This window comes from Caldicellulosiruptoraceae bacterium PP1, assembly GCA_041320695.1.
Lineage (GTDB): Bacteria > Bacillota > Thermoanaerobacteria > Caldicellulosiruptorales > Caldicellulosiruptoraceae > JBGGOQ01.
Genome location: JBGGOQ010000002.1, coordinates 1 through 230686, shown reverse-complemented (window position 1 = coordinate 230686; position 230686 = coordinate 1). Strand labels below are relative to the sequence as shown.

The following is a 230686-nucleotide window of genomic DNA, read 5'->3' as shown; positions in this document are numbered from 1 at the left end:
AATAATAATTTTACTTAATTTATAAATCCAATTTTTTTTAGAGGATAAACACGAAATATAACTTTACCCACAATATCTTTTTTCTCAACATATGGATTTACCCATTCTCTACTATCAAATGAATCATTTCTATTGTCTCCTAACATAAAATAATGGTTCTCAGGAACTTTGTAAGGTCCATAGTTCCCTTCCATCTTTTCTAATATATAATCTTCTTTGTAAGGTTTATTGTTCACAAATAGAATTGAATTTCTTATGTAAATTGTATCACCAGGAAGTCCTATTACTCTTTTTATATAAATCTCTTCCTTATTATCTGGCATTTTAAAAGCAACAATATCCCCTCTTTTTATTCTTGTATACTTGAAAAGCCCTGATGTTTTTAGCCCAAGAAGTCGGTCATTAATATTAATAGTATTTTTCATAGATGGTGTTGGAACAACCACTAATATTAAGACATATTGCTGAATTATGTATGATACAAGCATTGCAGCAACCAAAACTGATAAAATACTTAAAAAAGCCTTTAATATCCTCTGCCTTTTTATGCTTTCGTCCATTCTGTCATCTCCTATCGGTTATAATTTTATGCCAATGATGCCAACGGGGACGGTTCTTTTTGTCACGTTTTGTTATATTATTCCAAGTATTTCTGTTCCCCAACAACTAATTGGTATGTCTAAATAATAAGAAACATTTTTCACTAAGCATTATAAAAATAATTCAATCCATTGTTATGTAATCATGCACATAACAAAAGTATTAGATTATATTATCAACGTTATGTTTATCTTTCATATATATTTTATCATTATAATTTATTTTTTTAACTTTATTTTTGAGGTTTATCTCATTTGTTGGAGACTTATTTAATATTTTTCTTTAGTAATTTGTAAGATAGTAATCAATAGTAAGGAGTATCATTTAAGAAAGGCTATGTAAGTTGCATTGTAATTATATGGTAATATCTAATAAAAAGGAACTATCTAAATGCCACATAAGCAATACTTGAAAGAGTTTGTCTAAATAATATATAATGTTTAGGATAAAGAGTTTTAGGGAGAGATTTTATTATGATACAAGCACCAAAGGGAACTCGAGATGTTTTACCTGAAGAAAGTTTTATATGGCAGTATTTAGAGAATAAGTTCCATAATATATGTAAATTATATGGTTATCAGGAGGTTAGATTCCCTACCTTTGAAGCTACTGAGCTTTTTGAACGCGGTGTTGGAGACACAACTGATATTGTTCAAAAAGAGATGTACACCTTTAATGATAAAGCAGGAAGAAGTATAACCTTAAGACCAGAAGGTACTGCTTCTGTTGCAAGAATTTTTATTGAACATGGCTTTAATTCAAGACCTATGCCTCAAAAACTATGTTACAACATCTCAGCTTTTAGATACGAAAATCCACAGGGTGGTAGATACAGAGAGTTCCATCAATTTGGCATTGAGAATTTTGGCTCAAAAAATCCGATAACAGATGCTGAGGTTATTTCTTTTGCTTATAACTTTTTTAAAAATTTGGGGCTTTCTGATATAAAAATTAATATCAATAGTATAGGTTGTCCAAATTGCAGAAAGGATTATCATAATAACCTAAAAACATACTTTTCAAATTATAAAGATAAGCTTTGTAAAACTTGCTTAACAAGATTAGAAAAGAATCCTTTAAGAATTTTAGATTGTAAAGAAGAAAGTTGTAAAGTTATAACAAAAGATGCTCCAAAACCAATTGATAATTTATGTGACGAATGCAAAACTCACCATGATAGCTTATGTAATTACTTAAGTGAGATAAATATACCATTTAGCATTGACCCTTGGATTGTAAGAGGACTTGATTATTACACAAAAACAGTTTTTGAGGTAATTGATGTTGTCGAAGGTAGAGAACTTGCTATTTGTGGCGGTGGTAGATATGATAATTTAATAAATGAAATTGGTGGTATGGATGTTCCAGGAATAGGTTTTGCTTTAGGCATAGAAAGACTCATTAGCCTTTTGAAAAATAAAAACCTTGTTCCAGAAAAACCAACCGTTCCTGAGGTATTTGTAATTTCAATGGGTGAAAGAGCTAAGATTTATTCACTTAAGGTAGCTAATTTATTAAGATCAAATAATATTTCAACAACTATTGAAGAATTAGGAAGAAGTATAAAAGCTCAGATGAAATATGCTAATAAACTTGGTTGTTCTTTGGTATTAATTATTGGTGAGAATGAGATTGATACTGGAAAATTTAATATTAAAAATATGAAAAATTCCGAAGAGTATCAGGTTGATGAAACAAACCTATTGATGAAAATAAAAGAGCTAATTTTTAAATAAATATTTTGAAAGGGTGATATTAGTGGAAAGTATTAAAGGATTAAAAAGAACAAAGTATTGTGGAGAGGTTTCGGTTGAAGATGTTTCTAAAGAAGTAACACTGACAGGTTGGGTTGATGTTAGACGAGACTTAGGAGGTATTATTTTTATTGATTTAAGAGACAGAACTGGAGTTGTTCAAGTAGTTTTTGACGAAAAATCTGGTGAAGAACTTTTAAAGAAAGCTGACAGATTAAGGAGTGAATATTGTATTGGTGTTAGAGGTATTGTTGAAAAAAGGCCTCTTGAGACAGTTAATCCAAAGTTAAAAACTGGTGAGATTGAGGTAAGAGCAACAGAGCTTAGAATATTTAGTAAATCAGAAACACCACCATTCCCGGTTGAAGAGGGTATAAATGTTAACGAGGCAACAAGGTTAAAATATAGATATATAGATTTAAGAAGACCTGATATGCAAAGGAATATCATGTTCAGACATAAACTATATCAAGTTGTTAGAAACTTTTTGGCAAACAATGGCTTTATTGAGATAGAAACACCTATGCTTACAAAATCTACTCCAGAGGGGGCAAGAGATTATCTTGTTCCAAGCAGAGTATTTCCAGGTAAATTTTTTGCATTACCACAGTCACCACAAATATTTAAGCAACTTTTGATGGTATCAGGTTTTGATAGATATTTTCAGATTGTAAAGTGCTTTAGAGATGAGGATTTAAGAGCTGATAGACAGCCAGAATTTACTCAAATAGATATCGAAATGTCATTTGTTGATGTTGATGACGTCATTGAGATAAATGAAAAACTTATTGCAACAATGTTTAAGGAAATGCTTGGTATTGATATAAAGCTACCTCTTCCAAGGTTATCATATAAAGAGGCAATGGAAAGGTTTGGTTCTGATAAGCCAGATACTCGTTTTGGTCTTGAACTTGTTGATTTAACTGATATTGCGAAAACATGTGAATTTAAGGTATTTAATGATGCTGCAAACAAAGGTGGTTCAGTTAGAGCAATTAATGCAAAAGGAGCTGCAAAAGCCTTCAGCCGTAGAGAAATTGATGCTTTAGTTGAATTTGCAAAAATCTATAAGGCAAAAGGGCTTGCTTGGATTGCTGTTGAAGAAGATGGCTTAAAATCACCTATTGTTAAGTTTTTGAAACAAGAAGAAATTGATTCAATATTAAGTAGACTAAATGCAGAGGTAGGAGATTTACTTTTATTCTCTGCTGATAAGAATGAAATTGTATTTGATGTACTCGGAAATCTTAGACTTGAAGTTGCAAGAAAGATGAATTTGATTGATGATTCAAAATTCAATCTATTATGGGTAACTGATTTCCCACTTTTTGAATATAGTGAGGAAGAAGGAAGATATGTAGCAAAGCATCATCCATTTACATCACCAAGAGAAGAGGATATAGAACTTTTAGAAACAAATCCTGCTGAGGCTCGTGCTAAAGCATATGATATTGTTTTAAATGGAACTGAAATTGGTGGAGGTTCTATAAGAATTCATCAGCAAGATGTTCAGAAAAGGATGTTTAAAGCACTTGGCTTTAGTGAAGAAAAAGCTTATGAAAGATTTGGATTTTTATTAGATGCCTTCAAATATGGTACACCTCCACATGGCGGAATTGCTTATGGATTTGATAGATTATGTATGCTACTTCTTGGTTTAGATTCTATAAGAGATACAATAGCATTCCCAAAAGTAAAGGATTCTTCTTGTCCTTTAACTGATGCACCAAGTGAGGTTGAACCAAAACAATTAAGAGAACTTCATATAAAGACTGATGTTATAAAACTATAAAAAGAGGCTGCTAATCTGCGGCCTCTTTCATTTTAAGAACAAATATTAACATTATAGATGCTAAAAATGCCATTATTCCTCCAAAGATAAATGGAGCTGAAGAACCAAAATATTGCCAAAGCAGCCCTGCAATTAAACTTGATGGCATTGCAAAAATACCAATTGCACCGTTGTAAAGCCCATAAGCAGTTCCTCTTTTTTCACTTCCTACAAGGTCGGCAACAATAGCCTTTTCTACACCTTCAGTAAGACCATAATACAGTCCATAGAGGATATATAATATTACAATATGTTCCACCTTGGATGCAAAGCCAAATCCAAAGTAAATAAAAGCATATAAAATCCAACCAGCTACAACTATATTTTGCCTTTTAATTTTATCTGAAAGAATACCTGCCGGAAAAGCAGTTATTGTAGTAAGCAAATTAAAGAAAATTAGCATAATGAATATTTGAAGGATACTTAAGCCTTTATTTTGTGCTTGTAAAATCAAAAATGCATCGCTTGAATTACCAAGTGTAAATATTGCTATTGTTAATAGATATAATTTAAACTTCTTGCTAAAACCTTTTAAAGATAAATCAACTTTATTTACAGATGGGTTTTTAGTTTTAACATCTTTTATAAATAATACAATAAGAAGAACAGATATAAAAACCGGTATAATAGAAATTAAAACAAGTATTTTGAATAATGACTGTGTAAAAGTATGGATATTTCTTTGAGTTATGTAAATTATAATTGAAGCTATTATAAGTCCCATTATCGCTCCAACAGGATCCATTGCTCTATTAAATCCAAATGCTTTTCCTAACTCTTTCTTATCTGTTGTATTTGCTATAAGAGCATCTCTAGGTGAGGTTCTTATACCTTTCCCTACTCTATCAAAAAATCTAATAAGAAGAACTATAAACCAATTATTAGCAAAATATAATAATGGCTTAGAAACAGCTGATAATGTATATCCAAGAGTTACAAGACTTTTTCGTTTATTTAGTTTATCAGAAAGATATCCTGAGAATATTTTTAGAATTGTAGCGGTTGAATCTGCTACACCTTCAATAAGACCAATTATTGATGTTTTTGTTTTCAGTACATTGTTAAGGTATAGCGGTAATGCTCTTACTGTTATTTCACTAGAGAAATCATTTAGCATACTAACAAAGCCAAAGATAAATGCATTCCAACTAATACCAAGTATTTTCCTGTTCTTTACTTCATTATCTTTTTTATTCTCCATCTTCATTCCCTTCCTTTCCTGTGTTTTCCCACTCAAACTCAAGCTCAAACTTAGTTGTATCAGCTCTTTTTTTAATCTTTGCTTCCATTACTACATTATCAGGAAATTCAAAATATTTTCCCTCAATTTCAATATATTTTTCAGTTTGGATTTTATTAAGTAGTTCTTTGGAATGTTCAATTATATCACTTGTTCTCCCAGCATTTATATATTCATATCTTGAAACCAATGTCTTATTAGTAAAGTAATCTTTTGAAGATCCTTTACTTAACCAATCAAGTAAAGCATTTTTAGAAAACCTCCACTCCCTTCCTATTTTTCTGGCTGGTATGTCTTCATCTTTTAGAATTTGAGAAAAAGTTTTTGTTGATATACCAAGAAACTGAGCAGCCTCTTCGAGATTGAGAACCTCTTTTTCCATCATCTTCACCTCATATTCATATTATATTATTGTTATATTATATATATTTTATTTTGTCAATATAAGAAAACTAATAAAAATAGTTGACAATTGGAAACATCCATATTGTCAACTATAGAAAATAAATGTTTAATGCATAAATTCTTTATATACATATCTTATCTTAATATTTATATTACCAATGGCATTTGCTTTAAATCTTATGAATTTACTGTAATATTTAGGTATAATTATTTTAGTTTGGCCTGCTTCAAGAATTTCTGTCAAATCATTAATCCAATTTATTCCATCATTACTACATTCAATTGTTAATTCAGCTGAATTTGTTGCATCATTTTTAGCTATCACTGTCCCATCCAAAATATAACTGGTATCATAACTATTACTTACAACTTGTGTTGAGCCTATTAGTATAACCTCTTCTTCTTTAAATTGGATTGTTTGATTAGACACTATTATATCAGGAATTGGTGGTATACTATATACAACTCTAAGTAAAGGTCTTAAATATTTCATTGAAAATCTAAATGAAGTAAAAGACATCAAAGATTTTCTATCCTCGTTTAAAAAAAGAATAAGCCCTTTATTTTGTAAAGTACCATTAACCCACCTCACTACAATATCCTTTATATCAACTTCAACTGTAATTTTATTGTTATCAATAGGTTCTTCAATAAAAAAACTCTCATAAGCAGGTATATTATTATATGTTGTTTTAAAACTAAAATAATCTAATAAAGCATGTACTTTTATTATTTTATCTTCATGAGGATAAAAATCTTTAGCTTTGAATAGTATTAATTCAGCTTTTGTAATTATACAATTTTGAGGAATAGTAGAAGTATCAAAAAAAATAAGGCTTCTAAAAATATTTCTCCCATCTTTACCTAAGTATATATATTTTTTACTTAATTTATTGTCTGTATTCTCAAAATTTGTAACTGATATAGATAAATTTGTTTTTAAAACAATCTCGGACATCTTTATCCCCTATTTTTTTTTCTCATACATTATATGATTTTTTAAAAATTATGTGAATTAAAGCAGTAATTAAATAATATAAAAAAGAGTAGCTATTTTTATGCTACTCTCATTTATTTTAAACGTGAGCTTGAAAATATATATCGAGAGTTGTTGATTGAGTAAGAACTGTACTCTTATATCCTAATCTTATATAACGTAGGAACTTATTAGGTACTAAAACATCTTTATCTCCAGCGGGTAATGATGCCAATAATAAAAGATCTACTGTATCATTAGCATTTGTAGTAGGACTAATTTGAAGAACTAAATCAGCAGCATTTAATGTTCCTGTATTTTTTACGTAGAATGAATAGGTACCATAATTTGACACATCAATAAAATCAGTATATTGAAAGGTATCAGTTGTTGTTACATTTAAAAAAGAATTTTCATAAAATGTTCTTCGGTTATGATTAATATTTACATCTCCTGATGTTGTTGTAGATATTACTGTATTACCTGAAGTGCTTTGCCCATAAACTAATATATTGTCTTGGGTATTGTTTAAATTTCTAATGTCAAGATCTGTTGCTTGAATTGTTAAAGTCCCTGTTGAACTTATAACTATTTTACCATCTGTGTCAGTAAGAATTGGCTTATTTGTTGTACCATCTGTTCCATATATTTGAACACTATCTTGAGTATTACTTAGGTTTCTGATGTCTAAATCTGTAGCTGTGGCTGTAACTGTACCTGATATATTTACAGTATCTTCAACTGATTTTATGAATATCTTCCCATCGTTATTTACCGCAACTGGTGTGTCTAAATCAGAACCAAACATTTGTACTTTAAGATCATCAGGTTTGCTGGTAAATACCGAATAATTAGGCATTTATTTACCTCCAAAAATATTATTTCTATTTGCAATATTAATATATTCAAATATTAAACTATTGATACTTATTAAATACGTAAAAATTATATAGTATTTTTTGTAAATAATAAATATATTTAATTTTTATTCATTCCTCATATATCATCTTTATAGTCATTCCACCATCAACTGTAAGGTTTGTACCAGTTATAAATCCTGCTTTTTCAGAACATAAGAAAAGACATGCATTTGCAATATCCTGAGGCATTCCTACCCTACCTACTGGATGCTGTAGATGGTCAATCTCTCTTAGAATCTCAGGCTTTCTTTGTGAACTTTTTTTATAACCAGATACATCTATCCAGCCAGGGCTAATTGAATTTACCCTTATCTTTCTATAAGATAATGAAACTGCTAAAGAATGTGTTAATGCAATAATTCCACCTTTTGAAGCTGAATATGGTTCTGTATCCTTTTCAGACATAAAGGCTCTTGTTGATGCAATGTTTATTATAGATGAATATTGTGGCATACTATCTATTAGATATTTCACCATGAGATATGGAGCTCTTAGATTAACATTGATAACATAGTCCCATTCCTCAACTGTTCTATCAATAATACTTTTGGTATTGCCAACTCCAGCATTATTAATTAATATATCTACTTTGTTATATCTTTTAGTTATTTCATTACAAGTCATTTTTATCTGTTCTGGTTGTGATAAATCACATATAAAGTAATCAATGTTTTTATACTCTTTAAACTGGTTGTTTTTTATCTCATCTATTGCCTCAATATCATTATCAATAATCAATACTAATGCCTTTTCTTTTAAAAAACTCTCAGATATAGCATAACCAATCCCTTGAGCACCACCAGTAACAACAACTATTTTATCAGCAAATTCACTCATCTTTAACACCTTCTTTTGATAATAATTCAGATAACATTATATTCACTGATTTTTTAAAAATTGGATGAACAAAATCAGGAGCAATTTCATTCAGTGGCTTTAAAACAAAAAGCCTTTTCTCTATCTCTGGATGAGGAATTGTGAGTATATTTGAGTTAATTATAAGACTGCCATAAAAAAGTATATCTATATCTATATTCCTTGGTCCCCATCTTATCTCCCTTACTCTTCCCATTTCTTTTTCAATATTTAAACAAAAGTCTAACAATTCATATGGTGTTAAATTAGTTTCACCTTCTAAAGCACAGTTAATAAATTTAGGTTGATTTGTATACCCATAAGGCTCTGTTTCAATAAATTTTGAAATATTTATTATTTTAATTTCTTTGCTAAGTTTTTTAATTGCAGAGTTTATATTCTCTTCTCTATTACCGATATTGCTTCCAAGCCCTAAAAATACAGACATAAATAACACCTTTCTTTATTCAGATAGTTCTTCGAAAAGCTTCTGAGTTTTTTCTAATCTTTGCTTTGTTTCTTTTTTATCTATCTCTATAATTATAACATCCCCTTCTTTTACTTCTTTAGGTAAAAGTATTATTGGCATATTAACTATTGTTCTATCTGGTAGCTCTACAACAGCAAAATCTCCCTCAATTCTATCTACAACAACCTTCATAAAAAACACCTTCTATAAAATTAATAGTTATATATAGCATTTGTCATGGTAACCGCTCTTTTGTTTTCTTTAACATCATGTACCCTTACAAATTCAATACCCTTCATAGCACATATAACTGAAATAGCTATTGTTCCTTCCAATCTTTCCTCAGGTGGTAAATCCCCTAATACCTTTCCAATTGTTGATTTTCTTGATGCCCCTATTAGTACAGGACAACCTAAACTTTTAAACTCATCACACCTTCTTATAATTTCAAGATTGTCCTCAACCCTTTTCCCAAATCCAATACCTGGGTCTAATATAATATTTTCTTTTTTAACCCCATTTTCTATTGCATCTTCAATTCTCATTTCAAAAAACTCATATATCTCTTTTACAACATCATCATAATATGGATTTTGCTGCATATCTTTTGGTGTTCCTTTTATATGCATTATTATTATTGGTACATTGAGGGAAGCAGCAACTCTAAACATTTCTTTATCAAAAAGACCACCTGATATATCATTTATTATATCTGCACCAGCCTCTATGGCAAGTTTTGCAACTCTACTTCTGTAAGTATCAATTGATATAGGTATATTATTATTAATTTCTCTTATCTTCTTTATTGCTGGAATTACTCTATTGATTTCCTCCTCTTCAGTTATAGGTTCTGAAAAAGGTCTTGTTGATTCCCCGCCTATATCTATTATATCTGCCCCATCTTCTATCATCTTTTTAGAAACTTCCTGAATAGCATCAAGATTCTGATATCGTGAACCTTGATAGAATGAATCTGGTGTAATGTTCATTATTCCCATTATATTAGTTTTATTTAAGTCAATCTTCCTTCCTTCTTTTAATAAAAGTATTCTGCTGAAATTCTCTTCAAAAGAACAAATATCTTGATCTTTTAAAAGGTCTTGTATCAAACATTTGGTTTTATTAAAGTTTTCTCTTGTTGTTGATAAAAAAAATTCATTTTCATTATAAATTACATGATATCCATTTTCCATAAGTATATGTTTTATATGGTCATCTAAATTACCCTTCTCAAATGTAAAAATCATATTTTCTGAATAGTTTAAAAATCTTTCTATGTTCTCTGGTTCAAAGCCTTTTGACAAAAGTAGTTTTTTTAAATTTGCATCTTTTGAAATTAATCTCATATTATCACCTCAAAGTTTAGAATCTTATTGAAACCTCTCCACTTTGTATTACCACCTTTTTATTGTTATCATCACATATAAGTTCGCCATTATCTCCAATATCACTGCAATAAAGCTCTTTCTCTCCATTTATTAATATATTTTTATTTAAATTCAAGCATAAAGATTTATATTGCTCTTTAAATTTAATAAATCCATCAGTTAAAAATACATCTATATTGTTTTCAAATTCTTTTAAAAATCTAATCAATATACTTGTTCTATCGTATATTCTTTTTGTCGCATTTTCTATTGTCGTTGCAATATTTTGTAGCTCATTAGGAATATTTGTTCCATTTATATTAAGGCCAATCCCAATAACTATAAAATCAGTCTTATCAACTTCTCCTGTTAATTCGGTTAAAATACCACAGATTTTTTTATTATTAAGAAATATATCGTTTGGCCATTTAATTTTGGCATCTATACCAAATGATAAAAGAGCTTTTGCCATGCATAGCCCTGTAAAAAGGGTAAGTGGAATTACTTTTTGCAAAGGGGTATCTTTCATATTAATAAGTATTGAAAATTTTAATCCCTTACTAAAATCAATCCAACTACGCCCAAGTCGCCCTCTACCTTGTACTTGTTTTTCGGTATAAACAATGGTTCCATTTGAAAGTTTTGAAATATTGTTTTTAATAAAAAGATTGGTTGAATCTATTTCATTTAGATATATAAATTCAGAAAAGAGACTACTATTTTTAATATAATCTTCTATTTCCCATATTCTTATTATATCTCTATTTTTTAGAATATACCCTTTATTTGTGTGAGCCTCTATTTCAAAGCTTTCTTTAAGATCTTTGATTCTTTTGTTTACAGCCATTCTTGAAATGTTAAAATACTCAGCAATATGCTCTCCCGATACATAGTCATTTTGGTTATAAAGCATTTTTAGTATTGTAATATTGTCCTTATTTATCATAATTCACCTCAGGTTCTTCTTTATATTTGTTTTTAAGATTTATAAATCCTTCTTCACAAAAACCTAATGAAAACCACTCACAGTTTGAACAAATCTTTTTATAATATTCAAATGGCATTTTAGATATAGCCTTATAACATTGAGAAGGATAAACCTCATTGTCTATATTTATGTACTCTTTTATAAAACTTAAAACTAATTTGTCCATATTTAAAATCTTTTCTTCTGATTTACATTTATCCTTCTCAAGATTAGGGCATAATTTACATATTTCATCAGGTGAATTTAATAGTTTTATCTTTCCATTTTCATCATATACATAATTATATATCTTTTTAAAGTGTTCAACAAACTCTCTACTATAACCAAGCCCACGAAATCCTAAAAAACATAAAAGATGATGTGCACGAATATCCAAAACAAATACCTACCTTTAAAAAATATATTAAATAATATTATACTATTTTATTGAGCAAATACGATAAAAATTAGCAAATCTTAAATATACTCTTTGCTTTAATTAGCATTATACTTAAAAAGGCTACCCTTCATATTGGATAGCCTTTTCATTTATATAACCATTATTTCACAACAATATTATATATCTTCTTTGGTACATATATTTCTTTTACTATCTTTTTGCCTTCAACATTCCTTCGAACAGCATCGCTTTCGAATACAATCTTTTTAACTTCTTCTTCTGATGCATCAACATTAATCTTTACAGTATCTCTTACTTTCCCGTTAATTTGAACTGGAATCTCAATTACATTATCAACAATCTTTTCTTCATCATACTCTGGCCATTTCTGTTCATGTATCATACCTTCAAATTTCATTAAATCCCAAAGCTCTGATGTAATATGTGGTGCAACTGGATTTAAGAGTATCAAGAATGTTTTAAATTCATCTTTTGTTATTTTGCCTTTATCATAAAATTCATTTGTTAAACTCATAAGAGCTGCAATACCAGTATTAAACTTCATTCTTTCATAATCTTCGCTTACCTTCTTTATGGTCTTATGCAGCAATGATTCAAGTTCCTTTGAATACCCTTCTTCACTTGAAACAAGAGTATGAAGCCTCCAAACCCTTTCCAAAAACCTTCTTGCACCTTTTATACCAGTTTGAGACCATGGTATCTCTTGGTCAAATGCTCCCATAAACATCTCATAAAGCCTTAGTGTATCAGCACCAAATTCATTTACAATATCATCAGGATTTACAACATTTCCACGTGATTTAGACATCTTTTCATTGTTTTCACCCAAAATCATACCATGTGATGTTCTTTTCTTGTATGGTTCTGGTGTAGGAACATAGCCACAATCATATAGGAATTTGTGCCAAAATCTTGAATAAAGAAGGTGCAAAGTAGTATGTTCCATACCTCCATTATACCAATCAACAGGAAGCCAATATTTTAGTTTTTCTGCATCTGCAAATGCTTCACTATTATGTGGGTCAATATATCTTAAGAAATACCATGAAGAACCTGCCCATTGGGGCATTGTGTCTGTTTCTCTTTGGGCTTTTCCACCACACTTAGGACATGTTGTATTTACCCAATCAGTAATCTTTGCAAGTGGTGATTCTCCTGTATCTGTTGGTTCATAGTTTTCAACATTTGGTAGAGTAACAGGCAAATCTTTTTCTGGAATACTCACCCAACCACATTTTTCACAATATACAAGTGGAATTGGCTCTCCCCAATATCTTTGTCTAGAAAATACCCAGTCTCTTAATTTATATGAAATTCTCTTTTTGCCTAAGTTATTTTTTTCTAACCATTCAATTGCCTTGAGAATTGCATCTTTTGGTGTAAGCCCATTTAAGAAATCAGAATTTATCATTTTACCTGTTTCAATCTCTGTAAATGCCTCTTTTTCTATATCTCCACCCTCAATAACGGGTATTATTGGAAGGTTAAACTTCTTTGCAAATTCCCAGTCTCTTGTGTCATGTGCTGGAACTGCCATAATAGCACCAGTTCCATAAGAAATTAAAACATAGTCTGACACCCATATAGGTATCTTTTTAACTGTTGCAGGGTTAATTGCATATACCCCTTTTAGCTCAACACCCGTTTTTTCTTTTGAAAGCTCTGTTCTTTCAAAGTCTGATTTCTTTTGAGCTTGATCTTTATAATCTAAAACCTCATCTATATTCTCAATTTTATCCTTTAATTTATCAATAAGTGGATGTTCAGGTGCGATAACCATATATGTTGCTCCAAATATTGTATCAGGTCTTGTTGTAAATACTACAAGTTCTCCTAAATCATTATCAAGCTTAAAGTGAATCTCTGCACCTTCAGATTTTCCTATCCAGTTTCTTTGTTGTGTTTTTACCTTTTCTATATAATCTACATCTTCAAGCCCATTTAAGAGCTTTTCAGCATATTCGGTGATTTTAAGCATCCATTGGCTCTTATGTTTTCTTACTACCTCACCACCACATCTTTCACAAACACCGTTAACAACCTCTTCATTTGCAAGCCCAACCTTGCATGAAGTACACCAGTTTATTGGTATCTCAGCTTTATATGCCAAGCCTTTTTCAAAAAACTTTAAGAATATCCATTGAGTCCATTTATAATAGTTTGGGTCTGTTGTATCAATCTCACGGTCCCAGTCAAAAGAAAATCCAATAGATTTTAACTGTTGTCTAAACCTTGCAATATTCTTTTCTGTAACCTTTCTTGGATGGATTTTATGCTTTATGGCAAAGTTTTCGGTAGGAAGACCAAAAGCATCCCAACCTATTGCATATAGAACATTATATCCTTCCATTCTTCTTTTCCTTGCTATTATATCAAGAGCTGTATAACTTCGTGGATGACCAACATGAAGACCTTCGCCTGATGGATATGGAAACTCAACTAATAAATAATACTTTGGCTTTGAAAAGTCATCCAAAGCCTTAAATGTTTTATTCTCTTCCCAGATTTTCTGCCATTTCTTTTCAATTTCAGTATGATTATATTGTACCTCCATCTTTTATATAACCTCCATCTATGTAATTTTTTCAGCCGTTTTTTATAAATTATTATCACTAAAAATTGTAATTAAACCTTGAATTGATTATAATTAATATTCTTAAATATTGCAACTTCAAAACTTTTTCTTTTTCATAATGAATATAAATATTGAACATAGTATAAACGAGTATGATAAAACAAAAAAAGATTTTACTACAAAATTATAATATTCTCTATATGAAATAATATCATATTTTGTAATTTCATCTATCAACATCCAGACTGGAGGAATTATATATAAAATAAAATTTAGATGTGGTATATTTTTAAATATAAGCTTACCTAAAATTGATATAAGAAGCAGTGCTATAAATGATATAACAGATGCTCTTTTAATATTAAATAATCTTGAACCAAAGAAACAACCTATACTTGTACCTAAAAAAGAAGCTATTATATGACTAATTACCGAAATAATTATATCGCGAAATGTAATCTCCCTATTAAAGGCATTTAATAATATTGGATATATTAAAGCTATAAAGGTAAAAATAAATGAAAATAACCAAATATATATAATCTTGAAAAAGTAATAAACATTTTGAGAATCCAAATGAAGTATTGTTATCTGCTGTTGTATCATGTCTTCATTTTCAATAAACCCATATGCAAGCCAAGCTGATATAAAAAAAATGAGTACTGTTGTAAATGCATATGAATTCATTACATTTACTGGTTTTATGCTGTATGCAATAAAAAGAATAGTAAAAAAAACTAAAAATGGCGGTACATATTTATATGATTTCATATAGTATTTATGATTATATAATAAAAACCATTTTATCATTTTTTCACCTTCGTTTTAGAATTTATAATGAATATTTGCCAACCTTTATAATTTCACAATTTTGTTCTATCAATAAATATAAAACCCTATTCAATTTGCTCTTTTCAACTATAACTCTAGTAGTATTTTCTGATTCTATTAATCTAAAAATATAGTCATTCAATTTTCCAAAGTTTATTCCCATAGAGGCATTAATTGTTATTTCAACTAACTCTGTATTTTTTTTATTATCTTCTGAAAGTCCTTCAATTTGTGTTAATTTCCCTTTATTTAATTCAAAAATCCTATCCGATAGCATATTAGCAAGTTCAATTTCGTGACACACTAGGATAATTGTAACCATTTTTTCTTTAAGTGAATAAATAATTCTAATCAGCTCTTTTTGAGACTTTTCATCTAAACCACTTAAAGGCTCATCAAGTAGTAGTAAGTCAGGTGTATCAAGTAAAGCTTGCATTATTAACACTTTTTGTGCTGAACCTTTTGAAAGGTTTTTTATAGGTGTATTCTTTAAAAAATCAAAGTTAAAAATATAAAATAGATGATTAATTCTCTGAATTAACACATCATAATTTATATTGGATATCCTGCCCATAAGTATCAGATATTCGAGAGGTGTAAAATTCAGTTTAGCAAACCCTTCAGGTATATATCTTATTTTAAAATCTTTTTCAGTATAAGATATTTCTCTTTTCCCTTGGCTTATATTTGTTAACCCACCAATTATCCTTAATAAAGTAGATTTTCCAGTACCATTAGGCCCTAAAATTGAAATGACTTCACCTTTATAAACTGTAAGGTTTATATTGTCTAATATAAGGCTATTGTTATAGTATTTAGTTACATTAATAAGTGAAAGTAACCTTTCCATGAAAATCTTCCTTTTTTTTGTAATGTAATATTAAAAAGGTTAAATATACATTAATATTATGTAATAAAAATATACTAATGTATAGAGTGAATAGAAATATATTACTTTTATAATATCATAGTTGTATTGTTTAAAAAATAGAAAAAACCAAAGAAAAAGGAAGATAGAATAATTTAAAATTATTCCGATCTTCCTCTCATTTAGCTTTCAATATAACAAAAGTCTTAATTTAATTTATTTTAAAATTAAATGATACACTGTTAATGGTGGAACATCTAATGTGCAAATATTATTTTTAATATTAATTTTTGCATTTACTTTTTTTATATCTGCACTTTTACTATCAAAACCATATATTTCAGCCTTTAAATACTTTTTAGTATTCTTAATATTAATATTTGCAGTAAGTTTTTTATCATAGTTTCTGTTTATAAGTATTAAGTGAAGATTAGAATCGTTATTTCCATTTATTGAAGCATATACAGGCATATTTGCACTATCTGATGATACAGCTTTTACATTTGTATTTCCATATTTTGAGCCTTTACCATCATAATTAAGATATATATTATATGCAGCTGTGATATAATCTCCACTATCACCCCATCTTGTTGCAAAATATATGCCATATTTACCGAATATACCTAATACATCTGTTAGTGCTATTCCTCCAGAAATATGATTTTTGCCACCGTAGTCAAACTCGGTAAAAGCAAGCTTAGTTCCAGGATAATATTTATCAATATCAGCTTTTATTTTTGGTATCAAAGGTAAGTATTCAGGAAACCATTGATTTATCCAGCTATCTTCACCATTTGTAATTTGTCCTTTTATATCTGTTTTGTAAGTTGGGTCCCATAATGTTCTGGGTGCTTGCATTCTTGCTATGCTAACTTCACGGCTTGTATCTTCTGCACCATCAAAGTTTATACGAAGATTGTTTCCTCTTGCTTCAGAATACCAATTAAGATTTAAAACATCCAAAAGCCTTTTTCCAAATTTATCTGACGCCTTTTTCATCTGCTCAAGATACCAGCTTATAAACCAATCATGATTTCCTTTAACAGTATTCCAATCAGGAGCATCTTTAAGTGAAAGATATCCACCAAATCCATACGACGTATATCCAAAAACTTCAGCTTTAGGATCTAGTGACTTTATTACTTTTGAAAGTTCAACTGATTTTTCTATTAGTTCTTTACAAGTAGTTTTTTGAGGGTGAATCCTTGGGTGTGTTGATGCCCAAAGATCGGGTTCATTATCTAGTATATATCCTTTAATACCTGTGGTTTTTGAAGCATCTCCATACTTCTTGATAAGATAATTAATTAGCTCATCCATATAAACATAATTATCTTTTGTGTCAGGATTAAGTGATAGTTTCCCATCTTTTTTAAATTTTACTTGAGCCCATCTGTTTGATGGGGCTTTTTCTGATTCAGAAACTTCCCCGCTAGTATCCTTTGATACATAACCTGCCATCTGAAGTGTAATTGCACTATATGCTTTATGCTCAATTGATTTTTCATGAAAAGCACTAATTACTGCAGCAGGGGTATATCTGTCTATACTCGAAATACCATAAACATCACACATAAAATAATCACTAGAATGTTTCCAGTCACTTCCTGCATTTGAAGCATTTGTTTCCCAATTATATCCTGTCATCCTGTTACCACCAAGTCTTCTTGCCGGATGAACTACACCATCAACATCCTGATTAGCACCATATATGTATGGACTAATCGGAGTTCTTTCTTGTTTTGTATCAATGGTAATATTCACAGTAGATGCTTTATCTGCTGCATATACAGCACTAAATAAATATAGAACTGATAAACAAAAAGCTATATATCTTTTCATAAAGCAAATCCTCCTGTTTTAAATTATATTAAAACAATATACTTTAAATCCTTTAACAAATAAAACCAAATACATATTCTTTTTTATTATGAGGATTAATTAATTATTTTTAATTAAGCACTTTTATAATAAAGTCAATGCAACATTCTTCACCCCAAAATATGAATGTCAGTTTAGCATCATTTGTTAAACTCATTAAAAATTCTTTTGAGAGATAGATATTATTATCATCATAATCAAAATCACCATGTTTTAAAAATGGTGTATGTGATTCTTTAATTGGTTTGCCAGTTAATAAATCAACAGCTTTGACAGTAGCTAGAAAGGTACCATTGAATTTCACAGGAATACTTATTCTTTCGATATTATATGATTTATTTAAAATATATTGATTGAAATTAAGTTCTGGCTTTTTATATAAAATAATATCTAGCGGAAAGTTAATTCCTTTTTCAAAAACCAGATCTAGTGTTGTAACTACACCAATTTGTTTATTTTTAATCAATTTCTCAATAAATGACAAATTAAAAATTAATCTGTTCTCTTCTATAGTATAGTCCTCAGCTGTTACAAGCTTATATTTTCCATTATATATAGCAAGTAAATTATTTGAATTTGAATTAAATATAACAGGTTTTATATCTTTTTGAATATATATATTGTTCTCATTTGCTTTTATATATAACATATCATCGCAGTAAGAATTTTGAATACCTTTAGAAGCATTAATTATAAAGTCTATTGCAGTCTTATCTCTCCATCGTCTATTCAGCCTATCATATATTTTCCCATTATCCCATAACATAGTTGTCATACCATATTTAGAAGCAAAATAGACAACAAAATTTAACCATTTCCATCTGCTTGGAGTATGTGTTTTCCCTTCAACACCATATTCTCCAATAACAATAGGAATACCATTTAATATAAATTTGTTATGTAATCTTTCAAAAAGATTATCAATATATTTTATATCATCCTGTGAACCCCATATTACTCTTCCCCACCAATTTGCGACAAAATCCCATGGTGTATAATAATGAACTGTTAATATTATATTCTTATCATCTGGTACTTTAAAGTACTCAAGTGTCTTTTCACTATCAGTCCAAATACCTGGAACTATCACAAGCCTTTTGTCATTAAAACCACCTGAGCTTCTTATAATCTTAAGTATTCTGTCATTAACTTGATGTTGTATTTCGAATGCTTTTTTTGTATCTTCTGGATTATTTCTAACATCGCCAAAATCATATGTAGGTTCATTTATTACTTCAAATATTAGTTTTTCAGATTTATCTTTAAACCTTTGTGCTATTTGTTCCCATATATGATCAAGTTTATTTATTACCTCATATCCATCTCTATTTATATACTGTAACCATTCCCATGAATCATGATGAACATTTAATACTGCAAAAAGATTTCTTTTTAATACCCAATCGACTACTTCTTCTACCCTATCCATCCATTTTTCATCTATTTTATAATCCGGTGAAGGTCCGATATGATGTGTCCATGTAACAGGAATTCTTATGCTTTTAAAGCCTGATTCTTTTATATCATCAAAGATATATTCTTGTGCTGGAGGATTATTCCATGAACCTTCTGTTGGAATAGCATCAAGAGTATTTCCTAAATTCCAGCCAGGATTCATCATTTTAACAGCACTTATTGGATCAATATATGTAAAATTATTATCTTTTTTATTCAAACTCACCGCTCTCCAATTAATTAATTCATTTACTAAATGGATAGAAAAGTATGGATTATTATAATATATATTACAGAATAATTCTTAAATGCTTCTCCCTCAGTTTAAGAGGGAGAAGCGTTTATTATTCTGCTTTTACTTTAACTTGAAGCGACACACCTTCAGGGAAAAATTCGAAAGTAAGAACTGCATCTGATTTGATCATATCTAAAACATGTTTTTTAATTGTAATGCTCCCATTATCAACTGCAAAATCATCCCAACCTCTTAGGTATGGTGTCCATGAATCTCTGATGTTTTGACCATTCTCACTAACCAATTTTACAGCTGTGAGCTTTGTTCCATTAAATGCTGTAATTATTCTTGTATCATTATTATTTCCATCTTTTGAGACATAAATTTCTTCATCTAAAACCTTCGGCTTATTATATTTTACAATATCAAGCGGATAGTCAGCACCTTTATTAAACTTAAATCTCAGTGTTGCATTAACACCATACTCATCATTATTTAATAATGTTTTTATGTAGCTTGCCTTAAGTATAATCTTAGATCCATTGGCAACATAATCCTTGTCTTTTTTTAAGACATATTTATTATTCATAATATTAACTAATTTATTGCCATTTAATTTGAAACTTAAAGTAGTATCTTTAATTGTTTTACCATCTTCAAAATATAAAATACCAGGGTCAACAAATGAATTATTAATATTTTTTGCAGAGTTAGCAATAATCTTTATTGTTTGCTCATCTCGCCAAACTCTGTTCTTTCTATCATAATTACCGCCATTATCCCAATACATTGTCTGCATTCCATATTTATGAGCTAACTTCAAGAAGGTATCAAAATAGAACCACTCTGCAGGTTTATTTCCATTAAATAGTCCATATTCTCCAATAACAATCGGATATTTACCTTTAAACTTATCATAAACTGTCTTGAGATCCTTTTCCATATTTTTTAAATCCTCTTCATTTCCCCAAGTTGTCTTTCCCCACCAATTTGCAGTAAAATTCCATGGTGAATAGTAGTGGAATGTGAGAATGATATTCTCATCTTTAGGTACTTCAAAATATTTTGCCATTTTGTAGCTGTCGCAAGAAAGAGCAGGAATAACTACAATTCTTTTTTGATTATTACCACCAGTTGATCTAATAGTTTTTAAAATTCTATTATTAAGTTCATTTTGAATTGCACCTTGCTCTTGTTCACTATATCCATCATAATAAGGCTCATTTATTACCTCAAACATAAGTTTAGCAGATTTATTTTTAAATCTTTGTGCAACCTGTTGCCATATCTTTTCAAGTTTTTTCATATTACCTTCTTTATCATTTTTCAAAGAAGATAGCCATCTCCATGAATCATGATGAGCATTTATTATTACATATAAATCCCTTTCTAAAGCCCAATCAACAATCTGTTCAACTCTATCAAGCCAAGTCTTATCAATTGTATATTCAGGAGCTGAACCTATATGGTCTGCCCATGTTATAGGGATTCTAACACTTTTAAATCCAGCTTTTTTTATATCATCAAACATATAGGCTTGGGTTTCAGGATTTCCCCATGAAGTTTCAGTTGGAATAGCATCAAGAGTATTACCAAGATTCCAGCCAGGCTCCATTTCTTTCGAAGCCTGAACTGGAGTAATATATACAAAAGTATTAACTTTTGAATTTTTACTTGCTGCATTTATAAAAATAAAAGATAAGGCTAATGAAATAATTATTAAAATTGATACTATTCTCAGTATAATTTTTCTTTTCAAAATATCCTCACCATCCAGTTATTATTATCCTACAATACCGCTTCTCTCGACGCTCTCTATAAAATATCTTTGAGCAAATACATAAAGAATTAACATAGGTAGGATAACTAATATAACACCAGCATACTTTGGTGGTGTAACTTTTATAGGGTCAAATACTTGTGCACTGCCAGTAATAAAGTTATCTATACTTGCCAATCTCATTGCTAATGTATAGTTTTTAATATCATTTAAGTATATTGTTGGTTCAAATACATCATTCCAATGCCATACGAATGAGAACAAGAAAACAGTTACAATTGCTGGAACAGCGTTTGGCAAGAATATTCTTATATATGTTTGGAATGGTGAACATCCATCAATATATGCAGCATCCTCTAATTCTTTAGGCATTCCTCTAAAGAATTGTCTAAAGATGTATATGAATAAACCACTTTTTAGTCCTAATCCAAATAATGAGGGCAGTATAAGAGGCACATAAGTATTGAGTAGGTTTATACCAGCATGTTTATTAAATAATTTCATTAATCCAAAGAAATCAAAGTTTGAATATTGAAGATATTGGGGGACGATGGTTACTTGTGGTGGTACTATTAATGTAAAAAGTACAAGAGCAAATAAAAAGTTTTTTTCTCTAAATCTAAATCTTGCAAAACCATATCCAATAAGCGAACACATAATAACATTAAATATTGTAGGAAATATTGATGTTAAAAATGTATTTTTTAATGATAATAAATAATCAAGTGCTTTATAAGCCTCAGCATATCGTGCAAATGTTGGCTTTTTAGGAATCCAAATAGTTGTTGGATCAACCATATCATCAAATGTTCTTAAGCTTATTGAGAATAAAAATAAGAGAGGATATATCAATACAAATATTAAACCTAAGAATAATATTAATCTAAATAATTTCCAAAATAGTGAATATATGTTTCTACCCCATTTTTTCTTAATTTCATTTGATAGCATTTCTTCATGGGCATTTTGTGGCTTAAAAATAATCTGCAATTTTTTGCTAATATTATCTTTGCTTATCTGATTTTTGATTGCACTTGCGTTCATTTTTTATGTCCCCCTTACTCATTTATATAGAATACTCTTCGAGATGCTATAGCTGCTACAATTCCTAATATGACAACAATAATTGCAAAATATATCCAGGCAACTGTAGCACTATAAGTCAAACGGATATTAGTAAATGCCAATGTAAGAATATATCTTAACACATCGTTACTATAATCAGTAAATGAATCAATAATTGTGTATATTATATTTACCATAATAATTGGTGATAACATTGGTACTGTTATCTTCCAAAAGCTTTCCCATTTTGTTGCACCTTCAACATCAGCACATTCATAAAGGTATGAAGGTATTGATTGCAATCCTGCTAAAAATATTAATATTTGAACACCAGACTTCCATATTATTTCATATATTCTATCCATGGCATCAATTAGAGGCTGTAAAAATGCTACGTTGCTTGTGAGTTGCATAAGTATGGCCTTAAAGTCCAGGTTATTTAAGAATGGGTTCTGCATAGCCATTGCAGATCCTGCATGTCTTGCAAATTGATCAATAGAGTTTGTTCTAATAACATATATTAAAACACCTGATGTTACAACAACCGGTAAGAAGAATGCACCTCTAACTATTGATCTACCAAAAAATTTTTGGTTTAGTAATACTGCAATAAACAGACTAAACATAATAATTAATGGAACATCAATTATTATTGAAGGAATGGTTCTCGCTAAATAATCAATTAATGTCGAGTCATTGGTAAGTGCCTCTATATAATTTTCCTTGCCAATAAATTTTTCTGTGTATCCTCCTGCCTGCTGAAAATCTATTTCCTTAAATGTATACAAAAATGATTGAACAAATGGCTTTGCAAAGAACAGCAAAAAGCCTATTACCCAAGGGTAGACAAAAAGTCTACCCGCTATTGCCTGTCTGCTCTCTAAAGATACCCTTCGTTTAAACATTATTTGAACCTCCTTAATATAAGACATTACTTTACAACTATAAAGTCTTTTGCTTTAACTGTTTTGCCATTATATACGAAATTGCTATTATTGTAGTTTACAATAATACTTACACCATTTTCATAGGTTGTTTTATAAATCCCTTCCTTTAACTTTTGATGGTCAATCATCTTCTTATTGTATATATCCTTATAAGCATTTTTAGCTACTTTATATTCATTAACTGCTTGACTTAGCCAATCTTTATATGTTGCACTATAAAGTTCTTTGTAATTTGTCTTCATCATTTCTGATCCATCTTCATATATTAATTCAAAATATGGTATAGCTCCATACTCAATCATTCTTAAGAATTCATCTTTTTGTATTTGTCTTAAGTTCCCTGGCTTTCCGCTGTAAGGTATATATCCGTGTATTACCATTTGATAAAATGGCACAGCTTCTTTTTCGATGCTGTAGTGGCTTATATCTAATGGAACCTCAACAAGCATATTTGCTGTCGAAAATGTATAAACATTCCCACCTGTTAGCATAAGATTGCCTAACTTATTTTTAGCATTTTGGAATACATTTGTCCAAACCTTAGCAACTTGATCTCTTAATAAAACATTTCCTTTCTTTGTTTGAGAATAGATGTAGTCTCCCATATGTTCAAAGGAAACTGCATCAAGATTATATTTTTTAGCTAAGTCATTTATAAAGTTATTAGCAAAATATGGTACTCTTGATGGTAAAGTTAAAAACCATTGTGCAGCACCTGTCTCTTTTCTCTTATCAATAGGGCACCATTGCCATAAGAAAATTAATGCATTATTAAGATATCTATCTCCATCTCTTGATTCATTGAATCCATTCCCTGGCTCATGTATTTCAATTAATTCTGCATTTAAAAAGAGTTTAACATTGTTTGCTCTTGAAAATTCTATAAGCTTCTTTAAACCTTTAGCTCCACCTAATTTACCTTCTGGTTCAACCCCATTTGTTATCTTTGAAATATATCCATCTTCCTGAAATCCCTTGTATCTTAGATTAATCTTTTCTACCCCAGCTTTTTTTAACAGCTTCAATATTTCGGTTGCTTGATCATATGTTGTCATTGGATGAACAAGCATAAATGGAAGTCCCAAAACCAATGTTCTTTTTTTGATACCACCTAATAATGTTAAATTTAAAGGGATGTCGTTACTTTTAATATAATTTTTTAAAAGCCCATTTCTTAGCAAATAATTTCTATAAGCTTCAGCCATACCTGAATAATTAGCCTTTTCTCCGGTTAAGAAATAATAATCAACAATAATATCACTTTTCATATGGTATGGAGAATTTTTGGCAATTAATGTTTCAGTAATATCACCCGGAGATTGATTATTTTTTGTTTGTCCTTCAAATAAAGTATATTTATATAGTTCTCTATAAGTGAATATAGGATAAGTTCTAAAATAATTAGATCCACTTCCACCAGCTTCAGAAATTAATCTTGCATAATAATCTCCTTGCCTGATTACAGCTAACACACCTGTATCATTATTTTTGATGCCATATACAGGCATTCTTAGCTTTTCTGTTCTTGGTAACATTTCTGTAAATGGTATTGAATAATCATAGCCATAAAACATAGAATCAATACCTTTGTCATAAGAAACATAACTTTTTAAATCAATTATTGCACCACTGCCATCAGGGACAAACATATAGCCATTAGATCCTCTTTTTGCTGAAACAAAATAAGGCATCAACCAAATTCTATTAAGACTTATATCTTTATTTGTTTCTTTAATTGAATCAACAGGAATTCTAACAGTTAAACCATATTGTGTTATTGTAAATTCAATTGATAACTTTATACCTTGTTCTTGAAAGTTATAATCTATTCTGAATCCATTGCTTATTGATTTAATTTTGTAGTTTTCATTTCTAATGCCCATAATGTATGAGTTATAGACTGTTGTGTTTCCATCTTTGTCCGAAACTTCAAAAACAATATGTGAAGGTATATTAAATTTCATAAAACCTTTTGAAAAATCAGTCCTAAAATCTTCAGGATATGATCTCCATGTTTTCCCTGTTGTTATATCCTTAACAGCAATTCCACCATATTCAGATTCAAAATACAATTCATATTTACTATTTTTAGCCATTAATTTGAACCCTTCTAATGTTTCAGCTGAAACATAAATAATGTTGCCAAAAATAGTTGTTATAATAAAAGTTACTGAAATAAGTAAACTTATTATCTTTTTGCCCATCAATATCTCAACTCCTTAAATTACAAACTATTGAAACATATATTTTAGTTCTAAATAGCTTGTTTGAATAAATTTACCAAATTGTTGTATTGTATTAAAGAATACCATACCAATAAACATAACAAATAAGATTCCAACAATTGAAAGTGCTGCTGTGCCTATTGTTTTACTTGGTGTATAGTCATGTATTGTCATAAAGCCAGCAAACATCATTAGCAGTGTCCATATAACACCTACTGTTCCAATTATGGAATAATAAGCTGATTCTTCTAAAGTAAATACATGGCTTAAGAAAATTTGTGGAATATAGAATAATACTAATGGGAATAAGCTATAAACAGTGGTTACCCATATATCTTTCATTGTCCCTTTGCCTTCAAAAAGTGTAGTTACAGCCCAATTTAAAACAACCCATGCACATATTGGCCCTACTATTGAAAAAATCTGTGATGCTATATTAATATTTTCTGGTTTGAATGGGTTATATAAAAAGTTTGTTAGTTGAACTTTGAAAACTGTAACAATACATAACAAAATTAAAATAATAACTGATGCAATCCCTGATTTTTTTCTTTCTCGTTTTAATTCCCAGAATCCATCAAATGGATGAATCATTATATAGAAAACAAAGAATAAATCTCTTAAAACCTCATTTTGTCTAATTTTAGCATCTAAAATCTCTTTTATAGAAATGTTTTTGGATCTAAGAACCTTTCTTACAATAAAATAAAGTAATATTAATATAATTAATAAATTCATAATAAAAGCAAAATTCTTCCTTAAAAATTCGGCTCTATATTCTTTTAATGCTTTTGAATATCCTTTAGCATAATACGCTGTTTTGAAGCACTTCATTGCTTCTTTGAATTTTCCTTCTTTCATATAGGCATTTCCCAAACCTATGTAGGCAAGATCAAAATGTGCATCCCTTTTTAATACTTCTTGCCAAGGTTTTGCTGATTCAGCATATTTACCTTGCATATAAAATGAATTAGCATAAAAAACCAATTCGCCAAAATCGGTAGGTTTATAAACGGTAATAATACCTTTACTTTCATCTAAAACATAAAACTTACCTTTCCATATATCTATAGCAACAGCATCAAGAGAATTACCCTTTTGATTGCTAATTCCACCAACAATAAAAAGTAAATCCCCTAGTGCACTGTAGACATAAACTCTTCCATGAGCATTATCAAGTGCATATAATGTATTAGATTCATCTATAGCAAGATCGGCAAAATCAGTTACAACAGGATTGGAAGAATTATAATAAAGATCACCATATCTATCCCCAATTCTTCCTTCTCTTTTGATAATATTATCACCTAAAGCATTAAGCCTTTTAATCTGATCATATGTACCTCTAGCACATGCATATAGAAATCCTTCTTTATCAATTGCAACATTTCTATATTCTACTGGTAATATAAGTATTCTTTGTGCTCTTTGCTGTCTATTCAAGAACTGTCTTATAAACATTTCAAAATAATTTGGTGAAACTTTGTTACTACCAAAATATCTTTCAAATTCACCCTTTGGATTAAATTGTAGTAAACCTTCAACAACACCTTCTGCAACTACAAATATTCTTCCTAATTTATCTACTGCAACCTTTAATGGCTTATAAGCAAAATCCTTTGGAATTATATCTGCAACAGGTTTTCCTACAATTTGCTTTAAATTTCCTTGATTATCTAAAATAACTATTCTTGCATTACCTGTATCAGCTACATATATATCTCCATTATCATTAATAAATATACCTTTTGGATTATTAAAAGTTTCATCTTTGCCTTCAACATTAAACTTAGAAATAATTCTATCAAATTTAAGTTGTTCATTTAAAACAACAATCCTATTATTACCTCCATCAAGAATGTATAGCTTTCCATTTTTATCAAATGATAAATCACTTGGAGTATTTAAATTGTCAGGTAGTTCCATTTCAGTATATGTCAAAACCTTTTCAGGTAAATAACCTGCAGGAGATGGAACAGCTCTTAAATTATCATCATAGTTATAGGTATTATATGGCACCTCTGCAAATACAACATTTACGCTAAACAAGATTAATATTGCCAAGACAATACTAAGTTTTTTAAAAAAACTCATCCAAACTTCACTCCTTATTCACCTTACTCTTTAATACCGGCTGATTTCATTGTTTCAACAACATTGCTTTGTGTAACAATAAATATGATTAATGATGGTAACATCATAATAAGTGCTGCAGCAGCTGCTGCACCAGCTCTTGCAATACCACCTGAATTTACATAGGATAGTGCAAGAGGAAATGTTTTTAGTGCCTCATCATGTATATAAAGGGCAGGTGAGTTTGTATCATTCCAGAAATCTCTAAAAGCAAACAATGTTAATGTAAGCCATGCAGGCTTTACGTTTGGCATAACAACATGCCACCATATTCGTAAGTCAGATGCTCCATCTATTCTGGCAGATTCTATATAAGAATCAGGTATCTGGACCATAAATTGTCTCATCAAAAACAACCCAAATGTTCCGCTAAGCATTGGAAGTAGTAATGCAAAATACGAATTTAATAAATGTAATTTCGATAAAACTATAAATTTTGGTATATTAGTTACATAACCTGAAAACATAAGTGACAGAATTATTAACTGATCCATGGTTCTGCTCCCAGGAAATCTAAATTTAGCAAGCGGATATGCTGCCATTGAAGCAATAACAACATATGAAAAAGTGCCTACAACAGTTACAAAAATACTATTAAATAAGTATCTACTAAATGGGACAAATGAATTACTCATTAAATAAAATAAATCAGTAAAGTTTTTAAGAGTTGGTCTTCGAACAAAAAATCGTGGTGGATATATAAATAACTCATCTAAAGGTTTGAATGCTGTAAGTATGGCATATAGAAGTGGTAATGCCATAAAAACAGCAATAAGAGCTAATATTACAGTAATGAAAATATTCCCCCATGTTGATCTATAACTTTTAATACCCATTTATCACTTGCCTCCTTGTTACTGGCTATTTGTTATTATTCAGGTTTTATTAATTTTCTGATTATTTGGTTAATTATTATTGTAGTAAAGAATAATATAACTGCTATTGCTGAAGCATAACCCATTTCATATCTGATGCTACCATAGTCAACCATGTGCAAAACTATTGTATGGGCTGAATATAGAGGGCTTGGAAACCCTGCAAGTTGAGCACAAATATCACTAACTGCAAATGAGTTAACAACCTGTAAAACTGCACCTAATATAAGCTGTGGTTTAATTGAAGGTAAAATTATATACCATAATTCTTGCCATCTATTTCTGATTCCATCTATTGCCCCTGATTCTTTAAGTGCTATATCAACATTTTGTAGACCAGCAATAAATGTTAAAAAGCTGGTTCCAAGGCTCATCCACAACTGTATTATCATAATAACAGTAAGATTTAGGTTAGGATCGGATAGCCATAAATTTGGTTCTTTGATTATACCTAATCTCATTAAAAATCCATTCATTAGTCCATACATATCAGGTGAAAATATATATTGCCATATGAAATAAACACTTCCTGATAATGATGGAGCATAGAAAAGTAATGTTGCTAACGCTCTTGTTCTTGGTTTTAATTCATTTATTAACCAAGCAAATATTAAGCAAGCAAAATAGCTTAATGGGCCTGTAATCAAAGCAAATTTAAATGTATTTTTCACTGCAATCAAAAATACATCATCATCAAGGAAAAGCCTTATATAGTTTGACCAACCAATAAATTTAGGTGGTTGTATAATATTATAATAGGTAAAACTAAGGTACATACCTGCAATTACAGGAATTACAGTGAAAAATAAGAATAAAATCATAAAAGGAGCCATCATATAATATAAAGATTTGTTTTTTTTCATTTCTTGCAATGTTTCATAAAAACTTCCATATCTTTTTCTTTCTGAATCCATTATTATCACCTCTACCTTTATTAATCAACAGGAAAACCAAATTCTTCACGTTTCTTTTTGATTTCCTTATTTATTTCTTTTACATATTTTGTTATTGCTTCTCTAGGAAGTTCATTATTATCAAGAACCTCTCTAAATGCATTATCAAGATGCCTACCTGTATAATAAGAACCAGGTATATTAGGTATTTCATTTACATTCTTCCACTGTTCTTTTAATACTTTATAGTCACTTGAAGGCCAAGGCAAATAACTTGCTGCAACATAGTTTGCAGTATTATATCTTGCTGCAGGCCCTAAAAGTGCTTCAAGTTCTCTACCATAACGTGCCTGTGTATCAGCACTTAGCCACCACTTTGTAAATTCCCATGCACTATTTAACTTTTTAGTTTGATTAAAAATAACAACTGCTGTTCCATTTCCAGAAACAGTTCTTTTAATAGTGCCATCAGGTTGCTTAACACCAGGCACTGGAGCTATTCCCCAAAGACCACTTATTTCAGGGGCTGCTACAGATAATTGATTATACATAGTATAGTTAACAATACCTAAAGGCAATTCACCTGTTCTAAATCTTGAGTAAAAGTCATACCATCTTGTTACACCATATTGTGTATATAAATTAGTCCATTGAGTAAATATCTTTATTCCTATTGGGGTATCTAATAAGCATTTTTTAGCATCATCGCTATAATATTTTCCACCATTTTGAAGTAAAAGCATATTAAACAAATCAAAACTTGTTCCATATCCAGGTCCAAATTGTAGATTATTTTGTTGAAGCATTGCAATTGCATTGTAAAGTTCTTCCCATGTTTGAGGTATATCTATTTTTAATTTACTGAGGATATCCTTTCTGTAAAACATCATTGGAAAGTCCTGAGTCATTGGTAATCCATATACTTTACCTGCATATGAATATGGAACAACGGCAGTTTGCATAAAGTTTTTCTCAACGTCTTTATAACCTGGCAATTTAGACAAATCGACTAAAGCACCTCTAATACCATAATCAACTGGTAATCCTCTTGAAACATTTATTGCAACATCAGGTGGATCTTGTTGCCCTGAAACAGCAAACAGTAGAACACTTTCATTAGTAATAATATTTAGATTAACAGGTATTCCTGTTTTTGGTGTAAAGTCGCTATCAATTAATGCTTTTAAAGTTTCAGCTTGGTCCCTTCCTAATAATACCCATACACTAACTGCCTTTTCTTTATCATAAACATTACCTATCATGTTGTAATTCTTTATAAATGATAAGAAGAATTTTTTGAAAAAGTCAGTTGTTTTAATCAATATATTTGGTCTTACAATAGGGTTTTTAGCATCTTTAGAAGAAATAATAAAATAGTCTATATCAAGTGGTTGTTCCTTAATTGTTAATGTCCATGTTGCTAAGCTTGATAAATTATCTCTAAACTTTGATAGCCTTTGATGAATTGTTTCCGGTTTTTCAGCTAAGCTTTCAAGCTGTATAGCAATGGTTTCTATCTGTGAAGCTTCATTTACCTTTTTCCCACCAACTTTTACTATTTCATTTACTTGTTGTCTTAAAATCTTTGCATTTTCTTTTAATGTAGGTATTAATTCAGGAATACGAATATCAAGTTGATAATCTCTATAGTAATCTGGATTAGTACCTGTTATCATAACAATTTTTGTATAAAGCTGTGATAAATCTATAGCAGATTGCTGAACATTTCTGATAATATAAGCAAAATCGTTGTAACATGTTTCTAGCCTAAGAGTATGCTCTCCTGCTGTAAGATAGAATAAATATGGTTTGTCATCACTTTGACCTATAACTTTATATTGCCAATTTGTATCATATGGAAATTTAATATTACCAGCTTCTTTAAATGGAATTTGTCCATCTATGTATAATGAACGTAATGTCGGTAAACCCATTACAGTGTTTTGTCTAAATTTTAGCCCAATTTTATATAGCCCATCTTGAGGTGCATTTATCTTCCACTCAATCCACTGTTCTGGTTTTCTCCAGTTATAACCACCAATAATATTAAGCCTTATTTCAGAAACGTCATAAGGTTCATTTAATGGATTTGTTCTATCAGATATTGGATAAAGTGTAGGTTCTGATTTTATATAAGCACTTTCACCTTGAACTTTAATAGAAACATTTTTTACTTCTTTATATCCTCTTTGTTTATATTCTTTTTCAATTTCATTATAGCTTTTAAGAGGTTCGAGATTATGAATTTTAATATATTGAATTACCATTGGTTCTCTAACAGATATCAACCTTATCGTATGTTTACCTTTTGTAAAGTAAAACTTAAATGGTTCTGGGTATAATCCTTCTGAATCCCTTACTGCTTTTTCAATCCACATAGGGCTTTCTTCTTGAATTGGCCTAATTTCATTTCCTCTATTATCCTTCCTTACTTCTCCAGCATTACGCCATACCCTTTCAAACTTGATATTTCTTGCTTCGTTAAACTGTCTTTCCCCATCAATTAAAATTTCTCTTTCAATACTTGAACTTTTCCCTTCTATTGGAAAGTATTTTATTGAAATATTATAAAGTCCTTCTTCTTCTATATTTACCTCCCATTCAATAAATCCAGAATCACCTGTTAATATAACTGGTTCATTTGTCCCCTCAAAATTTTCTAATTTCTTAAAACCTTCCCCCTCAAAGTTTAAATAATTAGCTCCATTAATTATATATTCTTTTTTTGGCTGAGCAGTTTTTGAATACTTATTTAAAAAACTCTCATAGCTATTCTCTTTTTTAATTTGCTCAAAAAGGAACGTTTTATCTTGTGTTTGAGTTTGAGCAAATGTTTTTTCAGAAAAGCTAAATTGGAAAATGGTTTGCAATAGAAAAACAATTAATATTGCAGTTACAGATATCCTTTTTTTCATTATGTAAAACCCTCCAACAATGAAATTTAAAGCTTACATACTCTGTTTGTATGTAGATTTTTTAACTGCAAGCATTACAAATTTTTATTTATGTTTTTTTTAATATACAAGCACTATACTCAGCTTGAGCATAGTGCTTGTTTTTATTAAACTTTCTACTTATTATTTAAATAATTTATCTAAAGCAGCTTGAATCTTTGGTGCTTGTGCTTTTATTTCTTTTGCAGGATTGCTTGAGTTCCAAATATTATTTATTAAGTTGGAAACATCACTACCAAGACCTGCTGTTGGGTAGGTTGATTGATATTTAGATGCATCTTTTATTACATTGTATATTGCTTTTCCACCATATAGTCCTTCATAATATTTTTCCCACAATGAATCTTCATCTGCTCTATTTCTGAGGCCATTATACATTAAATACCAACCAGCAAGTTCTGGATATTTACATGATGAAGCCATCATTTGTACTGTTAAGTTTGCTGTATCAGCAGCCTTCTTACCAACTAGATCTGGACCTTTAGGGAATGGAACAACACCAAGTTTTTTACCCATCTTATCTCTAAAGCTTGCCATATCCCAGTCTCCCCAGTAGTCCATAGCTGATTTTCCATTTAGGAATTGTTGTTGTGGATCTGGATCCCACCATACAGTTGGTTCTATCTTATATTTATTAATTGTATCACTTGCAGCTTGGAAAGCTCTAACTGCTTTTGGACTATCAAGTATTAGTTTTGGTTTTCCACCAACATATTTTACAATTTCAACACCGTTTGATGTTAACCATTGGTCTCTCCACCAGGAGATATAACCCCATACATCAATCTTGCCATCGCCATTTGTATCTTGAGTTAATTCTTGGCCTAATTGCCAGAATTTTTGCCATGTCCATTTACCTTTTTTGTAAAGCTCTAATGGATCTTCAAGACCATTTAACTCAAACATTTCTTTATTATAATAAAGTCTGTTTCTAAGAAGTCCAGCAGAACCTACAGCATAATGTTGGTTCTTCCAAGTCATTGTATCTAAAACAAGTTTATCCCATGTAACACTTGCCATAAACTTTTTATCTTTGAAGTTTATATATTTATCAAGTGGCATTAATAATTTTTTGTACATCCAAGTTGGTTTATAGTCATCTCCACCCCAAATTATGTCAGCACCTTTACCAGCCATAATTGTTGGTATTAGTTTGCTTTGATAATCGTTCCAAGTAACATAAACTATTTTTACTTTTGCACCTGTTAATTTTTCAAAATTTTCGCGTGCTTGCTTTGGTGTAGGTAACTCTTTAATATCTGATGTTGTCCCTTCTGGCCACCATTGCCATACAGTAATTTCTTTGCCCTTATATTTATTTGGGTCAAATTTAAGATCTGACTGTGTCATAACTGTTGCTGAAAATACATTAACAGTTAAAAATGACGCTAAAGCAATAACAACAACCATAATCAAAAGTCTTTTTTTCAAATGCATAATATAACCTCCTTAAATTTAATAGATTATAAAAATATTTAATTTTTACCCATTTAAAATAATAACTTCAAACATGTTACTTAAAGTTAAATAAAAAATAAATGGTTATTTATGTAGGATAAAAGAATAAAAACTAAACAAAACGCTTTGAGAATTTTACATTATACTTTAAATTAGTGTAACTTTATTTTACATTTTGTTTTAAATTTTATCTAACCCCCACCTCCTTTATATTTCTATGAATTGAAGTAATGTGATTAAAAGAATTACATAATAAATACGGCTATAAAACATTTTATAAAAATTAGTTATGCAAATTGATATGATATTCTTTACAAAATAGCTTTCTTATAGTCAATAATATTGTATAATTAAACTATAATATACCCCTTAATTTTGACATCTTATACCCGACAATTTTGACTTTACATTTTTTTAAGACAATTTTAGATTTATTAATAATATTTATTTTTTAAATTAAAAAAAGGATAATAAAAGAAAATATATTTTACATTATTAGTGAAATTAAGTTGACATTTAATGTTTTTGTTTTATTATATAATTGTCAATATTTAATATCATTAAGAATTAGATTAGCTTTTGGATTTTGACTATTATTTGTTATTGTGCATAAAACTTTTGAATTTGTATTAAGATTTGCTATTTTTTCTTGTATATTTTCTGGGATTTGAAGAACAACATGCTTATTATCAAAAATAAACTCCGAAAAATTATTATCTGCTTGCCCAACAAAAATACCTTGAAGTGAAATAGATTCAGGCAATTTTAAATCTGAAATTATCGGATTCCCACCATTCTCATTCTTGTAAAAAGAAATTTCAACAAGTATACCTTCCGAAAGGCTTTTATTATTTATAATTTTATCTGAAATTTCAAAAACAGAATAGTCAAATTTAGTATTTATAAGAGTAAATTCAGCAGAATGTGCATCAACTAATCCAACAAATCTTCCATATGCTGTATAGATTTCTTTTTTTATTTGTGTAATTTTGTTATTAGTTTGCTCTTTTTTGTCTATTTGCTCTTGTTGAGTTATGGGTTGCTTATTAGGTAGAGTTGGTTTTACTTTGCTTTTGTTATAAAACGTAATAAATATTGCTGCACATATAATTAATGCAAGCAAAACTCCTAATATCAAGCTAAATACTATCTTTCTTTTCATAATATTAACTCTCTCCTGTCATTATGTTTTTTTAAAGTTAACAATACTTCTTAATATCATTATTACCCCAACTAAAATAATAATAATCGGAAATATTGATTTTATAAGCATTTCACTATTTATATCAATTAAATTATTAATCACTAAAAACGTTGCTATAGCAAAAAACAAAATAGCAATATAAAACAACCAATTTTTTGATAGTTTTTTATTTTTTTGACTGATTGATGAAGATACAAAACTGCTAATCAAAAAAGAAACACCTAACAGAAATAAAAACAAAGAATTATTATAATTGATATTAATATAATCTAAGGTTATTTGCCTTATACCATATGAGATTATAATGTTTCCAACAAGAAGTAAAAACCAAAATCTTTTATTAAACAGTCCAAAAATAGCTATAAATATTAACCCAAACAAAAGTGTTGTATATTTTTTTGATAAAAAATCAAAATTAATTCCCAATAGAATAAAACCTAAAATAATCAATGTAACTGATGTTAATATTCTATTTTTCATTTCAAACTCCTCCAAACCTTTATATTATAATTTTATATTGTTTTTAAAATAAAATTTCAGACAATAATCTATAAATGGGAATTATAATCATACTTAAAATTGTTGTAATTGTTATAATTGATGTAGCAAATTGATAGTCTGCACCATACTTTTTTGATACAATTGCAGTTTGAACCATTGCAGGCATTACAGACATTACAAAAAAGACTTTTTTCATATCAATTGGAAGATAAATGAGTTTTAACAATAAAAATGTAATTAACGGAGTTATCAAGAATCTCCCTAATAAAACTAATAAATTATCCTTATTTAATTTAAAATTCTTTATACCCATAGAATTTATTACAATACCAATAAAAAACATCGAAAGAGGAGTGGTCATATCACCTAAATAATTTAAACATCTTGAAATAAAATCTGGTAATCTTATATCAAGCATAACTAATACAATCCCAATGATAAAAGAATATAGTGGAGGTGTTAAAATCCTTTTTAATATATTATTACTGTAATTTTGATTTTCTTCAATTGAATTTATAATTCTATTTACTCCAATGGTCCAAAATATTGTAGTATTTGCCAGATAATATAATAAAACATATGTTACTGCTTTGTCTCCAAATAATGCTTTACAGACAGGTAAACCAACAAATATTGTATTTGATAGGCTGAATATAGTAACAAAAACACCTCTTTTTTTATTATCTATATTAGCTGCTTTTGTAAATAATATTCCAATTAATAAAGAAATAATCATTGCACAAGCAGGTACTATTAGTCCTTTTGATAGATTTAATATTTCTTTTTTGGTAAAGGTTTTTGAAATATTTACAACCATATATGCAGGAAAGGATACATTATTTACAAGAAAAGATAATAAATCAAGATGCTCTTCTTTAAAAACATTCATCTTTGCAAGAATAATTCCTACAACAACAATAACCGCTATAACAAATATTCCTTCAAAAGCATTTAATAATATTAACATATGCCCTCCCTTTTATAATTTGTGTTATAATTTCGATTATAAAAGAAAAAAGCTCTCATTTCAATTTGAGAGCTTTTATTCTCATTGTAAATATCTTAATGGATTTTGTGGAACTCCATTCTTTCTAACTTCAAAATGTAGATGAGGGCCTGTACTTCTCCCTGTTGAGCCAGACTTTCCTATAATTTGCCCTTTTACAACCTTTTGACCTGGAGTAACGTATATGCTGCTTAAATGTCCATAGTATGTTTGATATCCATTCTTATGATTTATTATAATAAGCTTCCCATATCCACCTGACCAACCTGTAAATTCTATTACACCACCATCAGAAGCATACACACTTGTCCCCCATGGAACTGCAAGGTCAATGCCCTCATGAAACTCTCTGCCTCTATAGCCAAACCTTGAAGATAAGGTTCCCCATAGTGGATATGAAAAACGTCCTGTAGCCATATAAAGAGGTGGTTTTTTTGTACCAACATATAACACTCTTTCAACAGGTTTTTGTATAATTTCTTGTTTTAAAATCTTTCTATCATATTCGAGTCCGTTAAGTAGTACAATTTTTGCCTCTATCTTTGCCTTTCCATCTTTGCCTTCTTGTTTTACAACACTTTGAGTAGTATACATAGAACTTGTCTTTACCACCTTTACAGGCTTAGGTAGTGTATCTTCATAGTTTATTGTCTTTTCATATACAACATTTATCATCGGGCTTGCTTTTGTTAGCTTTATTTTTTGCCCTGGTTTAATATTTTCTGAAAGTCCAGGATTAGAGGCAAATATATCATCAACCGAGACATCATATTTTCTTGATAAATCCCATAGGGTATCCCCTTCTTTTATTTCATATTCCAATATTTTGTCCTTGCCAAAGCGTATCTTTTCTAAAGCTGTTTTCTCATCAGTAATTTTCACATCTGGTGATATAAAGGCTTCTTTTATTTCTACATTTTCTAAAAAGGTAGCTTTATCAGCATTGTTCTTATAATAAAGCTTTTTTAAATCCACCAAAATCTTCTTAGGTGTATCAATATTATCAAATGCAAAATATGCTTTGTTGTTAATTGTTATAACAAATCTTTTTATAAGTGGTTTACCATTTTCAAGTATTTTATTTTTTATTTGCTCTTTGTCTGAAATAGAATAATCTCCTGTTACCTCTTTAAATTGTATTGTATTTGCAAATTTATAGCTATCAACACCATATTTTCTATAGATATCCTGATAAATCTCGTAAAGTATATTTTTAGCTTCCTTTTGATTTTCAATAACTCCTATAGTTTTTCCACCAACTGCTATGGCAACTGGACTGTTTAGATGAATATCAGGATATATATTGGAAGAAACTTTCGAAATAATTAATAAGGTTGTTAATAATAAAACTAATGTTGAAAATATCTTTATCTTTAAAATCTTTTCTCTTTCATTTTCGCAGAACTCTTTTATACCTACAAAATACCTATATGTATTTTCAAATATTAATTGAAAACTTTTTTTAGTCTTGGGTGGTAATGCTTTTTTAGTATTTATATTTGAATTTATTTTTTGCATTTCTTTTATTACATTTAATGCATCCTTCTTTTTAGAAAGATTTTTATTTTTTTTGGTATCATTTATGTTGAATAATTCTTTTACAATCTTATCTGATGGTTTTTTTATAATATCCTTACTATTTTTATCGTGAATAATTTTTCTGTTTTCATCAATTTTATCAATTGAAAGTTCTCTTTTTTCTTTAACACTAACATTAGTGGTATTACTTTTATTTGGTATAAATTTTGCACTTTGTTCATTCTTTATTGTGGCTGTCTTAGTTGAACTTGAAGATTTTGTTTTATTCGCCAAACTCTCACCCCCAAAAAACAAAAAGGGTAATATAATTACCCTATGTTAATATTTTATTACAATAATATTTCAAATATGTTACAATCCTATTGTAAAAAATTATTAAATAAAAGTCAAATGAAAATAATGTTATTGATATGTATAATTTGTATAAATGTTTGTTATTTGAGCTTAATATTGGTACTATTGTGTTATAATTATAATATATGATTTTAATAATTATATTAATAAGAAAGGTGTTAATTATATGAACTCAATTTATCAAAAAGCCTTAGAGCTTGTTGAAAATATCTCAAAAGTAATTGTTGGTAAAAATAGTGAAATTGAATTAATTATTGCTGCTTTTTTTGCTGGTGGTCATGTCTTAATAGAGGATGTTCCTGGAACTGGAAAAACAATGCTTGCAAAAGCTTTAGCAAAATCAATTGATGTTCAATTCAAAAGAATACAGTTTACTCCTGATTTATTGCCTTCTGATTTAACAGGTATTAACTATTATAACATGAAAAAACAAGAGTTTGAATTCAAACCTGGCCCAATATTTTCAAATATAATTCTTGCAGATGAAATAAATAGAGCAACTCCAAGAACTCAATCAAGCCTTCTTGAATGTATGGAAGAAAATCAAGTTACAATTGATGGTGTATCTCATGAACTTAATCAACCATTTTTTGTTATTGCGACACAAAATCCAATTGAAATACAAGGAACATATCCTTTACCAGAAGCTCAACTTGATAGATTTTTAATAAAATTATCCCTTGGCTATACTGATAAAAATCAAACAATTGAAATGTTAAGAAAATTCAAAGTTGAAAATCCTCTTGATAAAATAAACAAGGTATTAGAAAGGTCTGAAATACAAAAAATAAGAAACCAAGTTAGAAATATTTATGTCAATGATGATATCCTTAATTATTTATATGAAATATGTGAACAAACTCGAAAACATGAAATGATAGAACTTCCGTTAAGCAATCGATCTATTATTTCATTTATGAGGATATGTCAAAGCTATGCTGCAATTAAAGGATATGATTATGTCATGCCTGATTTTATTAAATACTTAGCTCCATACGTTATATCTCATAGAATAATTTTAAAAGGTCAGTATGTTGTAAAAAGTACAAAAACATACGATGTCATACAAGATATTTTATCAAAGGTTCCAGTTCCAACTGAGAATTTTGCATTTTAAAAGAGGGTTTTTACCCTCTTTTATGTATTTTTTACTCTTCCTTATTTATTATCAAATAAATGCCTCCAATTATTAATATAAGTGGAAATAAAGCTTTTTTAATGATACTCTCAAAAATTTCTCTATATTGTTCAAAAAATGAAAGGCTAAGAATAGAATCAATTAAAAGTAGTGATCCTACGATAACTAAAAGGATACCAATATTTTTTGTTGTTGGCTCTAATATTTTTAATTTAATAAAGGGCAAATCATCAATATTTATTCCTAATATTAATAACTTATTGAATCTAATAGCTTCTAATGTGAAAATAACAATTGTAGCTAAAATTCCAAGCTTTATTAAACTATCAAAAACAAAGGTGTATGAAGCAGAATTCAAAAAATGCAATAAAAAATACAAAAGAATTATTTGAGTACCTCTTCTTTTAAGCCCTAAATATAAATGGCCAGCTCCTGGACAAATAATTGATAATATAATTGTAATAGGCATGCTTGGTTTATCGTACATTAAATTCACCACCTTATCATTTATCTTTTATTGAAATGCTGCCCATATCTGTTGACAAATTAATTTCTAACAGTCCATTACCGAAGACTTTTTCGATAGTTTTCCCTTTGAAATATCCTGAACTCTTTGAGAGTTTCACACTTCCCAAATTTGTTTTAGCAATAATTCGTGAATTATCTACATCTCCATACAAATCTATACTACCCATATTGGTATGAGCTTTTAAAACATTCTGTATGGAACAATTGTTAATATTTATTGCACCCATGTCAGTAGATATATCTATTTTATTACCTTTCGTGTCAATAACTTTAACTTGCCCTAAATTGGTTACTAAGTTAATATTATTTGAAATAATACCTTTAATCTCAATTGAACCTAAATTAGTTTTTACATCTATATCATCCAACTTATAGTTTTGTGGTAGATATATAATCAATTTTGAATTTTTTTGAATTTCTTTTGGTATATTCTTAAACTGACTTATATTTAGTGTTTTATCTTCAACTGAAACTTTAAAATATTTGTCATTTGAAATGTTACTTGATTTACTAATTAATATTGTATCATTTGATGTTCTTGATATAATTATTGATGAAGAATCTACATTAACAGAAATTGATTTAATATCTTCGGTTATAGCTACAGGTTTTGAAGGGGTATATTCTTGATTCCATTCAATATTACTATTGTTTGGCCAAAACCAATTCTTTAAATCTGATATAAAAGAATTTGAAAAATAATATAAATAAGATAAAAAAACAAATAAAAATGCTACTATTATAGCTGGTAAATTAAAGCGTAAATTAGTAAAATTATCAGCTTTAGAAATAATAATCTCAATCCCAAGAAAAATAATTAATATAGGCCATATTTTGTATGCTTGAAAAGGTAAATTTAAAAAAATATCTAAGAATAAAATAACACCAAGTATTAATAAAAATAAACCACTTGAAATAGTTCCAACTTTTTTAGCCAAATATTATTTCACCTCCAACCATATTATATTCTTAGTTTATATAACTTTTTACAAGATTGCAATTAAGTTTTTTTTGCTTTATAATGAATATTATTTAATATTCTTGAAAATAAAGGTGACATACATTATGAGGTTAAAAATAAACTTAACTATACCTAATAATCAACTTTCTCTTCCTATACACTATAATCATATCTTACATGCCACAATACTTAACTGGATTAATGATGAAGTATATAGTAGATACATACATGACATAGGATGGAGTTATCAAAACAGGCATTATAAAATGTATACTTTTTCAAGATTATATGGTAAATTTACTATTGATACAGAAAAAAAGGTCATTTTCTATTATAATAATGTGTATCTTACTCTTTGTTCTATAGATGATAGATTTTTGGAATATGTATTAAATAATATTATTTCTAAAGATTCTGTTATAATCAATGCTCAGAAGCTTGAGGTTAAAGAAGTAAGCATTGAAAAAATCGATATAAGAAGTAAAATGGTTATAGAGTCTTTATCACCTATTGTTGCTTATAAAACACTAAATATTGCATCTTCAAAAAAGACATATTACTTTAATCCATTTGAAGAAGAATTTGAAAAAAGTATTAAAGAAAATCTTATAAGAAAATATATTGCGTTATCTGGAAATAATAATTACAATGGCTCATTTAGTATAAGCCCTTTAGATAATTATAAATTAAAAGAAAACATAGTAAAATACAAAGAGACTGTAATTAAAGGTTGGTCTGGAAAATTTGAAATTAGTGGAGATGAAAGCCTTGTAAAATTAGCTTTTGATACTGGACTTGGAAGTAAAAACTCTCAAGGCTTTGGATGTATAAGACCAGTTTAATAAATGTTGACTTTATAACTGATTTCTGTAAGAATACTAAAAGATACAAATATTCAGAGGAGGTTTTTCATGACTAATGGATTAACAATAGGAGATGTTTTTAGAACTGCTTTTCAAGCATTAAAGATGAATTTCACAATATATTTTGCAATCTATCTAATTATGATTTTTTTTATGTTTATATTTGCCGCTCTTCCAATGATTTTAGCATTCTTCTTATTTCCACCTATAAAAAATTTCTTTATATCAGGTAGCACTACTACATCTAATATATTAGTAATTGTATTTCTGTTTCTATATTATGTTTACGTTATGATTATAACTTCGTATATAAGCATACCAGCATATAAATTTATCATTAATTCATTTGAAGCAAAGATGAGTATTAAGTTTTATTTTGATACATTAAAAGAAATTGATATTAAGAGAGTATTTAGATTTATACTTCTTTTAATTCTATTTATTTTAATCATTTTAGTTGGTATGTTTCTCTTTGTTATACCAGGTATATATTTTGCATTAATATTTGGTTTTTCAATATATATTGCTGCTGACTACAATACTTCACCAATTGAGTCTTTGAGAAAAAGTGCTGAATTAACAAGAGGATATCGAGGTTCTATATTTGCATATAATTTAATACTTTTTATAATCTTTCTTCCAATATCTTTAATATCAATGAATAATGAAATTATAAGTTCAATTATCACTATTGTTGTAAGTTTTCTTTTTATCCCTTTTCAATTTGCCTTTTATTATAAACTTAAAAAACATAAATGGGAAAATAATATAGAAAAAGGCCCACAAGATGGTATAGTAGTGTAATATAGTTTTATATTTTTGCTATATTGCATTATTAGAAAATTAGTTATACAATATTTTAAAATCCTTTATTTCCAATATGAAAGGAATGATTTATATGAGTTTTACCCCATCTGACAACCGTTATAATAATATGGTTTATCGTAGATGCGGAAAAAGTGGACTTAAATTGCCATTAATATCACTTGGATTTTGGCATAACTTTGGATATGTTGATAATTATGAGAATATGAGAACAATGGTAAGACGTGCCTTTGATCTTGGAATTACACATTTTGATTTGGCAAACAATTATGGGCCACCACCAGGATCAGCAGAAGAAAACTTTGGAAAGATATTTAAACAGGATTTAAAATCATATAGAGATGAAATAGTAATTTCTACAAAAGCTGGCTATTATATGTGGCCAGGGCCATATGGTGATTGGGGTTCTAAAAAATACTTAATTGCGAGTTTAGATCAAAGCCTTAAAAGAATGGGGCTTGATTATGTGGATATTTTTTATCATCATAGACCCGATCCAGAAACCCCAATTGAAGAAACTATGGAAGCATTAGCACAAGCAGTACATCAAGGTAAAGCTCTTTATGTTGGAATCTCTAATTATAATCCAGAACAAACAAAAAGGGCTTATGAAACATTAAAAAGTATGGGAGTAAGATGCCTAATTCATCAGCCTTCTTATTCAATGTTCAATAGATGGGTAGAAGATGGTCTTTTAGACACATTAGATGAACTTGGAATGGGAGCTATTGTATTTTCTCCATTAGCTCAAGGTTTACTTACAACCAAGTACTTAAATGGTATTCCAGAAGATTCAAGAGCTGCAAAGCCAACTGGATATCTTAAAGTAAATGATGTAACACCAGAAAAAATTGAAAAGGTCAAGAAATTATCACAAATTGCACAAAACAGAGGGCAAAGTATATCACAACTTGCATTGTCTTGGGTATTAAGAAGAGAAACTGTTACGTCTGCTATTATTGGAGCAAGCAGAGTATCTCAAATTGAAGAAAATCTTAAGGCAATTGAAAATATAACCTTTACAAACGAAGAACTAATTGAAATTGAAAATATTCTAAAAGCTTAACTACTCTAAAACTAAATATTTGGTTTCATTTATCCCCCAACATTCTGGGGGATTTTTTGTAAGGAGGATTTTTAATGATTCGATTATTAAATAATAGTGATACAGGGTTAGTTCTTGATTATTGCCACAAATATGAAATTGAAACAGTATTTTTGATTGGCAATATTAATTTATATGGCATAAATAATAATAAAAATATAAAAAGATGTGGAGATTATTTTGGTTATTTTGAAAATGAAGAACTTAAGGGAATTATAGCCTTTTATAATTTAGGCAGTGTTATCCCTCATTTTACAAGCCAAGGTGCTATTTCATATTTTGTTGAATTATTAAATGATAGAAATTTTCAAACACTCTTAGGTGTAAAAAGGATTGTAAATCCACTTTTGGAGCAGATAAATAGGAAGATCGATAAATTTAATGATAGCTTTTATCTTATAAATAAAAATCCAGTGGAGTTTTATAATAAAGATTTGTTATTTAAAAACCAAAAAGAAATTGACATCAAAAAGGCTATATCATTTATAATTGAAGCTGAAAAGTTTGGATTTGAAAGCGATGTTACAGAGGAATATGCAATAAATAAAATAAATGAATGCAATGGAGATGAAGAGCTTCTTTTTGGACTTGTCAATAATGAGATTGTATCTCAAGCATTTATTCAATCTACAACTGAAAATATTGCAATGATAGGTGGAGTTTATACATCTTTATACCATAGAGGTAAAGGTTATGCTAAAGCAACTGTATATGAACTTTGCAAAAGAATTATTTCTAAAGGTAAAATTCCAGTTTTATCAGTAAGAAAGAATAATACTCCCGCATACAAGGCATATTTATCAATAGGCTTTGAATATTATGATGATTATTTGCTTATTGATTTTAAATAATTTATATTGTATAATTATTTAAAAGTGAAAAGAACCTTCGGGGCGGGGTGCAATTCCCCACTGGCGGTTATAGTCCGCGAGCAAGTATTCTTGCATGATCGGGTGAGATTCCCGAACCAACGGTCACAGTCCGGATGGGAGAAGGTAAATATATATTGGGATATTAGCCTCGAAGGATTCTTCGAGGCTTTAATTTTTTATTTAGGAGGTATAAGATGATGAATAAAAAACTTAGAAAAATGATTACTGTTTCAATCTTTGGTGTAGTATCTTTTATAATAATGCAAATTGAATTCCCTCTTGGTATCTTCCCTGATTTTCTAAAATTTGACTTTAGTGATGTAGTAGCACTAATTATTGGTTTTTCATTTGGGCCTATATCTGGAGTTGGAGTTGAACTCATTAAAAATTTATTACATTTGCTTATGACAAAAACAGCTGGTATTGGTGAAATGGCTAATTTCCTTATAGGCTCTGTTTTTGTCTATACTGCAGCCTTTATATATGTAAAAAATAAATCAAAATATGGGGCTTTTATTTCGTTGATTATAGGTACATTGGTCTTTAGTCTTTTTGCTGGATTATTAAATTACTACGTTTTACTACCCTTGTACGAAAAAGCTCTAAAGTTCCCTATCTCTGCAATTGTAGGTATTGCTTCAAAGGTTAATTCGTTGGTAAAAGATAAGTGGACTTTAATACTATTTTCTATAATCCCATTTAACATCTTCAAAGGCATTTTTGCTTCAATTGTAACAATTTTATTATATAAAAGACTTTCACCAATTATAAAAAAATATTCATAAAAAAAGAGCAGTCATTTCACTGCTCTTTCTATTTTAAAACATCTTTATTTAAAAGTGTTCTTGGAATCTTTCCTTCTATAAAATCAACAATGTTGCTTGCTGCTAATAGTGCCATATCTGTTCTCGATTCTTCAGTTGCTGAACCAATGTGAGGAAGCATTACAACATTATCCAATGTTGCAAGTTCCTTTTCATATTCAGGTTCTTTTTCATATACATCAAGCCCTGCTGCAAAAATTCTTCTTTCTTTTAAGGCCTTAACAAGTGCTTTTTCATCAACAACAGGGCCACGTGCTGTATTAATTAATATGGCAGTTGTTTTCATCATACTTAATTCCCTTTCACCGATTAAGTGCCTAGTTTTCTCATTTAGTGGGACATGTAATGATATAAAATCTGACTCTTTTAATAATGTTTCAAGATTTACAAATTGTGCATTTAATTCCTTTTCAAATTCTTCTTTTCTTGTTGTATTGTAATACAGTATCTTCATATTAAATCCCTTTGACATTCTTGCAAAAGCTTGGCCTATCCTTCCTGCCCCAATTACACCTAATGTTTTCCCGGTGATACCCTTGCCTAAGAATAAATTTGGCCCCCAATTTTTAGACTGTGCACGAGTAAACCTATCAGCTTCAACAATTCTTCTTGCTGCTGCAAATAATAATGCCCATGCAAGTTCTGCAGTAGCATTTGTTAAAACATCAGGTGTATTTGTTATATATACCCCACGTTTAGTAGCCTCTGCTAAATCAACATTATCATAACCAACACCAAAATTTGCAACAATCTTTACATTAGGAGCATTATCAAAAAACTCTTTATCAACCTTATCAACAATTTGTGCTAAAACAGCATCTTTGTCTTTTATTGCTTCTAAAAGTTCAGTTCTCGTCATAGGCCTATCATATGGATTTATTTCAACATTGCAGTATTTATTTAACAAATCAATAGCTGGTTGCATTATTTTTCTTGTAACTAATACCTTAAACATTTATTTACCTCCTCATATTGTTTGAGGATACACCACAAAATGAACAATACCTACTATAAAATATTTATTTATAGGCTCATACATTTTATTTAAAAGCCTTTCCCTTTTAACTTCTTAAGTTCCTCTATTATTTCTACACTGCTTGCAAGAGGAAGCTTTATAGGCTTATTAGTAACTGCAGAATAATAGATAGCTAATATTATCTCTAATGCGTTTCTTCCTTCTCTTGGAGTTACCAATGGTGAGGTTTTATTCTTTACTGCATTTACAAAATCTATGTATTCTCTTAAATGGCCTTCTGGTTTTATAGCAGCATCACCTAATGCAGCATTTGATTGAGTTTTATTGCCTATCTCATTATCTATATTACTATCTTTGAAATATAACTTTTCAATTTGATTGTTCAAAACAATAACCGAAGCATTTTGACCAAAAATCTCTAATTTTGTTTCAATACCTGGATAAGCACTTGTTGTTCCAATTATTTCGCCTATCGCTCCATTTTTGAATTTAACTGATGCAACAGCACTATCTTCAACCTCAATTCTTTCATGTGCTCCTGTCTTGCAAAAAGCAAATATCTCATCAACAGGGCCTACTAAATACTGCATTAAATCAATATAATGTATTGATTGGTTCATCAAAGCTCCACCGCCATCTAAAGCCCATGTTCCTCTCCAATCACCACTATCATAATATTCTTGGCTTCTATACCATTTTGTATAGCTTGTTGCTAATTGAATCTTCCCAAATTTACCTTCATCTATTAATTTTTTAATTGTTATTGTAGAATCATTAAATCTGTGCTGAAAAATTACTTCTATTACAACATCGTTTTCTTCTTGAGCTCTTACTATCTTATCAGCTTGCTCTAATGTGATATCCATCGGTTTTTCAACAATTACGTGTTTGCCATGTTCAGCTGCCAGTTCTGCCATATCGGCATGCATACCACTTGGTGTACATACACTTATAGCATCTATTTCATCATCTTTTAACATCTCATTATAATCTAAATAGTATTTTACATTATATTTCTCAGCAAGTTTTTTTGCTCTTTCTTCTATAACATCACATACAGCAACAAGTTCTAAATCATCTTTCAATTCACTAATTGCTTTTGCATGAGTATCCGAAATAACACCACACCCTACAATACCAAATTTAATCTTACCCATCATTATTCTCCTTCCTTAATTATATTTAAAAGAGCACTTAATGCCTTTTTAAAATTCTCGGGCCCACCACCCGGAAGGTTATTATTAAGATGAGGCTCTATTGAAAGAAAGCCATTAAAGTTCATTTTTTTAAGCTCATCAATTATGTTCTTTACTCTACCATCTCCATAACCTGCCGGAACAACAGAACCATCTTTAAATAAAGCATCTTTTATATGCATATATTCAATAAAATCTTTTAGCAAACTAAATGCATGAGGGAATGTCTCAACATTGCACTGAACAAAATTTGCAGGATCAAATATAGCTCTCAAGTTTTTTGAATTTATACTTTTTAAAATATTAAGACATCTTTCTGGGGTATTTCCGTAAATCCCTTTTTCATTTTCATGTAGTATTATAACATCTTCTGATTTAGCATAATCAGTAAATTTTGATAATCTTTCTATGACAATGTCTTTATATGTATCCTCATCCCCTTCTGGAACATAGAAAGAAAATAATCTTATATACTTTGTATTTAGAATATGTGCTTTCTCTACTATATTTTTGTAAAGATCAAAATGTTGGTTAAAATCATCTTCTATTGGAATCTTACCAATAGGTGAACTTACACAAGATACCTTTATATTTTTGTCTGATATTCTTTTTGCCATTTCTTGCATTTCAGTTAATGTTATATTAGCAACCCCTTTGCCATCTGCTCCTCTAAACTCAATATATTCAACATTATTTTCTATAAGAATTCTTAATTGTGTATCTAAATCATTTGCTATCTCATCACCAAAAGCAGAAATAAAAAATCTATACATAGCTACACCTCATACTCTAACAAAATTTATACTAAGTTTAATAAATTCATCAATTTTGTCTTAAATAAAGTCTCCACTTGTAATTATCTCATCTGAAATATTTATTTCACCAAATGAAACTAAAACATCTTTTAAAAACTTACTACTGTCTGCAACAATACAAACCTTTTTAGCTGATTTAATTATTACCTTTATCTTCACACGTCTATTTGCTGCAAACAACAAATTCACCAAGCATTTATAGTTTTAATTCAAGAAAATTAGTAAAGTTATCACTGAACAATTTGTTTATATCCCTTCTTATATCTTCTTCTGTTATCTCCCAGCCTGTATCATAGAGATCAGAATATCTATTGTATAAAACATTGGCTATTATTTTCTTTGAATGCTCCCATTTATATATTAATTGGTCTAAAACCCTTGCATCAGAATGTTGAGGTATAACACTTGTTCCCAACATTTCAAGTCTCATGCTTGTCATTTCTTGGATTGTTGTTGGATTATTCAAAAACCACCAACACCCAAATATCAAAAGGTTTCTAAATTTTCTGGCTGTAACATTTAATTCATATTGATTTTCTCTTGAAAGCATTGTTACCATAAATTTATTTTTTGGGTATTTGCTGCAGAGGTATTCAATACTATTAATACATGCTTTGCCTACACTATCACCAGCTAATCTCAATTCAGGATTCACTGATCTTTTAACGCCTATCATCATTGCAAATGGGATATTAAGCTCAGAACATACTGGTATAATACATTCTTCAATTATTCTAGATCTATTTGTATTTTCAGGCATATTGAATGTATCAGGAAGTGATGCAGCCATATAAAGAGCATCCATTCTCTTTACCCAATCTAATAGAAATTTCTTTATTTCACTTATAGTTCTTTCTGTTAATTCAGCTTCTACATTATAACCCCATTGTTGTAATATTATGTATATATTTTCCCAGTTATTAAGAAGTGAATCAAGCCTTAAAGCAGCCTTAAACCTTTTATCATGTTCAGGATTTTTTTGCCAAATTAGTCTTTCTATATTATCAAATGGGTCATTTGTCATAACTAATTGCTTTACATTTGAAATTTCTAAAACTATATCTACATATTCATTTACAGTTAATTTACTAAAGAAATTTCTATAATATTGTAAATCTTTATTTTTTGTATCAAGTCCAAGTTTTTTAAGTGTAGTAAGCACACCAACACAAGCTTCGCTATATGGAGAGTTTTTTATAAATAATGTATCCCATACAATCTCAGCTTGTTTACTTTTTGATAGATTCCAAAACTCATTATATGGCATATTAATATGCCTAAATGTTTCTGCAATAAGATAATGATAAGTTAATAGTTCATCAATTCCCCATAATAATAAGCCTTTAAAACTTGGTGCATAAAGATGTGTATGAATATCAATAATTTCGGTATTATTGATTGTTTTGTAGACAATATCCTTTAGTGAATTTCTGTCTGTTATTATCATAGTATCTTCCTTTCTATATATTTAATGCTTTTAAGTAGTTTAAACTTATTTTTAAGCTTTCAAATGGATCAACAAAATCATCATCTTGTTCAATTATGTACCATTCAATATTAGCTTGTTTACAAATAGAAAGAATTTCTTCCCAATTTAAATTCCCATTCCCAATCTCACTCATAACTTGTTTGCCATTTTTTATTGCCATATCTTTTAAGTGAATTATATCCATTCTATCAATTAGTTTTTTAAGCCACATAGAAACACTTGCTCCACCATGTTGTATCCAGAAGGTGTCAATTTCAGCTTTTACAAATTGTGGATCCGTGTTATCATAAATAATTTCAAGCCCTGTTATACCATCAAATTTTTCTAATTCAAAGCTGTGATTGTGATATGATAATGTAATAGAGTTTTCAGAAAGAATTTTACCTAACTTATTCAGTTCTTCAGCAAATTTGAGATAGTCTTCCTTATTTTTATATTCATTTGGCATTGAAGGGACTGCTATATGCTTGCATTCTAATATATGATGTTCATTAATAACATCATTAATATTATTTTTAAGCACATCAAATGAAATATGTGTTGCACAAACTTCTAAAGCGAATTCATCAAGAAAGTTTTTTAATTTTTTTGGCTCAACCTTTGCAATACCAGAGATTTGAACTGCATTAAAACCAATCTCTTTTATTTTTTTCAATGTTTCATATACCTCATTTTCTGTTCTTGCAAAATTTCGAACTGTATAGAGTTGAGCTGCAATTTTAGATGTGTCCATCAAAAGCCCTCCTTTTTTTAAAGTGAGATACCGAAAAAAATCAAATAGTTCAGTATTTTCAAGGAAATCTTATTATAATTTATTTCCTAAGTCAATGAATTATTTATATAATATATCTATTATTTTTTATTCAATTTAAATAAAAAGATTCTATAATTAAATGTAAACATATTAATCTTTTCAAATAAATAATAAATAAACCCAATCCAAAATATAGAGGCTAAAATAGTGGTTATAAAAGCTGCAATGTAAATAGAAGGCATTTTATTTTTCCTCCTGAAAGCTTGCAGCTTTTTTAAGCAAGAATTCTTTAAATTCTTCTATGTTTTTAGGAGTTATACCAACTTTTTCTTCATTTTTAAGGTAAATAAGTAATATTTTTTTATTAACTCTTGTTGCACACATATAAACAAGACCTTTGTCAAAAGTATATACTCTACCCAAAGCATATCCAGGAAATTTTATAGGGCTATATGAATCTGCTAATAAATTTGCTTTTATATTCTCAATTGCAACTTTTTCTATCTGACTAAACATTATAATTTTTTTATACCAACCACATTTTAATATTACTCTATCATTTAAAACAACGTATTTCATAGAAAAAAATATTATTATAATAACAAAAGAATAAAGAGTAATTACTGTTAAAAAGCCTATCATTATCCTAATATAATATCTAAGCACAATGCTCTTAGGAGGACCTACATTACTAAAAGTCAATATCATTAATAATAAGCTAATTAAAAATGTTATTTAATAAATTGCAGGTGCTAACCATCCCAAAGATTTATCTGGTTTTATAATATTAGAATCTTGAATCATTTTTCCCACTCCGTTTTATTTTATTTTTTTACTTTTTATACCATGTCATGTTTGTTTTATTCTTAATTATATTCTTAAAAATGAAAAACCGGCATTCTCTTTTTATTTTTCTATAAATAAATATATTTCATAAATAAACATATTTAGATTATTTTTTAACATTTTGTAGCTATAAGTGCATATGCAACAGTAAATAATGCATAGTATGCATGTAAACCACGTGCTACTTCCCGGGCACTCTGGGATATTCACGGTGTTAAAATCTCTCATGTTATGGTCAACAAATACGCTAAAACTGCCGCTGCCTTGGTTAAAGCATTCGTTGATAATTACAACTACAAACCCTCTAACTACCTTGCTGCCGATGAAACCTACATTAAAGTAAAAGGTATCAAGTATTATGTCTGGTTTATCATGGATGCTCTCAAAAAGTCCATCCTAGGTTATCGTGTATCCAGTACAAGAGATGTAAGTCCTTGTATCCTTACTATGCGTATGGCCTTTGCTAAGTTTAAAGAATATTTAGTCCCAATTCTCTCAAATTTAATTTTTCATATGTTAGTTAACACTACCGTTCATATAAATATGTCAATATTTATTACACTTATTTAATTAATATTTTACCATTTATTAATGTAATTTTCAAAAATATCAACGTTTCTATTTTTTTATTTATAAGAATTAATTAATTATTTTTTAGTACTTAAAAAGTTATTATTTATCTTAGCTTAATTTTTTATTAAAAATAATAGAAATTTATTATTTATTTAAATATATTTTCTTAATATATTTATATTATAAACCCATTAGTAAATGTAAATTTTTACTTGTATTAATTGGATTAGTTCAAAAGCAAAGGGGGGAATCTATTTTATAACTTAATATACTATTTTTCGCTCTCCATCCTAACATTTTTTCTGCTCTTAAAAAACTTGAATTTTACATCTCAGTTTGGCTAATGTTGATATTCTTATTTTCTTAATAAACTCAATATGGCTTGTTTTTATTAAAAACCCAAAACTAATATTTATTTTTTATGTAATTTTAATTAAAATAATATTAGGGAGTGTTTTTTATGAAGAGGTTTTTTGGTGTTTTTATTTCTATTATTTTTATTCTGTCCTTATTTTCCCCAATTTTATTTACATTACAAGTTAAGGCAACTGATAGTAATCCTTTAGATTATTTTGTTTCTTACAATTTTGAAAACGCTTCCAACGACGGATTTACTGCAAGAGGTCAATCTACTACTGTTTCAAGCGTTTATGATGTTGCCTATGAAGGCTTTTCTTCATTAAAGATTCAAAACAGAATATCTGTATGGGATGGATGTGAAATTGATAAAACAAACCAACTTTCAAGCGGAATAAATTATCAAGTTTCTACATATGTTTACCATACAAGTTCACAGCCACAACCTTTTAAAATTATTGCATTAATTCAAGATGAAAACGGTGAGAGATATCAAACAATTGCAGAAACAATAGCAATTCCAAATTATTGGAAAAACGTGTTTGGCAACCTTAACTTTTCTGTCACAGGAACATTAAGAAAATTATCTATATTTATAGTATCACAAAGCGATACATCATTTCCTTTTTATATAGATAAATTTGAAATAGCAGGTCCAAATAAGGTAGGAAAACCAGGTTTAATAGTTAGTTCGACATTTGAAAGTAATACAGTAGAAGGCTGGCAACCAAGAGGAAATGGTGTTTCAATAAATTTAAATAACTCTATTTCACACACAGGCAATTACTCTTTATATGTACAAGGAAGAACATCAAACTGGCATGGGGCTCAAATTGATTTGAAAAATATATTACAAAAAGGCAAGACATACACAATATCAGGTTGGGTATATCAAAATACGGGTTCTGAACAAAAAATTACCCTTACAATGCAAAATCAATATGATGGAGGAAATACCAACTATACGTCAATTAAATATAGCCAATCTGTTCCATCTGATACATGGGTGGAATTATCTGGAACATTTACTGTTTCTTCTACGGCTAATGTTATAAATAACTTAACCTTATATTTTGAATCATCAAATACAACTCTTTCATTTTATATTGATGATATAAACATTATCGACCAAAATGCTGTTTTGTTTGCTCCAGAATGGGAAATACCATCACTATTTGAATGTTATAGTAATTATTTTAAAATTGGCGTGGCTATACCATATAAGGTGTTAACAAATTCTACTGAAAGACAAATGGTATTAAAACATTTTAACAGTATAACTGCAGAAAATGAAATGAAGCAAGATGCAATACAAACAACAGAAGGCAATTTTAATTTTTCTATTGCTGATGAATATGTTAGATTTGCTCAGGAAAATAACAAGGTTATAAGAGGACATACACTTGTATGGCATCAACAAGTTCCAAATTGGTTTTTTTATCAAGCAGATGGTACAACATATGTTTCTAAAGAAGAATTGTACAATAGATTAAAAACTCATATAGAAACTGTTGTTTCAAGGTATCAAGGTAAAGTATATGCTTGGGATGTAGTAAATGAAGCAATTGATCCGAGTCAGTCAGATGGTTACAGAAGGTCTCACTATTTTAACATTGCAGGTCCTGAATACATAGAAAAGGCCTTTATATATGCTCATGAAGCTGATCCCAATGCGAAACTGTTCTATAATGACTATAATACTGAAGACCCTAAAAAACGTCAGTTCATATATGAAATGGTTAAAAGTTTAAAAGAAAAAGGTATCCCGATAAATGGTATAGGCATGCAATGTCATATTAATATAGATAGCCCTTCAATATCTGAAATTGAGAAAACAATACAGCTATTTTCAAGTATACCAGGTATAGAAATCCATATAACAGAGTTAGATGTAAATGTATATACAGATAATAGTACAAGTTTTTCAAATCCTCCAAGTGACTTAATGGTTAAATTAGCCTATAGATATAAAGATCTTTTTGATTTATTTAAGAAATACAAAAATGTAGTTACAAATGTAACTTTATGGGGATTAAAAGATGACTATTCATGGTTAAATAGTAGTAGAAACAACTTCCCTCTATTATTTGATAAAAACTATCAATCAAAATATGCCTTTTGGGCTTTAGTTGAACCAAATGTTATTCCACCACTTATACAAAAGATAACAATAAACAATGGGCAGGCTATAATTGATGGAAAAGAAGATAACACATATAAAACTGTAAAACCTATAAAAATATTTTCAGAACAAAATGAAATAGCCTCATCTAAGATTCTCTGGGATAATGATAATTTGAATATATTTATGAGAGTTAATGATAATACAAAAGATTCATCTGACCAGATTTATTTATACATTGATCAAAACAATGCTAAATCCCCTAACCTACAACCAGATGATATAATTATCAATTTGAAAAGAAATGGTGAAAAGTCATGTAATATTGAAGGGGTAATAAATAATGCTGTAATTAATGAAGATAATCAAGGTTATATAATTGAAATAAGCGTAAAACTACCAAATATTTTACCTGTAGTAAATTCGCAAATTGGGTTTGATATCTCAATTGTTGATAATCAATTAGTATACAATTGGAATGATACAACATCAAAACAATTATTAGAAACCTCAAAATATGGTATTATTGTATATGGTGATAAAGTAAAAATTGCATGTGCAAAAAAAGGCACACCTGCCATTGACGGCGAAGAAGATGAAATCTTTAAAGATTCAGAAGAAATTATAACAAATACTGTTGTTAATGGATCTGTTAATGGTGCTTATGCAAAAGTAAAAACTCTTTGGGATGAAAATAAAATATATGTCTTTGCAAAAGTATATGATCCTTTATTAAACTCTGATAACGCAAATGCTTGGGAACAAGATTCTTTAGAAATTTTTATAGATGAAAATAATGAAAAATCTTCTTCATATCAAGATGATGATGCTCAGTATAGAGTAAATTATAATAATGTTAAATCATATGGAACAGGAGCGTTGTTTGATAAATTCGATACAGTTACAAAAATTATTTATAATGATGGTAATGTGGAAGGATATATAGTAGAAGCAGCAGTATATGCAAAAACTATAAAACTTTATGGAGATTTATTAATTGGATTTGATGTTCAGGTTAATGATGCTGATAATACAGGAAAAAGGGTTAATGTTCTTACATGGAGTGATCCTATAGGAAATGACTATAGAGATACCTCAAGATTTGGGTGCTTATTATTATCTAATGAAAATACAAAAAGTATTTCTACTAATCTAAAAAGCTTACAAATAAGTGCAGGATCACTTTCACCAGCATTTAATCCAGAAATAACAAATTATAACGTTACTGTTGCTAATAATATCTCGAGTATATTGATAACACCAGTTGTTGAAGATAAAAATGCAAATATTACTGTAAATAACGGCAGCCCTTCTCAAATGGTATTGCTAAATGTCGGTGATAACGTAGTAACTATTAAGGTTACTGCTTTTGATAATTCTTTCAAGATATATACAATAAATATTAATAGACAAAACTCTGCAAATAGCGGAACAACATCAAGTGGAACAGGACAGACAACTAGTTCAATCTCTTCAACAATATCTAACAATAATTCACAGATGCAGCAAAAACAAGAGCAAAATACCAATGAACCTGATAATAAGCAAACTTCTACTAACAATAAAGAAGAATTATTGGTAGACTTAAAAAAAGGTGTTACAAATGCGATATCCTCAAAAGAATTAAATATAGTTACTATACCAAACGTTGTCCAACTAATTATACCAAAAGAAGCAGTTCTATCTAATGGTATTATAATGATAAATGAAATTCCAATTGATAAAATAGATAATTTAAATATAGCATCTAAACCTATTGAAATTACAACAACAGCTAAAATTAAGGGAAACATTGAAATAAAATTTGAAATTGACAAAAATCTTATTTCAGAAGATAATATCCCTATTGTTTTGAAACAAAAAAATGATAAATGGCAAATTGTTAGAACAAAGGTAGTAATAAATGAAGTTACGGCAATATCAGATGGTGGTGGAAAATATATTGTTGCTGTTGATAAAGCTGAGAATATTTTTGAAGATATAAAATCACATTGGTCAAAAGATGCTATTACAAAATTATTAACTAATGGAATAATAACTGGGTATGAAAATAAGACATTTAAACCAAATGAAAAAATTAATTTAAATGAACTTATTGTAATATTATCAAGAACATTAAATTGGGAAGGTACAGAAAATGAAAATTCACTAAATATTAATTTACCTGCTTGGGCAAAGGATGCTTTAATTAATGCTTTTAATAAAGGTATAATTAATAATGAAATGCTTAAAGATTCTTCAAAGAAGTTAACAAGATTAGAGGCTATAGAATTAATTGTGAAAGCAACAGAAAACCTATTACCAAAAATAGAAAATAATAAACTAGAATTTTCTGATATTAAAGATATATCTAATGATAAATTGCTATCCATAGAAAAAGCTATATCATTGGGATTAATATCAGGATACTCAGATAATACATTTAGGCCAAATGCTCCTATAAGTCGTGCTGAAGTATGTGCTATTATTTCGAGATTACTTTCCTCTACTTCAAAATAAGTAAAAAACATGGGAGTCATAATTATCTGGCTCCCATGTTTTAAATTATTTAAGCTGGGGGGTTTATAATGAATATTCTTGCTGTTGATGATGAAGTAATAGAAGTTCAATGGTTGGAAAAAGTATTAAAAGAAAAATTTGATTCTATTTTTTATAACATTTTTATTTGCAGTTCTCCGCAGCAAGCCTTAGAAATTTCAAATTCAAATGTAATTGATATTTTAGTTGTCGATATGAACATGCCTGAAATAAACGGCATCCAATTGTCAGAGAAAATAATAAGTAAAAATAAAAAATGTAAAATTCTTATTATAAGTGGTTATGATGACTTCTATTATGCTAAAAAAGCAATTGAATTAAAAGTACATAAATATTTGCTTAAACCAGTAAGTGAAGAAGAACTTATAAAAAATATTAATGAACTTATAATTGAAATAAAAAAGTCAAAAGATGAAGAAAAAACAAAATTATTAACAGAATACATAATGTCTGATTTTATAAACTTGGTAATTAAAGGTATTATTAACAATTTCACCATTGATGACATCAATGATTATCTTAAAATTAATAATATAACATGGTTTTATTCAAACGTTGGAATAATATTGCTTAAAATTGATAATTTTTATTCTTTAGTTAATAAATATCCTGAATATCAAAGGAATTACATAATTAGAGAAATAAAAGGCTATATAGCTACTACACTTAAATACTTTAGTTTTGATTATACATTTATTGATGATAATGAAGTGTGTTTGATATATACTAACATTAATAGTCAATTACTCAATATTCTGTATAATCTTATTCAGAAGCTATATTCTAATAAAAACTTATCAGTTACTGCAATAATAGGACCAATGGTGAACAGCGGCCTTGAATTAAAAAAATCGTATGAACAAGTAAAAAACTATCTTGATATAAAAATATTCTATAATAAAAGAAATATTATATTTACAACCCAGAATAACAATATTGATTTAAAAGATATAAAAATTGAAATTGATAATATTTTGAAAAATATTAATGAATACTTCAAAAATAAAGAAGGAATTGATATATTAATCGAAAAATTAATTAATTGCTTCTTGGTAATTAATGACAGATATAAGGTTATTAATTTGTTAAATTATATAATAATTACTGTTTATGAAAAACTACTTCCTTATAAAAATAAAAGTCTTGAATTACTAACTGATGAAAAAATATTATTTAACAACAAATTAACTCAAGAGGAAATAACTGATAAACTTAGAACCATATTTTATAAACTTTATGACAGTCTAAATGAAGAAATTACTGATTATAATGTTACAATTATAAAACAAGTAGAAAATTATATAGAGAAGAACATAGAAAAAAGGATAAAATTAAAAGATATTGCTCAACATTTTAGGTTTTCTCCTAATTATCTGAGTATGTTATTTAAAGAAGTGAAGGGAGAAAACTTTATAGAATATCTGCATAAGAAAAAATTAATATATGCAAGAGATTTACTTAATAATCCGTCATTAAAAGTTTATGAAATTTCAGATAAGCTTGGTTATAACAATGTTGCACACTTTACCAAGCAGTTTAAAGATTTTTTTGGCTATACACCTACTGAATATAGAAAAATAAAATGATTTTTAGATATATGTTTTTAATGAAGGTTTAGGTGAGTTTTTATGAAATTAACTATTCATAATTTTAAGAAAAAATTGATTAGATTTGATACTCGCTTATATATATTTGTTTTTTTATTAGTTTTAATTCCCAATACATTTTTGTGCGTAAACTTTTACTATAAAATTTATGGAATGGAATCAAAGAGGTTCAAAGAGGTGATTGACTATTCAATCAATCAACTATCAGATAGTATTCTGAAAAATATTAATTATATAGAAAACTTAACCAACTATGTGTTCTTTGATTTAGAGGTTCAAAAAATCTTTAATTTAGAATTTCATAATTATGATGATATTGAAATGTTAAATAAAATGATAATAAATAAAATCAATGTCATTTTGCAAATAAGTAAAATGCCTATGATAATCAGAATTTATGTTAATAATCCTAATATACCTGAAGTGTATTTTGATGAAGATAAGTTTCCATCGTACATTAGAAGAACAACATATGTAGAAATTTATAGAATGAGTTCAATGAATAAAATTCTAAAAAATTACTATAAAAACTTATCAAATTCAAAATTATTAGTATTACCAGATGATGAAAAACATGAACGAATATCTTTCTTAAAAGCTTTTTATAATTATAATGAACTTTCTAAGGTCGGATTTTTAAGAGTCATCATTGATAAGGATGTTATTTTTGAACCAATAATAAAACATAAAAATACAAATATTTTTTTCCCAATAACTATAACTACAAACGATAAAAAAATAATTTTTTCTAATGTCAAAGACTTCAAAAGTATTAATTTAATTAATTATCATGTGTTTTACAAGCAGATAAATAATAACTTAAGTATTAATTATTATGTGCCTATTGAAGTAATTAAACAAGATATATATAGAATAATTTTTACTCTCATAATGGTAACACTTCTTAGTTTATTAATATCATTTATTATTGCATATTTATTAATAAGTTTTATCTTAAAACGAATTAAAACAATTAAAAATGCCATTGAAGAATTTTCTAATGGCAACCTAAGTAAACGTATAAATATTAATTATAATGATGAATTTAAAGAAATAATTGAGACATTTAACAAAATGGCAAATGAAATACAAACACTTATTGAAGAAGTGTATCAACAAAAATTAGAAAAAAAGCAAATTGAGTTGGAACTTTTACAGTCTCAAATAAATCCACATTTTTTATATAATTCTTTTTCGTCGCTTTTAAGATTACATCAATTAAATGAACATGAAAAATTGGAAAGATTTATACATAACATGGTCAGTTTTTATAGATTATCACTATCTAAGGGTGAAAAAATAACATCATTAGAAAAAGAAATAGAATTAATAACTAACTATTTAGAAATTTACAAAATAAAATATTCAGAAGATAAGATTAACTACAGAATACAACTTGATAAAAATATCTTAGAAATTAAAATACCAAAACTTACATTACAACCAATTATAGAAAATTCAATAGTTCATTTTGCAAAAAAAGGCAAGTTGAATATATTATTAAAATCCAAAATAGAAAAAGATATTGTTTATATTGATATTATAGATAATGGCAATGGTATCTCTGATGAAATTCTTGAACAAATATTGGTTAGTGATTTTACTTCAAAAAGTTATGGATTATATAATGTTAACAAACGATTGAAACTATATTATGGAGAAAATTATGGAATTAATATTATTAGTAAAAAAGGATATTTTACAAAGGTAACAATTAGTATACCTATATGTCCATTAAGTAATGTTTCATAGGCATTAGCTTATATTTTCGGAGGCTATCATATAACTGTTTGATAGCCTATTTTTTATATTACTACATTATTCATACTATTATTTTATAATAAATAATTTTTAATATTTTGATAATTATAGTAGAATTTTAGTATTTAATTATTATGAAATAATAACTATTATTATTATTGTATATAGTAATTAATTGTAAATATTACATAATAAAAATATACTTTTTAATTCTTCATATTTTTTAATGAACAAAATGTAAGCGTTTTATTAATATCAAAACAAGTAACATTATGCTTTTCAATATTTTTCTTAAAGGCTATTATTTTTTAATGGCATAAAAAATATATAAGGGGAGGTTTTTTAATGAAACTTAAACGTATTATTAGTTTTATTTGTTTACTTACTTTTGTTATTAGTATTTTTAGCTTTAATAGTTTAACAAAAGGTAATAAGGTAATAGCTGCTTCAAAAGCTCCAATAACTTTAACATTCTATAATGGTAATACTACCGATAAACCGCATTCAGACCTTTTTGGAACTAAAATTGGTAAAGAGATTACAAAACTTACTGGTGTAAAACTTAAAATTAATTATCTTGTAGGAGAAGATGAAGCAACTAAGGTTTCAATTATGATTGCTTCTGGAGATTTACCCGACTTAATATATGGTCATCAAGAACATGGTAAATTTATTGAAGCTGGTTTGTTAGTACCAATTGAAGATTATATACAAAAGTATGGTGTTAACACTAAAAAAACTTATTCTGCACTAGATCTAAAAAGATTAAAACAAAGTGACGGACATATCTATTTCTTATCACCTCAACGTTCAGAACCAAGTGTTAGTAATCCAGCAAATGCTGGTTTTTGGCTGCCACTTGATGCTTTAAAAGAAAATAAATGGCCAAAGATTAGATATTGGGATGATTATTTAACATTTATCAGAAATTATGTTAAAAAACATCCTACAATTGATGGTGCTAAAACAATTGGTTTTACATTCATAACAGAATCTTGGAGGTTCTTTACTTTAGAAAATCCTCCATCATACTTAATGGGATATCAAAATGATGGTGATGTTATTGTAGATCCTAAAACATATGAAGCAAAGCAGTTCTTTACAAGTGCTGGTGCTAAAAGATATTATAGGGACCTTAACAAGTTATGGAATGAAGGCTTAATTGATAAAGATGCATTTGTTCAGGGATATGACCAATATATAGCAAAGATTGCCCAAGGTCGTGTTGTTGGTTTCTATGACCAAGGTTGGCAATGGTTCTATAACGCAGGAATGAGTTTGATTCAAAATAAAAAGGAAAATAAATTATTAGTTGCATTTCCTGTTACTTATAAGGGTGTTGCAAAATCAAAATATAATGTCTTACAACCAATTGGGGCAAGAGATGGTATTAGTATAAGTAAAAAATGTAAAAATCCTGTAGCGGCTTTTAAATTCCTAGATGCATTACTTTCAAATGAAGCTCAAATGCTCATGTATTGGGGTATTAAAGGTGAAGATTATTTATTAGATAAAAACGGCAAACCATATAGAACTGCTGAAATGAAGAAAAAGCATAAAGATGATGAATATTGTAAAAAACAAGGCTATGGTTATTGGTGGTTATTCCCACATGCAGAAGTAAAACTACCAAATGGTATATATAGAGGCCCAGGTAATGATCCAGATGATGCATATGATGATTATACTCCAATTGAAAAAGAAGCTTTAAAAGCATATAACATAAAATGCTTCAATGATTTATTAGATAAAACAACTGTTTCACCATACGGTTTTGCATGGGATATAAATGTTCCAGCAGATAGAACTGATGTAACATTAGCTAACCAAAAAATGCATGATGTAACAAGAAAGTATTTACCAAAACTTGTAATGGCTAAACCAAATGAGTTTGATAAGATATGGAACGAATATGTTAAAGCATTTAGTAAAACAAATTATACTGTTTATGAAAAGTTTAAGACTGAGCAAATTAAGTGGAGAATGAAGGCTTGGAACTAAAGTATTATCAAGTTATGGCGGGTTTTTGAAACCCGCCATAAAATTATCATAAATTGGAGGTTTATAAATGAATTCAAAAAGAAGTGAAGTTGCAAAAAAGTTTGTGAAGCAAAAAGCATTATTCAGTATGCTAATTCCTTTTATTATTTATGTATTTATTTTTAATTATATCCCTGTAGCAGGTTGGATAATGGCTTTTCAAAATTATAATCCAGTTTTAGGATTTAAAAATTCAAAATGGGTAGGTATAGATAATTTTAAATTATTATTTTCAGATTATGATTTTTGGATGGCTATGAGAAATACATTATCAATTAGTATTATTAAGCTTTTTTTAACATTTGTAGCTGCTGTTACTTTAGCACTTATGATTAATGAAGTAAAAAATACTTTTTTCAAAAGAAGTGTTCAAACTATCTCTTACCTGCCTCATTTTATATCATGGGTTGTTGCTGCAAGTATTATTACTACTATTTTGTCGCCAGAAACTGGTATATTAAATTCAATACTAAAATCATTAAATATTATTAATCAGCCAATTGTATGGTTAGGTGAAGGTAAGTATTTTTGGTGGATTTTGGGTATATCAGAGGTTTGGAAGGAAACAGGATGGAATGCTATTGTTTACCTTTCAGCCATGACTGCTATTGACCCTCAATTATATGATGCGGCAGCTGTTGATGGAGCTTCACGTCTGCAAAGAATTAGACATATAACATTACCTGGAATTTCAAATATTATAAGTATACTTTTAATTCTAAATACAGGTTGGTTACTAAATGCCGGTTTTGAACAAGTATTATTGCTTCAAAACCCTTTAGTTGAAGAATATAGTCAAATTATCGATACATTTGTTATTAAATTTGGGTTATCTATGTATAGGTATTCTTATGCAACAGCTGCTGGTATATTTAAAAGTGTTGTCAGTATATTACTAATTTACGCAACAAATAAATTAGCAAAGCGTTTAAATTTCTCACAGGTTATCTAAAAATATATATTTATAAAGGAAGTGTATGTTAATGAGAAAAAAAAGTTTAGAAGATATTATATTTGATACAGTAATTTATGTATCGCTTATATTTGTAATGCTAATAACACTTTATCCATTTTTAAATCTTCTTGCAATTTCATTTAATGACGCAGTTGACTCAATAAGAGGTGGCGTATATATTTTCCCACGAAAGTTTACAACATATAACTATAGAGTAATATTAACTGATCATAACATTTATATGGCTGCGTTTATATCTATATTAAGAACAGTGATAGGAACTTTTTTAGGTTTACTTACCACTCTTCTTATTGCTTATCCATTAAGCCATAAAGACTTATTATTTAGAAAACAAATAAGTGCTTTTTTTGTTTTTACGATGTATTTTAGTGGTGGTTTAATCCCTTCATATTTTCTAATTAAGTCTTTAAATCTGATAAATTCTTTTTGGGTATATATTATACCTAATTTATTTAGTGCATTTAATGTAATAGTTTTAAGAAGCTACATTGAAACCTTACCTACAAGTATATATGAATCTGCTAAAATTGATGGTGCAGGTGACTATAGGATTTTATTTAAAATTATATTACCATTAACATTGCCTGCTTTAGCTACAATCGCTCTTTTTATTGGTGTCTGGCAATGGAATTCATGGTTTGATACCTTTTTATATACATCTCAAAGGCAAGAAATAAGCACATTACAGTATGAACTCCAAAAGGTTTTACAAGCAGCAAGTAAGCAAATGAGCCAGAATGCTGATTTTTCGATGGGGCAATCTGGTGGAGCAAGTAACACTATAACTCCAAATTCAATAAGAGCTACGATGGCTATTGTTGCTACCGTTCCTATTTTAATTGTATATCCTTTTTTACAAAGATATTTTATAACTGGATTAACTTTAGGTGGTGTCAAGGGTTAATATTTTTCAAACTCTATATAAATAATTAGGGTAGGTATATTAATCAAATGCCTACCCTTACTAATTAAAATAAAAAATAAACAAAAAATAGAAGAGGCTGTCTAAAAAACAAAATTTTAAAATTTTTATTTTGCAATATATAGATAATACTCTATGAATCAAAAACTATATATTGTAAGAAAGGGGCTATCCAATTATCTTTTTGGACAGCCCTTTCTATTCTAAGATATTCTCTATTTTGATTTTAAGTTGTTTTCAATTGCTATTATTCTTCAAAAATTCTTCAATTTCATTTTTAGTCGGGATTGCTGGTATGGCACCTTTCTTTGTAGCACATAATGCCCCTGCTGCATTTGCAAAAGTTGCAATTTCTATTACTTTTTTAAGATCAAGGTTATTAAAGTCCTCTGAACATAGGAAAGAAAGTAATACCCCCATGAAACTATCTCCGCAACCTGTTGTGTCTACAACATCAACATTAAATGTTGGTAAATGCTTTATATTCCCTTTGTAGTATAGTGTTACTCCTTCCTTCCCTTGTGTAATAAATATTATCTTAACCTTATCTTTGTATTTTTGTATAAAGTTTTCAAATGAATTCTCGTAAAGATAAACTTCATTGTCTGAAATCTTTAGTATATCAACAAAGCCAAGTTCGATTGGTTTTATCATTTCTCTTTTTGCAAGTTCCTTATCTTCCCACAAAAGAGGTCTGAAATTTGGATCATATGAAATAGTTATATTATTCTTTTTAGCATAATCTAAAGCAAAATAGGTTGCTTCATAAGATGAACTGTGTGTGAAAGATAGAGAACCAAAATGAAGTATTTTTGAATTTCTGATGATATCAACATCTATTTCATCTTTCGAAAGCATAACATCAGCACTATTTTTTCTTGCAAAAGAAAAACTTCTTTCACCTTGGCTATTTAGGCTTACAAAAGCTAATGTTGTAAAAAACTCATCAGTTTTAACAATACCATTTGTATATACACCTGCATCTTTTAATGCATTTATTATCATATTGCCAAAAATATCGTTACCAACCTTTGATATCATAGCTGTTCTTTTACCAAGCTTTGATACTGCAACTGCAACATTTGCAGGTGCTCCACCAGGGTTTGCTTCAAATAAGTTATCTTTTATGTTTAAAAAATCAATAAGTGTCTCACCTATTGTTACAACATCAAACATATAAAATCCCTCTCAAAATATATAAATTGTTTTATTTAAATAAATTAACATCAATAGCCTCAGCCATTGCTTTATAGCCTTCTTCACTTGGATGAAGTTTATCGCCACAGTCATACTTTTCTAATAATCTAAGTGGATTTTCTGGGTCTCTTAATGCTTTGTCAAAATCAATATATCCATCAAAGTAGTTGCTTGTTCTAATCCATTCATTTACTTTTTGTCTTTTTAACTCATTTGGATCGTTTGGATTTTCACAACCAAATGGCATTATAGTTCCACCAAAAATCTTAATTCCATTTTTATGTGCTGTATCAACAAAGTATTTAAGACCATTTATTAAATCTTGTGTTGAAACAGTTTCTGATATTGGAGCTGCAGAACCTGGATGCATTATATCGTTTATACCTTCAAGTATTATAATATATTTAACACCTGATTGTTTTATTGCATCATCTTCAAATCTTTTAATTCCTGCAATTCCATATAATCCATCAAATTGTTGTGAGCTATCATGAAGAATTCTATTTCCACCTATACCTTGTCTTAATACACTTAAATGTTTAATTCCTAATCTATTTAACCTTTGTGCAAAAAAGTCTGGCCACATTCCTGCTGTTATTGAATCTCCAAATGTAACTATTGCTTGATTTTCTTTAGATGTATAAACATCAAGCCCAGTTATTAATGGTATGTTATATGTGACATGTTCTTCTGCTTTACTATATTCTTCCCCAAAAAACTCTTTCAAATCTTTTGACTCACATTTATCACCATTTAATGATATATAACATTTTGCACCAGTAGAATTTGCTGTTGTAATAGTTGTTTTCTCTGGAATATAAATGCTGATGGCTAAATGGTCAAATGTTTCAAGTGTTAAATCGATAGAATCGCTATATACCATTTCACCTTTTTTAAGCACCAAAGACTTATTCCCTTCAAATGTTAGTGTTTGCAGATTTTCAACTAAACCATCTTTATCAAAATAATATAAACCAACAGTAACCTTCCCAATATGTATATCTTGGTTCCCAAATTTATTAGAAAGCCTAATTTTTACCTTTTCACCATACATATTAGTTCTTAGAATAATCCTCAAAGTTTGATTTTGAAGGTTCAGAGGATATAACTTGAAATCTGATGGGCTTGTGCTCCATCCTCCAACCCAATGCTTTTCATATACTTGGCTCATTTTATTCTACCTCCATCGCCATAGATTTAAATATATTTTTTTATATTTTATTATTTATTAAAAATTAAATCTACCATTTTTAATACTAAAAATGTGTATTAATTTGCGAATGAAAACTATAATTAAAATCATGGCGATTAGGCAAAACATATTAAATTTTAAAAAGTACTTTATTTAATTTTCAGGTCTTATTGTCATATTATCATAACCTGTAATTAGCTCATTTGTAATTTCTTTTTTGAAAAATCATAATTTGAACTTAATTTAATTATTTATATATTAAAAAATTAGTTAAAAGCTTTACTTTGATTTATATATAATACTTTACTACTGTCAGTAAATAATTTCGTGCATTCAAATAATTATATAAGTTTTGTAATTAATATAATATCTTTTAATGTTTAGCGTTCCAATTGCAATAACCTTTTTATGTATTTCATACAGTAGTGAAAATTTTCTTTAAATATTAATATCCCATTTATTAAGATTCTTAATAATAATTTTATCATCAGAAAAGAATTCAATACTTTTAGATGTACATTTTGGATAAACAGTAGAGCTCATCACACGTTCACCATCTTGAATAAATACTTCAACAGAAATCCTGTCAATAAAAATCCTTAATTTTAACAAATTATTTTTTAGTAATACTTTAGTTTTTCTAACTTGATTGTTTTCCAACGGGTCATCAATATTATCTATTTTTTCACCACTATGAGAACGATCAAATGCAAAAATACCTTCGCATCTGTCATAGTACATAATAGTTTGTTCATCTTCGCCTTTTAAAACTTTAATTCCAAACTTGTTAGCTTTTTGAGCATCTATTTCTAATTCCAATTCTATATTTTGTCCTTCTATTCCTTGTAAAGATATATTGTTATAAACAGTAACATTAGTATAGTTTATATAATTTCTTCTATACTTTGTTATCTCATCTACTGGCAATTGATATAATTTACCATTAACTATTTTTAGTTGTCTTGGTAAAGTCATTGCCCCTGCCCATTTGTGATTTTTATAATTTGTAGGTATTGTTCTCCCCCACATTTGCATCCAAGCAATCATTATTCTTCTACCATTATTATCTACAAGTGTTTGTGGGGCATAAAAATCAAAACCATAATCAATCTCATCTATATACGCATGTGTAAAACTTCCTGTTTCAAAGTTCATATCACCAATCATATATATACTTGAAAATAAATTATTAAACTTATATTCTTCACTGTCTAAATATTGACTTGAAAGAATAAAAATATATTTATCATCTAGTTTAAATAAGTCTGGACATTCCCACATTTTTCCTAATTTATTATTGCTTTTATTCACTACAGCAACATAATCCCAATTTAATAAATCTTTTGATTTATATAACAATACTTGACCACTACTATCGATATTTCTTGATGCTATAACAGCATAATAATTATCATCTTGCTTGAAAACCTTAGGATCCCTAAAATCTTGAGGTAAAGCAAAGCTTGGTAAATCATTTGTACTAATTACTGGGTTTTGTCTAACTTTAGTAAAATTAACACCATCATCTGATATGGCAATATTTTGCACTTCTCTTATATTTTCAGGATTATCAGGATCTGGATTTGTATGGCCAGTATACATTATATATAATTTCCCGTCTTTTTCTATCGCACTACCTGAAAAGCAACCATCTACGTCATAATACATATCAGGTGCTAAAGCAATAGGCATATATTCCCATTTTATTAAATCATCGCTGGCAACATGCCCCCAATATATAGGCCCCCATTTTGAATCAAAAGGATAATGTTGGTAGAATAAGTGATATTTATCTCTATAATAAATAAACCCATTTGGGTCATTCATCCAACCAATTTCCGGCATAACGTGGTATTTCATTCTAAAGTAAGGGTTTACATTATCTTTATTAGTTTTTATATAATCATTTGCTTTTGATAGTTTAGTCATTCTACTAATTCCTTTCTTTGTCATTTTTTATATGCAGTTTCTAATTTCCAAATATTAAGTTTCTTAATTTTTACTGTTTCTGGGTTTTTATCTGCCCATAATAATAATCCTAATGAATCATCCCTTACTGGATATACTCGTGACGTTATTGCCTTAAGATTATTTATATAAGCTTCAATCATAGATTTGTCTACGTATATATGAAATTTTACTATATTTTCATTAATATCAATATATCCACCTTGAATACCTTTTTCGTACTCATCATTTAATGTAGATTTTGTTCTATCTATAAATACTTCTTTTGTATCACTTTTATAATATAAATATGTTTCCTCTATACCATCAGGAGATCTTTTCAATATAATACCAACTTTATTTGATTTTCCTGTTTCTATCTCTAATTCAATTTCAATGCAGTCATCTTTAATAAATTCAATCATTTTATTTGCTTGATCTATGGTGACATTAGTTATATTGACGTACTCTTTTTCTCTTAAAGACTCTATCTCTGAAATTACATCTATTCCCAAACGCCCATCTTCTCTCAAATAAACATGTATTGGTAATCCTCCATTATGTGCCCAACCTGATAAATATTCATCTCTTCTTGGTCTTCTACCTTGTGCTATACTGAAAATAATTGCTCTACCTTTTGGATCAATCATCCCACTTGGTCCAGTAAAATGTTCACCTAAATCAAATAATTCAGGCTTATCATTGTCAGGCATAAATGATAAATTGCTCTTGTTCCAGCTCCCAATCCAATACCATACATATCTATTACTATATATGCTATAATTTAAGTAGTATGGATTGATTAGTAATATATATTTAATATTCCCTTTATTGTCTTTTCCTATAGGTAAGAAGACTGGTAATTCCCATATTTCACCTGTTTTAGGGTATTTATTATAATCTCCAATATATAAAGGTTTCTTATATTCCCAATTATATAAATCATGAGATATATATAATAATGCTGCTCCTCCTGTACTTTTCCCATTTTTTTGAAATCCAGTGCCTACTATTGCATAATATATATTATCTTCCTTCCATACAAATGGATCTCTAAAATGGCCATAATGCATTTCGCCCTTGTCTGTTTTTATATTCATATCTTGTAAAATTATTGGTTTATTATATTTAATCCAGTTTTTTAATTCAATATCTCTATCCTCAAAATATGAACTCTTTGCAAAAGTAATACATTGGGTATTAGTTAATTGATCTTGAGCTGTATAGATCAAAACAGGTATGCCATTATCAATAAATGCAGAACCAGACCAACACCCATTTTGGTCAATTTTATTTTTTTCAGGTATTAATGCATATGGCAAATCACGCCAATGAATCATATCATCACTAATTGCATGCCCCCAATGAATTTGTCTCCAAATCGGTCCATGTGGATTATGCTGATAAAAGATATGATATTTCCCTTCAAAATATAAAGGAGCATGTGGTTCATTCATCCAACAACCAGGTGCAATTAAATGATATACTGGTCTATGCTTATCACTATTATATATTTCTCTATTTATATTATTGTAGTTTATTTGTATCTTACTATTTGATTCAATTATATATTGATCATAATTATCCTTGATCTTTTTTTTATCAAGTACTTCATCGTATATTTTTAATTGGTCCATCAAACCGCAAAAACAAGCAATTTCACATTCATCTAACTTTTCTGAATTATTAGTTTTTCCAATTATTAGTTTTTCATTTGTTGGTGTAATAAAGGAATCTTTTGGTATTTCTTTTAAACCTACTTTTTCACCATTTATATATAATTCCATATATCCATCTTTGCCATTAAAAACTGCTACAATATTTGCCCATGTATTTAATGGAATTAATCTTTCCGAATTATTGATCTCAAACCATTTCCCATTTACTGCTACTCTAAAAGATATTTCATTATATTTTTTGAGTCCTAAAATAAATCCTTGAACTTTTTCATTGTTATGTTGATTAACTATGGCAGTAATTTCATTGTTTTCAGGATACTCATAACATTTTGATATTATCCAGGTTTCGATAGTTAACTGGTTTGTTTCTTTTTTGATTATTCCTTCATTGACTTCAATCCATGTTGAAAAACCATCAAATAATAATGCATTACCTTTAACACCAGGATATCTTTCTGGATATGAAGACTTTTTAAATTTTGCCTCATTAAATGTATAATTTATATAATTTAATTTTCCAGTAATTTTATCTTTTGTATAATTCTCTTCCATTTCATCAAATGGGAAATATAAAACTAATGACATTGCTTCCCCTCCAAATAAAGAGCATAATATATAATTTTCTTTATTATAAGCATATTTTATTTCTCTAATCATTCACCAGCCTTTAAAACTTTTACAAAAAAAAATTGTATTCTGGGGATATATCTATTTGATATATCCCCAAAAATATGTGTAAGAATTATTTGCTATTTTTATATCTATTGTAAGCAGTTTGCAATATCTTTAGATATTCGTCAATACCAATTTTCTTTAGATCACTTAGATATTTATTCCATTCTTTTTCAATACCACCGTTCATTAACCATTGAGCTCTCTTTTTATTAACATATTGATATAAATCAACCTCAATTTTATTTTTTCTGTCTAATTCACTTGGGGTGAAGAATAATGTTGGTATAATTTCTGATGTCATATATGGTGAATATTTTTTTACTCTATCAATTCTCACTTTAGCTCTATCTTCCATATCTACAAGATTTTTAAAATCTTCGGCAGTTACTACGCCAACTCCGTTAGGTGCAACTTTTTGTCTATATTCACCCATTGCAACACCTTCAGGCAATGGCCTAAATACAAGTCTTCCATTTTTTTCTTCAAAAACATCACCTATTGCTCCCCAATGAACCTGTGCAGTCATCTTAGGTTCAAATTGCAAATCAATCCATCTTGCTGTGATTTCAGGGTATTTATTAGCCTTTGTTATTACAAAAGCTCCTCTTCCCCATGGTGAACCATTTGTCCTATATATTATCGGATTTTCATTATTTAACCCTTTGATTGGACCTAAATACATATAATCTTTTTCTCTTTCCGGCCCTACTATTTCTGTTTCTTCCCACCACATAAATGAACCTAATGTCTCATCTTTTGTTTTTCCTTTTGCAAATAATGCAGTAGGATCTTTTGTTTGAGTAAATGATTCTTTATCAATTAGTCCTTCTTTTACCCATTTATTGAAGTATATAATTGCATTTTTATATTGTGGTTGCATAGCTGTAAATGTAACCTTACCATTTTTAACTATTAAATGATCAATTGTATCATTCATGCCAAATGCACTAAATAAAGTACCTATATCAGCACACCACCACATATGAATAAAGCTTAATGGTATTTCATCTTTCTTTCCATTTCCATTTGGATCTTTATTTTTGAAAGCAACTAACACATCATGTAGTTCTTTTAAATTTGTTGGAGCTTTTAATCCAAGCTTATCAATCCATTTTTTGTTTATAAATTGGAATGATAAAACTGCCCCAATTGCCTCTTTCCCTGTTCCTAATTCTTCTCCAGCAGGAAGTGAATACATATTACCATCTGGTAATGTCATAAACTGCTTAATTTCTGGTCTTTTTTGATAAAGTTTTTTAACGTTTGGCATATATTTATCAATTAAGGTATTAAGTTTTATGATTGTTCCATCTTGACTATATCTAAATAAATCATAATCTGAGAATCCGGCATTATAAAATGCATCTGGTAAATCTCCGCTTGCTAAAAGCAAATTCTTCTTTTCTTGGTAGTCGGAATCAGGTATGTTTTTCCATTCAATATGAACATTTGTTTGTTTTTCTAGTCTCTTAAATAACAGCATTTCATTATAGTTTGGTGCTAATGGGGCTTTTGGAGAAACTATTTTTAATGTCACTTTACTTTTTGTAATAGGTAAGCCTGTTTTGTTAAATCCAACTTGTACTGCATAACCTATTATTGTGCTAAATACAAATAACATTAAAGTAGTAAATGCCAACAACCTTTTCTTCATTTTTTCCCTCTCCTTTTATAATTTTATAAATTTTATAGTTAAACGTTTTTCTGATAAACTAAATAACCTATAACATAGTTTATCACCTCATTCCTTTTCAGCAATTTAAATAATTTTAAAATATTAACCTTTTATTGAACCAATCATTACACCTTTTACAAAGTATTTTTGAATAAATGGATAAATTACTAAAAGTGGAACTGAAGACACAATAATTGCTGAATATTTTATGAGTTCTCGTACCTTTAATTTTGCAGCCAATGTATCAACATCTATCATCATACCTAACTGAGGTTCAGCTTGTATTAAAATATTTCTAAGAACAAGTTGCAAAGGATATTTTTTTTCATTTGAAAGGTAAATTAATGCATCAAAATATCCATTCCATTGGCCAACAATAACAAACAATGCTAAAACAGATATGATTGGCTTTGATAAAGGTAAAATAATCTTAATAAAATATCTAAAATCTGAACACCCATCAATAAAAGCAGCTTCACGTAATTCTTCCGGAATATTAGTCTGAAAAAATGTTCTTGTTATTATTAAATTCCAAACAGAAACTGCTCCAGGTATGACCATTGCCCAGACTGTATCTAACATTCCGAGACTTTTTACCAAAAGATATGTAGGAATAAGTCCTCCTCCAAAAAACATTGTAAAAACAAATATAGCCATAAAAAAGTTTTTTCCATAAAAATCTTTTCGTGATAAAGGATATGCTCCACTTACTGTCATGGCAACACTAATAATTGCTCCTAATCCTGCATAAATTATTGTATTCATATATCCTAACAAAATCGAATTATCTTCAAAGATTCTTTTGTAGCCTTCAAGTGTAAAGCCTTTTGGAAAATACCAAACTTGCCCATTTGAAACCATATTAGGATCGCTTACAGATGCAACAACAATAAGGTATAGTGGATACAAAATTATTAAAGCAAATAAAATCAAAAATAAGTAACTAATTAAATCAAATAATTTATCTTCTATATTTTTTTTCTTTGTTCTAAACATTATTTTCTCCCCCTACCAAAGACTTGTCTCACTTATTTTTTTCACTAATGCATTAACTGTTATAAGTAAAATAAAGTTTATAACGGCATTAAAAAGACCTACGGCGGTAGAAAATGAATATTGTGCTTGCAATAATCCCGCTTTATAAACATATGTTTGAATAATTTCAGAAACATCTAAATTAAGAGGGGTCTGCATTAAGAATGTTTTTTCGAAACCAACATTCATTATATTACCAACTGCGAGTATCAACTGTATAATAATTACTGGCATAATTGCAGGAAGGTCTATAACAAAAATTCTTTTAAGTTTAGATGCACCATCAACAATTGCTGCTTCATGTAATTGTGGGTCTACACTGGCTAATGCAGCCATATAAATTACAGTCCCAAAGCCTGTTCCCTGCCATAAACTTGATATAATATATAGTGGTCTAAACCATTCGGGTGCTGAAAAAAAGTCTATTGTATTTCCACTAATAGCTTCAATAATTTTGTTCACAATACCACTTGAAGGTGAAAGAAATACGTACATCATACCAACAAGCACTACTGTTGATATAAAATATGGTGCATAAATAATTGTTTGTATTGTTTTCTTTATTTTTTCGTTTGTTAATTCATTAAGCATTAAAGCGATAATTATTGGAAATGGAAATGTGATTATTAATTGAAAAACACTTAGATAAACTGTATTTTTTATTAAATCCCAAAAATTAAATGAATTAAAGAAATTCACAAAATGTCTTAATCCAACCCAAGGGCTCCCAATTATGCCTCTTGAAGGTACATAATCTTCAAAAGCCATTAAAACTCCATACATTGGAATATACTTAAAAATAATAAAATACAAAAATGTTGGCATAATTAATAGGTATAATTGATAGTTTTTTAATATTTGCTTAAACGAAAACTTAATTTTCTTTAATGGAAAAATCATAACAAAGCCTCCTATTTTTTATTATTACAGCAAATCGATTAACTAAATTTTTAAAATTTAGTATAATATACTTTTAAAATTAGTAATTACGGTTAATCGTTTTTCTATAATTTAGAAAAAAGGGTAACTATGTACCTCTAATAATCAGTTTAGTTGGTAATCTGTATTCTTTGTAATTTCTACTCTTTTTATTGATTTTGTTTAATAGTACTTCAGCAGCTTTAACTCCCATTTCATATGGATATTGCTTTACTATTGACAGAGGTGGATTGGTAATTTGAGTCCATTGATAATCGTCATATCCTATAATGCCTACCTCATTAGGTACTTTTATATTATTATCATTTAAATATTTTAATGCTCCATTTGTCATAACGTTATTTGCTACAAATAAAGCTGTAGCACCTTCATTTTCAACAAGTTCTTGTGCAAATTTATAACCATTTTCAAAGTTAGCATCACCGATTTTTATTAAAGAATAAATTAATTCCAAATTATTGTTTATAATTGCTCTTTTATAACCATCAATTCTTTCATCACTTGTTGTTATTCCTAAAGACCCACTAATAAACCCTATCTTTTTATGTCCTCTTTTAATTAAAGTATGTACAGCTTCATAAGAACCCTTAAAATTATCAGATAACACACAATCGCATAAATACCCTTTTGGCATTCTGTCAATAAAAACAACTGGGTAACTACCATCCAATATTTCATTCATAAAATTATGATCGTCTTTTGTAGGGGCTATAATTAAACCATCTATCATTTGTGTATTAAATAATTTTATAAGTTCCTTTTCTCTTTCTAATTCTTCATTAGAATTACTAAGCATTACACTATATCCATGTTTTTTTAAAGTATTTTCAATACCTTGAGCTATTGTCATAAAGAATAAGCTTGAAGTGTCATCCACTAAAACAGGGACAATTAATGCAACAATATTTGATTTTTTACTTCTAAGTCTCTTTGCTACTGAATTAGGCGTATAATTAAGCTCATTCATTGCACTAATCACTTTTGTTCTTAACTCTTCTGATACATATTTTGTATTATTAATTACATGAGATACTGTAGCAATAGAAACATTAGCCTTTTTGGCAACATCTTTAATTGTAACTGTCAATTTGCTTCACCCTATTTTTCATATAAACGTTTTTCTGAATCTTTATTTTAATTTTATTATTAAAACATTTTTTTGTCAACAATAATTTAATAATTTTATACAAAAATTTCTCTTGCACTCATTGTTGTTTTCCATTTATTCATTATATAAAATCCTTTTTATGAAATTCATTATTATCGAGAAACAAAGTGTTTTCACCTAAATGGCTTTATATTAAACATCCAATATGGTGTTACTTCTTTGGATATAGTTAATTAAATATACCTCAATTATTTTTATAGTTTTATTACGTAAATTCATATTAAATAAAATTTTTAAAATGTTTATAAAAAACATTAGTAAGTGAGATAATTATAAAGATAAGTAAATATAAATAAAGCTTTATTTATACTATTTAAAACAGCTATTTATATCATTAATAAAGTATTTGATTGTAATTTAATTAATATATATTTAAGAGAAATGAATCCATAAACTATATCAGTTTATTTAAAAGAAAAGAGGCTGTTCAACTGATGAGAGAACGACCTCACGTAATAAGGTATATTTATGGAAGGAACCAAAAGGTTATTTTTGATTTATCCCTGTTTTTTCATACCAAAATCTTTTTATCTCTTCTGTAACACTTGTAAATTCAGCATCGTCTGATTTTAATCCTAATCTTTTTAATTTTGAAACCCCAATATTGTGATATGGCAATATTTCTACATCAATTAATTTGGGGTATTTTAACTTCATTTTTGAAATAGCTTCTAAGTGTTCTTCATCATCATTTACCCCTGGTATCAGAGGAAATCTTAATATTATTTTACAACCTTTATTATATAAATAATCTAAATTTTCTATTATTAATCTATTGTCATTACCAGTTAAATATTTATGCTTTTTACTATTGGTTACTTTATAATCATATAAAAAAATATCCACAAATGGAAGTATATTTTTTAAGTTTTCTTTATTAGTATATCCAGATGTTTCAACACAGGTGCTTATATTATGTTCCTTTGCCTTCTTAAGTATCTCTAATGCAAATTCAAATTGATATAATGGCTCTCCTCCAGAAAGAGTTAAACCACCACCTGATGTATCATAATATTCTTTATCTTTCATAACAATGTCAATAATATCATAAACAGACATCTTCTGCCCTTTTATTATGATGGCTTCATTTGGGCATTGATCAACACATAGAAAGCATTTTTTACAGGTATATCCATTAAATAAGTGCATTTTATTCATTATCTTATGTGATTTTGTAGGACATACATCAACACATTTGTTACACAAAGTACACTTTTCTTCAAAAAACATAATCTCTGGTAGAAAATTTTGGGACTCAGGATTATGGCACCATTTACACCTAAGAGGACACCCTTTTAAAAATACTGTAGTTCTAATTCCAGGGCCATCAAAAACTGAACAACGCTGAATATCAAAAACTATACCTTCACTATTCATCTTTATTCACCTATTAATATAATGTTCTATTTAAAACATCTATTTGAACATCTTTAGGTAGCTCAACAAATCTTGCACTAAACCCACCAACACGAACTATTAGGTTCTGATACTTTTCTGGTTCTTTCATTGCATTTTCCAAATCACCTTTATTTACAACAGTGATCATTGCCTGAGTTCCGCCTTTTTTAAAATAGGTTTTGAGAAGTGCCTCAACTTTAGGCCTCTGCTCATTAAATAAGGTTTTACTAAATTTCATATTTTGAACATAACCAGCATGATTATCCGAATTTATCTTTGTAAGTGAATTTAAAAAGGCTGTAATACCATTTTTATCTCTTCCTGCAGTAGGATTATTGCCATTTGCAAGAGGTTCTCCTTTCTTTCTTCCATCAGCTGAAGCAGATGTCAAATTACCTAAACGAACGTTGTAATAATTATTTATATTAACAACTAAAAAGTAATCAAAATTAATCTTTTTTGCCTGTTTTTTAGCATGTTCACACATGTGGTTGCTAACATCTTTCACAATAAAATCTACATAATCATCATCATTACCATACTTAGGAGTCTCTAAACACATTTTTCTAATATCATCAAATCCCTCAAAATTATTATCTAAAGCCTCAACTAATTGTTCTAAAGTAATCTTCTTTTCTTCATAAACAAGCTTCTTTATAGCAGCTAAACTATCACCAGTATTTACAAGCCCAAATGATTCAATTATTCCGCCAGTATATTTTGCTCCACCTTCTACAACAGACTTTCCTTTTTCAAGACAGTTATCGTAAAGCAAACTAACAAGAACAAATGCTGCATTCTTGGCTTCAACCTCATATTCTATCTTATGCCTTTTGGCCAACATCTCTATATAGAACTCTACTTGTTTTTTATATGAATCATAAAGTTTTTCAAATGTATCAAATTGGTTAATATCTCCTGTTTGAAGACCTATAATATTACCCGTTAATGGGTCTTTACCATTATGAAGTGCAACTTCAAGTGCTTTTAGTAAATTTAATGAACAATTAGGTGAGCCAATAGCTTTATAATCAATATTATATTCACCACAACCATATGGAAGATATTGTTCAGCGTCTTTTTCATCAATTCCAAATGCCTTTGATACTGCAGGAATATTTACATCATCGTTATAAAGCATTGGGTATATTCTGCCTTCACCTATTACATCTAAGGCTTTTTTCATAAGATCAGGGTTCATTCCCTCATAAAATCTTAGTGAAAGCTGAGGTTCAGTTTCAATAACAGTCCTTGATGCCTCCATAGCTAAAAGGGCAAACTTATCAGCATTTTCCTCATTAGATCTTCCTTTTCCTCCAATAATTATTCTCCCATTAAAGTCTCCTGGTTCATGTGCAGCTATTCTACGAGCTACTATCATTTTCCAAAATTCTTGAAGGTATTTTAATGCTTGCTCTTGAGTTATGATTTTTCTATTTAAATCATTTACATAAAAATCACCAAGGTATACATCCATTCGTCCAAAATTAACTGTTTGTGCTGCCATTGCATATATCCATACAAGCTGCAAAGCTTCTCTTAAAGTTTCTGGCTTTGAATTGGCTAATTTATTTAATATTTTTGAAATATTAATAAGTTCATTTTTTATATTTTCATCTTTTTCGTTTTCTGACATTTCTAATGCTTGCTCTGCATATCTTAGCATTACTTCTTTTATGATATCCAAAGACATCAACATTGCCTTATATAAAGATGAATCCTCATTTTTATTTTCTTTTTGTTCTTTATAATAAAGTACTTCTTCATATAAACCAGGTATACCTTTTTTAAGTAGTTTGCCAAAATTTATATTTGTTCCAGCCAATCTTCCACCCATGTCAGCAATATAATTTGATGTAGCATCAAGTATTTCTTTAGGTAGTCTTTTAATCATTTTCCCATACTTTGGTTTATCACCTAAAGAAACTTCATGATCAATAAATGCCTCTTCTTCCCAAAAGGTAATCATATCTAATACTTTATTTTTATACTCATTAGTTACATTTGAAATATCTAATTTTTTTAATATAGCATTCTTTTTGCAGTAAAATAATGAACCACCAGTAGTAGTTTCTAATCCAAAACCAACCAATGGGTATCTAACTCTTCCTGCAAACAAATCACCTTTTTGAATATTATCAAAATAATATTTAAATTGTTCCTTTAAGCACATTATTTCTCTTATAGCTTGATGTTCATTTTTATATTTCTTGTACACTTCTGTAAAGCTTAGTTCAAAATCTAAAGGTCCACTAACCATAAAAAAACCTCCAACATTTATTCTTAATTTAAATGTTAGAGGAAAAATAAATTTATTTCTTATCATAATTTTAAAAAATGTTTCATTTTTATAGTACTTTTAGTTCCATTTCGATATCACCGTTATCATCAATAGATATTTGCTGTATTTCAGCTCCATTTACCTTATCTTTTATTATTGTATTAAAGTCTACTAATATACCTTCATTTGTAAGTCTAAGTCCATCAACTTTATCAACATTTGAACCTGCTTTTAATGCCATATAAATCATCTGAGCCTTTGATTTTTCAAAAAGCACATTAAGCTTATTGTCCTCTACTACATATAAATCAAAATTGGCCTTTATTTCTGGTAATATGCTATTGGGTTTAACAACTATTGAGACAGTTCTCCCATTTACATATATACCTTTTATTATCTCTGGTACTTCATTGTTTTTTACAATTATCTTTAATAGTTCTTTTAAATTTATCAAAAGTTTTGCCATATCATTGCCTCCATTTGTATTAATTATAATATAAAAAACATATAAATAAGATTAGCTTATATATATTGTATATAAATATAGCATAATTGAAAATAAATTATTTATGAATAGAATTTATTTAACCTAAACTAAAGTTAATGGATCGCTTTATAATTTATAAAAATTTGCTATTAATTCTAATATGTATTATAATGAGCATAAATATTGTATTTATATTTTGTGGGGGTATACTTGTGTACCTTAACATTGAACAAAAAAAATTAGTAAATTTAAAACCAAATGGACATATATTAGTAAAAGGTGTTGCGGGGTCTGGTAAAACCACAATAGCTATACACCGTGTTCCATATCTATTAGCTAATTATTGTTTTAGTGAAGATGATAAAATTTTATTAGTCACATATAATAAAACATTAGTTAAATACTTAAGATATTTATATAATAAATTAGAAGACTCTTCAATTTCTTTTGATACTTTAACAAATGACTATAAGGATAAAGTATTTATTACCTCAATTGATAGCATCATCTTTAGTTATTTTTCGGAATATAAAATTCAAAATAATTGTAATTTGGAATTAATTAATAATAATTCTATAAAATATGATGTTTTAAACCAAGCAGTTACAAAGCTAAAAAATAAATATCCAAATATATCCTACATAGATGTTCAGTATCTAAATTTTCTTATTGATGAAATTGAGTGGATAAAATCGTGTAATATTAGAGAGCTCACCGAATATCAAAATGCTGATAGAATAGGAAGAGCATCTAATATAAATAAAGATACTCCACAAAAGATTCAAAAAAATTCAGAAACAAGGAAAGCTATTTTTGAGTTGATGCAGCTTTATACTTATATGCTTAATGAAAAGGGACTATTAGATTTTAAAGATATGGCATTGATTGTATATGAATACCTTAAAAATAAGGAAAATGAACTCAATAAATTTACCCATATAATAATAGATGAAAGCCAAGATTTAACAAAAGTTCAACTTGATATCATTAAGCTTTTATACAACCAAAATAAAAATTATTCAAGTATTATGTTTGTTGCTGATACAGCACAAAATATTTATAGTCATTCATGGCTTGTTAAAGGTAGAAGCTTCACAAGCATTGGATTTGATATGACAGGCAAAAGTTATACACTATCCAAAAATTATAGGACAACTGTTCAGATTGCTAACCTTGCTTATAGTTTAATAGAAAAGACTCCAGAAATAATTGAAGATGAAAATTTTGTAAAACCTTCATTAATTGATAAGCAAGGGCATATACCTGTTCATAAAATTTTTCTTAATGAAGAACAGGAAGCAAATTTCATATATAATGAGATTGTTCAAAAATTATCATTAGAATTTCAATTAAAAGATATTGTAATTATTGCAAAGAATAAAAAATATTTAGAATACCTAAATAACTACTTAAATATAAAAGGTCTTAAAACAATCTTTTTAAATTCAAATGATAATGATTTTGAATATGATGCTGTGAGAATTGTTACAATGCATTCAATAAAAGGACTTGAATTTAAAGTTGTATTCATTGCTGGTTTAAATGCAAATATAATACCTTATATTAATTATGAAGATAACGAAGATGCAAAGATACAAGAAACTACTGATAGAAAACTTCTATATGTTGGTATGACAAGAGCTAATGAGCTTTTGTATCTAACGTCAAGCAAAAAGCCATCAAAATTTTTGTTTGAACTAAACAATAATTACCTTCGTATTGATTCTGGTTGCAGTTTAAAAAGATTTTATAAACTCCAAATGGATGATTATAAATTTGTCGATAAGTTGAAGGATATATATTCCCGTGAAGAAGAGGTCCGGCAATGGTTAATAAAGCAATTAGTTGATGTTTATAGGTATCCTACTGAACTTATTGATATTGAATATAAAGTTAAACTTTTTTCTAAAACTGGATTTATTGATATTATTATTTTTAGATATGACAAAAGCAAAAAGAAGATACCTTTCATAATCTTTGAGGTAAAACCATATCTATCAGGAATTGAACAAGGAACAGAGCAATTAAAAAGCTATATGAGTGTTATAGACAAATGTTCATTTGGAGTTATAACAGATGGTAATAATATTTTGATTTTGGATAGTGCTTATAACATTGTTGATGATTTCCCAACATTTGATATTTCAATGCTACCTTCTCATATTGACGAATATGAAATAATTGACTTTAGAAATTCAAATAAATTTAAATTTAGAAAACTAAATGATAGTGAGAATATGGACATAGAACAAAATGGGCAATATATAACCATAGATGCCTCACAACAGGTTAAAATAAATCTCTATGAAAAGGTTGCTGCAGGATATCCAATTGAGGTATCAGATGAAGTTATTGACCAAATTTATATACCAGGTAATATAATTAAAAATCCAGATAAATACTTTGCTATTAAAGTTAAAGGTGACAGTATGATTGATGCTAACATAAATAACGGTGATATTGCTATTGTAGAAAAACGAAATTATGCCGAAAATAGAGATGTAATAATTGCATCACTTGATGGAGAAATTACTTTAAAAAGATTTTGCAAAATGGGAAATACTATATTGTTAATTCCTGAAAATAGTAAATATGAACCAATACCTATAAAAGAAGAACAAATTAGAATAGTTGGTAAAGTTATAGGTATTCTTAGAAAAAGCAATAATTAATATTTTTGGTACAAATAAGGCTATCCCTAAAAATATAGAGATAGCCTTATTTTTTTATCTTTGCATCATTGCTTCACCATCTAAAAGGATAACATTTTTAATATCCTCTAAGCTTACTACTGTTGCATCACCTTCAAGGGTATGCTTTAGTAAACACATTGCAGTAGCAAATTCTAATGTATGTTTAGTATTATATCCATTAAGAAGCCCATACAAAATGCCTGCTGTAAAAGCATCTCCGCCTCCAACCCTATCAATTATTTCAACATTTCTTTTGGAGGAGAATATAAATTCATTATCTTCTTTTGTATACGCATAGAAAATATTCTTTGAGGCAGATAAACTCCTTCGAGCAGCTAAAATAATTTTTTCAAGGTTTGGAAACTTCTTTTCAATCTTTTCATATAGCTGCATCTGTCCATCTTCTGTTAAGTCAATACCGTTAACATACTCTTCATTTATTGCAATTTTAAATACTTTTCTCACATGTTCTTCATTAGTTATTAATATATCAATATATTCAATAAACTTACTTATCCTTTCATTTGCTTTTTCATAATCCCATAGCTTTGTTCTATGATTTATATCAAAAGCTATTTTTACATTATGTTTTTTAGCTGTTTTACATATATCAATAATATATTCTAATATATTTTCAGATAATGCTGCGGTAATACCGCTAAAGAATAATATCTTTGTATTACTTAATATTTCATCTAAATTAAAGTCAGATTTTTGTAAGCTATATATAGCTGAATCAGCTCTATCATATATCACAGAAGAAGCTCTCTGACCTACGCCTTTTTCAAGGAAATATAACCCAAGCCTTTTTCCTTTCTTTTTTATATAATCAGTATTCACACCAAACTTTCTTAAATGGTTTATTGCAGCCTGTCCTAAAGCATTATCAGGAACAATTGTAAAATATGCTGTCTTAATTCCCAAATTTGAAAGTGCAATAGCTACATTTGCCTCTGCTCCACCAAAATTCATTTCAAGTGTATTGGCTTGAATAATCTTTTGGTAACCTGGTGGAGAAAGTCTTAAGAGCATCTCTCCAAATGCAACAACATCAAACATAATTACAGCTCCTCTTTGCATTGTTGATTTTTTCAATAAATTGCTTACATATATCGCTTATGGCTTGATAATCATCTTTTGAAGCATATTTAGTTATAACACTTCCAACTCCTACAGCAAAAGCTTTAGCCTTTATCCAATCTTCAACATTATTTAAATCAACCCCGCCTGTTGGCATTAACTTTGCCTGAGGTAATGGACCTCTAAATGCTTCTATAATTCTTGGCCCAAAAAACTCTGCAGGAAAGATTTTAACAACATCTGCTCCTGCTTCTAACGATTCTACTACTTCCTTCATTGTCATTGCACCAGGCATACATGCTACTTTATATCTATTACACATTTTAACCAATTCCTGATTAAGATAAGGACTTACTACATATTTTGCACCATGCATTATTGCTATCCTTGCTGTTTCAGCATCAAGGACTGTACCAGCACCGATAAGTATTTCTTGGTCACTATATTTTTCAGTAAGATGCCTTATTATCTCCTCAGCATGTGGAACAGTAAATGTTATTTCTATTGCTCCTGCTCCACCATTTTTGCATGCCTCTACAATTTTTAGTGCCTTTTCTTTTGAATCAGCTCTTACAACTACTACCAATCCATTTTCATGTATCTTTTTTAATACCATTTCTTTATCCATAATCATTCCTCCAAAAATTGACTAAGCTATCTTTCCAAATTCATAAACTGCTTTTATAAAGGTTTTTATATTCTCCATTGGAGTTCCTGCTGCAACAGATCCTGCTGTTGTGGCTATGAAATTCCCATCAATTAATGCTACTTCCATATCTCTTTTTACAATATCAATTATTTCCTCTCTTGTGCCATTTCTTAATACAAAAGGTGGTATCTGTCCATGTATCCTTGCATTTGGCATAGTTCTTCTTATCTCTAAAGGATGTATATTAGGTCCAAAGTTTACAGCATTGACACCTAATCGATATAAAATGGGCATAAGATGTGCCATATCACTATCAGAATGCTGAAATCTTCTGTCATCTTTATTAGGTGCAAATGTATTAAATAATTTTTCTAATACTGGAGCACAAAATTTATCATAAAGGCTTGGTGAAAATAAGAAGCAGTCATCATCTAATAATGCTATGCTATTTGAAAAATTACCACTTGCTTCTCGTATTAATTTCAAATATTCTACTAACTTTTCACCCATTATTTCATAAAACTCATTTATAACATCTTCCTCTTCCATCATAAAAATACATAGATTTGTTGTGCCAATTATACTTGTTGCAAGTGTTGCAGGGCCTCTTGTAAAATGTCCCCAAGAAACTTTTTTGTTTGTCTTCTTTTCATACTCTTCTTTTCTTTGCAATAGATTATCTTTGAAAATCTCATTTTTAAGATCAAATTTGTGGTATCTTTCAATTAATCTTTTAACATCATCAATATTTTCTACTTCTGATTCAAACCAAGGGGTTGAACCTTCGGTTATCTTATAGTTTGCACCCATTAGTATTTCAAACCTAACTGGGTAAGGTTCAATATCTGTTTCCTCAGAATAAAATCTTTTTCCCAAATTTTCATAAAGTATCTCATTAGCTTTTTTATGAATATCTATTTTATATTGATGATTATTGTAATATTCTATTGTTGAAAATGGTCCTACCAATTCTTGAAGAAAATGATCATCAAAGTTTAAAGTAATAGGAATCCTTGTTTTTTTATCAAAATTCTTAAGGCACCACTCATTCTCTTGCCAAAATTCTATATAATTAAAATTATCTTCTTGGGCCTCCATCTTAGGATTTCTCCCTTCATCTATATCTTAAATTCATCTTGTCAATTGCTTCCCACAAACCATTTAAATATGCTATTCCAAGTGCTCTATCATAAAGGCCATAGCCTGGTCTTGCTTTTTCACCCCAAATCATTCTTCCGTGGTCTGGTCTTATATATCCATCAAAACTCACATCATATAAAGCCTTCATTATTTCAAACATGTCAAATGAACCATCAGACGATAAATGAGATGTCTCATGAAATACTCTATCGCCTGTAAATTTCAAGTTTCTTACATGGGCAAAATGTATTCTTTTTCTGCTTCCAAAATATCTTATTATTTCTGGAATATTATTTTCTTTATTAGCACCAAGTGAACCTGTACATAAGGTAATACCGTTATATGGACTATCAACTGTTTCGGTTAATCTTTTTAAATCGTCAAAGTTCTTTATAATCCTTGGAAGATTAAATACTGACCAGGGTGGATCATCAGGATGTATAGCCATTTTAACATCATATTGTTCACATGTAGGCATAATAGCTTCTAAAAAGTATACTAAATTGCTGAAAAGTTTTTCCTCTGTCATATCTTGATATTGTTTCATAACAGGTTCTAACTCTTTTAGCCTATCCTTCTCCCATCCTGGCAATGTAAATCCACCTGATGTGCTATTGACTGTTTTTACTAAATCTTCTGGTTTCAAATTCTTAATAATATTGTGATCATATCTCATTGTTTCAGATTTATCTTCTAATTTATATGCAAGCTCTGTTCTGGTCCAATCAAAAACAGGCATAAAATTGTAACAGATTACTTTAATACCTGCTTTACTAAGGTTTTTTATTGTTTCTCTATAGTTTTCTATATATCTTTCTCTGCTTGGGAGCCCTAACTTGATATCTTCATGAATGTTAACACTTTCGATAACCTCAAATGATAATCCATGTGATTTAATCTTTTCCTTAAGTTCAAAAATATCTTTCTCTGGCCAAACCTCACCTACTGGTATATCAAAAAGTGCACCTACAACACCATGTATACCAGGAATTTGCCTTATTTGTTCTAACTTTACAGAATCATGGTTTTCGCCAAACCATCTAAAAACCATTTTAAACGACATATTATATCCACCTCTTTCTTAAATATTAATATATTTATCCAATGTTTTTCTTACTGATCCTATCTCACTTATCATCTCTTTGAAGTACTTTTCAACCTTTGAGCCTAACCCTACTTCATAAAGATTTACACCAAACAATTGCGGATTAGAAAGAATAGGCTTTAGATTGTCTTTTATAGATTTTATATTACCTATTTCAATTTTTGATATATATTTCTTTAACTCATCAAGTAAAGGATCAGAACTTAATTGGAACTCATTCCAATTGTCATCTAAGCCCATTAGGTATCTACACCATCCTGCAATAACTAAAGGTATATATTCAAGGTCTGCAACATTTAAATCTTCTCTAATACAGTAAGCTTTAATAGTTTCTCCAAAACGTATAGGCATTTTTTGCGAAGTATCTGTTGCAATCCTTTGTGGTGTATCAGGAATAAATGGATTGGGTAGTCTTTCTTCAATAACTTCTTTAACAAAGGCTAATGGACTTATTATTTTAGGATCAACACAAGTCCTCATACCTTCTTCATACCCTATTTTTTCAATTAGGCCTTTAAGGCTTTTATCCTTCATTTCATCTGCTATTAATTTGTATCCCAACAAGCAGCCAAATATAGCTAAGGCTGTATGAAGTGGATTTAGGCATGTCTGAACCTTCATCCTTTCAACATTTTCAACAGTTTCTCTATCCGTAAAATATACACCAGCAAGTTCAAGCGGAGGTCTGCCATTTGCAAAAGTATCTTCTATTACAAGATATTGTGCTTTCTCTGCATTTATAAATGGAGCAATATATGTGTTTTTATTTGTGCAGATGATATCCATATTACCTATTCCATCATTTATAAGGTTTTGTTTTACCTGTTCAGATGGCCTTGGAACAATCTTATCAATCATGCTCCATGGGAATGAAACTTTTTGAGGATTAGAAATATAGTCATAAAATCCGCTTTCAACAAATCCTTTATCTACCCACTCTTTTACTATAGTACTTACTGCTGTGTATAATTTTTGGCCATTGTGAGAACAATTGTCTAAGCTTAAAAGCGAAATAGGAAATTCTCCTGATTTGTATCTTTCATATAGTAATGCTGCTACCTTACCCATAGCTGTTTTAACGCTTGAAGGTCCATTTGTAATATCCCAACTAACAATAGGTAGAAATTCTCCATCTATGTTGTAGAGATTATATCCCTTTTCAGTTATTGTGAATGAAACTATCTTAAGAGAAGGTTTTTTAAAAATTTCTATAAGTCTATTCCAATAAGAAGAGTTTTCTATATCAGCAACTAAGCTCTCACTTATGCTTGAAACAATTGATTTTTCAAGTTTACCATCAGAATTTGCTATTACTAAAATGCTGAGATTATCATAAGGTTTATAAATTTTTTCTATAATCTCATAATCAAAAGATTCAGCAGCTATTATGCCACTATTTGATTTTCCTTGTTCTAATAGGCTTTGTTGCAACATTGCAACAAAGCCTCTAAAGATATTACCTGCACCAAAGTGAACCCATTCGGGATTTTTAATTGAATATTCTTGCATAGCTTTATAATCAAATTCAGGCAATTTAAATCCTTTTTCTTGCCACTTTGCTTTGTTTTTCTCTATATTCTCTCTATTTAGAATAAGCATTTCTTTTACCTACCTTTTATATTGAATTATTTATTCAAGAAGTAAAGATAACCAAATGCAGCAATACCTCTTGGATAGAAGTTAAGGTTATTACCATTAAATGTTTCAAAAAACATATAAATACCTTGCGTATTAGTTGTAAGCTGCCAATCCCAATATCTTTCTAAATTATCAGTAAGGTCTAAACCTCTTTTTAATGCTGTTATATCTCTTAACATATTCATAGATATCCAGCCATTTTTATCACTTGTAGATGCTAATCCTTCTAATGTAAGTGGTATTTCGTCTTGTTCCCATCTTACAAAGCTTGAATGTCTACAACCATATTTGCCTAATGTATTTTTCCAACCATTTATGGCATCAATTTTTAATTTTTGGTTATCCATCTCAAAATCAATTCCAAGTAAATCGAAAATAGCTAATCCGTTCATAGTGTATATATGATATGCATCCCAACCTGGAACCTTCCCTTTTAAAACCTCTTTAGTCCATGGATTAACAATACCTTCTGTTTCAGGCTGAAGTGTTACAACATAATGGTCATTTAACCATCCTTCATTTTCAACCTTTTGTATTGCTTTTTTTGAAAATTCCAAATACTTTTGGGCATCTATACCTAAATAATCCAAAATCATATATCCTGCATAAACTGCACAAGCAGCTTTTACGCTAAGATAAACCTGTTTTTTAGCAAATTGTATAGCAGGTGATGCATCATCAATTGTATTTGTGCATCCAATCTCGCAGATACCATCATCATCAATATCACATTTTAGAATAAAATCTAAAAGTTTTATAATAAAGTCTGTATGGTTTTTAATAACCGAATCATTACCTGTTTTCTTCCAATGCATAAATGCAAGTAGTATATAATTGCAGTTTTCCTCAACCTCCATATCATGTGGATAAGCTTGACCACTGCAATTGCAATGAACACCCATATCGTGTGATAAGAATAAGGTATCCTTTCCACTTTCACCTAATGCTATCTGTCCATCTTTGCCAAAGTATACCCATTCATTAAGTTCCATTTCAAGAAGTTCAGGCCACATGTATAGATAAAATGGAAATTGTGTGTGTTCAACATCCACAGTTGAGTGGAAATAGCAGCTTCCCTCCCAGACTGTAAACCAATCTTGGCCTTTTGGTGTTACAACAAGCCAAGTATTTATCAAGTATGAATGTAGCGTGTATGCTAATAGTTTTGATAGGGTTGGCTTTATATTTTCATTTCTAAATTTATTATCAATCAGTTCATCTTGTTTTAAAATTTCGGTATAATTTTCCTTTGCCCAAAGTTGAATATCATCAATCGAATTAAAATGTTTTTTATAATAAAACTCACTTTTTTCATTTAATACTGTTAAAACAGCAGGGTCAAATGAAGCCCAAGCAATTACAACTTTTTGAGATTTATCACCCATCTTTAGCTTAAACTCTTTTTCAAATCCATTTGATAAAACCTTTGGTTCACTTTCTAATACAAATACTCTATCTTGTGCATTAATATAGTTTTCTTCTTTTGCTAAGTAAGATTTATAACTCATAGTTAAGTAGTCATTCTTTTGTGAGATGTTGAATGCGTTTTCATCGAAGGTTATAAACATTTTACCTTCTACTTCTTCATATTTTGAAGGTTTCCATCTAAATGACCTTCTTAATTTTTCAACCTCAAGTTCTATTAAAAACAGTGGAACAGTGCTAAACTTAAGATCTTGAGGTTTAAAAGGTATTCTAAAAGATAGATTAAACTTTAATCCTGTTTCTGCGTCTATTGCTTTTAATGATATCCTTGTCATATAAATATCTTGGTCAAAAAATTCAAACTTTGTTTCACTTGATCCAAGTGGAAATGTTAAAACTTTCCCATCAACATTAACACCTATATTCAGGTTCATAGGTATTCCAGGATGCAAGCCGTGTCTTATTAGATAGCTTTTGTTATTAGTTGGTTCAATTGCAATTCCAATCCTTGAGCCTAAAACACATAATGCATCTGACATTAAATTCATTCTGTTAACCCTCCATAAGCTAAAATTATTTATTCGTATATATGTCTTTTTTGTTCATCCTTAATTCCTGTTTTTCTGTAAAAATAAGTGTTAATTACATCTCTCCATTCTTTTGAATGTTCGTATTGTTTATTGAGTCTATCTAAAACCCTATCATATACATCATTAGAAACTAAATCTTTTAATTCTGTCCATTTTTCAATTAGAACCTTTACTTCTTCAACACCTTCAAAATGCGTGTCATACATATATTGTATTAATGTTTTCCCATTTTTTAATTTATGATTCCAGTTAACTCTATGAAAGAAAAGAAGTAGTTTCTCTGGGCATTTATTAATATCATCATAAATCTCTTGCCAATGCTTTGAATATTGGCTTGTATACTTTGTCCCTTTAGAAGTTCTATCAACACCTATAGCTTCAGTACTTGCTCTATGGTATGTTCCCCACATAGAAAACTCATAACCTTCTGGACTTGGCCCATAATGATGTCCTGGATTTATCATCCATCCTAAGCCTAATGGTGTTGTGTATTTTTCATAAATACTGTGAGAATTTAATAATAGATAGGTAATACCTTCTATTACTTTTTTATTGTGACCAAAAGTTAATTTAATCCATTCATCAACAATGTCCTCAATTTTTTCATCAGGATTCCAAGAAAGTTTCCCAAATGTATATAAATTAGCCTGTGCCAAGTCATGACCAGTCCAATTGAAGTCATCTCCAATATTTGAAACGCCTGCCAATCCACAATTGGTTTTATTAAATAAAGAACCATCAACTATTCTTTTAACAAAAGATCCTTCTCCCTGTGCATATGTATCAAAATCAAGTGCTTCTTTCCATAGTTGACCCAAGTAACAAAGATGTATTTGCTGTCCTGTATATTCTTGTGTAATCTGGAATTCAATAATTTGATTTGTTTTTAATAATGCACCGAATAAAGGAGAAACAGGCTCTCTGACTTGAAAATCCATTGGTCCTAATTTAATTTGAAGAACTACATTATCATCAAAAAGTCCATCAAAAGGTTTAAAATTATCGTATGCTGCTTTAGCTCTATCAGTTTTGGTATCTCTCCAGTCTTGTCTGCAGTTATATACAAAACATCTCCAAATAACTAATCCCCCATAATGTTTTAATGCTTTTGCCAACATATTTGCTCCATCTGCATGGCTTCTGTTATAAACATAAGGTCCTGGATTAAATTCTGAATCAGCCTTTACAAGAAAACCTCCAAAATTAGGAATGATATCATATATCTCTTTAGCTTTGTCCTCCCACCACTTACAAACATCCTTATCAAGAGGATCAGCTGTTGGAAGTTTCCCAAGATAAATTGGACTTGCAAAATTAATGCTCAAAAATATTTTTATGCCATACTTGCCAAATATATTTGCTATCTTTTGAAATTTTTTAAGGTATGGCTCTGTTAAAAACTCAACCTCTCTTTTCTTTACATTTACATTATTAAGTACAATAGAATTAATACCAATTGATGATAATAATCTTGCATAATCTACTATCCTTTTTGAGTTTAGAAGTATTTTATTATCTTTATAAAAGATTGATTTCCCTGCATATCCTCTTTCTATTGTACCATCAAAATTGTCCCAATGATTAATAATTCTTAAGTTTGCTTTTGGATTTTTTATTATATTTATATCATTTAGCTTTTCTCCAAGTCTTATTAGTTTAATCAGTTCAAAAGTTCCATAAACTAATCCATTATATGAATTTGCTAAAACTGCAATAAGATTTTTGTCAACTTCTTTAATTAAAAAACCTTCATCTTTTAGATTATTTTTCTCAATTTCTAATCCTAATTGTTTCAGTTGTTCAATCTTACCGATAATAATACCAGAAACTTTTTGTGGTAATTCATATTTTATTAATTTTGGTGTTTTGTTAAACCCTTCTTTAATAAATCTTTTTAACTCACCAATGCATGCATTTATTTTATCATTTTCTTCAAAATATATGATATTTTTAATGTAGTCCTTATAGCTTTCTTTATCCTTTAAAGTATTATATTGAAGCCAACACATTGAATATTTCTCTTCCATTGTTATGCCCCCTATATTTATCAATCATCTTGTTTTTTGATTTCTATAGTTGGAAGGCGTCATACCTGTTACTTCTTCAAACTTCATAGAAAAGTATTCAGGATCCTTATACCCAACCTCTTTAGCAATTTCATATACCTTTTTATTTGAATTAGTAAGCATTCTCTTTGCCATTTCAACACGTATAGTATGTAGATATTTATTGAAATTCATACCAAATTGTTTTTTAAAAAGCTGGCCAAGATAAATTGGGTTCATATAAAATTCTCTTGACATTTCTTTTATTGTAATATCTTTTGAAAAGTTTTCATTTATATATCTTTCTATTTTCTTTATAATAGCATTATTTGAATTTTGAATTTGATTTTTATAAATTTCAAGTATCTTTAAACACAGATCATTTAAAGTATTTATCACTTTCTTTTTTGAGGATTTTTCATCAAAAACAGCTAAGAATTCATCAAGTTCAAAATCGTATATCTGAAAATATTCTAAAAGCTCAATTATTACCAAGTTAATATATCCTCTTATTACCTCTATGGATATCTTTTCTTGAAAACATTTATCTATAAATAAAGTTACATCTTCTTTAATTTTTGAAACATTATTTTGTTCTATATTTTTTATTGTATTATTTATTAAACTTTTTTCATCTAACTTAGCAATTTGGATAAAGCAATTAATTTCATTACTATTGAATATTCCAGTTTTTTCATAAAAGCATAGATAATCTAAAAGCTTTAAAAGTTTGTTACATGTGTTTCTTATTTTTGATATATCATCTATTGTTTCGTATATAATTGTAATATCTTCTTGTATATTGTTAGTTAAATATCGATAAATTTTTTCTATTATTTGCAAATTATTAAGTGTTTTGCTTTTTGCAAAAAAGTATATATTTAAATTATGATCACAGAAAATATCAAGATTTATATTACCTTTTTCAGCTTGTTTTAAATTGTATACTAAATTATAAAGAAGGTTATCAATATCATATTTATCATTTTTATTAACCTTCGAAAGCATAACCAAGTTGTTTTTATCTTTTCTAAAATCATTATCAAGTAAATAATTAATATCAATAGAATCTGATTTTTCTAAATACTTTAGAAATTCATTGTTCTTGTTTAATAAACGATATTTATCGTTTTGCACTTTCTCTTGTTTATCTTTATTAATTTCATCACTTACTTTTTTCATGGTCTCGATAATTTCTAATTCATCTAAAGGCTTTAAAATGTAGTTTTTAACATTATATTTCAAAGCTGTTCTAGCGAATTCGAATTCATTATAACCACTTATTATAATAATTTTAGGTATCTGAGAAAATCTTTTATTTATCTCTTCTATTAATTCTAAACCATTCATTTCAGGCATTTTGATATCTGTAATAATAACATCGAAAGATTCTTTTTGAAGAATTTTAAGTGCTTCTTTCCCATGAGAAGCCTCACCACAAATTGAAAAACCAATACTTCCCCAATCTATTAAGCTTTTAATACCTTCTCTTACAAAGATTTCGTCTTCAACAAGCAGCACCCTATACATTAGACTTCTCCTCATTTTCAACAGTTTTATAAATAATATCATTATTAAGAAGTATTCCAATTTTTATTACTGTTCCTTGTTTATATTTGCTATCAATACTAAATGTAAATTTATCATTATAGAAAAGTTGTAACCTACGATATACATTTTTTAAACCAATACTTTTAGAATCATTTTTTTCACAGTATATATTATCAAAAAGAGTTTTAATCTCTTCCTCTTTCATACCCCTTCCGTTATCTTCAACAGTTATTAATAATTTATCTGCATCCTTATATACCTTTACCTTTACATATCCATTCCCCTCAACTTCTTCTATGCCATGGATGCAAGAATTCTCAACAAGTGGTTGAATTGTCATTTTAGGTATTCTTAAATTCTTAACATCTTCATCTGCATATATTTCAAATGTTAATTTTTCACCAAGTCGATAATTCTGAATCCTTAAAAATTCATCAATAAACTTGAGTTCATCTTCTATTGTAATAACATCATTTCCCCAATATATAAGTCTTCTTAATGTTTTAGTAAGATATTTAATAATCTCGGCAGTTTCCTTTTCATTCTTTATTATACTTCTCATTCTAATAGACTCTAATGTATTAAACAAAAAATGAGGATTAATCTGTGATTGAAGTGCATTTATCTCTGCTTGCTTTCTCTCAATTTCTAAGTTTTGCCTTTGTATTTTTGCTAACATTTCTTTTTCAATAAGTTCTTTAATCTTTTTTGACATATTATTAAATTCTCTAATGGTTTCTCCTATTTCATCGTTACCTTCATTTATCTCAATAATAGAAAAATCTTTCTTCTTAGCATTCTTTCGAATATGTTTTGAAAGAATGCTAAGTCTAATTGAAAAAGATCTTGATATAAAATATATACTAACTGTTGCAACAATCAAACTAATCAAAGCAACAAATATGAAAAACAAAATAGGCTTTTTTAAAATTCCTGTGACATAATTTCTCTCAAAAATCCCTACTATTTTCCAATTATTTAGTAAATTTATTTTATTTAAATTTCTTTGAAAAATCATGTATTCATTTTTGTCATATTTGTTATAGTCAAATGTTATCAAAGGTTTCATCATATAATATTCAAAAAGTGTGTTTGAACCAAGAATATGATTTTTACTGTCAAGTAAATATAGCTCACCGTCAAAAAAGTTGTATCTAATTATTGAGATAAATGATGAAAGGTTTATATCCACTTTAAGTATCTTTTTATAAGTATGTTGAGCATTTTCATCCTGTTCTCCAAACATTCTATCATAATAATCTAATTTTCTTATTATTGAAACTCTCCAACTATCCTCCGAAAAAGTAGGTACTATAATAACACTTTTATTACTGCTATTAATTAATTTATACCATTCAGTTTGTCTTACATTATTATTAATATATGAGAATCCATCACTCAACGGAATTGTTGGATTATTATGCCATATTTCAACATCCTCTATTTGTGGGTAGGCATTTTTTGCTTGATAGATTGTTGGTCTTAAATACTCGCTATGAATATCGAAATAATCATTTTCATTTGCATAATTTCTGTTTAAATACTCATTTAATTTTTCATCAGAATACAAAATATTTGTAAAATATAATGTATCGTCAATAATGCTTCGTATATTTGCAACATATACATCAAAGTTTATATTTATTTCTTTTTTCCATTGATTTGTTAGATTCTTTATAGTCCACCTAACAAATATAATATTTATAGCCAAAATGGGCAAAAGAACGCATAGTAAATATATCATAAATAACTTTTGGCTAACTTTTAAATTATTCAAACTAAATGGCTTAAATCTTTTAAACATAAAAATCATCCTTATTTTTTTCTTACTTCTTATTATACTGTAAAATACGTTATTTTGCCCTAATCAAATTATGTTATTCACCCTTAACACTACCAATTGTCAATCCCTTTACAAAATATCTTTGTAAGAAAGGATATACAAATAAAATTGGTGCAACTGCAACTATTGTCATAGCAGCACGAACTGATTCAGGTGTTACAGCCTGCATCTGTTGAGTCATACTTCCTGCCTCAAAGTTTGGATTCCTACTTGTCTGCATACTAACAGATGCTAATATCTTTTGAAGCTCAAATTGCAAAGTACTAAGCTCTGGTCTTTGCGGGTTATACAAATAAACATCAAACCAAGAATTCCAATGTCCAACACCAATAAATAGTGCAATTGTAGCAATTGCAGGCATAGATAATGGTAATATTATTGTAAATAGGATTCTAAATTCACTTGCTCCATCTATTTTAGCCGATTCAATAATACTTCCTGGTAATGTTTCAATATAACTTCTTAAAACAATAACATTAAACATACCAATTAAGTTTGGAATAATGTATACCCAAAATGTATTTAAAAGATTTAAATATCTCATTAAAAGGTATGTTGGTATAAGACCACCACTAAAGTACATTGTAAATACAAGTATTGCAGCAGCTCCTTTTCTTAATACAAAATCCTTTCTACTTAATGGATATGCAACAAGAAGTGAACAAATAATTCCTAAGAATGTTCCTAAAACAGTTCTTATTACAGAAATAACAGCTGCATGATATATTTCTGGGTTAGAAAGTATTATATTATAATTCTTTAAAGTCCATTTTCTTGGCCAAAAGTAAATTCCACCTCTAATTGTATCAAGTGCATCATTAAATGAAACAGCAATAATATTTACAAATGGATATAATGTAACTAAAGCTGTTAAAATTAAAAATATATATATTATTGTATCTAATACAATATCTTCAGCATTAAACCTTTTCTTAGACATTCTTCTACCTCCTTACTATACAACAGTTGATGCATTAAGTTTTTGAGCAATCTTGTTAGCTGCTAAAACAAGTATTACGCTAATTACACTCTTAAATATACCTGCTGCTGTTGCATATGAGTATCTGTACATTGAAATACCATAGTCAAGAACATAGGTATCAAGAATTTGAGCAACATCCTCAACCATTGAGTTTCTTAAGAGAAGCACTTGCTCAAAGCCTGCATTTAAAAGCCAGCCAACATTTAATATAAGAAGCATTGATATAGTTGGTGCTATACTTGGCAATGTAATATGGCGAATTTTTTGCAACCTTGAAGCACCATCAACACTTGCAGCATCGTAAAGTTCTGGATCAATACTTGTCATGGCTGCAAGATAAACAATTGCGTTCCAACCAGTTTCCTTCCAAACTTGTGATAATGCTAATATCCACCAAAAGTATTTTGTTTCACCCATCCATACTATTGGTTCTTTAATTATGTGAAGTTTAAACAATACTTGATTTAATATACCACTTTCTGGAGATAAAACTGTCATTACTATACTTGCAGCAACAACCCATGATACAAAGTGTGGAAGATAAGAAACTGTTTGTATTGTTCTTTTGAATAACATATTCTTTACTTCATTTAACATCAACGCAAATATAATAGCTGCTAAAAATGTTGTAATAAGTTTTAGGAAACTTATCCCAATTGTATTTCTTAATGCATACCAGAATTCTGAATCTTGGAAAAGCATTTTGAAATTATTAAGTCCTACCCAATCAGATGCTATTATGCCTTTGAAAGGTTGATAATCTTTGAATGCCATTACCCATCCAAATATAGGCACATATCTAAAAAGAATTTCATATAAAACGAATGGAACAATCATTATAGCCAATTCTTTTTGTTCTGCAAGTTTTCTCCAAAATGTATTGTTACGATTTCCTATTGCCTTTTCCACTCAACTTACCTCCTTAAAATTCCATTGAAAACACTTTATTGTATAAAAGACAAGGAAGAATTTCACTTCCTCCTTGTCTTTTTGTTTAACTATACTTTATTAATACCATTTATCAAGACGCCACTTAATTTGTTGTGTATAGAATTCCTCAGCTGCTTTTGGATTTGTCTTGTTCATGTCATTTACATATCTCTTCCATAGATCATCAAATCTTCCCTTTGGAGCCATAACAAGCTGTGGTATATATTTTCTTGATAAATCATCTCTCTTTTGGTTACCGACAGTTATATCTTGTCTATCAGATGGAACACTAATTTCCCATGCATATCCATATTTTGATTGTTCTGGTGGGTCATAGAATTGCATAAAGCTCTTAAATTTATATGCATCAAGAACTTCTTTCTCTTCCTTTGTATAATCTCTATATGCAATTTCTGGATCAAATTCTGGCCTTCTGTAATTACCATCTTGTAACTTTAAGTAAGCATGTGGAAATATTTCCCAATATCCTATGCCTTGTTTCTTTTGATATACAGGATCTCTCCTCATTTCCATTTGTTTTTGAGAAACTGTCATCTTACCATTTTCAACAGTATAGTCTTGGCCTTTTATACCCCAGTACATAAGTTTTTGAATATCAACTTGGCATAATGCATCTAAGAATTTAAATGCAGCAACTGGGTCTTTACATTTCTTTGATATACTAATACCATCTCTTGTACCAATTGTTGATACCATTAGATATCTTGAACGTTTTGTTCCTTTGAATACTAATGGAAATGGAACTGCAGGAGCTTTGCTAAATTTTCCTTGTTGTCTTAATGAGTTCCATGTATTTGTTAAATGGAAATTTCTGCCAAATGTTGAAACAACTCTTCCTTGAGCAATCTTAGCTAAATATTGATCATGGCTTTGAACAAACATTTCTTTATCAAGTATTCCTTCTTGCCATAAGCTATTTAAGCTCTTGTAAAACTTATATGCACCGCTGCTCATTGCAAACATTTTTGCTTCATATGTTTTTTGATTAACAATAAATGCACCATCGTCTTGTGAACCCATTAAAAATTTAGGTGGGTTTGTAATCATATAGAATCTTGCACCTTCAGTTGTAATAGTTAGACCAATAGTTTTTGCACCATCGGTTGTTGGATGCTTTTTTACATAATTTTTTATAAATGGAACATAATCTTCCCAATATTTAAATGTAGGATATCCAGCTTCTTTCAAAGCTTCAATCTGAGTCCAGAAAGCATAGTCACCTTTTGTGGAAGGTGAAACTTCGTTTCTATTATATGATAAGAAATAAATGTGACCATCAGTTAAAGTTAGTTTTTTGAAATCTGAATCTGAATAAATCTGTTTGCTATATTTACCGTACTTATTAATGTAATCTTCTAGTGGAACTACTGCACCTGCTCTTATAAATTGTTGATGCTCACCACTACCATAAACAAAGTCTGGTAAATCACCTGACGCTAACATAAGTGAAACCTTTGTTGCTTGATCTAAACCAACAAGATATTCAACTTTTAGTCTAACACCAGTTCTTTTTGTTATCTCTTGACCTATTTTTGATGAGAATAGATCTGGGTGTGGTGTTACTGAAGCGTCAGCACTAAACATTGTAAAAACCTTTGGCTTTACAGCTGCTTGAGCTTTGTTATTCTTACTATCAAAACTAAAGCTCAAAACAGAAGTAATAACAAAAACAGCAACTAAAAAAATGGAAACATGTCTTCTTAATGCCATTAACAAATACCTCCCCTGTTAATTAAAATATATTAATGAGTTTTGAATAATTACTATGTAATTATTCAGCCCCACTATTATTGATTTTAAATAGTTTATTTTGTACACTCAACCCATAAATTTTTACTATTCTCCCCCATAAAATTAATTAAATTTATTTAATTAAATATGTATTACAATTGCCTTTACAATTATAAAAAGTAGATTAAAATATCACCTTATAGTTCTTTTACATTAAATTCAACCGAAATATAAAAGCCAATTGATTATTGAAAGTAAACAAAATATATTGATGTTAGTTTGTGGAATTGATATTTTTTTTGAACATAAATCTTATATTGATATTTATTTAATAACATTAACAAAGGCTACCCAAAATATTTTGGATAGCCTTTGTTATTGCGTGCAGTCCTTTTAAGTAACATTTTTCATTCTGTATTATTCTTCAATATCTTCTCAACCTCACTAGGAAAAACAGGTTGGCTAAATAGAAAACCTTGAACAAAATCTGCTTGAAGCTCTTTTACTATTTCAAATTGTTTTTTGTTTTCAACTCCTTCAACAGTTACTTTTATTCCCAATTGGTTTGCCATTGAAATTATTGTTTTTAAAACAATAATTTTTTTCTCATCATACTCAATCTGCGATATAAATATATTGTCTATCTTTATTTCATCAATAGGAAGTTCAGTTAATATAAATAATGATGAATATTCTTTACCAAAGTCATCAATAATTATTTTTACACCTTTTTCTCTTAATTTATTTAGTATTTGTCTAGTTTTCTCAATATTATATATCATGGTTCTTTCAGTTATTTCAATATTAATCAAATTATAATTGATTTTATAAATATCACAAATTTCATATAGTTTATTCAAAAAATTTGCATCTAAAAACTGTTTTGAAGAAAGATTAATTGATATAGGTAAAATATTGTATCCTTTTTGTACCCAGTTATTTATATCTTTGCATACCATTTCTATTGATTTATATCCAAGATTTATTATAAGTCCTGTTTCCTCTGCTATTGGAATAAAATCGCTTGGTGAAATAAATCTGTTTTCACCATTATTCCATCTTATTAGTGCTTCAAAACCAACAATATTTTTTGTTATTGTAGAAATTTTGGGTTGATAAAACATAATAAATTGGTCGTTATCAATTGCAAGTCTAATATTTTTCTCACATTCTACTCTTTTAATTGTATCAAAGGTTAGTTGGGGAGTATAAAGCTCAAAAAAGCTATCACCTACTAACTTGCTTTTTTGTTTTGCCTTTAGCATAGCTAATTCTGCATTCTTAAAAAGTTCTTCAAATGTTATTCCATTTTCAGGATATTTTACAATACCAATAGAACATGTTGTATAAACAATTAACCTTTTCTCAAGATGAAAAGGAGAATTAAAACGTTTGAATACTGAATAGAGCCTATTCTCTATTTCCTGGAATGTGCAGTTATTTGTAATAATTAAATACTCATCTCCACCAATTCTTGATAATAACCAATTATTTGGTATATATTTTTCAATCTCATTTTGAACCTTGTTTATCAATTTTTCCCCAATATCATGACCATATATATCATTTATTAAAGAAAAATTATTCAACTCAAAATACATAAGCCAAAAGTTTTCATTATCATTTTTCTCATTTGAAAAATGTTTATTAAATGAATTATGTGCATTATCTCTAATAACAGTATACTCCATTTTTTTATTGCTAATATTATTGATAGATTCATTCTCTTTTTGATGAATTTCTTTTATCTCATTAATTACTATATTACCAGCAATTGAAGCTGGAACGTCAATTAAAAAATTAATTTTTAGATTAAAATCAATTATTTTTTTATTTTTTAAAATGTATTGTGTTGATATTTTATTTTTATTATTTTGAATTGAATTGTAAATTAAATTCTCCAATTTAATTATCATATCACGTGAAAGAAAGTTTTTAAGTAGTTCCTTAAATTCGTGTGGTGTGATTATATATTTGTTTTCAGCTATTTTAATTATGTATTCTCTTGTGAAAAGATTTATTTCTATATCACACTTTTCATATTGTTCTAACAATTTTGCAATCTGTGTGGTAAGTATTGTGTTCATAAACTTATCCACCTCTGTATATTATTATCATTTATATTTTGTACAATATATTTATACCCCTTTATACTTAAATATTAATCTAAAAAGCTGCAAACCAAGTTATAGTTTTGCAGCTTTTTAGATAATTGCTTATAATCTTATAGCAATAATAATTATTTTTGTATATATTATTACTTATTTAAGAGTTGTAGTATTTTATTTCTACTATCTAAATATTAATAAAAATGTAAAAAATAATCTTAAATTAATAACCATCAGTACTCCAAAATAGCAATTTATCTGTTTTTAAAACATCAATTAGTTTTTGGTTTGTATCAATTAATTTCCCATTTAACTCAAATGACTTAACAAGCCTATACATCTTACTTTTGTCAAAATCACTTTCTACACTTGCATAATTAGATTTTATTACAGAAGGAAAAGTAAAAATTGATTTTTCTCTTTCAATCTTGTTTGCTATATTCTGCAAAAATGCATCAAAAATCAAACTTTTATCCACATTATCAATAAAGCCAAATTCCTTTATATTTACTCTTTCGTTTCCAACATCATAAAATATGTAGCCGATAATCTTGTTGTTATCAAGAGCAACAAGTGAATTTCTGTATTCTTGCCTTACCCAATTCTGCCAGTAATCTTCTGTTCGAACAACTGTACTATTAAATTTAGATGAATATGTTTCATATATGTTCATAATATCTTTTAAGTCCCAAGAAAACTCAGTATCACGAATTTGTATATCAAATATCTTTTGATCTTTATTTACTTCTACAATGTTTATTGGAGTTTCAATAAGTTGATAATCAAACATGTTATAAAAAGTATGCCTGCTTGCAAAAAGAAGAGAAACATTTATACTTTTTTCTTCCATTTTATTTATTGCCATATTCAAAAGATTTGTTGCAAGCCCCATACCTCTATATTGAGGTTTTGTGCTAACCTCTCCTATTCCACCAGTTTTAATCTTTTTACCATTTAAATATATATCTCGATAGAATAGTCTAACTGTAGCAGCAATCTCCTCACCATCCATTGCCACAAAAATGCTATCAAAATCAGCATATGGGTCATTTATAAAGTGATTCTTGAAATAATACCTAAAGCTTTCAGAATATTTTCCTTCATTAAAAACATAAACACAATGATCAAGCCACTGATTAAACTCATTTGGATTTAGAGTTCTATATTCCATAAAAAGCACTCCTTAATATGTAATCAATTGTTAAGGATATTATATAATATTTAAATTTATAATACCAAAATATTATTTTGAAATTTAAATAAAAGAGCCACAGAACTTTTTGTCCTGTGGCTTTTTGTATTTTTTAAATTCTATTTATTTTTTATCAATATTAATCTCAATAACACCTGTTTGATTTGAATCTCTTAGCATAGTTGAATAAGGATAACCTATAACTGAGCCATCAATTATTGTTTTAATATCTTGAGTGTCAATTTTTATTGATTTAATATAAGCATTCTCAGCAAAAGTATCAATTCTATTTGGATTCTTGTATATCACAAGAAGTCTACCAAAAAGCATTATAGCAAATGTATTTTCATCTAATAATATCTTTCTTTTATTATCATTAAAATAAATCTCTTTTTCTTGTTTTTCTGTGGTAAATAAACTTCCTTTTAATATTGGCTTAAATTGAAGGTTTAATCTCTTTGACTCATCAATATAAAAAATCCGTTCACCAAAAGCCATCGTTGTAAGCATATTTATAAATTCAGCAGTAGAACCTGAAAGTCTTGCAACGAATCCCTGCCCCCAAATATTTTTATTTGGATTAGCTGAACTTGCTATAAATGAAGAATTTTCAAATATACTTCTACCATACTTCTGTGGATCTAAAAATGGTATTAGTACATTATTAATTTCATTATAGTACTCATCATATAAGCCTCTTTTTAATAATTCAAGTATATACTTATACTCCATATGCAAAAATATTGATTCATTTTCTAACCATCCAGGAGTAAAGGCTTTAAGTCTTCCTATTTCATTAGTAGCATTTTCAAGACTTGCATTAGTTTTATACATCTTAAGAATATTATCATACAAATCACTATTCTTTACAGCATTGTATAAGTTAATAAGGTTTTCTTTTTTGTCTTCAACTCTTAATGCATGTACCTGACCTTCTAAAAATGCTGGGACAGTATATTGCTCAAAACTTTTAACCCTAATTTTCCCCTCATCTATTTCATAATCTTTAGGTTTATTTATATAATAAGTGTTATAGATATTATTCTTATTATCATAAGCATCATTAATTGAATTATTTAATTTTTCTTTACATAAAGATAAAAATTCATTTATTATTTGATAATCAACTTTTACCTTTTTGCCATTTACGCCAAATTTTGTTTTCTCTCTATATTCTTCTTTTATAGTATTACTTCTATCCCAATATCTAAAATTGCTTTCTAATGAATAGCTATTAAGATTTTCTTTAAGAAGTTTATGAATCTTGTCCATAAACTCATAAAGCTCTTTGGTTACTTCAAAAGAATCAACTTTATATTTTTCTATCCAATATAATAACAAATCAATTAGCCTTTTTAACTCCATAGTTTCACATACTGATGAACCAAATACACCAGGAAGCCCATTTAAAGCATCGTTCCAACCTGGTTTGTCTGCTTCCATCTCTATTCCCTTGCCAAAAGGGTCTAATGTTGCAATTTTATTTACAATTAAACAAAGCATTTTATCAATAATGTTTGTTTTATAAACTTCTCCATATCCATAATTTGTTCTTACATATCTTTGATATTCATTGCGGGAATCTATTAACTGCTTTTTATTTTTGTCACTAACATAAGATTTATACTGCATTATATTTCCATCTTCATATACATATCTTTGACTTCTTGGTCTTATGATATGTTCGTTATCATAATAATAAAAACTATTCTCAGATAATAGGTCTTTGATTTTTTCAGGATAAATCTCTTCAAATCTTTCCAATAAATCTAAGTTATATGTCCAGTGGTCAACCCAATAGCCCTCACCTGGAACAGCATCAAATATCTTTTCTGAATTGGTTACCAAAAATGCAACTAACTCATCAATGTTATCATTATTTTCTTCTTGTAAAACCTTCATTAGATCACTCATGCTAAAAGGCGTATTTATTGTTTCCTTAAGGCTATCATAACATTTAAAATTACTCTTGAGATATTCTTCCTTTTCTTTATTGAATTTATATCTAACACCTCTTATACCTAAAGGATTATAGCCATCAAGTTGTATTAAGTTAATGAAATACCTAATATTAAAGTCTTTAACTTTAGGATTAATAAATAAATCGCTTCTTCGATTTTGGTTTATGTCCCTATATGCACCATTACCTTGTGAATAATATGATGGTTCTATCTCAAAATCATTATAATCTCTTTCTAAATCACCATGTTTTCTTGAGAAGACATACATAATATCTTCTTTATCGTTATGTTTTAAATCTATTGGAACTCCGCCTCTTAGATAATTATCAAGCAAGCTAACTCTTGTATAAGAATTAAAACTTTGTTTACCTGAGTTTACAAATAGCTTATCAGTTATTTCATAAATTATCTCTCTATTTCTAATTAGAGCATTATCAAAGAATTCAACACTATTTATACTTTCAATTAGATTGGTAAATTTATTAACATTGTATGCAAATCCAAATATCGAATATAATGTTATTTTGTCTTTTGGTTTAATCTTTACATCACAATAGCTATAAGCACATGAGGTTTTATTTGTGATGACTTGTTCTATCTTTGTTACATCGTTTTTAATAAGATTTATTGGATGAATGCATTCTGTATTTTCACCGAATATAACATTTGGATCAGCAATAGCATATGCTTCATTTAGTTGGCCTTGTTTTTCAAGTAATGAAATATAAAAATTACCTTCATTTATTTCTACAACCTTTGTTGTATCCTCAGCAGATGCTCTTATTCTATAAAAAAGGGCATTCTTTCTAATAAAGTCAACATGAGCCCATGCTTCTATTGTTCTTGACATGTTTTTTAAAACAAAATTGTTCATACCATAAGATACAATCTTATTGAGGCCATCAATAATCTTTAGATTTTTCTCAATATCATCTAAATTTTTTATTTCAACAATTCTTATAAGCCCACCAACATTATTTTCAGGAAGTGTAATATACTTTATATTTACTTTTAGATTATCATTTGTATTTAATTCTTCTATTTCAAGCATATGAGGATATATAACCATTTTGTTTTGAGTTTTAAAACCACATAATTCATTTAGCTGATCAAAAAAAGGCTGATAAACAACCTTTTTATCATCAATTTTTATAAATGTTCTAAAACCATTTATTGCAGTAAAATTGTACGCTTTATTAGCAGCATTGAACTCAAGTATTGCACCATCTTTATTTTTAACACCAAAAGATGCAATACATTGCCCTCTATTTACATAAAAACACCATATAGGTATACCTTTAAGTCCAGCTATACCAGGTAAAAAACTAGAGAATGGTTTGCCTTTCTGGTAGTTTTCAATTACAAATGCATCGTTTTTTTGATTATCAACATAGTATTTTGCATCATTCATAACAATCACCTCATATTTTTTATTAATCAGTAAATAGGGAGGGATATCCCTCCCTAAAATCATTATTAAATTATATTTAATTTTTAACTTCCTCTATTGATATATTATCAAAGTATAACTCTGCCGGTGTAGAGCCTTGTCCTTGGATATTCCCAACCTCAAAAACAATTTTAAGATTGCTATCAGTTGCTTCACTTACCGTAAATTGTTCTGAATATTCTTTCATTTCTGTGGTTATATCATAGCTTGTTGTCTGTTTATAAGGTATAAACCAAGGGGCATAGTCAAGTCCTTTTCCTATATTCAAATTAATCTTCCAATCTTTTGTGGCTTTAGCACTGAATTTTACAATATATGTCTTCCCATTCTCAAGCCTCAGTCCTGTTCTAAATATCTGTGGCTCCCATGAGTTAGCTCCAACACTGTCAATTTTTGCATATAATTGTTCATTTTGAACATCTAATACTATACTGCCTGCATTTTTGTTGTTATCCCAGCTATTCCAAGCACCAATTCCTTGACTAAAATCACCATCAGGAATTATAGGACCTAAATTCTCTTCTTGTGGAGGTTGCTGAATAATCTCATGATATTCTTCAATTACGACATCATCTAAATAAATATCTACTGGTGGTGTCCCCTGACCATTTATATTACCTAATTCAAATACAATTTTTAAATCACCATCAGTTGGCTGATTTACAGTAAAGATTTCTTCAAACTCAGTCATCTGAGTTGTAATATCATATATTTTAGCCGGCTTATATGGTATAAACCAAGGAGATTCAGAAAGCTCTTTGCCTATATTAAGATTTATCTTCCAATTGCTACTTGCTCTTGCTTTGAAACTAACTTTATATGTTACTCCTTGTTTTAAATAGATGCCTTTTCTATATATTTGTGGACTATATGATACCCCACCAATTGAGTCAATTTTGGCATGTAGTTCTCCATTTTCTGCTGCTATTGTCATTGTAGCGACACCACTATATACATCACCATTCCAGTTTTTCCAAGAACCTATATCATCAAAAGTCCCATCAGGTATTATTGGACCAATTACCTCTAATTTAATATCATCTAATAATATATTGCAAGGTAACTGTTCTGTCCCATCTACCTTACCAACTTCAAATACAAGCTTTATATTATCGTAGGTAGGTTGACTTACTGTAAAGTCTATCTGATATTGCTTTTCTTCATAAGTTAAATCAACAACATTTGGAGGCATATACTCAACAAACCATGGATTGGAAGTCAAAGGTTTTCCAATATTGATTTTTATTTTCCTATTTACATCTGATGAAGCCTTAAATGTAAGTCTATATATTGTATTTTGTTCAAGATAAATGCCTTGTTTGTAAACTTGTGGTGTAAATGATTGATTACCAACTGAATCAACATGTATACTTAGCTTGCCATTTTCAAAGCTAAGTGTCCCAGAACCTATTCCATTCCACTGATCGCCCCACCAAGCTTCATAATTACTATTACCATTATCAAATGTATCATTAAATATTACATCACCAACATGATGAAGTTTTGTTACAACAACTTGGTCAAATTCTTCTTCTGTATTATAAACATAATCGCCTTCAACCTCATCTATTTCACTAAGCTTAAAGTTATCAAAGTATATTGTATGAGGAACATTTTGTGTATTATCAACACTGCCAATGCAGAAGTTGAATCTTGCATCATTTCTTGTAGTTGGCATTTCAAAGTCAAACTGATAAGTTTTCATCTGATTACCAAAAGTATAGGTGTAGTCTTTGTATCTTGTGTAGTTAGAACTATTATCTATCATTACTTGAACAGGTCTATCAATGCTTGATTTTGCATCAAATGATACTCTGTATCTCTTTCCCTTTTCTAATACTAAGTTTTGGCTTAATTGAACAGAATAGAATGTTGTTCCAATATTATTTATGGTTAACTTAATTCTGCCCTTTTCATTTTCAAACTTAGCATTCGCACCATTACCAACATAAGTTCCAAAAGCATTTAAATCATTTTTTACTTCTCCATTTGTTATTAAATTCTTTGATATTTCAATATAATCAAGTAAAACATTTTTGCCGAAAACATTTATATTATTTGTACCTGAACTAAGAGCAACAATATCTGTTGCTATATACCATTTATTAGAATCATTCAATAGCTTAGTGGTATAAGTAGCTTCACCTACAGATAAATTAATATAAGCATCGTCTGAAATCTTATAAACTTTATATGATACAACATAATCTCCATTTTGAGGAATATTTAATGAATACTCAGCTTTTGGTGAATTCTCATCAACAAATTTCACAGCATCATTTTCTATTGTAATATTAGAATTATTAACTGCTGATACCGCATTAATCTTAATTGAAGATGATTTAACAATCTCTTTTAACCATACATCATCAATGTATACATTACCAGGTTGCCCACCAACTAAAAATTCAAGGCTGCAATTTGCACTGTCACTATATGGCATGTTAAAAGTAACTGATTTATTTTGCCAATCAGTCGATAAGCTTATATTGCTCGACTGATATACTATATTATTGTTATTGTCTTTAATTACTACATCAATATTTCTCTGAATATTTGCTTTTCCTTTGAATGATAACTTGTATTGTCCATCTTTTTTAAGCCCAAATCCTTTTTGAACTAATTTAACAGATTCTTTAGAATTATTTGCCCCTTCAATTTTTATATTAGCGAATTTTTGATATGGGTCATTGCTAACTGTAAAAGATGCATTTACATCATTTGATTTCTCTAAATTCCAACAAATCTTGCTATCAAATCCTTGGTCAAACGAACCATTATAAATTAAATTACCACTTGGAAGAGGTTCTTTAATTGAGTTTGGATCAAATTGATACTCTTCAACCCTTACATTATCAATCCAAACTGTATTTGTATTTAAACCAAGGTTAAATTCAATACGAGCATTTTTGTATGAGTCAGAATTATGTGTAAAAGTAAACGAATAATTCTTCATTTGAGTATCTAAAGAGAATATTTTTTGTGCATAGTCTATCCATGTAGAACCATTTTCACCACCACCACTGCTCATTTTTACCTCTATGGTTCTATTTGCACTTGCTTTAGCATCAAATGATACCTTATATGTTTTTCCTTCTTGCAATGGAACAGGTCTTTGAATCAATTGAATGGAATATGTTTGGTTTCCTGCTTTTGAAATTGCAATTTTTGCTGTTCCATTATCATTAACTATGGTTCCATCTCCACCAAATTGGTCAAGGTGTAAGAATTGCCAATATGATGAATTTTCCATACCAGCAATGTTATCAACGCCTTCGATGTTTTCACTAAAATCTCCATTGTATATATAGTTACCATCTTGTGTTGTTTTTTTAGCGTCTGCAGGCAATGTTGTTGATGGTGTAGGGGTAGAAACAATTATATTATAGCTTGATTTTTGATATACTTTTACATAATCAACAAGCATCTGCTGAGGAAATACTGTTGTATTATCAGGATTTCCTGGCCAGTTACCACCAACAGCTACATTTAATATTAGATAAAAATCTCTATTAAATGGTGCTGGGTATGTTGTATCAAAAGCTTCATTTTCATCTCTTGAAAACCAATTCTTTTGCGTTGAATAAAGATGCCCATCAATATACCATCTTATTTCACCTGGTTCCCATTCTAATGAGAATATGTGATAATCTTCTGAAAAATCACCATTTTCTAATGTGTATGAATTACCTCTTTGAGAATGTGGATTCCCATAATGTATTGTCCCATAAACCTTATTAGGTTCATGACCTAATAGCTCCATAATATCAATTTCGCCACATCTTGGCCAACCGCCATATAGGCTCATATCTTGTGGCATCATCCAAATTGCTGGCCAGAGCCCTTTTGTTTTTGGAAGTTTTGCTTTAACTTCAACTTTACCGTAAGTAAAGTAAAATTTATCTTGTGTAGTAAGCTTACCAGAAGTATAATCGTTTGTTCCTTTGTATTTTGTATCTTCCTTTAGAGCAGTGATAACAAGATTTCCGTTTTCAACCTTTACATTTTCAGGTCTATCAGCATAGTATTGAAGTTCATTGTTCCCAAATCCTCCACCAGCATCAATTACATTCCACTTTGTTCTATCAAGAGAAGTTCCATTAAAATCATCTGAGAATATTAATTTCCATTGGTCTTGATTAGTGTTGTTCTCACCTGTTTGATTACCTGTATTTGTATTTTGGTTACCTGTCGAATTAGTGTTATTTGAAACAGTTGTTGTAGTTGATGATGTCCCCTGTGTTTGTGAATTATTTTTTTCTAATTCTTCTTGTACAATTTTATCAATCTGTTCTTTAGTCATAATTTGGTCTTTTTTTACTTCTATACCATTTATATAGGCCGTTTCTGAGTTGTTTATAAATTGTTCTATGTTTGCTTTTCCTATTATTTTTGCCATATTTGCAGTATTTGAAATTGTAACCTTTTTAATAGTTGTTTTCTCATCTGTTTCAACTATTACTTTAGTTTTTATTTCTAAGTTATCTATAACTAAATTTGTTACTTTTATTTTAGCTTGGCCTAAATCTTCTGAAATTAACATGTTCTTAATTTGGCTATTAGATATGTTAAGATTGTTAATGCCTTTATTTAAAATCAGATTATCAATACTTGCATTTAATTCTACGTTTATACCTTTGTCTTGTGCATTTAAGTAAATATTCGTAAAGCCTTTTCCATTAATATTTTCCTCAACTATGTTAGTATTTGAGTATATTTTTGCTTCTTTAATATCAGTTTTGCCTGATGCCAATAGTTTAACTTCACTAATCTTATTATCAACTACAACCTTATTAATACTTGAATCCACAATTTTTATAGAATTAGGACCTCCACCTTCCACAAATAAATAACCGTTAACTTTGACATTTTGTAATGTTACCTCTCCATCTTTAACTCCTTCTGTAATATAAATATTACCTTTAATTTCAATGTCTTTCAAATTTGTATCTGGAGAATTTATAATAACATTGTTAAAAATATCATTAAACTGATACTGCGTATCCGAATTAGCCAAAACAGAGATTAATCTTGAAAGAATTGTAATAAATTCAGCTCTTGTAATACTCTTAAGTGGCTTTATTGTATTGTCCTTATAACCTTTAATTGCCCCAAGTGAAAATAAATTTATTGTAGCATCTTTAGAATAATTTGAGATTTTATCAGAGTCAGTAAATGTTAATACTTTTTTGTCTATCTCTGTTTGGTCTAATTTGAAAACCTTATTGAGTATGTAAAACGATAACTCTCTTGTAGCAGGTGTATTGTAATTTTTTATATCTATGTTTGGTAAATATTTTGCAGCATAAGCTTTTTGGAGATCTTGATAGAACCAATCACTTGGCTTTGTTAAATTGTTTGTTACATCAGTCTTTCTTTGGTAGTTAAATATTCTATTAACAATTGAACATACTTCAGCAATTGTAATTTCCCTATCTGGTCTAAATGTATTGTCTTTATACCCATTAATTATGCTTGCTTCTGAAAACTTTTTAATTGTATCCTTTGCCCAATGGTCATTTAAATCTTTAAAAGGTAAACTTTCGTTTACTTGTGCAAAAGTACTCATAGGAATTATAGATAAAATAAAAGAGAAAATAACAAATAAACACAAAAATCTTCTAAAATTCTTCATCAGCCTCACACCCCTTAATAATTTTGAATAAAATAGTATACATTTTTTACGATATCATAGTAATATTTTTATATAAAGGCTTTTTTTTTTAGATAAAGTATCTAAATTTAAGAATCTTTGTGAGGCTAATTTGTAATATTTTTTAAAAGTGATTGTTTTACTCTTTTTTCTGAAGTCCTAACATTTCTTTATATTCAGCAGGTGTCATCCCAGTTATATTTTTAAATATCCTTGCAAAATGCTTTGGATTTTTAAACCCAACCCTTTCGGATATTTCATAAATTTTAAGACTACTGTCATTTAGCAGTTCTTTTGCTTTGTTAATTCTTACATTGTTTAAATAATCAATAAATGAAAGTTTCGTATGTTCCTTAAATAGAGTTGAAAAATAATAATAATTAAGTGAAACATAATTAGCTACGATTGTCATATTTATATCTTTATAATAATTTTTATTGATAAAATCTAAGGCTTTTTCAAGTTCGTTTTGAGATTTATATATACCTTTTAGCTTTATATAAGCATTATTAATTGATTTTAGTATGTCTAACAATTTGTTTCTGTAATCATAGATATCATTAAAATTATATAGTGAATCTAACCTTTTTAATTCCTCAAAATCAGAAATATTTTTTTGAATATTGGTTACAAGATGTTCAATAACCTCTTGGTAAATTAGCTTTATTGTTTCTTCAAAATATTCAATAGCATAATACTTTATACAATTTTCTGAAAATAATTTGTCAATAATTGAACAACATTCGTTAAATTTTTCAGTTCCAACTAAATATCTTATTTTCAAAATGTAATCTTTGGGAATAACATATTTTAAATCTTTATTATTTATCTTTGAAAATATAGCTATTTCATTTGTTTTATCAAGATATGTATACTTCATTGCATAAGAAACATTTTTAAAGCTTTGATAAATTTCATATATGTTATATTTATAATCACATACTGCAACTTTTAAATTGCTTTGTTTTAACTTTGAAAAATACTCTAAAGGTTCCAAGTTATTTAATAAATATACAAGTGAATCATTTGAAATATAGAAACTTATATATTTAATATTTTTCTCTTTTAACTTACTATCAATTTGCTTTTTCATATTTAAGAATGAATATTCTTCATTAAAATTGTTAGGATTTTCTTTAATTAATATTGTATAAATACTCTGTTCAAATTCCTTAATATTTTCTTTGTAAAAAGATAATTTTTCTAAAATGTTATCTCCTTGAATTTGTTCTAAGATTATATTTTTTATTTCTGTTTCTAATAGTTTCTCCTTTATAACCTCAGTTTTTTTCAACTGAAGTTCTATGCTTCTTTCTTCAACAATCTCACTATATAACCTATTTAATGTTTCAGTAAGCTCACTTTTTTCAAATGGTTTTAGTATGTAAGCTTTAGCACCGTTTTCAATTGCTATTTTGGCATAAGCAAATTCATCATGACCACTTAAAATAATCATTTTAACTTTGAGGTTTTCTTGATTTATTCTTTTTAATAATTCAAGCCCATCCATAATGGGCATTTTAATATCTATAATTGCAATATCAGGTTGGCTTTGATTTATCTTTTCAAGAGCATCAAGGCCATTTTTAGCCTCTCCAACAATTACAAATTTATCATCAATTTTTTCAATAATCTTCTTAAGTCCTTCTCTAATTAATTTTTCATCGTCAACAATTAAAACCTTTATTTTCATAAAAGCCCTCCAGAAAACTATCTATATTATTTATTATCAATTATTATTGGTATGGTAACTTTTGTATATATATTGGGTTTGCTTTCAATGGTAATATTCATATCTTGTCCATAATAAAGTTTTATCCTATCACTAACATTCTTAAGACCTATACCTATTCCTTTACATATCTTATCCTCTGAGATATCACCATAAAAAATCATTTTATTAATTTTCTCCAGCCTTTCTTCATCAATTCCAACCCCATTATCAATAACTTCAAATATAAGCTTATTATCTTCAACAATGGTATCAATAATTATTTTAGGTTCTCTTTCTATCCCATCAAATCCATAAATTATTGAATTCTCAACGATTGGTTGCAAAATCATCTTGAGCATTTTATAATCAAGAAATCTTTCATTTATATTTATCTCAAGCTTTATTTCATTCTCCATTCTAATATTCATTAAGTTTATATAGTTTTTAATATTATCTATTTCTTCCCTTATATATACAAAATTGCTTTTCCATGAAATATTGTATCTCATAAGTTTCCCTAAACCAGTTACTACATCAGCTATTTTGTCATTACAGTCAATTATTGCAAGCATCTTTATGTTTTCTAAAACATTGTAAATAAAGTGTGCGTTTATCTGATTTTGGAGAGTTTTTATTTGAGCATCCTTTTCAGTTAGTTCTTTTCTTATTACAACATTTATTAGATTATTTAATCTATGTATCATTTCATTAAAATGATATGATATTTCAGCCATTTCATCTTTTCCACTTACATCTATTTTAACATCTAAATCCCCATCCTTAACCTTTCTCATTGCTAATATTAAATTGTCTAATTTCTTTAAAAGTGTAGATGTAATCCAGTATATAGCCATTGAAACTAAGAGAATGATAATTATTATTTGAATTATTATTTCAAATCTAATTTTATCTATTTTTTTTATAAGTTCATCTAAAAATACTATCTTAACAATATATACTTTTAATGGTTTTATATATGAATAAACTGCAATAAAATTTATTTTATTGAAAGACATATTAAAATATCCATTATCGCCCTTGATAAAGCCTTTTATTTTTTGTTCAAAATTTTCTTTGGAAATTCTCTGCCCTTTTAATATAAAATTTTTATTATTGGTTATTATACTTACATCTGGGCTCAAAAGAATAAGAGAAGATTTTTTAATCTCAGGAAAATCTTCATATTCACCTAAAAAAAATGTATCATAAAGCATATTAACTTCTAATATACCTAAATGTTCACCAGCCGAGTTTTTCACTTCTTTATAAAGTGATACTACCTTTTCCTCTTTTCTTAAAGGAGGCCCAATATCATCAACATTATTAACCCTCCATACACTTATTTCATTAGCTTCTTCAACTTTTTTAATTATATTCTTGTCTTTTAGCCTATCTTCACTATATAATATAGGCCAAACTTCTGAAAGCCTTGGATTTGAATAGTAGAATCTCAATCTATTTATATCCATATTTATATAAAGGATATTCTCCATTTTATTCAATACTTTTTCTTTAAAATCTAAAAATTCTTCAAGACTTATTTCATCATTTGAGCTTATAAACTCAATAAAGTCTGAATCATTCATAACAATTTGAGATATTCTTTCACACATTTCAATATTTTTTTCAAGATAAATATTTAATTGTTTCATTTCAGTTCTTGTATTATTTATATACTCATTTATTGTAGTTTCTTTTACATTTGTAAATGATTTTATTCCTAAAGTTCCAATTGGAATTGCAAATATTAGAATACAACTTATTAAAAGTTTTCCTCTTATTCCTATTGAACTTAAAAAATCAATAATCTTTTTAAATGATTTCATATTGATTTTCTCCTGAAAAATTTCTTAATTTAAGTGTACCTCATGTTTTTTATAAAGAAAAGCAGAAGCTGTATCCATTATATTTAACTTTTTACAGCTTCTGCTTCAAAAATTTAATTACTTAATGCCAAGTTTCTTTTTATTTTCTTCTAATTTCTTTTGTTGATATGCTAAAACTTTATTATATCCTAATTTAGCTTTGTAGTCTTGTAATGATTTAAATATAGAATCAAATTCTTTATCTGATTTTGCCATTATAAGTTTTGGTAATGTTTGACCCCACTTCATAGCAACCTTTTGAGCTATAACACCTTCTGGGGTATCAGCTGGAGGATTAAGATTATCATATTGTGCATAGCTTACAGCCTTTCCAACTGTCCAATCTGTTAACACCTTAGATGTAATTGGTTCTTCTGGTTGCCATTTTGATACAAGTGGCCAATCTCCAAGCATCCAATATGTTAATTCTCCACCATATTTCTTGTCATAAGCTGTTCTATCAGTATTCATAAGCTTAACAACTTCTGGTAACATTTGTTCTTTGCCATTCTTAACTGTCCACATTTTGTCTTTTACACCAAGGTAGAAGTCTTTTTGTCCTTCTGGGCTAAGCCAATATGTCATAAAGCTTATTGCTCTTTGTGGGTTCTTGCAATTCTTTGATATCATTGTTAATGTCCAACCAGATATTCCAGGACCAGCAAGTTTTGGTTTTTCAAGCTTTGAATTAGCAGGACCATCAACTGCAATATATATTTGGTTTGGATTTTTGTTATAGAGTTCTTTTTGTTGTGCTTGGAAATCTGTCCATTGATAAAGCATTGAAAAATATCTGCCTTGAGCTATTTTTTCTTCCATTTGGGATCTCTTATCTACAAATACATCCTTAGCTATTAAGCCCATTTCATATGCTTTTCTAAATGTTTTTAACCATCTTAAGTATTCTGGATGTGTTACTATGTCATAAAGTTTTCCATTTCTTTCTCTTGGTAAAGCTAAGAAATTCCATAGATAGCTTTCGAATGAATAGTTACCTACATCGGTAAATTCATGGAATCCAATAGGAATTAATGGTTGGCCATTTACTGTTGGGAATTTCTTCTTTGCATCTGATAATGCCTTTAAGAAAGTCTCTGGTTTTCTGAAATCTGGTTTACCTAATGCTTCATACATATCCTTTCTTACATCAAATGTTTGGTTTGATGTAATTCTAAGGTTTGGATTATCTAAATCACTTGGTGTATATGAAGCATTTGGATAACCATATACATGGCCATCATCTTGTGTATACCAGCCAAGTCTTTGTTTATTAGCAACATTAAAGAAGTATGGGTCATATTTTTTAGCTAAGTCATCAAGTGGGTAAACAAGCTTTGCACTAATCATTTTTTTAACTGCATCTTCCCACCAACCGAGAGTAATAAAGTCTGGTAGTGTATTTGATGCAATCATAACATTAAGTTTTTCATTTTCATTACCTGCTGGAACTATAAAGTTAATTTTTACACCAGTTTTTTTGGTTATGTAGTCAGTTACCATGTTGCCGCCCCATTTATTTGGGAACCATGAAAAGTTAAGATACCAATCAAATGTAACTGGCTTTGTGTCTTTTTTCCATGCTGGAGTTGTTGTGCTTGAACTATATGCAGGGATGTAAACAATAGTCAAAGCAAAAACAACTAACAAAACAATAGCAAATAGTCTTGATAATTTTGACCTCTTCATACAAAAACCTCCCCAAATGTTTTTTATATTTCAACCCTTCAATAATGAAAGGTTGATGCCTTATTTAACCTTTTACCGAACCAATTAAAAGCCCTTTAACAAAATATCTTTGTAAAAATGGATAGATAACCACTATTGGCATTGTTGTTATAACCATTGTTGCCATTTTAAGAGATTGCGATGTTGCAGTTCTTGCTCTAAGGCTACTTATACCACTTGCTAACATCTGATTTGATGATGTTTCTGCAATAACTTTATACAAGAATGTTTGAATTGGCTGTAGTTTTGGATTATTTACAAATATTACACCCATAAAGTAGTCATTCCAGTTATATACACCAACAAAAAGAGCTATTGTTGCAAGAACAGGTGTAGAAAGAGGAACTATTATCTTAAAGAAAATTAAAAAGTCATTAGCACCGTCAATTCTTGCTGATTCTTCAAGCTCGGCTGGAAGTTCTCTAAAAAATGCTTGAAAGATAATTAAGTTGTAAAAATTAAACATACCCGGTATTACATAAACTAAGAAGTTATCATAAAGCCCAAGTGATTTTATTAATAAGAAGTAAGGGATTAAGCCACCCCCAAAGAAAAGTGTTATTGTCCCTAATGTAAGATATAATTTTCTTCCAATAAGTTCTTTTTTCATAAATGCATAAGCTACCATTGCTGTGAAAAATACATGTAGAAAAGTGGTAATCAATGTTCTTGAGACAGTAACTGCAAAAGCATTTACGATCTCTTGATTAGAAAAAACAATTCTGTAATTGTCTATTGTAAACTTACGAGGCCACCAATAAAGCCCACCTAACATAGCATCTTTGCCTTCATTAAAGGAGTAAACAATGATATACCATATTGGATACAAGGTTAGAAAACATACAATAAGCATGAAAAAAACATTTACTATATCAAATACTTTATCCCCTACCGATTCTCTTTTTAGCATTAAAAATTCCTCCTTGAACACACTATAAACTTAGAACAAAGATTTGTCTGTAAGCTTTTTTGATACAAAGTTAGCACTTATAAGAAGCATTAATGCAATAACTGATTTAAAAAGTCCTATTGCAGTAGCATATGAAAATCTCATTGACTGCATACCCATTCTATACACATATATATCAATAACATCACTTGCATCAGCATTTAGTGAATTTTTCAAAACAAATATCTGGTCAAAGTTTGAATTTAATATTCCACTTACAGCTAATATAAATAAAATTGCAATTGTTCCCGATATACTTGGTAATGTAATACTTATCATCTTCCTAAACCTTCCAGCACCATCAACTGTTGCAGCCTCATATAGTTCTGGGTCAATACTTGTTATTGCAGCAAGATAGATTATCGCATTCCATCCAAGTTCTTTCCAAACATCTGAGATTACGACTATTGGCCAAAAGTATTTTGGTTCTGCTAAAAATACAACAGGATCTTTTAATATACCTAATTTTACAAATATTACATTAATGAGCCCAGTATCTGATAACCAAGACATTAATATTCCACCTAATACAACCCATGAAATAAAGTGTGGTAAATAAGATACTGTTTGGACAGTTTTCTTGAATCCTACTGATCTTAACTCATTTAAGAGTATTGCAAATAGTATTGGTAAAGGAAAACCTATTAATAGCTTCCAAAAAGAAATACCTATGGTGTTTTTCATAATAAGCCAAAATCGCTCATCAGAAAAGAATTCAGTGAAGTTCATAAATCCAATCCAAGGTGATTTATTTATTCCAAGTGCAATATCATATTCCTTAAATGCAATAATAAGTCCATACATAGGTATGTAACAAAAAATTATCATCCAAATAACACCTGGAATTGCCATTGCCTGAAGATATCTTTGTTCGAAGAATTTTTTCAGAATACTTTTTTTACTTTTTCTTTTGTTTGAATTTAATTGTATATTTGTTGCTTCCATTTAATCACGCCTTCCTTATATAAAATAAAAATATATTATGCATTTTGAATAATTTCTTGTACATTTTAATTATACTATGGGTTAATATATATAAAAAAGGACTTTCATTTTAGGAGTGGTATCTATTTTTAAGATTTATTAAATTAATTATTTGTCGAAAAATAAAAAAACACCAAAGCATTTTCATACTAAGGTGTTATTATTTAATTACTTAGATATTAAGAAACAGTATTTGCAGCCATCATTTTATAGAAGTATTGATACTTGCCACTTTTTTCAATAAGCTCATCATGAGTTCCTTGTTCTATTATTTTACCATCATCTATAACATATATAATATCAGCATTTTTTATTGTTGAAAGTCTATGAGCTATAACCAAGGTTGTTTTACCTTTCATAAGGTTATTCAAAGCTTCTTGAACAAGGCTTTCTGATTCAGAATCAAGTGAACTTGTGGCCTCATCCAATAAAAGAATTGGTGAGTTTTTAAGTAGTGCCCTTGCGATAGCAATTCTTTGTCTTTGACCACCCGATAAAAGGGCTCCTCTTTCTCCTACAACTGTATCATATCCATTAGGTAAATTCATTATAAAATCATGTGCATAAGCAAGTTTAGCTGCCTCAATTATCTCTTCTTTTGTAGCATTTTCTTTACCATAGCCTATATTTTCTAAAATTGTCCCATTAAATAAAAAGCTTTCCTGTGGAACATATGAGATTATATCCCTTAATTGTTCTAATGAATATTCACTAATCTCTTTATTAAATAGATATATTTTCCCTTTGCTTGGTTTATAAAATCTAAGAATCAATTTAAACAATGTGCTTTTGCCTGCACCACTTGAGCCTACAAAAGCAACAATACTATTTTGAGGTATGCTAAAATTTATGTTGTCAAATACATAGTCACTATTATTATACGAAAAACTAATTCCTTCAAATTTAATTATATTTTCTTTAGCATTTAAATCTCTTTCGTTTAATTTCTTATTATTCTCTTCAATATCCATATCAAGAATTTCAAAAATCCTTGAGGCTCCTGCTAAAGAAGTTTGTATCATAGTAATAAAATTACCTATAGAGCCAAACATCCACATAACTCCACCCATAAGGTTAATGCAAAGAAGAAGTTTAGCCATTGTAAACTCTTTATTGATAATCATTATTCCACCTATAATAACAGCACCAAAAAAACTGAAAAACCCTAAGAATGTGTTTAATGCATTTAGCGTTGCATTAAATTTTACTCGACGTAGGCTAAGCCTTAAGACAAAAGTATTCATATCAACAAATTTCTGAAATATTATACTACCTATATTAAATATCTTTATTACCTGATTACCTGCTATTATATCTGAAAATCTTTGGCTAACTTTGGAATATCCTTCCTGAATTTGATTACTTATTTTTTGAATAGGTTTAAAAAACAAAGTATTTACTCCTGCAGATAATAATCCTATAAAAACAACATATAAGAATAACTTCCAGTTAGCTGTTGCAATTATTATACTTCCACCTATCCCTGTAAAAAAGGCAGAAAATAATACCATAATCTGCCACGAATAAGCATTTTCAGCCACATTAACATCATTATTTATTCTTGAAATAATGTCTGCACTATGCTTTTGCTCAAAAATACTCATAGGTAGATTTAATATATGTTCAAATAGATTTTTTCTAATAATTATTGTTGTTTTTCTAATGCAATATTGATAAATGTATGAAATGAAGGGTGCAATCAACAATACTATCAACATAAGTTTTATCATAAATAAGACACCATCTAATAGTATTTTATAGTTTTTTTCAACTGCACCTTGGGTTATATACATAAGACCAATAGAAAAGATATAGTTGAAAATTAAGCTTTCTGCTGCAACAAATAAAGCTGAAAATATATATAAAATTCCTAAAAATGGATTTGATTTATCTTTCCACATAAATGAAAATAGTCTTATTAACCTATTATTCCTGAATCTTTTCAAAAAAATCACTCCTCACTTAAGGCCACTTGTAGATTTAAATCTTCAAATTGCTTTTGATATAGTTTTTTGTAAATTGTTTCGCCAAGCATAAGAGAATTATGTGTTCCTTCTTCAACAATTTTACCTTGATCAATTACAAATATCCTATCAACATTTTTAATTGTAGATAGTCTATGAGCAACAATAATTGAAGTTTTTCCTTCCATCAGCCTTTCTAAAGCAGTTTGTATTTGATATTCTGATTCGACATCAAGACTTGATGTGGCCTCATCTAGTAGAAGTATAGGAGCATTTTTCAAAATTGCTCTTGCTATTGAAATTCTTTGTTTTTGACCGCCTGAAAGCCTTACTCCTCTTTCCCCAACATTTTCCTCAAAATTATTTGGTAGGTCAGCAATGAAATTAAAAGCATTTGCACTTTTTGCTGCAATCTTTATATCTTCATCTGATGAATCATAATGGCCATATTTAATATTTTCCTTTATTGTTTCAGGAAAAAGAAAGCTATCTTGGTTAACTACAGTAATATTCTCTCTTAATTTTGTTAGGTTCCACTCATCAATACTCTTTCCAAAGATCTTTATTCTGCCACTTTTTATGTTGTAAAATCCTTGTATAAGCTTTAGTATAGTACTTTTCCCAGAACCACTTGCACCTACAATTGCAACTTTCTCACCTTTTTTAACTTTGAAACTAACTCCTTTTAGTATATCCGAGCTTTCATTATCATATGAAAAATACACCTCTTCAAATTCAATATCTATATCTGTGCTTACTGATTGAAACTCATTGCCATTTTCTCTTTCAGTAGGTTCATTTAATATATTGATAATTCTGTTTGAAGCTGCATTTGCTTGCCTATAAGAAGAAAGAATATTAGGAATAGCAGTTAATGGATAAGTAAATATATTCATAAGCTCAATAAAAGCAATAAGGCCTCCAAAAGTCATCTCACCTTTTACTACAAGAAGTCCTCCTATCAAAAACATAAGAAAAAAAGGCATAATATTCATAATAAATTTGAATGGGTCAATTAATATCATATATTTGATTGATTTCATACCACTTGAAAAAACATTCTTCTGCTCTTTATCAAACTTTTCATAAAATCTCTTTGTAAGATTAAATGACTTTACAACAGCAATTCCAGATATTGCATCCTGAACAAGTGATGTAAGGCTTCCTAAAGTATCTTGTTGTTTTTTAGTCCATTTTTCGATTGGTTTACTAATTAAAATTGTAAGAAGCAAGATTGGTGGAATACCTAAGAAACAAAAAAGTGTTAGTTTCCAGCTAACTGTAAGTGCATAGATAAATCCAAGTAAGAATACAAATGGTTGGTAAATTAAATCATTTAATGAATTCTGCAAAAAAGATTGAATAAGTGATAAGTCATTATTCAGATTTGATAAAAAATCACCTGTTGTATTTTTTTCTATATATCTAATTGGTAGTTTATTAAGATGCTCTGCTAATTTATTCTTTAAGTCAAAAATACTTCTCTCAGAAAAATTACCTAATAAAAATGTTTTCAAATATTCAAGTGGAACTCTTATTAAAAGAAGAATTACTAAAATCAATATTACTCTGTAAAAACCACTTTTATTATAATTTAAAACTATATCGACAGATCTTTTTTCAAAACTAATTGATATTACATTAATTATTGAAAGAATTAATGATGTTAAAGCAGATAAAATTAGCCACTTTATGTTTCTCTTTATTGTGGGATAAATATTAAATAGATAATTTTTACTTTTCTCCTTCATAACTTGCCTCCAAAACTACAATCTAATGACAACCTTTTCCCCATTTTTCGATTCTACCTCAACCAAATTGATTCCTTTAAATTTGTGTAAACACCAAAAAGCTTTTATCAAATTCTTTTTTGATAACTCTGGTAAAATAGCTGGAACATCCTTTGGAATTTTACTATTTGCAATTCTCATTATAGTGTTAAAAGGTATGCATCCCAACAATAGACATATAAGTCTTGATGATATTGGAATATTTATGTTTTTCCCATTTGCTTTTACAATAATCCTCATATTATTTCACCTATTCTATTACTACTCTTACTATGTCTCCATTTTGAGAATTAACGTTTACTATCTCTCCATCAAGATTATTTTCAATTGCATGAGCAATCAAAGCTGTGTTAATTTTTATTGGTTCTCCAGATGAACTTTGCATATTACCAGTAAAAGCACTATCAAGAAATGAAAGGTTACCTACTGAATTTAGAATATTTTTGATAAATTCAACAGGAAGATTAACTTTTACCTTGTCTCCATTAGCAGATTCAACATGTACTTTAAGCATTTTCTTGTTATAACTCTTATCAATAATTTTGTTTTCTTTTGTTTCCTTCAAAAGTGCAATAAGTTCTGCACCTTTATCAGATGTTATTTTCCCTTCTTCAACCATTTTTAAAATCTTTAATATTTCTTCATTCATTATTCTACACCCCTTCTTTTAAAATTTTAATAGCATCATCAGGTGATATTTCACCTTTCTCTAACATTTCAACAATATCCTTGGGATTAGGTATACTACTTTTTTCTAATAAGCCAAGTATTTCAAGTATCTCATCAAGCCTTGATCTTACAGTAGGATATGAAATCTTAAGTTCTCTTTCTACCTCCTTAATATTTCCCCTACATTTTAAAAATACCTCTACAAAATATAACTGTTCAGGTGATAACTTGTAGAAATCAGGAATGTCAAACTCATTTTCAATTGAGGTTCCACAGGAATTACATTTTAATCTGGTAATTTTCATTTCAGATGAACATATTGGGCATTTTTTAATAAGTTTGTATGACATTTTTTCCACCTCAATTATATTATAAAATTAAATATTAAAATATTCAATACTAAATTTAATATTTTTAATATTTTTATGTCATTATTATTAATATTATTAATATTAAATTTTAATATTTAAAATATTGCAATAAAGAATAATTTATTGTTATTGAAGCTTATATATATCACTGATAAAATCAAAATTAGAAAAAACAAAAGGGGAAGTGAATTTATGATAAAAAAAGAACATTGGCAAAATCCTAAGCTTCTTCATCAAAATAGAGAAGAGCCAAGAAGTTATTTTATTCCTTATGAAAGTATTCAAAAAGCACTTATTAATAGCAGTCATCTATCTGAACGATTTTATTCTTTGAATGGAAATTGGAAATTTTTCTATGCTGACTCACCATTTAAGGCACCAGAAGATTTTGAAAACCCTAACTTTGACCATTCAAGTTGGGCTGATATTTTTGTACCTTCAAATTGGCAACTTCAAGGATATGATAAACCAAACTATACAAATGTTGCTTATCCTATTCCTGTAGATCCTCCTTATGTTCCTGACTATAATCCAACAGGAATATATTTTAGAACATTTGATATTGCCACTAAGTATTTAGATTTTTCAACATATCTTATATTTGAAGGTGTTGATTCCTTCTTTTATCTTTGGATTAATGGTAATTTTGTTGGTTTTAGTAAGGGTTCTCATATCTCTCATGAGTTTGATATATCTGAATATTTAAAAGATGGTGAGAATACAATTGCTGTAATGGTTCTAAAGCACTCTGATGCAACATACTTAGAAGACCAGGACAAATGGAGATTAAGTGGTATTTTTAGAGATGTTTATCTTCTTTTTAGACCAAAGGTTCATATTAAGGATATTTATATAAAACAAGAGCTTAGCAAGGATTTAGATAGAGCAAATTTATTAGCTAATATTTTATTAGCTAATAAAAATGAATTTGACAAAATAGTCCAAATTGAATTATCCCTTTTTGATAATGATGGAAACACCATTTACGAGCAAAGGATTAGTAATATCAATGTTGATAAACTATCTACAACTGAAATAAAAAAAGAATTTGAAATTTTAAATCCAAATCTTTGGAGTGCCGAAACCCCTAATCTTTACACACTTTTGTTAAAAATACATTCTGACAACAATGTTGAGGTAATATCTCAAAATATTGGTTTTAGGAAAATTGAGATAAAAGATGGTGTTTTTTATATAAATAACATACCTGTAAAAATAAAAGGTGTTAATAGACACGATATTGACCCAATTGTGGGACAAGCTGTAACTTTAGAAGGTATGGAAAAGGATATAATTCTTATGAAGCAATACAACATAAATGCTGTTAGAACCTCACACTATCCGAACCATCCTGTATTTTTAGATTTATGTGATAGGTATGGGATTTATGTTATTGATGAAACTGATTTAGAAACCCATGGGTTTGACTTCATTGGAAATGTAAGTTTTCTCTCAAACCATCCTGACTGGGAAGATGCATATATTGATAGAGTAAAAAGAATGGTTAAAAGGGATAAGAATCATCCTTCTGTAATTATGTGGTCGCTTGGTAATGAATCAGGTTATGGGCAAAATCATGATAAAATGGCACAGTGGATAAGAAGTTATGATTTAAGCCGACCTATCCATTATGAAGGAGCATTTGATTCAAAGGTTATGGATGTTGTTAGCGTAATGTATCCAAATATTCAGTTTTTAGAGGAACAAGGTAAAAAAGAAGATGATAAAAGGCCTTTCTTTATGTGTGAATATGCTCATGCAATGGGTAATGGCCCTGGAAATCTAAAAGAATATTGGGAAACAATTTACAAGTACCCAAGACTTATGGGCGGATGTGTATGGGAATGGGTAGACCATGGCATTTTGCAAAAAGCTTCAAATGGGCAAAGCTATTTTGCTTATGGTGGAGATTTTGATGACCACCCAAATGATGGAAACTTTTGTATAGATGGCCTTATGTTTGCAGATAGAAAACCATACCCATCAGTAATTGAGCTGAAAAAGGTTTATGAGCCTGTAACAATTGAAGAAGTTGATTCTAAAAAAGGCATCTTTAAAATAACAAATAGATATGATTTTATTAATCTTAAGAATATTACTTTTGATTGGGAATTAACTATTGATGGCCAAGTATTTGATGAGGGTAGTTTTGAAGAAATTGATATAAATCCGCATGAGACAAAGGAAGTTAATATAAAATACAATAAAAAAATTGATAATCTATTTGGAGAGATTTTTATAAATATATATGCAAAAATTAATAAGTCAACATCATGGGCAGACAAAGGACATATTTTATCATATTGGCAATTTAAAGTTTTAGAAAATATAGAAAAAGTAAATCTTATTCCAACATTTAATACATTAAGTGTTTGTGACTCTGAAAAAATTAGTATAAAAGGCCACAATTTTAAAGCTATATTTGATAAATTAAATGGAACTTTTTCTTCTTTGTATTTTAATGATATTGAAATAATAAAAGAAGGCCCTATCTTCAATGCATATAGGCCTCCAACAGACAATGACATGCATATTAAGCATGAATGGAATAAAGTAGGGCTAAATAAATTACAAAGAAGATTAGTAAATCTTGATTACTCTATTGAACAAGATAAATTTATATTTGACTTAGAGTTTGTGTTTGGTGCTTATAGTATAAGCCCAGTTTTTAATGTCAAGCAAAAATATATTGTATTTAGTGATGGAACAATAAAAGTTTCTATGGATGTAAACATATTAAGAGAATTGCCTCACCTTCCAAAGATAGGACTAAAACTTATTATACCTAAAGAGTTTGAACATGCTAAATGGTTTGGAAGAGGTCCACATGAAAATTATCCTGATAGACTTGAAAGTGCTTTGATAGGTATATATAAAAGAATGGTTGATGAAATGTATGTTCCATATGTAAAACCTCAAGAATATGGAAATATGTGTGACGTTAGGTGGGCAAGCATCACCAATTATAATGGAATTGGACTTATGATTTTAGGACAACCAACATTCAACTTCAGTTTAAGAAGATACACTGATGAAATGTTAACAATGGCTAAACATCCATATGAATTAATTGAGAATGATGGTTTAATACTAAATATTGATTATAAACTTGGTGGGCTTGGTAGTAATAGCTGCGGCCCAGGACCATTATCTAAATATCAGCTTAATGAAAATGAAGTTAGATTTGAATTCTTTATAAAGCCTTTCAATAATAATCATATACAACCTGAGGTGTTGTATAAAGTAATAAGCAAATAAACCAAAAAGAGGCCCTTCTGCAATAAGCAGAAGGGCCTCTTTTGACATTAAATTGATTCTCTTTCTACAAAACTTGTATCTAATCTAATTGTTTGTTCATAATTTTTCCCATTGAAGCATTCAAAAAGCATCTCAACTGCTAATGTTCCTATATCATACATAGGCCTTTTAACTGTACTTAATGAAGGGTTAAGATACCTTGAAATTTCAATATCATCAAAGCCTACAATACCAATATCTCTTGGTATTATAACACCATATTCTCTTAATCTTTGCATTAGGCCAATTGCACTTTCATCATTTAAGCAAAATATAACCTCAGGCTTATCTGATAAATTGTAATAATAATTGCCAAGTTCATAACCACTTATTTTAGTGAATTTTGATTCTGTTATCCATTCATCTTTAATAATAAAGCCATATTTTTCTTTAAATTCAATAATGGCATGAAATCTTTCATTAGAATCAAATGAATCTCTTCCTTTAACAATACCTAACTTTTTATAGCCCTTTTTACTTATATGTTCTAGGGCCTCTTGTATACCGCTTCTATTATTAATTAGTATATTGAAAATATATTTATCTGATATTAGTCTATCTAATACAACAACAGGTAGTTGCCTATGAGCTGTTCTTTTTATTATCTCATCTTTTATAAGAGGAGAATATAGGATATATCCGTCATATCTTTTTCTTGTGAAAAAATCAATTGCAGTATTAATTGTTCTCTTATTAGCACTGCATGCAAGCATTGAATACTCGTCATATTTTATCAATGTATCTTCAATTCCTCTAATAAGTTCTGAGTAGAAATAACCAGCTAATTCCGAAAGAATAAGCCCAATCGTCTCAGTTTTTTTCTTTTTTAGATATTGTGCACTAAAGCTTGGGACATAGTTTAGTTCATCAATTGCTTTCCATACCTTTTGTCTTGTTTCGTCACTGATATTGCCTTTTTCATTTATTACCCAAGATACAGTTGTTATAGATACTCCTGCTTTTTTTGCTACGTCGTGTATGGTAACCATAGTAGTTCTCTCCCCTTTATTCTCCTGTAATTCCTGTCCTCTCTATTCCCTCAACAAACCATTTTTGAGCAAACAAATATAAAATTAGTAGAGGTAATATAATTAGCATTGTAGCAGCTAATCTTATAGATTCATTAATATCAATCCTTTGCCTTACACTACCAGATAGATATAATCTTGAATATTCATCATTAAGTGTTTGTAACTTTAATGGAAGTGTAGTAAGTTTATCTCCCAAAAACAAGGATGTCATATATGTTTCATTCCAATGCCAAACCAGAGAAAACAAAAATACAACAACCATAGCAGGTATAGATATAGGTAAAACTATTTTATAAAAAATCTTTAATTCATTTGCACCGTCTATTTTGGCAGATTCAATTAGTGATGGAGGTATTGTTGTAAAAAACTGTCTATAAATTAGAATAAATAGGGCACTTTTGAGTCCTCCAGCAAATATAGCTTGTATTATATTTGGAAGAGGCGATCCTAATAAATTAAGTTTAAAAAATGTTATAAATAAAGGTATCATAATAACCTGAGTAGGTATAATAAATGTAAATAATACTATGCCAAAAAGAATATTTTTAAACGGAAATCTAAATCTTGCAAATCCATATCCAACTAATGCACAAGAAAACATTTGTATAATTGCTGGGCTAAATGAGTTAATCATAGTTACTGCAAGTGTTTCAATATATTTAAGCGAATAAAATGCTCTTATATAGTTTTGCAAGTATAATCTTCTTGGCATCCAAACCACAGTAGGATCAAGTAGGTCTTCTAAACTTTTAAAACTTTGCGAGACAATAAATAAAATAGGATATAAATATATAAAACCAACGCTTATTAAAAGATAGTATACAATAGTTTTAAAAATAATACCATCATTTCCCTGCCTACCGAGTAAAGCTATTTTTATTTTATCAAAATTTATATGTTTTAAAAAGAAATTGGTTTTCTTTGCAAAAGTAATATTTTTCATCTTTTCACACCTCTAATTTTAGCCATTCTTTTCAATTTTGAAATATTCCTCTTTTCGACTAAAAATCAATAAAACAATTATCAAGATTACAAAAATTATTGAAAAATAAATCCAAGCAAGTGCTGATGCATAGCCATAACCAGTTGCCACCTTAAACATATTATCTTTTATCATAATTATTACATCATTACTTGTATATACAAAAATATCAATAATTGAATAAATAATGTTTATTAATATAAACGGTTTTACAACTGGAAGTATTATTTTCCAGAACATCTCCCATGGTGATGCACCATCTATTGCTGCTGCCTCAAATGTTTGTTTATTAACCTTTTGAAGCCCTGCTAAAAAGATTAATATTTGAACACCTGAATACCAAAGAATTAAAATAAACTGTTGCATTATGTTTATTATAGGACCTGCCCATGCAGGACTTAATGACATTCTAATAAAATTGATAATTCCATATTTATTTAGCATAGGTAAGCTTGCAGCTCCTTGGCTGAAAAGTTCATTCATTACCTCACCACTTGTTATAACAACTGGAAGAAAGAATATAGCTCTAAAAACTCCTCTAAACCTTATTGGTTGATTAATAAGTAAAGCAACAAATAATGCAAATATAACAATTATGGGGACTGCAATAACTGTAAATTTAATAAAATTTAAAAGTTTCTCAACAAAATCAGGATCAGATAAAAATGCATATTTGTAATTGTCAAAGCCAATAGGTTGTGTATCAACCCCATTAGTTGTTATATATACCTTACTAAAACTCATTTTAAGTGAAAAATAAATAGGATACATCATAAACATTAGAAACCCTAAAATCCAAGGAGAAATAAATAAAAAACCTGTTATTGCTTCTCTTCTTCTATGATTCAGTTTATATCTTTTTTTCATTTTCTCACCCCTTTACAACAACAAAGTTCTTAGGCTTTATACTTATATTTTTATAGTTATACTGTTTAGATGTATAATTTATATATATCTTGTAATTATTACTATATCTTATCTCTACAATTCCAACATCTATAACTTTTCTGTCTTCAATTGTAGCTTGTTTAACATTTTCAAGAGCTTTTTTTACAAATGAATATTGATATATAATATCGTCTAACCAATCTTTATAATATGATGTATATATATTGTTTGATGGCGAATATTTAAGCTTCCATGATTGCTCATTTGTTACTATAAAAGAAGGATAGCAGCCATAATCAATTAGCCTTAATAATTCCTCTTGAGGATTTTCAAAAAAGTTGGAATATTTTGCATAATAGGTAACAAATCCATGTAATACAATTTCTAAAAATGGTACTGTATCAGTAGAGTAAGTATATTGTGATGAGTGAATAGGCATATCATAAAAAACATCAATCTTGTCGAACAAGTAATCAAACGGCTTGTATAGAGCTATATTAATATCTTTACTTCTGTAATAATCGATTAAGTTTCTATAGATACTAACTGCATCTTTTCTTTTAGTATTGTATTTTTTATTGTAATCTGAAAAAAGTTCATATCCTAATCTATCAATTGCAAGGTTTTGTATTTTATAATCATTAAACCATTTCAAGTCTCTTTTTGCTAGATCTAATGCCTTTTTAGGACTTATATAATAAATATCTTTAGAATCTCCAAAAATTTCTGTTTGTTCAATAAGAAACAATGGAAGCTGAAGTATCTCATTTGTTATTTTCCTTACTGTATCATTTCTTAAGCTGAAGCTTAATGAACCATCATAGGCTAATGTATAATTATCGTAAAAAAATAATGGAATGTTCTCTTTTTTGCTATAATTTAATAAACTATTTAAATCCTCTTTAGTTCCAAGGCTTTTTTCGTAAGGGAATTTATTGGGCCATTTACCATGTAGTCCTAATTTGTTCCACCCTTTTAGAACAACCTGAAAATTGTTTATTTTGTTGCTTTTCAATATCCTCAAAATATTTTCAGCCTGTTTAAATGTGGTCATTGTAACAACCTTATCACCCAATAAACCAGGTTCACTATCAGCCATTAATAATTCAATCTTTAAATCATTGTTAAACGAACTATTTTTCTTCAGTATTTTTTTCTCAATTAGATAATTTCTATACTGCTTTGCCATTCCAACATAATCTGCATCAGCATTTGATAAAAAATAATAATTTATTTTTATATCTTCTGTGTTTTTTTCCTTTTGGTATGTATTTACACCACCCATATTTTTACTTGTAGGTTGAAAATATCCATATCTAATAATAAATCTCGGCGAAACCCAATAAAAATTAGTATTAACACCACTTGGATATGCAACAATTTGTGCATTATATTTTCCTTGATCAATTATAGCAAGAAAAGCGTTCTGTTTAATTCCATGCACCATCCCAAATACAGGTATATGAATCATTTCTTCACCAAAAGACATAGAGTAATTACTTGTTATAGCTTTATCAGCAGAATAAACATCACCAACATATGGTTCATCATAGTTGGGATGAAAATTCTGAAATCTAATTAATGCACCAGATCCATCGGGTATAAAAATATAACCTGGTATCATAGCCTTTTTAGTAGCACCTAAAAAAGGATAAGGCTGAATTGTTGATATTTTTACACTTCCTAATTCTTTAATATCATTATGATTTATTGATAATACTAACTGACTATCTTTAATTGTAATACTATATTTAATTGAGATTTTTAAATTTTTAAGCAGAATTTCAGCTTGAAACCCATTATTTATTTTTCTAAATTGTTTTACATATCCATTCTCAGATAAAACATTACTTACATTTAGTGTTCCTTCATCATTGAAATATTGAATGATAAATGGTGACTTTATTGCATTTTGCCATTCTTGATTTAATTGTTCCCCTTTAAGTTGTTGTTCTGATGGTTGTGATGAAAAAATATAGTTAGTCTTTTTGTTTTTAATCAAGATTTGTAATGTTTTCGGATTAACATAAAGTTCTAAGCTATTTGTGTCAGCAACCTTTAGAAATTCTTTGGATATTTTTATTGCATTATTTACTTTTGATAAATCATCTGTTTGAGTATACCAATTGGTAAGATATTCAACATTTTCTGTTTTTGCAGTTGTTAACAATGGTGTTATCAATATAGTTAAAATAAGAATAAATACAAAATATCGTTTAGTCACGGATTCTTACCTCCTGTATAAGTGAGTATATGAAATCCCATAATTGATTAGAAAGACCAAATAATATAAATAGTACAATTGCAATAATAATTATTCCTACTATTGTATAGATGATATTTTTTACTGTTTCACCTAATTCATAGTTATGAATCTCTTTTACCTTAAAGAAAAGCAATATTCCACACCAGACATACATACCATTATGAAGAAAGCTATATACAGATTCTTCAACTAATGTTAAGCCTTTTGAAATTATTGCAATTGGTAAAGATAATAATAAATATGGTGATAGTGCATATATTGTCCCTATATAAACATGCCTAAATTTACCTTCACCATCATTTATAGCACTAACTAAATAATTGGATATAATCCATGCAAATAATGGTAATACTATTTTATAAACTTCATTTAAAATATTTAATGTTCTGATATTAACCTCACTGAAAATAAAATTTGTCTGATATAATTCAAATAACCTTAAAATAATAATAATTAATAATATTATTGTTGCAGAAGCTACTGAGGCTTTACCTTCTCTTTTAAGTTCCCAATATCCATCAATAGGATGTCTCATCAAACGCTTAGCAAATAGTATTTCACTAATTATTCTATTTTTAATTCTACTTGATACTTTTTCTTTTAACTTTAAAAACCTTTGAGTTTTTCGTATCTTTTTCTTATAAAAAATATAAAAAATAACAAGAAATATAAATATAATTAATGTTACTCCAAAATATTTTAGCATCCACTGTCTTCTAACTTCCCAATAAGCATTAGAAAATCCTTTTACATTGAAAGAAATTCTAAATTCATTCATAGCTTTTTGATAGTCATGTTTTTTCATGGCTACCATACCAATTCCATCATGGGCTAAATCAAACATGTTATTTTGTCTTAAAATCTCATGCCAAGGCTTTTCACTCTTTAGATATTTACCATCCAAATAAAGTGCTATTGCTTGTTTGATTAATAGTGCAAACTCTGTTGGTTTAAATACTTGTATGTTGTTTCTTTCCTTATCAGTTACATATATTCTACCATCAGATGAAACTGCTATTCCTGACGGTGACTTCATAAGTCCAAGACGTTGATTTCCCAAATCTAATCCGGAAAAAACAAACAAAGTGTTTCCATCTCTATCAAATACATATATGGTTGCTTGAACAGAATCAATTGCATAAATATTACCAATATTATCAACAGCCAAATCTATAAAACTCGAACTACTATCAGCTAAATTATTGAATCTAATCCAATAACTTTTAGATTGTAACAAATTTTTTCCTGCAATATTAAGCTTTTTTATCTCCTCAGTTTCAAGACCTGCTGTGCAAGTATATATTAGCCCTTCGCTATCTATAGCTGCATTTGAAATAGACATAGGTAGTCTTTTTTCAACTCTTGATTTTTGATCTTTTGTATAAAAAAGCTTTTTCAAATACCAAATAAGATCAAATCCAAGTTTATTCCCACCAAAAAAACCCATAAAATCTCCATCAGAGCTTAAATGGACAAGCCCTTGGTAGGTACCATCACTTGTAATATATAAATCTCCTCTTTTATCTACAATTACTTTTGTGGGTTTATATGGTGTTTTATCCCCATATAACATTGATATAGGCTTTTTGTATTCTTTTAGTAAGTTACCTTCTCTGTCAAATTTATATACTTCTTCATTCATTGTATCTGCAACATATATATTAAATTGATCATCAACAAATACACCTTTGGGAACTCCTAAAACACCTTTACCTATGATTTTCTTTAAATTACCTTCATCGTCAAAAACTACTACACGTGAATTTCCGCTATCTGCTATGTATAAATCATCATTTGAATCTATATAAATATCCTCTGGCTGAAGTAAAGGAACTTGATATTCTTTCCCATCACTGCCTTTTTCATAGATATTATATCCATCAATAATTCCAACTGGAACATAACCAGTTTGTGTAAAAAATATCTCTCCTCTATTGTTTGAGGTAAATGTAAAATATGATATCCCCGCAAAAGCACTAACTGTAGTCTGCAATAATAAAATTAAAATCAAAAAAGCTAAAATAAACTTTTTTTTCATATTTCAATCCTCCTACTTTAGCCCTGAATGTGCCATTGTAGCAATTACCTTGCTTTGTTGAACTAAAAAGATAACAAGATTTGGTATAAACATTATTAATGCTGCAGCTGCTGCAATCCCTTGCCCAGCAACATTATTATTTACAGTAGAGGCTAACGTGCTCATGTAAAATGCAAATGTTTTTAATGTTTCCTTATTCATGTATATAACTGAGGTCTCAGTATTGTTCCATGTTGTTTGAAAGGCCAATATTGAGATAGTTGCTACAGCAGGTTTTATCATTGGTAAAACTAATCTAGTGAAAAGATAAAAGTCCCCTGCTCCATCAATATATGCTGCTTCAATTAATGCATTAGGTACTTGGTCGATAAACTGCTTTGCTAAAAAGACACAAACAGGGTAAGCTAAAATAGGTAATATATGTCCCAACATATTATCAATTAGCCCCATCTTTTCTACTATTAAATATCTTGGAATAGCCACTGCAGCTGGAACAAACATTAATGCTATAGTATTTGCTTCAAAGATTATTTTTTTCAGTCTGAATTCCTTTTTGGATAAAGCAAAACCTGCCATGGTACTAATTATGCTTGTTAAAAAAACATTTGTAAGTGTTATTAAAATACTATTGAAAAGATAACGTGTCATAGGTATTTGCATTATATTAGTTTGTATAAATAAATCAACAAAATTTTTTATGGTTGGCTTTTTTACTAAAAATCTTGGTGGATATAAAAACAATTCATCAATTGGCTTAAAGGCTTGCGAAAACATAAATATAATAGGTAGAATCATAAAAAAACCTAAAAAGGAAAGAAAAATAATAAAACCTAACTGGCTTTTATCAAATTTAGTTGGATTTATTTTTGTTCCTTGGAATTTAGCCATCTATTCATCACCTTCTCCGAATAGTCTCCAGAAAAACTTTGAAACACTATATACTATAATCAATAAAACAACTGAAATAGCTGATGCATACCCCATCTCGTATCTTATAAATCCATAATCCTCAATATGATTTATAATTAATTGTCCTGCATATTGAGGTGTCGGGTTGGAACCTGATAACTGAACACCAATTGCTCCTGCTTGGAAAGTTCCAACAATACTCATAACAGCACCAAAAAGCATTTGAGGTTTCATAGATGGTATTGTTATATAATAAACTTCATAAAGTCTATTTTTTATTCCATCGATATACCCAGCCTCATATAGTTCAGGGTTTATATTTAATATACCTGCAAGCATAGCTAAAAAACCTACACCCATACTATTCCATAATGTAATAATTATCATGGCTGGCATCAAAAAGCTTGGATCCTGTGTCCATTGAATTGGTGAATTAATAAACCCTATCTTTAATAAAAAGCTATTTAGATAGCCAGTTCTATCACCACTAAAAAGTACAAGCCAAACAACTGCCATTGCAACAGAGGCAGTCATTGAAGGTGAATATATTGCAAGTGTAAAAACACTTCTGGCATTTTTGGCAACCTGAGCAAGCATCCAAGCAAGCCAGAATGAAAGCAAATATCCACCAGGTCCAGTGATTAATGCAAATTTAAATGTATTAGGTAGTACATGCAACATAAAAATATCATCTTGTGTAAAAAGGTTTATATAGTTTTTAAGACCAATAAATTTGGGAGCCTCTATTGTATTAAAATAAGTAAATGATAATAATATAGCAGCAATAACAGGTAATACAATAAAGATTACAAATAATATTAAAAATGGACCAACAAATATATAAGCATTCAAATCATCTTTTCTATTTCGTCTAAACAATTTGTCTCACACCTTTACATTAATTATCTATCAATAAATTTATATTTTTTAATTAGCTTACCATTTGACATAAATCCAAATTCCTCTAGTTTTTTAGCAAACTCTCTATTTGTCTCGATTACTGCACTTTCAACTGCATCTCGATAATTTGCACCATCAAACACTATTTTGTTCCAAGCATTACTTATTTCTCTTTCAAGCATATAGTCCCCTGGAAAATGAATAACATCTTTTAACCATTTCCATTGTTCAAGAATAACATCTAAATCTTCCTTAGGCCATTGAAGTTCTTTAAATGCTTCAACATTTGAGGTATTCCATTTATATTCAGAACCATAAATTGTTTCAACAAGGTTACCAAATCTTTTTTGAATATCAGTAGATAACCACCATTTTATAAATTCCCAAGCTTCCTTTTTCTTTTGGCTATTTTTAAATATAACAACAGCTTGACCTGTACCAGGTGCATACCTAATAATTTCACCGTTCTCATTTCGTATTCCTGGCATAGGAGCTATTTTCCACCATCCTGAAAGTTCGGGTGCTGCTGCTGAAAGTTGAATATATGTGTTAAAATCTGCAACACCTATTGGTAACATGCCCTGTCTAAAGTGGTTATAAAAATTTGGAACCTGTAAAGGTAAATTGTAAACTGTAAATAGTTTAGTCATAAGTTTAAATCCATTTAACGATTGTTCTGAATCTATTTCTGTTGTAACTCCATTGTCACTGTACAATCTTCCTCCTGCCTGATATATAAAAGGTAAAGTAGCGTAAAATGGTTTAAAACCACCTGTCCCAGACAGAGGTACGTAGAAATTCATTCCATAGCGTTGAAGTGTTGGTAGAATCTTTATTACATCTTCCCAAGTTTGTGGTACATCTATTTTCAATGCATCTAAAATATCTTTTCTATAAAATAACACCCAAAAATTCTGAGTTTCAGGCACAGCATAACAATTGCCATCATAATAAAAAGGAAGAAGTGCACCTTTAGTTAAGTCCTTTGTAACTTGATTAAAATCACTAAATTCACTTAAATTATATAGGGCATTTCTTAAAGCAAGATTAAATGGTAGCCAGTTGCTAATAGACATAGCGATATCAGGATTCTTCTTAGCAGCATTAGCTAAGACAAGCTTTCCTTCGTCGGGCATAAGTGACATTGTTACTTTTATTCCAGTCTTTGTAGTAAAATATTGGTCTGCCATTTGCTGCATTAATGTTACATATTGTCTTGGGCGGTTAACCCATATTTGAATAGAATTCTTTTCATTCTTACCTATCTGATTGTAATCTCTTATAAATGTTAGAAAGAAATTTACAAATGATGCTTTTAATTTTTCCAATACATTTGCATTCTCATTTTGTAACTTAACATTTTTGTAAATGTATATTTTATCTATTTGTAATGGTTGATCTGGTAGTTTAATTAACATGTCTCCTAAAATAGACATCAATGATCCCTGATCTGTTGTTATAGAATCAATTTTATAAGCTATATCATCAGGATTTTTCAAAATATCTTCAAGCTGGTTAGTACATATAATAAGATTCCTTGCATCCCCTTCTTTATTGTTACTCAATTTCTTTAAAATACTATATTTATCCTTTAATTCTTTTACTATATTTTTTAATCTTGGTATTAAATCTGGTATTTGGCTTGATAAATCCCAATCTCTATTAAAATCTTGTGTATTGCCAGTTGCCATTTTTATTTCTAATGATAAATTATTGATATCGTTCATTATCTTTCTTATTGTCTCAATAACTTCTTGGTAAGGTGAAGGGTTTGCAATAAGTGTTATTGTATGAATACCTTTAGAAAGATATATCAAATAAGGCTCATTATTTTCTGACAGAGTTTCCATTTTCCAATTAGTGGTATAAAAAAATGGATATCTTTTAAGTTCACTAAATGGAACTTTATTATCAATTAAAATCATTCGATATGAAGGTAAATTTATCTTTTGTTGTTGAACATACTTTATTGCAATATTATAAAGCCCTTCATCTTCTACATTAAAAGTATATGTAACAGCATCTCCACCATTTTCCCATGATTGTCCACCAATTGTATTTAAAGTTAATACACCATATCTATAAGGAGTAACTTTTGGGTTATTATCAGGATATGGCTGAATAGATGGAACAGATCTATATGTTGGATGTTCAGCCTCTATTTTAATTTGAACCTTATTATTATCTTTTTTATTCTGATTTATAGTCTTTAAGTATTCTTTGTAATCAGATGCTTCTTCTACTGGCTTTAGATAAATCCTACCAAGAAGCATATCATTTCGAATATATATAAATTTAATTGTATTCTTTCCTTTATTTAAATGAAATTTTAATGGGGAATCATATAATAATGAAGCTTCGTAAATAGTTTTTGTTTGCCATTTTTTTATCATATTTTGTTCTGGTTGAATCTCATTACCTAATGAATCTTTTGCAAATTTAGAATCTTTGTCTTTCCATGTCTTGTCTAAAACTATCCTTCTTGATTCATAGTATTGGTATTGGTTATTTATTTGAATTGACCTTTCTATTGGAATTATTGATTGTTCTAATGGGTAATAATCAACTGCAATTGTATATAAAGCATCTTCATCTATATCAACTTGGAATTCAACTTCTTTTGCCTTTTCATCAAATAAAATAGCTTTGTCAATATACCCAAAACAGTTTTCTTTATCTAAAATAGTAACCTTATCACTGTTAACTAAGTTATTAAAATCAACAACAATCTCTTTTCCTTTATAATCATTTTTACCTTCTTTTTCCCATTTTTTAATAACAGTACTATAATTATCCTCAATAACCCTTTTGATTACTATGTTTTTTTCAGTTTCTTTCTTTTCAACATTATTTTTTGTTTCGGTTTTTGTTGGTGAATCTCCTAAAATACTATTTAATAAACTGTCTACATCATCATTTGAGCCTGCTGCAAATGCTGTAACAAAGAATATATTTAATAGCATTGAAATTAAAATAGTTATCACAATTAATTTTTGCTTCATATCAATTTACCCCTTTTGACTTATAAATGGTTTCTCGCCACCTTTTTATAAGGTGGCGAGAAATTAAAATTATTTATAATTCTTCTTAATTGCTGCTTCTAATTTATCCCATATAACCTTCATCTGATCACTTGATCTCTTTTGAAGATCTGCTTGAACATCTTCAGGCTTTGCTTGACCTTTCCAGAATTTGTCTATGATTTTTGATGACATATCCCAGCTTATTTCTGGCCAACCAACAGCCCATTTTGCACCATCAAAGAAACTATCATTCTTTATAAGTTTTAATACATCCTTCATACCTGGAGCAACATATCCTTTTGATAGATATAATTTCCAAACATCAGCGTCAGATACTAATGGAATACTTGCTTTTTCGTAGTTAACTCTATCCATCCAACCTTGTTTTGAATATGTTATATATTTAATAAATTCAAATGCTTCTTTTTTGTGTTTTGAATTTTTTGCCATTCCGACAAAGTCTAATATTAGAGGTATCTTTTGTGATTTATATCCTGGCAAAGGCCTTACATCCCATTTGAATTTTAATGATTTTGCTTGCCAACCCATATCCCAAGTACCAGCAATTCTCATTCCAACTTTTCCTAATGTCCAAGCCCACTTTCCTTTTCCATACCATTTATCTTGCTGTGAACTTGGATAAAGATCTATACAAACCTTGTCATTGTTTCTTAAATCAATAGCCCATTTGTATGCATTTACAAATGAAGGATCATCAAAATGGAAGTTTTTCCCGTCATATGTTTTCCAACCGAGGTTTGGATTGAATTGTGGTGGTAACATTTCTGCAAACCAGCTTATTCCATCAACACCAAATTGTTTTTCTGAGAATTTTGTAAGTTTAATAGCAGCCTTCCTAAAATCATTCAAATTCCAATTTGCTGCTGGAACAGGAATATTCTCTTTTTGGAATAAATCAAGGTTTAACATAACTACTGCAGCAAACATTGAATGAGGTAAAGCTATTTGCTTTCCAAAATAATTTGAAGTTTGGAATACATTCAAGAATACTCTATCTGGATTATAGTCTTTATCAGCTTTTAAATATGGTGTTAAATCTTCTGCCCAGCCATTAGCTGCCGCTGCAGGAACATTAAATAGCCAGAATACATCTGGTAGTTTTCCTGAAGCTGCTGCTGCTGCTAATTTTTCATCCCAAGGCCATGTTATAGATTTATCCATTGTAACTTTTATATTAGGAAATCTTTTTTCAAAATACTTAATCTTAATAGATTCATCGCCCCATGATGCAAGCTTTATTTCAACCTTTTGAGCATTAGCTGCATTTGCTTTATTTGTAACAAAGCTAAATGAGCCAACTATAGCTATAACAAATACTGCAAGAACTAAGATGCTTATTTTCCTCATCATTCTTTTTCTGTCCATAATCTAACACCTTCCTTTCTTTTACTTAATAATGAGACTTTGTAGAACACCATTTGCTGCTAACCCAACTATTTTGTCTCCCTCAAGAAGTTTATCCAAAGTTACTGTTGAATAATTTGCTGGTTCTATAAAAATTGCTAAATTTGGAGATAAGATAAATGAATTCATAACACCTTCTTCATCTTCTATAAAGATACGACCATTTAAAATGCCTTTAACAGTACCAGCTACTCTTTCTTCTGCAACATATAGCTCTTCTATTACATCATTATTAATTGTGTAATTATAAATATCTCCTGGTTCAACAACCATTAAGTCTTTTGTCTTTAATGATATTTCTTTCTTTGTTTTCATATCAAAACCTGTAATTATAGTAACATCAACGTCTTCATTCTTATCATTTTTAGCAGTAGTTGCTTCAACCTTTGTTACTATCATCTTGTCATATTTTACTCCAACAATGTATTCAATTGTTGAATCATCACCATCGTTAGAAATTAATGAGACATATGCTCCGGCTAGTGTTGAATTAGTTGGAGATTCAACTCTCTTATTATTTAAAATTAATACAACATTGTCTAAATCAACTGATTTTGCAACTCCATTTACTGAATAGTAAGCTCTGTCTGCTGTCTGATTATTATTTGGGTTTTCTAATGTTACACTTACACTGCTATTTAATCCTTCAAAAGTCTTGAAATCTATTAATTCCCATTTTGAATTTTCATCTTTTACATTTCTTTTTACAAGATATGCAATAATTCTTTGTCCAATCAAAGCTGATATATCTTTGTCTGTTGATACTGCATATTCATTACCGTTTATTACAAACTTTTCATCATACTTTGGAGCTTGTGTAACAATGCCATATTCTTCAGTTACTTGTTGTAATATTTTTGTGTTTTCAAACTGTGTTTTATCTAATTTCAATGTATTATAAACCATTAAATAAGCATCTTTTTTAAGTATGCTGCCAAGTTTAATATTAGTTGGTATTATGTTTAAATCAAAAGCTACCTTTAAATAATTATATGGCCATTTGCCATTTGGAATTTTTGCACCTAAAAGCCTTAGTAAAACAGTTGCAACTTCTTGAACAGTTGCTGGAGCATTTGGTGCAAATACCTTTGCTGTTCTACCAGACATAATTTGCTTACTTGTTGCATAAGCAATATAACCATATAATTCATGTTCATTAATATCAGTAAATGGTGTCTGAGCATCTGAAAAATCTTTATCTATTGTTGCTTCATCAACACCACTAAGAAATGTAACTAATTGTGCTAACTCAGCACGTGTCAAATAAGAATCTAATTTATAGTCTTTAGAAATACTATATACAATGTTAAGATCAGATAATACATTTACCACTTGATCGTAGTCATATTTTGCATCTGTACTTGCAAATGCAAAACCCGAAAATACAAAACTTAGCATAAACACCATTAGAATAAGATAAGACAACTTCCTTTTCAATTTCAATACCTCCTTAATTTAATTAATTAAATTAATAAATAAATATAGAATAAAGAGACTAATTTTTTGTTGATATTCCCACCTCCATTTTTTCTTCTTTGAGAAGATTTTCTATAATATTTATATTTTTTTGTTTGTGAAATCTATTTTTTATAGCATTATTATTTAGATAATTATTTAAACTAAGCAAAATCATTGAATTATCCAGCATAAGATATGCTCTATGTATTTGTTTTTTCTTAAAATTTATTGCATCACAAAATCCATATTTTGATGAGAAAGCTTTGTATTTGCTATCCATCTTTTTGATGTTTTCTAATGCTTCAGTGGGCATATATTCTAATGCCAAAAAGGAAGCATAAGGTGTAACAACTGGATCTCCTGCCCACGTATCTTGTTTTATATCTCCATAATATTCAAGCATCTTATCGCTATATCCATATAGGTCATTGCCATAAAAGTCATGGTTATAAACTCCACTTCCTGGAACACCAAACTCACTATATCCTTTTGGTGAAGGAACTGCACATGGCGAAAATCCCCATAAGTCATAATTGTTGCCTTTTGCCCAATCAATTTGTATCTGAACTGCAACTTTATTATTTAGTCCAAGCCCTTTTGTCCCTAACTCTCTCTCTTTTACAAATAATGAAGGCATAAGAAATTCAAACATGCTGCCACCCCAAGAAGGAACTATATGATACAATTTGCCTTCTTGTGATTCTGGAAATAGATCTACTTCTTCGTATCCCTCAAAGAAGGTAGTACTGTCTTTTGTCATAAATTCACCTTTTGTATAGTTAACATGAAATACCCTTTTGATATTCCACCAATGGTTTTTTGGAAGATCACCTTTAATTATTCCTATATAACTTGCAATTCTTGGTTCTGTAGCAATAAGCCCATATTCTCCTATCTGTTCACCTGTTTTAGGGTCTATCACAACTGCTAATCTCTTTGTATCTTTTCTTAAAAAGATATCCCATTTCATACCATTAAGTATTGGATTTATATCTTTCTCTAATTCCTTAAATGCTTCTTTTGTAACTATAAGACCAGCAGCATACCAACCATTATCAACAGATGAAATATTTCCTCCATCTATCTTATATCCATTTGCTGTTGGCCATTTTCCTAATCCTAAAGAATTAGTATCATACCAATTATATAAAAAGGTTGTTTTTACGCCTTTGTAATTATATGTCTTGAGTTTTTTTATTGAGTTTAGAGTTTTCTTAATCATTGATATTGCTTGATCTTTAGTGATAAATTTGAAATCATACGCTGAAACTATTGATGATAAGTATAATCCTATATTAGTAGGGGATGTATTATAGTTATGTTTTGAATATATATCAGGTATAGTATGGGAAGGGGAGTAATTCCCATCTTCCCATACTAAAGCATCCAAAGGTAGAAATGTCTTGTTGTTTGTTGCATATTTCATAAACTCAAATGTTGCTTTCGCATAATTTATAAGAAGTTTTTTATCTGATTGATTTAGACTGCTTGCATATAATGTTTCACACATTAAAAGAAAAACTAAGAAAATTATTAATATCTTCTTTACTTTAATCATTGTTATACCACCTAAAGTATAACTTTTATTTCATTAATTTCATTTTGTAAATAAGGAATTGTAATTATTTCATCCTTATTAAACTCTAAAATAGTTTCTTTATTTATTTCTACCACTTTTCTATCTAAATTGCCTTTTTCAAAATAAAATTTATATTCCTTACCTCGAATAATTCGTTTGTACTGAAATTCCTGCCAATCTTCTTTTAAAACAGGATCAATTATAATATAGTCTAATTTTGGCCTTATACCAGCTATATACCACCCAGCCATTTTTACAAACCATGCAGCTGACCCTGTGTACCATGTCCAGCCTGCAGTAAGATATGTTTTTGAAGTAGGACCATCACTATTTCCTGGTAGAACATAAGGTTCAGTCTTATAAAGTTCAGGATTTTTATATGATCTTTTAAATGGATTTATTTTATCAATTAATTCGAATGCTGTTTCAACATCTTTAATTTTTAAGAAAGATATAATTGACCATACAGCAGCATGCGTATAAACACCGCCATTTTCACGACTTCCCGGAGCGTATCTTGATATATAACCAACTGATTCTGTTGGTATGCTGTAAGCTGGATATAATAAAACTGGGCCCCCATCATAAATAAGGTGTTTTTTTACTGAGTCAATTACCTTTTCTTTTCTTTCATTATCACAGATTTCAGTTAACAATGCCCAAGTTTGTGTATTTAAGTGTATATAGCCTTCCTTACAAATCTTGCTTCCAATTGGGTTTCCATTATCATCTGTTGCATATATAAACCATTCTCCATCCCATCCAAGTTCATTTACTTTGTTTTTCAATTCTTCTTTAATTACATCATATTTTTGAGCTAATTCTTCTTTATTATATCTTTTTAATATAACAACAAAGTGGTTCAAAATGTAATATAGGAATTGAGCAAGCCAAATACTCTCGCCTTTCCCATCAATCCCCGCACCATTTAAACCGTCGTTCCAGTCACCTTCGCAAATAAGTGGTAATCCTCTTTCACTTCTTCTCTCTAACACTTTTTCTATTGATTTAAGACAGTGTTCTAAAACTGTGCCTTCGCCACCATCAAGATACCCTACTTTTTGTTCTAAGATTGAAAAGTCACCTGTTTCATTTATATAATTATTTGTGACAAATACTAACCATAACAAATCATCAGAATGGTGAGAATCAGGACCATCCTCAGAAAATGGATGCCACCAATGTTTTACAATACCAGATTTATATTGATGTCCAGCATGAAGTAAAATCTGTTTCTTGGTGCTTTGTGGATCAAATCCAAGATATACTTGGCTATCTTGTAATTGATCTCTATAACCAAAAGCACCACCGTCTTGATAATATGCTGATTTACCCCATAATCTGCATGATATTGCTTGGTACTTAAGCCATTTGTTTGCTAATATATTTAATGAAGGGTCTGGTGTTAAAAGTTCTTCTTTTGAAAGATATTCATGCCAAAAGTGTTTTACTTTTTCAAGTTCAGCTTTAGAAGTATTAATATCTCTATACTTTTCAAAGTATTCTACAAGATCTTCTTGATTTTCTTTAACGCCAATAACAAAAACAAGTTCAATACCTTCATTTGGTGCTAAATTAAGTTCAAATTGCATTGCAGTAATAGGATCTATATTTATACCTTGACTATTTTCAAGTTTTTCTTTTAATAAACCCTCTGCATTTGTAATGTTTCTATATCTACCTATAAATCTTTCTTTCTCGCATTCAAAATAAAGCGGTTTAATATTAGAAGCTATTCCAGCAACAAAATCCCAAGTCCTATTCATATACTGTCCTTTTTTATTTCTTTGGTCCCATAAATGCTTCTTGGCAATTACTGCATTGATTTCATTATTATATTCAACAATGCTAAATAATTTTTCAAACTCTGGATTTACATACGGATATTTTCCTAATGCCCATTCCATATAAGAATAGAAGTAATAGTCTTTAGACTGGTTAGAATTATTATGTATATTAATTAGATATATTTCACATGAATCATTTACTGGAACAAAAACAGTTGTATCAATATGGGTTTCTTGTGATTCTATTGAAAATTTTGAATAACCTAAGCCATGTCTGCATTGGTATCTGTCATATTCAAACTGATGAGGACCGCCTAAGAGAGGAATAATGCATTCCTTGTTTTTTTCTCTAATAAAGAAATACTTTCCTAAATTATCTTCAGAATGGTCAATTCGCCATCTTGTTATTCTGTTAATAACCGAATTTAAATACCAAGAATAGCCACCACCACGTTGGGAAATTAATATCCCATAGTTAGGGTTGCTGATAATATTAATCCATGGTTTAGGTGTATTCTTTTCTGTTATTACATATTCATGTGTATCAGTATCATAATAACCATATTTATTTTTTAAAAAGTCATACATCTATTTCCATTCCTTTCAAAATCATAGTTGTTAATTATGTTTAATAATTTTCATTTACTAAAACATTTTAGTATTACAATATTTATAGTAAAACATTTTAGTATTCATTTTCAACTATAAAAACTAATAATAAAAATATAATATTTTTGTTAATTTTGCACAATTGAATTTTTTGTTGCTTTAGCAATTATTGTTTTGTCGATTTTATTTATTTTTGTTGAAAATTAATTTTATATATTGTATACTTTCTATAATAAATTGTTTTACTAAGTAAAAAATAATTATTATGCTTAAATTTTTAATTATGAGTTTTTCTTGAGGAGGTTATTTCATGTTATTGGGTAATAAACTATTAGAGTTAGAACTTAAAAAGAGTTTTGATTTTTTCTGGAATGAGGCAAATTCCAATGAAAACAACCTAGGATATGGTTTGATAAAAGACAGATACCCAACACACCAAAATATAGCTAGCATTGCATCAGTTGGTTTTAGTTTAACAGCTTATATTATAGGTGTTGAGAGAGGGTATGTTGATTATCAATCTGCATATAAAAGAACAGCAAAAACTTTAGATACCGTATTAAATAATTTAGAAAATATAAATGGATTTTATTATCATTTTGTAGACATGAATACTGGCAAGAGAATTGGAAAATGTGAAATATCTGTAATTGATACAGCAATATTATTATGCGGTGCTATTGCAGCAGGAGAGTATTTTGGAGGGGAAATAAAAGAAAAAGCTGAAACTCTTTATGCAAGAACAAATTGGAAATGGTATACTGATCCTAATAAAAATTATTTTTATATGGGATACTCACCAGAAAGAGGCTTTGAAGGTTATTGGGATATGTGTGCTGAGCAGTTTATGATGTATTTTTTGGGCTTTGCATCACCTACATATCCTGTGGATCCAAGTATGTTTTATACATTTAGAAGGAACAAAAAATCATACAATGGTTTGCCTGAAATATACCATTCACCCGGTGGTTCGCTTTTTGTATATCAGTTCTCTTTCGCTTGGTTTGATCTCCGAAATATGGTTGACAATCAGAATGTCAATTGGTGGGAAAATTCAAAATATGCGACTCTTTCAAATAGGCAATACTGTATAGACTATCAGGATAAATTCAAAACATTTGGTCCAAATTCGTGGGGACTTACAGCATGTGATGGTCCAAACGGCTACAGTGGTTCTTATGGAGCACCTCCTAAGGATTCAGAAGAAATCCATTTAGGTAATGATGGAACAGTTCCACCTTGTGGTAGTGCTGGTTCTATTGTTTTCACACCTGATGAGTCAATTTCGGCTTTAGAAAACTTCTATAATAATTTCCCTAAGTTATGGGGTATATATGGCTTTAAAGATTCATTTAATCTTGAAAATGACAATGAATGGTATGCTACAGATGTAATTGGTATCGATAAAGGTATAACAATTATTATGATAGAAAATTATTTATCTGGCCTTATATGGGATATTTTTATGAAAAATAAATATGTTAAAAAAGGTATTGAGTTAGCAGGGTTACGAAAAATAAATGATAATTAATAATAAAAGTTTTCAAAAAAATTATTTAATTTTTATTTCGTAATTGATAGAAAAACTCAAATAGTAAAGACTAAATATTTTAATAAAGGGGTTATCCAATTATCTTTTTGGACAACCCCTCTGTTATATTATTTAAGATTAATAACCAATTCTCCTTTATCAATTTGAGTTGTTATTAAATAACCTTCTTCAGTCTTTTCTAACTTATATTCTGAACTTAATTCAACTTCTCTATCTGTTTTTAGAAGTATTTTTTCATTGCGTTGTCCTATTCTAAAGATTATTTGGTTATCTCTAAATCCAATAATTTCCGCTGTTGAATATACTATTCTACAAAACTGTAAATCAATATTGATAGGTAAGAAAATACCTCTTTCAGATTCTAAGTCAAATGTATGCCCATCAAACATTACTTTACCGTTTTCAAATAGATTAAATCTTTTATTAAACCTGTCAACATTAATTACACTCAAAAATATGCCATTATTTTGGTTTTTTAGTGGAGTTATATAAACACCATAATATTCACAATTATGAGAGTACTTTGGTAAAACATTTATCCTTTCAAAAAACATCTTATAGAAATCCAAGTTACATATATAACCTGTTGTTATTGCATAAACTTCTCCATTGCCAACATTTTTTGAAAAACCACATGCCTTTTTAGTTTCATATTCTCTTAGAAATACATCTGCATTATTAATATCATAGCACTCAACAAAAAAGGTTCTTGATTCATACAAATTTGAAGCCCAACTTTCTGGGTAAACAGATAAGAAATAATCATTATTATCATCTAATTGCTGTATATTATACACTTCTAATAAATCAGCCAATATTGTGCATCTGTTTCCTTCCATATCAAACATTGGTATTTCGCCATAAAGGAATAACCTTCCTTTGTTTAATACAAATGCTTTAAGCTTTTCTTGTATTTTCTTTGCCATATACTTTGCAGAAGGAACAATTAATAATTTACATTTTTCTTTTATTATTTCGTCATCTTGTATGTTAACTGTTCCAAAATTGTATCCTAACATAAGGGAAGCCTTTAATATGCCATCCCAAGCTAATGTTCTTCCTCTTTCTAAACTGTTTTTAAACTCTATATTCTTTGAACTATTAGGGTAATAATGTTCTGTCATATAATAATCGGGAATAAATCCTAAATAAATATCATCTTTTACTTGCTGAGCCTCTGATATTAGCTTTTGAAGTGAAAGTATTGTTTTTACCGATTCTGAGGTTCTATAATAAGAATAACTTAGTTTACCTTCAGGATTTATAGGTGCAGCAAATCCATGCCTTTCACCTGTAAAGGCAATTCTACCATTTCCGTCGTATGGCTCTGGATTTAATCTATAATTATATCCTCCAGAAAATAGGTAGTAATTAAATAGTTTAAAACCTTGTGAAATACATAATCTGGCTTTTAAATCTGCTGAGGCAGGGCTATATCTTGAAGAATATGAGTCGTTATAATCTCCGCTTCCACATTCAAATTCAACAGAAGATAATATTTGTTCATTGTTATTGACAGACTCCATCATGGAATTAATTATATAAAGTTGGTGATACTTGTTTATTGATAAATCACCTATGTAAATATCAGTCCCCGCAAATATATCTTTAGAAGAACAATAAGTTTTGTAAAGCTGACTGATGCCTATTGGGAAGGTATAGCAACCACCATTACTTGTTCCATGAATATTTACAACAAAAGGAATATTTTTTATATTAAAAGATTCAAAAATTGATTTGAGTCTGTAAATGTATTCTGTGTAACAGTCTCTCATAAAATAACCAAAGTCGTTTATAAATGATAATACAAAGCTTTCTTGAGGTGATATGAAATACTTTTTGCATAGATCAATATTATCGATATCAAATGGATATCTCTCACTTAATTCATCCGAACTATATTTTGATTTAAGCCAAGTTATAAATCTTTGTACTGAATTATCAGTAAATATAGGATTATTGCTAACCCACTGCAACATTCCTACTTCATTATCTAATTGAATTGCAATAATATTCCCACCATTTGTGTAAAGCCTTGGTTTTAATATTTCTGATAATGATTTATACCATTTTGCTGTTTCAATAAGAAAATTAGGCGATAGATAATCAATCATTTTTGATGAAGTTTTTTTGCCATCCCATGTTTTCGGAATAATTTCAGGGTATTTTTCATAAACCCAGTAAGGAATACCTTCGTTTTTCATCTCAGCCATAATAAAAGGCCCTGGCCTTGCAAAGAAATAAAGATCATGTTTTTTACAAAGATCAATAAATTCAGCAAGATTTAGCTCTGGTCTGGTTTTTCCCTCCAAGTCAAGTTGATCTTCTTTATATTGATGACAAAGCCACGGTATGTATGAGGCAACTGCATTTAAACCAGCGTTTTTTAATTTTACAATCCTATCCTCCCATTCATCTTTTTTAAGACGATAATAGTGAATCTCACCTGCAATAACAATCTTTGGTTCACCATCAATAATAAATTTACCATCTTTCATTTCAATCATTTTATCATCTTCTCCTTGATAAAACGTTTTAGTAATCTTATCCTATCATTTTATTTGTATATTTTCAATATAATTTTATAAAATAAATAACTGTATCTTGACAGGATAAATAAAAAGGTATATTGTATATGTATATACTTTTTAATTTAATATTAAAAAGTATATAAAAATTAATTGTTGTATACGTTAATTATGGATTATTTTTGTTGATATTTTTAATTTCATATTAAAAAGTATGGAGGTTTTATTAATGAGTAAATATTTTAAAGATATTCCAAAAATCAAATATGAAGGACCAAAATCAACAAACCCATTAGCATTTAAGTACTATAATCCCGATGAAGTTATTGATGGCAAAACAATGAAAGAACATATGCGTTTTGCGATTGCTTATTGGCATACATTTATGGGAACAGGAAGCGACCCATTTGGTGTTGGCACAATGTTAAGACCATGGGATAGCATTTCTGACCCTATGGATTTAGCAAAGGCAAAACTTGAAGCAGCTTTTGAATTCTTTGAAAAATTAGATGTACCTTTCTTCTGCTTCCATGATAGAGACATTGCACCAGAAGGAAGTAATTTAAGAGAAAGCAATAAAAACCTTGACGAAATTGTTTCATTAATGAAAGAATATCTAAAAACAAGCAATACAAAGCTTTTGTGGGGTACTGCAAATCTTTTCTCCAACCCAAGATATGTTCATGGTGCTGCAACTTCATGCAATGCAGATGTCTTTGCTTATGCTGCAGCACAGGTTAAAAAGGCTATGGAAGTAACCAAAGAGCTTGACGGTGAAAACTATGTATTCTGGGGCGGAAGAGAAGGATACGAAACACTTTTAAATACTAATATGGAACTTGAGCTTGATAACCTTGCAAGATTCCTTCAAATGGCTGTTGACTATGCAAAAGAAATTGGATTTGACGGACAATTTTTAATAGAACCAAAACCAAAGGAACCAACAAAGCATCAATATGATTTTGATGGTGCTAATGTTTTAGCATTCCTAAAGAAATATGGTCTTGATAAGTATTTCAAATTGAATATAGAGGCAAACCACGCAACTTTAGCTTATCATGATTTTCAACATGAATTAAGATTTGCAAGAATAAATGGTCTATTTGGTTCAATTGATGCTAACATGGGGGATCCAATGCTTGGATGGGATACAGACCAATTCCCAACAGATATTAAGATGACCACTCTTGCTATGTATGAGGTTATAAAAGCAGGTGGATTTGATAAGGGTGGCCTTAACTTTGATGCTAAGGTAAGAAGAGGTTCTTTTGAAGTTGAAGACCTATTTATAGCTCATATAGCTGGTATGGATGCATTCGCGAAAGGCTTTAAGATTGCTCATAAATTAGTAAAAGATGGCGTTCTTGATAAATTTATTGAAGAAAGATATGCAAGCTATAAAGAAGGCATTGGTTTAGATATTGTTTCTGGAAAAGCAGATTTCAAAAAGCTTGAAGAATATGCTTTAAATCTTGGAAAAATCACAAACAAGTCTGGCAAGCAAGAATTACTCGAAGCTATATTAAATCAATATATGTTTGAATAGGCAAAGTAGGGTTTTTTATGAAACTACCTGGTAACAGTAAGTTTTTGAAAAGGCTAAATAGGTTTCAGGTTTTTGACACAATTAGAAATGCAGGAGTTATTTCAAAGGCTGAAATAAAGAATATTACCAAGCTTACTCCTACTACAATCTCAGAGATAACAAGTTCTATGCTCAATGAAGGTCTTATTTTAAACGCTGGGGTTGCTGAATCAACAGGCGGAAGACCTTCGCAGCTTGTTACTTTAAATCCTGATTATGGCTATTTTATTGGTATTGATATTGATGTAGGTATTATAAGAACAGTATTATTAAGTTTTGATATGAAGGTTTTATCCTCCTTTGAGATTAATACCCCAGCCTTCAGTCCTTTTGAATTTATAGAACATGTTATTGAGATTTATAATAATTTTGTTAACAATTTTAACTTATCAAAAGATATGATAAAAGGAATTGGTATATCAATTCCCGGTTTAATTAGCAAAGATGAGAAAATTGAACTTGCACCCAACTTAAATTGGAATGAAGTTGATATTAAAGAATCTCTTTTCAGTATATTTAGAAATACAATAGCCATCGAAAACGAATCAAGGCTTTCTGCAATAGCAGAAAAGCATGTTGGCCTTGCAAAGAATATCAATAATTTTATGGCTATAAATATAAAAAGCGGCGTTGGTTCGGGCATATATATAAACAGTCAGTTATATAAAGGAACAAGTGGAAATGCGGGTGAGCTTGGTCATATTACAGTAAAAGAAGATGGTCCTTTATGTGGGTGTGGTAACTTCGGTTGTCTTGAGACAATGGTTTCAACACCGAGTATTATAAAAAGAATGATAATGTATATGAAACAAGGCGAAAGTAGTATTCTATTTGAAAGATTTGATATAAATGAGATAAGTTTAGAGAATATTGTTAACTGTGCTAATGATGGAGATGAACTTTGTTTAAGAGTTTTGCAATCTGCATCAAAGTACACTGCAATTGGTATTTCAAGTGTAATCAATTTGATTAATCCAAGAATGATTATTCTTGGGGGAGATATAATTCTTTTTAAAGATATATTGCTTTCAAAGGTAAATGACATTGTCGAAAAAAAGGCACTAAAAAGTAATAGAGCCTCATGTGAAATAAAAGTAACAGAGTTAGGTAAATTTAGTTCTGCAATTGGAGCAGCAATACATTCAATAAATAGGTTTATGGGCTATGAATATTCAATTAATGCTTTATAGTTTTAGTCAATTTACCCGCTTTCATAAATATTTAGCTTACCATGAGTTAATTTTATTTATAAATATTTATTAGTTTATTTATTTTTATTAAAATGGTAGTAAAAAATATCCCGTCGACCTAAGATAGTGTAAAAACCCCTGGAGGTCGACGGGAAAATTTTTTTATCTTCAAATACTTGACAATACTTTAATAAGTGGTAAAATTTAATTGTTACAGGTTTTTTACAAAATGCATTGTGTATATATATGCTATAGTATTTTCAAGCTCTCTACGTGTTTTTAGCCTACCTATAAGGGATTGAAACTCCGCTTCCTGAAACTTATAATATTTTCAGTTGATTGTTTTTAGCCTACCTATAAGGGATTGAAACAATCATAATTGATAACACCAATGACCGGAAAACCATGTTTTTAGCCTACCTATAAGGGATTGAAACTAACGTTGTAAACGCTCTATTTCGCTGTCTGGTGGCGTTTTTAGCCTACCTATAAGGGATTGAAACACCTGTTGTTCAGTTTCCTTAACTTTTTGGGCTGAAGTTTTTAGCCTACCTATAAGGGATTGAAACGCAATATCAATTACTGAATAGTCAATATTTTGTTGCTCGTTTTTAGCCTACCTATAAGGGATTGAAACGCCGATATCATTTGTCTTATTTCCTCGACAACTTTAGGTTTTTAGCCTACCTATAAGGGATTGAAACGGAGGTGATGACGTTGGAAAAGAGAATGAGGGAAACGGTTTTTAGCCTACCTATAAGGGATTGAAACATATCTAAAATGCTTCTTGTCCTTGTTTCTCTGTCAGTTTTTAGCCTACCTATAAGGGATTGAAACACTCGTCGGTGGTCCATCATGCAAATGTATCAAACAAGGTTTTTAGCCTACCTATAAGGGATTGAAACCTGGATCAGTTGGGTTGCTATATATCATCTGCCAAGTTTTTAGCCTACCTATAAGGGATTGAAACTACCTTGCCAGCAAGACAGTGGCAGACCTGACAATCGTTTTTAGCCTACCTATAAGGGATTGAAACATTCCATACTCCACACTATCAGGTCCTTTTTTAGCGTTTTTAGCCTACCTATAAGGGATTGAAACATTAACTGATGAATAAAAAGTTTGTTCTGGTGCCACGTTTTTAGCCTACCTATAAGGGATTGAAACCCTAATAACAGACAAGTAAAAATTTATTTTTCATCAGTTTTTAGCCTACCTATAAGGGATTGAAACCCTGCATTCCTGCAGCAGGCAATCAAAGCCTGCTGGGTTTTTAGCCTACCTATAAGGGATTGAAACTTATACCAGTTTTTAAAGTTACTAATGATTATGACTGTTTTTAGCCTACCTATAAGGGATTGAAACTTGAATACATGCTACAAAATAATATAAAAGACAGAGTTTTTAGCCTACCTATAAGGGATTGAAACATCTGTTCTGTTGATACTGTTGAGTCTTCTTCATAAGGTTTTTAGCCTACCTATAAGGGATTGAAACAAATATTAGTAAACACAAAATAACTCCAAGTGTTATAGTTTTTAGCCTACCTATAAGGGATTGAAACATTCTTTTTTGATACAGGCTGCAACTTTTGGACTGGTTTTTAGCCTACTTATAAGGGATTGAAACTGCCATTTGATTATAATTACCTTTAAATTTGTCTGAGTTTTTAGCCTACCTATAAGGGATTGAAACGCTGATAAAGTGTATGAATGGCAAGAAATAAAAAAGTTTTTAGCCTACCTATAAGGGATTGAAACGTTGGCATTCTTTCTAATAAAACTATTGTTAGTCAGTTTTTAGCCTACCTATAAGGGATTGAAACACGCTTTCCCGAATTGCCTCGACTAATTCTTTTAAGGTTTTTAGCCTACCTATAAGGGATTGAAACTAAAGAAGTGCCACGTTGTACTTTAGAAAACTTAAGTTTTTAGCCTACCTATAAGGGATTGAAACATCTTCCTACCATGTTTACATCTGCTTTTTCCAGCGTTTTTAGCCTACCTATAAGGGATTGAAACTTAGAATTCCTTGAAAAATATGAAGGATATGACCTGGTTTTTAGCCTACCTATAAGGGATTGAAACATCTATTTTGGATTTTGTTCTTGGCTAACCATGCACCGTTTTTAGCCTACCTATAAGGGATTGAAACTATTTTACTTCTGTCCATTCAAGGTCAAGATTTCTTTTGTTCTTAGCCTACCTATAAGGGATGTAAATGATAAAATATGAATGGCTCACCCTAACATTACAGTGAACAAGTATTTCAAAATGTATAAGAATTAAGGCTCTATGTCAATAGTTGGGGTAGGTAAATTAATCAAATGCCTACCTTTACTTATTTTAAAAGGTATTTTTAAATTTGAATAATTTAATAAATATAAAATAAAAAGATAAGCATGATAAAATAGACCAACAAAGCAGTTGGTTTAAAAATATTACAACAACATCATTGTTGTTAGTAACTTTTTTTACTAAAACATCTTTCAAATTAAGCAAATCATTGATAATATTATACTTGGATAATTTGTTGTTATGTACTTTATCAGATGCCTCCTTATAAGTTTTTTAATTATACTTTATCAAAGTTTTTATTAAAGTAGGCATTTGAATAAAGTGCATTTTTTTATTTCAAAAAATAAATGTTGGAATTACCACCCCAACATTTATTATTGAACCTAAAAATAAGGCCATCTCCTTGGATAGCCTTATTTTCTTCAAAACTCTATTAACTTATCACAGCTGAAAAGATAGATGTATTTTTCTTTTATTTTCTTTTGCGTCAGCCTTTCTAAAGCTTTTGAATAGTATTCAATCTGAAGTTTGTATTTTTCTTTTATTTTTTCTATGCTATCTCCTAAATTTCCCATTGAAACTTTATCTGTTTTATAATCTATTAATATTATCCCGTCATCTTCTTCAAAGTAGCAATCAATTACACCCTGAACAAGTATTGTTTCGTTTTTATATATATCTTCTTTTAAATTACTGAAAATATCTGCACATGGTATATCAATATTAAATGGTATTTCTCTGTAAATGTTTTTTGCTGACTTCATCCTTTCATATATTGATGTTTTCATGAATGAATTAATCTTTTCTATATCAATTAAATTAGCCTGTTCTTGTGTAATAATCTGTTTTAAGAGCAAATTGTTTATTTGAGCACTTGCATCATCAATTGAAAAATCTAAATGCTGCATTATTAAGTGATACAAAGACCCTATCTCAGCACTTGAAACCTTTTTGTTTTCCAAAAACTTTGGCTTTTCTAATAATGTTGAAGTTCCATAATAATATACTTCATCTGATGATTTTACCTCAAACTGCCTCTTTAGTTCTGTTACAGATATCTTAGATGGTATTTCTGTTACTTTGATATAAGGATATTCCCAGTTTAATCTTCTTGTTACCTCTGAAGAACACTCTGATGTATTATTTTTTTCTTCTAAGTTTCTTAATAGCTCATCAATATTATTTTTTTCATCTTTTTCTTTTTGCTTTAAAAAATCTTCTTTTTTACAAACTCTTATATCCCAAATAGAAGAATCATCAATGAGTTTACCAGAAAAGTCCTCAATAAGTTTTTCTCTAAAGTCAATTAGGCCTTTGTGCCTAATAAGGCATGGAACAATTAAATCGAGATAATTTTTACTTGTTAACACCTCATAGTCTTTTATTTTGTCCTCATTTGTTGAGGCTTTTTTTATCCAGTTTTCAAAACACTTTGAAAGATTTTTAGCTAATCCAACAATAATAAGTTTTTCACGAGCTCTTGTAAGTGCAACATAAAGAAGCCTTAATTCTTCTGAAATATTTTCTTTCCTTAATTGTTCTTTTATCATTTGCTTATAAAATGAGTCCATTTTAACTCCCAAATTAGTATCTACAATATCAGTAGCTATACCAAGTTCTTTATGCAATAAAACACTATTATTCAAATCAGATAAATTAAAATTCTTTCCACAACCTGCAAGAATTACAACTGGAAATTCAAGTCCTTTACTTTTATGTATGCTCATTATTCTAACAACATTATCATTAGGACTCAGTATTTTAGCACTTCCAGTATCGCCTTTTTTACTTATTATCTCACCAATAAAAGTTATAAAGTTGAATAGCCCTTTATAGCTTGTTTTTTCAAACTGCTTTGCCTTCTCATAAAGCATTTTTAAATTTGCCTGCCTTTGCTGGCCATTTGGCATAGCACCTGCCATGTCAAAATACCCTGTTTGGCTAAATAGTATGTCAAGTAATTTATCAGTTGGTGTATATTTTGCAAGTTCTCTCCATCTTTTTAAATTCAGAAGAAACTTTGACGCTTTCTGAGATAATTGCGATTGCCCTTCTTTTGCTAATTTAGCTAATGCATAATAAAGTGGTTCTTGAGGATATAATATCCTTAATTCTGCAAGCTCATCTGCTGTAAAAGAAGCTATAGGTGATCTTAAAACAGATAGCAAAGGGATATCCTGAAGAGGATTATCAATTATCTGTAAAAGTGATATCATAACCTGCACTTCAACCGTTTTAAAAAAACCTGCCCCTGTATCTGCAAAAACTGGTATACCTCTCTGTGTCAGTTCATCTACAAATACATCTGCCCAATTAGCTGTTGTTCTAAGCAATATAACAATGTCTTTATACTCTACCCTTCTATATTCATTTTTATCTTTATCAAATATATGATAATATTTACCATTAATATCTTGACTTACAAGCCTTTTTATCTGTTCTGCAACAAGCCTTGCTTCACACTGTATATTGTCAATTGACTCTTCCAATTCTGTTTCATCTGGTAAGTTAGACTCTTCATCTTTACTGTTGCTGTCTTGACTCTCTTCTATATTATTGCTTAATGCATTATCATCAATTAAGAATAGCTCTACACTCCCACCATATAAAATGTTATTATTGTCTATTTCAGGATAATTTGCACCTAAAATAAGTGCTTCATTATCATCATAATTAATTTCGCCTGCCGACTCTGACATAATCTGAGAAAATATAAAATTTACAGCATTTATTATCTCTTTTCTGCTTCTAAAATTCTTATAAAGCAAAATCTTTCTTGTCTTTTCGCCTTTTTGTGTTGAATAGCTTTTGTATTTCTCCAAAAAAAGTTCTGGACTTGCCTGTCTAAATCTGTAAATGCTTTGTTTTACATCCCCTACCATAAAAACATTTGGTTTATCTGAATCACATCTTGATATTAAATTAACTATCATATCCTGAACTATATTGCTATCCTGATATTCATCAACCATTATTTCTTCAAACTGCTCTTTGTATCTTTTTGCTATGTCAGAAGGGACTATTTCATTACCTATCTTTTCTGATAATATTCTTAAACACAAATGCTCTATATCGTTAAAGTCTATTAAAGACCTCATGTTTTTCTTTTTATCAAATCTTTCAGAAAACATAAAAACAAGGTTTTTTAAGCTATTCAATACAGGAAATAGTTCTTTAAATTGGTCTTGAATATCCTGCAAATTAAATTTGAAAAATTTATCCTTCAATTTACCAATTCGTTTTTTAATATCATCTCTTATCTCTTTTACCTTATCCTGCATTTTAGTATCTTCTATATTTCTGATAATTGGTAACCTCCCAAAATTTATTGTTTGAAAACTATTGTGTATCTCATTCCAATTGCAACTGCTATTTAATAAACTGAATAAATTTAATATACTGTTATAATCAGTTTCAAATGTTTCTTTATATTTTTTAAGTTCTAAGTTTTGATTAATGATACTTAATGCAATATCTTCTAATTTTAAAATATCCTCTATTTCATCTTTTAATTTATTAATGATAATTGGCAAATAATCTTCCTCAAAGTAATTACTATCTTGATATCTTTTCAGTTCTTCTAATTTTCTTTCAAACCATTCATCAGGGTATGGAAAACTCTGAATAAATGTGTGTATTGAAAGAATAATATCCTGAAGTCTTTTATCATTTTTATAAATATTAAACCAGTCCAATAATTTGATAAAATCTTTATCCTGCTTTTCATATAGGTCTTCAAATAATTCTTTTAGTACCTCTAATTTCATAAGTTTGCTTTCCATTTCGTCCATTACCCTAAAAGTAGGGTCAATATTCAATACGTGATAGTTATTTCTAATAACATCAAGGCAAAATGAATGAATGGTAGATATATAAGCTTTCTCAATTAGACTTATCTGCCTTTGAAGAAAATCTGATTGTGGGTTTTCTTCTATTTTTTCTGTAAGAACCTTTAAAATCCTTTCCTTCATTTCAGATGCTGCTGCATTTGTAAATGTCATTATTAAAATTCTATCTATATCAATTGGATCATTGACATTGGTTATTCTTTGAATTACCCTTTCAACCAAAACTGATGTCTTGCCAGAGCCTGCTGCTGCAGATACCAATATGTTGCAATCTTTTTCATTAATTGCTTCTAACTGTTCATTGGTCCATTTGCTCATTTTCTTCACTTCCTCTTATAATTTGCCATAACTCATCATCTTTTTTATTAGTAAGGTTTCTATATGAGTTGCCACTACTATTATCAAACTGGCATACAGACGAAAATTTGCAATATTCACAAGGTGTATTACTTTTGTATTTATAAGGCATTATATTTACATTACCTTGTAAAATATTATTGCATAAGCTTTTTATAAGGTTGCTTATATATATTTTGAGTTTTTTGAAATCTTCAATGCTAATAACACTTGAATTTTTTGTAAATGTATTATCTTTTTTAATGCTTACCGGAATAACAAAAGAATATTTATTTTCCTCAAGCTCGCAGTCCATAGCTTTTAAAATCTTAATATCATCTATCATCAAACCATTTAATTTCAATTCTTTTTGCTTTTCTTTTTCAATTTCTTCAATAGGCTCCATTTTATCTAATCTAATAATTGGGTCATTGATTGTAAAATAAAACATACCTGCTGGATTTATTATAATATTTTTATTCTTTGAGAATCTATCCCATATTGCAATTAGATAAGTTATAAGCTGTATTTGTAGTCCATAATATAGTTCGAGTAAACTGAAAGATTTTTTCCCTGTTTTATAATCTATAATTCTAAAATGAATTTTATTATTTTCTTTAAATATATCAATTCTGTCAATTCTGCCTGTTAGATAGACTTTTTTGTCTTTTTCTATCTCAATTTCAATTTGATGATATTTCCCTTTTTCATCAAAAACTACCTCAAATTCATCTGGAAGAAATTCTCCTGCACTAATCTGTTTTGCTATTGTATATACAGACCTTTCTAAAACCTTTGTAAATCTATTAATATATGTTCTATACATTGTTGAATTTAGTATAGAAGATCTTTCCATTTGACTAAGAAGTTTATTTATAGCTATATTAACTTTTTCTTTACTCTTTTCCATATCAATGTTGTTCCATTTATTATTTTCATTTTTATAAATATCTATTGATACTGTTTCAATTACTTTATGAGCAAAATTACCTATATCTATCGGATTTAAATTAAATATCTTTCGCTCTTTAGCTTTTAAAATATATTGGACAAAAAATGCAAAAGGACATGCAGAATAACTTTCTAATTTTGATATACTAAAAACAATTCTATTATCTTTGTTTCCTCTATTAATTAACAATTTATGCATCTTTTCTGTACTAATCGGTGGTATTATATTCTTATATTTAAACATTTCTATTATCCTTTGGCATTTATTATGCCATTCTTCTTTAGAATAAAACCATTTGTATACATCGTACCATAAAGAGCTAATTTCTTTGTCATCAATAAAACCTCTTAATGATAAAACCATATTACTAAAAGTAGGAATAGCTGTCGAAATTAGTTCTATCTCTTTTTGCTTGTCAATAATAGGTACAATATCACTTTTCTCACTTATATTTTTAAAACAGCTTTTAATTCTTGATAATATAGTAGATGGCCTTAAGGTATTCCCTTCTAAGTCTGCTATGGGAAAGCTTATCCTTATGATTTTATTTGCAGTAGTAAAAGTCTTATAAATTAAAAACTGTTCTTCTATTGAGTTTATCTTTGTGTTGTTAATAAGATCATATCCAATTTCAGAAAGCTTTCTTCTATCCTTTTCTATCAACAAATCTTTATTTGTGCTGGTTGAAGGTATTGCACCATCATTAGCACCTAATATAAACAGTGCTTTAACTTCATGGCTTTTTGACCTTTCAAATGTTCCAATCAAAACTTGGTCATTAAATGCTGGAATTGCACCTATGTTATATTCCTTAAAACACAATTCTAAAATATCTGAACATTCTTTAATAGTATACTTATCATCACCTAATATCTCTACAATTTGGTCAAATACATTTACAACAATATTCCATACCTGAACAAACTGGTTTGCTAATTCAATATTATTGTTCTTTTCAAAAAGTCTAACATAGTTTTTGATTCTTTTTGGCAATTTAATATCACATAAGAAATCATAGATACTTTTAATAAAATCAGCCATATTTTTGCTATTATTTAGATTATCCATAAGCCTTAATAAAGGAGATGAAACATCATTTTTTATTTTATTTATATGTTCAAGGAATTTACTCTTATTTGGTTGCTTGCCTTCATCACTAACATCACCTTGCGTTTCTTCTATATCGTCAAAATCAAAGCTTGCTGTCATATCCCATTCTTTATTACTTGTCCACAGGTTTCCTCTTATACCGTGCTCAAGAACATAGTTTTCTAAAATGTCAATTCTTGCTTGAGAAATTCCTGTAAGACCAGTTTTAAGATATCCAAAAACTGATTCATATGACCAGTTTTCAATAAAAATATCTAAGACAGACATAATTAGCCGTACTATTGGATGTGTTATTATATCAATCCTTCTGTCAATAAAATATGGTATATTGTATTTGCCAAATGTATTTTCAATAAGTGCTTGGTATTCTGATAAATTTCCTGTAATTATAGCAATGTCCTTAAATCTATATTCTTTGTCTCTTACAAGGCTTATTATTTCTCGAGCAGTATCTTCCACTTCAGCATACATATTTTTAGATGTAAATAAGGTGATATCTGTTGTTGTTTTTTCATATATTTCATAAGGATATGAGTAAAGGTTTTTTTCAAGGTGGGCAATTTCAGGACTATCTTTAAATCTATATAACACTTCACTATTTAAATTTACTGCATCTTCAATCTCTATATTATTTCCCTGTGCTATTTTAGTTATTTTTTTATATATCTTTCTTGTCCCTTGAAAGATATCAAAATTTGTTGTTGGATTTTCTTCTAAGCTATCAATGCAAAGAGTAATATTTACCCTTTTTGCTTTTTTAAGAAGTTGTTCAATTATTCTATATTCTTGAGGTGTAAAATATGAAAATCCGTCTATCCAAATCTCAGCTTCATTATAAATGGATAAATCATCAAGCTTTGATAATGCTAAAGTAATTATATCCTCTGAATCATGATATTTATTATTAATCTCTTTTTGGTACTCATTATATATTAAATAAAAATCATTAAGTTTATTGTATAATGTTTTATCATCTTTAACTTTTTCCAAGATATCCATTAATATATCTAAGGAGATGTTGCTCCTCTTAAACTCAGAAATTAGTTCTGAAACCTCTTCAACAAATCCTTGTTTTGAAGCAATATTAGAGAAAATATTTAATTTATCCTTTAGGTTTTTTAATATATCGTATATTATTATATTTTTTGATGCAGAATCTAAATTTTTTAAATTAGCCCTACCAACATTATTTAAAATTCTATATGTAAGCCTTCTAAAACTTAAAACCTCTGTTTTAATTATTCCTTTATTTTTCAAAACAGATATAAGTTCTCTTTCTGCTTGCAATGTAAACTGTTCAGGTACTAATAATATATGAAGCCTTTGTTCTAAATTATCTATATCATCTTTTATTGAATTAAGGCAAAAATGTGTCTTACCACATCCAGCTCTTCCATAAATAAATCTTAAACTCATGCTATCAGACTCCAATACAATAATAATAAATTATGTAAATATTGCTATTATTTATTATAGCAGAAAACTTATAAATATAGATATAATAAATTATCTTTATTTAATTTTTTAATACTTTCTTAGTTGTTACAGTGAATGCAATATAATACAATTCTATATCTCTAATGCAGTCTTTAAGCATTGTTTTAGCTAATATAAATCATTTTAAGAATGTCAACGATAATTATGTGCATCAAAAAGATTCAAGTTCTTTTTTCTTTTTGATCTTTTCAAATAACTGCTGCAAAGTCTTAATTGTCCTTAATCGAAATGAAGAATTCAAAATTTCCTTTATCATCACTTCTTCAAAGTTTCATTATCTATATATACTGTTCCCACACCTATTTGTCTCAATCTTTCGATAATTCTTTCAGTTAAAACAGTTCCTTGGCTTAAAATTATTATTCCTTCTGATGAAAAAATAGGCATTCCTAATTTTTTACCAATAACTTTATCATTTAATAGTGCTAACCTCATGAATTTTCCCCCATGTATTAATAAAAAAAACAGGCAATATGTGAGTTGCCCGTTTTAAACTTATTATAAGTAAGACTTAGTATAGAGGTTGTTTTTTACCTAAATCTTCTTTATTAGCCCTTATCTATAAATATCAATTGACAATCCAGCCATCATAGCATATATATACCTTAGGCCTGTGGCTTTGCGTCTCAGTCTTTCGACGAGTTTGCCTTTTTCAATTTTTAATATTAAAATTGAAGGATATATCTTATTTATATCTCAAATCACTTATACATTTTTAAATCTCAGCTACTTATTGGCTTGTTGTGCTTCAATTCAATCTGGTCGAATTACTATGATAAGGTTCAAATAATTCAATAAATATTTCAGCTATTTTAGGATCAAATTGTGTACCTGAACAATATTTTATTTCTCTAATAGCCTCTTCATGAGTTTTAACCTTATTATATGGCCGTAGATTTGTCATAGCATCGTACGCATCTGCTAAAGCTAATATTCTACACTCAATTGGTATCTCTTCCCCTTTTATTCCAAGAGGATAGCCTGTCCCATCCCATTTTTCATGATGTTTTAAAATTAGTTCAGCTATAGATCCTAACTCTGGAGAAGCCAAAGCAATTCTATAACCTTTTTCTGAATGACTTTTTATGATTTCCCATTCTCTTTTTGTTAATGGCTCCTTTTTGTTTAATATTGAATCAGGTATTGCCACTTTACCAATGTCATGCATCTCAGAAAGTAAAATTAAATTATTTTTTTGAGTATCATCTAAATCTAATTTTTGGGCCATTAATTCACACATTTTTTTAACCCTATCAGTGTGTCCTTTGGTTACATTATCTTTTTCTCCCAAAGCAGCTAACAAAACACTAATTATCTGATTTTTTGAGCTTAATTTATTAAGTAGCTTATCCTTATACATATTGTCATCAGCTTGTTTATAAATCTCAAACAAATTTTGATTATTATTTTCTAATGTAGCAAATCCAGTTGCTACACTTAAAACAAGGAGTTTTTCTTTAAGATTATTGTTATATTTTTCAATATTCCTTTTAATTGTATCTGTTATTTCCTCTGCTTTTTTATGATTAGTATTAGGTAAAATTAATAAAAACTCATCTCCGCCAATTCTTATTGCTATATCATTTTTTCTTTTTGAAGATAGTAATATTTTTGCAAACGACACTAATAACTTATCTCCATAGGTGTGTCCCATAGTATCATTTATTAATTTAAGACCATTAACATCAAACATAATAATACTTAATGGTAAACTTTCATTTTGTGGAAAAGAAGAAATTAAAGAAGTAAAATAATTATAATTATATAAACCAGTTAATAAATCATGAATGGCTATATAATCTAATTGTTTTTGATAATTTATTAAATCATTTTTTTCTTTTATTAACTCCTCTTCTAATTGTTTTCTTCTTATTATTTCGTTCTTTAATAAAAGATAGTTTTTATTTAGGTTTTGTGTATAAATAAGTATAAACATAATAACAAACAAAAATGATAATATCAAAATAAGACGCTGAATATTTAATAGGGTATACAAATTCTTAAAAGTTGTTTGGGTATACATACCTGTTCCAATATATGCTTCAATCTCTGGAATACCTTTTACATATGATAACTTTGGTTGATATTCTTTTGAATGCGGTAAATATGAATAATATGAAACATAAGAACCTTGCGGATACTTTTTTGCTGCTTTAACAAGCTCTCTTATTATATATTTACCTTTTATATCTACATAATTCCATTGATTTGTTCCTTCTTTTTCTGGTTCAAAAGGCTGTACCAAATATGTTCCATCATATGAGCTCATAAATATATAGTTTTTTGAAAATTCATCATTAAAAGTCATATTTCTTACAATATCTGTAATCCTTTTTATTGCTTCTTCTTTAGAAATCTTGTTTTCTCTCTTCATTGTTATTATTGGCAAAATTGTATTATAAGCAATTTCAACCTTCTGTTTTAATTCAGCCTTCCTTTGAAGTTCAACCTGTTTGAAGAAGATATTTGAAACAATTAATACAGAAAATATGGCAATTATAATTAATATAGGTATTACAAAATACAGAAAATTCTTATCAATAATATTTTTACTTCTTAACTTTTCAAAAATATTATCCATATAAATATCAACCTTCATAACTTTCTAAAATTTAATATCAAAAAATTAATATAATATATTCTCAATTATTTATAAATTAAAATATTCAGGGTTTAATACTATTACTACATTACCTTCAACATCAATATTGGCTCCCAAAGCTATTTTGTTGTTTGCTATAGCAGTTGGTAATGGTTTTAATACAAATTCTTCATTTCTAATTAGTGAATTAACTGCAATACCTACTTTTTCATTTCTTATTTTAACAATTAAAATAGGTAATAAAGATTCATTACCCATTATTTCATCAATATAATTAATTGGTAACTTATCTTTATAATAAAGGGCATAGGATAGTGGAACTATTGGTATTACCTCGCCTCTAATATTAACTGCTGCTCTATCAATCAGATACTCAATTTTGTCTTTATTTATCTTTATAGTTTCTTCCACATAGTCCATAGGTATAATATAATTTATTCCCTCAAATGAAACTAAAACACCTTGTGTTAATGCAGCAGATAAAGGTATTTTTAATTTAAATTCAGTTCCTATGTTCTTTTCAGAATTTACTTCTATTTCACCTTTTAACCTTTCTATGGTTGATTTTACAACATCCATCCCCACACCACGACCAGATATATCTGTTACTACTTCAGCTGTTGACATTCCAGGATAAAAAATTAAATTAATAATATCATTATCATTCATTGATTTAGCCTGTTCCTTGCTTACTATTCCTTTTTCTATTGCCTTCTTTAATATCTTTTTTGTATCTATTCCTTTTCCATCATCTGATATACTTATTTCAATATATCTTCCTCTATTATTTGCTTTTATTATAATATTTCCCTTTTCATCTTTCCCATATTTTTTCCTATCTTTTGGCTTTTCAATCCCATGGTCTATACTATTTCGTATTAAATGTATTAATGGGTCATTTAATCTTTCAACAATATTTCTATCAATTACTACATCACCGCAATCTATATTAAGAGCAACTTTTTTACCCATTTTTTGTGCCAAATCACGAACAATTCTATTATATTTTTTTAAGATACCGCTTAATGGTATCATTCTCATATTCATAATTTCAGCATGAATCTCATCTGCTGTACGATGTATAAATTTTATTTGGTTTGAAAGTTTTTTTACAGCCTCATTGTTTTTATTTATCTCTATTTCCTTTAGTAAATATGAAAAAGAGTTTTTGGTAGAAACAATTTCACCTATTAACCCTAATAATTTGTCTATTTTTTGATAACTGATTTTTATGTCCTCATTAATATATTCATTTTTTATTGTACTGTTATTATCAATTGACTCAATTTTATTTTCTGATTTATCATTGTTTGAAGTATTGTTTTTATTATATTCATCATCAACATTTAAGTTTCTATTCTCTTCTTGATTTTTATCTAATTCATTCTCAATCTTAGTATTATTGTCTAAGCTATTTTCTGAAATTTCATTCTCAGATAAATTTGATTTAATTAACATATCTTTCTGACTTGAAGACCACGATAAATCAAAGTCAATCTCAAAATTGATATCTTCACCTTTATTAAGACCTTCCTCTAATTTATACATTACCTTTTTGATAATATCTACATTTTTAAGCAAATATTCTATTATCTCAGATGATACTTTTATATTGTTTTTCCTTAATTTATCCAAAACCTCTTCTACAATTTGACATAAGACAGTAACATCAACAAGTCCTTCTAAAAAACCAGATAAACCTTTTATTGTATGAATTTTTCTAAACAATTCATTAATGTCATCAATATTAAGTGTTTCTTCTATTTTTAATATGAGTGAGTCGATATTCTCCAAATGTTCTTTAGATTCATTAATAAAATCAACCAAAATATCAAATTCAGTCTTTAAAACAGTTATTTTCAATTATAACACCTCTCATTCATATATGAGGTTTCCTATAGACTATATATCCATCTTTTCTTTCCAACTTGAATAAATTAGATAATCTACCTACAGACTCAGAATGTCCAAGAAAAATATATCCTCCATTATTTAGAACATTATAAAATCCTTGAACAACTTTAGCTTTATTCTCATCTGAAAAATAAATCAATACATTTCGACAAAAAATAAAATCCACATTATTAAATAGACTATATTCATCATATTTAATCAAGTTATGATGAAAGAATTTTACCATTTTTTTGATTTCATTGTTAATTTTGTAGCCTTCTTCTACTTTAATAAAATATTTGTTTAAATATTCATCTGGAAGATACCTTACTGACCTTTTGTCATATATACCCATTTTTGCTTTATTCAACACATTTTGATCAATATCACTAGCTAAGATTTCAACTTCAAATTCATCTCCAAGAATCTCTTTTGCAATAATAGCCAATGAATATGGTTCTTCTCCAGTAGAACACCCTGCAGACCAAATCCTTATTTTTCTTGTATTTTGGTTCTTTTCTTGTGCTATCTCTAATAAACATATTTCACCAAAAACTTTAAGCTGATCGAATTCTCTAAAAAAATAAGTTTCGTTTACTGTTATTTCATTAATAAGTTTTTGAATTTCTTTCTTATCTTGTTTTAAATAATTAAAATAATGGTAAATATCCGGTATTGACAGTTCATTCATCCTTTTGTTTAATCTCATCTTGACATGATTATCTTTGTCTTCGGACAAATATATCCCACACTCATTTTCAATAATTCTTCTAATCTCTCTATAATAAATACTTTCTAATTCTTTTTTCATATATAAATAATGCTCCTTATTGCCATAACCCAATAACCATTTGAACATTTCCATGTTCAGTTACATAAGTCATCATTTTGGATTGAGTTCTACATACAATTGCAGTCAAGTCTTCTCCTACAACCAATGTAGGAGTAGTGATATCTGTTTTATATCCATATGAAAATAGATTTGTGCTTGCATATGCAGTTATCATATTTCCAAGTTCTGATAAAGCACTTCTTGCCATCTCTGAGTTTATATCATTCATAAAACCGTCACTAATATTTTCTACTAATTTATTGCCCAATTTATTATCCATACCAATAATAACACTACCCCTTAAATCTCCTAATAGCCCTAATATTATATTTATTGGTGTTTTACTTTCTATATTTTGTAAATCACATGAGCTATTTATATTTACATATAACATGTTAAATTGCCCTAATATATTTTTTAATGCCTTATCAAAAGAGTTAAATATTTCTTCAGCCATCTGCTTTTATCCCCTTTCAAATCCTACATTAAGAAAAAAGGAGCCATATAAAGTTAAATAATCATACCTGCTATTTGTAATTTGTGCTGTTGAAACAATAATTCTCTTCCCGAAAAAAATAGATGGGGGTGTAACCTTCATTATTATCCCAGATATTTTTTTGTATTCTGATGCTATATTTCCTGATACTATGTTATTTAGTTCTGATATCACCTCAAGGACTTCATCATTTGTTGGATTAGATTTCCCATATACCTGTAAAGTGATATAATCAGCTAATATCTTTTGAATACCAAGAATAATTCTTCCTCTTTTTTCTCCAGTAAAACTTACTATTGAGATTATGCCATCATATTCTATTTCATTGAGATTATTTTCTCGATAATTTACTCTTTCTGGTTCAATATCTGTCATCTGCGTAAAAACATCCAAAACAACTTTATCGCAGCTTTCTGATATTTGCATATTTATTAAATCAGTCATGACATAGCACCTACCACCATAAGTATTTCTTTTATTTCATCTGGTTTAAATGGTTTTTTTATGATCCTTATGATATTTTTATCATTCTCAAATAATTCTTTATTATCACCCAGAGCAGTTAAAAAAACAAATTTACAGTTACTATCAATTTTATTTATTTCTTTATATGCCTGGTCACCCTCCATAACTGGCATTGTTAGATCCATAAATACTATATCAGGCTTAACGTTCATGTAATTTTCTACAGCTTCTTTACCATTTGAAGCTATAAAAACAACTTGGTGTCCATTTTTCTCTATTTCTTTTTTTAATAATTTATGAATCATAGGTGAATCATCTACAATCATTACTTTCATTCTTACTCCTCCTCAAACAATCCTACTAATTCTATTATTTTTTCAGCTATCTCATAAGATGGTATTATAAAATCTGCTCCACCTCTTTTAATTGCTTCTTTTGGCATTCCAAAAACAACTGCTGTTTCTTGAGATTCAGCGATTGTAACTCCACCTATTTCTTTTGTTTTTACCATCATATCAGCACCATCATCTCCCATGCCAGTCATCAAAACACCTATGGTATTAGCACCAAAAATATTTAATACAGAATTCATCATAACGCTTACCGAGGGCATAAACTGATGTTTAGGACTTTGTGTAAGTCTAATTCTAATTTTTTCATCAATAGACTTATGTAGGGTCAGGTGATATCCACCTTTCCCTACATAACATACTCCTTTTTCAACAGTCATACCTGCACTTGCCTCAACAACAGTAATATCAGATGAATCATTTAGCCTATTTGCATATTGTGTAGTAAAATTAGGTGGCATATGTTGAACCAGAAATATTGCAGCATTTAAATTTCGTGGTAAATATGGAATGACATCCATAATTGTTTTAGGCCCACCAGTAGATATTCCTATTGCAACAGCTTTAAATGCATCATGCTTAATGACCCCAGCAATTTTTTTAATATTTGTTCTATCTTTTCTAACTAAATATTTTTTATTTTCATCAGCATTATAAGCAAGTTTTATTTTTTCAATTAATTCATCTTTTACCTTTTCAATATCCAAAGAAATTGTTCCACTAGGCTTTGCAACAAAATCATATGCTCCTAAATCGAGAGCTTCAAAGGTGGTTTTAGCTCCATCATAGGTTAATGATGATAACATAATAACTGGTGCTATTCTTTTATTTACTATTATTTCTAATGCTTTAAGTCCATCCATATTAGGCATATTAACATCTAATGTAATTACATCTGGTTTTAATTTTTCAGCTTTTTCAATTGCTTCAATTCCATCTCTTGCTGTATCAATAACTTTTAGTTGCCTGTCACTTTCAATCATTTCCTTGATTTTTTTTCTCATAAAAGCTGAATCATCTACTACTAAAACATTTATCATTATTAAGTTACCACCTTATTGATGAATTATCGAAGATGTATTTAATACAATAACAACCTGTTCATCTTTTTTAAGAACTGACTTTATATATCTTTTTTCAATATCAACATTTATTTGGTTTTCTTCATTGTCCAGTTCAATTATATCTTTATCTCCAAAACTTGAAACGCTAAGAACTTTTTTTGCTATTATTCCATATTTTTTATTTCCTATTTCAACTATTATTATTCTTGACGAATCATTAATTGTTGTTTGTGTTTGATAGAATAATTTATCAAGATCAAAAATTGGAATAATTTCGCCTCTTAGGTTAGCAATCCCTTTAATATATTCTCTTTCTTGTGGTAGTGGAACAATGTTTGGAACTTTATTTATTTCTTTAACATCAGTAATGTTTAAAGCCATAAGTTGATTATCAGTCTCAAATATTACTACTTGCATTTCATCATTTTTTGAATCCATACCAATAAATTCATCTCCTGTGTTATAATCACTTCTAATTTTTTCCTCGAATCCCGATAAAATCTTGCTTGTGTTCAAAACCATAGCTAAGCAATCTTTAGCATTAATTATATTTTTAATAATTTCTTTACTGCTTATTAAAAAACTAGGCTCTTTAATATCACTTTTAGCTACTGATAGAACAGCATTTACTTTATCAACAATGAATCCAACTTTATAATCGCTCTCCATCAAAATAATTATTCTTGTTGCATCAGTTATTGGTATATTTTGTAATCCGATTATTTTAGATAAATTTATAATTGGTATTACCTCACCTCTAAGATTTATAACGCCATCAATATTGTTTTCATTATCTGGTATCTCTGACAGTTCAGTATATCGCATTATTTCTTTTATTTTTTCTATTTCTAATGCATAATTTTGCTCACATATTTCAAAAAGTATAAATCGGCTTTCAGATTCAGATATATTATTTTTCAGCTCTTTTGAATGCTGTGTTTTTGACTCTTTTTTGTTTGAATAATTAAATAAAATAATATTCTCAGAAACAACCTTTGCAATATCAATAAGAACTACAATTCTATGCTTTGACTCTTGTTTAATTATTGCCTCAATTTCTTCGTAACTTCCTATTTTTTTCTTATCAATATCTTCTTCATCATATTCGGTAATATCAAGAACTTTATCAACAATAATACCAAATTTTTTCATATTTTCTTCTATAACTATAATTCTTCTATCCTCAGTTGCTCCAATGGAATCAATTTTATATTTTTCTTTTAGGTCAATAACAGGAATAATGTCTCCACGTAAATTAATTAGTCCAGCAAAGTAAGAAACTGTTAAAGGAACTGGCGTAATCTCTGGAACTCTAATTATTTCCTTAACATTATTTATAGATATACCTATTGTCTGTTGCCCTAATTTGAAGCTAACTATCATATTGTTCTTATCTTTATCTTTGTTCATATCTACCAAGTCCCTTCTTACATTGTTTCAATCTCTTCTGCTAAGCTTGAAATATCTTGCACTGCTGCAATTAAATCATCTGCTCCACGTTTTTGTTCTAAAGCTGCATTAGTTGCTTCTGTAACTGCTGATAGATTTTCTTGGGCAGCAGAACTAATATTTTCAAAGCCTTTCTGAAGTTGTTCAATTGCTGTTAAAACCTGCTCAATTTCAACGTTAATCTCATCTGAAGCCTTTTTCATTTCATCAACTAATTTTAGAGTATCTTTCATTTGGTAGATATCCTTTTTTGATTTTTCAATTGATAATGTAGTTGTATTTACAGCATTGTCGATATCTGTTATTATTTTTGTTATTTGGTTTTGAACGTTTCTTACAATATCTTTCATATTATCTGCATTTTCTGTAGATTCACCCGCTAAAGTTCTTATATCTGTTGCAACTACAGAAAACCCTCTCCCAAATTCTCCAGCTCTTGCTGCTTCAATAGAACCATTCACTGCTAACATATTTGTTTGGACGGTTACTGATGCTATTGATTCAATAATTTTTTCTAAATTTCGTGAATTTTTTTCAATATCTTTCATTAAGTTAATTATCTCGTGGTTTATTTGCAGTGTTTCAGTTATATTCTCAATCAATTTAAAGCTTGTATTAGTAATTTCATTTAAATCAATTGAGAATTTATTTATCACCTGGTCTAACTCGTTTACTATTTGTCTTTGCTTTTGAGAATCATTGACTATCTTGCTAATCTCCTCACGCCCTTCTTCTGCATGTTCTGATTCAATTTTTGAAGCTGTTTCAATTTGTCTTAAAGCTTCATGAATCTGATCTAACGATGAGGATATCTCTTCAATAGCAGAAGAAAGTTCATCAGCTAATAAAGCAATTTTACTTGCATCTTTTTCAGCATCTGTTGAGTTTCTGAGGTCTTCAGCCAATTCATTAAGTTCATTTGTTCTACTATTAGCTTCATTATAAGCTGTAACTTGTTCTGCAGTTGATTTACTTATTTCGACTGCTGATGATGCAATTTGTTCTGAAGCAGTTGCTATATTTTCCACAAGTTTTAAAAATTCATTCATTGCATCAGATGTTTTTTGTGAAGTTAAATGTATATCTGATGTCCTTTCTAAAACAATTTCAAACGATTGTGTATTTCTAATTAGATTATTTAATATATCATCACCAATATTTGCTTGTTCATCTTCATATTTTACTGATTGTTGAATCTTATCAACAACATTTTTTATACCATTGTTTACTTGTTCAACAATATACTTTACATTATTTGCTAATTTTTCTGCAACTTCAGCAAGATTTCTTACCTCGTCAGCAACAACAGCAAAACCTCTACCGTGTTCACCAGCTCTTGCAGCTTCAATAGCAGCATTTAATGCAAGCAAATTTATTTGGTCAGCAATCTTTGCAACATTTGAAACAATATTGGCTATTTCATTAGAATATGCATCAAGTTCATGAACCATATTCGCTAAAACTTGCTTCTTCTTAGCTGATAACTTAATATCCTCAATTAACTCTTGAATTCTTTTTGAGGTTTCGTTTACAGCAACACTTAGGTTTTTAGCCCTATCATTTAATGCAACTGAATTTCTTAAAGCAACAGCTGATGATTTTTTAATTTCTTCTGTTGCTGCTTTTGATTCCTCAACTGCTGCAGATGATTCCTCTGCTGATGCTGCTAATTGTTCTGCACTTTTATTTAGCTGTTCAACAGCAGCCGTAGATTCTTCAATTCCTGCCATAAGTTGTGCTGCTGCAGCTGCTAACCTTTCGGATAGCTGTTGCTGCCTTACCAATGTTTTGCTTTTAATCTTATTGTCTACATTCTTTGTTGTACTGCTTGGTCTACTTGATATTTTTTTGGGTTCAATTAACTTTTTCTCCATAAATCATTCCTCCATAATTTTAATAAAATAGGCACAATAACTGCCATTGTGCCTATTAATATGTAAAAACATATACAAAACTATTTATTATTTGTCTAGTATTGCATATGTTTCGGCAGCCTGGCAATCATAGGTAAATTAAGTTTAAAAATAACTCTTAATATACCAATATAAATCCCTTAGACCCATAGCTTTGCGTCCCTATCTTTCGATAGGTTTGCCTTTTTCGACATATAAAGTGTTGTTATTATTTTGGTATGGCATAACAAGGTTAATTATCTTTGTTTTAATAAAACTATGCGAAATAATATTTTTTATCAATATAAGAAATGAAACAAATTATGTATTTTGTTGCTTTTTTATTTTTCGAAATGCCTTATTTGTTCTATATTTATAGGAATACTAAATTATTTCTTCAAATCATTGTTTGTTGTAATATCATAAATCCTTTTATATAATATTTGAATGTAACATTGCATTTAGGAGATGGTTAAAGTGACAGTTGAGCCAATAAGAGACAAAAGTAAAATAAAGCAGATGTACAATTATTTAAATGAAAAAGATCCTAAATATGCTTTGCTTTTAAAATTTGGGCTTAATACTGGATTAAGAATAAGTGATATCTTACCACTAAAAGTTTCTGATATACTAAATGAAAAAGGAGAGTTTTATAATTATCTTATAGTTAAAGAAAAAAAGACGAAAAAAGAAAAGAAAATAAAGCTTAATAATGTTCTTCGTGATGCTATAAAAACATACATAGAAAAACAAAATTTAACTTATGATAGTTATTTATTTTTTAGTCAAAAAGGTGGTCACATTGGTCGCATACAAGCTTATAAAGTTATGAAGGAAGCCTCACAAATTGTTGGTATAGAAAATTTTGGTACTCATAGTTTGAGAAAAACATGGGGGTATTGGACATATAAAATATCTAAATATAACATAGGTTTAATAATGGATACTTTTAATCATAGCTCTCAGAGTATAACTTTAAGATATATTGGAGTAAATCAAGACCAAAAGGATGAAATTTATTCTCTAGTACAATTTTAAGCATACGAACATAAATAATAAATTTTAGAATTTATGTTATAGGTTATTTTTATTTCAAAAATTAATATTAGCAATTTTGATTATCTTTTTATAAAAAAGGGCATTAATTTATAAATTAAAAAATATGTTGAAAAATGATGAAAAATGTGGTATATATGTGTTATTATTTGTCGAAAAATAAAAAAGCAACAAAATACATAATTTGTTGCTTTTTTTCTTGATAATTTTTATTAATTTAAAAATACAATTATAGATTAGTGTTTATTTTACAACCTCAAATGAATATGACTTCAACTTAATGCTCAGTTTCATATCTTTAGTCCATGAAATATATCCTCGCTCTTTTGATAATGACCCCTTAATATTTATTTCCTTTGGTAATGTTAAACTTTGTAATATGTTTTTATCAGTAAAGTTAAATATCATAAGCATATTTTTATCATTATATGTCCTTACAAAAGCAAGTAAATCCTCTGAGGTTTTTGTTAATTTAAAATCTCCTTTTAAAATAGGTAAATTGATTTTTCAATAGCTTGTTTGCATTAATATTATATCAATAATAACAATTCGTCAATTGAATTGCCTACCTTCTCAAAAGGTCTTTTATAAATTCTTCTATATGTATTACACTATTTTATTGATATTAATTTGTATTATTGCTATTATAAATATACATATATATTTTATTGTATAAATAACTATATTAAGGAGAAAGGGGAATGGTATATTGGTTGAAATTTTGATTTTATTAGTTCTTTTTATATTAGCTTTTTATCTGCTCATAAAATTAATAGGTTTTAGAATTATTCCAAATGACAAAGTAGGTATAGTTGAAAAAAAATGGTCTTTTAAAGGCTCACTCAATGAACAAATAATTGCATTACATGGAGAGGCAGGTTTTCAGCCTAATGTTTTAAGAGGTGGTATTCACTTTTTAACACCAATTATGTATAAAGTTCACATTGTTCCGCTTGTTACAATTCCTCAAGGTCAAATTGGTTATGTATTTTCAAGAGACGGAAAACCTCTTGAAGCAACTCAAACTCTAGGTAAAATTATCCCTGAGTGCAATAACTTCCAGGATGTCAGATCTTTCTTAGAAAATGGTGGACAAAAAGGTCCACAAAGAGCAATTCTTCGTGAAGGTACGTATGCTTTTAACCTAGCACAATTCATTGTTTTTACAGAGGATAAAACTTACTTTCTTCCGATGGGTTCAAAAGAGGAAAGAGAAACCATTGAAAATATGGCTCAAATCCTAAAAGCCCGAAATGCTTTTAGGCCAATCATTATTACGGAAGATAAAGTAGGTATTGTTACTGTTCATGATGGTCCTTCACTTCCAAGTAATGATATAATAGCACCAACTGTTGGTAATGATTCATCTGATTTAGAAAATTATCACAACAACTTCCAAGACCCAGAGAAGTTTTTGAAAGCTGGAGGCTTTCGAGGAAGACAGCTTCAAGTTTTAGTTGAAGGCACTTATTTTATAAATAGGTTGTTTGCTACAGTTGAGCTTATTGATAAAACTGTTATTGAAGTAGGATTTGTTGGTGTTGTTGTATCTTATGTAGGACCAAAAGGGCAAGACACGTCAGGTGATGATTACAAACATGGTGAACTTGTAGAAAGCGGCTTTAGAGGTGTCTGGAAAGATCCACTTATGCCTGGTAAATACGCTTTTAATACTTACGCTGGAAAAATCGTTAAAGTACCAACTACTAACATTATTTTAAAATGGATTAGCAACCAAACAGGTACACATAAATATGACGAAAATCTAAAAGAAGTAGGACTTATTACAAAAGATGCTTTTGAACCTTCTTTACCTCTTTCAGTTGTTCTTCATATAGATTACAAAAAAGCTCCTTTAGTTATTCAGCGTTTTGGTGATTTAAAGATGCTGGTTGAACAAACTCTTGACCCCATGGTTTCAGCTTATTTCAAAAATATTGGGCAAAAGAAAACATTAATTGAGCTTATTCAACAACGTGATGAAATACAAAAAATAGCATCACAAGAAATGAAAGATAGGTTTTTCCATTACAACCTTGAACTTGAAGAGGTTTTAATTGGAACTCCTGCCTCTTCACCAAATGACAATAAAATAGATACTATATTAGAGCAGCTAAGAGATAGGCAAATAGCCTTAGAACAAGTGGAAACCTACTCACGTCAGCAAAAAGCAGCCGAAAAAGAAAAAGAACTGCGTGAAGCAGAAGCAAAAGCAGCTCAACAAAAATACCTTACAGAGTCTGAAATAAACATTCAAATTCAAACAAACCGTGGTAAAGCTGATTATCAACAATCAATACAAGAAGCTCAAAAGATTAAGGCTTTAGCAGAAGCAGAGGCAGAAAAAGAAGCTCGAATTGGTATTGGTCGTGCTATTGCAGTAGAAGAACAAGTAAAAGCTTATGGCGGACCACAATATCAAGTTTTGCAGGATGTCTTAAATAAGTTTATGTTGGCTTTAGAAAAAACTGGCGTTGATATTGTTCCAAAAACAGTTGTTACAATGGGAAAAGAGGATATTCAAGGTTTAAATGCTTTCAATATGTTGATTACACTATTGTTAAGCGAAAAACTTGGAATTGAATTTAAAGAAAATAAAGAAACAGATGAAAATATTGAGAAGATAAAAAGAGATATTTTAAATTCAATTATGCTTCAAAAAGATGTTAAAGTAGAAAATGAAGAAGCAAAAAGTGGTATCATCGAAGAACAGGATAACCAATAGAAATCTCCTTACAAAATATTTGGGATACACCTTTGTAGTTGAAATTTCTTTTCAAAAAGGTGTATCCCTGTAACATATTAATCAAAAAAACAAAGTTTATATACATAATAAGGCTTTTTTGCAGTTATTTTTAGTTCTTGTTTTGTTTATTATAAGAATAATCATTTAAAATAAAATTAAAATTTTTTGTGTTAATTATTCATATTATTATTTATGAAAAAAGTTAATTATAAGCTCAGTCCCTTTCCCTAATTGACTAATTACATTAATATTCCCATTATGCATCTTTATTATCTCTTGGGCTATTGGTAGTCCCAGTCCACCAATACCCTTCTTATTATTTGCTCTATAAAATCTTTCAAAAATATATGGTAAATCTTTAGGATCAATACCTTCCCCATCATCTTTTATTGATACCTTAATTTTACCATCTTCTTTATAAATTTTGATGTTAATTTTTCCAGAATCAGTTGTATGGTTAATTGCATTTATTATAATATTGCTAAATGCTCTTTTTAGTAGCTCTTTATCTCCTTTTAATTTGACATCTTCAGATTCTAAAAAAATTTCTCTACTACCTTTTATTTTGCTAAAATCTTTGATAATTTCAGAAAAAAGTGTTTTTAATTCAATATCCTGTTCTTTTATTTGAACAACACCTGATTGAAGCTTTGAAAGTTCTAATATCTCATTTACCAGTCTGTTTAGATGTTCAGATTCCTCAATAATTGAATAAGAATATTCTTTAATACCTTGTTCATCTAACATACCATCATTAATTGCCTCTGCATAACTTTTTATTATACTTAATGGGGTTCTTAATTCATGTGTTATATTAGCAATGAAATCCTTTTTTAATTTATCTGTTGTTAAAAGGTCTTGAGCCATCTGATTAATAGTTTTAGCAAGCTCTCCAATCTCGTCTTTATTTTTTATATGAATTTTTACATTATAGTTCCCATTTGATATAGCTTTTGCAGCATTATTAATCTTAAGTATTGGTTTTGTAAATAAACTGCTTAATATATATGCACCAATAATAGAAATAAGTAATGCTAAGATGAAAAGTATAAATATCTGGTTTTTCACATTTTGAACATCCTTCTGTACATCGCGTATAGGAACATGAATAAATATAGCTCCTTGTATTTTATTATTAATTATTGGTACCCCTAAAGTAACAATGGTGCTTCCTTGAAATGTTTTTTGATCTGTCTGGTACATAGTTTTCCCTGATAGTACATCTGAGATTATTTGATTTTCAATATTCCTTGTCCTTCCAAACATGAATCTACCATAAGATGCTATCAAATTCTGGTTTGAATCATATATTGATACCCTACCATCTATCATGTTTGAAATATTTTGTGCTTCGGATAGATAATCGCTATTATTCTTTATTTTATCTGTTATATTTTTTGCATATTGAATCATTTTATCTTTTTGATTGGATTTAAAAGCATTTGTAATAATATTACCTTGTAATAATAAACTAAATGCCATAAGTAAGAATAATAGAATCATTGTATATATTAATAGCTTAAAGCTAATTTTCTTCATTTTTTCACCTCAAATCTATATCCATACCCTCTAACTGTTTCAATATATTCACGTATTTCCCCTAACTTCTCCCTTAGGTTTTTTATATGTGTATCAACAGTTCTAAGGTCACCAAAATAGTCATAACCCCATACAGCATCAAGAATTTGTTCTCGTGATAAAGCAGTATTTTGTCTTTCATAAAGATAAAGTAAAAGCTCATATTCTTTCTGTGTTAGATTTATCCTGTTGCCTTTTACATAAACTTCTCGAGCAGCTTTATCAATAAACAATAATTCACTTTGTTTATCTTTTTTTGTTCTTTTTAAAATGGCCTTTACTCTTGCAACAATCTCTTTAGGGCTTGCAGGTTTTACAACATAATCGTCAGCCCCTAAATCAAATCCAAATATCTTATCATCTTCTTCCCCACGAGCTGTTAACATAATAACAGGAGTATCATCTTTTTTTCTTATTTCTCTTAAAACACTCCAACCATCTTTTTGAGGTAGCATAACATCAAGGATAACAACTGAGAAGGTTGAAGGTTTAAATTTTTCAATTGCCTCAATTCCATCAGTTGCTTCTTCTACAATAAATCCTTCTTTTTCAAGATATAATTTGATTACCTTTCTGATTTTTTCTTCATCTTCAACTAACAATATTTTCAAAGAAGTTTCCTCCTGCAAAATAGATATTATTAATTTAATTTTAATCCTAAACTATATATCATTCAAATTTTTAATTTTCATATAAATTATACAAATTCTTTATTTATCTATCACAAAACCATTTTATACCAATAATTTGCTTATCACTATTCTTAAAGATTATGTCAGCAATTCATCTTATGACTAAAGTCACGAGTGTTCTTGCCGACTTGCATAAAAATTTAGAGGCTGTCCAAAAAGAAAATATGGCAGCCTCTTGTATAATTTAAACTATTTACTTTACAACCATAAATGAATATGGCTTTAATTTAAAACTTAATTTCTTATCTTTAGTCCATGAAATATATCCTTGCCCTTTTGATAATGACCCTTTAATATTTATTTCTTTTGGTAATGTTAAACTTTGTGATATGTTCTTATCAGTAAAGTTAAATATCATTAGCATATTTTTATCATTATATGTCCTTACAAAAGCAAATAAATTCTCAGATGTTTTTATTAGTTTAAAGTCTCCTTTTAAAATAGGTAAATTACTTTTTCTAAAACTTATCATATCTTTATAAAAATTAAGTAGTGAATTTTTATCCTTTTCTTGTTTTTCAACAGAAACAGTATAAATTCCTGTGTTATAAAGATTGATTTCCCAAGCAGTCTGTCCTTTACCTGTAACATCAAACCATTTAAATGGCTCTCGTATAAACTCATCTGGTTTTTGACCTTTCATACCAATTTCTTCACCATAATAGATAAAAGGATTGCCTGGTAGAGTTAATAATAAAGCTGCTGCTAATTTCATTTTATCTTTATTATTAATTACAGTAAAAACTCTGTTCATATCATGATTTGTCAAAAAAGGAGCATCAACAAAATTTTTGTTTGATTTTTTATAAAACTCATAAATCTGTGGTAAATTTTCTTGCAAACTATAAGAAGATTCATAATTGACACCGTCAACAATATCGCTTGCTAAAGTAAAGTTAAAGCAAGAATCAAATACCTTCATGTAAGATGCTATTCTTTCAGAATTATCCCATACCTCACCTATAAGATATATGTCTTTCTTTATACTTCTACAATAGTCTGTATATTCTTGCCACCATGATAAATTATCCTTTTCTCTACTTGGTGGATACATATGCATTGCAGCATCAAATCTAAATCCATCTACTCCTTTATCCAACCAAAACTTTGCTATTTTTTTCATTTCATTTCTTACATCTTTGTTGTCAAAATTTAAGTCAGGCATCTCAGACCAAAATATTGCATTATAATAACTATCACCCTTTTGATACCATTGCTTAGTCCCAAAAGGAGAAGGCTCACTTAAATTTGTATTTTTATCTGCCCATATATAATAGTTTCTGTATTTACTTTTTACATTTGTTGAAGCATCTACAAACCAAGGATGCTGACTACTTGTATGATTTATTACTAAATCAATAATAACTTTTATACCCATCTTATGAGCCTTATTTAAGAAATTAACAAAATCTTGGTTTGTTCCATATTCGTGATTTATTTTATAGTAATCTGTAACATCATATCCATGATAGCTTGGAGATTCGAATATTGGCATAAGCCATATTCCATTTACACCTAATGATTTTATATAAGAAAGTTTTTCAGATAGTCCATTGATATCCCCAATACCATCACCATTACTGTCGTAAAATGACCTTACAAAAATTTCATAAAAAATCATGCCATCTTGTTTTTGTCTTTCTTGTTGTTGGGCAATTGAAACTATGTTTGTTGATAAGTTCAAGAATAAAGCTGATAAAATAATGATTAAAGTAAGCTTAATATATCTTTTCATCAAATCCTCCCCTTTTAATGCTATCGTTTGCATTAATATTATATCAATAATTGCAGTTTGTCAATTTAATTATACCTTTCTTTAAAAATATATTAGTAATAATTATCCAATAGTTTATATTAAGATTACAATATTAATTACTCTATGAGATAATAGAAATTACAGTATTAATACATTATAATAAATCTTAGATGAAAATAGAAATGAGGGAGCTAAAATAGCTACTTTTAAAAAAATCGATGAACTTTTCAAAGAGTTAAATTCATACAGACCACTTACTGAAACTGAATTACTAAGATTAAGAGAGGAATTTTTAATTAATTTTACTTATAATTCAAACGCAATAGAAGGCAATACATTAACACTTCAAGAAACCGCTCTTGTAATAAAGGAAGGTATTACAATTGATAAAAAACCTCTTAAAGACCATTTAGAAGCTATAGGCCATAAAGAAGCATGGCTTTATGTAGAAGAATTAGTAAAAAAGAAAGTTACTTTATCTGAAAAAATAATAAAAGAAATTCATAGCTTGGTCTTAATGGATAGGAGAGAGGATAGAGGTTTCTACCGTCGTGTTCCTGTAACAATCATGGGTTCTGATTACACACCACCACAACCCTATCTTATACCTTCATTAATGGAGCAACTTATATCAAGATATCATCAAATGTCATCTTTGCATGTTGTGGAACGTGTAGCATTGTTTCATTTAGAATTTGAATCTATACATCCTTTTATTGATGGTAATGGCAGAACTGGACGACTATTATTAAACCTTGAATTAATGAAAGAAGGTTTTCCGCCTATCAATATTAAATATAGTGATCGTAAACGTTACTATGAATGTTTTATAAGTTACCATCAAAAAGATAAAGATCCAACCGATATGATATCACTTGTTAGTCAATATCTTGAGGAAGAACTCAAAAGATATATTGAGATTATAAAAATTGCTAATGAGATTTCAGAAAATAGAATTAAAAATGAATAATGAAAAATTAGTTTTAAAAAAGGCACACCATAATTTAATGATATTATGTGTGTGCCTTTTTTTATCAGATTATAATTCAATTTTTTAACTTCACAAAAACTACACAAATTTCACAAACAACTATCACAAAGCCAATATATACTTAACTCATAAAACAAATTAAATTTTGGAGGGTTTAAAAATGAAAAGAAAAATCGCATTATTAATTACCACTTTAGTATTAGTGGCAAACTTAGCTGTTTTTGCAGCAACCAGCACAAATAACAACACTACTTCTACCACCACAACAAGACTAAACTTAGCAAGAGGTTATGGGGCACAGTTTATGGCATCAGTTGTTTCAAAACTTACCGGGCTTAAAACAGACGAGGTTTTAGATTTAAAAGCACAAGGAAAAACATTTTACGAAATAGCTCTATCGAAAGGTGTTACAGCTGATAAATTTAAAGATACTGTATACCAAGAAAAGTCAGCTTACGTTGACCAAAAAGTTAAAGATGGTGTTATCACAAAAGAACAAGCAGACGCAATAAAAGCTCAGATGAAATCAAGAATTGATAACTGTAACGGTCAAGGTTATACAAATAGGCCACAAAATGGATATGGCATATTTGGCAATGGTGGTGGACAAAACCAAGGTAGAGGAATGGGTAATGGTAGAGGTGCTGCTCAAGGTCGTGGTGCTGGGCAAGGTTATGGTATGAGAGGTTTTTCTAATTAGTTTTAAGAATGTTTAATTAGTTTATTATGGGCTGCCTTTCTTAAAGAAATATATATGAAAGGCAGCAATTCTTTTACATAATCAGTAGTAAGTAGCTTTAAATGTAAGGATTTAAAAGATTTATATTCTAATACAAATGGTGTTGAAATAGGAACAGATTCTGTTAGAATTTTTGTTGCATTTTATAAGGGTATTAAAGTTGATTTAAGTAGCGACATTTATTTGCCATCTTCAGCAAAAGAGATAATATTAGCTAAAGGAACTCCTTCAAACCAACAAAAAATCTATTTAGAAAATCATTCTATAAATCTTGATAAAAATTGATAATACCAATCAACTAATTTAAAATTAAAAGTAGTTTATCTTTATTGCATTTTAAATTTATGAATTCAATATCAATTTTAAAATTACACTTTATTTTAGCTAAAAAAAATGAGGACGAATTATTTATAACTTTCGTCCTCACTTTCATATATTTATTTCTTTACTTTAAATGAAGAAACAATATTTGAAAGAACTTCTGCTTGACTTTGAAGTTCTTCGCTTGAAGCTGCTGCTTCTTGTGCTGCTGCCGAATTGGATTGTGTTACTTGTGCTACTTGTTGTATAGCTTGATTAATTTGAGTTATTGCTGCAGCTTGCTGTTGTGAAGCCATATCAATTTGTCCCATTATGTCAGCCACTTTATTTACTGATTCAACAATATCTCCTAAAGCTTTTGATGTTTCTTCAGCAATTCTTGTTCCCTCTTTCACTTTACCTATTGAATTTTCAATTAAGGTTGTAGTTTCTTTTGCTGCATTAGAGCTACGTTGTGCTAAGTTTCTTACTTCTTCAGCTACAACAGCAAAGCCTTTACCATATTGCCCAGCCCTTGCTGCCTCTACTGCAGCATTTAAAGCTAATATATTTGTCTGGAATGCAATTTCATCTATAACCTTAATTATTTTTGAAATATCATTTGATGAATTATTTATTTCATACATTGCATTTATCATATCTTTCATATGGTTTGAACCTTTTTGCGCATTTTCATTGGCAATTTTAGCAAGATGATTTGCTTCCTTTGCTCTTTGGGCTGTATTATTTGTTCCTTTTGATATTTCCTCAAGTGATGCACTTATTTCTTCAATTGAAGCAGCTTGTTCAGTAGCTCCATTTGCTAAAGACTGACTAGTTGCTGCAACTTGCGTTGCACCAAGATTCACTATATTAGTTGAATTATTTATTTCATTTATAATTTCATTTAATGCATTGATAATAAGCGTAAGTGATTGTTCTATTTTAATAAATTCTCCTTTAAATTTAATATTAATACTAACATTAAGGTTTTTATCAGCAATACTATCAAGAACATTAGATATTTCGGAAATATATAACTTCAAAGAGTCTACCATATTATTTGTGGCATCTTTTAATATTGACAAATCGCCTTTATAGTTCCCAGATATTTTTTTGTCGAGATTTCCGTTTGCTAATTCTCCCAATACAAATGAAACCTCTTTAATTGGTTCAATAACAGTATCTAATGTATTATTTATTCCATTGATTATATCCTTAAAGCTTCCTTCAAATAGATTTGCATCAACTCGCTTTGATAAATTACCATCTTCGGTAGCTTGAGTAAGTTTAGATAATTCATTAATTAATCTATTAATTGTTTCAGCCATATTCTTGAAAGCATTTGACAGTACACCTATTTCATCTTTGGTGTTAACATCAATATTGATATTTGTTTCTCCTTTTGATATCTTATTTGCTACTTCAACTAATTTTGTTAGTGGTTTTGATAAGCCACCTGCAATAAGTATACAAATTATTATTGATAAAATGACAATAACTAAAATTGCAATAACAAAACCAATAGTTTGATTTTTTATTTGTTTGGATATTTCTTTTATTATTTTATTGCCTGTTTGTATTTTGTTATTTGCTAAGTTTTCAAACTTTTTGTCTGTTTCAGAGGCAATAGTTTTTACTCTGTTGTCATACATAATTGTTTTTGCTTTTTTAAAATCTTTGTTAATTGTAATGGCATTAATTATTTCATCTTTCACTTGATTATATTGTTCAATTTGTTGAATTAAGCTCTCAAATTGTTGCTCATCGTCAGAACCTTTAGCAATTGTATTTTTAAATAGATTTAAATTTTTATTCATTTCTTCATTATATAAATTTATATCAGAAATAATAGTATTTACGGAATTTAAATCTTCTAATAATACCAAATCTCTTAATTTTACTCTTATTCTAACAAAATTGTATGCAGCATTATTTATATAACCAGTAGATATACCATATTCTTTATAATTTAATGCGTGTTTATTATCAATATTAAAAATTGTACTTATTGTTACAATCCCTATAATTACTATAAATAAATTTAATACGGCAAATGTAATAAAAAGTCTAACTGCTACTTTCAGATTATTGAACCACTTCATTTTGCATCTCCTCCAGTTCATTATTTACTAATTTTTCGCAATCGACTATTAGCTTTACATTATCGCCTACTTTACCAATAAACTTAATAAATTTGCTATGTGCTAAATTTCCATATTGATGTGGTTGAATTATATCCTGTGGTGGTATAGTTAATACCTCAGACACAGTATCAACAATAAGGCCTACAAAGATATCTTTAATATTAATAACAATAATACATGTTCTATCATTATATTCAATTGCTTGTTTGTTAAATCTCAAACGAACATCAATAACAGGTATAATCTTGCCTCGCAAGTTTATAACACCTTTTATATACAAAGAAACATCAGGTATTGGTGTAATTGGCTGAAGGCTAATAATTTCTGATACAAATCTTATCTCAATTCCAAATGTTTCATTATCAAGACAAAAAGTCAGGTACTTATCTTTTTGGGTATCTTCAATATTTTCTATGTTGCCTTCATTCATATCAAACATATAATCACCCCGATTTATATAAGTTTTGATATATCAAGAATTAAACTTACAGTTCCATCTCCAAGAATACTTAGTCCCATAAGTCTATTTACATTGTGCAAGTATTTAGGTAGTGGTTTTACTACTATTTGTTGTTCACCAATTAATCTATCAACAAAAATCGCAATGTTTTTATCATCATTTTGAACCATAATCACTATACCTTGGTCAATTTCTTCAACAGCATTAGTTATAGAAAAAAGCTTATTTATTCTAACAAGCGGATAAACATTTCCTCTTATGTAAACAAACTCATTTCCATCTGGGTCAATTATCAAATTATCTTTTGTTAGCCTAAAGCATTCAACAACAAAAGAGGTAGGTATTGTAAATGTTGTATTACCTACATTTACCGCCATACAGTTAAGTATCGCTAAAGTAAGAGGTATCTTTAAAATGAATGTTGTTCCTTTATCCTTTTCGCTTTCTATGGTAATTGAACCATTAATCTTTTCTAAATCTTTCAAAACAATATCCATACCAACTCCACGTCCAGAAAACTCACTTACCTCATCTTTGGTTGTAAAACCAGGTTTGAATATAAAAGAATAAATTTCTTTTTCGGTAAGCTCTTGCTTTTGGTCTTTTATTAAACCTAACGATATAGCCTTTTTTAAAATTTTTTCTTTATCTAACCCCCTTCCGTCATCTTTCACAAATATATAAACATTGTTACCTATAGTTTTGGCTTCTAAAGTAATTTTACCTGTTTCATTTTTTCCTTTTTGTATTCTTTGATCTGGCGTTTCTATACCATGATCAACTGCATTTCTAATAAGGTGTATCAATGGATCTGATATATTTTCTATAACATTTTTATCAACTTCAGTTTCTTCTCCAATAATTTCTAAAGTTACTTTTTTATTTAATTTTCTACTCATATCTCTAACAATTCTTTGCATTTGTTGAAAAATATATGATAGTGAAACCATTCTAATAGACATGACAGTATCTTGCAGCTCATTGGTTATCTTTTTTAATTGATTTATTGCTTTTTGAAAATTTCTATTATCAAGTCTTTGAACATCTTCATTTTGTATAACCATTGCTTCTGTTGTTACAAGCTCACCAACTAAATCCAAAAGTTTATCAAGCTTGTGTACACTTACACTTATAAAGTTTTGTTTAAATGAATTATAAGAGTAATATTTTTGACTTTTTTCTTGCATTATTTGAATATTTATGTTTTTTATAAATAAATTGCTATTAATAATATCATAAATTTCTTTCTCATTTTTATTTGTTGTAAAAATAAGTTCAAATCCATTTTTCTTTATTTCTGCAGCAGTATTGTTATTTTCTAAAATATCTGATGGTTTATATAATTTTATGTTAAATAAATCCTTTATATTATTGAGTAAAGTAAAGGCTCTAATATTTTCCATGCCACAATCATCTACAAAATAAATAATAGCCCTATATGTAAGACAGTTTTCATCATCGGCATTATCTTTTTTTATACCTGTTTTATCCGAGCTTTCTCTTGGGGTGCTTTTTAATTTTTCAAAGGAATTGTTAATTTTTTCTATTAATGATTGATTTAATTTTTGTTCATTACATTGCTGAATAGAGATTATCTCTGCTCTAAAGTAATCAATTGCTTCAAGAACAATATCTGAAATTTCCGAACAATCATAGTCAATACAATTACTTTCTCTTAGTAAAGAAAATAAACTCTCTAAAAGATGTGCAGTCTCTGAAATACTTTTAATTGACATCATGGCTGAAGAGCCTTTTATTGTATGCATTATTCTAAAAATATTATCTATATCATCTTTGCTAAATTGTCTTTTATCTTCATTTGATATTAATATAAGTTCAAGCTCTGTAAGAAGCTCATTTGTTTCTGAAATAAAAAGTTCAAACATTGGGTCAGAAATACCAAAAGTCATACTCTGTCCCCCTTTTAAACATTTATAGACATCTAATTGATTTTATTCAATGCCATAATTAAATGTTCTTCTTTATAAGGCTTTACTATAAAATTTATTGCTCCACTCAATATTGCATCTTTCACAAACGATTCTTGTCCCATTGCTGAAACAACAATTATCTTAGCTTTTGAGTCACCTTTTTTTATTTCTTTTATGGCATCAATACCATTCATATTTGGCATTGTTATATCCATAAGAACAATATCAGGTTTTAATTCAAAATACTTTAATACCCCAGTATTACCATCATTTGCCTCTCCGACTACTTCAAAACCATTTTTCTCTAAAAGTTGCCTCAATGATGCTCTAATAAATGCTGCATCATCAACAATTAAAATTCTTTTCATAAAAAAAGACCCCTCCCAATTATTTATAATTTATAAAAAGCCTTTTTAAATATTTATACCCATTTTAAACTTTATGTTAACCAATTAATACTCTTTTTTTGTATTAATTTGTTATAAAAAAGAAAAGACGATTAAGCTACAAAAAGTAACAAAATCGTCTTTAAAATCATTATTATTTATTACTTACAATTTTGATTAACTCTTCTGAAACAACTTTGCTGTCTTTATCAACCAATGCAAAATTCATTGATTTATATGACCAACAAGCCCTACCTATTTTAAGTTCTTTTAGTAGCTCTACAATATCTTTATGCCAATTTATTCTACTTTGTAAAGGTGCATGGTCAATTGCTCCATATTCACCACAGTATAAAGGTTTGTTTGTACTTTTCATAAATTCAACAGCCGGTTCAAGATGTTTTTTAAGTAGGTTTATATCCATAATCTGATTCTCAATTTCTTTTAGATGAGCATATTTTGGATATTTTTCAGCAAACTCTTTTATACCAACATATCTACCTGGATAATGTTGCTCTTGATTAAGAAGTCTTGTCATTTCTGTCCAACTAGCCTTTTGGTGTGTAAACAAAAATGGCTCATAGAAGTGGAAGTTATATATTATTTTGTCATCATCTAATATATTGATATTTTTAAGCTCGTATACAGAGTTATAATTATTTCCACCAATAATAATATATCTATCTTTGTCAATCTCTCTTATAGCCTCAACAGTCTTTTGTGCTAATTTATTCCACCTATCACTATTAGAATCAACTACCTCATTTAATAACTCAAAAATAACATTATCTCTTTCATTTATATACCTTTTAGCAATAAATTGCCATAGCTTAATAAACCTATCTTGCATTCTTTCATCTGAAAATAAAGTATTGCTTTCTAAAGTTCCAAAACTATATCCAGGAGCTTTGTGCATATCAAGAACAATATTAAGCCCATATTCTTTGCACCAACTAATACAGTTATCAATATACAAAAAGCCTTCTTCTTTATATTCATAAGGTTTTTCATCATCTTCAACAACAGGATAATCAAATGGTATCCTTACATGGTCCATTCCCCATGATGCAATTTGCTCAATATCTTTTTTTGTAATAAAGCTTTTAAAATGTTCATGTTCTAACTTGCTATACTGTGAAATCCAACCACCCAAATTAACACCAGCTTGATAAATCTCCATTATACCCATAACATTACCTCCTTTTTTATTTTACAAAAATAGCCTCTTTATTATTGATATTTTAGCACAATTTTTGTGCATTATCAAATGAATAAAGAGGCATATTTTTTAATCTATAGTGTATTCAAAATAATACTTACCTGACCCAATATTAAATCTTACACCATTATTTTCTTGGAAGATTTCACTGCCAAAGAAATCTTTTAAAAGTATTTTTTCCTCATTGTATAAAGTATCTATTTTAGCTAAAGGTAAAAATACTTCTGCAGATGTATTTGCCGGTATTTCAATGAAAAATTTTATACTGTGGTCTAAGACTTCCCAATTTACTTTAACTATTCCATATAGAGATTTGTAAGAAGATTTTATATACGAAAAATACTTAAAGCTGTTTTTAGGATTAATTTTAATATGCTTAAATGCCGGTTTTATATCATCATAATTAATTCCAGCTAAAACCTTATACATCCAGTCACCAATAGATCCATAAGCATAATGATTAAAGGAGTTCATATCTGCACTCCAGAATGAACCATCTGGTTTTATTCCATCCCAATGTTCCCAAATTGTTGTAGCTCCTTTTGTAATTGGATAAAGCCATGATGGGTAACTTTCTTGCAATAGAAGTTTAACTGCTGTTTCATGATATCCATATTCGCTAAGTACGTGGCAAATATATGGTGTCCCAACAAATCCGGTAGTCAAGTGGTAATCATTTTCGACAATCATATCATTTAATGTTTTAGCAATCCTTGGTTTTATCTTATCATCAACTAAATCAAACATAAGGGCAAGAACATGGGCTGTTTGCGTTGGAGCTGCAAGTCTTCCATTTGGTGTAACAAATTCTTTGTTAAATTCATTTACTATATTGTTTAACAGTTTATTATATTCCCTGACCTCATTTACCTTCCCTAATATTAATGCAGCATCTCTAACTATCTTAGTAGAATAAGCATAAAAAGCTGTTGCTATATAATCTTTTGGAGTAGCTCCTATATAGCTCCCTTCCTTTGCATCAAGCCCTAACCAATCTCCATAATGAAAACCTGTATTCCATAGGTATTCATTATCGCCTTGATTTCTTATATATTCAACCCAAGCTTTCATACTTTCATATTGTTCTTCAAGTAGTCTTTTATCTCCATAATAAAGATATATTGTCCAAGGACAAATTGTTGCCGCATCTCCCCATGCTGCAGAAGAATGTGCCCTTTCTTCGAGCACATTAGGAATAACATACGGAATCCCACCATTTGCAAGTTGATCAGCTTTTAAATCATGAAGCCACTTAGTAAAGAATGAAGCAGTATTCATATTAAAGCATGCAGTATTAATAAATACTTGGCAGTCACCTGCCCATCCAAGCCTTTCATCCCTCTGTGGACAATCAGTTGGGACATCTAAAAAGTTACCTTTCTGGCCCCATTTTATATTATGTTGAAGTTTATTTATATAGTCATTAGAACATTCAAAATACCCTGTTTCCTCCATATCTGAATGTAGAACTATTCCTGTAAAGTTTTCTAAATTAATTTCTCCTGGATATTCTTCTAACAATATGTATCTAAATCCTTGGAAAGTAAAATGAGGTTCAAATACTTCATAATCTTCTCCTTTTAGAATATATTCTATGGTTTGTTTTGCACTTCGTAAATTAGTGGTGTAAAAATTACCTTCTTTGTCTAAAACCTCAGCATGTTTAATAATAACCTTATCCCCTTTATTACCAGTAGCTTTAAATCTAACCCATCCAACCATGTTCTGACCAAAATCAATAACTCTTTCTCCTTTCGGAGTTATAATAAACTCAACAGGTTTTATCTCTTCAATCTTTCTAACAAAAGCACCTTCATGTGCAATAATATGATTTTTAGGATAATTATACAACTTAGCACATTCCCATGTACTATCATTATAATGTACTTTATCCCAACCTATAAGTTCAAGATTTGCATCATACCTTTCACCATGGTATATTTCTGAAAGTAGAATAGGACCAAATGAATACTTCCATGTATTATCAGAGGTAATTATATCTTCTGTGCCATCTTGATATTCAATATGCATTTGAAAGAGTAGTGCTAATCTATCTCCATAAAAATTCCTTTGCCCACCAAAACCAATATTACCTTTGTACCAGCCTGGCCCTAAAATAACTCCTATTGCATTTTCCTCATTTATAAGCTCAGTTACATCATATGTCTGATATTGCACCCTTTTCTTGTAACTTGTCCATCCTGGAGTAAAATAATAATCACCACACCTTTTACCATTTAGATAAAGTTCATATAATCCGCATGAAGTTATATAAACCCTTGCATTTCTGACTTTCTTAGATGTTTTAAATTCCTTTCTAAAGTATGGACATGATTCTACATTTATATGGCTTTCATCTACTGTAATCCATTCAGCAATCCATGCACTGTTATCTAAAAGCCCTGTTTCAAAAAAACTTATATTGCTCCATTCTGATTGGTTTTGGTTATTATCCCATACCTTTACTTTATAATAGTATCTTGTTCTTGGTTGTAATTCTTTGCCTTTATATTCGACATGTATTGACTCATCTGAGTATACTTTAGATGAGTCCCAAACAATATCATTAAAGTTCATATCTCTTGATACAATAATATGATAAGCAGTTTGTAAGCAATTTAGTTTATCTGATTCAATTTGCCAGAAAAACCTTGGATTTTTTGTATCAATACCAATAGGGTTCTTTTTATATTCACATTTTAAATTACATACTTTTATACTCATATCTCTCACCCCATTTTATTTCTTATAAATTCCAGGATATTTACCTTTTATGTTAAAGCTTTTTCTTAATTCAATTAACTTGTCTATATTCTCTTGGGAAATCTCTTGAGGCTTACCAATACTTTCAGAAAGATAAAGAACTTGTGCATAAAACTCCATTGATTCCATTTTAAAATATGCCTTTTCTAAGTTTTCTCCTACTGTCAAAGCCCCATGGTTTTCAAGCAAAAAAGCATCAAATTCATGAAGATACTTTGAAAGTTTTTCTGGTATCTCTTTTGTTGAAGGTGTTCCATATTCTACAACAGGAACATAGCCAAGGAATAAAATTGCCTCAGGCATTATAGGCTTTGTAAGTGGTTTACCTAATACAGCAAATGTTGTTGCATAGGGTGGATGTGCATGAACTACTGAGTTTACATCTTCTCTTTCTCTGTATACCTGCAAATGCATTTTTAATTCTGATGTTGGTTTTAGTTCACCTTCAATTAAATTGCCTTGCATATCTGTAATAATCAACATCTCAGGTTTCATAAATCCCTTGCTAACACCTGTTGGGGTAGACAAAACCTCATTTTCAGATATTCTTATGGAAATATTACCATCATTTGCAGCAACAAAGCCTTTGTTGTATATTCTTTTACCAATATCACAAATTTGCTCTCTTAGTTCTATATACTTCATGTAAATTTTACACCCTTTCTATCAGATTTTTAACATTTATATACATTTATTATACTCTTTTAGATAGAACATCTTGCTCATATTTTTTGACCTCTTCAAGCCACTTTTCTTGTATTGGAACATCTTGTTCTAAACAGTAATAGTCCCATACTGCTGAAAATGGATATGTTTTAAATTCCTCTAATAGTGCAAGTCTTGACGTAAAATCACCATCTAATTCATATTGTTTTAGTAGCTCTGTTGGCTCTAATAATGCTCTTAGTAAGGCTTTTAATGTGTTTCTTGCTCCAATTACCCAAGCAGCAATTCTATTAATGCTTGCATCAAAATAATCAAGTGCAATATATACTCTATCCTCAAAATTCCCTCTTACTACTTGGCTCATAATGGCATTTAGTTCATCATCAAATATAACAACATGGTCGCTATCCCATCTTACAGGTCTACTTACATGCAAAAGGATTTTATCAATATAGCATAGAATAGATGATATCTTGTCTGCTATTGATTCTGTTGGATGAAAATGTCCACTATCAAGTGTAAGCATTACATTGTTTTTAATTGCATAACCCATGTAAAATTCATGCGAACCTACCACATAGCTTTCTGATCCAATTCCAAAAAGTTTACTTTCAACCGAGTCAATATTGTATTCTTTTGATATTTCCTCTTTTAGTATTTCATCTAATGCCTCTTTTAATCTTTCTCTCGGTGATAATCTGTCAATTGGAGTATCTTTGTATCCATCTGGTATCCATATATTTGTTATACATGTTTTATTTAATTCTTTACCAAAGTATTCACCTATTCTCCTACAAGCCTTTCCATGTTCAATCCAAAAGTCCCTTATCTCTTTTTTTGGATGGCTTAGCGTCAAACCATCTCTACTTTTTGGATGTGAAAAAAATGTAGGGTTGAAATCAAGCCCAATACCTTTTCCCTTAGCCCAACTTACCCAATTTTTAAAATGTTCAGGTTTTATTTCATTTCTATCAACTTTTTCGCCATCTGATTCAAGATATATTGCATGTAGGTTTACTTTGTGCTTTCCAGGGATTAGAGAAAGAGCTTTATCAAGGTCTTGTCTTAATTCTTGTGGATTTCTGGCTTTTCCTATATAATTACCTGTAACCTGTATGCCACCACTTAGATTTACACCAATATTCTCAAAACCTGTTACATCATCGCCTTGCCAGCATTGAATTGATATTGAAATATCTTTTAGCTTTTCAATCACTTTATCTGTATCAATGCCCCATTTTGAATATGCCTCTTTTGCGTATTTGTAGTTTTCAATAACATTTTTTTCTTTTCCCATTTTTTCTCCCTCACTTTAAGTTAATTACTTTTTGGTATTTTTCATAGGCACAGTCCCAATCTTCAGTATCTTTAGGTGTATAGATTTCTAATTCTATTGAGTCTTTCACAACCTGCCTCGCCTCATTTATATCTTTTATTTCTTTTAGTGCTATTGCTTGTAGCAATATATTTCCAAGTGATGTTGCCTCAACAGGGCCTGCAATAACTGTTTTCTTAGTAGCATTTGCAGTAAATTGACATAACATTTTATCCTTAATACCACCACCTATTATATGTACTACATTTAATTTTTTGCCTAATATTTCTTCAATATCTTCTATTGTACTTCTATATTTAAAAGCAAGGCTTTCTTTTATACATCTTATAATCTCACCTTTAGTTTCCAATAATGGTTGATTAGTATTTTTTACATATTCAATAATTCTTTTTGGCATGTTACCAGGTGTTTCAAAATTAGAATAATCTACATTTATGAAGGCCTTTAAAGGCGTTGCACTTGAAGCAAGCATGTCAAAATCAGAATAGCTTATTTTTTCTCCTTCTCTCTCCCACTGCCTTTTACATTCCTGTATCAGCCAAAGCCCCATAATATTCTTAAGAAATCTTATTGTATTGTTAACACCACCTTCGTTAGTAAAGTTTTTATTAAATGTTTTTTGATTTATAATAGGCTTTTCAATTTCTACACCCATTAATGACCATGTACCTGAACTTATATATGCATAATCTTTTTCATCAATTACTGGTATTGCTGCAATAGCAGAAGCAGTATCATGAGATGCAACAGAAACAACAGGAAAATTAATATATTGTCCAAACTCTTCAGAGACACTTTTAGATATATTACCTAATACAGTACCTGGCATAACTGTATTGATGAAAATGTTAATAGGTAATTTAAATTTCTCAATCAAATTTTCTGCCCATTTCCCTTCTTTCATACTGAATAATTCTGTTGTTGAGGCAATGGTGTATTCTGTTGATTTTATACCTGTTAAAAAATAGTTTAATAAATCAGGCATCATCAATAATGTGGAGCATTTTTCTAAGATATGATTGTGATATTCTTTCATAGAAAGTAACTGAAATATGGTATTTATTCTCATTATTTGAATGCCTGTATTGTTATAAATCTTATCAAGGCTTACATACTCTGTTGCTTTTTCAAGCATTCCTTCAGTTCTTCTATCTCTATAATGATATGGATTCATAAGCAGGTTACCATTATTATCTAATAATCCAAAGTCTACCCCCCAAGTGTCAATACCAAGCGATTTAATTTCTTGGCTAAAGCTATTTTTGACAATTAGAATTCCTTGTTTAATTTCATGAAAGAGCCTTAAAACATCCCAATATATACTTCCTAAAATACTTACAGGTTGGTTTTCAAATCGATGAATCTCTTCAAGCTGTATCTTACTTCCATCGTATTTGCCTATCATACCCCTTCCACTACTAGCACCCAAATCAAATGCTAGAAAATTTACACTTCCCATGAAAACACCTCTTTCAATAATATATTTTGTAATTACTCTATTAGCTCAATTTTTGATGCATTAATATCTGTTGAGTATCGAATTAATAACTGCCCCTCTAATTTTATTTGTTTATTTTTTGATCTTGGGTGGTTGAGCTTGTGAATAAAAAGACTAATAGTTTGTTTTGCAATTTGCTTTATAGGTTGCTTATATGTAGTTAGAGGTGGGCTTACTATTTTACTTAAATAGATATCATCAAAACCGGCAATAGCTATATCCTGTGGAATTTCAAGCCCTTTTGATTTTATATAATTTATTGCACCTATTGCCATAAGATCGGTTGAAGAAACAATTGCTGTTGGAATGTTATTTAATGATAAGAAATATTGAGCAGCTTCATAGCCACTTTTTATATTATAATCACCTTCGAATATATAATCATTAAGAATAGGAATTTCATTTTCTTTTAATGCATCCATAAATCCTAAAAATCTGTCGTTTGCTACCTTATATTTTGAAAGTCCTTTTATAAAAGCAATTTTTCTATGCCCAAGTTTTATAAGATGTTGAGTAACCTCCTTTATGCCTTTATACCCATCTGTGAAAACTGCATTTACTGAAGATCTAACATTTATATTATCCAAAAAAACTACTGGCATTTTCTTAGAAAGATTAAGAAGATAATCTATTGTATTCTCTGAACCGCTGTATGAACATATAATAATTCCATCAATATTTCTATTTATTAAATCATTAATATAGTTAATCTCATAAGAATAGTCATCACCAGTCGATGAAAGTAATATATGATATCCTTCTTTTCTCGCTTCATCTTCAAGATACTTTAAAAGTTCATGATAAAATGGGTTTAAATAGTCAGGCATTAAAAACCCAATTGTTTTTGACCTTTTTGTTCTTAATCCCTGAGCTATAATACTTGGTGAAAAGTTTAATTCTTCAATAGCCTTTAATACCCTTTGCTTTGTTTCTTGATTAACTGGTGCAGAATTATTAATTACTCTCGAAACAGTTGTGACAGATACACCTGCATGTTTTGCTACATCTTTAATTGTTGCCATTCTTACACCTCTTTGATTTTGTTAAATATTTAGTTAATTTATTTTATAAATTTATTGTATTAATTTATTTTATAAAATATATTTTTTCAGTATAGAAAACGATAACATGAAATTGTTTTCTATACTATTATATTAAAAAATTTTTTTAATTACAATATATTTTGGTTTAAAATATTATTAAATAAATAACATGTGTTGTTTTTGGAGGATTTGTAAATGAATTATCTGTGGCTTGTTTTTGCGTTGTTGTCGGCAGCCTCAGCAGCATTAGTATCTATCTTTGGCAAAATAGGCTTAAAAGGCATAGATGCTAATACTGCTACTGCAATTAGAGCTATTATTATGGCAATATTTTTAGTATTAGTTATTATTTTTCAAGGAAAATTAAATCAAATTCCATTAATTATACAAAATAAAAAAACCATGAGTTTTATTATTTTGAGTGGTGTAGCAGGTGCAATGTCTTGGCTTTTTTATTTTGTTGCTTTAAAATATGGAAAGGTATCGCAAGTTGCCCCAGTTGATAAATTGAGTGTTGTTTTAGCTGTTATTTTATCAGTAATATTTTTAGGTGAAAAGTTAAGCCTAATAGGATCAATTGGTGTTTTTCTTATTGCAGTTGGAACTATATTGGTAGCGTTAGGATAGAAAAAAGGACCTATAAGTTTATTTACTTATAAGTCCTTCTTCTTTTTTAATTTGATTGATATCTTCTTATTTTATTGAATCCATATACTGTCCAATTTGTTTTAAAACTTCTTTCTTTACCTTTTCAACACCTGCTGCCTTTAGTTTTTTATCCAGTGTAGCAAATGCAGAATCAACATCTTTTACAATACCTATTTGAATTGGTGTCATATATTGTACAATTACTTGATTTAAGTTAGCAATCTCTGTTTTGATATTGGTTTGGTCAAGTGAAAATGCTGCTAACATATCATTATATAATGATTTTTTAACCTTTTCTCTTAATGCTATATAATCACTATCCCATGATGCAAGTGGTAGATGTTGATCTTTATTAGTAAACCAGAATCCAGCCGCATCTGGTGGATAAGTATTTTTATCTGCTGTAACACCTGCAGGTAGATCAATTTTACCATTTTTAACTATATAGTTCTTTCCTTCTATTCCGAAGTATACTAAATAATTGTATGATTTTTCTTCCATAATTAAGTCTAATGCCATAAGTGCTCTTTCAGCATTCTTTGTTTTTGCAACAAGTGCAACACCATTATTTAGATATGGATCTGCAGGATAATGCCCTTTTGCGTCAACAACAGGTATTACTTTTACCTTCCATCCTTTTGCTTTAGCATTTGCTAAGTTGGATTGAATATCTTGAGTATTACCAAATCCAACAGCTGATTTGCCTTGATCAAATGAGTCCTTACTTCTTACCTTATTTGCAAATGCGTTTTTGTTAATATAACCTTTGTCATACCATGATTTTATTGTCTGTGCTGCTTTCTTAAATCTTGGGAATACTTTGTTGTCCATTATATAGTAAACTTCTGGTTTTGTTGCATAAATGCTTGTATAAAGACCTGTCCCTCCAGATGTTACTCTCGCAGCATCTTGCAGGTATTCACCTGATTCATAAATTAGATACCAATAAGCATTGCCTGTATCATATTGACTATCTAAATTCATTGGAGTCATTGTGGGTTCATTCTTCTTGATTGCTGCTAAATATGGTTCAATATCTGTGTATCTTTTTATTTCTGGTACCCCATATTTTTGTCTTAAGTCTTCTCTTATAATCAAACAACTGCTTTTTCTATCTGGTGTTGCTGTTGGTATCATATATACTTTACCTTTTATTAATGCTTGTTTCCATCCTGCTTGCGGCATAACTTTATAATGTCTTGGCATATACTTCTTAAGCATATCAGTTGTAAGTGCCTTAAATCCACCTTTTATAGCTTCTTGAGCATAAAATGCCCAGTTTGCTGTATATATCCAGTCAACATTTTCCCCAGAAGCAAGAACTAATGGATACTTATAGTTTAGGTCTCCCCAACCTATGTAGTTAATCTCCATTGTTGCGTTAATGTCTTTTTTAAGTTTTTCATTAAGTTTTTTCATTACTTCTGGCATTCCTGCTGGAGCATCACCCAAAAGATATCCTGTTAGCTTTACTGGCTTTGAAATATCGATGCTTGCATCAAAACCAGGTGCCACTTTTTTAGATGATGCAAATACCGAAGAACCTAAAATACTTATTACAAAACAAACAGTTAAGATTAGTGATATAGCTTTAACCTTCTTCATTAATTTAGCCTCCCCTTTTTGTTTTATATATTTCAGGAGAAAATTCTCCTGTAAAAACCTCTTTTAACCTTTTACTGCTCCTAATGTTATCCCCTTTACAAAGTATCTTTGAACAAATGGATACAAAAGAATTATTGGCCCTGTTGCAACAACAGTCATTGCAAGCTTTATAGTTTCTTTTGGCATATCAAACCTGGTTACGTGGCTTAAAATATTAGCAGCAATATTTACACTTGAAAGAATTAGATAAAGTGTATATTGTAGAGGAAATAGATTTTGTTTTTCAATAAACATCATAGGCGTCCACCAGTCATTCCAATAATTTAGTGCTGTGAAAAGTCCTATCGAAGCAAGTGCTGGTTTTGATAGAGGTAAAATAATTCTTATAAATATCCTAAAATCACCAGCCCCATCAATCTTAGCTGATTCTACTAACGATTCTGGAATTGAGCCTTTAATAAAGTTTCTTAAAATAAGTATGTTAAATACACTAAACATTGGAACAAGTATTAATACAAGTATTGAATCTTTAAGATGATAATAGTTTGTTAAAATTAAGTAATATGGTGCAAGTCCTCCATTGAATAAGGTTGTAAAATATAGAAAGAATGCAAGGCCATTTCTATACTTTACATCTTTTCGATACATAACATAAGCAGCCATTGATGATAAAAACAATGAAATAGATGTTCCAATAATTGTAACAAATAAGGTTACACCGTATGCTCTAAATATCCTTTGTGGATTTTGAAAAATAGTTTGGTATGCATTTAGCGAAAACTCTTTTGGGAAAAGTGTATAACCATGATTTATTATATAATGCTCAGATGCAAAGGAACTCATTATCATTATCACAAAAGGTAGCAGTGTAAAAAGTGCTAATAAAGATATAAAAGTATATGCTATTACATTAAAAATGATATAATCATTACCTTTTTTCAAATTTATGTCACCTCAGATTCTTTTAGAATAATGCATAATCTTTATCATATCGTCTAACAAGCCAGTTAACTAACATAATAATTGCAAAACATAGGAGAGATTGATATGCTCCAGCAGCAGAGGACATCCCTATATCTTGAATTTGCATAAGACTCCTAAATACTAATGTATCTATGATATCTGTATAATCAAGTAGTAATGGATTATTACCAACAACCTGATAAAACATGTCGAATTCACCACGAAGTATTCTTCCTAAAGCAAGTAAGATTAATATAATCATTGTTGGTTTTAACATAGGTATTGTAATATGAAATATTCTTTGGAAAATGTTTGCCCCATCAATTATTGCTGCTTCATAGCATTCTTCATCTATTCCCATTATTGCTGCAAGGTATAAAACAGTTCCATATCCCACCCATTTCCAAACATAAAGTATAGGTAGTATGAAATACCAATATGTTGGGTTAGTGTATATATCTATTGGCTGTCCTCCAAAACTCTTTATTAATGTATTAACAAAACCATAATCATAGTTAAAAAAGTTATATATTAAGGCAGCAACAACAACCCAAGAAATAAAATAAGGTAGGAACATAACCGATTGTGCAAATTTTTTGAAAAACTTGCCAGCCATTTCAGCAAGCATTATTGCACATGCTACCGAAAAAATTGTATATGAACCTAAAAATATTAAATTGTAGAATATTGTGTTTTTTGTAACAAGCCAAGCTTTACCTGAAGTAAAGAAGTACTCAAAGTTTTTAAACCCATTCCATGGGCTAAATAGTATACCATCTTGATAATTGTAATCTTTAAAAGCAACAATAATTCCACCCATTGGTATATAAGCAAAAAGTATATAATAGAGAATAATGGGCAGAAACATCAAATATAAAACTTTATTTTTTTTAAGCTCATTAAAAAAGCTTTCTTTTTTTAAGCTCAATACTGTCACTCCTTTGTTGTTTATAGACAAACTTTTTATATATTTCTTACAATCAAAATTATATGTTTAATAATAATTCATGCATATATGATAAAATTAATATATTCTTTAAAATCTTAATCTTTTAAAAATACTTAGGAATGACTATCTTAACAGTAGTTCCAACATTTTCTTTACTTTCATAAAAAAGACCATAATTATCTCCAAAATATAGTTTTAATCTTTGATTAATGTTTTTAACCCCATAACCGTGCCCTTCTTTTTGAATTACTCTGTTATTTTCAATTTCATTAAGCCTATCAATAGGTATACCAACCCCATTATCTTTTACATATATAATAACCTCATCTTGTTTTTCTTCTGCAACAATTGATATCAGTCCGCTTTGATTATTTTTCTCTAAAATGCCATGAATTATTGAATTCTCAATTAATGGTTGTAGCGTAAGCTTTGGTATATTTACTCTGTAAATATTTTCAGGAACATTAACCTCCAATTTTATACAGTTATTAAATCTATAATTTTGAATTGTAACATAAGTGACTACATGGTCAATCTCATTTTTTACAGTAACAATATCTTCACCCTTACTTAAACTTAATTTATAAAATTTAGAAAGTAAAGATATTATATTTGAAATATCTTTATTGCCACTTTTGATAGCCATCCAATTTATAAGATCTAATGTATTATATAAAAAATGAGGATTTATTTGGGCTTGAAGTGCCTTTAATTCTAAATTTTTAATCTCTTTTCCTAAAAGATATTGTTCTTTAAGAAGGTCTTTTATCTTTTGTATCATAAAATCAAAAGCTTCAATTAATTGACCTATTTCATCGTTACTATCAGACTTTATATTTATATCAAAATCTCCTTTTTTTGTAACCTTATTCATACTGTAAATGAGTTTTTTAATTCTATTAGTGTTTGAGGTTACTGCAAATAACGTAATTATCAATGTAAACGGAGTAATAATTAATATTATTGCAATAACCTGTTTTAAGGTTTTTATGTTGAGCTCATGTATTTGATTATATGGAATTACCATAACAAGCCTCCAATCAGTCCCTTCAATCTCCTTATTGCCAATTAGATATTTATTGTTATTATTTTCTGTTTCAAAAAAAGATAGCCTTTGAGTATTTATTTTTGATATAATATCTTTTAAATTAATTGCAGAAAAGTCATCCTTGTTTGAAGATGTAGATATCACTTTGTTTTGACTATCGGCAATAAATGATACAGTTGATTTTGTAAATCTTGCCATATCTAATATGCTAATAATACTATCTTCTGCGATATCTGCCCTTATTGCTGCTATATTTTTTGTGATATCCTTGGTATCTGAAATAAGTCTAATAAACGAAAAGTAGTTCTTTGTAGAATCTGGATCAATATCCTTTAACTTCATCCACTTATATATCTGGTTATTTTTGATCATATCATTATACCAAGGCCTTTGCTCTATTCTTTTGAACAGAAGAAGTGTATCATTTTCGTATATTGTTGGAAGTCCTGATGCCATGTATATTGTAATATTATCAATACCAAAATTTCTGCAAGCTGCATATGAAATCCTTACAATATCTCTTTCATCTATAAGCCAATTTCCTATATCGTTTTGGTAAAACTCAGTTGTTTTTGTTATAAGTTTTTGCAAAGTTTCATCTATAGCAAAAATATTCATAGCATTCCTAACTGATGTTAACTTGTTTTCTAAAGAAGATGCTGTTTGATTTAACATATTGTTTGAAGAATAAATGGCTTGCTTTTCAACATCTCTTCCTACTATAAAATAATTAAGAACAGAAAATATACCAAACGAAATGAAAATTATAGTCATAAAAACCATGAATAACTTATATTTAATACTCAAATTATTTATGAAAGCTAAAATCCTTTTAATCATAATAAAATCTCTCCTTAAACACAGATGGAGTAACTCCTACCTTCTTTTTAAAAATACTTGAAAAGTAGTTTGGATCTCCAAACCCTACCATTTCAGCCACTTCGTATAATTTTATTGATCTATCTTTTAAAAAAGCTTTTGCCTTTTCAATTCTAACCTCAGTTATGTAGTCGTTTATTGTTTTTCCTGTTGCCTTTTTGAAAATATTGCAAAGATAGTTAGGACTAAAATAGAAATAATTTGCTATCTTCATAATTGATAACTCTTTATCTGAAAAATTATCATTTATATATGAAATTATTTGATATACCTTTTTATCCAACTTCCCTCTATTCTTAAAGATATTAAATATCTCATCTATTGTTAAGCAAATATATTGATCTAATTCAGATAGTGTAGGTATTCTATCAATAACTTTCCAAGTATGGCTTCTTTCTTTTTTCTCAAGCTTAATTGTTAGACCTCTTTCTCTACCTACTTCATAGATTTTAAATAAAAACTCCAAGTATATTCCTTTTACCTTTTCAATGTCTTTGTATTTTCTCTCATTACATAATATGCTAAGATCATTTACTATTTTTTTTGCTTGTTCAAATTGGTTATTTTTTAATAGTTCTTCAAAATCATGAATTCTATTATCTACATCTTCAATTTTATGGTTTTGGCTGATGTCTTCAAAATAATATGTTTTATTCTTTCCATTATAAAATTGTTTAACTTTTAAGAACAAAATAAGTTCTTTTATTATTTCACCTGACTTTGTTATATCATTAATTGTTTTCCCTATCCCAACAGTAATATCAATATTTTTATAAGACTCTTTAAGATTTTGTTTTAAGATATCCAAGACAATTTCAGGGTTAATATAATAATTTATAACAAAAATTAACTGATTATATTCACTAAACGCAACATAAAAATCAAACGGCATAATTATCTTATTATCAATAATCTTTTCTATTAGCTCTTCATTGTTTTTTATTAGTACTTCATTGTTTCCATTATCATCTGAACTTAGAAAAGCAACTATTGGAATATATTTTTTATTTAAATCAAAACCATATTTATCCAGTGTATTAATATCAACATCTGGTTTTAGTAATTCAAAAATGACTGTTTTATGTATCAACCATAGATTTTCATTAAACATTTCAAAAATCTTATTTGTTATCTGTTCTCTTTTCATTTGGTTAATACAAATTTCTACTACTTTTTTCATTGTTTCAGTAATTTCATCAATATTGATTGGTTTCTCAATATAGTTAAGTGCATTTAGCTGGATTGCGGAAAGAAGATATTCTTTATCAGCATATCCGCTTATAAAAACTATCTTGCATTCAGGATAAATATTTTTTACTCTTTTTGACAGCTCTATACCATCCATTTTAGGCATTCTTACATCAGATAGTAGAATATCAGGTTTATACTCTTCTATAACTTCAAGGGCATGTTCACCGTTTTTGGCTGTTTTTATTTCAGAAATACCTATCTCTTTCCATGGAATATAATTAAGCAAACAATCTCTTGTTAGGTCCTCATCTTCAACAATTAACAGATTAAGTGTCAATTCTTCTCCTCCTATTCTAAAGGGTAGATATAATTATATACTTTTATTATACAAAAATATGAGAGCATATTTTTTGAAAATTAGAGCCAATGGCTCTCAATAAAAATAAATTTGACAATAATTAGAGATTACAATATAGTGATATTAAAAATTTGACTGAATAACCTAAGAAACTTTTAAAAGAGGTGATTATTTTGAAGCGAAAATTACTGATTATTGGTATCATGGTAATTTTTGTTACTGTAATAACTTTCTATTTACTATCCTATTTTAAAAAATCTGATAATGGTATTGAAGTAATAACATCCAAAGCTTTAATAGGAAATATTGTTGCTAATTTTTCCACAACTGGTGATGTTGAGTCAAAGGAAAAATATGAGTATTATCCTTATTCCTCGAACAAAGTAAAAAAAATATATGTTAATATAGGTGATATTGTTGCAAAAGGCGATAAATTAATTGAGTTTGAAGTTCAAGACTATACAACTCAACTTGAAATAGCTCAAAAACAATATGAGATAGCAAAACTTCAATTAGATATTCTAAAAAAGACAAAGGAAAAATTAAAAAATCAAACTTCATTGTCAAATCAAATTCAATATGGAAATCAAATTAGTGGCCTGCAATCATCACAAAATGCAGCAAGTATTGATGATCAAATAAAATTGCAAGAAAAACAGGTTGAAATAGCTTATTTAAATGTTAAAAGTATCAAAGATAATATTTCAAAACAGCCAAAATATATATATGCTACTGGATATGGAGCTGTAACGCAGATAAATGCTAAAGAAAATAATTTTACTTCTATGCAGTTACCTGTTGTTGTTACAGAAAATCTGAATAAGTTACAAGTAGTGATTAACGCAAATCAGTATGATGCACAAAGTATAAAAGTTGGCCAAAAAGCAACAATAAAGTTTCTTGATAAGGCATATAAAGGAATAGTAAGTTATATAAACCCCTCTGCCACAAAGAGTATAACACAATCTGGTGTAGATACATTTGTCAAGATAAATGTTGATATAATTGATAAAAATATTTTAAAGCCTAATTACAGCGTTGATGTTAATATCGAAATAGGCAAGAAAGAAAATATACTCAAAATTCCATCAGAAGCTATTATTACTGATAAGTATGGTAACGAAATGGTGTATATTGTTGATGAAAATAATACAGCTCATCTAAAAAAAATAAAAACAGGGTTATCTTCTGACATTGAAACTGAAGTTATATTTGGACTAAATTCACAAGATATTGTTATATTAAATCCGCCTGCAACTGTCCAAGAAGGAACAAAGGTCAAAATAAAAGGACGTGAAGAAACAAAATGATTATATTAGAAAATATAAGGAAGGTATATAATAATGGAAAAATAGAGTTTGAAGCACTAAAAAATGTTTCACTTTCAATAAATAAGGGTGAATATGTTGCAATTATGGGACCCTCAGGATCTGGTAAATCAACACTTATGAACATTATTGGGTGCTTGGACAAACCTTCTTCAGGTGTTTATAAATTGAACAATAAGATTGTGTCTGAAATGAATGATGAGGAGTTAGCAAAAATAAGGAACAGTGAAATTGGCTTTATATTTCAATCATTTAATCTTTTAAAAAAACTTAATGCATATGAAAATGTTGAGGTTCCTATGATTTATGCAAAGATAAAACCAACAATTAGAAAAGTTAGAGTTCAAGAAGCACTAAAAAGTGTTGGACTTGAAGATAGGATAAATCATAAACCTAATGAACTTTCTGGAGGACAACAACAAAGAATTGCAATTGCTCGTGCTATTGTGATGAATCCCTCTTTCCTATTAGCTGACGAACCAACAGGTAATCTTGATACTTTATCAAGTTTAGAAATAATGAAAATTTTTCAAAACTTAAATAATAAAGGTACTACAATAGTTATGGTAACTCATGAAAATGATATTGCAAAGCATGCAAAAAGGATTATTAAGATTAAAGATGGTAATATAGTTGATGACTATTTAGTAAACGATAGAATTATTTTGTAGGTGATTTATATGTTTTTTGCTGAAATATTTAAGATATCTATAAAAAGCATATTTTCAAATAAGTTGAGAGCTTTTCTAACAATGTTAGGTATAATAATTGGTATTTCTTCTGTTATAACAATTATGTCATTAGGACAGGGAGGGCAAAAAGCTATACTTGGTGAGTTTGAGAAAATAGGTGTAAATATATTTGATATAAGGCTTAAGAATGATATTCAAATTTCTCAAAATGATTATTTTACAATAAAAGATGCTGAACACTTAAAAGATAGAATAGATAAGATAAAGGCTGCAACTCCAATATTTCAAACTACTGGCATTGTAAAAACTGAAAAAATTACAAGAAGAGCTTTTATCATCTCTGGAAATGCAGATTTAAGTTCAATTTCAAATATATCTATTTTGTATGGAAGATTTCTAAATCAAAAAGATATAATTTATAACAGGAATGTTGCTTTAATTGATAGCCAATCTGCAAAGAAGCTTTTTGGATATACTGATTGTGTCGGCAAAACTATAAATATTGGTACTATTTCATCTATGCAAAGTGCTACTATAATTGGTGTCTTTGATGGCGAAGGAATGCAGTCATTAAGTATGCTGACAGGTGGGCAATCTATTGTGACAGTAATAATGCCAATTACTCTTGCTCAAAAGATTTTTGGAGAAAGGTTTTATATAAACCAGATAAGAGTTTTGGTTTATAAGACAGAGCAACTTGATTTTGCTCAAGCCAGTTCTAAAAGGATTATTGGTTTAATGCATCATAATTTAAGTAGTGATAAATACAAAACAGAAGGTTTTATAAATTGGATGGAACAGTTTAATAAAATACTTGGAATATTTACTGCAATAATGAGTTCAATAGCTGCTATATCACTTATTGTAGGTGGTATTGGTGTTATGAATATTATGCTTGTTTCTGTTACAGAGAGAACTCGTGAAATAGGAATAAGAAAAGCTCTTGGGGCAAGAAGAAAAGACATTTTAGTTCAATTCTTAATTGAATCATTGATTATATCATTAATTGGTGGAATAATTGGAATGGGATTGGGTGTATTACTTGCAAGTATTATCGGTCCAAGACTAAATATAACTCCTGTTATCTCACTTTCGACAGTATTAATTGCTTTCGTCTTTTCATCTGCAGTTGGTATATTTTTCGGAATGTACCCCGCAAATAAGGCATCAAAATTGGATCCTATCCAAGCGTTGAGGTATGAATAATGCCAACGGGGACGGTTCTCACTGGTACGAAACGAGCCAACCAGAACCGTCCCCGTTGGCTAATTATACAGAATTTAAAGTATTTATTTTTTTGAAATTTTTTTTATAAATTTTTGATAAATTCTTTATTTATTTGCCATGTATTATCATATTTATACTAATTATTCCAATTACTAAAAATATGGAAATATATAATAGCTATCGCAGCAATCTTACTAATTGTTGGTGGAATAAGTATAATGAATATAATACTTGTTTCTATAACAGAAAGAACTCGTGAAATAGGTTGAGATATGAGTAGTTTCAAAACAAACCCTCGAAGTAACAAAAAGGTTATTTTTGAGGGTTTGTTTTTTCAAGTGTTATACTTATTATCTTATTAATAAATAATATATTATCAATTTAATCTTTTGTAAGTATGTAACAGTTAAAAGATAAAGAATATCATGTTATATTTCTCATTGAAATTTTTGAGTAAAAAATAATTAATATAAATCAGAAACCAATTCTTCAATATCTTTTATAAATTGGCTTGGTTTAACATTTAGATTTTTACTCATAATAAAAATTGTTTTGATAGTTGGATTTCTTTTGCCTCTTTCCATTAAACTAATATAAGTTCTGTCTAAACCACATCTATAAGCAAACTCTTCTTGAGAATAACCCAAATCTGTTCTATATTTCTTTAGCATTAATGCTAATGCTTCGTTTAACTTCAATTTTGTCACCTCCTTATGTTACTATTCTTTAAAGTGTACAACTTTTAGTCTACAGACTATAGTCATCAATATTAGATTGTGTTATAATATTAAATACTATTTGGAAAATAATATATTGACGTGCATATATCAGGAGGATTTTATGTATAGCAACATTAAAAGTAATGCATTTATAATATTAGATAATGATTTAAAAATAATTTATTCGAATAGAAAATTCGATAATGACAGATTTAACAGGCTTGTGAGAAGAGTCATAAACAGATTTAAATTGAATCGAAAGAGCAAATATATTTACAATAATTACTTTATTAATATAAATAATATTATTACAAATAATAAAATTTTATATATTCTTGAAATAGGTTATTTGAAAAACAATGATAAAATAATCAAAAACTTTTATAAAGATAACTTATCAGGATTATGTAACAGAAATTTTTGGGAAGACTTTAAGAAAGGTAAAACTAAAATAAATAAAGAAATGTTCAATTCCATAATTTTAATAGATATTGACAATTTAAAATCCATAAATGATACATATGGTCATTCAATTGGAGATGAATGTATTAAACAAATTGCTTATGTTATAAACACTCTAAAAAATAAAACAGATATTGGTATAAGGTATGGTGGAGATGAGTTTATTATTATTTCGACTTTATCAAGAAAAAAAGAAACTTACTTTATAAAAAGATTTAAAGAAGAATTGGGCCGCTTTTCAAATGTACCCATTGAAGTTAGTATTGGTATATCTTATTTTGATGAATCTAAAAATATCGAAAATATCTTTAAAATTGCTGATATGAGAATGTATAAGGAAAAAAAACACAAAAACGTTCAAAGACATCTCTGCATATATTCCGAAATAAAAGAAATAATAATAAGGTTAAACCAATTAAATCAATGTAAATATCCAAATATCAATAATGAGATTATAAATATAATTTCAAAATTAGAATCTATTTCCAATTTATATTTGAATCCAATAAAAGATATATTTAAATCTAATAAATGATAAGAAACTAATTACTAAATAGTATAATTCTTATGTTGATTTTAATAACTAATATTTAATGAACTTATTTAAAGGCTACTGATGTATATTCATCAATAAAATTTAGATTGAAAAATTTATTACTTTTATAAATTTTTAAGCAAACCTTTTTTAAATTATTTATTCACTTATGGTATTTCCAAATCAACATTGTGAAGAACGAAAAAAAGAGGCTCTCCATTAATTATGGTTAAGCCTCAAATAAATATTTTAATTAATATAAGTGGGTATTTACTGAATTTAAGGGGTAGTAAATAATTAAATTATAAAATAGATTTTTTTATTTTTTAATGTTATTTATTTTACTCGAAGTTTTTGTCTTTATTGTATTTGTTTTATTTTTTAACTTTTTACCAATGTTAGCTTTCTTAACAACGTGTATAATTGGTTTAGTTGATTTTGCTTGTTTTTTTAATTGTGTTGAAACAACTACTTTGTGTACACTAGTATTTGTTTTTGAAGTTGCAGCAAATGATGTAAAACTACCTAAAAGAAATAAACCTACTAATAATACTGCACCATACTTTTTAATAGAATTTCTAAACTTTAGCATAATATGTCACTCCTTTCAACATTTCTTATTTTATATTTACAAGATAATTATATATTCCATTTATTAAAACAAGATTAAACAATTATTAAATTATTTTAATCTATTATTTTATTTTTTTAATTTATAATAAAAGTGTTACACATTATTATTAAATAAACATTAAAGGGTGTATACTAAATGAGGTTATTAGTTATTGAAGATCAAATAAATTTACTAAAAACTATTTCAAGACGTTTACAAGAGGTTGGATATGCTGTTGATATAGCACAAGATGGTGAGGAAGGGTTAAATTATATCTTAGATATACAATATGATTTAATAATACTTGATATAATGATTCCAAAAATTGATGGTTTATCTTTATTAAAGCTTATTAGAGAACGAGGTATTCATATCCCTGTTTTATTTTTAACCGCTAAAGATACGATTGAAGATAGAGTTAAAGGTCTTGATGCTGGAGCTGACGATTATTTGGTTAAGCCTTTTTCTTTTGATGAGCTTTTAGCTCGAATAAGGGCTTTATTAAGACGTCAAAATAATAATCGTGAAACTGTTATAAAAATCATGGATCTTGTAATTGATTTGAATACTCGTACAGTTATGCGTTCAGGAAAATTAATCGAACTTACATCAAAAGAATATGCTGTTTTAGAATATTTAGCCAAAAATAAAGGAAGGGTGTTAACACGTTCACAAATTGCTGAACATATCTGGAATTATGACTTTGAAGGCAGTTCTAATATAGTTGATGTGTATATTAGATATCTAAGAAGAAAGATTGATGATGAATTTGATAATAAGCTAATTCAAACTGTTAGAGGTACTGGATATATTATAAGAGGGGAAAAATGATCAATATGAAGATTAAAACAAAATTAACATTATGGTATACATCAATGTTGATTATTATAATAATAACATTTAGTATGTTTATATATTTTTTCATGTTAAAGGTAATACATAATAGCGAAATAAATTTAATTAAGGATTATTCAGCAGATATAATTTATAATATTGATATTGATAATAGAAAAATAAAATTTACAGAGTCACATGAATTAATTAGTTCTGGTACTTATGTTATTATATATTCTAATAATAAGAAAATTATTTTTGAAAGTAATAAATCTTTTACACATTTTGTCAATAAAATACCTTATTCTACTGCTATTAGAGAAATTAGCTATAATAATAATGAATGGCTTATTTATGATCAACCTTTTTATTATAATAACAATTTGATAGGCTGGGTACGTATTGGACGTCCATCTTTATTAAAACAAACATTAGAAAATTTGAAAATAGTAATCTTGTTTTCTATACCTTTCCCGATCCTCATATCGGTTTTAGGTGGATTATTTTTAGCTACTAGAGCATTAGCTCCAATAGATTATATAACAAAAACTGCTAGAACAATAGGTCAAGGTGATTTAAGACAAAGACTAAATATGCCAAAAATTGAAGATGAAGTAGGAAGATTAGCTTTAACATTTGATGAAATGTTAGATAAATTAGAATTAGCATTTAAAAAAGAAAAGCAATTTACTGCTGATGCTTCGCATGAATTAAGAACACCAATTACTGTAATAAAAGCACAAATTGAAGAAGCTTTAGCTAATTCAAGAAGTGATATAAATGAATATAAGGAAATACTAAATACTATTTTCAAAGAGACAACAAAGATGAATAGAATAATATCTCAGCTATTGTTCCTTACACGCTATGATAATGGAAACAATGATATTGAAATTGAAAATATTGACTTAAAGGTTATAATAGAAGATGTAATTGACACAATGAAAGAAATTGCAGCTCAAAATAAAGTAAATCTACGAATGAATTGTAATAATAGTGTGATTATAAAAGGTGATCAAACTCTTATTACAAGACTTTTTATTAATCTTATTGATAATGCCATAAAATATAATAAAATTGGCGGATGGGTAAATGTAGTAGTGATAGAAGAACAAAATAAAGTTAAAATAATTGTTGAGGATAATGGAATTGGTATACCCAAAGAGGATATACCCTATATTTTTAATAGATTTTATAGAGTTGATAAATCAAGAAGTAGTGAAGGAACAGGTCTTGGCCTTTCAATTGTCGAATGGATAGTAAAAATTCATAAAGGTGATATAACTGTAAATAGTCAGCTTGGTATTGGTACAAGATTTGAAATAACATTACCTTTATAATTATAATAATGCTAAATATATCTATTAAAGACTTTATAATATTTTTCAGATAAAATTATCCTTATAAAATTGTAAATTTTGTAATATTAATTATCTATCATGTTATACTCTTTAGTCTTTTTATGGTTTTAATGTATTTATTACAATGAATAAAGGGAATTTTTTTACTCTTGTTTTTGCTAAATTTTTTTCAATCTTTAACCTACTAAGATTTAATAAAAATCCATGTTTTTAATAAATGATTTACCCGACTTTTTTATTTCTGCTTAAAATATTCCTGAGAATATATAATAAAATTATTTATAGCATTAGAAATAAATTTATTTTTGTGATATACAATGTTAAATTTTCGTTTTATACTTAGCCCAAGAACCTTTAATACTGTTATCTTCTTGTTTGCAACAGCATCATGAACCAATAACTGTGAGATATATGAAAAACCTATACCACAATGAACAGCATTAATAATTGCCTCAGCACTGTTTAAAATCCCAGCAAGTTTCCATTTGATATTATGTTCTTTCATTGCAGATTCAAATACTTCCCTTGTCCCACTTCCTTCTTCTCGAATTATAAAGTATTGGTTTTCCAGTTCGCTAACACTAATAATACCTTTTTTTGCATAAATATGTTCTGGTGGCCCTATCAATACAAGCTCATCATCATATACTGGGATATTTATAATATCTGGATTAGTTAATATCCCTTCTACAATTGCTATGTCTAATTTTGCTGTTTCAAGCATCTTAATTATAGTAGCAGTATTATCCACAACAGGTTGTATATACACTTTAGGATATATATTAGAAAATTCCTTAATCAAAAATGGTAAAATAGCTGAACCAATTGTCATACTTGCACCAACACGTAAAATTCCATTTTGCGAAAGATTTGATAATTGATTTTCAACTTCACTAGCTAAAGCTAATATATGTGAAGCATATGAATACAGTTCTTCACCTTCTTTTGTTAAATAAATTTTTCTTCCAAAACGTTCAAATAATTTTACACCATAATATTCTTCGAGTTCTGCAATAGCTTGACTTATCGGTGGCTGTGTCATATGAAGATATTTTGCTGCTGCTGTCATACCACCTTTCTCATATACTGTTATAAATATTTTTAAATGTCGTAATGTCATCAAAATTTCTCCTTTTAAATCTATATGTAATTACATATAGTTTTTATTTTATTTTAATATTTTACATTTAGATAATGCAAGAGTATACTTTTAATAACTTTTATTTCTTAAAAACCAAAGAGGGAGTGATAATAATTGTCAAGAAAAGTAAATCTAAGCAGTAATAATAAAATGAGTTATTCAAAATTTTCATCTATTATTGTATTAATTCCTGGTTTAATTGTTGTAGGAATAATATCTATTATTTCTATTTTAGTGCAATCTACAACTTTATTTTCAAAAATTATTCCATTAAGTTCACTTATAATTTCAATTATTATAGGTATGATAATTAATAATTTTATTACGCTACCTATTTCTACCCGTGAAGGTATACGATTCAGTTCTAAGAAAATTTTAAGACTAGCTATTATCTTCCTTGGTTTTAAACTTAGTATATGGGAGGTACTAAAAGTAGGTTGGAGTTCTATATTTACTATATTATTGAGTTCTACTTTGACTATCTTTTTTACTATATGGCTAAGTAAAATAATAAAGGTCCCATTTAATCGTGCATTGCTTCTTGGTAGTGGTGTTTCTATATGTGGAGCCTCAGCTGTTGCAGCAGTTGATGCTGTTATTCAAGCAGAAGAAGAAGATGTTGCTTTTGCTATCGGTGCAATAACTCTTTTTGGTACTGTCTATATGTTTGTTTATCCAATTATTCACACTATTTTTAATATGGGTAATGAAATATATGCTTTATGGGCGGGAAGTTCAATACATGAAGTAGCTCAAGTTGCAGCAGCAAGCTCTGTTATTATTGGAAAGTTTCGAGATATGGCAACTACTGTTAAGATGATAAGAGTTTTGTTTATAGTACCTCTTACACTAGTTATTAGCTTAATGCCAATGTATAGGAATAAGAATTCTGAACAACAAAAATCTAATCAAAAAGGTAAAATAACTATTCCATGGTTTGCTATATTATTTTTTATTACTGTCTTAATAAATACATTTGTATCTATACCATTTAATATTCACCAAAAACTTATAACTTTTGATAACTGGATTATGACTGCTGCAATGGCAGGTCTAGGGCTTGATATATCTTTCAAAATGATGCGAAATATTGGAGTACGTGCATTTTTATTAGGTGCTTTTTCCTCTTTATTTATTTCTTTGATTAGTGCCTTAATAATTGAACTATTAATTAATTTTAAAATATTTATGTAAAATATGAAGCCAATGAAGCCAATGGGGACGGTTCTGGTTGGCACGAAATGTGCCAACCAGAACCGTCCCCATTGGCTTGCTGTGTGCCAGAGAGAACCGTCCCCGTTGGCTCTTTTGCATTTATATGACAAATGTCATATTCAAATCATAATTTATATCACTACAACTCTATACATTTTTATGAGATGATAAAGATAAGAATAATATGGAGGTATCTAAAAATGGATGTACTGGTTGCCTCAAATATCATAAAAAGATATGGAGATTTTGTTGCTGTTGATAACGTAAGCTTCAATATAAAAGAAGGTGAAATACTTGGGCTTTTAGGTCCTAATGGAGCTGGAAAAACAACTCTTATTAACTGTTTTGTTGGCCTTTATAAAATAGACTCGGGTAATCTTGAGATATTCGGTAAAAAGTATGATGAATACCCTTCTGAAATAAAGAAAAATATAGGGTTTGTTCCACAAGAATTAGCAATATATGATGATTTAACAGCATATGAAAATTTAAAATTCATTGGAAGATTATATAATCTTAAAGGAAATCTTTTGAAAGAACGTATTGACTATGCTCTTGATTTTACTGGACTTTATGATAAAAAAAATGAGCTTGTTTCAAAATTCTCAGGTGGTATGAAAAGAAGATTAAATATAGCTTGTGCTATACTACACAAACCAAAGCTTCTTTTTTTAGATGAACCAACAGTTGGAATTGATCCACAATCAAGAAAACATATATTAGATTCAGTTATAAAACTAAACCAAGAAGGAACAACAATAGTATATACATCTCATTATATGGAAGAAGTTGAACAAGTTTGTAGTCGAATAATAATTTTAGACCATGGTAGAGTGATAGCTAAAGGAACAAAAAGTGAGTTAAAGGATTTAATTTCATCTGAAGATAGAATTGTTATCACACTTTCAGAATTAAACTATAATTTGGTTGATGAAATAAATAAAATGCAGTCTATTAAGGACTGTGTTGTAGATGATAGTAAGCTAATAATAGTTGCAGAAAAAAATGGAAAGGCATTAAACTCCATTATTGAAATAATAAGTTCTTACAATATTGAAATACTTTCAATAAATATTGAAAAACCTACATTAGAAGGTGTTTTCCTAACTCTTACAGGTCGAAGTTTAAGAGATTAAGGTGGTGAATGTTTTGAATATATTTGTTACCGCTTTTATCACAATAAAAAGAAATTTTAGAGATAAAAAAGTTCTTTCACTCATGATTTTATTCCCAATAGTTTTAATTTTAATATTAGGAACATCTCTTAGTTCAGTTTTCAATAATGATTTTGATATTAGTAAATATAGAACCCATTTATATTATACAAATTTAGATAATTCTTCCCTTTCCTTAGCCATTGAAGAGGCTCTAAATGCTAAAGAGGTTTCTAATATCATAATTGCTAAGAAGGTAAATAGTATTAATGAAATAAATGATAAAGAATATTATGCCTATATAAAAATCAACAAAAACTTTTCTCAAGATATTTTAAACAATAAAAAAGCTACAATTACAGTCTATTCAAATAAAGCAGATAATTTAAAAGAATTAATTGTTTTTACATTTTTAGAAAGCATAATTGATAAAACCAATTTAGCAATAACATATATAAAAACAAATAATTATTCCAAACTTTCCGAGATATCAAAAATGGATACATTAATAAACGATAGGCAAATAAGAAAAACAGAAGTCCCTAATGCTATGTCATTCTATGCTGTTACAATGCTTATTCTAATCTTGATGTATGGAGCAAATTATGGTAATAACTTGCTTTTTGAGGAAATAAGGACAAATACTTATATAAGACTTAAAACAGTACCTACAAAATTTGCAAGTATTTTTATAGGAAAAATATTAGGCTGTATTGTAACTGTTTTTATTGAGGCAATTATTATAATATTTGTTTCAAAGGTTTTTTATAAAGCAAATTGGGGTAGCAATTTACCTTTTATACTTTTAGTGGTATTTGTTTTCAGTGTTTTTGTAACAACTTTAGGATTATTTTTTGCTTTACTATTAAATGATGAAAAAAGGTCTAATTTCTTTTTACAATTAATAATACCAATATCCACTTTTTTATCAGGAGGCTACTTCAAAATAGATTCTCCAAACTCCATAGTAGAAAAAATTGGTCATATAATGCCAAATTATATAGGTCAAAATGCATTGTTTAATATAATTTATGGTTCAGTAAATAAAACCAACTTTTATTTAATATGTTTACTCATTGCCACTTGCGTTCTGTTTTTATTCATATCCTTGTTAGGAAGGAGATATGTAAAATGATTATTTTACTTAACTTTAAAAGAATTTTAAAAAATAAAGTTAATCTTTTCTTTATGGTAATATTCCCAACAATACTAATAATGCTCATTATGTTATTATCATTTTCAAAAAACCAATTTAGAGTTGGAATTGTTGATGAGGACAATACAAAATTTACACATATAATAAAAAATGAGATTTCAAAAAAGGCTAACATAATATTATTAGATAAGGATAGTATTAAAGAAAGGCTTATTGAAACAACTATTGATTATATAGTTATATTTGATAAAGGAACAACAGATAAGATAATTACAAAAAAACAGGCAAATATTGAGGCATATTTTGTTGAAGGTAATACTTCCTATATGTCAATAAAGGGATATATAGAAAGCCTTCTTGATAGCTCTTTAAAAATTTCAAAAATATCAAATACACAGGGACAATTTTACAATAATTTAGAAAAATATCTTAATGGAAGCATTTCTTTAGAGTCAAAAACACATAATTCATCAAAAAAAGGTGTTGACAGATTACTTGCGGCCTTAGGTTTTATAGTAATGAGTATGCTTTTTTTAGCGGCAAACAGCACTCAGCTTCTACTTATTGATAAATTTAAAAAAACTACTCTAAGAATTTTTGTGTCTCCTATAAGTTTTAAAAATTTCATTATTCAAAATATTATTAGCTGGTATTTAATTTTAGTCATACAGGTATTTTTATTGTTTAGTTTAATTTACTTCATTTTCTTTAAAGAAATAGGTATATCACTTATTAAAGTAAATATAGTTTTCTTGATTTTTGCATTTACTTCAGTTTCCTTAGGTATGTTTATGACAAATATAAGCAAAGATCCAAGGCAAGCTGGCATTCTTTCTTCAATAATAATTACACCTTTGTGTATGCTTGGTGGTTGTTACTGGCCTTTAGAATTTATGCCTTCTTTTTTACAAAAGGCCGCAAAATTTATACCTACTTCATGGATCATTAAGGCTTGCAAAGATGCTTTATTTGGCGTAAATTCTTCTATATTTCTAAAAGATATTTTTATAATTATCTTGTTCTCAATATTCTTTTTACTAATCTCATTTAAGAAAAAATCTGATATGATATAATTTAGATAAAAAAATGAGTGTATTCAAAATATGAGGATATATTTAAAAATAATATTATATTTATTTACCATATTTTTGGTATTATATACATCAAGTGTTTCTTATCCTCAAGTATTTATATTTTTGTTATTCTCCATCATTGATGTTATATATGAAAAATATAATAAAAAGCAGTATTTATTAATAATTCAAGCAATGCTGTTTATATTTTCAGCAATTTATTATCAACAGTTTGTTTTTCTTGTTCCTAAGTTAGTTTCTGATATCTATTTAAAGTTAAATAAAAAATATATTTTATTTTTATCTTCTGTTGCATTACCTTTTATCAATAATATCTTATATATATCCTTTTATATTGTTCTTTCACTCTTAACATTTATTATTATAATCCTTGAACAAGAATACAATGAAAGTAAAATAAATTATAGAAGACTCTTTGATTCTGAAAGAATATCAAAATACCAACTTGAAGAGGCATATATGCGTCTTGAAAGACTATCTAATCAAGCTGTACAAATTGCAGAATTAAATGAAAGAAATAGAATTGCAAGAGAAATACATGATAATGTTGGCCATAATATTGCTGGTGTTTTACTTCAGCTTCAGGCTGCAAAAGCACTTATTAAAAATAATGACGAAAAAGGATTAATGTTTTTAGATAACTCCATTGTTAGGTTGTCAGAAGGATTAGATATTTTAAGAAATACAGTTCACAACCTTAAGCCCAAAATAACTTATGACTTCAATTATATTAAAAATATAATTGAAAGCTTTAATTTTTGCCCTACATCATTCAGTGTAAATGGTTCTATTGAAAAGATAAAACCTTATCACGTTGAGACACTTTCAATGATTTTAAAGGAAGCTTTAACAAATACCTCAAAACATTCAAATGCAACCTATATTGATATTAAAATTGATATTTACCAAAAATTTATAAGATTTTATATAAAGGATAATGGAGTTGGTGCAAAAGTAATTAAAGAAGGTATGGGACTTAGCAATATAAAAGAAAGAATAAGAAATGTTGGTGGCGAAGTAAGTTTTTCAGGTGATAATGGGTTTATGATTGTTGCAATAATACCATTCATAAAAGAAGGTGTTGAAGATTAAAGTATTAATTGTTGATGATGATGCATTGATAAGAGAGAGTTTAAAAGTTCTTTTTGAATTAAATTCAATAGAGGTATTAAGCTTATGCTCTGATGCAAATGAGGCAATAAATATTTGTAAACAAGAAAGGCCTGATATTGTCCTTATGGATATTCGTATGCCAAATATGGATGGCATTATTGGAACAAAAAAAATAAAAGAAATAGATAACTCAATAAAAATTGTTCTTTTAACTACTTTTAAAGATGATGAATATATTTTACAAGCCATAAAAAATGGAGCAGATGGCTATATACTTAAGAATCAATCTATTGAAAGTATAATAGAGAGCCTAAAAGCAGTTTTAAAAGGTGGAGTAGTTTTTGATTCGCAAATATATGGAAATATTTCAGAAATGGTTAATAAAAAGAAAAATAAATCTCTCGAAGATATAGGTTTATCCTCAAGAGAAATAGAGATTATTCAATGTATAGCTGATGGACTATCAAATAAAGAGATCGCTCAAAAGCTTTATATTTCTGAAGGAACAGTAAGAAATTATATCTCTACAATTCTTCAGAAATTAAATCTCAGAGATAGAACACAGTTAGTAGTGTATTTTTATAAGAATTTTATATAATATGCTTTTTTCTAAGGAAGCTAAATTTTTAAAACCACCTATTGAAAATCAAACATAGCTTGATATGTAAGTCTTAGGGTTACATAAATATACCTCAAGATTATTCTAATAAATCTTCAAATTGTACTTCTTTTAGCAAAGCACCTACTGTTTTTAGCTTGATTGCACTGGCTTTAAGTCCCATTTGTAATGATTCTAAAACTTTATAATGTCTTACTAAACCTGCATAAAAGCCAGACCAAAATGCATCACCTGCACCAGTTGTATCAATTACCTCTGTTGCTACTGAATTTAAGCTTATTGTTTCTTTCCCATTAGACATTAAGGCTCCATCTTTGCCTAATGTCATAATTACTAGTTTAGCTCCTAATTTTAGAAACTTTTCAATTTGATTTTGAGGTAAATCCTTCCCAAAAATCCTTTCGGCATCATCTTCTGATGGTTTTATTATATCCACATTTCCAATAATCCATTTTATATAATCAATTGCTTGATGCCCTTTTTCCCATATCATTGGATGATAATTTGGATCAAAACAAATCAATGTATTATTTTTTTTAGCTATATCAATAATTTTTTCAATTGTCTCTCTTGCAGGGCTTTTTGATATTGGCCAACATGAAAAATGAATTATTTTAGAATTCTTTACAATCTCTTCTATTTTTTTTGAATAATATATATGATAATCAGCATCTCTATAAAATATTGGAATAGGAGTAGCTTTACTTTTTGTAACCAATACCATACTTGTCGAGTAATCCACTCTATTTATATATTTAGTTTCAACTCCAGCATTCTTAACAGTATTAATTATAAAGTCTCCTAATCCATCTTTCCCCACTGCACCAACAATGAGTGAGTTTAATCCTAATTTTTTTGTATTAAGTGCAATATTAGCAGGAGAACCACCAAAATGTTTTTGATATGTAGAACTTTGAAAATCGTCACCATACTCTGTTGAAATCATATCAATTAAAAGTTCACCTACTGTGAGGATATCAATTTCTTTTTCTATTAAATTTAAAGTTTTTTTAAAATCGTACATATAACCCTCCGATTAATAAATAAAATATCATCAATAAAATTGTACAAATATTATTCGTTTCTGTCAAACGGTTGACATATAAAATAATACTATGCTGTTCTTCTTTCCACCAATGTTATTGGCAGAACATTCTCTATGTTTACCTTTTCACCTTCTATTTGCTTAAGAATGAGTTCTATTGATAGCTTTGCTATCTGCTCTATTGGTTGCCTTATGGTAGTTATTGAAGGTACTGTTAATGAGGCAAGTTTTACATCATCATATCCAACTATCTTAAGATTATCAGGTACTTTTCTTTTTAAAAGTTCTGAAATTGAGATTGCAACTGCAGCTATCATATCACTGCTTGCAAATATACCATCAATATCAGGATGTCTTTTTAATAATTCTATTACAATCCTTTTATATTCTTCCTGATCGAAGTTATTTAATCTTGTTTCTACAACAACATAATCAATATTGTTTTCTTTAACAACATCTAAAAAGCCTTGATATCTTTTATTAGCAGGTGTGTTTAGTTCTAATGGGCCGCTAATATGTGCTATTTTCTTGCATCCTCTTTCTATTAATAACTTTGTTGCAATAACCCCACCATTATAGTTATCAGATGTTATATAGGGTATCTTATCTGATAAGTATCTATCAAATGCTACAATGGGTAATTCTAAGTTTAGATACTCGTTTGTTTCAAGTGTATGACTACCCATAATTATTCCATCCACTTGATTTCTTTTTAACATATCAATATAATCTTTTTCTTTTGTACTATCTAAATAGGAATTACAAAGTAACAACTTATATCCATTTTTATATGCATAATATTCAATATGTTTTGTAAGTTCTCCAAAAAAAGGATGAGATACATCAGGAATTATAAGCCCTAAAAAGTTTGACTTTTTTCTATAAAGCGATCTTGCAATTTCATTTGGTTGATAGTTTAACTCTTTCATAGCTTCAAAGACTTTTTTTCTGGTTTTGTCACTTATATAACCCCTATTATTTAAAACCCTTGAAACAGTGGTAACTGTTACACCGGCTAATTTTGCAACGTCTTTTATACTTGGCATAATAAAACCTCCTATGATAGATATTCTACCATAGGAGACCTATTTTTTACATCAAAAATATCTTATTAAAATACTTTTATAATCTTTCTCTCCATTCTAATATATCTAAAGCTTCTTTTTTAGTTTCACAATAAGTACTTATAATAACACCCTTTGTATCAATATTGTCAAATAATCTTTCGAGATATTCAGGAAAAACTCCATTCAAAACCAATAATTTCCCTTTTTCTTGTATTTTTCTATATAAATCAAACCATTTTGGACTATCAACTGGCTCTTCTCCTGCTCCAGGAACCCATTGTATACCAGTAATTTCATCTATATCAAGTAGTATATCAAGATGTGGTAGTTCACCCGGACCGTCCAAGTGAAAAATGGTATAATCAAGACGTCTTGCTTGTTCTTTAAGATATGGAGCAACAAATTTTTCAAACATCTTTGGTGAAATCATTGCCGAAAAATCACATTGGATTGGATACCATCTTTTAGGGCACCACAACCACATCCAAGCTGATGTACCTTCCTGGTATTTGTTCAATATAGAATAGAGTTTGTCATAACAATAGTGCCATATTTCTAATATTCTATTTTGAGCCTCATTTACTCTCTCAGGACAATCAATGATATCATACAGCAAATTTTGTGTTCCCCTTAATGATGCTAAAATATCCAATATCCCACCTAAATCTGTAATCCCAACAGTAAAATTTTCTTTCATATTGTTACAAGCAAGTTCTGTCGCATTTTTAGTGTAGTTCCACCAGACACTTTGTTCAATATCTCTTAAAAGCAGTTTCTCTACCTTATCCCAATCTAATGGATATTCAAACCATACAGTGTCACCATTAAAGTGAAGATAATCGGTATAGTATGCAGCAACAACACCAGCTCCAAGATTAATCCATATATCGTTATAGCCTTCTCCTAAAGATGCATATTTTTCGAACCATTTTATATGCGCATCAATAGCTTTTTGCGGGTTATCTTTATATCTTACAAATGCCCAACCTGGATAATCCAACTGTTCGTCAGGAATATCCTTATCAGGATATGTTATTTGAATAAGCGGCTTTTTAGATTTTTTGTCCCACCATTCTGAAAAAGCTCTTTTTATTGTATGGTTAGGATAACTATGCATTAAAAGCACTCCTTATATATTAATAGGTCCCAAGTTCCAATCCTCTTTCAATGAAATATTTATAGCTTTCATATTCAACTGTGTCTGGTATTGAATGATCTGAATGTAGAACATAGCCAAATTTATTTTTTACAATAGGTATCTTTGATTCAAGTTCTTTATTTATCTCTTCTTTATTATTAGTATATAATACTCTAACATCAATTCCTCCCATAAAAGACAATATGTCTCCATAATCATGATATAGCTTTAATAGGTCCATACCTGCTTTTACCTCGATAACTTGGAGACAATCAATACCAGCTTCAATCATACCAGGTAACAAGGGTTCAACATATCCACAAGAATGCATAATAACAGGTAGATTATGGCTATGAGCAAAATCAATGGTCTTTTTGTGATATGGCTGAATTAATTCCTTATACATTGCTGGAGACATAAATGGTTTTCCTTTAAACCCCATATCTTCATAAAACCATATACCATCTGGGTATCCTTCTTCTTCAAATAACATTTCCATTAGGTTAATAGTTAGATCTGAATATGTATTTGCCATATCCTTAATCCAGTCTGGATCTAAAGCCATACCCATAAGCATATATTCATGACCACAAACAGGATGCATTAGCTCAAACACATTACAACCTGACCAGCAGAAAAACACCTCTCTCTCCTCTGCCCTTTTCTTTGCATCTCTATATCCTTCAAAATTAATCCTTCTTCGGTCGGGCTTCAACAGAGGTTTTATATACTCTTCCCAGTCTTTTCTTTCTTTTACTGTAAAATCAACATGTTCAGGAGTAGCATCATGTAACTTGTGTCTTCTTAAAACAGCTCCGTTACCATCTTTTATTAAAATAGTCTCCTCAGTTTCTTCGATAACTTGAGGTTCAAAATCTAAATCTGCAGTCATACCAAACGCCCAAAAAATATCTAAATCAAAACCAAAGTGTTTTATAATATCCTCATCCTTTTTGATATAACCTTGTTTTGACCATTTATTAATGGTATCCCCCCAAAAATGCTCGAATAAGCCAATTCTATCAACTGGCTTTCTTTTTAAAATATTTGAAATTCTTTCTTTGCCAGTTAACATATTATCCTCCTATTTGTTACAGATCTTTTATAAAAAATTATTTATTAATTCTATTCTTTTATGAATAATTTTTAAATAAAATATTTATCATTTAAATAGAAAATCACACACTTATATTGTACTCGTTAAATAATAATAAGTCATTATCATAGAAATTTTTAATATCATTTATAAATTTTTCTTCATCATCAGGAATTTCTTCTATTTCCGACTTAATAAAATCTAACCATTTTGTTTCTTTTTCATCTAATGAAATTAATCTATCATGTATTGCTTTATCAATCTCTTCTACTGTAGCAAATATTGCATATTTAGTCATTAAAAAAGCAGATGAATACTTAATTATTTCTTTTGCAATATTAATTACGGTTTTAGGATGTAATACAAAAGCCTGTACATCTAGAAAAGCATCTGAATCGGCTAATAAATCTCTAACAATTAAAGAAGTCTCCTGATTGCTTAGTGCTTTGTTTACTAATCTACAATCATATATTAATTGTTCGGTTGATACTATCGGTGCATAACCACTTAGAAGCCTTATATTTTGGACTGATTCATTACTCCATAGATCTGCAACACTCATTGCAATATTGCCAACAGACGAAAAGTGAGCACATGCACTTGATTTACCTTCCATTGATATTGGAAAGCCAGCAATAGCTTTAATATAAGGATTTTCATAACCACAATCCTTGCCAGGACCAACTGCACCAATAGTATAAGGAATTAGTGTTCTTGGTACTGATGCAACCCTATCAATAGCAGCAAATATTTTAGGAATAAATTTTTGTTCAGCTAACACCATTGCAGTATTAGCAAATGCACATGCAGTATCTCCTGATGGAATAGTATCAGTATTATTGGCTATAGATATTATTTTTTCCCATAAAAATGAAATATCTCTTGGGGCTAGTACACCTAATGATAATAATACTCCTTTTATATCACCATTCATTAAAGAATAGTCATGTAATTCTTTCCCGCCAGTAGATTCTATAGCCAGCATGTCGGCACCATTTTGTGCACATAGTTCAAATGTTTTTAGTATATTTTCCAATAAGTTCCCGTTTCTTAATTTCACAGGCCGTTGCATTTCTCTTAAATCATTTGGAGTAATTCTTAAACCACATCTTATGTTATATTTTGATTCGTATTCAGAAATTGTGTCTTTTACAGTTTTACATATCTCAGCACCCCATGTGGGATTTAATGTCATGGGAGGAAGAAGTTCTATTTCAATAACCAATTCTTCTTGATTTAATTCAATGGCTCTTTTTAGAATACTATAAGTAATCTTCTTATACTCCTCAATAATTTCAGTTATATTTTCTTTTGAAATTTCAATTGGCGGTAATGTAAAATTCACCTCAGGTATAACCTTACCGTCACCAATTTTTATACCGTTTTTCAAAGTCAAAGGTTTTTTACATTTTCCAAAAATAAATTCATTCACATCTGCATACGCTAAAGTATTAAAAGTCATATTTCATTCACCCATACTCTATATAATTTATATTTTAATACAAAACTTAGTATTTTTTAAATTATGCAACATTCATTGCAAATTGTTTTGCCACCTCTGCTGCTGAAGCTGCATCTGGAGTATATGCATCAGCACCTATTTCTTTAGCAAAACGTTCTGTAACTGGAGCTCCACCAACCATTATTTTAACTTGGTTTCTTAATCCTTGGTTATTAATTTCATCAATTATATTTTTCATTTGAGGCATTGTTGTAGTAAGCAGTGCAGACATTGCTACAACTTGTGGTTGATGTTCTTTAATTGCTTGTATAAACTTTTCAGAATCTACATCAACACCTAAGTCAATGACTTCAAGTCCAGCACCAATCATCATCATTGCTACTAAGTTTTTGCCTATATCATGTAAATCTCCCTTAACTGTTCCAATAATGACTTTACCAACTGGTTTTACACCTGTTTCTGTAAGAATGGGTTTAAGTATTTCCATTCCTGCTTTCATTGCTCTTGCAGCAATTAACACTTCTGGAACATAAATTTCATTGTTCTTAAATTTTTCACCAACAACTGACATTCCTGCTACAAGTGCTTCATTAAGAATTTGTTCTGCAGAAATCCCTTGTGATAAAGCCTCTTTTACCTTTTCTGGTACTAATTTTGCATTTCCTTTTTGTATTAACTCTGAAATTTCATTTAATATTGACACTTCTCATTTCCCCTTTTATTTTTATTTCTCATATCACTTATTTTAGTAAAATCAATTTATTATTTCCTTAATTTTTTTATGATATTTTTTAAAAAAATTACTGTTACCACTACTATTTATAACTTTTTAATTTTCTATTAAGAGCACCTTCTATTTTACTTTTTAATTCTTGTATTGAAGGAATAATACTTTCATATTCTATTTTGCCATCAATCATAATAGTTGGTATTTGAGTAACATTCAAACTCTTCATAAGTTTTATTGCTTCTATATTTTTTATCTTATGTTCAAATACTCTTACATTATTTTTAAGATCTTCATCTAATGTCTGTAACACAGCTTCAACCATATACTGACATGGTGCACAAGCAGCACTGTCAAGTGTAAATAAATCAATTCTAAGAATATCTCCTTCAAAATTCGGAATTCTTACGTCATTTATATCAATTTCTTTCGCAATGAGATTAGCATATTTTTCGTATCGTGATTCTTCAAAAAGTACCTCTGCTATAGCCTGGATATTTTTAACTGGTGTGTTATATGGGATATCACATCCAGGAGATAAAACATATCCCCTATTCCCTCCTATTTCAATATGTTTAAATGCTGAAACTCTATTATCATCTTCACTTCCTAACAACATAACTGACGTTAATTCAATGTTTCCACCAAATGAGACATTATTATTCAATGCAATCTCTTTTAAATACTCAAGTGGAATATTTTCATCAACTGATATATTGTCTGGTTTACAACTAACCATTAACTCAATATTCCTTTTTGCGTTGCCGCAAACAAAGAATGATGTATATACTCCTCTTTGTTTGATAAAGCTAAATACTTCACTTATTGCGTCTTTTTCAAACTCTTCAAAATGTTCAGGTGATATTTGAGAAACCATTGGATCAACTACTGCAATTACATCTGCTCCTGCTTGTATATAATAATTACTTACAGTTTTACAGGTTTCTTTGGTAAAATTAATAACTTTCTTCAAATATTCAGGGTTATCATACATTTCGGTAAATATATCAGCACCCATTAAATGTAATGCTAATGTAAAAGGACCAGTCACAAGAGCATATATGGCCACATCATCAAATTTGCTTTTTAGCCTTTCAATGACATCAACCATTATTGGTATTCTTCCGTCATTTTTCGTTGGAATATGAAGATCATCTAATTTAGCTCCTTCAATAAGGGGATGAGAAATTACTGAAGGTGGATTATCTGGCACCCACTTAAGCTTACATCCAATAGCTTCTGCTTCAACTTGAAGGTCAAAAAAAGCTGGTATACCATCTGGTTTATATAAATCAATAGCCTTACTAACACCATCAAAAATATAATCTGCATTTCTTAGATATTTATCTGCAGCAATATCAATTAATTTTGCACCATGGCAACCAACAAAAGGAACCCAAGCCGGTCTTTTAGCCTCTTTACATCTTAAAACATCAAAAAGTAGCTGTTTACTCATTTATGTTCCTCCTTTCCTTTCCTATAAATTTTTATGATAATATATTTAAGTAGATTTTTTTGTGGGGGAAGTTTTGAAATGGATATAGAAATAAAAATAATATCTCTTAAAAACCCTTGTTCTGCATGTTATATAAAATATAACTATATCAGACAAATAATAGAAAGCATAAAAAATAAATATCCTTATGTGGTAATCCACGACCTAATTTATGAAACAGAAAATGAAGCAGTAGAAGCAGAGGATTTAAAGCTAAAAATTTTTCCAACAATTAAAGTAAACAATTTTCAATATTCGGCAGGTATCATCCCTAATAAAAAAGAATTGGAAAAATACTTAGAATCTCTTATAAAATCTTTCTGACAAATGGTTTAGGGGGATTGGGCGAAAAAGCATTAATCTTAACCCATTTCATTATAGAATGTTTAAATGTGTTTTCTAAAATTTTGATAGAAATATCTTTTATTACTAGTGGTTCTGCTTTAACTCTACAACTAATTAATAGGCTAAAATTTTTTGCTTCAAAAGGTAATTTTTTATCAAATCTTATATCTTCAGAACTGTTACCTGTTATACTTAACTTTGCTGTACCTATCTCTGAAAAAATATATATCTTTATATGTTCAATATTTACTTTTAAATTATTTAAATTTACTAAAAATTGTTCTGCAATATTGCATAGGAGTTGTTCTGTATCGAGTTCTTGTTTGTTTTCAATATTTATACTTGCATCAAACCATGCAAGGCTTTTTTCAGCTAATCCATATTTGTCATAATTTATATCTTTTAATATTTTACTGTTATTTGGCATATTCATTATATATCCGGTCCATAGATGTGCATATTTTTCATCTATTGAGCAAACATCTATCATGTCTTTCTGTCCAACATATTGTAATATTTTTTCTTTAGCATCTATAATTATTTTGTTTTCATATAAATCAATTTTATTAATTAAGATTAAATCTGCTTCTTTTAGCTGTTGTTCAAAAAGATATCTTGTTTCATCATCATTTTCAAATATTCTTAAAGCTTTTTTGGGATCAACAATAACTGTAAATGGTAAAAAAACAATCTCTGTATTTAAATTTTTTAGTGGTAAAAAAACAGTTGCCACAAGATCAGTACAGCTACCTGAAGGTTCAGCAAGAATGATGTCCACTTTGTCCTTTAATGAATCTATTGAATCAATAAAATCAGATAAGTTGCAGCAGAAGCATCCGTTTTTAACATCCAAAACTTCATTTATTTCTTGCTGTAAAAAAATTTTATCAATGTTTTGTTCACCTTGATCATTTACAATAACTCCTACTTTAAAGCCATCTTTTTGAAGATGATTTGTTATCATCTTAATAAAGGTTGTCTTACCAGATCCTAAAAAGCCTCCTATTATTGCAAGTTGAATTATAGTTATAACCCCCTTTTAAATAAGCAATGCAATTAAAACCGTCTTTAATTTTATTTTAATCTTTCAATTATATTTAGGCTTTAAATTTTATATAAAAGATTTTAAAAAAATTCCTATTGTTTCGATTTGCCTAAAATAATATTTCTGGCAATCTTTGCTGCTGTTGCAGCATCTTCTGCAAATAAATCTGCTCCAATTTCATTAGCAAAATCTTGTGTAATAGGAGCACCTCCTATCATCACCTTTACCTTTTCTCTTATTCCTTCAGCATGTAGCTTATCAATTACTTCTTTCATTTGATGCATTGTAGTGGTAAGTAGAGCTGACATTGCTAAAATATTAGGGTTATATTTTTTAACAGCATCTATGAATTTATCGACCGAAACATCAATACCTAAATCAATAGTTTCAATTCCTGCTCCTTTTAAGAAGATTATAACAAGATTTTTCCCAATATCATGTAAATCTCCTTTTACAGTTCCGATAACAACTCTGCCAATAGGTTTTACATTCGAAGCAACAAGATATGGTTTTATTATCTCAAGACCTATACTCATTGCTCTTGCAGCAACTAAAACTTCAGGCACATATGTAGAACTGTCAATAAATTTGTCACCTGCTATTGACATCCCTTTAATAAGCCCTTCATTGAGAATAATTTGTGGATCTATATTACTTTTTAAAGCTTCATTTACTAATTGACTTACTAATTTTGCATTACCTTCACAAACATAATAGGCAATATTATTTAATATGTCCATTAAACCAGCTCTATAAAAC

Annotated in this window: 169 protein-coding genes, 1 CRISPR repeat array and 3 riboswitches; of the genes, 38 read left to right on the top strand and 131 right to left on the bottom strand. The window is 28.7% G+C overall.

The window, feature by feature from the left end; all coding sequences use genetic code 11:
• Window positions 1-14: 14 nt before the first annotated feature.
• Window positions 15-560, bottom strand: a complete 546-nt coding sequence (lepB, locus tag ACAG39_04645) for a signal peptidase I (GenBank protein ID MEZ0536529.1) — start codon at window positions 558-560, stop codon at window positions 15-17.
• Window positions 561-1070: 510 nt separating this feature from the next.
• Here lepB and hisS point away from each other — a divergent pair.
• Both hisS and aspS read left to right on the top strand, forming a co-directional pair.
• Window positions 1071-2336: a histidine--tRNA ligase gene (gene hisS, locus ACAG39_04640; protein ID MEZ0536528.1), complete on the top strand. Its 1266-nt coding sequence runs from the start codon at window positions 1071-1073 to the stop codon at window positions 2334-2336.
• A gap of 22 nt (window positions 2337-2358) precedes the next feature.
• The gene (aspS, locus tag ACAG39_04635; GenBank protein MEZ0536527.1) at window positions 2359-4146 is read left to right on the top strand and encodes an aspartate--tRNA ligase; all 1788 of its coding nucleotides are present in this window, start codon (window positions 2359-2361) and stop codon (window positions 4144-4146) included.
• Between the two features lie 10 nt (window positions 4147-4156).
• On the opposite strand, the gene ACAG39_04630 is transcribed toward aspS, so the two are convergent.
• The 28 genes from ACAG39_04630 to ACAG39_04495 form a co-directional block, all read right to left on the bottom strand.
• Window positions 4157-5386 carry an MFS transporter gene (locus ACAG39_04630; protein MEZ0536526.1) on the bottom strand — a complete coding sequence of 410 codons (1230 nt, stop codon included), beginning with the start codon at window positions 5384-5386 and terminating at the stop codon, window positions 4157-4159.
• Window positions 5376-5807 (bottom strand): helix-turn-helix domain-containing protein, encoded by a 432-nt coding sequence (locus tag ACAG39_04625; GenBank protein ID MEZ0536525.1) that lies wholly within the window; start codon window positions 5805-5807, stop codon window positions 5376-5378. Before ACAG39_04625 ends, ACAG39_04630 begins: the two co-directional genes overlap by 11 nt.
• Before the next feature lie 129 nt (window positions 5808-5936).
• Window positions 5937-6788 (bottom strand): DNRLRE domain-containing protein, encoded by an 852-nt coding sequence (locus ACAG39_04620; GenBank protein ID MEZ0536524.1) that lies wholly within the window; start codon window positions 6786-6788, stop codon window positions 5937-5939.
• A gap of 118 nt (window positions 6789-6906) precedes the next feature.
• Window positions 6907-7665 (bottom strand): DUF6385 domain-containing protein, encoded by a 759-nt coding sequence (locus ACAG39_04615; GenBank protein MEZ0536523.1) that lies wholly within the window; start codon window positions 7663-7665, stop codon window positions 6907-6909.
• Window positions 7666-7795: 130 nt separating this feature from the next.
• Entirely contained in the window at window positions 7796-8563 is a 768-nt protein-coding gene (locus ACAG39_04610; GenBank protein MEZ0536522.1) for an SDR family oxidoreductase, read from the bottom strand.
• On the bottom strand, window positions 8556-9029 hold the full coding sequence (gene folK / locus ACAG39_04605; GenBank protein ID MEZ0536521.1) for a 2-amino-4-hydroxy-6-hydroxymethyldihydropteridine diphosphokinase: 474 nt from the start codon (window positions 9027-9029) through the stop codon (window positions 8556-8558). The genes ACAG39_04610 and folK overlap by 8 nt, the downstream gene beginning before the upstream one ends.
• Window positions 9030-9044: 15 nt before the next feature.
• On the bottom strand, window positions 9045-9242 hold the full coding sequence (locus ACAG39_04600; GenBank protein ID MEZ0536520.1) for a DUF3006 domain-containing protein: 198 nt from the start codon (window positions 9240-9242) through the stop codon (window positions 9045-9047).
• A gap of 20 nt (window positions 9243-9262) precedes the next feature.
• Entirely contained in the window at window positions 9263-10396 is a 1134-nt protein-coding gene (folP, locus tag ACAG39_04595; protein MEZ0536519.1) for a dihydropteroate synthase, read from the bottom strand.
• Between the two features lie 16 nt (window positions 10397-10412).
• Window positions 10413-11363 (bottom strand): biotin--[acetyl-CoA-carboxylase] ligase, encoded by a 951-nt coding sequence (locus ACAG39_04590; GenBank protein ID MEZ0536518.1) that lies wholly within the window; start codon window positions 11361-11363, stop codon window positions 10413-10415.
• Window positions 11353-11781 (bottom strand): DUF1284 domain-containing protein, encoded by a 429-nt coding sequence (locus ACAG39_04585; GenBank protein MEZ0536517.1) that lies wholly within the window; start codon window positions 11779-11781, stop codon window positions 11353-11355. Before ACAG39_04585 ends, ACAG39_04590 begins: the two co-directional genes overlap by 11 nt.
• Window positions 11782-11944: 163 nt before the next feature.
• A complete protein-coding gene (gene leuS / locus ACAG39_04580; GenBank protein ID MEZ0536516.1) occupies window positions 11945-14359 on the bottom strand; it encodes a leucine--tRNA ligase in 2415 nt (804 codons plus the stop codon).
• A 117-nt stretch (window positions 14360-14476) separates the two neighbouring features.
• Entirely contained in the window at window positions 14477-15190 is a 714-nt protein-coding gene (locus tag ACAG39_04575) for a hypothetical protein (GenBank protein MEZ0536515.1), read from the bottom strand.
• A gap of 22 nt (window positions 15191-15212) precedes the next feature.
• On the bottom strand, window positions 15213-16061 hold the full coding sequence (locus ACAG39_04570; GenBank protein ID MEZ0536514.1) for an ATP-binding cassette domain-containing protein: 849 nt from the start codon (window positions 16059-16061) through the stop codon (window positions 15213-15215).
• A 234-nt stretch (window positions 16062-16295) separates the two neighbouring features.
• Entirely contained in the window at window positions 16296-17924 is a 1629-nt protein-coding gene (locus ACAG39_04565) for a glycoside hydrolase family 44 protein (protein ID MEZ0536513.1), read from the bottom strand.
• Window positions 17925-18033: 109 nt separating this feature from the next.
• Entirely contained in the window at window positions 18034-19638 is a 1605-nt protein-coding gene (locus ACAG39_04560) for a cellulase family glycosylhydrolase (protein MEZ0536512.1), read from the bottom strand.
• A 124-nt stretch (window positions 19639-19762) separates the two neighbouring features.
• A complete protein-coding gene (locus ACAG39_04555; GenBank protein MEZ0536511.1) occupies window positions 19763-21412 on the bottom strand; it encodes a cellulase family glycosylhydrolase in 1650 nt (549 codons plus the stop codon).
• Window positions 21413-21436: 24 nt separating this feature from the next.
• The gene (locus ACAG39_04550; protein MEZ0536510.1) at window positions 21437-22477 is read right to left on the bottom strand and encodes a carbohydrate ABC transporter permease; all 1041 of its coding nucleotides are present in this window, start codon (window positions 22475-22477) and stop codon (window positions 21437-21439) included.
• 14 nt (window positions 22478-22491) lie between these two features.
• Window positions 22492-23403, bottom strand: a complete 912-nt coding sequence (locus ACAG39_04545; protein ID MEZ0536509.1) for a carbohydrate ABC transporter permease — start codon at window positions 23401-23403, stop codon at window positions 22492-22494.
• Between the two features lie 26 nt (window positions 23404-23429).
• Complete coding sequence (locus tag ACAG39_04540) at window positions 23430-25649, bottom strand: DUF5696 domain-containing protein (protein ID MEZ0536508.1); 2220 nt, start codon at window positions 25647-25649, stop codon at window positions 23430-23432.
• Between the two features lie 27 nt (window positions 25650-25676).
• A complete protein-coding gene (locus ACAG39_04535) occupies window positions 25677-27764 on the bottom strand; it encodes a YIP1 family protein (GenBank protein MEZ0536507.1) in 2088 nt (695 codons plus the stop codon).
• 23 nt (window positions 27765-27787) lie between these two features.
• Window positions 27788-28639 carry a carbohydrate ABC transporter permease gene (locus ACAG39_04530; protein ID MEZ0536506.1) on the bottom strand — a complete coding sequence of 284 codons (852 nt, stop codon included), beginning with the start codon at window positions 28637-28639 and terminating at the stop codon, window positions 27788-27790.
• A 35-nt stretch (window positions 28640-28674) separates the two neighbouring features.
• Window positions 28675-29592, bottom strand: coding sequence for a carbohydrate ABC transporter permease (locus tag ACAG39_04525; protein MEZ0536505.1), 918 nt, complete (start codon window positions 29590-29592; stop codon window positions 28675-28677).
• A 20-nt stretch (window positions 29593-29612) separates the two neighbouring features.
• Window positions 29613-32486, bottom strand: a complete 2874-nt coding sequence (locus ACAG39_04520) for an extracellular solute-binding protein (protein MEZ0536504.1) — start codon at window positions 32484-32486, stop codon at window positions 29613-29615.
• Window positions 32487-32648: 162 nt separating this feature from the next.
• The gene (locus ACAG39_04515; GenBank protein ID MEZ0536503.1) at window positions 32649-33962 is read right to left on the bottom strand and encodes an ABC transporter substrate-binding protein; all 1314 of its coding nucleotides are present in this window, start codon (window positions 33960-33962) and stop codon (window positions 32649-32651) included.
• Between the two features lie 565 nt (window positions 33963-34527).
• Entirely contained in the window at window positions 34528-35145 is a 618-nt protein-coding gene (locus ACAG39_04510) for a hypothetical protein (GenBank protein ID MEZ0536502.1), read from the bottom strand.
• A gap of 21 nt (window positions 35146-35166) precedes the next feature.
• Entirely contained in the window at window positions 35167-35667 is a 501-nt protein-coding gene (locus ACAG39_04505) for a hypothetical protein (GenBank protein ID MEZ0536501.1), read from the bottom strand.
• A gap of 43 nt (window positions 35668-35710) precedes the next feature.
• Window positions 35711-36655 carry an AEC family transporter gene (locus ACAG39_04500; protein ID MEZ0536500.1) on the bottom strand — a complete coding sequence of 315 codons (945 nt, stop codon included), beginning with the start codon at window positions 36653-36655 and terminating at the stop codon, window positions 35711-35713.
• 81 nt (window positions 36656-36736) lie between these two features.
• Window positions 36737-38506 carry a peptidoglycan DD-metalloendopeptidase family protein gene (locus tag ACAG39_04495; GenBank protein ID MEZ0536499.1) on the bottom strand — a complete coding sequence of 590 codons (1770 nt, stop codon included), beginning with the start codon at window positions 38504-38506 and terminating at the stop codon, window positions 36737-36739.
• A 247-nt stretch (window positions 38507-38753) separates the two neighbouring features.
• On the opposite strand from ACAG39_04495, the gene ACAG39_04490 reads away from it, so the two are divergent.
• The gene (locus tag ACAG39_04490; protein ID MEZ0536498.1) at window positions 38754-39704 is read left to right on the top strand and encodes an AAA family ATPase; all 951 of its coding nucleotides are present in this window, start codon (window positions 38754-38756) and stop codon (window positions 39702-39704) included.
• A 31-nt stretch (window positions 39705-39735) separates the two neighbouring features.
• On the opposite strand, the gene ACAG39_04485 is transcribed toward ACAG39_04490, so the two are convergent.
• Both ACAG39_04485 and ACAG39_04480 read right to left on the bottom strand, forming a co-directional pair.
• Window positions 39736-40212, bottom strand: a complete 477-nt coding sequence (locus tag ACAG39_04485; GenBank protein ID MEZ0536497.1) for a hypothetical protein — start codon at window positions 40210-40212, stop codon at window positions 39736-39738.
• Between the two features lie 16 nt (window positions 40213-40228).
• The gene (locus ACAG39_04480; protein ID MEZ0536496.1) at window positions 40229-41191 is read right to left on the bottom strand and encodes a DUF4097 family beta strand repeat-containing protein; all 963 of its coding nucleotides are present in this window, start codon (window positions 41189-41191) and stop codon (window positions 40229-40231) included.
• 127 nt (window positions 41192-41318) lie between these two features.
• On the opposite strand from ACAG39_04480, the gene cas6 reads away from it, so the two are divergent.
• The 5 genes from cas6 (at window position 41319) to ACAG39_04455 (ending at window position 45664) form a co-directional block, all read left to right on the top strand.
• Window positions 41319-42056 carry a CRISPR-associated endoribonuclease Cas6 gene (cas6, locus tag ACAG39_04475; protein ID MEZ0536495.1) on the top strand — a complete coding sequence of 246 codons (738 nt, stop codon included), beginning with the start codon at window positions 41319-41321 and terminating at the stop codon, window positions 42054-42056.
• A gap of 69 nt (window positions 42057-42125) precedes the next feature.
• The gene (locus tag ACAG39_04470; GenBank protein ID MEZ0536494.1) at window positions 42126-42881 is read left to right on the top strand and encodes a hypothetical protein; all 756 of its coding nucleotides are present in this window, start codon (window positions 42126-42128) and stop codon (window positions 42879-42881) included.
• 94 nt (window positions 42882-42975) lie between these two features.
• A complete protein-coding gene (gene mgrA, locus ACAG39_04465) occupies window positions 42976-43968 on the top strand; it encodes an L-glyceraldehyde 3-phosphate reductase (GenBank protein MEZ0536493.1) in 993 nt (330 codons plus the stop codon).
• A 74-nt stretch (window positions 43969-44042) separates the two neighbouring features.
• A complete protein-coding gene (locus ACAG39_04460; protein MEZ0536492.1) occupies window positions 44043-44858 on the top strand; it encodes a GNAT family N-acetyltransferase in 816 nt (271 codons plus the stop codon).
• Window positions 44859-44887: 29 nt separating this feature from the next.
• Window positions 44888-45008, top strand: a riboswitch (FMN riboswitch).
• A gap of 65 nt (window positions 45009-45073) precedes the next feature.
• The gene (locus ACAG39_04455; protein ID MEZ0536491.1) at window positions 45074-45664 is read left to right on the top strand and encodes an ECF transporter S component; all 591 of its coding nucleotides are present in this window, start codon (window positions 45074-45076) and stop codon (window positions 45662-45664) included.
• A gap of 28 nt (window positions 45665-45692) precedes the next feature.
• Here ACAG39_04455 and ACAG39_04450 read toward each other — a convergent pair whose 3' ends face one another.
• From ACAG39_04450 to ACAG39_04420, 7 genes are all read right to left on the bottom strand, one after another.
• Window positions 45693-46658 (bottom strand): 2-hydroxyacid dehydrogenase, encoded by a 966-nt coding sequence (locus ACAG39_04450; protein ID MEZ0536490.1) that lies wholly within the window; start codon window positions 46656-46658, stop codon window positions 45693-45695.
• 89 nt (window positions 46659-46747) lie between these two features.
• Complete coding sequence (locus ACAG39_04445) at window positions 46748-47839, bottom strand: Gfo/Idh/MocA family protein (protein ID MEZ0536489.1); 1092 nt, start codon at window positions 47837-47839, stop codon at window positions 46748-46750.
• Window positions 47839-48648 carry a sugar phosphate isomerase/epimerase family protein gene (locus ACAG39_04440; protein MEZ0536488.1) on the bottom strand — a complete coding sequence of 270 codons (810 nt, stop codon included), beginning with the start codon at window positions 48646-48648 and terminating at the stop codon, window positions 47839-47841. Before ACAG39_04440 ends, ACAG39_04445 begins: the two co-directional genes overlap by 1 nt.
• A gap of 60 nt (window positions 48649-48708) precedes the next feature.
• Window positions 48709-48870, bottom strand: coding sequence for a hypothetical protein (locus ACAG39_04435; GenBank protein MEZ0536487.1), 162 nt, complete (start codon window positions 48868-48870; stop codon window positions 48709-48711).
• Between the two features lie 16 nt (window positions 48871-48886).
• On the bottom strand, window positions 48887-50137 hold the full coding sequence (locus ACAG39_04430; GenBank protein MEZ0536486.1) for a glucuronate isomerase: 1251 nt from the start codon (window positions 50135-50137) through the stop codon (window positions 48887-48889).
• A 13-nt stretch (window positions 50138-50150) separates the two neighbouring features.
• Entirely contained in the window at window positions 50151-50912 is a 762-nt protein-coding gene (locus tag ACAG39_04425) for a sugar phosphate isomerase/epimerase family protein (protein ID MEZ0536485.1), read from the bottom strand.
• Window positions 50913-51176: 264 nt separating this feature from the next.
• Window positions 51177-51512, bottom strand: coding sequence for a PH domain-containing protein (locus ACAG39_04420; protein ID MEZ0536484.1), 336 nt, complete (start codon window positions 51510-51512; stop codon window positions 51177-51179).
• 498 nt (window positions 51513-52010) lie between these two features.
• Between ACAG39_04420 and ACAG39_04415 the strand changes: the two genes are divergently transcribed.
• From ACAG39_04415 to ACAG39_04385, 7 genes are all read left to right on the top strand, one after another.
• On the top strand, window positions 52011-52349 hold the full coding sequence (locus ACAG39_04415) for a DDE-type integrase/transposase/recombinase (protein ID MEZ0536483.1): 339 nt from the start codon (window positions 52011-52013) through the stop codon (window positions 52347-52349).
• A gap of 463 nt (window positions 52350-52812) precedes the next feature.
• The gene (locus tag ACAG39_04410) at window positions 52813-57330 is read left to right on the top strand and encodes an endo-1,4-beta-xylanase (protein ID MEZ0536482.1); all 4518 of its coding nucleotides are present in this window, start codon (window positions 52813-52815) and stop codon (window positions 57328-57330) included.
• Window positions 57331-57398: 68 nt separating this feature from the next.
• Window positions 57399-58955, top strand: coding sequence for a response regulator (locus ACAG39_04405; GenBank protein MEZ0536481.1), 1557 nt, complete (start codon window positions 57399-57401; stop codon window positions 58953-58955).
• A gap of 198 nt (window positions 58956-59153) precedes the next feature.
• Window positions 59154-60728, top strand: coding sequence for a sensor histidine kinase (locus ACAG39_04400; GenBank protein MEZ0536480.1), 1575 nt, complete (start codon window positions 59154-59156; stop codon window positions 60726-60728).
• A gap of 354 nt (window positions 60729-61082) precedes the next feature.
• A complete protein-coding gene (locus ACAG39_04395) occupies window positions 61083-62738 on the top strand; it encodes an ABC transporter substrate-binding protein (GenBank protein MEZ0536479.1) in 1656 nt (551 codons plus the stop codon).
• 67 nt (window positions 62739-62805) lie between these two features.
• Window positions 62806-63729, top strand: coding sequence for an ABC transporter permease (locus ACAG39_04390; protein MEZ0536478.1), 924 nt, complete (start codon window positions 62806-62808; stop codon window positions 63727-63729).
• 25 nt (window positions 63730-63754) lie between these two features.
• Entirely contained in the window at window positions 63755-64657 is a 903-nt protein-coding gene (locus tag ACAG39_04385; GenBank protein ID MEZ0536477.1) for a carbohydrate ABC transporter permease, read from the top strand.
• A gap of 255 nt (window positions 64658-64912) precedes the next feature.
• On the opposite strand, the gene ACAG39_04380 is transcribed toward ACAG39_04385, so the two are convergent.
• From ACAG39_04380 to ACAG39_04330, 11 genes are all read right to left on the bottom strand, one after another.
• On the bottom strand, window positions 64913-65851 hold the full coding sequence (locus ACAG39_04380; protein MEZ0536476.1) for a carbohydrate kinase: 939 nt from the start codon (window positions 65849-65851) through the stop codon (window positions 64913-64915).
• 31 nt (window positions 65852-65882) lie between these two features.
• Complete coding sequence (locus ACAG39_04375; protein ID MEZ0536475.1) at window positions 65883-67043, bottom strand: SGNH/GDSL hydrolase family protein; 1161 nt, start codon at window positions 67041-67043, stop codon at window positions 65883-65885.
• Between the two features lie 459 nt (window positions 67044-67502).
• Window positions 67503-68993 (bottom strand): glycoside hydrolase family 32 protein, encoded by a 1491-nt coding sequence (locus ACAG39_04370; GenBank protein MEZ0536474.1) that lies wholly within the window; start codon window positions 68991-68993, stop codon window positions 67503-67505.
• A 20-nt stretch (window positions 68994-69013) separates the two neighbouring features.
• Window positions 69014-71275, bottom strand: coding sequence for a GH32 C-terminal domain-containing protein (locus ACAG39_04365; GenBank protein ID MEZ0536473.1), 2262 nt, complete (start codon window positions 71273-71275; stop codon window positions 69014-69016).
• A gap of 157 nt (window positions 71276-71432) precedes the next feature.
• The gene (locus ACAG39_04360; GenBank protein MEZ0536472.1) at window positions 71433-73019 is read right to left on the bottom strand and encodes an ABC transporter substrate-binding protein; all 1587 of its coding nucleotides are present in this window, start codon (window positions 73017-73019) and stop codon (window positions 71433-71435) included.
• Window positions 73020-73142: 123 nt separating this feature from the next.
• A complete protein-coding gene (locus tag ACAG39_04355; protein MEZ0536471.1) occupies window positions 73143-74036 on the bottom strand; it encodes a carbohydrate ABC transporter permease in 894 nt (297 codons plus the stop codon).
• A 12-nt stretch (window positions 74037-74048) separates the two neighbouring features.
• Window positions 74049-74975: an ABC transporter permease gene (locus ACAG39_04350; protein ID MEZ0536470.1), complete on the bottom strand. Its 927-nt coding sequence runs from the start codon at window positions 74973-74975 to the stop codon at window positions 74049-74051.
• A gap of 127 nt (window positions 74976-75102) precedes the next feature.
• Window positions 75103-76101, bottom strand: a complete 999-nt coding sequence (locus ACAG39_04345) for a LacI family DNA-binding transcriptional regulator (protein MEZ0536469.1) — start codon at window positions 76099-76101, stop codon at window positions 75103-75105.
• A 567-nt stretch (window positions 76102-76668) separates the two neighbouring features.
• Complete coding sequence (locus ACAG39_04340; GenBank protein ID MEZ0536468.1) at window positions 76669-77559, bottom strand: glycyl-radical enzyme activating protein; 891 nt, start codon at window positions 77557-77559, stop codon at window positions 76669-76671.
• 13 nt (window positions 77560-77572) lie between these two features.
• On the bottom strand, window positions 77573-79840 hold the full coding sequence (locus ACAG39_04335; GenBank protein ID MEZ0536467.1) for a pyruvate formate lyase family protein: 2268 nt from the start codon (window positions 79838-79840) through the stop codon (window positions 77573-77575).
• Window positions 79841-79928: 88 nt separating this feature from the next.
• Window positions 79929-80327, bottom strand: a complete 399-nt coding sequence (locus ACAG39_04330) for a hypothetical protein (GenBank protein ID MEZ0536466.1) — start codon at window positions 80325-80327, stop codon at window positions 79929-79931.
• 233 nt (window positions 80328-80560) lie between these two features.
• Here ACAG39_04330 and lexA point away from each other — a divergent pair, with 233 nt between their 5' ends.
• Window positions 80561-83020, top strand: a complete 2460-nt coding sequence (lexA, locus tag ACAG39_04325) for a transcriptional repressor LexA (protein MEZ0536465.1) — start codon at window positions 80561-80563, stop codon at window positions 83018-83020.
• Between the two features lie 54 nt (window positions 83021-83074).
• Here lexA and ACAG39_04320 read toward each other — a convergent pair whose 3' ends face one another.
• The 26 genes from ACAG39_04320 to ACAG39_04195 form a co-directional block, all read right to left on the bottom strand.
• Complete coding sequence (locus ACAG39_04320) at window positions 83075-84100, bottom strand: sugar kinase (protein MEZ0536464.1); 1026 nt, start codon at window positions 84098-84100, stop codon at window positions 83075-83077.
• On the bottom strand, window positions 84093-84749 hold the full coding sequence (locus ACAG39_04315) for a bifunctional 2-keto-4-hydroxyglutarate aldolase/2-keto-3-deoxy-6-phosphogluconate aldolase (protein ID MEZ0536463.1): 657 nt from the start codon (window positions 84747-84749) through the stop codon (window positions 84093-84095). Before ACAG39_04315 ends, ACAG39_04320 begins: the two co-directional genes overlap by 8 nt.
• A 21-nt stretch (window positions 84750-84770) precedes the next feature.
• Window positions 84771-85868: a uroporphyrinogen decarboxylase family protein gene (locus ACAG39_04310; protein ID MEZ0536462.1), complete on the bottom strand. Its 1098-nt coding sequence runs from the start codon at window positions 85866-85868 to the stop codon at window positions 84771-84773.
• 16 nt (window positions 85869-85884) lie between these two features.
• Entirely contained in the window at window positions 85885-86973 is a 1089-nt protein-coding gene (gene uxuA, locus ACAG39_04305; GenBank protein MEZ0536461.1) for a mannonate dehydratase, read from the bottom strand.
• 18 nt (window positions 86974-86991) lie between these two features.
• Window positions 86992-88614 carry a mannitol dehydrogenase family protein gene (locus ACAG39_04300; protein ID MEZ0536460.1) on the bottom strand — a complete coding sequence of 541 codons (1623 nt, stop codon included), beginning with the start codon at window positions 88612-88614 and terminating at the stop codon, window positions 86992-86994.
• 26 nt (window positions 88615-88640) lie between these two features.
• Window positions 88641-90626: a glycoside hydrolase family 52 protein gene (locus ACAG39_04295; GenBank protein MEZ0536459.1), complete on the bottom strand. Its 1986-nt coding sequence runs from the start codon at window positions 90624-90626 to the stop codon at window positions 88641-88643.
• A gap of 29 nt (window positions 90627-90655) precedes the next feature.
• On the bottom strand, window positions 90656-92695 hold the full coding sequence (locus ACAG39_04290) for an alpha-glucuronidase family glycosyl hydrolase (GenBank protein ID MEZ0536458.1): 2040 nt from the start codon (window positions 92693-92695) through the stop codon (window positions 90656-90658).
• Window positions 92696-92719: 24 nt separating this feature from the next.
• Window positions 92720-94243 carry a response regulator gene (locus ACAG39_04285; GenBank protein ID MEZ0536457.1) on the bottom strand — a complete coding sequence of 508 codons (1524 nt, stop codon included), beginning with the start codon at window positions 94241-94243 and terminating at the stop codon, window positions 92720-92722.
• Entirely contained in the window at window positions 94236-96068 is a 1833-nt protein-coding gene (locus tag ACAG39_04280; GenBank protein ID MEZ0536456.1) for a sensor histidine kinase, read from the bottom strand. Before ACAG39_04280 ends, ACAG39_04285 begins: the two co-directional genes overlap by 8 nt.
• A gap of 73 nt (window positions 96069-96141) precedes the next feature.
• Window positions 96142-97047 carry a carbohydrate ABC transporter permease gene (locus ACAG39_04275; GenBank protein MEZ0536455.1) on the bottom strand — a complete coding sequence of 302 codons (906 nt, stop codon included), beginning with the start codon at window positions 97045-97047 and terminating at the stop codon, window positions 96142-96144.
• 15 nt (window positions 97048-97062) lie between these two features.
• On the bottom strand, window positions 97063-97926 hold the full coding sequence (locus tag ACAG39_04270; GenBank protein MEZ0536454.1) for an ABC transporter permease: 864 nt from the start codon (window positions 97924-97926) through the stop codon (window positions 97063-97065).
• 171 nt (window positions 97927-98097) lie between these two features.
• Window positions 98098-99750 (bottom strand): ABC transporter substrate-binding protein, encoded by a 1653-nt coding sequence (locus ACAG39_04265; GenBank protein MEZ0536453.1) that lies wholly within the window; start codon window positions 99748-99750, stop codon window positions 98098-98100.
• A gap of 428 nt (window positions 99751-100178) precedes the next feature.
• On the bottom strand, window positions 100179-101858 hold the full coding sequence (locus ACAG39_04260) for a putative bifunctional diguanylate cyclase/phosphodiesterase (GenBank protein ID MEZ0536452.1): 1680 nt from the start codon (window positions 101856-101858) through the stop codon (window positions 100179-100181).
• A gap of 244 nt (window positions 101859-102102) precedes the next feature.
• Window positions 102103-103050, bottom strand: coding sequence for a GNAT family N-acetyltransferase (locus ACAG39_04255; protein MEZ0536451.1), 948 nt, complete (start codon window positions 103048-103050; stop codon window positions 102103-102105).
• A gap of 144 nt (window positions 103051-103194) precedes the next feature.
• The gene (locus tag ACAG39_04250) at window positions 103195-106443 is read right to left on the bottom strand and encodes a hypothetical protein (protein ID MEZ0536450.1); all 3249 of its coding nucleotides are present in this window, start codon (window positions 106441-106443) and stop codon (window positions 103195-103197) included.
• Window positions 106444-106519: 76 nt separating this feature from the next.
• On the bottom strand, window positions 106520-112117 hold the full coding sequence (locus tag ACAG39_04245; protein ID MEZ0536449.1) for a carbohydrate binding domain-containing protein: 5598 nt from the start codon (window positions 112115-112117) through the stop codon (window positions 106520-106522).
• 157 nt (window positions 112118-112274) lie between these two features.
• Window positions 112275-113828 carry a response regulator gene (locus ACAG39_04240; protein ID MEZ0536448.1) on the bottom strand — a complete coding sequence of 518 codons (1554 nt, stop codon included), beginning with the start codon at window positions 113826-113828 and terminating at the stop codon, window positions 112275-112277.
• Window positions 113829-113854: 26 nt separating this feature from the next.
• The gene (locus ACAG39_04235; GenBank protein MEZ0536447.1) at window positions 113855-115675 is read right to left on the bottom strand and encodes a sensor histidine kinase; all 1821 of its coding nucleotides are present in this window, start codon (window positions 115673-115675) and stop codon (window positions 113855-113857) included.
• Window positions 115676-115792: 117 nt separating this feature from the next.
• Complete coding sequence (locus ACAG39_04230; protein ID MEZ0536446.1) at window positions 115793-117400, bottom strand: extracellular solute-binding protein; 1608 nt, start codon at window positions 117398-117400, stop codon at window positions 115793-115795.
• Window positions 117401-117464: 64 nt separating this feature from the next.
• Complete coding sequence (locus ACAG39_04225) at window positions 117465-118349, bottom strand: carbohydrate ABC transporter permease (protein ID MEZ0536445.1); 885 nt, start codon at window positions 118347-118349, stop codon at window positions 117465-117467.
• A 30-nt stretch (window positions 118350-118379) separates the two neighbouring features.
• On the bottom strand, window positions 118380-119333 hold the full coding sequence (locus ACAG39_04220) for an ABC transporter permease (GenBank protein MEZ0536444.1): 954 nt from the start codon (window positions 119331-119333) through the stop codon (window positions 118380-118382).
• Between the two features lie 218 nt (window positions 119334-119551).
• The gene (locus ACAG39_04215) at window positions 119552-121318 is read right to left on the bottom strand and encodes an ABC transporter ATP-binding protein (protein MEZ0536443.1); all 1767 of its coding nucleotides are present in this window, start codon (window positions 121316-121318) and stop codon (window positions 119552-119554) included.
• A gap of 5 nt (window positions 121319-121323) precedes the next feature.
• Window positions 121324-123087 (bottom strand): ABC transporter ATP-binding protein, encoded by a 1764-nt coding sequence (locus ACAG39_04210; protein MEZ0536442.1) that lies wholly within the window; start codon window positions 123085-123087, stop codon window positions 121324-121326.
• 15 nt (window positions 123088-123102) lie between these two features.
• Complete coding sequence (locus ACAG39_04205) at window positions 123103-123366, bottom strand: hypothetical protein (protein MEZ0536441.1); 264 nt, start codon at window positions 123364-123366, stop codon at window positions 123103-123105.
• Between the two features lie 10 nt (window positions 123367-123376).
• A complete protein-coding gene (locus ACAG39_04200) occupies window positions 123377-123775 on the bottom strand; it encodes a hypothetical protein (protein ID MEZ0536440.1) in 399 nt (132 codons plus the stop codon).
• A 4-nt stretch (window positions 123776-123779) separates the two neighbouring features.
• Window positions 123780-124145 (bottom strand): DUF2089 domain-containing protein, encoded by a 366-nt coding sequence (locus ACAG39_04195; GenBank protein ID MEZ0536439.1) that lies wholly within the window; start codon window positions 124143-124145, stop codon window positions 123780-123782.
• Window positions 124146-124358: 213 nt separating this feature from the next.
• Here ACAG39_04195 and ACAG39_04190 point away from each other — a divergent pair, with 213 nt between their 5' ends.
• Entirely contained in the window at window positions 124359-127424 is a 3066-nt protein-coding gene (locus tag ACAG39_04190; GenBank protein ID MEZ0536438.1) for a glycoside hydrolase family 2 TIM barrel-domain containing protein, read from the top strand.
• Window positions 127425-127471: 47 nt separating this feature from the next.
• Here the strand turns inward: ACAG39_04190 and ACAG39_04185 are convergent, their stop codons facing one another.
• The 12 genes from ACAG39_04185 to ACAG39_04130 all read right to left on the bottom strand — a co-directional run bounded on the left by ACAG39_04185 (window position 127472) and on the right by ACAG39_04130 (window position 146337).
• A complete protein-coding gene (locus ACAG39_04185) occupies window positions 127472-128452 on the bottom strand; it encodes a LacI family DNA-binding transcriptional regulator (protein ID MEZ0536437.1) in 981 nt (326 codons plus the stop codon).
• 16 nt (window positions 128453-128468) lie between these two features.
• On the bottom strand, window positions 128469-129437 hold the full coding sequence (locus ACAG39_04180) for a carbohydrate ABC transporter permease (GenBank protein MEZ0536436.1): 969 nt from the start codon (window positions 129435-129437) through the stop codon (window positions 128469-128471).
• A gap of 18 nt (window positions 129438-129455) precedes the next feature.
• Window positions 129456-130343 (bottom strand): carbohydrate ABC transporter permease, encoded by an 888-nt coding sequence (locus ACAG39_04175; protein MEZ0536435.1) that lies wholly within the window; start codon window positions 130341-130343, stop codon window positions 129456-129458.
• Window positions 130344-130347: 4 nt separating this feature from the next.
• Window positions 130348-132588: a DUF5696 domain-containing protein gene (locus ACAG39_04170; GenBank protein ID MEZ0536434.1), complete on the bottom strand. Its 2241-nt coding sequence runs from the start codon at window positions 132586-132588 to the stop codon at window positions 130348-130350.
• On the bottom strand, window positions 132581-134668 hold the full coding sequence (locus tag ACAG39_04165) for an NHL repeat-containing protein (protein MEZ0536433.1): 2088 nt from the start codon (window positions 134666-134668) through the stop codon (window positions 132581-132583). Before ACAG39_04165 ends, ACAG39_04170 begins: the two co-directional genes overlap by 8 nt.
• A 12-nt stretch (window positions 134669-134680) precedes the next feature.
• Window positions 134681-135556, bottom strand: a complete 876-nt coding sequence (locus tag ACAG39_04160; GenBank protein MEZ0536432.1) for a carbohydrate ABC transporter permease — start codon at window positions 135554-135556, stop codon at window positions 134681-134683.
• Window positions 135557-136456 carry a carbohydrate ABC transporter permease gene (locus ACAG39_04155; protein ID MEZ0536431.1) on the bottom strand — a complete coding sequence of 300 codons (900 nt, stop codon included), beginning with the start codon at window positions 136454-136456 and terminating at the stop codon, window positions 135557-135559. It lies immediately after the preceding gene.
• A gap of 23 nt (window positions 136457-136479) precedes the next feature.
• Window positions 136480-139479: an extracellular solute-binding protein gene (locus tag ACAG39_04150; protein MEZ0536430.1), complete on the bottom strand. Its 3000-nt coding sequence runs from the start codon at window positions 139477-139479 to the stop codon at window positions 136480-136482.
• A 69-nt stretch (window positions 139480-139548) separates the two neighbouring features.
• Window positions 139549-140886: an ABC transporter substrate-binding protein gene (locus tag ACAG39_04145; protein MEZ0536429.1), complete on the bottom strand. Its 1338-nt coding sequence runs from the start codon at window positions 140884-140886 to the stop codon at window positions 139549-139551.
• Between the two features lie 21 nt (window positions 140887-140907).
• Window positions 140908-142362 carry an S-layer homology domain-containing protein gene (locus tag ACAG39_04140; protein ID MEZ0536428.1) on the bottom strand — a complete coding sequence of 485 codons (1455 nt, stop codon included), beginning with the start codon at window positions 142360-142362 and terminating at the stop codon, window positions 140908-140910.
• Window positions 142363-142420: 58 nt separating this feature from the next.
• Window positions 142421-143941 (bottom strand): glucoamylase family protein, encoded by a 1521-nt coding sequence (locus tag ACAG39_04135; GenBank protein MEZ0536427.1) that lies wholly within the window; start codon window positions 143939-143941, stop codon window positions 142421-142423.
• 11 nt (window positions 143942-143952) lie between these two features.
• Window positions 143953-146337, bottom strand: a complete 2385-nt coding sequence (locus tag ACAG39_04130; protein ID MEZ0536426.1) for a GH36-type glycosyl hydrolase domain-containing protein — start codon at window positions 146335-146337, stop codon at window positions 143953-143955.
• A gap of 331 nt (window positions 146338-146668) precedes the next feature.
• On the opposite strand from ACAG39_04130, the gene ACAG39_04125 reads away from it, so the two are divergent.
• Entirely contained in the window at window positions 146669-147889 is a 1221-nt protein-coding gene (locus ACAG39_04125) for a glucoamylase family protein (GenBank protein MEZ0536425.1), read from the top strand.
• A gap of 128 nt (window positions 147890-148017) precedes the next feature.
• Here ACAG39_04125 and ACAG39_04120 read toward each other — a convergent pair whose 3' ends face one another.
• Window positions 148018-150417 (bottom strand): beta-galactosidase, encoded by a 2400-nt coding sequence (locus ACAG39_04120; protein ID MEZ0536424.1) that lies wholly within the window; start codon window positions 150415-150417, stop codon window positions 148018-148020.
• A 250-nt stretch (window positions 150418-150667) separates the two neighbouring features.
• Between ACAG39_04120 and xylA the strand changes: the two genes are divergently transcribed.
• Window positions 150668-151984: a xylose isomerase gene (gene xylA / locus ACAG39_04115; GenBank protein MEZ0536423.1), complete on the top strand. Its 1317-nt coding sequence runs from the start codon at window positions 150668-150670 to the stop codon at window positions 151982-151984.
• 17 nt (window positions 151985-152001) lie between these two features.
• Window positions 152002-153213 (top strand): ROK family protein, encoded by a 1212-nt coding sequence (locus ACAG39_04110; GenBank protein ID MEZ0536422.1) that lies wholly within the window; start codon window positions 152002-152004, stop codon window positions 153211-153213.
• Between the two features lie 275 nt (window positions 153214-153488).
• Window positions 153489-155435: a CRISPR direct-repeat array (repeat unit 30 nt; unit sequence GTTTTTAGCCTACCTATAAGGGATTGAAAC).
• 497 nt (window positions 155436-155932) lie between these two features.
• On the opposite strand, the gene addA is transcribed toward ACAG39_04110, so the two are convergent.
• The 12 genes from addA to ACAG39_04050 form a co-directional block, all read right to left on the bottom strand.
• A complete protein-coding gene (gene addA, locus ACAG39_04105) occupies window positions 155933-159676 on the bottom strand; it encodes a helicase-exonuclease AddAB subunit AddA (GenBank protein ID MEZ0536421.1) in 3744 nt (1247 codons plus the stop codon).
• A complete protein-coding gene (gene addB, locus ACAG39_04100) occupies window positions 159657-163172 on the bottom strand; it encodes a helicase-exonuclease AddAB subunit AddB (GenBank protein MEZ0536420.1) in 3516 nt (1171 codons plus the stop codon). The genes addA and addB overlap by 20 nt, the downstream gene beginning before the upstream one ends.
• Before the next feature lie 336 nt (window positions 163173-163508).
• Entirely contained in the window at window positions 163509-163688 is a 180-nt protein-coding gene (locus ACAG39_04095; GenBank protein MEZ0536419.1) for a hypothetical protein, read from the bottom strand.
• A 136-nt stretch (window positions 163689-163824) separates the two neighbouring features.
• Window positions 163825-163911: riboswitch (cyclic di-GMP riboswitch) on the bottom strand.
• A 90-nt stretch (window positions 163912-164001) separates the two neighbouring features.
• Window positions 164002-165834 (bottom strand): HD domain-containing phosphohydrolase, encoded by a 1833-nt coding sequence (locus ACAG39_04090; GenBank protein MEZ0536418.1) that lies wholly within the window; start codon window positions 165832-165834, stop codon window positions 164002-164004.
• 69 nt (window positions 165835-165903) lie between these two features.
• Window positions 165904-167718, bottom strand: a complete 1815-nt coding sequence (locus ACAG39_04085; GenBank protein MEZ0536417.1) for a chemotaxis protein CheA — start codon at window positions 167716-167718, stop codon at window positions 165904-165906.
• Between the two features lie 16 nt (window positions 167719-167734).
• Window positions 167735-168559 (bottom strand): protein-glutamate O-methyltransferase CheR, encoded by an 825-nt coding sequence (locus ACAG39_04080; GenBank protein ID MEZ0536416.1) that lies wholly within the window; start codon window positions 168557-168559, stop codon window positions 167735-167737.
• Window positions 168560-168575: 16 nt separating this feature from the next.
• A complete protein-coding gene (locus tag ACAG39_04075; protein MEZ0536415.1) occupies window positions 168576-169037 on the bottom strand; it encodes a chemotaxis protein CheX in 462 nt (153 codons plus the stop codon).
• Between the two features lie 6 nt (window positions 169038-169043).
• Complete coding sequence (locus tag ACAG39_04070) at window positions 169044-169520, bottom strand: chemotaxis protein CheX (GenBank protein ID MEZ0536414.1); 477 nt, start codon at window positions 169518-169520, stop codon at window positions 169044-169046.
• Entirely contained in the window at window positions 169517-169876 is a 360-nt protein-coding gene (locus tag ACAG39_04065) for a response regulator (protein MEZ0536413.1), read from the bottom strand. The genes ACAG39_04070 and ACAG39_04065 overlap by 4 nt, the downstream gene beginning before the upstream one ends.
• 2 nt (window positions 169877-169878) lie before the next feature.
• A complete protein-coding gene (locus ACAG39_04060) occupies window positions 169879-170931 on the bottom strand; it encodes a chemotaxis response regulator protein-glutamate methylesterase (GenBank protein ID MEZ0536412.1) in 1053 nt (350 codons plus the stop codon).
• Window positions 170932-170946: 15 nt separating this feature from the next.
• Window positions 170947-172365: a chemotaxis protein CheW gene (locus ACAG39_04055; GenBank protein ID MEZ0536411.1), complete on the bottom strand. Its 1419-nt coding sequence runs from the start codon at window positions 172363-172365 to the stop codon at window positions 170947-170949.
• Between the two features lie 17 nt (window positions 172366-172382).
• Complete coding sequence (locus ACAG39_04050) at window positions 172383-174278, bottom strand: methyl-accepting chemotaxis protein (protein ID MEZ0536410.1); 1896 nt, start codon at window positions 174276-174278, stop codon at window positions 172383-172385.
• Window positions 174279-174389: 111 nt separating this feature from the next.
• Window positions 174390-174510, bottom strand: a riboswitch (cyclic di-GMP riboswitch).
• Between the two features lie 263 nt (window positions 174511-174773).
• Here ACAG39_04050 and ACAG39_04045 point away from each other — a divergent pair.
• A complete protein-coding gene (locus ACAG39_04045) occupies window positions 174774-175334 on the top strand; it encodes a tyrosine-type recombinase/integrase (protein ID MEZ0536409.1) in 561 nt (186 codons plus the stop codon).
• Between the two features lie 727 nt (window positions 175335-176061).
• On the top strand, window positions 176062-178077 hold the full coding sequence (locus ACAG39_04040) for an SPFH domain-containing protein (protein ID MEZ0536408.1): 2016 nt from the start codon (window positions 176062-176064) through the stop codon (window positions 178075-178077).
• 207 nt (window positions 178078-178284) lie between these two features.
• On the opposite strand, the gene ACAG39_04035 is transcribed toward ACAG39_04040, so the two are convergent.
• From ACAG39_04035 to ACAG39_04025, 3 genes are all read right to left on the bottom strand, one after another.
• A complete protein-coding gene (locus tag ACAG39_04035) occupies window positions 178285-179637 on the bottom strand; it encodes an ATP-binding protein (GenBank protein MEZ0536407.1) in 1353 nt (450 codons plus the stop codon).
• Complete coding sequence (locus ACAG39_04030) at window positions 179634-180287, bottom strand: response regulator transcription factor (protein ID MEZ0536406.1); 654 nt, start codon at window positions 180285-180287, stop codon at window positions 179634-179636. Before ACAG39_04030 ends, ACAG39_04035 begins: the two co-directional genes overlap by 4 nt.
• 274 nt (window positions 180288-180561) lie before the next feature.
• Window positions 180562-182103: an alpha-amylase family glycosyl hydrolase gene (locus ACAG39_04025; protein MEZ0536405.1), complete on the bottom strand. Its 1542-nt coding sequence runs from the start codon at window positions 182101-182103 to the stop codon at window positions 180562-180564.
• Window positions 182104-182320: 217 nt separating this feature from the next.
• Between ACAG39_04025 and ACAG39_04020 the strand changes: the two genes are divergently transcribed.
• Window positions 182321-183094, top strand: a complete 774-nt coding sequence (locus ACAG39_04020; protein ID MEZ0536404.1) for a Fic family protein — start codon at window positions 182321-182323, stop codon at window positions 183092-183094.
• Window positions 183095-183275: 181 nt separating this feature from the next.
• A complete protein-coding gene (locus ACAG39_04015; protein ID MEZ0536403.1) occupies window positions 183276-183815 on the top strand; it encodes a hypothetical protein in 540 nt (179 codons plus the stop codon).
• A 476-nt stretch (window positions 183816-184291) separates the two neighbouring features.
• Here ACAG39_04015 and ACAG39_04010 read toward each other — a convergent pair whose 3' ends face one another.
• From ACAG39_04010 to ACAG39_03965, 10 genes are all read right to left on the bottom strand, one after another.
• Window positions 184292-186259, bottom strand: coding sequence for a methyl-accepting chemotaxis protein (locus ACAG39_04010; protein MEZ0536402.1), 1968 nt, complete (start codon window positions 186257-186259; stop codon window positions 184292-184294).
• Window positions 186243-186740 (bottom strand): chemotaxis protein CheW, encoded by a 498-nt coding sequence (locus tag ACAG39_04005; GenBank protein ID MEZ0536401.1) that lies wholly within the window; start codon window positions 186738-186740, stop codon window positions 186243-186245. Before ACAG39_04005 ends, ACAG39_04010 begins: the two co-directional genes overlap by 17 nt.
• Window positions 186741-186754: 14 nt before the next feature.
• Window positions 186755-188671 (bottom strand): chemotaxis protein CheW, encoded by a 1917-nt coding sequence (locus tag ACAG39_04000; GenBank protein ID MEZ0536400.1) that lies wholly within the window; start codon window positions 188669-188671, stop codon window positions 186755-186757.
• A 32-nt stretch (window positions 188672-188703) separates the two neighbouring features.
• Window positions 188704-189060: a response regulator gene (locus ACAG39_03995; GenBank protein ID MEZ0536399.1), complete on the bottom strand. Its 357-nt coding sequence runs from the start codon at window positions 189058-189060 to the stop codon at window positions 188704-188706.
• Between the two features lie 172 nt (window positions 189061-189232).
• On the bottom strand, window positions 189233-190267 hold the full coding sequence (locus ACAG39_03990; GenBank protein ID MEZ0536398.1) for a glycoside hydrolase family 5 protein: 1035 nt from the start codon (window positions 190265-190267) through the stop codon (window positions 189233-189235).
• A gap of 99 nt (window positions 190268-190366) precedes the next feature.
• Window positions 190367-193021 carry a family 78 glycoside hydrolase catalytic domain gene (locus ACAG39_03985; GenBank protein MEZ0536397.1) on the bottom strand — a complete coding sequence of 885 codons (2655 nt, stop codon included), beginning with the start codon at window positions 193019-193021 and terminating at the stop codon, window positions 190367-190369.
• Between the two features lie 15 nt (window positions 193022-193036).
• The gene (locus ACAG39_03980; GenBank protein ID MEZ0536396.1) at window positions 193037-193705 is read right to left on the bottom strand and encodes a class II aldolase/adducin family protein; all 669 of its coding nucleotides are present in this window, start codon (window positions 193703-193705) and stop codon (window positions 193037-193039) included.
• Between the two features lie 49 nt (window positions 193706-193754).
• Window positions 193755-195023 carry an L-rhamnose isomerase gene (locus ACAG39_03975; GenBank protein MEZ0536395.1) on the bottom strand — a complete coding sequence of 423 codons (1269 nt, stop codon included), beginning with the start codon at window positions 195021-195023 and terminating at the stop codon, window positions 193755-193757.
• 10 nt (window positions 195024-195033) lie between these two features.
• Window positions 195034-196521 carry a rhamnulokinase family protein gene (locus ACAG39_03970; GenBank protein ID MEZ0536394.1) on the bottom strand — a complete coding sequence of 496 codons (1488 nt, stop codon included), beginning with the start codon at window positions 196519-196521 and terminating at the stop codon, window positions 195034-195036.
• Window positions 196522-196553: 32 nt separating this feature from the next.
• Complete coding sequence (locus ACAG39_03965) at window positions 196554-197582, bottom strand: LacI family DNA-binding transcriptional regulator (protein MEZ0536393.1); 1029 nt, start codon at window positions 197580-197582, stop codon at window positions 196554-196556.
• Between the two features lie 216 nt (window positions 197583-197798).
• Between ACAG39_03965 and ACAG39_03960 the strand changes: the two genes are divergently transcribed.
• Window positions 197799-198230, top strand: coding sequence for an EamA family transporter (locus ACAG39_03960; GenBank protein MEZ0536392.1), 432 nt, complete (start codon window positions 197799-197801; stop codon window positions 198228-198230).
• Between the two features lie 66 nt (window positions 198231-198296).
• On the opposite strand, the gene ACAG39_03955 is transcribed toward ACAG39_03960, so the two are convergent.
• From ACAG39_03955 to ACAG39_03935, 5 genes are all read right to left on the bottom strand, one after another.
• Window positions 198297-199856: a DUF3502 domain-containing protein gene (locus ACAG39_03955; GenBank protein ID MEZ0536391.1), complete on the bottom strand. Its 1560-nt coding sequence runs from the start codon at window positions 199854-199856 to the stop codon at window positions 198297-198299.
• Between the two features lie 63 nt (window positions 199857-199919).
• The gene (locus tag ACAG39_03950; protein MEZ0536390.1) at window positions 199920-200798 is read right to left on the bottom strand and encodes a carbohydrate ABC transporter permease; all 879 of its coding nucleotides are present in this window, start codon (window positions 200796-200798) and stop codon (window positions 199920-199922) included.
• Between the two features lie 22 nt (window positions 200799-200820).
• Window positions 200821-201687: an ABC transporter permease gene (locus ACAG39_03945; protein ID MEZ0536389.1), complete on the bottom strand. Its 867-nt coding sequence runs from the start codon at window positions 201685-201687 to the stop codon at window positions 200821-200823.
• A gap of 184 nt (window positions 201688-201871) precedes the next feature.
• Window positions 201872-203656, bottom strand: a complete 1785-nt coding sequence (locus tag ACAG39_03940) for a histidine kinase (protein MEZ0536388.1) — start codon at window positions 203654-203656, stop codon at window positions 201872-201874.
• Window positions 203649-205223, bottom strand: coding sequence for a response regulator (locus ACAG39_03935; protein ID MEZ0536387.1), 1575 nt, complete (start codon window positions 205221-205223; stop codon window positions 203649-203651). The genes ACAG39_03940 and ACAG39_03935 overlap by 8 nt, the downstream gene beginning before the upstream one ends.
• A 194-nt stretch (window positions 205224-205417) precedes the next feature.
• On the opposite strand from ACAG39_03935, the gene ACAG39_03930 reads away from it, so the two are divergent.
• From ACAG39_03930 to ACAG39_03920, 3 genes are read left to right on the top strand one after another with little or no spacing between them, the layout of a single operon-like run.
• The gene (locus tag ACAG39_03930; protein MEZ0536386.1) at window positions 205418-206554 is read left to right on the top strand and encodes an efflux RND transporter periplasmic adaptor subunit; all 1137 of its coding nucleotides are present in this window, start codon (window positions 205418-205420) and stop codon (window positions 206552-206554) included.
• A complete protein-coding gene (locus tag ACAG39_03925; protein ID MEZ0536385.1) occupies window positions 206551-207243 on the top strand; it encodes an ABC transporter ATP-binding protein in 693 nt (230 codons plus the stop codon). The genes ACAG39_03930 and ACAG39_03925 overlap by 4 nt, the downstream gene beginning before the upstream one ends.
• A gap of 9 nt (window positions 207244-207252) precedes the next feature.
• Window positions 207253-208470 carry an ABC transporter permease gene (locus ACAG39_03920; GenBank protein MEZ0536384.1) on the top strand — a complete coding sequence of 406 codons (1218 nt, stop codon included), beginning with the start codon at window positions 207253-207255 and terminating at the stop codon, window positions 208468-208470.
• A 157-nt stretch (window positions 208471-208627) separates the two neighbouring features.
• Here the strand turns inward: ACAG39_03920 and ACAG39_03915 are convergent, their stop codons facing one another.
• Both ACAG39_03915 and ACAG39_03910 read right to left on the bottom strand, forming a co-directional pair.
• Complete coding sequence (locus tag ACAG39_03915) at window positions 208628-208777, bottom strand: hypothetical protein (protein MEZ0536383.1); 150 nt, start codon at window positions 208775-208777, stop codon at window positions 208628-208630.
• A 178-nt stretch (window positions 208778-208955) separates the two neighbouring features.
• Entirely contained in the window at window positions 208956-209198 is a 243-nt protein-coding gene (locus ACAG39_03910) for a helix-turn-helix domain-containing protein (GenBank protein ID MEZ0536382.1), read from the bottom strand.
• 133 nt (window positions 209199-209331) lie between these two features.
• Between ACAG39_03910 and ACAG39_03905 the strand changes: the two genes are divergently transcribed.
• Window positions 209332-210207, top strand: a complete 876-nt coding sequence (locus ACAG39_03905) for a GGDEF domain-containing protein (protein MEZ0536381.1) — start codon at window positions 209332-209334, stop codon at window positions 210205-210207.
• A gap of 319 nt (window positions 210208-210526) precedes the next feature.
• Here the strand turns inward: ACAG39_03905 and ACAG39_03900 are convergent, their stop codons facing one another.
• Entirely contained in the window at window positions 210527-210799 is a 273-nt protein-coding gene (locus ACAG39_03900; GenBank protein MEZ0536380.1) for a hypothetical protein, read from the bottom strand.
• A 177-nt stretch (window positions 210800-210976) separates the two neighbouring features.
• On the opposite strand from ACAG39_03900, the gene ACAG39_03895 reads away from it, so the two are divergent.
• Together ACAG39_03895 and ACAG39_03890 are read left to right on the top strand one after the other, a co-directional pair.
• A complete protein-coding gene (locus ACAG39_03895) occupies window positions 210977-211651 on the top strand; it encodes a response regulator transcription factor (protein ID MEZ0536379.1) in 675 nt (224 codons plus the stop codon).
• Between the two features lie 5 nt (window positions 211652-211656).
• Window positions 211657-212994 carry a sensor histidine kinase gene (locus tag ACAG39_03890; protein ID MEZ0536378.1) on the top strand — a complete coding sequence of 446 codons (1338 nt, stop codon included), beginning with the start codon at window positions 211657-211659 and terminating at the stop codon, window positions 212992-212994.
• 256 nt (window positions 212995-213250) lie between these two features.
• Here the strand turns inward: ACAG39_03890 and ACAG39_03885 are convergent, their stop codons facing one another.
• Window positions 213251-214135, bottom strand: coding sequence for a LysR substrate-binding domain-containing protein (locus ACAG39_03885; protein ID MEZ0536377.1), 885 nt, complete (start codon window positions 214133-214135; stop codon window positions 213251-213253).
• Window positions 214136-214270: 135 nt separating this feature from the next.
• Here ACAG39_03885 and ACAG39_03880 point away from each other — a divergent pair, with 135 nt between their 5' ends.
• The 6 genes from ACAG39_03880 (at window position 214271) to ACAG39_03855 (ending at window position 220486) form a co-directional block, all read left to right on the top strand.
• On the top strand, window positions 214271-215350 hold the full coding sequence (locus ACAG39_03880) for a YeiH family protein (GenBank protein ID MEZ0536376.1): 1080 nt from the start codon (window positions 214271-214273) through the stop codon (window positions 215348-215350).
• A 221-nt stretch (window positions 215351-215571) separates the two neighbouring features.
• Complete coding sequence (locus ACAG39_03875) at window positions 215572-216507, top strand: ATP-binding cassette domain-containing protein (GenBank protein MEZ0536375.1); 936 nt, start codon at window positions 215572-215574, stop codon at window positions 216505-216507.
• Between the two features lie 13 nt (window positions 216508-216520).
• Window positions 216521-217660, top strand: a complete 1140-nt coding sequence (locus tag ACAG39_03870) for an ABC transporter permease (protein MEZ0536374.1) — start codon at window positions 216521-216523, stop codon at window positions 217658-217660.
• Window positions 217657-218754, top strand: coding sequence for an ABC transporter permease (locus ACAG39_03865; protein ID MEZ0536373.1), 1098 nt, complete (start codon window positions 217657-217659; stop codon window positions 218752-218754). Before ACAG39_03870 ends, ACAG39_03865 begins: the two co-directional genes overlap by 4 nt.
• A 30-nt stretch (window positions 218755-218784) precedes the next feature.
• Window positions 218785-219867 (top strand): sensor histidine kinase, encoded by a 1083-nt coding sequence (locus tag ACAG39_03860; protein MEZ0536372.1) that lies wholly within the window; start codon window positions 218785-218787, stop codon window positions 219865-219867.
• Window positions 219854-220486, top strand: a complete 633-nt coding sequence (locus tag ACAG39_03855; protein ID MEZ0536371.1) for a response regulator — start codon at window positions 219854-219856, stop codon at window positions 220484-220486. Before ACAG39_03860 ends, ACAG39_03855 begins: the two co-directional genes overlap by 14 nt.
• 100 nt (window positions 220487-220586) lie before the next feature.
• Here the strand turns inward: ACAG39_03855 and ACAG39_03850 are convergent, their stop codons facing one another.
• From ACAG39_03850 to ACAG39_03820, 7 genes are all read right to left on the bottom strand, one after another.
• Window positions 220587-221531 (bottom strand): carbohydrate kinase family protein, encoded by a 945-nt coding sequence (locus tag ACAG39_03850; GenBank protein MEZ0536370.1) that lies wholly within the window; start codon window positions 221529-221531, stop codon window positions 220587-220589.
• Between the two features lie 89 nt (window positions 221532-221620).
• Window positions 221621-222598 (bottom strand): LacI family DNA-binding transcriptional regulator, encoded by a 978-nt coding sequence (locus ACAG39_03845; GenBank protein ID MEZ0536369.1) that lies wholly within the window; start codon window positions 222596-222598, stop codon window positions 221621-221623.
• 76 nt (window positions 222599-222674) lie between these two features.
• The gene (locus tag ACAG39_03840) at window positions 222675-223736 is read right to left on the bottom strand and encodes a hypothetical protein (protein MEZ0536368.1); all 1062 of its coding nucleotides are present in this window, start codon (window positions 223734-223736) and stop codon (window positions 222675-222677) included.
• A 19-nt stretch (window positions 223737-223755) separates the two neighbouring features.
• Window positions 223756-224832, bottom strand: coding sequence for a uroporphyrinogen decarboxylase family protein (locus ACAG39_03835; protein ID MEZ0536367.1), 1077 nt, complete (start codon window positions 224830-224832; stop codon window positions 223756-223758).
• Between the two features lie 103 nt (window positions 224833-224935).
• Entirely contained in the window at window positions 224936-226315 is a 1380-nt protein-coding gene (locus ACAG39_03830) for a methyltransferase MtaB domain-containing protein (GenBank protein MEZ0536366.1), read from the bottom strand.
• A gap of 61 nt (window positions 226316-226376) precedes the next feature.
• A complete protein-coding gene (locus ACAG39_03825; GenBank protein ID MEZ0536365.1) occupies window positions 226377-227018 on the bottom strand; it encodes a corrinoid protein in 642 nt (213 codons plus the stop codon).
• Between the two features lie 112 nt (window positions 227019-227130).
• Window positions 227131-228498 (bottom strand): uroporphyrinogen decarboxylase family protein, encoded by a 1368-nt coding sequence (locus ACAG39_03820; GenBank protein ID MEZ0536364.1) that lies wholly within the window; start codon window positions 228496-228498, stop codon window positions 227131-227133.
• Between the two features lie 78 nt (window positions 228499-228576).
• Between ACAG39_03820 and ACAG39_03815 the strand changes: the two genes are divergently transcribed.
• Window positions 228577-228861, top strand: coding sequence for a hypothetical protein (locus ACAG39_03815; protein MEZ0536363.1), 285 nt, complete (start codon window positions 228577-228579; stop codon window positions 228859-228861).
• Here the strand turns inward: ACAG39_03815 and ACAG39_03810 are convergent.
• Both ACAG39_03810 and ACAG39_03805 read right to left on the bottom strand, forming a co-directional pair.
• Window positions 228845-229888: a GTP-binding protein gene (locus tag ACAG39_03810; protein ID MEZ0536362.1), complete on the bottom strand. Its 1044-nt coding sequence runs from the start codon at window positions 229886-229888 to the stop codon at window positions 228845-228847. The two genes, ACAG39_03815 and ACAG39_03810, sit on opposite strands and share 17 nt — an antisense overlap.
• A 131-nt stretch (window positions 229889-230019) precedes the next feature.
• Window positions 230020-230686 (bottom strand): corrinoid protein (locus ACAG39_03805; protein ID MEZ0536361.1); only part of this gene is annotated, 667 nt, incomplete at its 5' end.

Coding starts and splice junctions, on each gene's coding strand:
- lepB (MEZ0536529.1), bottom strand. CDS start 560: ATGGACGAAAGCATAAAAAGGCAGAGGATATTAAAGGCTTTTTTAAGT.
- ACAG39_04630 (MEZ0536526.1), bottom strand. CDS start 5,386: ATGGAGAATAAAAAAGATAATGAAGTAAAGAACAGGAAAATACTTGGT.
- ACAG39_04625 (MEZ0536525.1), bottom strand. CDS start 5,807: ATGGAAAAAGAGGTTCTCAATCTCGAAGAGGCTGCTCAGTTTCTTGGT.
- ACAG39_04620 (MEZ0536524.1), bottom strand. CDS start 6,788: ATGTCCGAGATTGTTTTAAAAACAAATTTATCTATATCAGTTACAAAT.
- ACAG39_04615 (MEZ0536523.1), bottom strand. CDS start 7,665: ATGCCTAATTATTCGGTATTTACCAGCAAACCTGATGATCTTAAAGTA.
- ACAG39_04610 (MEZ0536522.1), bottom strand. CDS start 8,563: ATGAGTGAATTTGCTGATAAAATAGTTGTTGTTACTGGTGGTGCTCAA.
- folK (MEZ0536521.1), bottom strand. CDS start 9,029: ATGTCTGTATTTTTAGGGCTTGGAAGCAATATCGGTAATAGAGAAGAG.
- ACAG39_04600 (MEZ0536520.1), bottom strand. CDS start 9,242: ATGAAGGTTGTTGTAGATAGAATTGAGGGAGATTTTGCTGTTGTAGAG.
- folP (MEZ0536519.1), bottom strand. CDS start 10,396: ATGAGATTAATTTCAAAAGATGCAAATTTAAAAAAACTACTTTTGTCA.
- ACAG39_04590 (MEZ0536518.1), bottom strand. CDS start 11,363: ATGATAAATAAGGACAATATTACAATACTAAAAATGCTTTATAACCAA.
- leuS (MEZ0536516.1), bottom strand. CDS start 14,359: ATGGAGGTACAATATAATCATACTGAAATTGAAAAGAAATGGCAGAAA.
- ACAG39_04575 (MEZ0536515.1), bottom strand. CDS start 15,190: ATGATAAAATGGTTTTTATTATATAATCATAAATACTATATGAAATCA.
- ACAG39_04570 (MEZ0536514.1), bottom strand. CDS start 16,061: ATGGAAAGGTTACTTTCACTTATTAATGTAACTAAATACTATAACAAT.
- ACAG39_04565 (MEZ0536513.1), bottom strand. CDS start 17,924: ATGAAAAGATATATAGCTTTTTGTTTATCAGTTCTATATTTATTTAGT.
- ACAG39_04550 (MEZ0536510.1), bottom strand. CDS start 22,477: ATGAACGCAAGTGCAATCAAAAATCAGATAAGCAAAGATAATATTAGC.
- ACAG39_04545 (MEZ0536509.1), bottom strand. CDS start 23,403: ATGTTTAAACGAAGGGTATCTTTAGAGAGCAGACAGGCAATAGCGGGT.
- ACAG39_04540 (MEZ0536508.1), bottom strand. CDS start 25,649: ATGGGCAAAAAGATAATAAGTTTACTTATTTCAGTAACTTTTATTATA.
- ACAG39_04535 (MEZ0536507.1), bottom strand. CDS start 27,764: ATGAGTTTTTTTAAAAAACTTAGTATTGTCTTGGCAATATTAATCTTG.
- ACAG39_04530 (MEZ0536506.1), bottom strand. CDS start 28,639: ATGGGTATTAAAAGTTATAGATCAACATGGGGGAATATTTTCATTACT.
- ACAG39_04525 (MEZ0536505.1), bottom strand. CDS start 29,592: ATGGATTCAGAAAGAAAAAGATATGGAAGTTTTTATGAAACATTGCAA.
- ACAG39_04520 (MEZ0536504.1), bottom strand. CDS start 32,486: ATGAAAAAAAGGATATCTGTAACTGCAATATTAATTGTTTTTCTATTG.
- ACAG39_04515 (MEZ0536503.1), bottom strand. CDS start 33,962: ATGCATTTGAAAAAAAGACTTTTGATTATGGTTGTTGTTATTGCTTTA.
- ACAG39_04510 (MEZ0536502.1), bottom strand. CDS start 35,145: ATGAAAAGAAAGATAGTATTTAGCTTGATATTAGGAGTTTTGCTTGCA.
- ACAG39_04505 (MEZ0536501.1), bottom strand. CDS start 35,667: ATGAAAAATAGAATATTAACATCAGTTACATTGATTATTTTAGGTTTT.
- ACAG39_04500 (MEZ0536500.1), bottom strand. CDS start 36,655: ATGTTAATATTATTAAATGCTTTTGAAGGAATATTTGTTATAGCGGTT.
- ACAG39_04490 (MEZ0536498.1), top strand. CDS start 38,754: ATGAACTCAATTTATCAAAAAGCCTTAGAGCTTGTTGAAAATATCTCA.
- ACAG39_04485 (MEZ0536497.1), bottom strand. CDS start 40,212: ATGTACGATAAACCAAGCATGCCTATTACAATTATATTATCAATTATT.
- cas6 (MEZ0536495.1), top strand. CDS start 41,319: ATGAGGTTAAAAATAAACTTAACTATACCTAATAATCAACTTTCTCTT.
- ACAG39_04470 (MEZ0536494.1), top strand. CDS start 42,126: ATGACTAATGGATTAACAATAGGAGATGTTTTTAGAACTGCTTTTCAA.
- mgrA (MEZ0536493.1), top strand. CDS start 42,976: ATGAGTTTTACCCCATCTGACAACCGTTATAATAATATGGTTTATCGT.
- ACAG39_04460 (MEZ0536492.1), top strand. CDS start 44,043: ATGATTCGATTATTAAATAATAGTGATACAGGGTTAGTTCTTGATTAT.
- ACAG39_04455 (MEZ0536491.1), top strand. CDS start 45,074: ATGATGAATAAAAAACTTAGAAAAATGATTACTGTTTCAATCTTTGGT.
- ACAG39_04450 (MEZ0536490.1), bottom strand. CDS start 46,658: ATGTTTAAGGTATTAGTTACAAGAAAAATAATGCAACCAGCTATTGAT.
- ACAG39_04445 (MEZ0536489.1), bottom strand. CDS start 47,839: ATGATGGGTAAGATTAAATTTGGTATTGTAGGGTGTGGTGTTATTTCG.
- ACAG39_04440 (MEZ0536488.1), bottom strand. CDS start 48,648: ATGTATAGATTTTTTATTTCTGCTTTTGGTGATGAGATAGCAAATGAT.
- ACAG39_04430 (MEZ0536486.1), bottom strand. CDS start 50,137: ATGATAATAACAGACAGAAATTCACTAAAGGATATTGTCTACAAAACA.
- ACAG39_04425 (MEZ0536485.1), bottom strand. CDS start 50,912: ATGGACACATCTAAAATTGCAGCTCAACTCTATACAGTTCGAAATTTT.
- ACAG39_04420 (MEZ0536484.1), bottom strand. CDS start 51,512: ATGAAATACGTTGTTTTAAATGATAGAGTAATATTAAAATGTGGTTGG.
- ACAG39_04415 (MEZ0536483.1), top strand. CDS start 52,011: ATGGTCAACAAATACGCTAAAACTGCCGCTGCCTTGGTTAAAGCATTC.
- ACAG39_04410 (MEZ0536482.1), top strand. CDS start 52,813: ATGAAGAGGTTTTTTGGTGTTTTTATTTCTATTATTTTTATTCTGTCC.
- ACAG39_04405 (MEZ0536481.1), top strand. CDS start 57,399: ATGAATATTCTTGCTGTTGATGATGAAGTAATAGAAGTTCAATGGTTG.
- ACAG39_04395 (MEZ0536479.1), top strand. CDS start 61,083: ATGAAACTTAAACGTATTATTAGTTTTATTTGTTTACTTACTTTTGTT.
- ACAG39_04390 (MEZ0536478.1), top strand. CDS start 62,806: ATGAATTCAAAAAGAAGTGAAGTTGCAAAAAAGTTTGTGAAGCAAAAA.
- ACAG39_04385 (MEZ0536477.1), top strand. CDS start 63,755: ATGTTAATGAGAAAAAAAAGTTTAGAAGATATTATATTTGATACAGTA.
- ACAG39_04380 (MEZ0536476.1), bottom strand. CDS start 65,851: ATGTTTGATGTTGTAACAATAGGTGAGACACTTATTGATTTTTTAAAC.
- ACAG39_04375 (MEZ0536475.1), bottom strand. CDS start 67,043: ATGAGCCAAGTATATGAAAAGCATTGGGTTGGAGGATGGAGCACAAGC.
- ACAG39_04370 (MEZ0536474.1), bottom strand. CDS start 68,993: ATGACTAAACTATCAAAAGCAAATGATTATATAAAAACTAATAAAGAT.
- ACAG39_04365 (MEZ0536473.1), bottom strand. CDS start 71,275: ATGTCATTAGTTTTATATTTCCCATTTGATGAAATGGAAGAGAATTAT.
- ACAG39_04360 (MEZ0536472.1), bottom strand. CDS start 73,019: ATGAAGAAAAGGTTGTTGGCATTTACTACTTTAATGTTATTTGTATTT.
- ACAG39_04355 (MEZ0536471.1), bottom strand. CDS start 74,036: ATGTTTAGAACAAAGAAAAAAAATATAGAAGATAAATTATTTGATTTA.
- ACAG39_04350 (MEZ0536470.1), bottom strand. CDS start 74,975: ATGATTTTTCCATTAAAGAAAATTAAGTTTTCGTTTAAGCAAATATTA.
- ACAG39_04340 (MEZ0536468.1), bottom strand. CDS start 77,559: ATGAATAGTGAAGGTATAGTTTTTGATATTCAGCGTTGTTCAGTTTTT.
- ACAG39_04335 (MEZ0536467.1), bottom strand. CDS start 79,840: ATGGTTAGTGGACCTTTAGATTTTGAACTAAGCTTTACAGAAGTGTAC.
- ACAG39_04330 (MEZ0536466.1), bottom strand. CDS start 80,327: ATGGCAAAACTTTTGATAAATTTAAAAGAACTATTAAAGATAATTGTA.
- ACAG39_04320 (MEZ0536464.1), bottom strand. CDS start 84,100: ATGTTTGATGTTGTTGCATTTGGAGAGATGCTCTTAAGACTTTCTCCA.
- ACAG39_04315 (MEZ0536463.1), bottom strand. CDS start 84,749: ATGGATAAAGAAATGGTATTAAAAAAGATACATGAAAATGGATTGGTA.
- ACAG39_04310 (MEZ0536462.1), bottom strand. CDS start 85,868: ATGGAGGCCCAAGAAGATAATTTTAATTATATAGAATTTTGGCAAGAG.
- uxuA (MEZ0536461.1), bottom strand. CDS start 86,973: ATGTCGTTTAAAATGGTTTTTAGATGGTTTGGCGAAAACCATGATTCT.
- ACAG39_04300 (MEZ0536460.1), bottom strand. CDS start 88,614: ATGCTTATTCTAAATAGAGAGAATATAGAGAAAAACAAAGCAAAGTGG.
- ACAG39_04295 (MEZ0536459.1), bottom strand. CDS start 90,626: ATGAATTTAATGTCAGATGCATTATGTGTTTTAGGCTCAAGGATTGGA.
- ACAG39_04290 (MEZ0536458.1), bottom strand. CDS start 92,695: ATGGAAGAGAAATATTCAATGTGTTGGCTTCAATATAATACTTTAAAG.
- ACAG39_04285 (MEZ0536457.1), bottom strand. CDS start 94,243: ATGTATAGGGTGCTGCTTGTTGAAGACGAAATCTTTGTAAGAGAAGGT.
- ACAG39_04280 (MEZ0536456.1), bottom strand. CDS start 96,068: ATGTTTAAAAGATTTAAGCCATTTAGTTTGAATAATTTAAAAGTTAGC.
- ACAG39_04275 (MEZ0536455.1), bottom strand. CDS start 97,047: ATGTCTAAGAAAAGGTTTAATGCTGAAGATATTGTATTAGATACAATA.
- ACAG39_04270 (MEZ0536454.1), bottom strand. CDS start 97,926: ATGATTGTTCCATTCGTTTTATATGAAATTCTTTTTAGATATGTGCCT.
- ACAG39_04265 (MEZ0536453.1), bottom strand. CDS start 99,750: ATGGCATTAAGAAGACATGTTTCCATTTTTTTAGTTGCTGTTTTTGTT.
- ACAG39_04260 (MEZ0536452.1), bottom strand. CDS start 101,858: ATGAACACAATACTTACCACACAGATTGCAAAATTGTTAGAACAATAT.
- ACAG39_04255 (MEZ0536451.1), bottom strand. CDS start 103,050: ATGGAATATAGAACTCTAAATCCAAATGAGTTTAATCAGTGGCTTGAT.
- ACAG39_04250 (MEZ0536450.1), bottom strand. CDS start 106,443: ATGAATGATGCAAAATACTATGTTGATAATCAAAAAAACGATGCATTT.
- ACAG39_04245 (MEZ0536449.1), bottom strand. CDS start 112,117: ATGAAGAATTTTAGAAGATTTTTGTGTTTATTTGTTATTTTCTCTTTT.
- ACAG39_04240 (MEZ0536448.1), bottom strand. CDS start 113,828: ATGAAAATAAAGGTTTTAATTGTTGACGATGAAAAATTAATTAGAGAA.
- ACAG39_04235 (MEZ0536447.1), bottom strand. CDS start 115,675: ATGAAATCATTTAAAAAGATTATTGATTTTTTAAGTTCAATAGGAATA.
- ACAG39_04230 (MEZ0536446.1), bottom strand. CDS start 117,400: ATGAAGAGGTCAAAATTATCAAGACTATTTGCTATTGTTTTGTTAGTT.
- ACAG39_04225 (MEZ0536445.1), bottom strand. CDS start 118,349: ATGCTAAAAAGAGAATCGGTAGGGGATAAAGTATTTGATATAGTAAAT.
- ACAG39_04220 (MEZ0536444.1), bottom strand. CDS start 119,333: ATGGAAGCAACAAATATACAATTAAATTCAAACAAAAGAAAAAGTAAA.
- ACAG39_04210 (MEZ0536442.1), bottom strand. CDS start 123,087: ATGAAGGAGAAAAGTAAAAATTATCTATTTAATATTTATCCCACAATA.
- ACAG39_04205 (MEZ0536441.1), bottom strand. CDS start 123,366: ATGAGGATTATTGTAAAAGCAAATGGGAAAAACATAAATATTCCAATA.
- ACAG39_04200 (MEZ0536440.1), bottom strand. CDS start 123,775: ATGAATGAAGAAATATTAAAGATTTTAAAAATGGTTGAAGAAGGGAAA.
- ACAG39_04195 (MEZ0536439.1), bottom strand. CDS start 124,145: ATGTCATACAAACTTATTAAAAAATGCCCAATATGTTCATCTGAAATG.
- ACAG39_04190 (MEZ0536438.1), top strand. CDS start 124,359: ATGATAAAAAAAGAACATTGGCAAAATCCTAAGCTTCTTCATCAAAAT.
- ACAG39_04185 (MEZ0536437.1), bottom strand. CDS start 128,452: ATGGTTACCATACACGACGTAGCAAAAAAAGCAGGAGTATCTATAACA.
- ACAG39_04180 (MEZ0536436.1), bottom strand. CDS start 129,437: ATGAAAAATATTACTTTTGCAAAGAAAACCAATTTCTTTTTAAAACAT.
- ACAG39_04175 (MEZ0536435.1), bottom strand. CDS start 130,343: ATGAAAAAAAGATATAAACTGAATCATAGAAGAAGAGAAGCAATAACA.
- ACAG39_04165 (MEZ0536433.1), bottom strand. CDS start 134,668: ATGAAAAAAAAGTTTATTTTAGCTTTTTTGATTTTAATTTTATTATTG.
- ACAG39_04160 (MEZ0536432.1), bottom strand. CDS start 135,556: ATGGCTAAATTCCAAGGAACAAAAATAAATCCAACTAAATTTGATAAA.
- ACAG39_04150 (MEZ0536430.1), bottom strand. CDS start 139,479: ATGAAGCAAAAATTAATTGTGATAACTATTTTAATTTCAATGCTATTA.
- ACAG39_04145 (MEZ0536429.1), bottom strand. CDS start 140,886: ATGGACAGAAAAAGAATGATGAGGAAAATAAGCATCTTAGTTCTTGCA.
- ACAG39_04135 (MEZ0536427.1), bottom strand. CDS start 143,941: ATGATTAAAGTAAAGAAGATATTAATAATTTTCTTAGTTTTTCTTTTA.
- ACAG39_04130 (MEZ0536426.1), bottom strand. CDS start 146,337: ATGTATGACTTTTTAAAAAATAAATATGGTTATTATGATACTGATACA.
- ACAG39_04125 (MEZ0536425.1), top strand. CDS start 146,669: ATGTTATTGGGTAATAAACTATTAGAGTTAGAACTTAAAAAGAGTTTT.
- ACAG39_04120 (MEZ0536424.1), bottom strand. CDS start 150,417: ATGATTGAAATGAAAGATGGTAAATTTATTATTGATGGTGAACCAAAG.
- xylA (MEZ0536423.1), top strand. CDS start 150,668: ATGAGTAAATATTTTAAAGATATTCCAAAAATCAAATATGAAGGACCA.
- ACAG39_04110 (MEZ0536422.1), top strand. CDS start 152,002: ATGAAACTACCTGGTAACAGTAAGTTTTTGAAAAGGCTAAATAGGTTT.
- addA (MEZ0536421.1), bottom strand. CDS start 159,676: ATGAGCAAATGGACCAATGAACAGTTAGAAGCAATTAATGAAAAAGAT.
- addB (MEZ0536420.1), bottom strand. CDS start 163,172: ATGAGTTTAAGATTTATTTATGGAAGAGCTGGATGTGGTAAGACACAT.
- ACAG39_04095 (MEZ0536419.1), bottom strand. CDS start 163,688: ATGAGGTTAGCACTATTAAATGATAAAGTTATTGGTAAAAAATTAGGA.
- ACAG39_04090 (MEZ0536418.1), bottom strand. CDS start 165,834: ATGGATAATATTTTTGAAAAGTTAAGAAGTAAAAATATTATTGATAAG.
- ACAG39_04080 (MEZ0536416.1), bottom strand. CDS start 168,559: ATGAAAAAAGAATTAGAAAGTATTTATTATAGAGAGATTAGAAGAATT.
- ACAG39_04075 (MEZ0536415.1), bottom strand. CDS start 169,037: ATGGCTGAAGAAATATTTAACTCTTTTGATAAGGCATTAAAAAATATA.
- ACAG39_04070 (MEZ0536414.1), bottom strand. CDS start 169,520: ATGACTGATTTAATAAATATGCAAATATCAGAAAGCTGCGATAAAGTT.
- ACAG39_04065 (MEZ0536413.1), bottom strand. CDS start 169,876: ATGAAAGTAATGATTGTAGATGATTCACCTATGATTCATAAATTATTA.
- ACAG39_04060 (MEZ0536412.1), bottom strand. CDS start 170,931: ATGATAAATGTTTTAGTAGTAGATGATTCAGCTTTTATGAGAAAAAAA.
- ACAG39_04055 (MEZ0536411.1), bottom strand. CDS start 172,365: ATGAACAAAGATAAAGATAAGAACAATATGATAGTTAGCTTCAAATTA.
- ACAG39_04050 (MEZ0536410.1), bottom strand. CDS start 174,278: ATGGAGAAAAAGTTAATTGAACCCAAAAAAATATCAAGTAGACCAAGC.
- ACAG39_04035 (MEZ0536407.1), bottom strand. CDS start 179,637: ATGAAGAAAATTAGCTTTAAGCTATTAATATATACAATGATTCTATTA.
- ACAG39_04025 (MEZ0536405.1), bottom strand. CDS start 182,103: ATGAAAAGATATATTAAGCTTACTTTAATCATTATTTTATCAGCTTTA.
- ACAG39_04015 (MEZ0536403.1), top strand. CDS start 183,276: ATGAAAAGAAAAATCGCATTATTAATTACCACTTTAGTATTAGTGGCA.
- ACAG39_04010 (MEZ0536402.1), bottom strand. CDS start 186,259: ATGAAGTGGTTCAATAATCTGAAAGTAGCAGTTAGACTTTTTATTACA.
- ACAG39_04005 (MEZ0536401.1), bottom strand. CDS start 186,740: ATGTTTGATATGAATGAAGGCAACATAGAAAATATTGAAGATACCCAA.
- ACAG39_04000 (MEZ0536400.1), bottom strand. CDS start 188,671: ATGACTTTTGGTATTTCTGACCCAATGTTTGAACTTTTTATTTCAGAA.
- ACAG39_03995 (MEZ0536399.1), bottom strand. CDS start 189,060: ATGAAAAGAATTTTAATTGTTGATGATGCAGCATTTATTAGAGCATCA.
- ACAG39_03990 (MEZ0536398.1), bottom strand. CDS start 190,267: ATGGGTATAATGGAGATTTATCAAGCTGGTGTTAATTTGGGTGGTTGG.
- ACAG39_03985 (MEZ0536397.1), bottom strand. CDS start 193,021: ATGAGTATAAAAGTATGTAATTTAAAATGTGAATATAAAAAGAACCCT.
- ACAG39_03980 (MEZ0536396.1), bottom strand. CDS start 193,705: ATGAAGTATATAGAACTAAGAGAGCAAATTTGTGATATTGGTAAAAGA.
- ACAG39_03975 (MEZ0536395.1), bottom strand. CDS start 195,023: ATGGGAAAAGAAAAAAATGTTATTGAAAACTACAAATACGCAAAAGAG.
- ACAG39_03970 (MEZ0536394.1), bottom strand. CDS start 196,521: ATGGGAAGTGTAAATTTTCTAGCATTTGATTTGGGTGCTAGTAGTGGA.
- ACAG39_03965 (MEZ0536393.1), bottom strand. CDS start 197,582: ATGGCAACAATTAAAGATGTAGCAAAACATGCAGGTGTATCTGTCACA.
- ACAG39_03960 (MEZ0536392.1), top strand. CDS start 197,799: ATGAATTATCTGTGGCTTGTTTTTGCGTTGTTGTCGGCAGCCTCAGCA.
- ACAG39_03955 (MEZ0536391.1), bottom strand. CDS start 199,856: ATGAAGAAGGTTAAAGCTATATCACTAATCTTAACTGTTTGTTTTGTA.
- ACAG39_03945 (MEZ0536389.1), bottom strand. CDS start 201,687: ATGTTTCTGCCCATTATTCTCTATTATATACTTTTTGCTTATATACCA.
- ACAG39_03940 (MEZ0536388.1), bottom strand. CDS start 203,656: ATGATTAAAAGGATTTTAGCTTTCATAAATAATTTGAGTATTAAATAT.
- ACAG39_03925 (MEZ0536385.1), top strand. CDS start 206,551: ATGATTATATTAGAAAATATAAGGAAGGTATATAATAATGGAAAAATA.
- ACAG39_03920 (MEZ0536384.1), top strand. CDS start 207,253: ATGTTTTTTGCTGAAATATTTAAGATATCTATAAAAAGCATATTTTCA.
- ACAG39_03905 (MEZ0536381.1), top strand. CDS start 209,332: ATGTATAGCAACATTAAAAGTAATGCATTTATAATATTAGATAATGAT.
- ACAG39_03900 (MEZ0536380.1), bottom strand. CDS start 210,799: ATGCTAAAGTTTAGAAATTCTATTAAAAAGTATGGTGCAGTATTATTA.
- ACAG39_03895 (MEZ0536379.1), top strand. CDS start 210,977: ATGAGGTTATTAGTTATTGAAGATCAAATAAATTTACTAAAAACTATT.
- ACAG39_03890 (MEZ0536378.1), top strand. CDS start 211,657: ATGAAGATTAAAACAAAATTAACATTATGGTATACATCAATGTTGATT.
- ACAG39_03885 (MEZ0536377.1), bottom strand. CDS start 214,135: ATGACATTACGACATTTAAAAATATTTATAACAGTATATGAGAAAGGT.
- ACAG39_03875 (MEZ0536375.1), top strand. CDS start 215,572: ATGGATGTACTGGTTGCCTCAAATATCATAAAAAGATATGGAGATTTT.
- ACAG39_03865 (MEZ0536373.1), top strand. CDS start 217,657: ATGATTATTTTACTTAACTTTAAAAGAATTTTAAAAAATAAAGTTAAT.
- ACAG39_03860 (MEZ0536372.1), top strand. CDS start 218,785: ATGAGGATATATTTAAAAATAATATTATATTTATTTACCATATTTTTG.
- ACAG39_03850 (MEZ0536370.1), bottom strand. CDS start 221,531: ATGTACGATTTTAAAAAAACTTTAAATTTAATAGAAAAAGAAATTGAT.
- ACAG39_03845 (MEZ0536369.1), bottom strand. CDS start 222,598: ATGCCAAGTATAAAAGACGTTGCAAAATTAGCCGGTGTAACAGTTACC.
- ACAG39_03840 (MEZ0536368.1), bottom strand. CDS start 223,736: ATGCATAGTTATCCTAACCATACAATAAAAAGAGCTTTTTCAGAATGG.
- ACAG39_03835 (MEZ0536367.1), bottom strand. CDS start 224,832: ATGTTAACTGGCAAAGAAAGAATTTCAAATATTTTAAAAAGAAAGCCA.
- ACAG39_03830 (MEZ0536366.1), bottom strand. CDS start 226,315: ATGACTTTTAATACTTTAGCGTATGCAGATGTGAATGAATTTATTTTT.
- ACAG39_03820 (MEZ0536364.1), bottom strand. CDS start 228,498: ATGAGTAAACAGCTACTTTTTGATGTTTTAAGATGTAAAGAGGCTAAA.
- ACAG39_03815 (MEZ0536363.1), top strand. CDS start 228,577: ATGGATATAGAAATAAAAATAATATCTCTTAAAAACCCTTGTTCTGCA.